This is a genomic window from Metabacillus indicus (assembly GCF_046603695.1).
GTDB lineage: Bacteria > Bacillota > Bacilli > Bacillales > Bacillaceae > Bacillus_P > Bacillus_P indicus.
Genome location: NZ_CP176757.1, coordinates 2,238,271 through 2,461,200 on the forward strand (window position 1 = coordinate 2,238,271; position 222,930 = coordinate 2,461,200).

261 protein-coding genes, 1 pseudogene and 1 other annotated feature (2 of these 263 cut by a window edge) are annotated in these 222,930 nt (G+C 43.5%); of the genes and pseudogenes, 64 read left to right on the forward strand and 198 right to left on the reverse strand.

Going from position 1 to position 222,930, the window contains the following annotated elements:
• The 3 genes from ACK1LH_RS11165 to cdaS form a co-directional block, all read right to left on the reverse strand.
• Positions 1–1,029 carry the 5' portion of an MFS transporter gene (locus tag ACK1LH_RS11165; protein WP_029280800.1) on the reverse strand. Its footprint begins 168 nt before the window's first position, so only the first 1,029 of its 1,197 coding nucleotides appear in the window; its start codon is at positions 1,027–1,029; its stop codon lies off the left edge, out of view.
• A gap of 131 nt (positions 1,030–1,160) precedes the next feature.
• Entirely contained in the window at positions 1,161–2,495 is a 1,335-nt protein-coding gene (locus ACK1LH_RS11170) for an NCS2 family permease (RefSeq protein ID WP_029280799.1), read from the reverse strand.
• A 126-nt stretch (positions 2,496–2,621) separates the two neighbouring features.
• The gene (cdaS, locus tag ACK1LH_RS11175; protein WP_051827199.1) at positions 2,622–3,224 is read right to left on the reverse strand and encodes a sporulation-specific diadenylate cyclase CdaS; all 603 of its coding nucleotides are present in this window, start codon (positions 3,222–3,224) and stop codon (positions 2,622–2,624) included.
• Between the two features lie 299 nt (positions 3,225–3,523).
• Between cdaS and ACK1LH_RS11180 the strand changes: the two genes are divergently transcribed.
• Positions 3,524–4,885, forward strand: a complete 1,362-nt coding sequence (locus ACK1LH_RS11180) for an MATE family efflux transporter (protein ID WP_029280796.1) — start codon at positions 3,524–3,526, stop codon at positions 4,883–4,885.
• A 77-nt stretch (positions 4,886–4,962) separates the two neighbouring features.
• On the opposite strand, the gene ACK1LH_RS11185 is transcribed toward ACK1LH_RS11180, so the two are convergent.
• Positions 4,963–5,370, reverse strand: a complete 408-nt coding sequence (locus tag ACK1LH_RS11185; protein WP_029280795.1) for an Lrp/AsnC family transcriptional regulator — start codon at positions 5,368–5,370, stop codon at positions 4,963–4,965.
• Positions 5,371–5,486: 116 nt separating this feature from the next.
• On the opposite strand from ACK1LH_RS11185, the gene ACK1LH_RS11190 reads away from it, so the two are divergent.
• Positions 5,487–6,245 carry an MBL fold metallo-hydrolase gene (locus ACK1LH_RS11190; RefSeq protein ID WP_411333063.1) on the forward strand — a complete coding sequence of 253 codons (759 nt, stop codon included), beginning with the start codon at positions 5,487–5,489 and terminating at the stop codon, positions 6,243–6,245.
• 50 nt (positions 6,246–6,295) lie between these two features.
• On the opposite strand, the gene bshB2 is transcribed toward ACK1LH_RS11190, so the two are convergent.
• The 4 genes from bshB2 to rarD all read right to left on the reverse strand — a co-directional run bounded on the left by bshB2 (position 6,296) and on the right by rarD (position 8,632).
• Positions 6,296–6,961, reverse strand: a complete 666-nt coding sequence (gene bshB2 / locus ACK1LH_RS11195) for a bacillithiol biosynthesis deacetylase BshB2 (RefSeq protein ID WP_029566373.1) — start codon at positions 6,959–6,961, stop codon at positions 6,296–6,298.
• A 16-nt stretch (positions 6,962–6,977) separates the two neighbouring features.
• Positions 6,978–7,328 (reverse strand): YojF family protein, encoded by a 351-nt coding sequence (locus tag ACK1LH_RS11200; RefSeq protein ID WP_029280790.1) that lies wholly within the window; start codon positions 7,326–7,328, stop codon positions 6,978–6,980.
• 12 nt (positions 7,329–7,340) lie between these two features.
• Positions 7,341–7,613 (reverse strand): hypothetical protein, encoded by a 273-nt coding sequence (locus ACK1LH_RS11205; RefSeq protein ID WP_029280788.1) that lies wholly within the window; start codon positions 7,611–7,613, stop codon positions 7,341–7,343.
• A gap of 86 nt (positions 7,614–7,699) precedes the next feature.
• Positions 7,700–8,632: an EamA family transporter RarD gene (rarD, locus tag ACK1LH_RS11210; protein WP_411333065.1), complete on the reverse strand. Its 933-nt coding sequence runs from the start codon at positions 8,630–8,632 to the stop codon at positions 7,700–7,702.
• A 136-nt stretch (positions 8,633–8,768) separates the two neighbouring features.
• Between rarD and ACK1LH_RS11215 the strand changes: the two genes are divergently transcribed.
• A complete protein-coding gene (locus ACK1LH_RS11215; RefSeq protein WP_029280786.1) occupies positions 8,769–9,236 on the forward strand; it encodes an Hsp20/alpha crystallin family protein in 468 nt (155 codons plus the stop codon).
• Positions 9,237–9,308: 72 nt separating this feature from the next.
• Here the strand turns inward: ACK1LH_RS11215 and ACK1LH_RS11220 are convergent, their stop codons facing one another.
• From ACK1LH_RS11220 to ACK1LH_RS11235, 4 genes are all read right to left on the reverse strand, one after another.
• Positions 9,309–9,548 (reverse strand): hypothetical protein, encoded by a 240-nt coding sequence (locus ACK1LH_RS11220; RefSeq protein ID WP_029280784.1) that lies wholly within the window; start codon positions 9,546–9,548, stop codon positions 9,309–9,311.
• Positions 9,549–9,637: 89 nt separating this feature from the next.
• Positions 9,638–10,018 carry a DUF2188 domain-containing protein gene (locus ACK1LH_RS11225; protein WP_411333066.1) on the reverse strand — a complete coding sequence of 127 codons (381 nt, stop codon included), beginning with the start codon at positions 10,016–10,018 and terminating at the stop codon, positions 9,638–9,640.
• A gap of 120 nt (positions 10,019–10,138) precedes the next feature.
• The gene (locus ACK1LH_RS11230) at positions 10,139–10,867 is read right to left on the reverse strand and encodes an SDR family NAD(P)-dependent oxidoreductase (protein ID WP_411333068.1); all 729 of its coding nucleotides are present in this window, start codon (positions 10,865–10,867) and stop codon (positions 10,139–10,141) included.
• Positions 10,864–11,187, reverse strand: a complete 324-nt coding sequence (locus ACK1LH_RS11235; protein WP_029280780.1) for a winged helix-turn-helix transcriptional regulator — start codon at positions 11,185–11,187, stop codon at positions 10,864–10,866. The genes ACK1LH_RS11230 and ACK1LH_RS11235 overlap by 4 nt, the downstream gene beginning before the upstream one ends.
• A gap of 147 nt (positions 11,188–11,334) precedes the next feature.
• Between ACK1LH_RS11235 and ACK1LH_RS11240 the strand changes: the two genes are divergently transcribed.
• The 3 genes from ACK1LH_RS11240 to ACK1LH_RS11250 all read left to right on the forward strand — a co-directional run bounded on the left by ACK1LH_RS11240 (position 11,335) and on the right by ACK1LH_RS11250 (position 14,145).
• Positions 11,335–11,958, forward strand: coding sequence for a nitroreductase family protein (locus ACK1LH_RS11240; protein ID WP_029280778.1), 624 nt, complete (start codon positions 11,335–11,337; stop codon positions 11,956–11,958).
• Between the two features lie 102 nt (positions 11,959–12,060).
• The gene (locus tag ACK1LH_RS11245; protein WP_029280777.1) at positions 12,061–13,347 is read left to right on the forward strand and encodes a GntP family permease; all 1,287 of its coding nucleotides are present in this window, start codon (positions 12,061–12,063) and stop codon (positions 13,345–13,347) included.
• A 21-nt stretch (positions 13,348–13,368) separates the two neighbouring features.
• On the forward strand, positions 13,369–14,145 hold the full coding sequence (locus tag ACK1LH_RS11250) for a 3-hydroxybutyrate dehydrogenase (RefSeq protein ID WP_411333069.1): 777 nt from the start codon (positions 13,369–13,371) through the stop codon (positions 14,143–14,145).
• Between the two features lie 40 nt (positions 14,146–14,185).
• Here ACK1LH_RS11250 and ACK1LH_RS11255 read toward each other — a convergent pair whose 3' ends face one another.
• The 3 genes from ACK1LH_RS11255 to ACK1LH_RS11265 form a co-directional block, all read right to left on the reverse strand.
• Positions 14,186–14,791, reverse strand: a complete 606-nt coding sequence (locus tag ACK1LH_RS11255; RefSeq protein WP_411333070.1) for an alpha/beta hydrolase — start codon at positions 14,789–14,791, stop codon at positions 14,186–14,188.
• A 61-nt stretch (positions 14,792–14,852) separates the two neighbouring features.
• Complete coding sequence (wrbA, locus tag ACK1LH_RS11260) at positions 14,853–15,464, reverse strand: NAD(P)H:quinone oxidoreductase (protein ID WP_029280772.1); 612 nt, start codon at positions 15,462–15,464, stop codon at positions 14,853–14,855.
• 641 nt (positions 15,465–16,105) lie between these two features.
• Positions 16,106–17,509: a S41 family peptidase gene (locus ACK1LH_RS11265; RefSeq protein WP_411333072.1), complete on the reverse strand. Its 1,404-nt coding sequence runs from the start codon at positions 17,507–17,509 to the stop codon at positions 16,106–16,108.
• A gap of 181 nt (positions 17,510–17,690) precedes the next feature.
• Between ACK1LH_RS11265 and ACK1LH_RS11270 the strand changes: the two genes are divergently transcribed.
• The gene (locus tag ACK1LH_RS11270) at positions 17,691–18,386 is read left to right on the forward strand and encodes a class I SAM-dependent methyltransferase (protein WP_051827202.1); all 696 of its coding nucleotides are present in this window, start codon (positions 17,691–17,693) and stop codon (positions 18,384–18,386) included.
• Positions 18,387–18,465: 79 nt separating this feature from the next.
• Positions 18,466–18,732: a hypothetical protein gene (locus ACK1LH_RS11275; protein ID WP_029280767.1), complete on the forward strand. Its 267-nt coding sequence runs from the start codon at positions 18,466–18,468 to the stop codon at positions 18,730–18,732.
• A gap of 28 nt (positions 18,733–18,760) precedes the next feature.
• Here the strand turns inward: ACK1LH_RS11275 and ACK1LH_RS11280 are convergent, their stop codons facing one another.
• The 3 genes from ACK1LH_RS11280 to deoD form a co-directional block, all read right to left on the reverse strand.
• Positions 18,761–19,291: a mismatch-specific DNA-glycosylase gene (locus ACK1LH_RS11280; protein WP_411333073.1), complete on the reverse strand. Its 531-nt coding sequence runs from the start codon at positions 19,289–19,291 to the stop codon at positions 18,761–18,763.
• A complete protein-coding gene (locus tag ACK1LH_RS11285; protein WP_411333075.1) occupies positions 19,291–20,106 on the reverse strand; it encodes a D-alanyl-D-alanine carboxypeptidase family protein in 816 nt (271 codons plus the stop codon). The genes ACK1LH_RS11280 and ACK1LH_RS11285 overlap by 1 nt, the downstream gene beginning before the upstream one ends.
• Positions 20,107–20,262: 156 nt before the next feature.
• Positions 20,263–20,967 carry a purine-nucleoside phosphorylase gene (gene deoD, locus ACK1LH_RS11290; protein WP_029280764.1) on the reverse strand — a complete coding sequence of 235 codons (705 nt, stop codon included), beginning with the start codon at positions 20,965–20,967 and terminating at the stop codon, positions 20,263–20,265.
• A gap of 180 nt (positions 20,968–21,147) precedes the next feature.
• Here deoD and ACK1LH_RS11295 point away from each other — a divergent pair, with 180 nt between their 5' ends.
• A complete protein-coding gene (locus tag ACK1LH_RS11295) occupies positions 21,148–21,291 on the forward strand; it encodes a hypothetical protein (RefSeq protein WP_168713764.1) in 144 nt (47 codons plus the stop codon).
• Positions 21,292–21,324: 33 nt separating this feature from the next.
• On the opposite strand, the gene ACK1LH_RS11300 is transcribed toward ACK1LH_RS11295, so the two are convergent.
• From ACK1LH_RS11300 to ACK1LH_RS11345, 10 genes are all read right to left on the reverse strand, one after another.
• Positions 21,325–21,633, reverse strand: coding sequence for a hypothetical protein (locus ACK1LH_RS11300; protein WP_203287409.1), 309 nt, complete (start codon positions 21,631–21,633; stop codon positions 21,325–21,327).
• 52 nt (positions 21,634–21,685) lie between these two features.
• Positions 21,686–22,309, reverse strand: coding sequence for a phosphatase PAP2 family protein (locus ACK1LH_RS11305; protein WP_411333076.1), 624 nt, complete (start codon positions 22,307–22,309; stop codon positions 21,686–21,688).
• 24 nt (positions 22,310–22,333) lie between these two features.
• The gene (locus ACK1LH_RS11310) at positions 22,334–22,480 is read right to left on the reverse strand and encodes a hypothetical protein (protein WP_161781200.1); all 147 of its coding nucleotides are present in this window, start codon (positions 22,478–22,480) and stop codon (positions 22,334–22,336) included.
• Between the two features lie 343 nt (positions 22,481–22,823).
• Positions 22,824–23,693: a sulfite exporter TauE/SafE family protein gene (locus ACK1LH_RS11315; protein ID WP_411333078.1), complete on the reverse strand. Its 870-nt coding sequence runs from the start codon at positions 23,691–23,693 to the stop codon at positions 22,824–22,826.
• 89 nt (positions 23,694–23,782) lie between these two features.
• On the reverse strand, positions 23,783–24,817 hold the full coding sequence (locus tag ACK1LH_RS11320; protein WP_029565873.1) for a class I SAM-dependent methyltransferase: 1,035 nt from the start codon (positions 24,815–24,817) through the stop codon (positions 23,783–23,785).
• Between the two features lie 780 nt (positions 24,818–25,597).
• Positions 25,598–25,819 carry a hypothetical protein gene (locus tag ACK1LH_RS11325; RefSeq protein ID WP_029280757.1) on the reverse strand — a complete coding sequence of 74 codons (222 nt, stop codon included), beginning with the start codon at positions 25,817–25,819 and terminating at the stop codon, positions 25,598–25,600.
• A gap of 37 nt (positions 25,820–25,856) precedes the next feature.
• Entirely contained in the window at positions 25,857–26,147 is a 291-nt protein-coding gene (locus tag ACK1LH_RS11330) for a hypothetical protein (RefSeq protein WP_029280755.1), read from the reverse strand.
• Positions 26,148–26,324: 177 nt separating this feature from the next.
• Positions 26,325–27,095, reverse strand: coding sequence for a sporulation protein (locus ACK1LH_RS11335; protein WP_029565874.1), 771 nt, complete (start codon positions 27,093–27,095; stop codon positions 26,325–26,327).
• Positions 27,082–27,897: a serine/threonine protein kinase gene (locus ACK1LH_RS11340; protein WP_029280751.1), complete on the reverse strand. Its 816-nt coding sequence runs from the start codon at positions 27,895–27,897 to the stop codon at positions 27,082–27,084. The genes ACK1LH_RS11335 and ACK1LH_RS11340 overlap by 14 nt, the downstream gene beginning before the upstream one ends.
• Positions 27,897–28,061: a hypothetical protein gene (locus tag ACK1LH_RS11345; RefSeq protein ID WP_087946320.1), complete on the reverse strand. Its 165-nt coding sequence runs from the start codon at positions 28,059–28,061 to the stop codon at positions 27,897–27,899. Before ACK1LH_RS11345 ends, ACK1LH_RS11340 begins: the two co-directional genes overlap by 1 nt.
• 111 nt (positions 28,062–28,172) lie before the next feature.
• Here ACK1LH_RS11345 and ACK1LH_RS11350 point away from each other — a divergent pair, with 111 nt between their 5' ends.
• The gene (locus ACK1LH_RS11350; RefSeq protein WP_411333081.1) at positions 28,173–29,264 is read left to right on the forward strand and encodes a DUF2515 family protein; all 1,092 of its coding nucleotides are present in this window, start codon (positions 28,173–28,175) and stop codon (positions 29,262–29,264) included.
• Between the two features lie 24 nt (positions 29,265–29,288).
• On the opposite strand, the gene ACK1LH_RS11355 is transcribed toward ACK1LH_RS11350, so the two are convergent.
• Positions 29,289–29,465: a YozD family protein gene (locus ACK1LH_RS11355; RefSeq protein ID WP_081414131.1), complete on the reverse strand. Its 177-nt coding sequence runs from the start codon at positions 29,463–29,465 to the stop codon at positions 29,289–29,291.
• A 139-nt stretch (positions 29,466–29,604) separates the two neighbouring features.
• Here ACK1LH_RS11355 and ACK1LH_RS11360 point away from each other — a divergent pair, with 139 nt between their 5' ends.
• Entirely contained in the window at positions 29,605–29,775 is a 171-nt protein-coding gene (locus tag ACK1LH_RS11360; protein WP_161781201.1) for a hypothetical protein, read from the forward strand.
• Here the strand turns inward: ACK1LH_RS11360 and ACK1LH_RS11365 are convergent.
• Positions 29,772–30,446, reverse strand: coding sequence for a hypothetical protein (locus ACK1LH_RS11365; RefSeq protein WP_029280748.1), 675 nt, complete (start codon positions 30,444–30,446; stop codon positions 29,772–29,774). The two genes, ACK1LH_RS11360 and ACK1LH_RS11365, sit on opposite strands and share 4 nt — an antisense overlap.
• Positions 30,447–30,608: 162 nt before the next feature.
• On the opposite strand from ACK1LH_RS11365, the gene ACK1LH_RS11370 reads away from it, so the two are divergent.
• On the forward strand, positions 30,609–30,731 hold the full coding sequence (locus ACK1LH_RS11370) for a DUF4023 family protein (protein ID WP_029280747.1): 123 nt from the start codon (positions 30,609–30,611) through the stop codon (positions 30,729–30,731).
• Between the two features lie 459 nt (positions 30,732–31,190).
• Here the strand turns inward: ACK1LH_RS11370 and ACK1LH_RS11375 are convergent, their stop codons facing one another.
• The 5 genes from ACK1LH_RS11375 to ACK1LH_RS11395 form a co-directional block, all read right to left on the reverse strand.
• Positions 31,191–31,904, reverse strand: coding sequence for a TIGR02206 family membrane protein (locus ACK1LH_RS11375; RefSeq protein ID WP_342822654.1), 714 nt, complete (start codon positions 31,902–31,904; stop codon positions 31,191–31,193).
• Between the two features lie 94 nt (positions 31,905–31,998).
• Complete coding sequence (locus ACK1LH_RS11380; protein ID WP_029565879.1) at positions 31,999–32,793, reverse strand: ABC transporter permease; 795 nt, start codon at positions 32,791–32,793, stop codon at positions 31,999–32,001.
• Between the two features lie 14 nt (positions 32,794–32,807).
• Positions 32,808–33,596: an ABC transporter permease gene (locus tag ACK1LH_RS11385; RefSeq protein ID WP_029280741.1), complete on the reverse strand. Its 789-nt coding sequence runs from the start codon at positions 33,594–33,596 to the stop codon at positions 32,808–32,810.
• A gap of 13 nt (positions 33,597–33,609) precedes the next feature.
• Entirely contained in the window at positions 33,610–34,605 is a 996-nt protein-coding gene (locus tag ACK1LH_RS11390) for an ATP-binding cassette domain-containing protein (RefSeq protein WP_029280739.1), read from the reverse strand.
• A 205-nt stretch (positions 34,606–34,810) separates the two neighbouring features.
• Positions 34,811–36,652, reverse strand: coding sequence for an LTA synthase family protein (locus ACK1LH_RS11395; protein WP_411333083.1), 1,842 nt, complete (start codon positions 36,650–36,652; stop codon positions 34,811–34,813).
• A 262-nt stretch (positions 36,653–36,914) separates the two neighbouring features.
• Here ACK1LH_RS11395 and ACK1LH_RS11400 point away from each other — a divergent pair, with 262 nt between their 5' ends.
• The gene (locus tag ACK1LH_RS11400; protein WP_411333085.1) at positions 36,915–39,977 is read left to right on the forward strand and encodes an efflux RND transporter permease subunit; all 3,063 of its coding nucleotides are present in this window, start codon (positions 36,915–36,917) and stop codon (positions 39,975–39,977) included.
• 80 nt (positions 39,978–40,057) lie between these two features.
• Positions 40,058–40,627, forward strand: coding sequence for a GNAT family N-acetyltransferase (locus ACK1LH_RS11405; RefSeq protein WP_029280736.1), 570 nt, complete (start codon positions 40,058–40,060; stop codon positions 40,625–40,627).
• A 24-nt stretch (positions 40,628–40,651) separates the two neighbouring features.
• Here the strand turns inward: ACK1LH_RS11405 and ACK1LH_RS11410 are convergent, their stop codons facing one another.
• The 15 genes from ACK1LH_RS11410 to ACK1LH_RS11480 form a co-directional block, all read right to left on the reverse strand.
• Complete coding sequence (locus ACK1LH_RS11410; RefSeq protein WP_029565881.1) at positions 40,652–41,809, reverse strand: MFS transporter; 1,158 nt, start codon at positions 41,807–41,809, stop codon at positions 40,652–40,654.
• A 232-nt stretch (positions 41,810–42,041) separates the two neighbouring features.
• Complete coding sequence (locus tag ACK1LH_RS11415) at positions 42,042–43,505, reverse strand: alpha/beta hydrolase (protein WP_411335091.1); 1,464 nt, start codon at positions 43,503–43,505, stop codon at positions 42,042–42,044.
• 194 nt (positions 43,506–43,699) lie between these two features.
• Complete coding sequence (locus ACK1LH_RS11420) at positions 43,700–43,993, reverse strand: DUF3817 domain-containing protein (RefSeq protein ID WP_029280732.1); 294 nt, start codon at positions 43,991–43,993, stop codon at positions 43,700–43,702.
• Positions 43,994–44,161: 168 nt separating this feature from the next.
• Positions 44,162–45,790: an MDR family MFS transporter gene (locus tag ACK1LH_RS11425; RefSeq protein ID WP_029280731.1), complete on the reverse strand. Its 1,629-nt coding sequence runs from the start codon at positions 45,788–45,790 to the stop codon at positions 44,162–44,164.
• 10 nt (positions 45,791–45,800) lie between these two features.
• On the reverse strand, positions 45,801–46,226 hold the full coding sequence (locus tag ACK1LH_RS11430) for a MarR family winged helix-turn-helix transcriptional regulator (RefSeq protein ID WP_029280729.1): 426 nt from the start codon (positions 46,224–46,226) through the stop codon (positions 45,801–45,803).
• Positions 46,227–46,375: 149 nt separating this feature from the next.
• A complete protein-coding gene (locus ACK1LH_RS11435; RefSeq protein WP_029280728.1) occupies positions 46,376–46,609 on the reverse strand; it encodes a YozE family protein in 234 nt (77 codons plus the stop codon).
• An 84-nt stretch (positions 46,610–46,693) separates the two neighbouring features.
• Positions 46,694–46,975, reverse strand: a complete 282-nt coding sequence (locus tag ACK1LH_RS11440) for a YokU family protein (RefSeq protein ID WP_029280726.1) — start codon at positions 46,973–46,975, stop codon at positions 46,694–46,696.
• A complete protein-coding gene (ablA, locus tag ACK1LH_RS11445) occupies positions 46,968–48,380 on the reverse strand; it encodes a lysine 2,3-aminomutase (protein WP_029280724.1) in 1,413 nt (470 codons plus the stop codon). Before ablA ends, ACK1LH_RS11440 begins: the two co-directional genes overlap by 8 nt.
• A 190-nt stretch (positions 48,381–48,570) precedes the next feature.
• Positions 48,571–49,977 carry a sigma-54 interaction domain-containing protein gene (locus ACK1LH_RS11450; RefSeq protein WP_411335092.1) on the reverse strand — a complete coding sequence of 469 codons (1,407 nt, stop codon included), beginning with the start codon at positions 49,975–49,977 and terminating at the stop codon, positions 48,571–48,573.
• A 34-nt stretch (positions 49,978–50,011) separates the two neighbouring features.
• Positions 50,012–50,866: a putative beta-lysine N-acetyltransferase gene (gene ablB / locus ACK1LH_RS11455; RefSeq protein WP_035319141.1), complete on the reverse strand. Its 855-nt coding sequence runs from the start codon at positions 50,864–50,866 to the stop codon at positions 50,012–50,014.
• A gap of 74 nt (positions 50,867–50,940) precedes the next feature.
• On the reverse strand, positions 50,941–52,371 hold the full coding sequence (locus ACK1LH_RS11460; protein WP_411333088.1) for an aldehyde dehydrogenase family protein: 1,431 nt from the start codon (positions 52,369–52,371) through the stop codon (positions 50,941–50,943).
• 66 nt (positions 52,372–52,437) lie between these two features.
• Positions 52,438–53,706, reverse strand: coding sequence for a peptidase (locus ACK1LH_RS11465; protein ID WP_411333089.1), 1,269 nt, complete (start codon positions 53,704–53,706; stop codon positions 52,438–52,440).
• Positions 53,707–53,728: 22 nt separating this feature from the next.
• Positions 53,729–54,367: a 3-oxoacid CoA-transferase subunit B gene (locus ACK1LH_RS11470; protein WP_029280712.1), complete on the reverse strand. Its 639-nt coding sequence runs from the start codon at positions 54,365–54,367 to the stop codon at positions 53,729–53,731.
• The gene (locus ACK1LH_RS11475; RefSeq protein WP_029280710.1) at positions 54,346–55,044 is read right to left on the reverse strand and encodes a CoA transferase subunit A; all 699 of its coding nucleotides are present in this window, start codon (positions 55,042–55,044) and stop codon (positions 54,346–54,348) included. The genes ACK1LH_RS11470 and ACK1LH_RS11475 overlap by 22 nt, the downstream gene beginning before the upstream one ends.
• On the reverse strand, positions 55,044–56,399 hold the full coding sequence (locus ACK1LH_RS11480; protein ID WP_411335093.1) for an aspartate aminotransferase family protein: 1,356 nt from the start codon (positions 56,397–56,399) through the stop codon (positions 55,044–55,046). Before ACK1LH_RS11480 ends, ACK1LH_RS11475 begins: the two co-directional genes overlap by 1 nt.
• Before the next feature lie 231 nt (positions 56,400–56,630).
• Between ACK1LH_RS11480 and ACK1LH_RS11485 the strand changes: the two genes are divergently transcribed.
• Entirely contained in the window at positions 56,631–56,825 is a 195-nt protein-coding gene (locus ACK1LH_RS11485; protein WP_029280706.1) for a DUF6954 family protein, read from the forward strand.
• A 37-nt stretch (positions 56,826–56,862) separates the two neighbouring features.
• On the opposite strand, the gene ACK1LH_RS11490 is transcribed toward ACK1LH_RS11485, so the two are convergent.
• Together ACK1LH_RS11490 and ACK1LH_RS11495 are read right to left on the reverse strand one after the other, a co-directional pair.
• On the reverse strand, positions 56,863–57,306 hold the full coding sequence (locus ACK1LH_RS11490) for a GNAT family N-acetyltransferase (RefSeq protein WP_411333091.1): 444 nt from the start codon (positions 57,304–57,306) through the stop codon (positions 56,863–56,865).
• Between the two features lie 17 nt (positions 57,307–57,323).
• Positions 57,324–58,034: a nucleotidyltransferase domain-containing protein gene (locus tag ACK1LH_RS11495; RefSeq protein ID WP_029280703.1), complete on the reverse strand. Its 711-nt coding sequence runs from the start codon at positions 58,032–58,034 to the stop codon at positions 57,324–57,326.
• Positions 58,035–58,230: 196 nt separating this feature from the next.
• Between ACK1LH_RS11495 and ACK1LH_RS11500 the strand changes: the two genes are divergently transcribed.
• The 3 genes from ACK1LH_RS11500 to ACK1LH_RS11510 all read left to right on the forward strand — a co-directional run bounded on the left by ACK1LH_RS11500 (position 58,231) and on the right by ACK1LH_RS11510 (position 60,400).
• Positions 58,231–58,890: a phosphatase PAP2 family protein gene (locus tag ACK1LH_RS11500; RefSeq protein ID WP_411333092.1), complete on the forward strand. Its 660-nt coding sequence runs from the start codon at positions 58,231–58,233 to the stop codon at positions 58,888–58,890.
• Positions 58,891–59,006: 116 nt separating this feature from the next.
• Complete coding sequence (gene speD / locus ACK1LH_RS11505) at positions 59,007–59,417, forward strand: adenosylmethionine decarboxylase (RefSeq protein WP_320156916.1); 411 nt, start codon at positions 59,007–59,009, stop codon at positions 59,415–59,417.
• Positions 59,414–60,400, forward strand: a complete 987-nt coding sequence (locus ACK1LH_RS11510; RefSeq protein WP_411333093.1) for a spermidine synthase — start codon at positions 59,414–59,416, stop codon at positions 60,398–60,400. The genes speD and ACK1LH_RS11510 overlap by 4 nt, the downstream gene beginning before the upstream one ends.
• Positions 60,401–60,996: 596 nt before the next feature.
• Here the strand turns inward: ACK1LH_RS11510 and ACK1LH_RS11515 are convergent.
• The 10 genes from ACK1LH_RS11515 to ACK1LH_RS11560 form a co-directional block, all read right to left on the reverse strand.
• Positions 60,997–61,425, reverse strand: coding sequence for a MarR family winged helix-turn-helix transcriptional regulator (locus tag ACK1LH_RS11515; RefSeq protein WP_029565900.1), 429 nt, complete (start codon positions 61,423–61,425; stop codon positions 60,997–60,999).
• A gap of 21 nt (positions 61,426–61,446) precedes the next feature.
• The gene (locus ACK1LH_RS11520; RefSeq protein WP_029280696.1) at positions 61,447–62,157 is read right to left on the reverse strand and encodes a GTP pyrophosphokinase family protein; all 711 of its coding nucleotides are present in this window, start codon (positions 62,155–62,157) and stop codon (positions 61,447–61,449) included.
• Positions 62,158–62,197: 40 nt separating this feature from the next.
• Complete coding sequence (gene spx / locus ACK1LH_RS11525) at positions 62,198–62,605, reverse strand: transcriptional regulator Spx (RefSeq protein ID WP_029280695.1); 408 nt, start codon at positions 62,603–62,605, stop codon at positions 62,198–62,200.
• Between the two features lie 337 nt (positions 62,606–62,942).
• A complete protein-coding gene (locus tag ACK1LH_RS11530; protein WP_411333095.1) occupies positions 62,943–63,533 on the reverse strand; it encodes a GNAT family N-acetyltransferase in 591 nt (196 codons plus the stop codon).
• A 162-nt stretch (positions 63,534–63,695) separates the two neighbouring features.
• Positions 63,696–65,189, reverse strand: a complete 1,494-nt coding sequence (locus ACK1LH_RS11535; RefSeq protein ID WP_029280693.1) for an amidase — start codon at positions 65,187–65,189, stop codon at positions 63,696–63,698.
• A gap of 31 nt (positions 65,190–65,220) precedes the next feature.
• Positions 65,221–65,664 (reverse strand): NUDIX hydrolase, encoded by a 444-nt coding sequence (locus tag ACK1LH_RS11540; protein WP_411333097.1) that lies wholly within the window; start codon positions 65,662–65,664, stop codon positions 65,221–65,223.
• Positions 65,665–65,834: 170 nt separating this feature from the next.
• Positions 65,835–66,512 carry an amino acid ABC transporter permease gene (locus ACK1LH_RS11545; RefSeq protein ID WP_029280690.1) on the reverse strand — a complete coding sequence of 226 codons (678 nt, stop codon included), beginning with the start codon at positions 66,510–66,512 and terminating at the stop codon, positions 65,835–65,837.
• Positions 66,513–66,527: 15 nt separating this feature from the next.
• Positions 66,528–67,376, reverse strand: coding sequence for a transporter substrate-binding domain-containing protein (locus tag ACK1LH_RS11550; RefSeq protein ID WP_029280688.1), 849 nt, complete (start codon positions 67,374–67,376; stop codon positions 66,528–66,530).
• Positions 67,377–67,453: 77 nt separating this feature from the next.
• On the reverse strand, positions 67,454–67,705 hold the full coding sequence (locus tag ACK1LH_RS11555; RefSeq protein WP_051827241.1) for a DUF2164 domain-containing protein: 252 nt from the start codon (positions 67,703–67,705) through the stop codon (positions 67,454–67,456).
• A 78-nt stretch (positions 67,706–67,783) separates the two neighbouring features.
• Positions 67,784–68,134 (reverse strand): hypothetical protein, encoded by a 351-nt coding sequence (locus ACK1LH_RS11560; RefSeq protein ID WP_029280684.1) that lies wholly within the window; start codon positions 68,132–68,134, stop codon positions 67,784–67,786.
• A gap of 114 nt (positions 68,135–68,248) precedes the next feature.
• On the opposite strand from ACK1LH_RS11560, the gene ACK1LH_RS11565 reads away from it, so the two are divergent.
• Positions 68,249–69,214, forward strand: a complete 966-nt coding sequence (locus tag ACK1LH_RS11565; RefSeq protein ID WP_029565904.1) for a multidrug resistance efflux transporter family protein — start codon at positions 68,249–68,251, stop codon at positions 69,212–69,214.
• 427 nt (positions 69,215–69,641) lie between these two features.
• Here ACK1LH_RS11565 and ACK1LH_RS11570 read toward each other — a convergent pair whose 3' ends face one another.
• The 3 genes from ACK1LH_RS11570 to ACK1LH_RS11580 form a co-directional block, all read right to left on the reverse strand.
• A complete protein-coding gene (locus ACK1LH_RS11570; RefSeq protein WP_029280681.1) occupies positions 69,642–70,685 on the reverse strand; it encodes a serine hydrolase domain-containing protein in 1,044 nt (347 codons plus the stop codon).
• A 144-nt stretch (positions 70,686–70,829) separates the two neighbouring features.
• Positions 70,830–72,272: a PstS family phosphate ABC transporter substrate-binding protein gene (locus tag ACK1LH_RS11575; RefSeq protein WP_411333101.1), complete on the reverse strand. Its 1,443-nt coding sequence runs from the start codon at positions 72,270–72,272 to the stop codon at positions 70,830–70,832.
• A gap of 119 nt (positions 72,273–72,391) precedes the next feature.
• Complete coding sequence (locus ACK1LH_RS11580) at positions 72,392–72,613, reverse strand: helix-turn-helix domain-containing protein (RefSeq protein ID WP_029280678.1); 222 nt, start codon at positions 72,611–72,613, stop codon at positions 72,392–72,394.
• A gap of 161 nt (positions 72,614–72,774) precedes the next feature.
• On the opposite strand from ACK1LH_RS11580, the gene ACK1LH_RS11585 reads away from it, so the two are divergent.
• Positions 72,775–73,053 (forward strand): hypothetical protein, encoded by a 279-nt coding sequence (locus ACK1LH_RS11585; RefSeq protein ID WP_029280676.1) that lies wholly within the window; start codon positions 72,775–72,777, stop codon positions 73,051–73,053.
• A gap of 190 nt (positions 73,054–73,243) precedes the next feature.
• On the opposite strand, the gene cysI is transcribed toward ACK1LH_RS11585, so the two are convergent.
• Positions 73,244–74,962: an assimilatory sulfite reductase (NADPH) hemoprotein subunit gene (gene cysI / locus ACK1LH_RS11590; protein ID WP_411333103.1), complete on the reverse strand. Its 1,719-nt coding sequence runs from the start codon at positions 74,960–74,962 to the stop codon at positions 73,244–73,246.
• A gap of 25 nt (positions 74,963–74,987) precedes the next feature.
• Positions 74,988–76,811, reverse strand: a complete 1,824-nt coding sequence (locus tag ACK1LH_RS11595; protein ID WP_029280672.1) for an assimilatory sulfite reductase (NADPH) flavoprotein subunit — start codon at positions 76,809–76,811, stop codon at positions 74,988–74,990.
• A gap of 195 nt (positions 76,812–77,006) precedes the next feature.
• Between ACK1LH_RS11595 and ACK1LH_RS11600 the strand changes: the two genes are divergently transcribed.
• On the forward strand, positions 77,007–77,915 hold the full coding sequence (locus tag ACK1LH_RS11600; RefSeq protein ID WP_029280670.1) for a LysR family transcriptional regulator: 909 nt from the start codon (positions 77,007–77,009) through the stop codon (positions 77,913–77,915).
• Between the two features lie 73 nt (positions 77,916–77,988).
• On the opposite strand, the gene ACK1LH_RS11605 is transcribed toward ACK1LH_RS11600, so the two are convergent.
• Both ACK1LH_RS11605 and ACK1LH_RS11610 read right to left on the reverse strand, forming a co-directional pair.
• Positions 77,989–78,273, reverse strand: a complete 285-nt coding sequence (locus ACK1LH_RS11605) for a hypothetical protein (RefSeq protein WP_029280669.1) — start codon at positions 78,271–78,273, stop codon at positions 77,989–77,991.
• Positions 78,274–78,292: 19 nt separating this feature from the next.
• A complete protein-coding gene (locus ACK1LH_RS11610) occupies positions 78,293–79,162 on the reverse strand; it encodes a cation diffusion facilitator family transporter (RefSeq protein WP_029280668.1) in 870 nt (289 codons plus the stop codon).
• A gap of 320 nt (positions 79,163–79,482) precedes the next feature.
• On the opposite strand from ACK1LH_RS11610, the gene ACK1LH_RS11615 reads away from it, so the two are divergent.
• Complete coding sequence (locus tag ACK1LH_RS11615; protein ID WP_411333104.1) at positions 79,483–80,667, forward strand: M14 family zinc carboxypeptidase; 1,185 nt, start codon at positions 79,483–79,485, stop codon at positions 80,665–80,667.
• Between the two features lie 446 nt (positions 80,668–81,113).
• Here ACK1LH_RS11615 and bioB read toward each other — a convergent pair whose 3' ends face one another.
• Positions 81,114–82,112 carry a biotin synthase BioB gene (gene bioB, locus ACK1LH_RS11620; RefSeq protein WP_411333106.1) on the reverse strand — a complete coding sequence of 333 codons (999 nt, stop codon included), beginning with the start codon at positions 82,110–82,112 and terminating at the stop codon, positions 81,114–81,116.
• Between the two features lie 181 nt (positions 82,113–82,293).
• Between bioB and ACK1LH_RS11625 the strand changes: the two genes are divergently transcribed.
• On the forward strand, positions 82,294–82,785 hold the full coding sequence (locus ACK1LH_RS11625; RefSeq protein ID WP_029565911.1) for a hypothetical protein: 492 nt from the start codon (positions 82,294–82,296) through the stop codon (positions 82,783–82,785).
• Positions 82,786–82,811: 26 nt separating this feature from the next.
• Here the strand turns inward: ACK1LH_RS11625 and ACK1LH_RS11630 are convergent, their stop codons facing one another.
• Complete coding sequence (locus ACK1LH_RS11630) at positions 82,812–83,699, reverse strand: peptidylprolyl isomerase (protein ID WP_411333107.1); 888 nt, start codon at positions 83,697–83,699, stop codon at positions 82,812–82,814.
• Between the two features lie 185 nt (positions 83,700–83,884).
• On the opposite strand from ACK1LH_RS11630, the gene cls reads away from it, so the two are divergent.
• Positions 83,885–85,096 carry a cardiolipin synthase gene (gene cls, locus ACK1LH_RS11635; protein ID WP_051827243.1) on the forward strand — a complete coding sequence of 404 codons (1,212 nt, stop codon included), beginning with the start codon at positions 83,885–83,887 and terminating at the stop codon, positions 85,094–85,096.
• On the opposite strand, the gene brnQ is transcribed toward cls, so the two are convergent.
• From brnQ to ACK1LH_RS11660, 5 genes are all read right to left on the reverse strand, one after another.
• On the reverse strand, positions 85,093–86,412 hold the full coding sequence (brnQ, locus tag ACK1LH_RS11640; protein ID WP_411333108.1) for a branched-chain amino acid transport system II carrier protein: 1,320 nt from the start codon (positions 86,410–86,412) through the stop codon (positions 85,093–85,095). The two genes, cls and brnQ, sit on opposite strands and share 4 nt — an antisense overlap.
• A gap of 199 nt (positions 86,413–86,611) precedes the next feature.
• Positions 86,612–87,286, reverse strand: coding sequence for a DUF4352 domain-containing protein (locus ACK1LH_RS11645; RefSeq protein WP_411333110.1), 675 nt, complete (start codon positions 87,284–87,286; stop codon positions 86,612–86,614).
• 86 nt (positions 87,287–87,372) lie between these two features.
• The gene (locus ACK1LH_RS11650; RefSeq protein WP_411333112.1) at positions 87,373–88,773 is read right to left on the reverse strand and encodes an alkaline phosphatase; all 1,401 of its coding nucleotides are present in this window, start codon (positions 88,771–88,773) and stop codon (positions 87,373–87,375) included.
• Between the two features lie 156 nt (positions 88,774–88,929).
• Positions 88,930–90,120 (reverse strand): MFS transporter, encoded by a 1,191-nt coding sequence (locus ACK1LH_RS11655; RefSeq protein ID WP_411333113.1) that lies wholly within the window; start codon positions 90,118–90,120, stop codon positions 88,930–88,932.
• Positions 90,117–91,163 (reverse strand): ArsR/SmtB family transcription factor, encoded by a 1,047-nt coding sequence (locus ACK1LH_RS11660; RefSeq protein ID WP_411333114.1) that lies wholly within the window; start codon positions 91,161–91,163, stop codon positions 90,117–90,119. The genes ACK1LH_RS11655 and ACK1LH_RS11660 overlap by 4 nt, the downstream gene beginning before the upstream one ends.
• Before the next feature lie 206 nt (positions 91,164–91,369).
• Here ACK1LH_RS11660 and ACK1LH_RS11665 point away from each other — a divergent pair, with 206 nt between their 5' ends.
• Positions 91,370–91,738, forward strand: coding sequence for a cyclic-phosphate processing receiver domain-containing protein (locus ACK1LH_RS11665; protein ID WP_234703398.1), 369 nt, complete (start codon positions 91,370–91,372; stop codon positions 91,736–91,738).
• Between the two features lie 572 nt (positions 91,739–92,310).
• Here ACK1LH_RS11665 and ACK1LH_RS11670 read toward each other — a convergent pair.
• The 7 genes from ACK1LH_RS11670 to ACK1LH_RS11700 all read right to left on the reverse strand — a co-directional run bounded on the left by ACK1LH_RS11670 (position 92,311) and on the right by ACK1LH_RS11700 (position 97,515).
• Entirely contained in the window at positions 92,311–92,439 is a 129-nt protein-coding gene (locus ACK1LH_RS11670; protein WP_267881646.1) for a hypothetical protein, read from the reverse strand.
• A 429-nt stretch (positions 92,440–92,868) separates the two neighbouring features.
• A complete protein-coding gene (locus ACK1LH_RS11675; protein WP_029280646.1) occupies positions 92,869–94,128 on the reverse strand; it encodes an FtsW/RodA/SpoVE family cell cycle protein in 1,260 nt (419 codons plus the stop codon).
• A gap of 4 nt (positions 94,129–94,132) precedes the next feature.
• Positions 94,133–94,540, reverse strand: coding sequence for a PadR family transcriptional regulator (locus tag ACK1LH_RS11680; RefSeq protein WP_029565919.1), 408 nt, complete (start codon positions 94,538–94,540; stop codon positions 94,133–94,135).
• Positions 94,541–95,077, reverse strand: coding sequence for a sigma-70 family RNA polymerase sigma factor (locus ACK1LH_RS11685; RefSeq protein WP_029280643.1), 537 nt, complete (start codon positions 95,075–95,077; stop codon positions 94,541–94,543).
• A gap of 174 nt (positions 95,078–95,251) precedes the next feature.
• Complete coding sequence (locus ACK1LH_RS11690) at positions 95,252–95,497, reverse strand: hypothetical protein (protein ID WP_203287444.1); 246 nt, start codon at positions 95,495–95,497, stop codon at positions 95,252–95,254.
• A gap of 60 nt (positions 95,498–95,557) precedes the next feature.
• Entirely contained in the window at positions 95,558–96,622 is a 1,065-nt protein-coding gene (locus ACK1LH_RS11695; protein WP_411335094.1) for an undecaprenyldiphospho-muramoylpentapeptide beta-N-acetylglucosaminyltransferase, read from the reverse strand.
• A gap of 14 nt (positions 96,623–96,636) precedes the next feature.
• A complete protein-coding gene (locus ACK1LH_RS11700) occupies positions 96,637–97,515 on the reverse strand; it encodes a LysR family transcriptional regulator (protein ID WP_203287446.1) in 879 nt (292 codons plus the stop codon).
• Between the two features lie 108 nt (positions 97,516–97,623).
• On the opposite strand from ACK1LH_RS11700, the gene ACK1LH_RS11705 reads away from it, so the two are divergent.
• Entirely contained in the window at positions 97,624–98,730 is a 1,107-nt protein-coding gene (locus ACK1LH_RS11705; protein ID WP_411333115.1) for a citrate/2-methylcitrate synthase, read from the forward strand.
• A gap of 11 nt (positions 98,731–98,741) precedes the next feature.
• Here ACK1LH_RS11705 and ACK1LH_RS11710 read toward each other — a convergent pair whose 3' ends face one another.
• The 6 genes from ACK1LH_RS11710 to ACK1LH_RS11735 form a co-directional block, all read right to left on the reverse strand.
• Entirely contained in the window at positions 98,742–99,137 is a 396-nt protein-coding gene (locus tag ACK1LH_RS11710; RefSeq protein WP_242524599.1) for a hypothetical protein, read from the reverse strand.
• A 270-nt stretch (positions 99,138–99,407) separates the two neighbouring features.
• Positions 99,408–100,013 (reverse strand): class D sortase, encoded by a 606-nt coding sequence (locus tag ACK1LH_RS11715; protein ID WP_029280632.1) that lies wholly within the window; start codon positions 100,011–100,013, stop codon positions 99,408–99,410.
• Positions 100,013–101,203 carry a processed acidic surface protein gene (locus ACK1LH_RS11720; RefSeq protein ID WP_411333117.1) on the reverse strand — a complete coding sequence of 397 codons (1,191 nt, stop codon included), beginning with the start codon at positions 101,201–101,203 and terminating at the stop codon, positions 100,013–100,015. The genes ACK1LH_RS11715 and ACK1LH_RS11720 overlap by 1 nt, the downstream gene beginning before the upstream one ends.
• 598 nt (positions 101,204–101,801) lie before the next feature.
• Positions 101,802–102,857, reverse strand: a complete 1,056-nt coding sequence (locus tag ACK1LH_RS11725) for a glycerophosphodiester phosphodiesterase (RefSeq protein ID WP_411333118.1) — start codon at positions 102,855–102,857, stop codon at positions 101,802–101,804.
• A gap of 126 nt (positions 102,858–102,983) precedes the next feature.
• Entirely contained in the window at positions 102,984–104,210 is a 1,227-nt protein-coding gene (locus tag ACK1LH_RS11730; protein ID WP_411333119.1) for an efflux RND transporter periplasmic adaptor subunit, read from the reverse strand.
• Complete coding sequence (locus ACK1LH_RS11735) at positions 104,207–104,887, reverse strand: YIP1 family protein (RefSeq protein ID WP_411333120.1); 681 nt, start codon at positions 104,885–104,887, stop codon at positions 104,207–104,209. Before ACK1LH_RS11735 ends, ACK1LH_RS11730 begins: the two co-directional genes overlap by 4 nt.
• Before the next feature lie 282 nt (positions 104,888–105,169).
• Between ACK1LH_RS11735 and ppc the strand changes: the two genes are divergently transcribed.
• Complete coding sequence (gene ppc, locus ACK1LH_RS11740) at positions 105,170–107,920, forward strand: phosphoenolpyruvate carboxylase (RefSeq protein WP_411333121.1); 2,751 nt, start codon at positions 105,170–105,172, stop codon at positions 107,918–107,920.
• Between the two features lie 18 nt (positions 107,921–107,938).
• Here the strand turns inward: ppc and ACK1LH_RS11745 are convergent, their stop codons facing one another.
• Entirely contained in the window at positions 107,939–108,505 is a 567-nt protein-coding gene (locus ACK1LH_RS11745) for a hypothetical protein (RefSeq protein WP_411333122.1), read from the reverse strand.
• 251 nt (positions 108,506–108,756) lie between these two features.
• Between ACK1LH_RS11745 and ACK1LH_RS11750 the strand changes: the two genes are divergently transcribed.
• Complete coding sequence (locus ACK1LH_RS11750; RefSeq protein ID WP_029280620.1) at positions 108,757–109,146, forward strand: SET domain-containing protein; 390 nt, start codon at positions 108,757–108,759, stop codon at positions 109,144–109,146.
• Positions 109,147–109,174: 28 nt separating this feature from the next.
• On the opposite strand, the gene ACK1LH_RS11755 is transcribed toward ACK1LH_RS11750, so the two are convergent.
• The 14 genes from ACK1LH_RS11755 to ACK1LH_RS11820 form a co-directional block, all read right to left on the reverse strand.
• Complete coding sequence (locus tag ACK1LH_RS11755) at positions 109,175–109,531, reverse strand: glyoxalase superfamily protein (RefSeq protein ID WP_411335095.1); 357 nt, start codon at positions 109,529–109,531, stop codon at positions 109,175–109,177.
• A gap of 385 nt (positions 109,532–109,916) precedes the next feature.
• Positions 109,917–110,645, reverse strand: a complete 729-nt coding sequence (locus ACK1LH_RS11760) for a hypothetical protein (protein ID WP_029280616.1) — start codon at positions 110,643–110,645, stop codon at positions 109,917–109,919.
• Positions 110,629–111,498 (reverse strand): ABC transporter ATP-binding protein, encoded by an 870-nt coding sequence (locus ACK1LH_RS11765; protein ID WP_411333123.1) that lies wholly within the window; start codon positions 111,496–111,498, stop codon positions 110,629–110,631. The genes ACK1LH_RS11760 and ACK1LH_RS11765 overlap by 17 nt, the downstream gene beginning before the upstream one ends.
• Before the next feature lie 24 nt (positions 111,499–111,522).
• Complete coding sequence (locus ACK1LH_RS11770; protein WP_411333124.1) at positions 111,523–111,867, reverse strand: DUF2178 domain-containing protein; 345 nt, start codon at positions 111,865–111,867, stop codon at positions 111,523–111,525.
• Positions 111,857–112,096: a helix-turn-helix transcriptional regulator gene (locus ACK1LH_RS11775; protein ID WP_029280610.1), complete on the reverse strand. Its 240-nt coding sequence runs from the start codon at positions 112,094–112,096 to the stop codon at positions 111,857–111,859. Before ACK1LH_RS11775 ends, ACK1LH_RS11770 begins: the two co-directional genes overlap by 11 nt.
• Positions 112,097–112,342: 246 nt before the next feature.
• On the reverse strand, positions 112,343–114,025 hold the full coding sequence (gene argS, locus ACK1LH_RS11780) for an arginine--tRNA ligase (protein ID WP_411333126.1): 1,683 nt from the start codon (positions 114,023–114,025) through the stop codon (positions 112,343–112,345).
• Between the two features lie 39 nt (positions 114,026–114,064).
• Positions 114,065–114,285: a binding site (T-box leader), on the reverse strand.
• Positions 114,286–114,405: 120 nt separating this feature from the next.
• Complete coding sequence (locus ACK1LH_RS11785; protein WP_029280606.1) at positions 114,406–114,858, reverse strand: VOC family protein; 453 nt, start codon at positions 114,856–114,858, stop codon at positions 114,406–114,408.
• 255 nt (positions 114,859–115,113) lie between these two features.
• Positions 115,114–115,662: a 6-phospho-3-hexuloisomerase gene (gene hxlB, locus ACK1LH_RS11790; protein WP_411333127.1), complete on the reverse strand. Its 549-nt coding sequence runs from the start codon at positions 115,660–115,662 to the stop codon at positions 115,114–115,116.
• Positions 115,659–116,276: a 3-hexulose-6-phosphate synthase gene (gene hxlA / locus ACK1LH_RS11795; protein ID WP_411333128.1), complete on the reverse strand. Its 618-nt coding sequence runs from the start codon at positions 116,274–116,276 to the stop codon at positions 115,659–115,661. The genes hxlB and hxlA overlap by 4 nt, the downstream gene beginning before the upstream one ends.
• Positions 116,277–116,327: 51 nt before the next feature.
• Complete coding sequence (locus ACK1LH_RS11800) at positions 116,328–117,341, reverse strand: LacI family DNA-binding transcriptional regulator (RefSeq protein WP_411333130.1); 1,014 nt, start codon at positions 117,339–117,341, stop codon at positions 116,328–116,330.
• 55 nt (positions 117,342–117,396) lie between these two features.
• Positions 117,397–118,062, reverse strand: coding sequence for a bifunctional 4-hydroxy-2-oxoglutarate aldolase/2-dehydro-3-deoxy-phosphogluconate aldolase (locus ACK1LH_RS11805; protein WP_029280598.1), 666 nt, complete (start codon positions 118,060–118,062; stop codon positions 117,397–117,399).
• Between the two features lie 18 nt (positions 118,063–118,080).
• Positions 118,081–119,361, reverse strand: coding sequence for an MFS transporter (locus ACK1LH_RS11810; protein WP_029280596.1), 1,281 nt, complete (start codon positions 119,359–119,361; stop codon positions 118,081–118,083).
• Between the two features lie 13 nt (positions 119,362–119,374).
• The gene (locus tag ACK1LH_RS11815) at positions 119,375–120,322 is read right to left on the reverse strand and encodes a sugar kinase (protein ID WP_411333131.1); all 948 of its coding nucleotides are present in this window, start codon (positions 120,320–120,322) and stop codon (positions 119,375–119,377) included.
• Positions 120,323–120,328: 6 nt separating this feature from the next.
• Complete coding sequence (locus ACK1LH_RS11820; RefSeq protein ID WP_051827246.1) at positions 120,329–121,078, reverse strand: sugar phosphate isomerase/epimerase family protein; 750 nt, start codon at positions 121,076–121,078, stop codon at positions 120,329–120,331.
• A 259-nt stretch (positions 121,079–121,337) separates the two neighbouring features.
• On the opposite strand from ACK1LH_RS11820, the gene ACK1LH_RS11825 reads away from it, so the two are divergent.
• On the forward strand, positions 121,338–121,517 hold the full coding sequence (locus ACK1LH_RS11825; RefSeq protein ID WP_411333132.1) for a hypothetical protein: 180 nt from the start codon (positions 121,338–121,340) through the stop codon (positions 121,515–121,517).
• A 56-nt stretch (positions 121,518–121,573) separates the two neighbouring features.
• On the opposite strand, the gene ACK1LH_RS11830 is transcribed toward ACK1LH_RS11825, so the two are convergent.
• The 12 genes from ACK1LH_RS11830 to ACK1LH_RS11885 all read right to left on the reverse strand — a co-directional run bounded on the left by ACK1LH_RS11830 (position 121,574) and on the right by ACK1LH_RS11885 (position 129,650).
• Positions 121,574–121,888, reverse strand: coding sequence for a hypothetical protein (locus ACK1LH_RS11830; protein ID WP_203287483.1), 315 nt, complete (start codon positions 121,886–121,888; stop codon positions 121,574–121,576).
• 163 nt (positions 121,889–122,051) lie between these two features.
• Positions 122,052–122,348: a putative quinol monooxygenase gene (locus ACK1LH_RS11835; RefSeq protein WP_029280590.1), complete on the reverse strand. Its 297-nt coding sequence runs from the start codon at positions 122,346–122,348 to the stop codon at positions 122,052–122,054.
• Between the two features lie 20 nt (positions 122,349–122,368).
• Positions 122,369–123,004 carry a nitroreductase family protein gene (locus ACK1LH_RS11840; protein WP_411333133.1) on the reverse strand — a complete coding sequence of 212 codons (636 nt, stop codon included), beginning with the start codon at positions 123,002–123,004 and terminating at the stop codon, positions 122,369–122,371.
• 21 nt (positions 123,005–123,025) lie between these two features.
• The gene (locus tag ACK1LH_RS11845) at positions 123,026–123,469 is read right to left on the reverse strand and encodes a MarR family winged helix-turn-helix transcriptional regulator (protein ID WP_411333134.1); all 444 of its coding nucleotides are present in this window, start codon (positions 123,467–123,469) and stop codon (positions 123,026–123,028) included.
• Positions 123,470–123,628: 159 nt separating this feature from the next.
• Positions 123,629–124,162 carry an NTTRR-F1 domain gene (locus ACK1LH_RS11850; RefSeq protein WP_029565938.1) on the reverse strand — a complete coding sequence of 178 codons (534 nt, stop codon included), beginning with the start codon at positions 124,160–124,162 and terminating at the stop codon, positions 123,629–123,631.
• Between the two features lie 122 nt (positions 124,163–124,284).
• Entirely contained in the window at positions 124,285–125,121 is an 837-nt protein-coding gene (locus ACK1LH_RS11855; RefSeq protein WP_242524603.1) for a hypothetical protein, read from the reverse strand.
• A gap of 45 nt (positions 125,122–125,166) precedes the next feature.
• On the reverse strand, positions 125,167–125,517 hold the full coding sequence (locus tag ACK1LH_RS11860) for a hypothetical protein (RefSeq protein WP_411333136.1): 351 nt from the start codon (positions 125,515–125,517) through the stop codon (positions 125,167–125,169).
• A 196-nt stretch (positions 125,518–125,713) separates the two neighbouring features.
• Positions 125,714–125,971 carry a hypothetical protein gene (locus tag ACK1LH_RS11865; RefSeq protein WP_029280582.1) on the reverse strand — a complete coding sequence of 86 codons (258 nt, stop codon included), beginning with the start codon at positions 125,969–125,971 and terminating at the stop codon, positions 125,714–125,716.
• 160 nt (positions 125,972–126,131) lie between these two features.
• Positions 126,132–126,998 (reverse strand): PPK2 family polyphosphate kinase, encoded by an 867-nt coding sequence (locus tag ACK1LH_RS11870; protein ID WP_029280580.1) that lies wholly within the window; start codon positions 126,996–126,998, stop codon positions 126,132–126,134.
• A 140-nt stretch (positions 126,999–127,138) separates the two neighbouring features.
• Positions 127,139–128,098: an ABC transporter permease gene (locus tag ACK1LH_RS11875; RefSeq protein ID WP_411333137.1), complete on the reverse strand. Its 960-nt coding sequence runs from the start codon at positions 128,096–128,098 to the stop codon at positions 127,139–127,141.
• Entirely contained in the window at positions 128,095–128,799 is a 705-nt protein-coding gene (locus ACK1LH_RS11880; protein WP_411333138.1) for a hypothetical protein, read from the reverse strand. The genes ACK1LH_RS11875 and ACK1LH_RS11880 overlap by 4 nt, the downstream gene beginning before the upstream one ends.
• A complete protein-coding gene (locus ACK1LH_RS11885; RefSeq protein ID WP_029280574.1) occupies positions 128,799–129,650 on the reverse strand; it encodes an ABC transporter ATP-binding protein in 852 nt (283 codons plus the stop codon). The genes ACK1LH_RS11880 and ACK1LH_RS11885 overlap by 1 nt, the downstream gene beginning before the upstream one ends.
• Before the next feature lie 116 nt (positions 129,651–129,766).
• Between ACK1LH_RS11885 and ACK1LH_RS11890 the strand changes: the two genes are divergently transcribed.
• On the forward strand, positions 129,767–130,363 hold the full coding sequence (locus ACK1LH_RS11890) for a TetR/AcrR family transcriptional regulator (protein ID WP_051827249.1): 597 nt from the start codon (positions 129,767–129,769) through the stop codon (positions 130,361–130,363).
• Between the two features lie 45 nt (positions 130,364–130,408).
• Here ACK1LH_RS11890 and ACK1LH_RS11895 read toward each other — a convergent pair whose 3' ends face one another.
• The 3 genes from ACK1LH_RS11895 to ACK1LH_RS11905 all read right to left on the reverse strand — a co-directional run bounded on the left by ACK1LH_RS11895 (position 130,409) and on the right by ACK1LH_RS11905 (position 133,188).
• A complete protein-coding gene (locus ACK1LH_RS11895; RefSeq protein WP_411333139.1) occupies positions 130,409–132,169 on the reverse strand; it encodes a M3 family metallopeptidase in 1,761 nt (586 codons plus the stop codon).
• Between the two features lie 105 nt (positions 132,170–132,274).
• The gene (locus ACK1LH_RS11900) at positions 132,275–132,940 is read right to left on the reverse strand and encodes an HAD family hydrolase (RefSeq protein ID WP_029280570.1); all 666 of its coding nucleotides are present in this window, start codon (positions 132,938–132,940) and stop codon (positions 132,275–132,277) included.
• Between the two features lie 11 nt (positions 132,941–132,951).
• Positions 132,952–133,188, reverse strand: coding sequence for a hypothetical protein (locus tag ACK1LH_RS11905; protein WP_029280568.1), 237 nt, complete (start codon positions 133,186–133,188; stop codon positions 132,952–132,954).
• Positions 133,189–133,522: 334 nt separating this feature from the next.
• Here ACK1LH_RS11905 and ACK1LH_RS11910 point away from each other — a divergent pair, with 334 nt between their 5' ends.
• A complete protein-coding gene (locus tag ACK1LH_RS11910; RefSeq protein WP_411333140.1) occupies positions 133,523–133,807 on the forward strand; it encodes a hypothetical protein in 285 nt (94 codons plus the stop codon).
• 163 nt (positions 133,808–133,970) lie between these two features.
• On the opposite strand, the gene ACK1LH_RS11915 is transcribed toward ACK1LH_RS11910, so the two are convergent.
• From ACK1LH_RS11915 to ACK1LH_RS11925, 3 genes are all read right to left on the reverse strand, one after another.
• Positions 133,971–135,137, reverse strand: a complete 1,167-nt coding sequence (locus ACK1LH_RS11915; RefSeq protein ID WP_411333142.1) for an iron-containing alcohol dehydrogenase — start codon at positions 135,135–135,137, stop codon at positions 133,971–133,973.
• A gap of 60 nt (positions 135,138–135,197) precedes the next feature.
• Positions 135,198–136,619, reverse strand: a complete 1,422-nt coding sequence (locus tag ACK1LH_RS11920) for an NAD-dependent succinate-semialdehyde dehydrogenase (protein ID WP_411333145.1) — start codon at positions 136,617–136,619, stop codon at positions 135,198–135,200.
• A gap of 172 nt (positions 136,620–136,791) precedes the next feature.
• Positions 136,792–137,643, reverse strand: a complete 852-nt coding sequence (locus ACK1LH_RS11925) for a LysR family transcriptional regulator (protein ID WP_282034065.1) — start codon at positions 137,641–137,643, stop codon at positions 136,792–136,794.
• A 145-nt stretch (positions 137,644–137,788) separates the two neighbouring features.
• Between ACK1LH_RS11925 and ACK1LH_RS11930 the strand changes: the two genes are divergently transcribed.
• Entirely contained in the window at positions 137,789–138,454 is a 666-nt protein-coding gene (locus ACK1LH_RS11930; protein WP_029280555.1) for a type 1 glutamine amidotransferase domain-containing protein, read from the forward strand.
• A 115-nt stretch (positions 138,455–138,569) separates the two neighbouring features.
• Here ACK1LH_RS11930 and ACK1LH_RS11935 read toward each other — a convergent pair whose 3' ends face one another.
• The 4 genes from ACK1LH_RS11935 to ACK1LH_RS11950 form a co-directional block, all read right to left on the reverse strand.
• Entirely contained in the window at positions 138,570–139,580 is a 1,011-nt protein-coding gene (locus ACK1LH_RS11935; protein ID WP_029280554.1) for an ROK family transcriptional regulator, read from the reverse strand.
• Positions 139,581–139,591: 11 nt separating this feature from the next.
• Positions 139,592–140,797 (reverse strand): MFS transporter, encoded by a 1,206-nt coding sequence (locus ACK1LH_RS11940; protein WP_051827251.1) that lies wholly within the window; start codon positions 140,795–140,797, stop codon positions 139,592–139,594.
• Positions 140,794–141,393, reverse strand: coding sequence for a DUF1349 domain-containing protein (locus tag ACK1LH_RS11945; protein WP_029280550.1), 600 nt, complete (start codon positions 141,391–141,393; stop codon positions 140,794–140,796). Before ACK1LH_RS11945 ends, ACK1LH_RS11940 begins: the two co-directional genes overlap by 4 nt.
• Before the next feature lie 160 nt (positions 141,394–141,553).
• Positions 141,554–141,985, reverse strand: a complete 432-nt coding sequence (locus tag ACK1LH_RS11950) for a hypothetical protein (protein WP_029565951.1) — start codon at positions 141,983–141,985, stop codon at positions 141,554–141,556.
• Positions 141,986–142,077: 92 nt separating this feature from the next.
• On the opposite strand from ACK1LH_RS11950, the gene ACK1LH_RS11955 reads away from it, so the two are divergent.
• The gene (locus ACK1LH_RS11955; protein WP_411333146.1) at positions 142,078–142,632 is read left to right on the forward strand and encodes a TetR family transcriptional regulator; all 555 of its coding nucleotides are present in this window, start codon (positions 142,078–142,080) and stop codon (positions 142,630–142,632) included.
• 43 nt (positions 142,633–142,675) lie between these two features.
• On the opposite strand, the gene ACK1LH_RS11960 is transcribed toward ACK1LH_RS11955, so the two are convergent.
• The 4 genes from ACK1LH_RS11960 to ACK1LH_RS11975 form a co-directional block, all read right to left on the reverse strand.
• A complete protein-coding gene (locus tag ACK1LH_RS11960; RefSeq protein ID WP_411333148.1) occupies positions 142,676–143,704 on the reverse strand; it encodes an alpha/beta fold hydrolase in 1,029 nt (342 codons plus the stop codon).
• Between the two features lie 70 nt (positions 143,705–143,774).
• Positions 143,775–144,227, reverse strand: a complete 453-nt coding sequence (locus ACK1LH_RS11965; protein WP_411333150.1) for an NUDIX hydrolase — start codon at positions 144,225–144,227, stop codon at positions 143,775–143,777.
• Between the two features lie 61 nt (positions 144,228–144,288).
• Complete coding sequence (locus ACK1LH_RS11970) at positions 144,289–144,756, reverse strand: NUDIX hydrolase (RefSeq protein ID WP_411333151.1); 468 nt, start codon at positions 144,754–144,756, stop codon at positions 144,289–144,291.
• Between the two features lie 105 nt (positions 144,757–144,861).
• Positions 144,862–145,353, reverse strand: coding sequence for a lactoylglutathione lyase family protein (locus ACK1LH_RS11975; RefSeq protein WP_203290333.1), 492 nt, complete (start codon positions 145,351–145,353; stop codon positions 144,862–144,864).
• Between the two features lie 132 nt (positions 145,354–145,485).
• Here ACK1LH_RS11975 and ACK1LH_RS11980 point away from each other — a divergent pair, with 132 nt between their 5' ends.
• Entirely contained in the window at positions 145,486–145,809 is a 324-nt protein-coding gene (locus ACK1LH_RS11980; protein WP_411333153.1) for a winged helix-turn-helix transcriptional regulator, read from the forward strand.
• A 13-nt stretch (positions 145,810–145,822) separates the two neighbouring features.
• Entirely contained in the window at positions 145,823–145,975 is a 153-nt protein-coding gene (locus tag ACK1LH_RS11985; RefSeq protein ID WP_158001621.1) for a hypothetical protein, read from the forward strand.
• A gap of 84 nt (positions 145,976–146,059) precedes the next feature.
• Here the strand turns inward: ACK1LH_RS11985 and ACK1LH_RS11990 are convergent, their stop codons facing one another.
• The 3 genes from ACK1LH_RS11990 to ACK1LH_RS12000 all read right to left on the reverse strand — a co-directional run bounded on the left by ACK1LH_RS11990 (position 146,060) and on the right by ACK1LH_RS12000 (position 147,691).
• Complete coding sequence (locus tag ACK1LH_RS11990; protein ID WP_029280534.1) at positions 146,060–146,503, reverse strand: PaaI family thioesterase; 444 nt, start codon at positions 146,501–146,503, stop codon at positions 146,060–146,062.
• 131 nt (positions 146,504–146,634) lie between these two features.
• Positions 146,635–147,204 carry a hypothetical protein gene (locus ACK1LH_RS11995; protein WP_411333155.1) on the reverse strand — a complete coding sequence of 190 codons (570 nt, stop codon included), beginning with the start codon at positions 147,202–147,204 and terminating at the stop codon, positions 146,635–146,637.
• 10 nt (positions 147,205–147,214) lie between these two features.
• Positions 147,215–147,691 (reverse strand): DUF2975 domain-containing protein, encoded by a 477-nt coding sequence (locus ACK1LH_RS12000; RefSeq protein ID WP_411333157.1) that lies wholly within the window; start codon positions 147,689–147,691, stop codon positions 147,215–147,217.
• Positions 147,692–147,891: 200 nt separating this feature from the next.
• Here ACK1LH_RS12000 and ACK1LH_RS12005 point away from each other — a divergent pair, with 200 nt between their 5' ends.
• Positions 147,892–148,617: a hypothetical protein gene (locus ACK1LH_RS12005; RefSeq protein WP_411333158.1), complete on the forward strand. Its 726-nt coding sequence runs from the start codon at positions 147,892–147,894 to the stop codon at positions 148,615–148,617.
• A 32-nt stretch (positions 148,618–148,649) separates the two neighbouring features.
• Here ACK1LH_RS12005 and ACK1LH_RS12010 read toward each other — a convergent pair whose 3' ends face one another.
• The gene (locus ACK1LH_RS12010) at positions 148,650–149,876 is read right to left on the reverse strand and encodes an MFS transporter (protein ID WP_411333160.1); all 1,227 of its coding nucleotides are present in this window, start codon (positions 149,874–149,876) and stop codon (positions 148,650–148,652) included.
• Between the two features lie 183 nt (positions 149,877–150,059).
• Here ACK1LH_RS12010 and ACK1LH_RS12015 point away from each other — a divergent pair, with 183 nt between their 5' ends.
• Positions 150,060–150,851 (forward strand): hypothetical protein, encoded by a 792-nt coding sequence (locus tag ACK1LH_RS12015; protein ID WP_411333161.1) that lies wholly within the window; start codon positions 150,060–150,062, stop codon positions 150,849–150,851.
• A gap of 189 nt (positions 150,852–151,040) precedes the next feature.
• The gene (locus ACK1LH_RS12020; protein ID WP_029280527.1) at positions 151,041–151,499 is read left to right on the forward strand and encodes a divergent PAP2 family protein; all 459 of its coding nucleotides are present in this window, start codon (positions 151,041–151,043) and stop codon (positions 151,497–151,499) included.
• Positions 151,500–151,713: 214 nt separating this feature from the next.
• Here the strand turns inward: ACK1LH_RS12020 and thrS are convergent.
• The 5 genes and pseudogenes from thrS to ACK1LH_RS12045 form a co-directional block, all read right to left on the reverse strand.
• A pseudogene (gene thrS, locus ACK1LH_RS12025) lies at positions 151,714–153,384 on the reverse strand (threonine--tRNA ligase); the annotation flags it as partial.
• An 867-nt stretch (positions 153,385–154,251) separates the two neighbouring features.
• A complete protein-coding gene (locus ACK1LH_RS12030; RefSeq protein ID WP_411333163.1) occupies positions 154,252–154,872 on the reverse strand; it encodes a hypothetical protein in 621 nt (206 codons plus the stop codon).
• Between the two features lie 67 nt (positions 154,873–154,939).
• Positions 154,940–155,749 carry an alpha/beta fold hydrolase gene (locus ACK1LH_RS12035; protein WP_411333165.1) on the reverse strand — a complete coding sequence of 270 codons (810 nt, stop codon included), beginning with the start codon at positions 155,747–155,749 and terminating at the stop codon, positions 154,940–154,942.
• 17 nt (positions 155,750–155,766) lie between these two features.
• On the reverse strand, positions 155,767–156,450 hold the full coding sequence (locus ACK1LH_RS12040) for a hypothetical protein (protein ID WP_411333167.1): 684 nt from the start codon (positions 156,448–156,450) through the stop codon (positions 155,767–155,769).
• Positions 156,451–156,480: 30 nt separating this feature from the next.
• Positions 156,481–157,278, reverse strand: a complete 798-nt coding sequence (locus ACK1LH_RS12045) for a TIR domain-containing protein (RefSeq protein WP_051827254.1) — start codon at positions 157,276–157,278, stop codon at positions 156,481–156,483.
• 295 nt (positions 157,279–157,573) lie between these two features.
• Here ACK1LH_RS12045 and ACK1LH_RS12050 point away from each other — a divergent pair, with 295 nt between their 5' ends.
• Positions 157,574–158,128: a peptidoglycan-binding domain-containing protein gene (locus ACK1LH_RS12050; protein WP_051827255.1), complete on the forward strand. Its 555-nt coding sequence runs from the start codon at positions 157,574–157,576 to the stop codon at positions 158,126–158,128.
• Between the two features lie 104 nt (positions 158,129–158,232).
• On the opposite strand, the gene ACK1LH_RS12055 is transcribed toward ACK1LH_RS12050, so the two are convergent.
• The 3 genes from ACK1LH_RS12055 to ACK1LH_RS12065 form a co-directional block, all read right to left on the reverse strand.
• Complete coding sequence (locus tag ACK1LH_RS12055; RefSeq protein WP_081414138.1) at positions 158,233–158,367, reverse strand: YjcZ family sporulation protein; 135 nt, start codon at positions 158,365–158,367, stop codon at positions 158,233–158,235.
• 99 nt (positions 158,368–158,466) lie between these two features.
• Positions 158,467–159,249, reverse strand: a complete 783-nt coding sequence (locus ACK1LH_RS12060; RefSeq protein WP_203287550.1) for a GNAT family N-acetyltransferase — start codon at positions 159,247–159,249, stop codon at positions 158,467–158,469.
• A complete protein-coding gene (locus ACK1LH_RS12065) occupies positions 159,242–159,628 on the reverse strand; it encodes a VOC family protein (protein WP_029565968.1) in 387 nt (128 codons plus the stop codon). Before ACK1LH_RS12065 ends, ACK1LH_RS12060 begins: the two co-directional genes overlap by 8 nt.
• Before the next feature lie 215 nt (positions 159,629–159,843).
• Between ACK1LH_RS12065 and ACK1LH_RS12070 the strand changes: the two genes are divergently transcribed.
• Together ACK1LH_RS12070 and ACK1LH_RS12075 are read left to right on the forward strand one after the other, a co-directional pair.
• Positions 159,844–160,650 (forward strand): DUF4397 domain-containing protein, encoded by an 807-nt coding sequence (locus tag ACK1LH_RS12070; RefSeq protein ID WP_203287551.1) that lies wholly within the window; start codon positions 159,844–159,846, stop codon positions 160,648–160,650.
• Positions 160,619–161,260, forward strand: coding sequence for a class F sortase (locus ACK1LH_RS12075; RefSeq protein ID WP_411333170.1), 642 nt, complete (start codon positions 160,619–160,621; stop codon positions 161,258–161,260). Before ACK1LH_RS12070 ends, ACK1LH_RS12075 begins: the two co-directional genes overlap by 32 nt.
• A gap of 811 nt (positions 161,261–162,071) precedes the next feature.
• Here the strand turns inward: ACK1LH_RS12075 and ACK1LH_RS12080 are convergent.
• The gene (locus tag ACK1LH_RS12080) at positions 162,072–162,914 is read right to left on the reverse strand and encodes a sulfite exporter TauE/SafE family protein (RefSeq protein WP_411333172.1); all 843 of its coding nucleotides are present in this window, start codon (positions 162,912–162,914) and stop codon (positions 162,072–162,074) included.
• A gap of 104 nt (positions 162,915–163,018) precedes the next feature.
• On the opposite strand from ACK1LH_RS12080, the gene ACK1LH_RS12085 reads away from it, so the two are divergent.
• Positions 163,019–163,852: a LysR family transcriptional regulator gene (locus tag ACK1LH_RS12085; protein WP_282034091.1), complete on the forward strand. Its 834-nt coding sequence runs from the start codon at positions 163,019–163,021 to the stop codon at positions 163,850–163,852.
• 101 nt (positions 163,853–163,953) lie between these two features.
• Here ACK1LH_RS12085 and msrA read toward each other — a convergent pair whose 3' ends face one another.
• A complete protein-coding gene (msrA, locus tag ACK1LH_RS12090; RefSeq protein ID WP_411333174.1) occupies positions 163,954–164,901 on the reverse strand; it encodes a peptide-methionine (S)-S-oxide reductase MsrA in 948 nt (315 codons plus the stop codon).
• Between the two features lie 235 nt (positions 164,902–165,136).
• Between msrA and ACK1LH_RS12095 the strand changes: the two genes are divergently transcribed.
• Together ACK1LH_RS12095 and ACK1LH_RS12100 are read left to right on the forward strand one after the other, a co-directional pair.
• Positions 165,137–165,565, forward strand: coding sequence for a MarR family winged helix-turn-helix transcriptional regulator (locus ACK1LH_RS12095; RefSeq protein ID WP_411333176.1), 429 nt, complete (start codon positions 165,137–165,139; stop codon positions 165,563–165,565).
• Positions 165,566–165,623: 58 nt separating this feature from the next.
• The gene (locus ACK1LH_RS12100) at positions 165,624–165,872 is read left to right on the forward strand and encodes a hypothetical protein (RefSeq protein WP_029280497.1); all 249 of its coding nucleotides are present in this window, start codon (positions 165,624–165,626) and stop codon (positions 165,870–165,872) included.
• Between the two features lie 69 nt (positions 165,873–165,941).
• Here the strand turns inward: ACK1LH_RS12100 and ACK1LH_RS12105 are convergent, their stop codons facing one another.
• Positions 165,942–166,739 (reverse strand): alpha/beta fold hydrolase, encoded by a 798-nt coding sequence (locus ACK1LH_RS12105; protein WP_282034093.1) that lies wholly within the window; start codon positions 166,737–166,739, stop codon positions 165,942–165,944.
• Positions 166,740–166,883: 144 nt separating this feature from the next.
• Here ACK1LH_RS12105 and ACK1LH_RS12110 point away from each other — a divergent pair, with 144 nt between their 5' ends.
• Positions 166,884–167,651, forward strand: a complete 768-nt coding sequence (locus ACK1LH_RS12110) for a DUF4397 domain-containing protein (RefSeq protein ID WP_029280494.1) — start codon at positions 166,884–166,886, stop codon at positions 167,649–167,651.
• 162 nt (positions 167,652–167,813) lie between these two features.
• Positions 167,814–168,062, forward strand: a complete 249-nt coding sequence (locus ACK1LH_RS12115; RefSeq protein ID WP_411333178.1) for a hypothetical protein — start codon at positions 167,814–167,816, stop codon at positions 168,060–168,062.
• 45 nt (positions 168,063–168,107) lie between these two features.
• Here the strand turns inward: ACK1LH_RS12115 and ypmT are convergent, their stop codons facing one another.
• From ypmT to ACK1LH_RS12150, 7 genes are all read right to left on the reverse strand, one after another.
• Positions 168,108–168,308, reverse strand: a complete 201-nt coding sequence (gene ypmT, locus ACK1LH_RS12120; RefSeq protein ID WP_203287554.1) for a protein YpmT — start codon at positions 168,306–168,308, stop codon at positions 168,108–168,110.
• A gap of 5 nt (positions 168,309–168,313) precedes the next feature.
• Complete coding sequence (locus ACK1LH_RS12125) at positions 168,314–169,435, reverse strand: S1C family serine protease (RefSeq protein ID WP_411333180.1); 1,122 nt, start codon at positions 169,433–169,435, stop codon at positions 168,314–168,316.
• Positions 169,436–169,448: 13 nt separating this feature from the next.
• Positions 169,449–170,621 carry an FxLYD domain-containing protein gene (locus tag ACK1LH_RS12130; protein ID WP_411333182.1) on the reverse strand — a complete coding sequence of 391 codons (1,173 nt, stop codon included), beginning with the start codon at positions 170,619–170,621 and terminating at the stop codon, positions 169,449–169,451.
• A gap of 268 nt (positions 170,622–170,889) precedes the next feature.
• Positions 170,890–171,474 carry a YpmS family protein gene (locus ACK1LH_RS12135; RefSeq protein WP_320156709.1) on the reverse strand — a complete coding sequence of 195 codons (585 nt, stop codon included), beginning with the start codon at positions 171,472–171,474 and terminating at the stop codon, positions 170,890–170,892.
• Between the two features lie 15 nt (positions 171,475–171,489).
• Complete coding sequence (locus tag ACK1LH_RS12140; protein WP_203287558.1) at positions 171,490–172,284, reverse strand: SGNH/GDSL hydrolase family protein; 795 nt, start codon at positions 172,282–172,284, stop codon at positions 171,490–171,492.
• Between the two features lie 122 nt (positions 172,285–172,406).
• Positions 172,407–172,979, reverse strand: a complete 573-nt coding sequence (locus ACK1LH_RS12145; RefSeq protein WP_411333184.1) for an SCO family protein — start codon at positions 172,977–172,979, stop codon at positions 172,407–172,409.
• Positions 172,980–173,048: 69 nt separating this feature from the next.
• Entirely contained in the window at positions 173,049–174,005 is a 957-nt protein-coding gene (locus ACK1LH_RS12150) for a nucleoside hydrolase (RefSeq protein WP_411333186.1), read from the reverse strand.
• Positions 174,006–174,125: 120 nt separating this feature from the next.
• Between ACK1LH_RS12150 and ACK1LH_RS12155 the strand changes: the two genes are divergently transcribed.
• Complete coding sequence (locus ACK1LH_RS12155; protein WP_411333188.1) at positions 174,126–174,632, forward strand: PCYCGC motif-containing (lipo)protein; 507 nt, start codon at positions 174,126–174,128, stop codon at positions 174,630–174,632.
• Between the two features lie 78 nt (positions 174,633–174,710).
• On the opposite strand, the gene ACK1LH_RS12160 is transcribed toward ACK1LH_RS12155, so the two are convergent.
• From ACK1LH_RS12160 to ilvA, 4 genes are all read right to left on the reverse strand, one after another.
• Positions 174,711–174,878 carry a hypothetical protein gene (locus tag ACK1LH_RS12160; protein WP_158001624.1) on the reverse strand — a complete coding sequence of 56 codons (168 nt, stop codon included), beginning with the start codon at positions 174,876–174,878 and terminating at the stop codon, positions 174,711–174,713.
• Between the two features lie 105 nt (positions 174,879–174,983).
• Entirely contained in the window at positions 174,984–175,826 is an 843-nt protein-coding gene (locus ACK1LH_RS12165) for a DegV family protein (RefSeq protein WP_411333190.1), read from the reverse strand.
• Positions 175,827–176,806: 980 nt separating this feature from the next.
• Complete coding sequence (locus ACK1LH_RS12170) at positions 176,807–177,058, reverse strand: DUF2535 family protein (RefSeq protein WP_029565979.1); 252 nt, start codon at positions 177,056–177,058, stop codon at positions 176,807–176,809.
• Positions 177,059–177,148: 90 nt separating this feature from the next.
• Positions 177,149–178,417 (reverse strand): threonine ammonia-lyase IlvA, encoded by a 1,269-nt coding sequence (gene ilvA, locus ACK1LH_RS12175; protein WP_411333192.1) that lies wholly within the window; start codon positions 178,415–178,417, stop codon positions 177,149–177,151.
• A 114-nt stretch (positions 178,418–178,531) separates the two neighbouring features.
• Here ilvA and ACK1LH_RS12180 point away from each other — a divergent pair, with 114 nt between their 5' ends.
• The 3 genes from ACK1LH_RS12180 (at position 178,532) to trhA (ending at position 180,555) form a co-directional block, all read left to right on the forward strand.
• The gene (locus tag ACK1LH_RS12180; RefSeq protein ID WP_029280471.1) at positions 178,532–178,756 is read left to right on the forward strand and encodes a hypothetical protein; all 225 of its coding nucleotides are present in this window, start codon (positions 178,532–178,534) and stop codon (positions 178,754–178,756) included.
• 103 nt (positions 178,757–178,859) lie between these two features.
• Complete coding sequence (locus ACK1LH_RS12185; protein ID WP_029565981.1) at positions 178,860–179,930, forward strand: sigma 54-interacting transcriptional regulator; 1,071 nt, start codon at positions 178,860–178,862, stop codon at positions 179,928–179,930.
• Positions 179,914–180,555: a PAQR family membrane homeostasis protein TrhA gene (gene trhA / locus ACK1LH_RS12190; RefSeq protein WP_029280469.1), complete on the forward strand. Its 642-nt coding sequence runs from the start codon at positions 179,914–179,916 to the stop codon at positions 180,553–180,555. The genes ACK1LH_RS12185 and trhA overlap by 17 nt, the downstream gene beginning before the upstream one ends.
• Positions 180,556–180,574: 19 nt before the next feature.
• On the opposite strand, the gene ACK1LH_RS12195 is transcribed toward trhA, so the two are convergent.
• The 4 genes from ACK1LH_RS12195 to ACK1LH_RS12210 all read right to left on the reverse strand — a co-directional run bounded on the left by ACK1LH_RS12195 (position 180,575) and on the right by ACK1LH_RS12210 (position 183,409).
• Positions 180,575–181,300: a lysophospholipid acyltransferase family protein gene (locus ACK1LH_RS12195; RefSeq protein ID WP_029565982.1), complete on the reverse strand. Its 726-nt coding sequence runs from the start codon at positions 181,298–181,300 to the stop codon at positions 180,575–180,577.
• Positions 181,301–181,365: 65 nt separating this feature from the next.
• Positions 181,366–181,848 (reverse strand): dihydrofolate reductase, encoded by a 483-nt coding sequence (locus tag ACK1LH_RS12200; RefSeq protein WP_411333195.1) that lies wholly within the window; start codon positions 181,846–181,848, stop codon positions 181,366–181,368.
• Positions 181,845–182,639, reverse strand: coding sequence for a thymidylate synthase (locus ACK1LH_RS12205; RefSeq protein ID WP_411333197.1), 795 nt, complete (start codon positions 182,637–182,639; stop codon positions 181,845–181,847). The genes ACK1LH_RS12200 and ACK1LH_RS12205 overlap by 4 nt, the downstream gene beginning before the upstream one ends.
• A 26-nt stretch (positions 182,640–182,665) precedes the next feature.
• Positions 182,666–183,409 (reverse strand): anthrax toxin lethal factor-related metalloendopeptidase, encoded by a 744-nt coding sequence (locus tag ACK1LH_RS12210; RefSeq protein ID WP_328286781.1) that lies wholly within the window; start codon positions 183,407–183,409, stop codon positions 182,666–182,668.
• A 145-nt stretch (positions 183,410–183,554) separates the two neighbouring features.
• Between ACK1LH_RS12210 and ACK1LH_RS12215 the strand changes: the two genes are divergently transcribed.
• The gene (locus tag ACK1LH_RS12215; protein ID WP_158001626.1) at positions 183,555–183,710 is read left to right on the forward strand and encodes a hypothetical protein; all 156 of its coding nucleotides are present in this window, start codon (positions 183,555–183,557) and stop codon (positions 183,708–183,710) included.
• A 49-nt stretch (positions 183,711–183,759) separates the two neighbouring features.
• Here ACK1LH_RS12215 and ACK1LH_RS12220 read toward each other — a convergent pair whose 3' ends face one another.
• From ACK1LH_RS12220 to ilvD, 7 genes are all read right to left on the reverse strand, one after another.
• Positions 183,760–184,536 (reverse strand): TerC family protein, encoded by a 777-nt coding sequence (locus ACK1LH_RS12220; protein WP_029280460.1) that lies wholly within the window; start codon positions 184,534–184,536, stop codon positions 183,760–183,762.
• Between the two features lie 179 nt (positions 184,537–184,715).
• Positions 184,716–185,240, reverse strand: coding sequence for a phosphatidylglycerophosphatase A (locus ACK1LH_RS12225; RefSeq protein ID WP_029280458.1), 525 nt, complete (start codon positions 185,238–185,240; stop codon positions 184,716–184,718).
• Between the two features lie 16 nt (positions 185,241–185,256).
• Positions 185,257–185,844, reverse strand: coding sequence for a YpjP family protein (locus ACK1LH_RS12230; RefSeq protein WP_029280456.1), 588 nt, complete (start codon positions 185,842–185,844; stop codon positions 185,257–185,259).
• A gap of 285 nt (positions 185,845–186,129) precedes the next feature.
• Positions 186,130–186,255, reverse strand: a complete 126-nt coding sequence (locus tag ACK1LH_RS12235; RefSeq protein WP_152554731.1) for a YuzL family protein — start codon at positions 186,253–186,255, stop codon at positions 186,130–186,132.
• 27 nt (positions 186,256–186,282) lie between these two features.
• Entirely contained in the window at positions 186,283–187,062 is a 780-nt protein-coding gene (locus tag ACK1LH_RS12240; protein WP_411333200.1) for a class I SAM-dependent methyltransferase, read from the reverse strand.
• A 127-nt stretch (positions 187,063–187,189) separates the two neighbouring features.
• Positions 187,190–187,624: a BrxA/BrxB family bacilliredoxin gene (locus ACK1LH_RS12245; protein WP_411333202.1), complete on the reverse strand. Its 435-nt coding sequence runs from the start codon at positions 187,622–187,624 to the stop codon at positions 187,190–187,192.
• Positions 187,625–187,698: 74 nt separating this feature from the next.
• Positions 187,699–189,411 (reverse strand): dihydroxy-acid dehydratase, encoded by a 1,713-nt coding sequence (ilvD, locus tag ACK1LH_RS12250; RefSeq protein WP_411333204.1) that lies wholly within the window; start codon positions 189,409–189,411, stop codon positions 187,699–187,701.
• Positions 189,412–189,567: 156 nt separating this feature from the next.
• On the opposite strand from ilvD, the gene ACK1LH_RS12255 reads away from it, so the two are divergent.
• On the forward strand, positions 189,568–190,266 hold the full coding sequence (locus ACK1LH_RS12255; RefSeq protein ID WP_411335096.1) for a DUF421 domain-containing protein: 699 nt from the start codon (positions 189,568–189,570) through the stop codon (positions 190,264–190,266).
• A 41-nt stretch (positions 190,267–190,307) separates the two neighbouring features.
• On the opposite strand, the gene map is transcribed toward ACK1LH_RS12255, so the two are convergent.
• The 9 genes from map to ACK1LH_RS12300 all read right to left on the reverse strand — a co-directional run bounded on the left by map (position 190,308) and on the right by ACK1LH_RS12300 (position 198,299).
• Entirely contained in the window at positions 190,308–191,057 is a 750-nt protein-coding gene (gene map, locus ACK1LH_RS12260; protein WP_411333206.1) for a type I methionyl aminopeptidase, read from the reverse strand.
• A 31-nt stretch (positions 191,058–191,088) separates the two neighbouring features.
• Positions 191,089–191,793: a class I SAM-dependent methyltransferase gene (locus ACK1LH_RS12265; RefSeq protein WP_203287570.1), complete on the reverse strand. Its 705-nt coding sequence runs from the start codon at positions 191,791–191,793 to the stop codon at positions 191,089–191,091.
• Between the two features lie 147 nt (positions 191,794–191,940).
• Positions 191,941–193,065: a conserved virulence factor C family protein gene (locus ACK1LH_RS12270; protein ID WP_342822426.1), complete on the reverse strand. Its 1,125-nt coding sequence runs from the start codon at positions 193,063–193,065 to the stop codon at positions 191,941–191,943.
• A 79-nt stretch (positions 193,066–193,144) separates the two neighbouring features.
• Entirely contained in the window at positions 193,145–193,795 is a 651-nt protein-coding gene (locus tag ACK1LH_RS12275; protein WP_282034115.1) for an HD domain-containing protein, read from the reverse strand.
• Positions 193,796–193,808: 13 nt separating this feature from the next.
• Positions 193,809–194,654, reverse strand: a complete 846-nt coding sequence (locus ACK1LH_RS12280) for a DegV family protein (protein WP_282034116.1) — start codon at positions 194,652–194,654, stop codon at positions 193,809–193,811.
• A 62-nt stretch (positions 194,655–194,716) separates the two neighbouring features.
• Positions 194,717–195,580: an amidohydrolase family protein gene (locus tag ACK1LH_RS12285; RefSeq protein ID WP_411333209.1), complete on the reverse strand. Its 864-nt coding sequence runs from the start codon at positions 195,578–195,580 to the stop codon at positions 194,717–194,719.
• 57 nt (positions 195,581–195,637) lie between these two features.
• Complete coding sequence (locus ACK1LH_RS12290; protein WP_411333211.1) at positions 195,638–196,120, reverse strand: glutathione peroxidase; 483 nt, start codon at positions 196,118–196,120, stop codon at positions 195,638–195,640.
• Positions 196,121–196,122: 2 nt separating this feature from the next.
• Complete coding sequence (locus tag ACK1LH_RS12295) at positions 196,123–196,623, reverse strand: hypothetical protein (protein ID WP_411333213.1); 501 nt, start codon at positions 196,621–196,623, stop codon at positions 196,123–196,125.
• The gene (locus ACK1LH_RS12300) at positions 196,623–198,299 is read right to left on the reverse strand and encodes a formate--tetrahydrofolate ligase (protein ID WP_411333215.1); all 1,677 of its coding nucleotides are present in this window, start codon (positions 198,297–198,299) and stop codon (positions 196,623–196,625) included. Before ACK1LH_RS12300 ends, ACK1LH_RS12295 begins: the two co-directional genes overlap by 1 nt.
• A 139-nt stretch (positions 198,300–198,438) precedes the next feature.
• On the opposite strand from ACK1LH_RS12300, the gene metA reads away from it, so the two are divergent.
• The 3 genes from metA to ACK1LH_RS12315 all read left to right on the forward strand — a co-directional run bounded on the left by metA (position 198,439) and on the right by ACK1LH_RS12315 (position 201,706).
• Positions 198,439–199,347, forward strand: a complete 909-nt coding sequence (gene metA / locus ACK1LH_RS12305; protein WP_282034117.1) for a homoserine O-acetyltransferase MetA — start codon at positions 198,439–198,441, stop codon at positions 199,345–199,347.
• Positions 199,348–199,510: 163 nt separating this feature from the next.
• Complete coding sequence (locus ACK1LH_RS12310; RefSeq protein ID WP_411333217.1) at positions 199,511–200,656, forward strand: diglucosyl diacylglycerol synthase; 1,146 nt, start codon at positions 199,511–199,513, stop codon at positions 200,654–200,656.
• A gap of 42 nt (positions 200,657–200,698) precedes the next feature.
• Positions 200,699–201,706, forward strand: coding sequence for a metal-dependent hydrolase (locus ACK1LH_RS12315; protein ID WP_029280428.1), 1,008 nt, complete (start codon positions 200,699–200,701; stop codon positions 201,704–201,706).
• A gap of 44 nt (positions 201,707–201,750) precedes the next feature.
• Here the strand turns inward: ACK1LH_RS12315 and ACK1LH_RS12320 are convergent, their stop codons facing one another.
• A complete protein-coding gene (locus tag ACK1LH_RS12320; protein ID WP_029280426.1) occupies positions 201,751–202,449 on the reverse strand; it encodes an AIM24 family protein in 699 nt (232 codons plus the stop codon).
• A complete protein-coding gene (locus ACK1LH_RS12325; protein WP_235728210.1) occupies positions 202,446–203,144 on the reverse strand; it encodes a class I SAM-dependent methyltransferase in 699 nt (232 codons plus the stop codon). The genes ACK1LH_RS12320 and ACK1LH_RS12325 overlap by 4 nt, the downstream gene beginning before the upstream one ends.
• 138 nt (positions 203,145–203,282) lie before the next feature.
• Between ACK1LH_RS12325 and ACK1LH_RS12330 the strand changes: the two genes are divergently transcribed.
• Both ACK1LH_RS12330 and ACK1LH_RS12335 read left to right on the forward strand, forming a co-directional pair.
• Positions 203,283–203,510 (forward strand): DUF3892 domain-containing protein, encoded by a 228-nt coding sequence (locus tag ACK1LH_RS12330; protein WP_029566002.1) that lies wholly within the window; start codon positions 203,283–203,285, stop codon positions 203,508–203,510.
• A gap of 12 nt (positions 203,511–203,522) precedes the next feature.
• The gene (locus ACK1LH_RS12335; protein WP_168713766.1) at positions 203,523–203,678 is read left to right on the forward strand and encodes a hypothetical protein; all 156 of its coding nucleotides are present in this window, start codon (positions 203,523–203,525) and stop codon (positions 203,676–203,678) included.
• Between the two features lie 908 nt (positions 203,679–204,586).
• Here ACK1LH_RS12335 and ACK1LH_RS12340 read toward each other — a convergent pair.
• From ACK1LH_RS12340 to ACK1LH_RS12350, 3 genes are all read right to left on the reverse strand, one after another.
• Positions 204,587–204,769: a hypothetical protein gene (locus tag ACK1LH_RS12340; protein WP_029280420.1), complete on the reverse strand. Its 183-nt coding sequence runs from the start codon at positions 204,767–204,769 to the stop codon at positions 204,587–204,589.
• Between the two features lie 74 nt (positions 204,770–204,843).
• The gene (locus tag ACK1LH_RS12345) at positions 204,844–205,110 is read right to left on the reverse strand and encodes a phosphocarrier protein HPr (RefSeq protein WP_029566003.1); all 267 of its coding nucleotides are present in this window, start codon (positions 205,108–205,110) and stop codon (positions 204,844–204,846) included.
• Between the two features lie 69 nt (positions 205,111–205,179).
• A complete protein-coding gene (locus tag ACK1LH_RS12350; RefSeq protein ID WP_029280417.1) occupies positions 205,180–205,431 on the reverse strand; it encodes a hypothetical protein in 252 nt (83 codons plus the stop codon).
• A 237-nt stretch (positions 205,432–205,668) separates the two neighbouring features.
• On the opposite strand from ACK1LH_RS12350, the gene cspD reads away from it, so the two are divergent.
• Positions 205,669–205,869 carry a cold-shock protein CspD gene (gene cspD / locus ACK1LH_RS12355; RefSeq protein ID WP_029280415.1) on the forward strand — a complete coding sequence of 67 codons (201 nt, stop codon included), beginning with the start codon at positions 205,669–205,671 and terminating at the stop codon, positions 205,867–205,869.
• 57 nt (positions 205,870–205,926) lie between these two features.
• Here the strand turns inward: cspD and ACK1LH_RS12360 are convergent, their stop codons facing one another.
• Positions 205,927–206,133, reverse strand: a complete 207-nt coding sequence (locus ACK1LH_RS12360; RefSeq protein ID WP_029280413.1) for a hypothetical protein — start codon at positions 206,131–206,133, stop codon at positions 205,927–205,929.
• A gap of 192 nt (positions 206,134–206,325) precedes the next feature.
• On the opposite strand from ACK1LH_RS12360, the gene ACK1LH_RS12365 reads away from it, so the two are divergent.
• Complete coding sequence (locus tag ACK1LH_RS12365) at positions 206,326–206,592, forward strand: DUF2564 family protein (RefSeq protein WP_029280411.1); 267 nt, start codon at positions 206,326–206,328, stop codon at positions 206,590–206,592.
• 38 nt (positions 206,593–206,630) lie between these two features.
• On the opposite strand, the gene ACK1LH_RS12370 is transcribed toward ACK1LH_RS12365, so the two are convergent.
• Together ACK1LH_RS12370 and ACK1LH_RS12375 are read right to left on the reverse strand one after the other, a co-directional pair.
• Positions 206,631–206,816, reverse strand: coding sequence for a zinc-finger domain-containing protein (locus ACK1LH_RS12370; RefSeq protein ID WP_029280409.1), 186 nt, complete (start codon positions 206,814–206,816; stop codon positions 206,631–206,633).
• Positions 206,809–207,474, reverse strand: a complete 666-nt coding sequence (locus tag ACK1LH_RS12375; protein ID WP_029566005.1) for a reverse transcriptase-like protein — start codon at positions 207,472–207,474, stop codon at positions 206,809–206,811. Before ACK1LH_RS12375 ends, ACK1LH_RS12370 begins: the two co-directional genes overlap by 8 nt.
• A gap of 158 nt (positions 207,475–207,632) precedes the next feature.
• Here ACK1LH_RS12375 and ACK1LH_RS12380 point away from each other — a divergent pair, with 158 nt between their 5' ends.
• From ACK1LH_RS12380 to ACK1LH_RS12390, 3 genes are read left to right on the forward strand one after another with little or no spacing between them, the layout of a single operon-like run.
• Positions 207,633–208,310, forward strand: a complete 678-nt coding sequence (locus ACK1LH_RS12380) for a queuosine precursor transporter (protein WP_029280405.1) — start codon at positions 207,633–207,635, stop codon at positions 208,308–208,310.
• A 12-nt stretch (positions 208,311–208,322) separates the two neighbouring features.
• Positions 208,323–208,724 (forward strand): reverse transcriptase-like protein, encoded by a 402-nt coding sequence (locus tag ACK1LH_RS12385; protein WP_029280403.1) that lies wholly within the window; start codon positions 208,323–208,325, stop codon positions 208,722–208,724.
• Positions 208,721–209,617 (forward strand): DMT family transporter, encoded by an 897-nt coding sequence (locus ACK1LH_RS12390; RefSeq protein ID WP_411333219.1) that lies wholly within the window; start codon positions 208,721–208,723, stop codon positions 209,615–209,617. The genes ACK1LH_RS12385 and ACK1LH_RS12390 overlap by 4 nt, the downstream gene beginning before the upstream one ends.
• A gap of 27 nt (positions 209,618–209,644) precedes the next feature.
• Here ACK1LH_RS12390 and ACK1LH_RS12395 read toward each other — a convergent pair whose 3' ends face one another.
• The 6 genes from ACK1LH_RS12395 to ACK1LH_RS12420 all read right to left on the reverse strand — a co-directional run bounded on the left by ACK1LH_RS12395 (position 209,645) and on the right by ACK1LH_RS12420 (position 215,943).
• On the reverse strand, positions 209,645–209,923 hold the full coding sequence (locus ACK1LH_RS12395; protein WP_411333220.1) for a DUF6123 family protein: 279 nt from the start codon (positions 209,921–209,923) through the stop codon (positions 209,645–209,647).
• Between the two features lie 22 nt (positions 209,924–209,945).
• Positions 209,946–210,602 carry an NAD(P)H-binding protein gene (locus ACK1LH_RS12400; protein ID WP_411333221.1) on the reverse strand — a complete coding sequence of 219 codons (657 nt, stop codon included), beginning with the start codon at positions 210,600–210,602 and terminating at the stop codon, positions 209,946–209,948.
• A 100-nt stretch (positions 210,603–210,702) separates the two neighbouring features.
• Positions 210,703–211,602: a 5'-3' exonuclease gene (locus tag ACK1LH_RS12405; RefSeq protein WP_029280397.1), complete on the reverse strand. Its 900-nt coding sequence runs from the start codon at positions 211,600–211,602 to the stop codon at positions 210,703–210,705.
• 118 nt (positions 211,603–211,720) lie between these two features.
• A complete protein-coding gene (locus ACK1LH_RS12410; RefSeq protein WP_087946327.1) occupies positions 211,721–211,846 on the reverse strand; it encodes a hypothetical protein in 126 nt (41 codons plus the stop codon).
• Between the two features lie 68 nt (positions 211,847–211,914).
• Entirely contained in the window at positions 211,915–212,190 is a 276-nt protein-coding gene (locus tag ACK1LH_RS12415; protein WP_411333222.1) for a YpbS family protein, read from the reverse strand.
• 177 nt (positions 212,191–212,367) lie between these two features.
• Positions 212,368–215,943, reverse strand: coding sequence for a dynamin family protein (locus ACK1LH_RS12420; protein ID WP_411333223.1), 3,576 nt, complete (start codon positions 215,941–215,943; stop codon positions 212,368–212,370).
• 228 nt (positions 215,944–216,171) lie between these two features.
• On the opposite strand from ACK1LH_RS12420, the gene ACK1LH_RS12425 reads away from it, so the two are divergent.
• Positions 216,172–216,564 (forward strand): sporulation protein, encoded by a 393-nt coding sequence (locus ACK1LH_RS12425; RefSeq protein ID WP_029566009.1) that lies wholly within the window; start codon positions 216,172–216,174, stop codon positions 216,562–216,564.
• 205 nt (positions 216,565–216,769) lie between these two features.
• Here ACK1LH_RS12425 and ACK1LH_RS12430 read toward each other — a convergent pair whose 3' ends face one another.
• The 4 genes from ACK1LH_RS12430 to ACK1LH_RS12445 form a co-directional block, all read right to left on the reverse strand.
• A complete protein-coding gene (locus tag ACK1LH_RS12430; RefSeq protein WP_411333224.1) occupies positions 216,770–217,396 on the reverse strand; it encodes a metal-dependent hydrolase in 627 nt (208 codons plus the stop codon).
• Positions 217,397–217,503: 107 nt separating this feature from the next.
• A complete protein-coding gene (locus ACK1LH_RS12435) occupies positions 217,504–218,025 on the reverse strand; it encodes a DUF2812 domain-containing protein (protein WP_051827261.1) in 522 nt (173 codons plus the stop codon).
• A 3-nt stretch (positions 218,026–218,028) separates the two neighbouring features.
• Entirely contained in the window at positions 218,029–218,364 is a 336-nt protein-coding gene (locus ACK1LH_RS12440; protein WP_029280384.1) for a PadR family transcriptional regulator, read from the reverse strand.
• Positions 218,365–218,503: 139 nt separating this feature from the next.
• On the reverse strand, positions 218,504–219,139 hold the full coding sequence (locus tag ACK1LH_RS12445; RefSeq protein ID WP_411333225.1) for an FMN-dependent NADH-azoreductase: 636 nt from the start codon (positions 219,137–219,139) through the stop codon (positions 218,504–218,506).
• Positions 219,140–219,348: 209 nt separating this feature from the next.
• On the opposite strand from ACK1LH_RS12445, the gene ACK1LH_RS12450 reads away from it, so the two are divergent.
• Positions 219,349–219,636: a hypothetical protein gene (locus tag ACK1LH_RS12450; RefSeq protein ID WP_411333226.1), complete on the forward strand. Its 288-nt coding sequence runs from the start codon at positions 219,349–219,351 to the stop codon at positions 219,634–219,636.
• Between the two features lie 272 nt (positions 219,637–219,908).
• Here the strand turns inward: ACK1LH_RS12450 and ACK1LH_RS12455 are convergent, their stop codons facing one another.
• From ACK1LH_RS12455 to ACK1LH_RS12470, 4 genes are all read right to left on the reverse strand, one after another.
• Positions 219,909–220,469 (reverse strand): isoprenylcysteine carboxyl methyltransferase family protein, encoded by a 561-nt coding sequence (locus ACK1LH_RS12455; RefSeq protein ID WP_411335097.1) that lies wholly within the window; start codon positions 220,467–220,469, stop codon positions 219,909–219,911.
• Positions 220,469–221,569, reverse strand: a complete 1,101-nt coding sequence (locus tag ACK1LH_RS12460; RefSeq protein ID WP_411333227.1) for a type III polyketide synthase — start codon at positions 221,567–221,569, stop codon at positions 220,469–220,471. The genes ACK1LH_RS12455 and ACK1LH_RS12460 overlap by 1 nt, the downstream gene beginning before the upstream one ends.
• Positions 221,570–221,755: 186 nt before the next feature.
• Positions 221,756–222,292, reverse strand: a complete 537-nt coding sequence (locus ACK1LH_RS12465) for a GNAT family N-acetyltransferase (RefSeq protein ID WP_029566014.1) — start codon at positions 222,290–222,292, stop codon at positions 221,756–221,758.
• A gap of 76 nt (positions 222,293–222,368) precedes the next feature.
• A protein-coding gene (locus ACK1LH_RS12470) for an MtnX-like HAD-IB family phosphatase (RefSeq protein WP_029566015.1) crosses the window boundary here: on the reverse strand, positions 222,369–222,930 show its 3' portion. Its footprint extends 92 nt past the window's final position; only the last 562 of its 654 coding nucleotides appear in the window; its start codon lies beyond the right edge, outside the window; its stop codon occupies positions 222,369–222,371.

Sequence of the window (222,930 nt, forward strand, 5' to 3'; positions counted from 1 at the left end):
GTCAAGCATATTCCTGAATGAAAAGAAGCGTCCGTGATACTCTTTTGGTATTTTTGTCTGAAAGATGGTTGAAACGATTGGGAAGAAGCATCCGACGCCAAGTCCAAATACCCCAAACGAAACAAGTGACATCCACATAATATCACTGAAGAATAAACTTAAATGAGCAATGGAAATAACGAGCGCAAAGACAAACAGCATGTGAACAGATGAAAAACGGTGCGTAATTTTCTTAACGAAAAAGGCGCCGATCATAAAAGCAATTCCCTCTACCGTATACAGCAGTCCTTTAATGGATGTGCTGTCCTGCAGTTCACTGATGTTGATGACCATGAGATTAAAACCGCCGATAAAAAGCACTGGTATAATTGTCAGGACAAGCGCTGTGATCGCGATAGGCGCAGCCTTCAGCACCGGAAGAACTTCTCTGAAGGAACCCGAACCTCCTGTACCGTTCTTTTCTTTTTTCTCTTCCTCAAAATCAAGCAGGAACGTTGCTCCGAACAGTATGGCATAGGCAGCCATAGAAAGAGCATAGATGGATGTTAAACTCATAAAGACAAGCAGTGCCCCTGCCAGTGCCGTCCCAATGACCCTTGCAATGGTCGCAACGTTCATATGGACCCCGTTCATCTGGATCAGATCCTGATCCTTGACGATAATCGGAATAACAGCCTGCAAAGCAGGAAAATAAAAAGCAGCCGACAGCTGAATGCTGATCATAAACAAAACCATAAATAAGAGTGAGTCAAGACCGATTGCAATAAACATAAACACGACACTCACCATCCGCCCGAGGCCGGAGTAGATCAGCACCGTTTTTTTCGAACAGCTGTCAATCAGTCTCCCCGCCAATGGACCGACAAGCACTCCGGCAAGCAGACCAGTAAACAGAATGAGCGATTTCATAAAGTCTGATGGTACATTTTTCTGCATGAACTCAAGGTTACCAATAATTCCAAACCACAGTCCCAGTCCGGCAATGAACTCTCCGCTGAGCACAATCCAGACATTTTTATTTTTCCACATCGTATTGTCCCCGTTTTCTTAGCTGATCCAGCTGAATATTTTCTATCTATACTATAGCACCGGCTGATTTATTTCGCCACACGAAAAAAGTTGCTTTTCATACGAAAAAAAGAGACCGTTTTTGGTCTCTATTAAATCATTGTATAAAAGTTGATTAAGAACGCAGCCGTAATGACATACATCATCCAGTGAAGCTCTCTCACTCTGCCTGTAAATACTTTTAGGAGTGTATAGGAAATAAATCCGAAAGCCACTCCTTCCGCGATGCTGAATGTAAGAGGCATCATAATAATCGTTAAAAAGGCAGGTATCAATTCTGTCAGATCATCAAAGTGTATTTCCTTCAGCTCTGTCAGCATGAAGGCGCCGATGATGACAAGGACAGGAGCGGTAGCTGCATTTGGAATGAACTGAATGAGCGGTGTGAACAGGAGTGTCAGCAAAAACAGCAGCGCGGCGAAGACTGCTTTCAGACCCGTTCTTCCGCCTTCTGCAATTCCGGTTGCATTTTCAATATATGTGTTCATGGCTGTGCTGCCGAAAACGGCGCTTATCATGGTGCCGAGTGCACCTGTTGTAAGTGCACGCTTCATATGAGGTGTTTCACCGTTTTCATCGGTCAGATTGGCTTTTTTCGTCAGCCCGATTAATGTAGCAAGCGTGTCAAAAAGTTCAACAATCGTGAATGAAAAAATGACTGAGAAAATCCCGTATCCGATGGCTGCCATAATATCCAGCTTCAAAAACGTCAGTTCAACAGAAGGCCAGTCCGTCGAAAAGATGTCGCCTGCTGATGCCGGAACAGGCGAATGGCCGGTTGCCATTGAAAGAATGGTAATAATAAAAATGCTCAAAATCAAGCCGCCTTTGATGTTTCTCGAAACGAGAGCGGCTGCCAGTATAAGTCCAAGAAGCGAAAGCCACGTACCTTTATCCGAGATGTTTCCCAGTGCAACATAAGTGGATTCATCAGGTACAATAATTCCTCCGTTTTTCAGGCCGATAAAGGCTACAAAAAGGCCGATTCCGGCTGTAATCGATGCTTTAAGCGTTTTTGGGATAGCCGAAACAACTTTAGAACTTACCCCGGTAACCGAAAGCAAAAAGAAAACGAGTCCCGAGATAAACACAGCGCCAAGTGCTGTTTCCCACGAAAGGCCCTGTCCAAGCACCACCGTGTATGTAAAAAAGGCGTTGAGCCCCATCCCCGGGCCGATGACGATCGGCAAATTAGCCCACAGACCCATGAGCATTGTTGTTAAGACGATAGCCAAAATGGTACCCGCAAGTGCTGCCTCTTTCGGCATCCCCGCTTCTGAAAGAATAATCGGGTTGACTAAAATGATGTAGCTGACAGTCATAAATGTTGTCAAAGCTGCCAGAAATTCCGTCTTAACGGATGTATTCCGTTCATCAAGCTTGAAATAATCATTCAGGAGTGAACGGGATTTGCTGCTGTCTTTCATGTCTATTCTCCTCCTCAAGTTATGAAGAGCGCTGTCTTACTATGATGAAAGTTCAATCAAAGAATAAAGGCAAAGCTCGTCAATTAAAAACTACATTATATGCTTTTTTTCAAAAAAAGAAAAGCCTTAATCCGAGCTGAACGGATACAGCCCCCCGTCAATCGCAAAGGACATTTTCCCCGTTTCTTCTGATACAACTAAAGCGATGGCGTCTGTTTTCTCTGTTATGCCGAGTGCGGCACGGTGTCTTGTCCCCATCTTTGTTCCAGAATTTTTAATGGAAAGCGGGAGCACGTTTGCTGCTGAAACGATTCTTGTGCCCGAAATAAGCACGGCCCCGTCATGAAGAGGATTTCCGGGATAAAAAATGCTCTCAAGCAGTGATTCTGTGAGCTCTGCATTTATCTGAACCCCGTTTTGAAGTAACCCCTTCAGCGGATCTTTCCGTTCAATCACGATTAATCCGCCATGCTTATGCTTTGCAAGCTCCTGAATGACTTTGGAAAGCACCTCATAGTGCGGTGTATATTCGGACAAATAGGCCTGAAGATAATAAGACGAAGCCTGTGCCTGCAGCTGCTGGAAAGTTTTATGCAGCTCATCGAGTTCGCACAGGAGGCAATAATTTTTCACATGCAGCGAGGACATAAGCTGCTCTGATTCTTTTATGATCACACCAAGCTGATGATAAATATGTTTTTTAATCGGGTCCAGCGGTTCATGTTCCACTCCGCACTCTCCTCTCCGGAAAATCTTTTTTAGTGTTTGAAACAAAGAGTCATCTCATGCAAGAAATTCCCAAAAACGGTTAATACTAATAAAAATTTTCGGGGAGGGTTTACCGTGACTGTTATGAAAATTGTTCAATATTTGTTCTCTGGAATGGGTGTCGTCATCCTTGGTTTCTTCTATTATCAAATGTTTAAACCGCAAAAAAAAGAGATGGAACAGAAACCGAAATAATGACTGGCCATTCTCTTTTCGTGGTATAATTCTTTCGTTACTCTACAGAAACGGAGAAGGCAGCCATGAAACAAACATATACGTTATGGGATAAAAGCAAACAGTTCTTCCACATTCTGCTTCCAATCTTAATTACACAAGTAGCGCTTTATTCAATGAATTTTTTTGATACCACGATGTCCGGAAAGGTCAGCCCTGGAGATCTTGCAGGTGTTGCCATCGGTTCAAGCGTATGGGTTCCGGTTTATACAGGACTGAGCGGCATTTTGCTTGCTGTCACTCCAATTGTCTCTCAATACGCCGGCGCAAAGCAAAGAGACAAAATTCCGTTTACCGTCATTCAGGGACTATATTTGTCTGTTCTTCTTGCTTCAGCAGTTGCACTCGCCGGATTTTTTGTCTTGGATCCGATCCTGCATTCAATGAACCTGGAAGATCATGTACGGGAAACAGCAAAATATTATCTTGCGGCGCTCGCTTTAGGAATACTTCCGCTGTTTTCTTACAATGTTCTCCGGTGCTTTATAGATGCGCTGGGCTTTACACGGGTGTCAATGTTTATTACCCTGCTTTCCCTGCCGATCAATATCGTATTTAACTATCTGTTTATCTTCGGAAAGTTTGGCTTTCCGGCTCTTGGAGGCGTGGGAGCTGGTGTAGCTTCTGCGATTACCTATTGGTCGATTATGCTGATATCCGTTTATGTCGTTCATAAAAAAGTTCCCTTCTCAGATTACGGCATTTTCAGCAAATGGTATAAAGCTTCCGTCAAGGCATGGGTTGAGCTTCTGAAGATCGGCATTCCAATCGGCATTGCCATTTTCTTTGAAACAAGTATTTTCGCCGCTGTGACCCTGCTCATGAGCACTTACGACACCGTGACGATCGCTTCCCACCAAATTGCCCTTAATTTTGCTTCACTCCTGTACATGCTCCCGCTGAGCATATCTATGGCCCTCACCATTGTCATAGGGTTTGAAGTCGGAGCAAAACGCTACAAAGATGCAAAAGAATACAGTTATCTGGGAATTGTGCTTGCTGTTTTGCTCTCGTTGCTGACAGCTGCTGTCATTTACTTTTTCAGAAGCGAAATTGCAGGCATTTACACAAATGACCAGGTTGTTGTCGCCCTATCGGCACAGTTTTTGATTTACGCCATCTTCTTCCAGCTTTCCGATGCGATTGCTGCTCCTATTCAGGGAGCGCTCAGGGGATATAAAGATGTAAATGTTACGCTATTAATGGCCCTGGTCTCCTACTGGGTGATCGGACTGCCAACAGGATACTATCTTGCAGCAAACACAGATTTCATGGCCTTCGGCTACTGGATTGGCCTGATTGCAGGACTTGCAGCAGCGGCAGTAGCTCTTTCTGCAAGGCTCTGGTTCATACAAAACAGAGTATATGGTGAAAAACAGCGGGGCTGAGCGTTTTCTGCACTTATTCATATAAACAAAACCCCCGGATCTACCGGGGGTTTTGTTTATAATCAGAACATTTTTTATCAGCTGGATTTGATAACGATTGAAAGTTTGTAGTTCGCATACAAATTCAAGCCATTTAGGAATTCATCCAGGTCTTCATTTTTATGAAACTTACATTCAATTAAGTAACAGCCTTCCCCGCTTATTTTATAAAGACTGGAGACATCTTTTTTATCAATAAACTCAAGCAGGGGTTTATGATTTTGGTTTCTTGTATAAACATTGATAAATGCATGAATCAGTTTTCCTGTTTTCTGATCATTTACATGGATGGTATAACCTTCGATAATGCCCTCTTCCTCAAGTTTGAGTACTCTGGCTGATGCTGCCTGACCAGTCAAATGAACTTTTTTGCCCAGTTCTTTCATCGTTATTCTTCCGTTTTTTCTAAGCTCCCCAATGATCTTAAGGTCCGTAGCATCCGGCACGCGGCAAACACCCTTTCAATAATCAAGCCAAATCGCCTAAAGACTTGATTTTATCTATGTATTACCTTCTGTCTGTATTTTATACTAATACAGAAAAGTTGAGAAGGAGGAACACAATGTACATTCAACAAATACGAAACGCAACTTTAAAAGTGCAATATGCAGGTAAAACTTTTTTGATCGATCCATTTTTCGCAGAAAAACACTCGATGCCTCCGTTTCCAAACACACCAAATCAGAATAGGAGAAATCCGCTTTTGTATCTTCCTGTACCGGTTGAAGAACTCATACACGCTGATGCTGTAATTGTTACACATTTGCACCCTGATCATTTTGATCAAGCTGCCGTCGAAGCTTTGCCTAAAGACATAACCATACTTGCGCAGAGTACAGAAGATGCAGAAGAAATCCGTAAATATGGTTTTACTGGGGTTTCAGCCATTGATGATGTTCAGTTTTTTGAAGGAATTAGGCTGATGCGTACATCAGGACAGCACGGAAGAGGAGACATCACTAAAATGACAGGGCCCGTTTCAGGGATTGTCTTTAAACATGCTCATGAGCCGGCGTTATATGTTGCCGGAGATACAGTCTGGTGCAGTGAGGTTGAAGCAGCACTCGATCTTCATCAGCCGGAAGTTGTGGTTGTAAACGGAGGTTCAGCTCAGTTTCTTGAAGGCGGTCCTATCACAATGACAGCTGAGGACATTTTTGCTGTTAAGGAAGCTGCTCCTCAGACCGAGATCGTCGTTTCACACATGGAGGCTTTAAATCACTGCCTTTTAACCCGAAGTGAGCTTCACCGTATAATTAAAGAGAAAAATCTCTGCAACTCTGTTTTTGTACCCGAGGACGGGGAAACTCTAAAATTCTAAACAGAGAAAAACAGAAAAACGAGTGCGGGACAGAGTCCGGCACTCATTTTTCAGTCGTTCCATTTATATGTCCAGAAGATTTCCTTCTCAATCCATTGTGAGACTTCGGGATCTTTGTTTTTGAATTTCTCTTCCATTTGCTTCAGCATGCCTTCTGTCTGGCTGCGGTGAGCACGCAGCGCGTTCAGCTTCATGTCAGCAACACCTGTAATATCGATCGTCACATCATGCTCGCCAAGTACCTCCGTACGGTTGCGTGTTATGGCGATGCAGTACGTTTCAGGTCTTTCTTCAATCGGCTTTCTCTTCAGGGCATGAATGACTGCTTCCCCAGTTGCATCATGATCCGGATGGACGCCGTGACCCGGATAAAATGTCACAACAAGCGTCGGTTTGACTTCATCGATGATTTCTTCAATGATATCTGCAAATGTGTCAATGTCTTCAAATTCAAGCGTCTTATCGCGAAGACCGAGCATTCTCAAATCCTGCACATTGAGCGCTTCACATGCATCCTTCAATTCTTTTTTGCGGATTTCTGGAAGCACTTCTCTGTTGGCAAACAGCGGGCTTCCCATGTTCCGTCCCATTTGTCCGAGTGTTGCACAAGCGTAGGTAACCGGAATTCCTTCTTTTCGTTTTAAAGACATTAATCCCCCCACTCCGAATGATTCGTCATCGGGATGAGGCAGGACAACTAATACATGTTCTCTCATCATTTCTTCTCTCCTTCTACTCAGCAAACGGTGTTTCGCTGATCTGAAGCGCGATGGCAAGCTTTCCGTCGCGGTCATGCCCAGCCATCAGCAGCTGATTGTTTTCATTGTATACCCAGTCTGTCAGGCCTTCTGCATAAATCCAGCCATGATCCATTTTAAGTCCTACCCTGTATGGGCCCTGTCCTGTAATTTTTGCCTGATTAAACGAGACTTTTGCATTTCGGATAAAAGCAACGACCGTCATGTTGTTTTCATTCATATGGGCAGAATATGCGCCAGTTGTTGTTTCAAGATGCACATATACTTCTTTGTTTACTAAAACATCCAGGTATTTCTGAATATCTTCTTTGGAAATTGGGACCATGTGATTGCTCCTTTATGTAAGTACTATCCGTTCTTCTGCTACTTTTATATGCAGGTCCATCAGGGCGGCTTTCTCCTGATCACTGAGTCCGGATGCTGAAATGCGCTTCATAGCGGAAAAGAATTTCTGCTCCGGCTTTTTGCGGAGCCTTGGATGGGTGTGTTCATCCCTGAGGTCTCTTTCAATGGCGTCACAAAGAGTCTTCATTTCGTCGGATGAAGCCTCCAGACTGCGGTTTGACCAAAGGTTTCTGTATGCATCAAGCAAGCTTCTATCAAAACTCATCTTCCTCAACCCTTCCTGCAAGTCTTATTGTATACCTAAAATTCATTTCAATGAAAGAAAAAAGCCTCGCACAGGGGCAGGCTTTCCTACAATTCCATTGTTTTCTTTTTTTTCCATTTCCATGCGCTTCCCTTCACGTGTGAGAAAGAGAATATAACAAGCGCAGACCAAATTAGTGAGAATGTAATCATTTCCGTTCCTGAGAACGATTCATTGTAAACAAGAACCCCGAGAAGCAGTGTAATTGTCGGGGCGATATACTGCAGAATACCGACCATAAATAAAGGAATGTGCTGTGCTCCTTTTGCAAACAGCAAAAGCGGAACAGCCGTGACGATGCCCGCTCCGATTAAAAAGGCATTTGTTGCAGGGGACCAGTCAAAAAAGGCTGACTGGCCTTTTGCCGCAATCGAGAAAATATATATCAGAGCTGCCGGCATAACCATCAATGTTTCAAGTGTAAGCCCTATTGACGCGTCAAGCTTGGTTACTTTTTTCGTGAGGCCGTAAAAACCAAAACTTAAAGCAAGCACGATAGCAACAAATGGAAACTTCCCGTACTGAATTGTCATAAACAGCACTCCTGCGGCTGCAAGGCCAAATGAAGCATATTGCCACTTATTAAGGCGCTCTTTCAGGAAAATCATTCCGAGCAGAACACTGATTAAGGGATTAATATAATAACCGAGACTTGTTTCAAGAATATGGTTGTGGTTCACAGCCCAAATGTAGAGATACCAGTTTATGCTGATCAGCACAGATGAAAGAACAAGAGATAAAAGCAGCAGCGGTTTTTTCAGCATGCGTTTGATCACTTCCGCGAGCTGTCCCCACTGTTTTTTCATCTGGATCAGGAACATCATGAACAAGAATGACCAGAAAACACGGTGTGCCAGAATTTCCTCAGATCCAACATGCTCAATCAGCTTCCAGTAAATAGGGAGAATCCCCCATAAAAAATAGGCGAGTGCCGTATGCATCAAGCCTGTCTGATAGGTATCATATTGTTTTTGTTTCATTTTTACAGCACCTTCCTTTACAAGCAACATGCCCATTATAATCCTGAAACAAGGATTGCGACAAGAAAAAAATCTTAACCGTTGCCCTGAATCATTCATATAGTGAACTATACCTGCAAAAAAGGGCGTGACATGCATGTTTCCCTGGAATAAAAAATTCCCTTTCAATCAGACAGACGCACAGATGCCGGATGCCTTTAAAAACATGAACCCTAAAAATGTGGAGGATTATATACAAAACATTATGGGCAACGTTTTTGGCGAAGGATTCCAGACTCAATTTCCCTATCAGGGAAATGTAGCGCCGTCAAAAACACAGCAGACTGTCTCCCGGAAGCCTGAACTGTTTGAAACGAACGATCACATTTTTGTGAAAATCAGTGCAACGGAAGAACAGGCTTCAAACCTCAGAATACAGCACAACAGCAATCAGCTCTTCATTATGAACTACCCGGAGAACGGCGGGCAGGAAAAAATCATCCTGCCGTCACTTGTCAGGAGAAAAGGCACAAGGGCTTCTTACAAAAATGGTGTTCTGGAGATCCGAATGCAGAAAAATGAAGATCTTCAAATGTCAGAAATTGATGTTGTGTCAGAAAACTAAAACCCCGGCAATAATAATGGACCAGAGAATATACGCTCTCTGGTCCATTATTTATCAGCAGAATCGATTTCGTCAGTATGGTCCTCCCGGGTATGGTCCTCCCGGATAGCCCGGATAGCCGCCCGGTCCTGGGTATCCTCCATAAAATGGAGGCGGTGGCGGCGGATAATAATAAGGTCTTGGATAGTTAAACAAGGCACTGCCAAGAAATCCTCCAAGCAACCCTCCTACAAGCGGCGCTCCAAATCCAAAAAAGAATGGTCCTCTGTTGCCTCCGCCTCGGTAGCCTCTGGCTGGATAGTACGGGTACATGCATTCCCCTCCTCTTTATTGCTTACCTTATAAGGGTATTCACCTAAAAGGTTTTGGAGTGGGCACATGTCTTAAAAAACCGAAAATAATCACTTGCTGTTTACGGTGTTTTCAACAGAGCCGTCCTTCAGATGCACAACTAATGAACAGTCGTTGTTTCTTACAAGCTCCCTTCCTTTTTCAACAGCTTCCTGTTTGGTATCAAATCTGTAGCTCGCCCTCTTGCTTCCCTCTTTTTTAACCATCCATCCTTGTTCGGCAGAAACAACATGATATTCTTCTTTTGAATGGCTGTCATCCGGACTGCTGCCGTCTGCCCATTTTTCAGCCTGAGACACGGCAATCGGTATGGCACGGCCTTCATCATATCCGTCATCTACAAGTGCATTTCCAATTTCAATTGCTTTGTCTCGCGTTTTTGCGGGCAGGTTTTTCATTGATTGGGGATAATCCTCTTTAGTCCATGGCATTTCCTTCATTCCTTTCCGATTTTTTCTTATCTATTACCCGCCCTGCACGAATGCAAACAGAGTTGTCCAGTTTCACTCTTCATAAAAGAACATAAAAAAAAGACTGTTTAACACAGTCCCTTAATGCTCATAGATCATTTTTCTGGTCATGCCCCCGTCTACCACCAGGTTTGTTCCTGTGACGAAGTCATTTTCGGGGTCTGTCAGATAAAAGCAGGCTTTCGCAATATCCGCAGGCTTTCCTACCCTCTTAGACAGGTGCTGCTCGTGGTCGACATATCTCAGCTGATCGTATTCCTTTGTCTCAATCCATCCGGGCGAGATGCAGTTTACTTTGATCCGGTCATCGCCAAGCGAGGCTGCCAGCGCATGAGTAATGGCCACGATCCCGCCTTTTGTCGCTGCATATGCCTCGGAATTAGGCTCAGACATTTGCGCCCTTGTCGACGCTATGTTCACAATAAAACCGCCAGCTTTATTTTTCTTCATCACTCTGGCAGCTTCCTGAGAAGCAAGAAAAACGCTTCTTAGGTTTGTATTCAGCACATCATCCCAGTCTTCAATGGTTAATTCGTAGAAAGGCTTAAAACGGGACACACCTGCATTGTTGATAAGGATATCGATTTTGCCGGTTTTACTGGCAGCCGACTGGATCAGCTTCTGAATATCTTCCAATCTTCTGACATCTGTCTGAACGAAGTGAATGTTTTCAGAGCGGCCAGCAATGGTATTGCCTTTTTCCGCATCGACATCAGCAAGGAAAACGGCATCTCCTTTTTCTGCATATTGTCTGACGAGCTCTTCGCCAATTCCATTAGCTCCGCCGGTAATGATAACAGTGCGGCTCATTTCATTTCCTCCCCAAGACAAAATTTATCCGCCCATTCTTTTACCTCATTCATAACCTTTTCGAGAGAATAGCCCATTTCTGTGAGCTGATACGTCACTTTTACAGGAGTATCAGGGATGACAACCCTCTCGACAATGCCAGCGGATTCCAGTTCTTTCAGCCGTTCAACAAGCATCTTTTGACTAATACTAGGAATGGTATCTGTCAGATCTTTAAAACGTTTAGGTCCGTCAAGAAGCACGTGCACGATTAAGCCTGTCCACCGCTTGCCTAAAAACCCGAAAGCCTTTTCCATTTTAGGGCACAAGTTAGATTCCATCGCGAATCTCCTTTACAGCTTATTTCTTGACATCTATTCATCATCATATTATGATTTTTAACATCAACACTTACTAAAAGTTAGTTTGTAACTTTTTGTATATTATACCTTATTTAAAATACTTATTCAACTTTGGAGGTTTTTCACATGACAGCAGCAACAACTGAAAGCATCTTATCTATTATGTCTGAACGCAGTTCCGTGCGCAAATATGATCCGTCCGTCAAAATCAGCAAGGAAGAATTAAAAGAAATTCTGGAACTGACGGGAAAAGCTCCATCTGCATGGAATCTGCAGCACTGGAAGTTCATGGTTTTTCACAGCGATGAATCGAAAGAAAGACTTCTCCCTATTGCTTACAATCAAAGCCAGATTACCGAATCGTCTGCTGTAGTTGCCATTCTCGGCGATCTTGAAGCAAATAAAAACACAGATAAAGTATATAATCCTCTTGTATCAGCAGGTTTCATGAAAGAAGAGATCAAAGATACATTGGCGGGCCAGATTCACGGAGCTTATCAAAATCCAGTATTCGCACGTGACGCCGCATTCAGCAACGCATCTCTTGCCGCTATGCAGCTCATGCTTACAGCTAAAGCAAAAGGTTATGACACATGTGCGATTGGAGGCTTTAACGCATCTCAGCTTTCAGAAACATTTAAAATTGAGAATCGTTACATCCCTGTTATGCTGATTACAATCGGCAAAGCAGCAAAGCCAGCTCACCAAAGCTCGCGCATCAGCATTGATGAACTGAGCACATTTTTATAAGAAAAAGACCGGCGGTTATAAAAACTTGCCGGTTTTTCGTTTTTTTCAGCTTCTTTTGGGGAAAGTAAGGTCAGATAAATCTACTTAAGGAGCTAATGCAGCATGATAAACATCATCATCGGATTGGTTTTGCTGATGGCACTTGCCTATCTTGGCTGGTCCATCATCTGGATTGCGCCGCTTATTGCCTTAATCGTAGCCGGCCTTGAAGGGGTTGACCTGCTTCCCGCCTATACAGAGACATATATGAAAGGGTTTGTCGATTTCACCTTCAAATGGTTTCCGATTTTCCTGCTTGGTGCAATATTTGGAAAACTGATGGAAGAAACCGGCATGGCGCAGTCTGTTGCCTTTAAAATTACACAGTTTATCGGAAAAAAACGAGCTGTTTTAGGCGTTCTTGTCGGAGCAGCTGTTCTGACATACGGCGGTGTCAGTCTGTTTGTCGTCGTTTTTGCCATCTATCCCCTGGCAATCGCTCTGTTCCGGTCTGCAGATGTATCAAGAAATCTGATTCCCGCAACGATTGTGTTGGGTGCTTTTACCTTCACGATGACCGCGCTGCCTGGAACACCGCAGATTCAGAATATCATTCCAACCGATTACTTTGGCACAACTCCGACAGCAGGCCCGATTATGGGGATTGTTTCCGGTCTCATCATGGCTGCAGGGGGCTATTTCTATTTAGCCTGGCGAGGCAAAAAGCTTCAAAACAAAGGGGAGAAATTTACAGAGCCCAAGGGCGGTGATGAAGTAAAGGACATTGATCCGTCCCAGCTTCCAAACGCCTATCTTTCCATTATCCCCCTTATAGTCGTTGTAGTGGTTCTGAATGTTTTCAAATTGGACATTCTGCTTGCACTTGTTATTGGGATCTTATCCATCATGCTTCTTTCCATTACTAAATTTAAAATGTTTATCAAATCAATTAACGGCGGAGCGGCAGGTTCTGTCATGGCCATCGTCAACACAAGCGCCGCAGTTGGTTTCGGAGCGGTAGTGACAGCTGTACCGAGCTTTGAACAGCTTACTGATCTGATTCTTGGTGTTAAAGGGAACCCGCTCATTTCAGAGGCGATTGCCGTTCAGCTTTTGGCCAGCATAACCGGTTCAGCCTCCGGAGGAATGGGAATTGCCCTTGAAGCACTTGGAAGTCAGTATATGGAGCTTGCCAAAAGCACAGGAATTTCGCCTGAAGCTTTTCACAGGGTTGCAGCAGTTGCCTCCGGCGCCTCAATCCTTCCGCATAATGGAGCCCTGCTTACGCTCCTTGCGGTTACAGGACTTAAGCACAAACAAACCTACCTGGATGTTGCCGTAGTAGGACTGATCATTCCGATCATCGCTGTCATTGCAGCGATTGCACTTGCATCCATGGGATTATATTAAAGAATAAAGGAGCGGTTGAATATGTTAAAAGATAAAGTTGTATTTATAACAGGAGCGGCACAGGGAATCGGCTACGAGGTTGGCGAGCGGTTTGCTGAAAACGGAGCAAAAGTTGTTTTGACTGATGTAAATGAAGAAGGTGTAAAAAAAGCCGCTGAACAGCTCGCTCAAAAAGGTTATGAAACACTTGGCCTGAAATGTGATGTCACTAGCGAAGAGGAAATCAAAAAGGCCATCGATGACACTGTTGCCCATTTTGGCGCCTTGCACATTCTCATCAACAATGCAGGACTTCAATATGTATCGCCAATTGAAGAATTTCCTACAGAAAAATTCGAGCTTTTAATCAAGATCATGCTGACGGCGCCGTTTCTTGCGACCAAGCATGTTTTTACGCATATGAAAAAACAAAAATACGGACGCATCATCAACATGGCATCCATTAACGGAGTTATCGGATTTGCCGGAAAAGCTGCCTACAACTCAGCCAAACACGGAGTTATCGGGCTGACAAAGGTTTCAGCGCTGGAAGGAGCTGCTGAGGGCATAACAGTGAATGCTCTTTGCCCGGGCTATGTAGATACTCCGCTCGTTCGCAACCAGCTTCAGGATCTTGCAAAAACGCGAAATGTGGAACTTGAAAAGGTGCTCGAAGAAGTCATCTACCCTCTCGTTCCTCAAAAACGTCTGCTTTCAGTTGACGAAATCGCTGATTATGCCGTCTTCCTGGCAAGCGAAAAAGCGAAAGGCGTGACCGGACAGGCCGTGCTTCTTGATGGCGGATACACGGCTCAATAATAAAGAAATTGCCTGGATTCGAAATGAATCCAGGCATTTTTTAGTTCAAGTTTTCTCTGTACCATGCAGCCGCTGCTTCCACCTCAGAAGATGTCAGCTGATGGCCGTGGTTTTCCCAGTGCACCAATACATTTCCCCCTGCACCCTTCAGCAAATCAGAGAGCTCCTCTGTTTCTTCCGGACGGCAGATCGGATCGTTCATGCCTGCACCTATGAAAATCGGCAAGTCATTCAGCTCTGGTACTGTTACACCTCTCCTTGGCACCATCGGATGATGAAGGATCGCTGCTTTTAATGGCCGTTCAAAGTGAAATAACAGGCTCCCTGCAATATTTGCCCCATTTGAATAGCCAATTGCCGTTACCTCTGAACGGTCAAATGAATATGTTTCTGCTGCTTCAGATAAAAAGGCATTCAGTTCATTCGTTCTGAAAATCAAATCTTCTTCATCAAAAACGCCTTCAGCGAGTCGTTTAAAGAACCTCGGCATCCCGTTTTCAAGGACATTTCCCCTTACACTGAGAATATTTGCTTCAGGATCAATATGTTTGGCAAGCGGTATAAGATCATTTTCATCTCCGCCAGTGCCGTGAAGCAGCAGCAGAGTTTTATTAAGGTTCTTTCCTTTTTCAAAAAGATGTTTCATGATGTGTCCCCTTCCATGATGACAGGGTCTGGCTGCACGCAAAACCCCTTATTTTTGAAATTTATTGCATTCCTTTTTTAATAGAATCAGCTACCATCACTGTCCGTTTAGCCTGATACTTAACGGCTGGTTCAACATTCTCTTTTAAATTTCCGTCCTGATCTGCTGTAACGGAAGTGCCGTACGGATTTCCGCCAGCCTCAAACAGCACCTGGTCTGTGTATCCCGGAGCAGCAACAATTGCACCCCAGTGGTACATCGTTGTATAAAGGCTTAAAATGGTTGCTTCCTGTCCGCCATGAGGATTACTGGCCGATGCCATCGCACTTACTACCTTATTAGCAAGCTTACCCTGGAACCATAGACCTCCCGTTGTATCAAGAAACTGCTTCATTTGAGCAGGTACATTTCCAAACCGGGTCGGAACGCTGAAGATGATGGCATCTGCCCATTCAAGATCGTCAAGCGTAACTTCAGGTACATGCTGTGTGGCTTCGAGATGCGCTTTCCATGCTTCATTCGATTCAATCGCAGATTGCGGAGCCAGTTCAGGAACCTTTAACACTTTTACTTCTGCTCCCGCTTCCTTTGCTCCCTCTTCAGCCCATGAAGCAAGCTTGTAATTTGTACCTGTTGAACTGTAGTAGATGACGGCTAATTTAACATTTGACATTCCGGTCTCTCCTCATTTCGGTTCATTTTTTATCTTTAAGTAATATATCTCGAAGTCGAATTAATTATATGCTGACCGCATAAAAAAGTCAACAATTAACAGTTTCTATAGGTAATATACCCATGAAAGCAGGGAGAAAACATGTTTTATTACAGTTTGTCAGGGTTAAGTTGGCCCGCTATGGTTTAGAGCACTTTCTGTGGTTGGATTCTTTACTGTTGTTGACTAGGGTTAGAACACTTGCTGCGGTCGGGATGCCGAACTTAGTGTTGCTTACTCCGTTTTAGAACACTTTCTGCGGTCGAGATTCCCTACTTAATGCTGTTTACTCCGGCTTAGAACATTTTCTGCGGTCGGGTATCCCGACTTAATGCTGCTTACTCCGGTTTAAAACACTTGCTGCTGTCAGAATCCCCTACTTAGTGTTGCTTACCCCGGTTTAGAACACTTTCCGCGGTCGGGATGCTCGATTTAATGTAGCTAATTCCGGTTTAGAACACTTTCTTCATGCCAAATACCTGACAAAGTGCTGCTAACTCTCCATAGAACACTTCCTCCTGTTTCATCGAGAACCCCCGCTTAATCAGCAAAATCCATTACATAAAAAAAAACCGAACTAATAAATAGTCCGGTTCGTTTTTTTACTTCATTTGCTCATTCAGCACTTCAAGCGCTTTAGACATCTGAGTGTCATTTTCTTTTAGTTTTGCTTGCAGGAGTTCCAGCATTTTAATAGTGGTTTCTCCTTTGATTGTTCCTGTTTGGCTGAGATTGTTTTCAGACTGGAACCTGGTAACGGCTTTTTTGGTCGTTTCTTCAAAGAATCCTTCTGTTTTAATGTCCTCATAGCCCAGTGCCTGCAGCATCTGCTGTGCTGCTTTTACTTCTGCTGATGAGTCTCCCTGTTTCAATTCTTTTTCAGGGTTTAGATACGGGAGATTGGCATACGCAGGAAGGGAAGCTTTATGCTGGGGCTCAATTCCCTTTCTATGAATCCATGATCCATCAGGCGTCAGCCATTTGGCAATTGTATATTTAATGGAAGACCCGTCTTCAAAGCTTTTGGCTGTCTGAATTGTTCCTTTACCGAACGTTTTTTCACCGACGATCGGGATGCCTGCAGACTGATGAAGGGCTCCGGCCATAATTTCAGCAGCACTTGCGGTTCCGTTATCGACGACAACGACAACAGGTACGTTCACTGCTGAATCGTTTTGTGATTTTTGAACTTCTTTTGTTCCGTCCTTATTTTCAATCTGCATAATCGTTTTGCCTTTTGGAACGAAAATATCGCTCATGGCAATGGCCTGATCAAGCAGGCCGCCCGGGTTCTGGCGCAGATCAAGAACGAGGCCCTTGACGTTCTGATCATTTAATTCGTTTAATGCATCTGCGAGCTCTTTGCCGGTAGTTTCAGAAAACTTGGTAATTTGAATTTTTCCGATTCCATTTTCTGTTTCGGTGTAAACCGTTTCAAGCGGAATGGTATCTCTCGTCAAATTAAAATCAAGCTGTCCGACTCCGTCGCGTTCAATGACAAGCTGAACCTTTGAGCCTTTTTCGCCGCGGATCAGCATGACAGCTTCATTGACTGTCATTCCTTCCACACTTTTGTCATCCACTTTAAGAATTTTATCTTTTGGCTTAAGTCCCGCTTTTTCAGCAGGCGAACCTTTGATTGGCGAAACAATCATGATTTTGCCGTCAGATTCCTGAACTTCCGCCCCGATTCCTTCAAAAGAGGATGAAATGTTTTCATTGAAGCCTTTTGCTTCTTCCTGGTCCATATAGGCTGAGTATGGATCACCAAGTGACTGAAGCATTCCTTTAATGGCTCCGTCTACAAGCTTTTCTTCATTGGTATTCTGATAAAATTCGCCCTGAAGCGTGTCGTATGTAGAATAGAGCTTTTCAAACGGATCATCGCCGGTTCTTTCAGCACCGCTCACTCCTGTGCCTTTTTGAACTACGGCAAACGTAATTCCTGCACTGATGACAGCCGTCAGCACAATGGCAAACAAAAATTTCAATTTGTTGTTGGACAAAGTAACACCACCCTCGTTATGTAATCATTATGAGTAACGGAGAGAAAAACGTCAACTAAAATCACCGTCAAACAGATTCCTTAAAACAGTATGTGCTATATATGAAAATCCATTCTTTAAGCCTGCTTCCTCACACCAAAAGCAGAGCCTTCATACCTTAATCAGAAAGGAGTGGTTCATGATGCCGACTTATTTGGATCTGCTGGCACAGCTCGGCGTTGGCGGCGCCCATCCAGGGGGCTTTATGCTGACAAAAGAAATCATTGAAGCAGAAAAAATCCCAGAAACGGCAGCTGTTCTTGATGCAGGATGCGGCACCGGGCAGACCATGCAGTTTTTAAAGTCCATGATTACGGACGTGAAAGGAATTGACCCTGATCCTGTCATGCTTCAAAAAGCAGCGAAAAGGTTAAAAGATTCTTCCTGTCTCATCAAAGGATCGCTCGAGAAGCTGCCCTTTGAGAGCCGCGCCTTTGATTACGTTTTTTGTGAGTCGGTTTTAAGCTTTACTGATGCAGAAACTTCCATAGAAGAAGCATACAGAGTTTTAAAAGACGAAGGCATTCTCCTTGCAATAGAAATTGTAAAATCGGAAAATGCGGAGAAATTGATGGCAGAGGAAATTGAAACGTTTTATGGGTTTAAGTCCATGCTGAATGAAGTTGAATGGATGAATCATTTTAAAAGCGCAGGATTTACTGATATCACTGTACATTCTCAACAGGACTTTCTAATAGAAGAAGATGAACCAACGACAGAATTTGATATGTCTGAGGATATTCCCTCCCTCTATTTTGACATGCTTGCAAAACATGAAAGTCTCAGGGAAATCTTTCACCGCGCCGTCCAATTTCGCATTTTCAGGTGCGTAAAATAAGGGCACCGGGGTATTCGTACAAACCCTTTATGCTGTTTTTTCATAGTTTATGGTGAAGCAGGTGAAGGGAGGAAGAAAAATGTCGCAAAATTATTATAATCTATGCTGCCAATACAACGGGCAGGTAGTGCGCATCAGCGACCGTTTCGGCAGACAGCACGTTGGAAGAATTACAAATGTCACTAGACAGCGTGTATTTATCCAGCCGCTTGGCGGAGGCGGACGAGGACGCGGAGGCTTCGGCATGGGCTATTATGGCGGATACGGACCAGGATACGGGTACCCATACGGCATCGGCCTGGCATTTGTAACAGGTGTTGTCCTTGGCGGATTGCTGTTCTGGTAATCAAATAGGGAATTAAAAAAGCAGTCCATCACCTTTCAGAGATGGACTGCTTTTTCTTCATAATCAATGGGATTTCTTTGTATATATCAACAATTTCGCTGATTTTCATCCTGACAAGTCCGCTGGAAGAAGGAGCCGCAAATTCAAGAACACCACCGGCAACCGAATCGGGCTGGAGTCCCCATGCGGCTTTTTTCTTGCCGCTGTATGCGAGATAAACTCCCTTTCCAACAAAACAGGCAAGCTTGGGCTGATAGGTTTGAAGTTTATTGAGCAGCTGCACTCTGCCAGCCTTGTATTCGCCTGGAGTAATTTCAGCAGCCGTTTTAGTCGGCCTGGCAACAATGTTTGTGAAACCGATTCCCTGCTCAAGAAGATCCCTGTCTTCAAAATGGGAAAACTGTCTTTCTGTAATACCAGCCTCATAAAGAATCCGGTAGAAACGGTTGTTTTTGCCCGCATAGTGATGCATGACCTGTGCGGAATACAGGCTTGGATTGTAGCCAATGAACAATAAATCCAGTCCGTGTCTGATTCGGTCGAGCTCGGGCCCGCTCATCAGATTTTCTTCACTTTTTTAAAATATTCTTCAAGAGTCAGCTGATTTTCATATATTTCTGTCGCTTCTTTTACTCCTACATAACGCAGGTGCCAAGGTTCATAAGAGAACTTTGTAATCTCTTCTTTGCCTTTTTGATACCTGATGATAAATCCGAATTTATGCGCGTTCGCCTGTACCCATTTTCCTTCGGGAGTATCTCCGAATTTTTCCGTAATATCCATATCAGCGCTTTTGCTCGTAACATCCATCGCAAGTCCTGTTTGATGTTCGCTTTGCCCCGGAAGCGCAACCGTCTCAAGTGCTGTTGTGTCTCCTTTTCGTTCCTTTTCTACATTTAGAATGCCGGTCTGGCGCTCATAAGACCTGTAACCGGAGACTGCAAATAATTCTATCCCCTCTGCAGCAGCCTGTGCGAACAATCGTTCAAGGGCTGCTGCTGCTTCTTTTCGAATATAGCGCTGAGGCACCTCTGCATCTCCAAAAGAAAATGGAACATTCGGGGAGACCAGATCAGCAGGCTCGTAGTCAGCCGGCAGGGAGAACTCTTTATTTACGAGCACCATGCGGTTCTCCGGGTTGGCAATCGTCTGCTTTCCATTTACCTCTTTAATCTGATTAAAAAACGGCTCTTCAAGTGTCAGAATTTCTTCTTTGACTTCTTTTTCGGGATCTATTTTCTCTTGATGCTCCTGTGTCTTTGCCTGTCCTTCTTTAAAAGGGTTCAGGCTTTTGGAAAAATCTAAACCGGAACATGCTGAAAGCATCAGCGTCAGCGGCAAAACAGCAGCCATCGTTTTTTTCGTTGCATTCATTTGATTCACCTTACCTGCATTTTGACATTTCATAGCTTTTATTCTATCACTATTGCCTAAAATGAGGAAAACTATATCTGTCATTTGTGACAGATTTTGTCGAAAAATGAGAAAAACGCACGAAAAAGTTTCGCGCGTTTCTAAAAAACATTTAGTTTACTTTTTGATTGCTGCTTCAAGCGCAATTTCCATCATTTCATTGAAGGTTGTCTGACGCTCTTCAGAAGTTGTTTCTTCCCCAGTAAGAATGTGATCGCTTACTGTAAGGACAGAAAGTGCCTGGCGGCCAAATTTAGCAGCGAGTGTGTAAAGGGCAGCGGATTCCATTTCGATGGCAAGTACGCCGTATTTCGCCCATTTTTCCAGCTCTGAATTGTCGTTGTAGAACATATCAGCGGTGAACACGTTGCCGACTTTCAATTTTAAGCCCTTCTCGTTTCCTGCTTCATAAGCAAAGCGCAGCAGGTCAAAGTCAGCAGTCGGAGCATAATCAACTCCGCCAAATGTCAATCTGTTCATTTGCGAATCTGTTGATGCGCTCATCGCAAGAATGACGTCACGGACCTTTACATCCTGCTGAATCGCACCGCAAGTTCCAACGCGGATCAGCTTTTGAACGTTATAGCTTTGAATTAATTCGTTTACATAAATCGCGATGGACGGCACGCCCATGCCAGTACCCTGGACGGAAATTCTTTCGCCTTTGTAAGTTCCTGTGTATCCTAACATACCGCGCACTTCATTGTAGCAGACAGCATCTTCTAAAAACGTTTCTGCAATATACTTTGCACGCAGCGGATCTCCTGGCAGCAGAATGGATTCTGCAATTTCATTTGGTTTTGCTCCTATATGAACACTCATTTTCATTCCTCCAGTTTCTATGTAAAAAAGGTGCTTTTTCAATATACCATAATCCTGCTGAAAAAATCTTTTCCCTTTCTACATTTTTCGGGATTCCTTTCAATTCTATACATGATACTTATTTACTGGTGTGAAAACGGCTTATTTCGAGAAAAATAGGTGGGAAAAGGAGGGATACTAATGGGCAAAAAACATCGAAACAGAGTCAATGGACAGAAGAAGAACAATCATATTCCGGCTGAAGCTATTGAGGCTGAGCATAATGCGCACGGAAAAGAAGCTTCCCCCGAAAAACGCAAAAACGGTCCTGGAAACCACATGTAAGGAAAAGAAAAAGGGCAGCCGCTGGTGCTGCCCCTACCTTACTTGCATTCTGCTTATTTTCTTCCAGCCGCCTGAAAACAGCTTATAAAAAGTCTGTCCTCTCTTCCGCTCATCAATCAGCAGAATATCCCCGGTGGCAATAAACCTTGCCTTGTAGTCTTTAGGAACTCTGTCTTTCACATTAAACATGCCAAAGATGAGGTGCATGGCATCAATGTGCCCCGCTGCTTCGAGATTCATCCTGTATACTTCCTGATATCCGATTTTTTGTCCATATTCCTGCGTTTGAAAGATGGTAACCTCATATGTCTGTGGCCTTGCTGCAAAAAGACTTAATCCCATACATGCCACCCCCTTCTTACATATTAGGTGACTGAGCCCTTAATTCCTTCGTCTAAGTTGCACTAGTTTTGTCGATTGCCCTTTTCAACCATTCATAAAGACGGATCAGTATCAAGAGCAGTACGATGCCTGCAGAAAATCCCGCGGCTACATCAATGGCATAATGAACGCCTAAATACACTCTGCTTAACCCAATCAATCCTATAAAACAAACAGCCGCCCAAAACCTTTTCTTTTTGTTACGGACCGCTGCTGATGTGTTTGCCAGCAATAAGTAGCAAATAAATCCATAAAAAACGGTGGAATTCATTGCATGGCCGCTTGGAAAACTGTAATGGGCAGCGTCAATGACCGCGTGAAAGGATGGTCTTTCCCTTTCAAAGAGATCTTTAAGTCCTGTGTTGAGATAACGTGCAGAATAAAACGCAATCCATAAAAAGGCTGGAGCCAGGACTTTTTTATTCAGCAGAAGAAGAAAGGTTGCAAATAAAAGCACTGGGTACTCGGCTTTTATGGAACCGGCATCGCTGACTGCCAGAAAAACAGCTGTTGCCGGTTCTGACCGCCAAGTTTCAGTCTTTTGGACAACGAAATTTTCAGCATGCTGAACACCATCTATCCTGTAAATACATGCAAGTAAAAGAAACAGGAGAAAAAAGGCGGCTATCTTTTTCACGGCTTCTCCCCTCCCAATAACTGCTTAATTCATTTTGTTTCGTTTATGTTCCTTATGTCCTGGAGCAGGCTGGGGTTTATGTGCGACTTCTGTTGAGTATTCTTCTTTATATTGACCCGGAGCTTGTTTTTTTGCTTTTTGCTCAGCGCTGTTCTGATGTTTATGTGCCATGGTTCATTCCTCCTGATAATAAATAGGTGCCTTCTTATTTTTGCTGAAAATACGGCAGCCATTCATGTGTTCAGGAGCCATTCTTTCCATAAATATGCTGCCTGTCCCTCAAAAAGACGCGGGTCAGTCCGGTTTTTCCTTTTTCATACAGGAACAAAAGCGTAAGCGCCTTGGTCAGATCCGATAGGCAGATAAGAATCCGGCGGAAAAGTCCGGTTTTGACTTTTTTGACGGATTTGTTCTGACAGAGGATCTAGGCGCTTCCGCTTGCCGATGATAACTTTGTTATGTTATCAACAGCCTTTTATTCTTTATCATTTCGCTTAACAACAAAAAAATCCGTTCACTTTGAACGGATTTCCTTTAGCTGCTTTCCAATTTTGAGACCCATTTTCACATAGAGTCCTCCAATAAAAACGATAAGAACAATGATCCCGAGATATTCCAGGCCTGCAAGCTTCAATCCTGTGCTCAGCGCGGTAATGACATACAAACTGCCAAGCAGCGTCCTGATTTCCGTCTGTTCGAACCTGGATGTCAAATATGCTCCTGCCTGCGCACCTGCAAGTCCTCCAGCAATCAGCATAGCTCCAGCAGAAAGGTCAATCGGTGACTTTGCGAAATACGTGATAAAACCAGCCGTAACAATGAAAAGAACACTCATAAGACTTGTCCCTACTGCTTCCCTCGGTTTAAATCCGGAAAGGGAAATCAAAAGCGGAACAAGGATAAAGCCGCCTCCAACCCCAAGAAGAGTTGAAACAAAACCTCCGGTCGCGCCTGTAAACACAAGAATCAGCAATTTCATGCCCTTTTTTCTGCCTGATGATGTTTTCTTATCCTTCCTGAGAAGCAGACTCCATGAAAAATAGCCAAGAAGAAGAACATAAGCAAGGGGAATCACCGTTTCATCCAAATGATGATCATTTAAAAAGAAAACAAATGGATTGGCAGCCTGTGTAGCTGCTGCTCCGCTGGCGCCAATCAGAGCTGCATCCTTCCACTTGACATTTTTCATTTTCAGATGGGCGAATACACCTGAAACCGATGTTCCGATTGTATACATTAGACTTTTCGTGATGGCAGTAATCGGATCCACTGAGAGCAGCAGGAGTACCGGGGTGAGGATAAAGCCTCCTCCAACGCCGAAAAACCCCGATAAAACACCAATCAGTAAACCGAGCACTGCGTATAAGATAAAAATAAGAATCACACCTCTGGTAAAAATAGCCGTCAATTCCTATTTTATCGGTCCTGAGGAGAAAATAAAAGGTGATGCCCCTTAATCAGAATCTTTCAACTTCACCTTGGGCGTGCGATTACACCGTTATGAACTTTAATAAAGCCGTGACGCAGAATATCGAAACCGCTTTCATAAATATATAGGCCCATTTGCTGAATTGTCATTAATTCTCTGTACGTATGATTCATGACATCCGCCATGATCTGATAGTACAGTTTTGATTTTGCCTGTGCCCTTGGCGTTGTCAGAATGGCATAACCGCCGTCCTTTAAAAATTTCCTGTGCCAGTCGATGGCTTCGGGCTTTTGCTCATCGGGGAAATGCTCAATCATTCCAACGCTGATGACAATGTCGAATTCTTTGCCAAAAGAAAGATTGCGGATATCATCGACCAAATAGGTGATGTTAAAATCATTTTTGTAATAGACTTTGTGGCTTCCTGTCTGTGGGTTTTGGCCTAAAAAAGGATAGTGCTCAGGGAATTCTGCAAACCGGCTGTCCCTGCAATACGCATCATAATCAACCATAACCACTTCTGCACCAGGATACATGGCTGCAAGCTGCATAGCCTCATATCCTTCTGCGGCGCCGAGAAACAGTATTTTCGGTTTGCTTACGTCCAGCCCTTCAAACAATGCACGTTTTCCCCGAGGGTCCCAAATACCGTCCTCCATCCTGTGGATGTAATTCCAGAGCCTCAGCTTTAATGAACGGCCCAGTACTTCCCTGACCTCTGCCGGACGAAAAGCAGAAAAATGCATCCTTAATTCCTTGCTGAGCTCCTCCATTTCTCCCGGCACATCTTTTATGAACCACTCGTGAAACGATTTATTGAAATATTCCCAAGAGGTGTGTACCGGCATGGACAACCCGTTCTCTTTTTCCCATTCCTTCCGGTCCTTTGATAAAGTTTTCACTTCATAAGGTTTTCCTGTATCTTTCCAGGAGAGCTGCGACCAGTCACTTACAACATTTGACGTAAAAAACGTATCTTTCTCTTCATCTGTATATGTGCGCAAGTCAATTTTAAAACTTTCTGTCAAAGCTGTTTTACCAAGATCTTCTTCTGTAAACGGCCGATGTGCGGTGATCATTGCAGCACCTCATTTTAGTCAGAATTTTAGATTAATTTTAACAACGTTTATCTGTTGAATCAATCAATTTGTCCAATCATCCTTTCTTGAAAAAAGCTGAAATACTTCGAAAAAACGAGTTAGAAAGAGCTGAGATCGGTAAAATGACTATATTTAGGTTTATACAGATAATTCTGAATCTTTAAATTATGTAAAGATTTTGTTAAGATGAATTTACTCAATCAAAGGAAGGCGTGATTCCAATGAAGACGGTCAGCGAAGCATATCAGTAGCAAATCTCGGAAAAGATCAGTCCGTGAAAACTGATTTTGAGATGTGTGGATATGCGGGAAATCAGTGAATCCGACTTTTTAAAGGGGATGATTCCAATGACTGACGTTAGCGAAGCATATTGTAATCATGCTGCCGCAGGAAAATAGCCGGTGAAAACTATTTTCGGAGCATGTGGATATGCGGGGAAGCCAGAGCAAGAAAGCAAGATAATTGGATGAGTTAGAAACAAAAGAAATCTGAATTAAAAGTGTGATGGTAAAACATTTCTTAGATTGAGTTTAAAGAGCAATGGGAATAAACTGATTCATCGTGCACTATGTTAATTGAAACAAATCAATTGATCGATAGCAGCGAATGGGTTTTAGTAAGAAAGGATCGAACTAAAAAGTGAATATGTTTGGATTGAAATAAGACGCTGTTTATGTCCGGTATACATAGACAGCGTTTTGTTGTGTTCTCATTTTTCCAGACAAAAAGACGCTTCATAAGAAACGCCTTTTTGCAATATCAGCCTGCAGCGTCCTCTGAAGAAAGAGACTCCTCCTTCAGAAACTCCAGAAATTGATCTCCTGCATCATGAACGGGTCCATTATTTCCCGTTTCCTGAATCCTTAATTTTGCAGCATCTATGTATGGAAAATAGGAAGCCGGTATTTCCAGATCTTGAATCAGCTGCTCTCTTGTTTTATCGAGGACTGTATACTTTTTTATCCAGACATTCTCGTGCATTTCTATTCATCCCTTCCCTTTTGCAGAACTTTTATCTTTATAGCGCCTTCTCATAAAGCAAAGAAGTCAAAAATGGAAACTTTTCAGTGATTTCTTCCCCGTACTCATCTTTTAATGCTTCTGTCAGCATAGACGGCACTGTTTCACGCTTTTGAATATCGAATGAAACGATTTCATTTGCATTAAGACCGAATGTAAGGCCTGTATGAGTATAACCGATAAAGAATCGGTCTGTCTGCAGACATTCTATGACTTCATCTTTTTCTTTTCCAAGGGTAATTAACGACAGTTTGCCTTTATCCGTGCCTATTTCTATTTCGTAAATCATGCTGCATCCTCCTCAGTTCTCTCTTTTCTGACCGGCCTGACTCCCTATACTATTCGAACAGGCATGGTCATTTTCTGACTGTCCTGAAGCCTCAAGCAGAAAAGGATGCTGAGCTGGATGAAAAAATGCTTCTTCCCGGAATAAAAAAAGCAGCAAGATGAACTTGCCGCTTCTACATCAGCTGTACCTTTGGATAACATCTTCCAGTGTTCTGCGGATGGCTTGCTGATCCGCATTTGGAATCATCACTTTAACAAGAGACTCATCCATTTCAAGCGCTTCTGACAAAAATCCTCCCAGGCCTCTTGCTCTCCTGTCAATTTCAAGCAATAGCTCTACTCCCTGCGGACTGATGTTCGAAATCACGACCTCCAGTTCATCCAATTTCCCCCTGAACGGACCTGCTGTCGGATAAAATTCAAATTCCTGTATGAATGGCAGTCTTTTTCTCAGATGGTATGGAGCTGCCTCGTTTTCTGCTTTGCGCAAATTGAATCCGAGATCTCTTAATGCGGCAAATACGGTTTGAACAATGGCGGGCGGAAGGACTTCAATCCGGTCTTTATCACTCGGATCAACGGCGCCTTTAATATCCAGCCCTGTTTCAAGCCACACTTTTGATGAGCCGAGGGTAATCGGCGTATCCGAAGGAAGCTGAAACGCAAACGGAATTTCTTTCACTTCGTTTGCCATGATGACGAACGGCTCATTGATTTTGATTTTGGTGATGGTTGCGTTTTGATAATACTTTTTATCATCCGTCTCTTTTAAGTAGCTTGTTTGCAGGGACAGATAGATCTCATCAATCTGCTGTTCAACATTTCCCCCCTGAACGTGAATAATGCCTTTTACTTCATCCATAAGAGCAATCCTGTCAGATGCAAGTCTTGCATCCACTTTTGCAGCCCCAATTCCTACGCTTGATAAAATCTTATTAAAAAACGACATTTTCTTCTCCCCTATCTGCACACTTCAAAACATCAGCTTTCAGGTCTTCTATCCTGTCATAAGGCTGCTGAAGCTTGAGCATCCGTTTAATCGTATCTTTTGAGTGCTGAGTTAACGCAAGTTCCTCTTCCCAGCTTCTGTTCTTTTTCGAAACCGGGACATATTGTGAATACAGCAGAAAAAGAACAAAGTGGCCAAGCGCATAAAAGTCGCTTTGAAAAGAACGTTCTCTGTAGTGTCTTTTTTCACGGGAAAAAGACTTCCCCAATTCTGCCGGGTCCGGCCCCTCACCGATTCTTGCCGCAAGTCCGAAATCAATGATTCTGATGGATTCATGCTTTAAAAGGATATTCGGAATCCTCAAGTCCCTGTGCACGATCCCTTTTGCATGAAGAACCTCTACAGCCTCTATTACTTTCAACAAAATACGGAAAGATTCCTTCTCTCCGAATGATTCTTTTTTCAGGAAGATTAAATCTTCAAACGTATCTCCGCTAATATACTCCATTGCAATGAAATGCTTGCTGTTCCAGATAAAAGAGCCTGAATATGCCGGAAAATACGGACTGCTGAGTTGTTCCAGCAGTTCTTTTTCAAGCCTGAATGACGAGAGGCCGCTATCTGATGCAGCCTTATATGCCCTAAGCTGTTTGAGCACAAGCGGCTCATCTCTTTTTGTTATTGCAAGATACGTTATGCCGTAGCTTCCTTTTCCAAGAACTTTCTGTATGGTATATCGATGATCGATTACATCACCGGCCTTTAGCGGCCGCTCTCCGTACTTTAGGAGAAGGTTCTTCATCAGCTGCTGTAGGATCCTGAAAATCTGCTCGATCTTGATTTGCGTTTGTAATGCTTATAGCCGTATTTTGAAGGATTTCCGTATGGTCTGCCTCTTCTGTCGCTGCTGCTGTATCTGCGGTGAGATTTCTTTCCTAGAAACGATTGAATCAGTTTTTTGAGCATGACAATCCCTCTTTCATTAAAAGTTCCTGCTCTTTTCATACGTGCCGCGAGAACAAAAGTTTCAGGTTTTTCATATGTAAGTAAGAGGCAAGGTTTTAGGAGCTGGCAAAAATGACAATCCTCCCCCTTTTTAAAAAACCAACGGTCGCATCTCTTATGGATCACGCAGAAAAAAAAGCATTTATAGATTCCTTGATTGCTGTTCAGCCGGGTCCATCTATTGTGTACGGTGAAGAATCAAAGATGATCCGGAACATCCAGGCTGTTACTGCATCTTGCAACCTGAATAATCTAACGCGGACAAAAGCTTATCTTTCCTTCTATTTAAAACATCCCGAGGTGCATTGGGCTTTTTTGGCCCACATGGTTTCCCGAAACGGCGGCTACAGCATGACTGATTTGAAAAACAGTCTGGTGAGCCACTTTCTATCCGAAAATGAACGAAACTCTCTGTTTCATTTTCTTGAAACTGCAAATGCCCTGATTTTCCACGATGCTTATCCTCAGCTTCTGCTTTATGAGGAGAGCAAAAAAAGAGGAAAGCCTTTCTTCCGGCTGCTTCCCGCCCTACATGTTTCGAGATTTATGGAGCCAGTCTGGGCGCAGTTTTATGAAAGAAAGCAATCTAATTTGCTTACCCTTGCGCTGATAACGAATGAACAGCAGTATGTCGAGCAGCAGCTTATATCAAAATCATCAGACATTTTAAAGTCCATTCCTTATCTGCTTCAAGAGAGGTGCGGTTTTACAAACGTTATTTTCCCCTTTAAAAAAAGAGGGTACGATAAGTATTTTTCACTGGCAGGAATTGAAATTGGACAGTTCAACGATCCGAAAGCAAGGATCAGCATTGGTAAATCTCTTTACAGCACCTTGTTTCATCCTGCGGTTTTCCAGTCAGCTCTTTTATTTGCAAAAACATTTCCTCATTCAGGCTCACGGGAGGATTACTGGCCGAACCTGTTTTCAGCGGATCCCCATCAAAAAATATACAGTCCGAAGCTGACAGATGTGTGGAATGATGTATCCCATAAATATTATCCGTGGCCTGACTGGCTGAAAGATCCGGAGATGGCAGCTGACTTTGACAGCTTTGATAAGAAGCAAGCGTACAGGGACATGACAAAAAACGTAAAAATGGATCTCTTGAAAATGGGGTCGATGAAACTTCTGACAAAGCCCTTCTTAAAACGCGGCATGTAAAAAAACGGCGAGTCATCTCGCCGTTTAATCAACATCTTCCAGGTCTTCGTCGATAATGCACTTTTCAAGCAGATAATCAAATGCAATATCCGCGATCGTATCAAGCTCCGATTCCGAGGGAACATATCCCCGCTTTGTCAGCTCATTGTAAAAGAATTCAGCCATTTCTTCGGTATCAATGATTACTTCAATTTCTTTCACAACATCGCCCCCTTAGTAATTGTTTATATGTCCAACTTGTGTAATCTATGTCTTGCAAAATAAACATTTTTCTTTTCATATCCTTTTTGCGGCCTGCATACGATGTGATAAATAGATCAACAAAAAAGGAGATGCTGAAATGAAAAATGGACAAGCTGCTGCAAAACAGGAAACGAATAAATTGCTTGCTTTTTTGGACGGAGAGGGATTTGAATGCGTTCACAAACAGATGATTGCATGCCTTCAAACACTCATGGTGTATGGATGTATTCCGTTTTTCATTTACGTTCTTATATCTTTTTTTAACTAAGCGTTCGTATATTTTCTTAAACTGTCGATGATAAAATCCATCATTTCCTTATATTCCTGATCTCCAAACAGTTCATACATAAATAAATAGTCATTATAGATATCTAAAAGTTCATCCACGATATCACGTTTGCTGCGCTTGACTTTCTTCGCGGGGAGCTCTTGCTTTGGCAGCTTTTCTTTTGACAGAAGCTGCTCAATTCCATTTGTTTCCTGCGAAACAATATGCATCAGGCTCAGCTGCTGGACAAATGTGCCTGCCTGCTTTTTCCCCATGACGAAAACAAGCTCTTCTTCGGATGCTTCCAGCCATTCCCCGTCATTGATTCTCATCAGTTCATAAATGATATCTTCCCAGCCGTCTTCTGTATATCTCCAGATTTCAGTCCGGAATCCAACCACCTTGAAAAGCTCTTCTTCATAGCCCTTCACCTGAACAATATCCCCGATATGGTATTGAAACTCAATTTCAATCTTCTCTGAATCAATCACCTTTCCGGTGTATTCAGAGTATAGCTGTATCGCGTTTTCAAAGTACAAAATCTCGCTGTGGTTCACTTCGTAAAGATAATGCTGATCGATCTGATGAACGTTCGTCACTGTCCCGACCGTGCTGTACATAACAATCACGACAATATCCCCGACTTTGTACTTTGGTATTTTTTTGTTCACGATAGATCCTCCTTTGCCGCGATTCATAAAAGTTAAAATAGTATATGCCGGAGCGCAAAATAAGTAATAGGCAAAACAGCAAAGGATTCCGAGTTGGACTCATGAATGTTCATCAAGAAGGAAATAGTAAGAACCTAAAAAACAATTCAAGGAGGACTTACCGTGGAAAACACATCAAACTTCGTGAACAGCCTGCAGCAAAAACAGCAAAAAGACGAATACAACCGCGAGCACCAAGGCAGCAGCAACCCTGGGAAAAAGAAGCCTAATAAGACGAATAAATAAGAAAAGCGGAGCCGACCGTTTAGCCCTGACAGGCAGAAAAGAAATCACCCGAAAAGTCCGGTTTTGACTTTTTGGGGGATTTTGTTCTGACGGAAGGGCTGGGAGGCGGAGCTAGACAATAAGAAAAGCGGAGCCGACTGTTCTGACAGAAGGGCTAGGAGGCGGAACTGGACAATGAGAAATGCGGAAGCGCTCGTTTAGCTCCGGGAGTCAGATAAGGAAACGGCGGTAAAGGCGCTTTTTTGCCTTTGCCGACGGTTCCGTTCTGACAGAGGAGCTGAGCGCTGGAGCTGGACAATAAGAAAAGCGGAGCCGACCGTTTAGCCCTGACAGGCAGAAAAGAAATCACCCGAAAAGTCCGGTTTTGACTTTTTGGGGGATTTTGTTCTGACGGAAGGGCTGGGAGGCGGAGCTGGACAATAAGAAAAGCGGAGCCTTTAAGCTCCGCTTTTCCTATGATCAATGATGCAGTCTTCCTTTCTTGTACACCCAAAACAACAGCAGAAAACTGACAATCATGATGAGCTCTGCCCAGATTAAATACCACGGCCATTTGCCAAGTACGTTAAGCAAGGACACACCCTCAGGCTTTTTCATAAGAAACATATAATTTGACCCCAGCCACTTGTTCACAGCAAAAATGATGACGGCATAAAGGTTAACAATCAGAACACTTTTCCAGACGGTCCGGAAGGTTACACGATAAGAAAACGCCATGAGCATGACCACCACCGCTAAAATAACGGTCCCATGTGAGATAAAAAAGACGATGTACTGAAAATGCGGAAAATGATACGTGCTGAGGTCTGGGGTCAAAAGCGCCTGCACAGAGCTTGCGATGCCTGCGAAATACAAAAACTGAAAGAGTTTTTCCGACCCGTTTAGGAGCATGATGAAAGCGAGTATGACGGACAGATCGCTTAAATGCAGTGGCAGTGCAGATGCTGCAGACCACGCATGTTCGGTCAGCAGCCACATTTGATGAGTGATCAGCGCAAGAAACAGCACAGCTGCAAGAGCCAGCCTGATGGGATGCTGATACGGCATCCAGCTCTTTTTTAACAGCATCATTCCAACAATGATTACAGCTATGATTACAATCGTCCATATGTGCTCTGCAGAAAACAGGCTGAATTTTTCTCCCTCCGGATGAACCTGCAGGTATTTTCCCATGCCACTCGCCTCCTTCTCTTTTGATATTAGAATTCACTTCTGCAGAAACTCTATCCAATAAAAAGAGCTGAACGAATTCGTTCAGCTCCCTCTCTTACGTTCCGGTACTCGCGTATGCCCGCAATCCATACAGCCAGAAAATATACGCAAGCGCAATGCTGCCTAAACCGACCAGCGGGGACATGATGCCGACAAAAGCATACCCCTCTCTGTCAAGGAACCACGCCGCCGGATAAAAGGCCGTAAATCCGTACGGAATGACCCATGTTAAAAAGACACGAATGGTTTTGTTGTATATTGTCAGCGGGTATTTAGCAAACTCACTCAGATTAAAAACAGCATACACAATAGGCAGACTGTCGATCATCCAAAAGGAAAAGGTGGCAAAAAACAGGTTGATGGCAATGTAAATCAAACCGCTTGAAACAATCATCACAACGAGCATCAGCCAATCTGCGAAGCCGAATGCCAGATCCAGCTGCGGAAAGGCTGCTGCCAGAATAAGTATCCCGATCACAAGCTGACCCAGTCCGTCCTGCTGCAGCCTGTCTGCACACACGTGAAACAGCGGATTGATCGGCCTGATGAGTAGACGGTCCATCTGCCCGGGCCTTACATACTGCCACCCAAGCGTCCATAAATTATCAAAGAATATATGATGCAGAGACCTGCCCGTTGCGGCAATACCGTAAATAAAAAGAATTTCATAGAACGTCCAGCCGTTAATTTGCTCAATATGATCGAACACCACTTTCACAAAAAAGATGCTTGCGAACTGCTGGAGCATCACGCTGATCACACCGATGAAAAAGTCCACCCTGTATTCCATCATCACCTTAATGTGATTTTTCGCAAAAATATAATACAGCTTTGTATACCGTTTCAGCATTGTTTATTACCCCCTTACCCGCCGAAAATGGTCACTTTTTTGATCGCCTGGGACCAAATCAGTTTCATGATGAGAAACATTCCGAGGCACCAGCCAAGCTGAATCAGCACGGCAATGTATGCATCACTGCCTTCCAGAATACCTGTATATATAGAAACAGGCGTAAATACCATCGCCTGAAACGGCAAATATGAGCTCAGCGTTTCAAGCCACCCGGGAAAAAGCGTAATGGGAACAAGTGCTCCGGAAAAAAACGTGATGACTCCCTCTTTCAGGACTCTCAGACCCCAGACATTTACTGTCCAAAAGGCAATAATGCCAATCATCAGATCAAAAAACGTGCCAATCCAGACTCCAAGTGCCGCACTGATCAAAAACAGGAGCGCAGCTTCCGCCGAACCTGGAAGAGACAGATCGATGAACACAAAAGCAATCACCATCAGAGGGAGTGTTTCCCTGAAAAAATGAGTGATCTTCCCTCCGAAATCCATGAAAATCAGTTTAAAAATGACATCATATGGTCTCATAAGCTCAATGGCAATGTTCCCGTCCCGGATATCATGCGCAAGTTCGTTTCCGACTCCAGAAACATACCCCTGTATAAACATGGCCACCACAATATACGTCAGCATATCCTGGAGCGTAAGATTCTGAATGGTGTCCTTGCCGTCATAGACGGCATGCCAAAAATAAAACATGATCATCAGACGCATGATGGATGATGCCGTTCCAGCCCAGTACCACGCGGAGTATGCAGTGTTGATCTGCATTTGGGATTTTGCAAACATCAGGTATTTCGTCATTTCTATACCCCCCCTATAGCCCGCGGTTATAAATTTCTTCTACAATGGTTTCAATTTTTGGATCGTTTAAAGATAAATCGATAATGTCATTTTCAGATAAAACGGCGGAGATCACTTCTGATGCAGCCACATCCTTTTGAGAAAATGCAAGAATGACTTTTTGCTGCTGGTCTTCATCGACTGCCCTGAGCTCTGTTCTGTCCTTAATAGCGGCCGGGTATGAGAACGATTGCACACTTTCGACTTCAAAGTGGATTTCCCGTTTGGCCGCGAATGTGTCTTTAATTTCATGGAGGCCGCCGTCGTATAAAATGGAACCATTGTCAATGATGATGATTCGGCTGCAGATCTCTTCAATGTCCTGCATATCATGCGTTGTCAAAAGCACCGTCGTACCAAACCGGGCATTCATTTCCTTAATAAATTTCCGTATCCGCACTTTCACTGCTACATCAAGCCCGATTGTCGGTTCATCTAAATATACGACATCCGGCCTGTGGAGAAATGCCGCCGCAAGCTCACATCTCATTTTCTGCCCCAGTGAAAGCTGCCTTACCGGTATCGAAAGAAGCGGCTTCAGCTGCAGAACCTCTGTGAACAATTCAAGTGTTTCCTTAAACTGTTCTTCAGGCACTTCATAAATATGTTTAAGCAGATCAAACGACTCAGATACCGGGATGTCCCAGAACAGCTGTGTCCGCTGTCCAAAGACCGCACCGATCTGTTTCGCATTTTGTTTTCTGTTTTTATAGGGAACAATCCCCCCAACCTTTACTTCCCCGGAAGATGGAGTCAGAATTCCTGTCAGCATTTTGATGGTTGTAGACTTTCCGGCACCATTTGCACCGATGTACCCGATCATTTCCCCGCGTTCAATCTTGAAATTGACTCCTTTGACAGCCGTCTTAGTCACGTATGTACGTTTAAAAAGTGCTCTCACTGCGCCTCTTAAGCCGGGATCTCTCTTTACAAGCTTGTATTCCTTCTTTAAATCTCGTACTTCGATCAATCTGATGTTCCCCCTTTGCTGTCTGTATTTTTTGCAACTATAAAATTATAGAACTAGTAGAAAATTTTGTAAATCATTTTTTGATGCGCTTTCAAAAAAATATTCAGCTGCCTAGGACATCTTTTCAAAATAAAAAACCGTGTATCCGGTTGGATACACGGTTTCAGGAGGGCCCAAAGCCTCATCCATTAATCTCGCGTCTCAGTCAATACTTGTTGAAAAGCTCTAAGAGGAGGTCATTTTCAAGAAACATGGATGACCATTCAATATCCTGGACAAGTTTTTCATAGTTTTCTCTGCAGGCTTCAACATCCGTTACTTTTCCTGAACGGTTATCTATGCACTTTCCTGATTTAAAGTTGCCAGTATGCGAAGCTGCATAATCATACTTATCGGAATAAAATGAATATCTCGTCGTTTCATATGCAAAGCCCGCAAAGCCTTCCGTAACGGTGTCAAGCGGCTTGCCGAATTGTATTAGCGGCTGTTCAATTCCAAGCAGTGAAGTTATTGTCGGTGCAATATCCATCTGGCTGGCAGTCACTTCATTGACAGTGCCTTCTTTTTGACCCGGATGATGAATAATGAGGGGAATATTAAATTGGGCTTTTTCATCAAAAGGAACTCCAAGCAGATTATTAATCTCTTTTTCATCCATAGGGAGAGGTCCGTAATGATCGCCATAAACTACGAAAATGGACTCGTCCCACAGGCCCTTCTCTTTAAGATCCTGAATGAAAAGACCTAACGTTTTGTCAAAATAATGGACAGACTGCAGATAATGCCCTGTATTGGTATCGTCAAACCTGTCCGGAAGATCAAGTTCACGGTATTCCTCAGGCATGACAAACGGTCTGTGGTTCGTCAGGGAAACAATAAAACTATAGAACGGCTTTGTTTCACTCGCATAAATTTCTGTCATCTGTCTGAATATACTTTCATCTGATATGCCCATTCCGATGATTTCATCAGATGCTATGTTTGAATGATTTTTATGATAAAACGTTTCGTAGCCCTGTTTGTCATAGGCTGCTTCCCTGTTCCAGAAGTCCGGAACATTTCCGTGGGTAGCACTTGTTGTATAGCCTCCGCCTTTAAGGATGTTCCCAAGCGAAAGATAGTTGTTTTCCGTGAAAGCATTGTAAACTCCTTTTGGTGCCATCGGGTAAATGGAATTGTTGGCTACAAATTCGGCGTCCGACGTATTTCCGCGGCCAATTTGAAGGTACGTATTGGGATAATACTGACTCTCCTTAATCAGCTTATCCAAATTCGGTGTAATTTCTGCCCCGTCAATGGTGAGTCCCACGGGAAACACGTTAAGGGATTCTGCCTGGACCATAATGACATTTTTGCCTTTGAATTTGCCGAAATACGGGGAGTTCTTCTGCAGTTCCTGGTTCTTCCTGAAATATGCCTGAAGATTTTCAGTCTTCTTTTTATCCCCGACAAATGTTTCATTGGCAAATGCTTCATTTACGGTCATCTGTTTAAAATCGTAAATATGTGCAGGCAGAATTCCAGTCAGTGAAACTTTGTACTGATCTGAAAACGTTTCTTTAAACGGGAAGAAAGAAGTAAAAATTAGGGCAGCAGCACCAGCTGCAAAAATTGCCCTGCTTTGCCATTTCCGCACTTCCTCTGTTTTCAGCCAGTAACAGAATATTAGAACTGAAGCAACTGCCAGGACATCAGCCCAGTAAAGATAATCGGTCTGATAAACCAAAGAAAGAATGGAATCTTTGACATCTCCAAGCTGACCCGCCTGCCCTGCAAGCTTTAAATTTAGAATACCGTCATAATAACGTTCATACAGAACGTCTGCATACAGCAAAAGCGACAGTAAAAAATATATTAGAAAAACGGATGTGAATTTCACAATGGATCTGCCTGTGGCAAGGAGGGCAGCCAGACATAATGCCAGCCCAGCCGATGCTGTGAGAATGAACTTTTTGTGGGGGGACATTCCCAGTTCATGTACGAAATACAATGATTTCAAAAACCAGAATCCGCTGATTGTAAAGACAATGGTAAAAAAGAGAAACATGCTTTTTTTATTCCTATTAAAATATGACAATCCTACACTCACCTTTATCAAATAGTTACATATGTTCACTCCATCATATCAAAATGCCTAGAAGAAACAACAAAAAAATTTACAAAAAATTAATTTTTGTAATCTTACATTTACATTCTCCCTCTCTCTACAAGTTCACAAATTTTTAACACATTCGGAAATGAAAATCACGCAGCAAGTGTGCTATAGTTTACTTAGTCAAATTTGACCTAATTGAAGGAGGAACTTATTTATGTTCGAGAGCTTTCTCAAACGCGGAAAATTAATTATCATCTTATTTTTCGTTATTATTCTTGTCGGAGGCTATTTGTTTTACCAGCTTCCCAAACGCGAACTGCCCGAGTTCTCGGCAAACATCGTAACCATTTCAACGGTTTATCCAGGTGCAGATGCATCCGTTGTTGAAAGTGACGTAACAGAAGTGCTTGAAGATGCCATTAATAACTCCGATGGCGTTGCGAGCCTGAATTCTGTTTCAGCAAAGGAGTTTTCAAATGTCATAGTTGAAGTAGAAGATGGTGAGGATCTGGAAAAGATCACATCCGACCTAAAACAAAAAGTATCGGATGCCGCTTCCAAACTGCCTGATGAAGCATTTGATCCTGAGGTCAAACAGGCTCAGACAGGGCTGCCTGTAGCCTCATACATGTTTACAGCAGATAGCGCAGATACGCTTAAACAGAGCCAGGAAGAAATACTCCGTTTAAAAGAGAAGATTCAGGAACTTGATGGCGTATCAGGCGTTACTATAAAAGGATTCAAAGAAAAAGAGGCTGTCCTGGAGCTTGACAGTGAAGCTCTTGCAGAAAATGGCCTGAATGTCTCTAACATTATTGAAGCCATCAACAGCGAGTACAAAACAACACCGCTTGGCGAAACGTCCCAAAATGGTGAAACGATCCGTCTCACTCTTGATCAGTTCAAGGATATTGATCTAATTGAAGACATAACTGTACTGTCTCCGATTACTAAGGAAGCTGTCAAAATCGGAGATACGGCAAACCTTGTGCTGACGGAAAAAACGCAGGAAGATATCGTTTCATTTGAAGGCAAACCTGCCTATTCATTCACCGTAAATATCGAATCCGGTCTTGATATTCCTGCCACTTTTAAAAAGGTCGATAAGGAATTAAAAGACGAACTCAGCCTTCCGGACAATGTGGAACTGAAAACCTACTACTCGCAAAAAGCGGATGTAGACAAAATATTTGATGAGTTGATTAAAGAGGCTGCTATTGCTGTACTGGCCGTTATTCTTATTACTACTCTCGGTCTTACTTTGAGCGGAGCCTTTATCGTGTCACTTGCGATTCCGCTTTCAATCACGCTTGGAACTCTTCCGCTGCCGTTTTTGGACGTAGATCTAAATCAGATCTCAGTCATCGGCCTCATCATCGCGCTTGGAATACTTGTCGATGACGCGATTGTCGTCAATGACAATATATTAAGGCAGTATAAGCTTCAGAAAAACGGCAATGCCCTGCAGGCAACCAAGGATGGCGTGAAAGAGGTTTGGGGATCCATTGTGACTTCTACACTCGCTGTTATCTTTGCTTTCCTGCCGCTTACTCTCTTATCAGGTGCGAATGGTTCATTTATCCGGTCCCTGCCATCTGTACTGATTCTGACGATTGCGGCTTCAATGATCATTTCATTGACCCTTGTGCCTGTTTATCAATATGCCGTCAATAAGCGCAAAATCCGTGTCAGTGAAAAAGAACCCGGCTTCCTTGGCAGGCCATTGCTTAGATTATCGAATTTTTATGCTGATACACTGCTTGCAAAAATCGTCAAACGTCCGGTTCTAATCGGAATTACAGGGATTGTCGGAACGACGCTGATTTTCCTGCTGGCATTCTTTGTGCCGTTCGAATTTTTCCCGTCAGCGAACAAGAAAGAAGTGACCGTGACGGTTACCATGCCGACAGATTATACACTGGAAGAAACGAATACTGTCCTTGAAGAAATGGAAACTGATCTTCTTGCTATTGAAGAAACAGAAGAAACAGCTATTTTTGCAGGCTCCGGTGTTCCCGGTCTCTTTAGTGAAACGGTTGAAAATGCAGGTCCAAATACGGGACAGATTGTCACTCGCATCGACAACGAAGCCGTTACAGCTGACGCATTTATTGCAGAACATACAGATACACTCAGGGAAAAGTATCCTGAAGCCGAAATTTTCTTAACAACGATTGTTCAGGGTCCTCCAACGGGTGCACCTGTTACTGTGAAATTAAGCGGCGAGGATTTCAATAAACTGAACGAGATTAAAAACAAACTCGCTTCTGACATTAAAGAAGCAGACAGCGGGCTGATTATTGATAATGTGAAAGAGCCGGTATCTTCTGTTCAATATAAGCTTGACCGTACAGCTTTAACAGAAAGCGGCCTGGATCCGAAATTTATAAGTGATCAGATCCGTCTGGTAACCGAAGGCGTGCCTATGGGAACCTTCAAAAGCAACAACGAAAACATTGACTTATTGATTAAGCAGGACCCTGCTGTACATGAAGAAGGCATCAAACTGGATGAAATTCTGGTACCCCTTCAATCTGAAGGTCCAGTGCCTCAAACAGCTCCCCTAAGTCAATTTATCGAAACTGACACAGTGGAGCAGTATCAGACCATTCCGCGTGAAAACGGAGAACGTACGATTACACTAAAAGCATATCCTGGTGAATCAGAAACGTTCAAAGAGGATGTTGCATCCATCGTAGATGACTATAAGGAGAATTATTCCGGTGAAGGTTATACATTGACTCTCGGAGGAGAAAACGACGATCAGACGAAATTCTTCGTTGAAATCAGTCTTCTGTTCTTAGTTGTACTCGTTCTGATCTACATCACGATAGCGTTCCAGTTTAATTCTCTTTCCCTTCCATTGCTTGTGCTTGGAACAGTCTATCTTGCAGTTGCCGGTGCTGTTGCAGGATTATTCGTTACTCAGACACCGTTCAGCTTCATGGCCACAATGGGAATCGTTTCTCTAGCTGGAATCGTGGTCCGGAATTCTGTTGTTCTCTTTGAATTTATCGAACAGCGGATGAGAGCTGGTTACGACCGTGCCGAAGCGGTTATTGAAGCCGGACGCGCAAGAATCCGTCCGATTTTACTGACAGCATTCACGGCGCTTGTTGCCCTTCTGCCTGTGGCATTCAGCAACGATCCGCTCTTTAAACCGCTCGCCATCAGCATCGTTTCAGGGGTTCTCTTCTCGACAATCCTGACCCTGCTGATTGTGCCTGCCCTGTTTATTACGGTCGATAAACTCCGTTCAAGAAAGAAAAAAGCATGATTTAAGTAAGGCTGCCGGGATTGGCAGCCTTTTTCTTTTTATGTATAGTAGACGAATAGACAAAGATTGGGGGAATTTCAATGTTTATACATAAGATTAATGATGAACTCTCACTTAAATTGACGGATGTCAGAGATTCAAAGCAATTGTTCGAACTGACAGACGGGTCCAGAAGTTATCTGAAAGAATGGCTTCCGTGGCTTGATTTTACGGTCAAGGAAGAAGATACAAAGGCATTTATTGAAGGCACCCTCCGTGGATTTGCCGATCATAAAAGCTTAAGCACAGTCATTCTTTTCAAAGGAAAAATAGCGGGTACAGCAGGATTCAATTCCATCACCTGGCCAAACAAAACCGCCTATATCGGATACTGGCTCGGTAAGGATTTTCAAGGCAACGGCATTATGACAAAAGTGGCGGAAACACTGACTGAGATTGCGTTTAATGAATATGGACTGAACAAAGTAGAAATAAGGGCTGCAGTAGAAAACATGAAAAGCAGAAGCATCCCCGAACGCCTCGGTTATAAGCATGAAGGCACCATCCGCGAGGCAGAATGGCTGTATGATCATTATGTTGATCATGCTGTATATGGAATGCTTGCACGTGAGTGGGAGCAAAAAAAACACTCAACTAAAAAGCAGGTCTGATGGATGTTCAGACCTGCTTTTTTATCACGTATTCTCTTTTAAAACCAAATGCTCTTTTTTGCTTAGTTTTTCTTCAAGAAGCGTCAGCACCACCGGAATAAGCAGAAAAATGCTGGAGATTTGAAAAAGCACGGCCGTTTCGACAAATTGAGCAAGAATCCCGAAGACAATTCCGCTTAAGCCGATTCCAAAATCGATCGCAGAGAAGTACATGCCGTTTGCCACACCCCTTCTGTTGTCAGGGGTCATGGAGAGCGTCCATGACTGAAGCGTCGGAAGCAGGGAACCAAAGCCGATTCCAAACAAAATTCCGGCAGCAGCTATTCCTGCATTTGTATGGGAGAATGACAGAACCCAAAGACCCGAGAAGGTTAAGACCGAACATACAATAATTAAACCCTTCGGCCCCTTCTGATCAAACCATTTCCCTGAAATCGGTCTTGAAACAGATGCCATTATGGCATTAAACAGGTAAAACAGAAAAATCTGCTCAATCCCCCGTTCTTCACCGAATATCACAATGAATGTCACAACCGACCCATAACCAAACGTCGCGATCATCGTTATGAAAGCAGGATACCAGCTTGATTTTTCAACAAGCGAACCAACATAGGAAAATGTTAAATCTTCTTTTTTAGTGTTCGTCACTGATTGAGGCGTATGGTAACGCACAGCAGCAAGCAATCCAATCGCAATCAGACCGAGTGCACATGAAATGTAAATTAAGTTGTTAAATGACGTAACCCCAAAAAGATATATTCCAAGGCTTGGAGCAATAATCATGCCAAGCGTAACGGACAGGCCAAAATAGCCCATGCCTTCACCAAGACGCGATTTCGGAATCACATCTACGGCAGCCGTACCGTTTACTGTTGTTGAAAACCCCCAGGCAAGACCATGCACAAACCGAAAAAGCAGAAAAATAAAAATCATGCTCGATAACGGATATACGATGGTAATGGCAAGAAGGGCTGCAGCTCCGGCAAGCACGAGCGGCTTGCGTGTCCGGTATTCGAGCATATAGCCTATAAACGGCCTGCTTAATACAGCGCCTATTGAAAACAGTGCAGTCACAAGCCCGATCTCAAGACCTGAGGCCCCAAGAGACTTTATGTAGGGCGGAAGTGTCGGGATCAGCATCTGAAACGACATAAAAATAAACAAATTTCCAACCATGAGCATCACAAACGACTTTGTCCACAGCGGTGCTTTTACTAATTTACTCACTTTATCTCTCCTAAATTATCTGTGTATCTGCCAATATATTTCGCATTCCTAAATAATAGCACAGACAGCGTCTGGATTATACTGATTTAGCTCCGTGAATTATTGACAGAAAATTTCGAAAGGATAATTTATACATTTCCAAAGATAAAGCAAAAAATCCCGTATATGAACGGGATTCTGTCAATTTTCAATACGGATCTGTCTCTTTTCCAGTTTTTAAATCAATGACCTTAACTGGATCCGCCGGTGCGGGAATGTTCTTGCTTTCTGGAGGCCTTGCGCCGTTCTCCACCCAGTCTGTAAGTAAATCAAAGGATTGATGGGCATACGGCAAAAGCGGCTGGAGCTTCTTCCCGGCATCCATTGAAGCATTCCAGACCAAGCTGTCGACATGATTGCCATTTTCAATGTAATACATGCGGTGCAGTTTATCCTTCCCTGCTTTTTTAACAAGCTTCTCATATCCCGCTGCATGAATGTCAGGGAAAATCAGAGTGTCAAGGGTACCCGTAAAACTGATAAGCGGAACATCGATACCTCCCGTGTTCGCAACCTCTTTAATGCTTTCTTTTACGCTTTTAGGACGGGATGGATAGCGGTAGTTTTCGAAAATAGAGTCATAGGTTCGGTCTCTCACTCCATTAATAAAATTCAAGTAATTTTTCCAGTCAATCCGTTCAGGTGCATTAGGATCAAAATGATCGCGGTAAATATTTGCAGTAATAAACCAGTACACCTGGTCATGATAGCTCCATAATGCTTCTGATCCTTTTGGAACCCCTGCTTTATACAACTCTTTTACCGCTTTTTCTTTCTCTTTTCCACTGCCGTATATGGCAGGCTCGGCATGATTGACAACCGCTGTCAAAGAGGACATCAGGTTGGGCTGCTTCTCTGTCCAGAGAACACCTTCCCAGTCAACGCCGCCATCAAACAGCCTGTCTTCTTTTTTCTGGCGCCCGTCATGCTCAAGCGCGTACCTGACCACATACCCTCCGTTTGAAATTCCAATTGCATATGTAGGAACACGGTGGTTTTTTCTAATAAGGTGATGCGCAGGATTTGACTTGTCTTTAGGCGAGATAAGCTTGTCCGCATAATTTTCCTGGAGGTAAGCTTGAGCTGACGCCGTTATCTGCCGGTACCTTTTGTGCCATTCGGCAACCGAATCATCTTCTTCAACAAGAGCATTTTTTGCTTTTGCAAATGGATCTGCAGGATCTAATCTACCTTGTGTTCCCTTATCAATGGCCGCAAAAGCGTATCCTTTTTCCAGGACAAAATCACTGAAGAGCAAGTCTGTCGAGGTTTCATTGCGCGTTGCAGGAATTCCGGCAGATACCAGTTTCCCGTTCCAGTTATCGGGAATCCGGATCACAAATTGTGCATCCTCAAATGCTCCATTAACCTGAGTTCCGGTGACTGGGGCTGGATTGTACATTTTGTGCCAGCCTGTTTCATCTTCTGCACTCCCCCACAAATGCGGCGTCAATCCGAGATTCCCAAAAAGAGTTGCCTGCTGATATTGAACGGGATTCTTTGTCGTTAAATAATTATCATTTATTCCGTCAAAATAAGTTTTTTTCAAGCTGTGTGCATCAGGAATAGAAGCTTCTTGTGCGGCAGACACTCTGGCAGGCTCATTTGTCATGGGGATAATAGGCGCAAGCAGTGCTGCTGATAATGTAACCGCTATCATTTTTCTCCTCAAACAACCACACCCTTTTTAGAATTTTCTGTAAACCGAACATACTCAGTTTACTCTTTTTGGGAGCGTAGGGCATGGGACGAAAGATGCAACTATAAAAAGCAAAAAAATAACCCGTATTTGGGTTATCTCTTTAACTATAAATTGGCTTTTTTTAGTCTTGAATCAAGAACCATATTCCCAAATGGAATAAATGCAACAGCCACTGCACTGAATACCCAGGCAAAAGACCATCTGATTTTATACGTTGTATATGCAATGATCAGGAGGTAGGCAATAAAGAAGAATCCGTGCAATGAGCCGACAATCGTAACGGCCATTGGAATATCCGCCCAGTACTTCAGCGGCATGGCAATAAAGAGAAGGATAAGCAGCGAAGCTCCTTCAATGAATCCCATAAATCTGAAACGCTCAATCGGTGTTTGAGGCATAGGTGTTCCTCCATCAACTTTTTTCTTCATTATAAAGCAGGATTTTAGCAAAAACCACTCTTCCCGGACAGACGTCATAGAATGTTCAATTCTATATGTATGTCCACTGCACCGCTTTATACCTCTTCACGCAGGAAAAACCAAGGTGCTCATGCACCTTGGTTTCCATTAGTTTTCGCTGCCCTGCAGTTCTCCGGTTTTTATTGCTTTTTCTTTTTTTACTGAAGGCTGATCCTTTGCACTTCTTAATGGAATTTCTTTAATAAAGAAGGTTAAGAGAATCGCAAGCGCCATTGTAATCGTCACGAAGATGAAAACACCGGATAACGCGTAGCTGAGGGAATCCTGCAGCTGACGGATGACGTTTTCAAAGAAAGGCACCGCTTCAGGAGGAAGTGTGTTCTTTAAGCCGTCAAGCTTCTCATGATCAAGCAGCAGCTGAGGGTTTTGCAGAGATTGAAGTTTCCCCGCAAGCTCAGGTGATGCTGCCATCTGATTCGTGTCACTGGCGCTGCTCATTGAAGCCATTTTATCCTGCATGCGCGAATTAAGAAGTGTTCCCATGATGGCAACTCCAACAGTCCCCCCGACGGAACGGAACAGCTGTGAGGATGCCGTTGCGACACCAAGCAGCTTCTGCTCTACCGCATTTTGCACTGTAAGCGTAAAGACAGTCATGCCAATTCCGATGCCAAATCCGACAAGTGTCAGGTAAAATACGAGCAAATACTGCGAGGTGTCTACCGTCATGGTTGACAGCAGGTAAAGGCCTGCTGCAGATATGCACAGCCCGATGATTGCCTGCAGTTTGTACTTTCCTGTTTTAGAAATAATCTGTCCGCCAAGAGCACTTGCAAACACAAGGCCGAGCGTCATGGACATTGTCAGGAAGCTGGAATGAGTAGCCGAGTAGCCGAGTACACCCTGAATGAAATAAGGAACATACATGACACCTCCGAACATGGAGACCCCAATGACAAACCCGATGACATTTGAAATGGTGAAGATGCTGTTTTTAAACAGATCGAGCGGCAGAATCGGGCTGACAGCTTTTCGTTCGACTAAAATAAAGATGATCACGGACAGAGCTGCTGCCGCGAATAGAGAAAGGATTTGTGCTGAGCCCCAGTCATATTTCGTTCCTGCCCATGAGAACGCGAGAAGTGCTGCAACAATGGCTGATGAAAGGAATAACGATCCAAGATAATCAACCTTCTGGCCGGGCTTTTTCTCCGTGGACGGGAAAAGCTTCCAGATAAGTACGAGCGCGACAATTCCAAGCGGAAGGAAAACCCAGAATACCCACTTCCATTCAAGGTTATCGACAATGTATCCGCCGAGCGTCGGTCCGAATACACTTGAAACCCCGAACACGGCACTCATGGCACCCTGCCACTTGCCCCGCTCTCTTGGAGCAAATAAATCCCCTACAGCCGTAAAGGCAGTTGACATGATCATACCTGCTCCAAAGCCCTGAATCCCGCGGTAGCTGATCAGCTGAATAATGTCAGTTGATGTACCTGCAAGAAAGGCTCCAATAGAAAAAATGATGATCCCGATGATAATGAAAGGTTTCCTTCCATACATATCTGATAGCTTTCCGACAAGAATGGTTGTAATTGCACTTGTCAGCATATAGATGGTGAAAACCCAGCTGTAATAATCAAGCCCTCCAAGCTCTGAAATGATTTTTGGAAGAGCATTCCCTACAATTGTCTGATTTACTGCCGCAAAAAACATCGCTGCAATGATGGCAATCATTATCGTTATTTTTTCTTTATGACTTAAATGTTCCATGATTCCACCTCTAGTTTTCTTCTAATAATTTTTTTAAAAGGCGATTAAATACAATCATTTCATCATCGGTTACGTTTTCCAGTTTCCGGTGAAAGTATTCTGTGATGGTCGCCTCTACTGTTCTTGCCACTCTCTCTCCTTCTTCCGTCAGCTGAAGAAGGACAACTCGTCTGTCGTCACTTGCCCTGACACGTGTTAAGTAGCCTTTTTTTATCAGCCGTTCACTGACTGATGTAATATGACTGCACGAAACGCTCAGCAGATCTGCAATCCGGCTGACATTTGGATGATCCTGTTCATGCACGAGCCGAAGCACCATAAATTCATTGAACGGCAGCATGGGTTCAAGCATGTCATTCAAATGTGCCCTGGTCATCTTGTTCAGCTTTCTGTAATTCGAGAGAAATTCGTAGGTGAGCTCCTGGCGTGTATTCATGTTCCCCTCCCGTTTCCAAATCAATTTAATACTTAACTTACTTAACTATTAACTTTATTAACTATATGACGGAGCTGAAAAGTTGTCAAGGAATAAAGCATAACAACATTTCTTTAAAGCAAAAAAAACAGCCCTGGCCAGGACTGCTCTCAAAATGCTGATTTTTTTACTATTTCCGCTTCATACAAGTCCCAGGCGTCATCAAATACGACAAGACCCGGGAGGTATGAGCCGTTAAGCTCGAGGTATGAGCTGATTTCGTGGTAATCGTCGGATGATTTTGGAAAGCTGTGATCATCGTAAGCATCATTGGCAAAACGGCTGATGTCATCCTGAGGCTTTGGATGCCTGAATTTCATCAGGTAGTGATAAAAAGATTTCATGCGGGTCCCCTCCGTTGGGTTTGTAAAGTGCCCCTATTATAACGTGGATTGGACAAGAAGAAAACCTCAGAATTCTCTGAGGTTTCACGTAAAGTCAAAATAATTTCGCTTTAAATGGCGCTTCCATTTCATGAGCTCATCAAAATTGACCCGGTTTGGCAGTTCTTTCACATTAATCAGGAGGAGCTGATTTTCGATTTCATTAATTGTATCCTCGCTCTGATAGCTGATGCCGCAATCTGGACATTCCGTACAGGGCGTTTCAGAAATTTCGATGGCCCGTGATCCATCGGGCAGCTCCCAGTGAACAAGGTTGCTTGTTTTTACGGCCTTTTCCGATTCACACCACTCGCAGCGCTCACTCATTTTCTGCCGCCTTCTTATCTTCGGATTTTAAAAGCTGGGCACGGTACTTTTTCTCTTTTAATTCGTCCCGCTTTTCCCGCTTGTTCTTTAAGCTTGCATGCTCGGGATTCGTTTCAAACGTTTTTCTTCGGCTGATGCGTCCGATGCCCTCAGGAATCAGGTTAAACTGTGCATCTTCATATAAACCTGCAATGCCTGACAATGATTTTTTCGAATCTGAGTCCGGATAGATTTCATTGAAATAATCTTCAGCAAGTCCCGGGACATAATTCTCCGGCTCCGGATACGTTGTGATCACACCTTCGAAGTTTCGAAGAACGACTTTTCCCGGACTTTGGGAAATCAGATAGTTTGGCTGCAAAGCGATTTTCCCTCCGCCTCCCGGTGCATCCACTACGAATGTCGGCACGGCATAACCGCTTGTATGACCTCTCAGGCCTTCAATAATTTCAAGCCCTTTTGAAACAGGTGCACGAAAATGGCCGATGCCTTCAGAAAGATCACATTGGTAAATGTAATACGGGCGGACTCTGATCTTTACTAAATCGTGCATGAGCTTTTTCATAATTTGTACGCTGTCATTGATGCCGGCAAGGATAACTGCCTGATTGCCGACAGGCACACCTGCATTAGCGAGCATCTCACAAGCCTTTTTGGACTCTTCTGTAATTTCGATCGATGTATTGAAATGGGTATTCAGCCAGATTGGATGGTATTTCTTCAGGATATTGCAGAGATTTTCGGTAATGCGCTGCGGAAATACGACCGGAGCACGAGTGCCAATCCGGATAATTTCAACGTGATCAATGGCTCTCAGGTTCTTTAAAATGTACTCTAAAATGGTGTCATTGATTAAAAGACCGTCACCGCCTGAAATGAGGACATCCCGCACTTCCGGTGTTTGAGCAATATAGGCGATGGCATCGTCAAGCTGTTTCTTTGGCACACCCATGCCGATTTGTCCTGAAAAACGTCTTCTTGTACAGTAACGGCAATACATGGAGCATTGATTTGTCACCAGGAATAGAACACGGTCCGGATAGCGGTGGGTCAGGCCGGGTACAGGAGAATCTTCATCTTCATGCAGCGGATCTTCCAGGTCATACTTTGTTTTATTCAGCTCCTGTGAAATCGGCACCGACTGCATGCGGATCGGGCACCTCGGATCATCTTCGTTCATCAGCCAGGCGTAGTATGGAGTAATATTTAAAGGAATGGTTTTCGTAGAAATTTTGACTCCTTCCTCTTCATCAGGAGTCAAGTTCACAACTTTTTTCAAATCTCCGAGTGTCCGGATCGTGTTCGTCAGCTGCCACAGCCAGTCATTCCATTGCTCTTCCGTCACATCTTTCCAAAGCTCAATATCTTTCCAATGGCGTTTCGGCTTATACAAGTCGTATCTCACAGCAGTTCCCCCATTTCGGTCTTTACCACTATTACATGCAAAAAGCGTGCCAGCGTGACACGAAAAGCGGAGCCGACTGTCCAACCCTTTTAATCAGATAAGAAATCCAAGGAAAAATCCGGGCTTAGCTTTAAAAATAATTTATTTTGCCCTCCACAAAAATACCACCCAACCCCACCCCAAACTCCCCCTACCCCTTTGATTCCACTGCCGAATATTGGTCACTAAGATATTTTTTGAGCTTGTACTGCAGGGTTTGTCTTGGGATGCCGAGAAGCTTTGCAGCTTTCATGACATTCCCATCTGTTTGTTCCATTGCATCAAAGATCAGCTTGCATTCATATTTTGACAGCCTGCTTTGCAGGGAGCCGCCTCTTTCATCTGATTCATCCTCATTCATCAAGTACGGCGGGAGGTGGCTCGGCAGAATCTGCCCTTCATCACACATGTTCATTGCAAATTCCAGGCAATGTTTGAGTTCCCGCACATTGCCCCGCCAGCGCTTTCTGCCAAGCAGGCTCTCCGTCTCTTTTGATAGGCCTGATACACGTTTGCCGAATTCCTGATTGTATTTTTTGATAAAAGCAGCCGAAAGGAGCGGGATGTCTGCTGGTCTCTCCCTGAGGGGAGGAAGGCTGAGGCCGAACACATTAAGCCTGAAATAAAGATCTTCTCTTATCTTATGTTCTTTTAAACATTGCTCAGGCGGGATATTCATGGCGGCAACCACTCGGACATCAACGTTTATAGCCCTGCTGCTGCCGATTCTTCTGATTGCCCCGTCGTCAATGACGCGAAGAAGCTTTGCCTGCAGGTTCAGGGGCATCGACTGAAGTTCATCCAAAAAGAGAGTGCCTCCGTGGGAAAGCTCAAATAAACCAGCCCGGTCTGCAGCGCCTGTATAGCTCCCTTTCACCGTGCCAAACAGCAGGCTCTCAAGCAGGGCTTCCGGAAGGGCGGCACAGTTTTGTGCAATAAAAGGTGACTGTCTTCGCGTAGATTCATTATGCACCGCCTGAACAACCAATTCTTTTCCCGTTCCTGTTTCCCCGTAGACAAGCAGATTGGAAGATGTTCTTGCGGCCTTTTTTATCAGTTCTTTTACACGGAGCAGATTGCTGCTGACTGTCAGTATGTCTTCTAGCCTGTACACGGTGCCGTTGACAGCTTTTGCTCTAACGGGTGACGATATTCTTGATTGAAGGTCTGCCAGTCTTTCTGTCAGCTGTTTGATGGCAGAAAAGTCCTTTGCAATTTCAACTGCTCCGATGACAGTGTTTCCTGATAAAATGGGCAGGCTTGTATTCACGGTTTCAATTTTTTCGCCTTTTACATTTATGTAGGTCTGCGAGTGATGGTAAATCGGCTTTTTCGTCCTGATCGCCTTTAGAAGGGTGCTTGTTTCTTCTGACAGAGAGGGAAAAGCGTCAAATAAATGTTTCCCCAGGACTTCTTCCGGTTTCAGTCCGTCGTGATAGGCTGCAATCTCATTGTAGAAAACCGTCATCCCTTTTTCATCAACCGCATGAATGCCCTCATCAATTGTTTCTAAAATATGCTGAATGATTTTCTCTCTAGTTTGGTCTGCCAATGAAATTCCTCCTCAGTGCCAGCTTTTCGGCAGCAAATGCTCATTTTCCGGCAGACAGGTCTTTACACCATACATTCATATTTTCATAGTCCGTGCTGATGATGCAGTTATTTGTGAGCCTGCCGGTATAATCATAATCCAGCTGATAAAGCACCGCGTTCATCCCGAAAGAGGCCGCCCTTGCGATAGAATAGGCACAGTAAATGCCCTCTTTCCTGAGCACGTCTTCAAGCTTCAGCAGCAGTGTTCTCATAAGCCGGTGCTTTCTCGCTTCAGGAAGCGTCGCACAGTCTGTCAGTTCTGCATTATGATAAAATCTGTTCAGCTCCGCTGATGCTGCACTAACGATCTTCAAATTCTCTTCGGCCAGTAAATAAATCGTTCCTTCTTTCATTGTCTTTACAATATAATCCGGAGAATGAAGAGGAGTCGGATACACTTCGAATACCGTTTGGTAAAGAGAAGCCAGCCCTTCTGCGTCCTTTTCTTCCGCTTTCCGGAATATAAAATCTGACGTGTCCGGACATGCCGACTTTTCTTTCTGATATATGGCACTCATCATGCTGTCCTGCTCCGTCCATGCCGTTGTAGTTCTTCTGTCCTCGCTGAAATATTTTGTAAAAAAACAGGCGGGGTCACCGTGGAAATATCCTCTGATGACCGCTTCGAGCTGATATTGTTTGTTAAGAAGCTCTTCAATCGACGAGCTTTTTCCCTTTACAATCAACTTTGTGAAACCTTTGTTCAAAGCGGCTTTTTCTGCATCAGCAAGGAGATCTTCCATATTTCCCCGGTAATCATCAATTCTCATCCGGCTGTTAAAATGGTCAAAAACCGCTGTCGCCCTGTATGAGATGCCTTCCAGTTCTTTTTCCTCTGTTTTATATTCGTTCACGCTCTTTCCCCCTTTTGTTCACTCCAGAAAAAAAGAGTGCAGAAATCGCACTCATTCTTCTTTTCACGGCTTCTTTATCTATGCGCATGATTAAATGAAATCAGTTTCAGCTCGGTCAGCTCTTCCATTGCGTATTTAATGCCTTCTCTTCCAAACCCGCTGTCTTTGACACCGCCGTACGGCATATGATCAACGCGGAATGTAGGTATGTCGTTGATCATCACCCCGCCGACATGAAGGTCTTTTGCCGCTTTAAATGCAAGGTCCACTCTGTTTGTAAATACGCCGGCCTGAAGTCCGAACCGGGAGTTATTGACTTCTTCAATGGCTTCATCAAATGTCCGGAATGAATTGATGATGGCAACAGGTGCAAATGCCTCCTGGCAGGAAAGACTGGCATCAGAAGGCACATTCAGTAAAATGGCCGGTTCAATCGTCTGATTTTCTGACCCTTTTCCTCCGCAGGCGCGCGTTGCACCTGCTGCTTCGGCTTCCTCAATCCAGGCGAGGGCGCGATCCACATCATCACCTGAAATGAGTGACGATACATCTGTCTGCTCATCCAGCGGATTCCCGACTTTCAATTTCCGTGTATGTTCAACAGCCTTAGACACGAATTCATCAAATATAGCCTCATGCACATAAATACGCTGTACCGAAATACACACCTGCCCTGCAAACGCAAATGCTCCGGTGACGCATCTCGCTGCCACTTCATCTGCATTTGCATCATCATTGACGATCACTGCAGAGTTCGATCCGAGCTCAAGAAGGGTTTTTCTCATGCCGGCTTCCTGCTTCAGCTTTTTCCCTACCTCCGGGCTGCCTGTAAATGTCAGGGCTTTTATCCGGTCATCCGATGTAAAATGCTTCCCTATTTCGCTGCCCTTGCCTGTGACAATGTTCAGGGCGCCGGCGGGCAGTCCCGCTTCGTGAAAAAGCTCTCCAATGAAATAGGAACTTAAAGGGGTTTGGGTTGCCGGTTTCAAAACGACCGTATTTCCCGAGGCAAAAGCAGGACCCAGCTTGTGTGCCACCAGATTCATAGGAAAGTTAAACGGGGTAATGGCTCCAATCACACCAATAGGTTCCCGCACCGTATAGGCTGTGCGGTTTTCCCCTCCTGGAGCTGCATCCATCGCTATCGTTTCACCGTCAAGCCTTCTTGCCTCTTCAGCCGCAAATGTATAGGTCATGACTGTGCGGTCTACCTCTGCCCTGGCCGTTTTGATCGGCTTTGCCGCTTCTTTTGCGATGATTTGAGCCGCTTCCTCTTTTCGTTCCGCAAGAAGCTCTGCCGTTCGTTTAAGAATCTCTGCCCGTTTATGTGCTGGAAGCTCCTTCATTTTTCTGAACGCGTCAGCTGCAGCGTCCACGGCTGCTTTCACCTTGCTTTCGTCTGCGTTAGCGACTTCTGCAAGCAGATCCTTTGCGTAGGGAGATTTTAGTTCTACATACGTTTCTGATTCTTCATGTTTACCATTAATCCATAAATGCTGCTTCATTTCCGGTCACCTCTATTAGTAAGTCGTTTCCTGTACTTATTTCCCCTCTCCCAAGCTATAAAAACATCACTCAGACACTTCGCACCAGTTTAATAAGAAGGCTGCAATCACTTTTGTGCAGGAGATCATCTGATCGATGTCGATAAATTCATTTGGAAAATGCGCCATCTCTGTTTCCCCCGGCCCAAAGACGATTGAGGGTATGCCGCCGGCTTGAGAAAGGAGACCGGCATCCGTCCCCCATGGGGATGCTTCTATTACAGGCTCACTTTCCAGAATGTCGACATATGCTTTTGACAATGCCTCTGTCAGCGGATGCGTGCCGTCAATTTCATTCGGGAGCCATCTTGCTCCAAACCATTCAAGCTCAGCCGGATGCTCTTTAAACCATTCATCTTTAGAGGACAATTCGTCTATCCACCCTTGAAATTCGGCCTGTACGTCCTCTATTTTTTCATTCGGTGCAATCCCGCATCTTCCTTCAAGTTTCACAAGATCGGCGACAGAAGAGGGCCATGTGCCTCCTTCTATTTTACCGATATTAATAGGAACTGGAATAGGAATTGTCTGATAGAGAGGATCGGTAATCCGTTTATTCCTTTTTTGTTCAAGCTGGAGCAAATGCTCTACAACTAAGGTCGTTTTCTCAATGGCACTTACGCCTTCATACCTTGTTCCTCCGTGTGCAGAGCGCCCTTTCACCTTGAGCCTGAACCACATCGACCCCTGCTGTTTTTGAAAGATTTTCATTTTAGTAGGCTCCGGAACAATGGCTGCATCCGCTTTATACCCGCGGAGAATCGCTGCGAGTGTTCCTGCTCCACCGCTCTCTTCTTCTATAACACTCTGAAAAATCACATCACCCTTAAGTGAAATGCCTGATGCTTTAATGGCTTCCATGGCCATTAACAGACAGACATTCCCTCCTTTCATATCTGTTGATCCGCGGCCGTATAGCCGGTTATCCTTCACAACAGCCTGGTAAGGATCAACTTCCCACTGTTTGAGATCTCCCTCGGGAACAACATCTACGTGTCCGTTTAAAATAACAGACTTGCCGCCGCCCGACCCTTTCATCACCCCAACAATATTCGGGCTGTCCTTAAATGAGGTTCTTGTCGCAACGAAATGGGGATGCTGCTTCAATGCTTTTCCTCCGGGTTCCCATAAATCTATGTCCAGGCTGAGCTGACGGCACTTCTCAAGGACGACAGCCTGGGCTGATGCTTCATTCCCCTGAACACTCCGCTGTTCGACCATTTTCTTCAGCAGCTTAATGGAGCGGTGCCGGTTGTCATTGATCCAGGCGCAAACTTGCTTTTGTGAGTCTTCCATCCCTTCACCTCTTCACTAATTTTCAGGTTTCAAGCTTCACCCCTGTATGTTTGATCACATCCTCCACTGTGAAAGGAGGCATGACCTCAAGCAGCTTCAGACCACCCGGCTGCACTTCGAGCACAGCCATGTCTGTAATGATCATATTGACACATTTTTTTGAAGTGAGAGGCAGCGTACACTCTTCAAGAATTTTCGGTTCACCGTTTTTATTAACATGGTTCATCACAACGATGACCTTTTTTGCTTTGGCAGCAAGCTCCATGGCTCCTCCCATTCCAGGCACTCTTTTTCCCGGTACAATCCAGTTCGCAAGATCTCCTTTTCCGCTTACTTGTAGAGAACCCAGAATCGTCATATCCACGCAGCCCCGGCGGATCATACCGAATGCCGCTGCAGAATCAAAGTACGAGGCCCAATTGCCGGTGGTGACCGGATAGCCCGCTGCATTGCACAGAGTGCCATCTTCTTCACCGGCTGCAGGTGTCGGGCCTATCCCGAGAATTCCATTTTCAGCCTGAATCATGACCTGCGGCTTTCCTGTTAAGTAATTCGGCACGAGCGAAGGAATGCCTATTCCGAGGTTGACGATCATGCCGTTCTCTATTTCCTGTGCAGCCCTTCTCGCAATTTTCTCTCTCACTTCGGCTCCCATACCCATTTCCAGTTCACCCCTTCACTTTGGACAATTGCCTGAACAAAAACGCCCGGCGTAATAATCGTTTCCGGGTCGAGTTCTCCGGAACCTACAATCTGATCGACCTCTGCGATCGTATAATCGCCTGCCATTGCCATTAAAGGATTCATATTTCGGGCACTTTTTTCATAAACAATGTTCCCAAATTCATCTGCTTTCCTGCCGCAGATGATTGCTACATCTGCCGTTAAAGCCGTTTCAAGCAAATAGGTCTTCCCGTTTACAGTCAGCCGTTCCTTTCCCTTTTCGGCAATCTCGCTGCCTATTCCCACGTCACACAGGATCCCCCCAAGGCCCATCCCGCCTGCCCGGATTCTCTCTGCAAGCGTGCCTTGAGGAGAAAACTCAACATGGAGCTTTCCTTCTGACATCAGAGCCCCTGCTATAGGATTTGATCCTATGTGTGAAGCAATCAGCTTTCGGACTCTTCCCGAAGAGACGATCCTTCCAATGCCGATATGGGGGAAACCGGCATCATTACAGATGATTTCAAGGTCCCTGACCCCTTTTTCAAGAATGGCATCTACAAGTGTCGGGGGAGTGCCTACTCCTCCAAATCCTCCGGCCATTAGAGTGCAGCCATCATTTACTTTGGATAGTACATCGTCTATTTGCCTGATCTTTTGAAAAGCATTTGAAATCATACGCACTCTCCTTTATTACGGATAATCTCAGCCTCTATCTCCGAAATAGTTTTGGAAAAAAGCCGGACCAGCTCGGTCAGCTCTTCCTCACTGATCGTAAGCGGCGGAGCAATCAAGATTGCATCTCCGTCTCCCCCTTCAATTCCAGCTGCAGCGGGATAAACGAGCAGTCCGTTCATCTGGGCTTTCTTAATGATGCGGCTTGTCAGGTGACAGGCTTTTGAAAAAGGCTTCTTTGTCGCTTTGTCTGTAACAAATTCAATTCCGATCATAAGTCCCATCCCTCTGACATCCCCAATAATGGAAGTCTTTTTCTGCAATTTCTGAAGCTGTTTCATCAGTGTTTTTCCTTTTTCCGCCGATGCGTCATTCAGGCTGTTTTTTTCGATATAATGCAAAACAGCAAGACTGGCTGCGGCAGATTGGGGATTGGCACTGTAAGTATGGCCGCTCATAATCAGTTTAGACCCCTGCTGAATCGGCCTCATCACTCTGTCGCTTACAAGTGTTGCCGCTATCGGTGCATACCCTGCGCTCATTCCTTTGCCGAGGGCCACAATATCCGGCAATACTCCCCAATGCTCCATTGCCAGAGTTTTCCCTGTTCTCCCTATGCCGGTCATGACTTCATCTGCAATCAGGAGGATATCATACCGGTCACAAATATCCCGGATTTTCTCATAATAGCCTTCAGGGGGAGTAAGCGCCGCTCCTGCTGCACCTACAAGAGGTTCAGCCACGAATGCGGCAATATGCTCTGCACCGGTCCTTCTGATTGCCGTTTCAAGTTCGTCTGTACATTTTGCGTTGCAGGATGCCGGGTTTAGTCCAAATGGACACCGGTAGCAGTATGGCGGGGAAACTTCCGGATTTGACTCAAGCAGCTGCTGAAAGCGGAACCGCCTTTCAGGATGGCCTGAAAGGGATAAGGCGCCTAATGTAATGCCGTGATAACTCATCCATCTCGATATGATCTTCGTTTTCTGAGGAAGGTTCTGCTCCTGGAAATACTGAATGGCTGTCTTCATTGCCGTCTCAATTGCCTCTGACCCGCTGTTAACAAGAAATGTCCAATTAAGGTCACCCGGTGTAATTTCTGAAAGCTTCTTTGCAAGTCCTTCAGCTGCATGGCTTGAAAACTGGGATCTGTATACAAAAGAAACGGCATTTGCCTGCTTGCCCATCGCATCAATGATTTCCGGTACCCCGTGGCCTATTGAACACGTAACCGCTCCTGAAGAAGCGTCCATGTATTTTTTTCCATCCGTATCAAAGAGATAAACACCTTGTCCATGGCTGACTATTTTATAGCTCTCATCAAGCATGGGTTTGATTAAATAGTCCCTCTCCACCCCGCCATTCACCCCAACCTTCTAATGTATCTTGCTCATTAATACATATGTGGAAGACAAAGCGGTTATTTCTCATGAGCAATCAAAGCCATCGACAAACCATTTTCGGGCTCTTTACAGAGGGCTGACGCCTACAGTACCCACAACGCCGTATTTTTTGTAAGCGCTGTCATTAGTTTGTAAACAAATTTCTTTTCACCTGCATACCATATCTTATTGAAGGGTCAGGTGATGGTTGTGCTGAAGTGGCTGTTTCACGGTGTCTTTTTCGCGATGTTTATTCTGCTTGCCTATTTTGGAGGCGGATCAGTCCTGTTTGCAGACGGGGAGACAGGGGAACGCGTGGTTACGGCTTTTTTTGTCATAATGACAGCAGCTTTTCTCGGAATGGTCTACCATTCTCTTTGCAGGCATTTTTTCAAATAAACGCTTGGAAATTTTCCAAGCGTTTTTATCTGCCATTTTATATGGAATAGGTGAGGAATTCACCTTTTTTTCCGCCCATCCTGGCATAAAAACGCTGAGCCCTTAGATTGCTTGCGGCGGTCTCCCATGTCATGGCAGTGAAATGATGCAAGGCGGAGTATGTATGGCAGCTTTTAAAAAGCTGTTCAGCAGCACCTTTCCCCCTGAATTCTTCCTTTACATATAAATCATTCATTACCGCAATCTCGCTTGCTCTTGTTGTGCTGTACGTGAAATAAAGGGTTGCAAATCCGACAAGGTTATTTCCTGACTGTGCAACAAACTGGATGCCTTTTTCTCCTTTTAATAGGGTATCAATAAGATTTTCCAGCTGTTTCTCAGGAGGTTTTTCACACTGATAGAAATCAACTATATATTCATACATCAGCCCCATCAATGCTTCTGTGTCTTTCTTCTCCGGATGCCTTACGATTGTCTCCAAAATGATCCATCCCCTTCTTATTCGTTTTTCCCTAATGAAAACCCTTCAAAAAATCTTCCTCCATACGGCTTTAAAATGTCATCAGCCAGACGGATGACGCTGTCTTTTTCCCCCTGGCGGTAGTAATCCTCAAATGCGGCAAAAAATGATTCAGCCAAATGTTCGTCAAATTGTTTTAACGCTCTATGTATCCATTTTGATTTGCCTATATATCTTCCGTTTGTAAGGAGAACAAATTCATGGAGGAGTTCAGCAAGATTCCCTGCAACATGAATGCCCTCTGCACGATTTGCACACCCGGTAAAGTCGTCCAAAGCATCGGTAATAAAATAGCGTCTGCTGTCAATTTCCTTTTGTGTTAGGGGCTCAGGACCCTTTTCAAGGAGGGCTGATGCTTCTTTTTTAATCGGGACAAGCCGTTCTTTCCCCTTCAGCACAATTCCTTCAGCTGTCATTCTTGGCATGGATGGTGTTCCGCTTTTGCAGTCTTCCTCAAAAAAATAACGATAAGATGAAAAGTTATGTACAAATGCCTCTACAGGCCAGCCGAAATCGACAAACGATTCTCTGTATGACTCCTTAATGCTCTCATCAAATATGACAAGATCCAAATCTGATGTAGGAGTGCCTTCCCCTCTCACTACACTGCCCGCAAGTACAGCTGCTGCACATGAAGGAAACCTTTTTTCAACGATTTTCAATGCTGCCTCTGCAGGCTGAAGCCTCATATTGATTCCCCCTTATCTCTCTTTTTAAAAATAGATTTCTTTTTTTCACTGAAGCAGGTATAGTAGGAATGTTCTGTCTCCATTATACTCATAATCTGGAAGATTGTAAGATCATGATTTCCAATTTGATACAGATTAATTTGACGTTAGGCAGGGTATAACATTTTTATCAAACTTATTGCAGGAGCGTTTTCTTATGACAAAAAACTATATTCTTAAAATAAGAGACTTATCAGGGTTTCTCGTATTTCCCCTTCTCGGACTGATGTATGAATTTTTAAATGAAAGGCAGACAAATGCGGTAGACATGACCGCTCAGGCAGATGCTTATATTCCATTTGTCCCGGTTTTTATTCTTCCGTATATCATCTGGTATGTGTATATGTTTGGGTTTCTCCTGTATTTCTGGTGGAGGGATTCACACATTTACTGGAAAACTGTGATTGCCCTGACGGCAGGAGAATTAATCTGCTTCGGTGTTTATTTTTTCTTCCAGTCAACCGTTCCAAGACCCGAACTGACGGGTGATGGCTTCCTTATTCATCTTGTTTCGGTGATTTATCAGAACGACCAGCCGTTTAACTGCTTCCCAAGCATTCATGTTCTGACAACCTTTATCATCATGCTCGTCCTTCCAAAACTCAAGCTCAGCAGAATGGTTTCCTTTCTATCTCAGCTGACGGGAATTTTGATAATCCTATCAACGTTATTTGTAAAGCAGCATGTCATTTATGATGTGATTGCATCGATTGCCCTTGGCCTTTCACTCTGGTATGTCCTTTTTGAGCTTAAGCGAGCCCCGGCACGTTTGCCCTCCGTCATCAAAGAAGGAGTTTCTGAAAGGAATGCCGGCTGACTTAAAGAACCTGATTGGGTTCTTTTTTTTTATAAAAATGGAGATATCTGTACAGGCATGCTCCGAAATTCGACATACACTGTATGAAATATGTCGAAAAAGGAATGATGCAACCGTTGAATATTGAAGGAAAACATTTAATTATTGATGCTTTTGACTGTAACCCTGACCTTTTGAACAGCAAAGATTACCTTGAGCTTCTCATGCTCCAGGCAGCGAATGACAATGGCATGCAGGTGCTCTCTTCGTATTTTCATCCTTTTCATCCCCAAGGTGTGACAGGTGTGCTTGTTTTATCAACTTCTCATATGTCGATCCATACTTGGCCGGAGGAAAACTATGCGTCTCTAGATTACTACACGTGCGGAGATGCTGATCCTGAATTTCAGACACGGTCCTTATTAAGAGGGCTCGGCGCAAAGAGAGCTCTTGTTTACACGGTTTCAAGAGGAGTAAACGGGACACAGCTGATCTTCCCAAAAGAAATTTTTGTTTATGATACGTCAAAAGGAGGAGATTCAAAATGAACCATAATCAGCATTCCAAGCCCTGGGTGGCTTCAGACTTAAATGCCGCTCAATCACGCTCTACAAACAGGCTTGAAAAACAGGAAGCGGATGAAAATGTTCGTGGAGATAAATGGGATCAAATTGGACTGGATGAAATGAAAAGAAGAAATCACCGTGATCTTTTTGACCAAAAAAGCAGCTACCAAAAGATCCAGATCTTAGAGGCAAATGATTTGAGAATGTATTTGAATGGACAGCTTCAGTTCAGCTCACTGGATGAAAAGCTCTACCATGAAGCTCTCGTTCATCCTGCATTTGCAGCGTCTCCTGCACATGAACGCGTGCTTATTTTAGGCGGAGGAGACGGTCTTGCCTTAAGAGAAGTGTTAAAATACAGCGGGGTTAAGCACGCTGACTTAGTGGACCTTGATCCTCTGGTGCTGAAAGCAGCAAAAGAAGTAAAAAGCCTTGCATCTTTGAACGATTATTCGCTCCGAAGCAGACGGGTTACCGTCCATCCTATGGACGCTCAGGCATACCTTGCTTCCGAACCTGATCCCTATGACATCATTTTTGTAGACTTTCCTGATCCTACAGGCAAAACCATCAGTGATCTTTATACGACAGAATTTTACTCCCTTTTGAAAAAATCGCTTAAACCCCATGGTGTTTTTGTGTGTCAGGCGAACTCTCCTGATGAGACCCCTCTCGTTTTCTGGACAATTGGAAAAACAATTGAAAGCGCAGGTTTTGCCGTAACAAGCTATCACACAACCGTTCCATCGTTCGGGGACTGGGGCTTTCACCTGGCATCCGCATCGCGCAAATCCCTCTCAGGCAAAAAAGCTCAAGTACCCGCAAAATCACTTCCATCTAATCTTGGTGACCTTTCCAAATTTCCTACCTATGTCACAGAAAAGAAAAATCAGGGGATCATCAATACGAAAAACAAATCTTTACTCCATGCCATTTTCAAAAAAGAAAGCTTTTATATGGATTAACAGAACAAAAGCGCAAGCGCCAAGGCCCGCTCCGATAGGCAGATAAGAATCCGACGGAAAAGTCCGGTTCCCGCCTTTTTTGACGGATTTGTTCTGACAGAGGATCTAGGCGCTTCCGCTTGCCGATGATAACTTTGTTATGTTATCCACAGTCTTTTATTCTTTATAACTTCCTGATTAACAACAAGAAATGGACAGCTCTCTGAAGCTGTCTATTTTTTTTAATCGATCCGGATTATTGAAAAAATATTTTTTCTGAAGAAAGGCATTTACGGCGTATCTGTCGAATTACTATCCATCACTTATTAGTACACTTCAAAGCGGCACAGGGATAAATGTGGGAAGGTTTCCATTCCATTATGGAGGGGTATATTTACCATCATAATCATAGGTATTAATATGGCTTCTGCTCGGATGGGGACTTTGAATGAAGGAGGCTGAAGGATGAATAACGAAAATGAAAGAGAAGACCTTTGTGATGAGTGTTCTTTTCACAAAAAGCTGACGTTTTCAGAAACAGAAGAGTTATGGCTGTGTGAATCCTGCGCATCAGAAGAATAATAAACAAAAAAGCCGGAATTTTCCGGCTTTTTTGTTTATTGACCCACCAGACATTTGTAGAAAATGTCCCGCAAATTTTGAATCTCCTCATCTGAAAGCATGCCGAACATGTTTTCAATCTGCTGGTTGATCTGCTTTCTTGCGGAATGGAGCAGTACCTTTCCTGTCTCTGTTATTTCAAGGTTATAAGCTCTGCGGTCCCTTTCGCTCTGGCACTTTTGAACGAAGCCGTCTTTAATCAGCTTGCTAGTCAGCACGGTGACTCCGCCCGTCGTTATCTGCAGCTGCTCTGCAAGCAGCGAAGGACGCTTGAGCCCTTCTGTCTCGAGAATCTGCAGGATCAGAATATGGGTTTTGGAAAGTCCCACCTGATTCACATGGTTCCAGTCATTCATCCATTTGCGTTCAAGTGAAACAAAAATCTCAAACAGGGAGACGATATTTTCGTTTCGTTTCGTATTCATAGGGGTCATCTCCAGCATGCGTTATACTTTTGTCTGCCTAAGTTTAGCGAGCAGTTCTAAAGGAAGCAGCATTTGTTCCTCAAGAGGATTCTGTTGTTCTCCGTTTTTTTTCAAATCAGTGATCTCATTGTGCAGCCTTTCCATCTTCCGGTCAAGCTCGGCTGCCGATAATGCCGCTTCTCTGAGTTCATCAGTCAAATGTTCAGGTATTGCCTGGTTATATTTATAATAAATTTTATGTTCAAGACTTGCCCAGAAATCCATGGCTATCGTCCGGATTTGAATCTCAACCATAACATTCTCCTGTCTGTCAGACATAAAAACAGGAATTTCTGCCAATAAATGAAGGCTTTGGTACCCATTCGGCTTTGGGTTCTTAATATAATCCTTGCATTCGACAATGTGAATGTCTTTCTGGTTTTGAATCATATCGCTGATCTGATAAATATCAGATAAAAACGAGCATGTTATACGAATTCCCGCTATATCTTTCATATTTCTTCTGATTTCTTCCAGTGAAAAAACATAGTTTTTACGATGCATTTTTTTCATGATGCTTTCAGGCGATTTGAGCCTCGAGCTTACGTGCTCAATAGGGCTGTAATCATGAATATATTGAAATTCCTGTTTTAAAATATTTATTTTCGTATTCATTTCTTCAAGTGCAAACTTGTAGGACATCATAAAGCGCGTGAGTTCTCTCTTGATGGTCTTAAGCTTCTCTGCACTCATTTCCGGCACTTTAAAATCTTCCACCATAAAACCCCTTCAGTTAATTTGGAAGCATCGTTTTTGCTTCAAGCAGTCTAAGTAAGTATGCCCTGATATTTCTGGGCAAAAACTTGCGGATTTCATCTTCATTGAATCCTACAAGGAATTTTTTTTCATCCATGACAATCGGGCACCGGAGCAAACCGGGTTTGGACTTAAGAAGCTCCAGCAATTCGTGCATGTGCAAAGAATCGAGGTTAACGTCAAGCTCCTGAAACTGCTTTGACCGGGTTGAAAGAATTTCATCTGTTCCTTCTTCTGTCATACGCAAAATCTGTTTAAGCTCTTTCATTGTCAGAGGTTCAATTAAAAGATTTCTTTCTGTATATGAAATATCGTGCTCTTCCATCCAAAGCTTTGTCTTTCTGCAGGATGAGCAGCTGCATGATGTAAACAACGTAATGGCCATAAATGATTCCTCTCCTTCAAAGATTGATCATAAGTTCCACCTGTTTGTAAAACATGTACGATATATATATCTTACAAGTAAGATATATATAAATCAACTAATATGCTTTTACTTGTTCATGTGTTTTTATGCAAGAAAAAAAGCCATCACTTAAAAAGGGATGACTTGACAGGCCTTCTGCGGCTGTTTGTTCTAAGGGATCTATCCGGGTATAAAGCCAGAATGGAATCCATTACGCTGTGTCCGCACACCAGACACTTGCTGTCTTCGTGCTGCTGTTCACACTTGCATTTAGGACAATGTTTTTGTTCTTCCATAGGATATGCTTCCCTCCTGCTTAGATATCTTTCTTGGTATTATCGGCTGATGTTTTAATTTCTTTACTGCGCCAATCCATTTTTAAAAGTGAATACATATACAAATCTTCAAATTTTCCGCAAGTGTATTCATAATGTCTAAGCAGGCCTTCCCTGATAAACCCTTGCCTTTCCGCAAGCTTTATAGAAGGTGCGTTGGAAGGTTCAATTAAGGCTTCGATTCGCTCAAGGTTCAAATGATCAAAACCGTAGCTGATAATGGCCTGAAGAGCTTCAGAAGCAATCCCTTCCCCCCAATACTCACGGCTTAATTCATAGCCAATTTCAGCGCGGAAATGGTTAGGTTTTCTGTTTAAGAAGCCGCAGCTTCCAATCATGATGCCGGATCCTTTAAGAGAGATTGCCCATCTGATGCCAGTGCCTACTTGGAAAATTTCCCGGTACCAATCCAATTCGCCGTAAACGTCCTGTAAAGAATTAAATGGATTCAGACCCATATGCCGGACAACTTCTTCATCAGACAAGTAGCGGAGCATGTCCGCTGCATCTTCTTGAACAGCCTTTCTCAAAAGCAATCTCTCTGTTTCAATAACAGGAAATGATGTTTCCACTGTGATGCATCTCCTTTGCCTGACTGTTCACGAATGCCGGCAGAGCGGATATTAAAAGGTTTTTTTCAGCATTCAGACACACAGCAGTCTCTTTGATACGGAATTATTCGCCATGTTTTTACAATTATCCTTCTTTTTCTCTCTATTTCTAAGTTCCGCTGGTCAAAAAAACGGATTTCCTTCCATCCCAATCCACAATCGCGTTTGTTCAATTTCCCCTGCAAGTGAAATAAGCAAGTCTTCTCTTCCTTTAGGCGCTATAAACTGAACTCCAAGCGGGAGTCCCTGTTTTGTCATATGAGTCGGCACACTCATTGCAGGCTGTCCCGTCAAATTGGCCAGCTGAGTAAACGGCGTGTACGTCAAGCTTTTCAGGAACATATCGTAGACAAATGGAAGATGCTCGTCCTTATGGCGTTCGCTGATTTTCAGCAGCGTCTGAATTTCTTCTTCTGTTTGCATTAATTCTCCAATTTCCGGTGCGGCAAAGGCAGTGGCCGGTGTCAGATACAAGTCAAATGTCTCATGGAAAGCAGCCATTTGAGCCGCTGCGAAATCCCACTCTGCAAGACTCTTAGAAAATTCGGCCGCTGTTACAGAATGCCCGGCCGTACTCAGAACCCAGGTCACAATGTCCACATCATTCGCGGTAATCGGCCTCCCGAGCATCTTCTCAAGATCCAGGATCGTTGCCGACATTTCCCCATTGTTCATCGTATAATAATTTTCCATGAGCCTGACTCCGTCTATGCCATTGCCGCGTTCCTCTACTTGGTGCCCATTGCCCTCAAGCCATTCGACCATGCGATGAACGGCCTCTTCTGCTTCGCTGCTTACTTTTGTGCCAACTGGAGACTGGGTCTGAAAAGCAATCCGCAGCGACTGTTTTAATCCTGATTTCAGGGTGTCCGTGTATTTGCCTTCAAAAAGCGGTGTATGAAATGCTGCTTCCGGCTGAATCACTTGCAGATGATCAAGCATCGCAGCACTGTCCCGCACTGATTTTGTCAGGACAAAATCAATGGATGCCCCGTGCCATTGCCTGCCCACACTTGGCCCGACAGGAGTTCTTCCTCTTGTAGGTTTTAATCCGAAAAGGCCGGTAAAAGAGGCCGGGATCCGGATGGAGCCTCCTCCGTCGCTTGCACCGGCTATCGGCACCATTCCTGATGCCACAGCGGCTGCTGAACCGCCGCTTGAACCGCCGGCTGAAAACTTTGTGTTCCAAGGATTTTTAGTTGCACCGTGCAGTTCTGGTTCCGTAATATTTCTCAAGCCGAATTCCGGTGTGTTTGTGTGGCCGATGAAAGTAAAACCTGCTTTTCTTAACCGCGCGACAAAATGGGAATCTCTTTTCGCTGTATGGTTTGTAAGAAGTTTTGAACCCGCAGTCAGAGGTTCTCCTTCAATTGCCTGTGAAATATCTTTCAGCAGCATTGGTACACCCGCAAAAGGCTGGGAACCATCCAGCTTCAGCTTCTTTATTTCCGCTTCTGTCTTTTCCTGCCTTGTTCTGACCACACCGTTTACTAGAGGATTGACATTTTCGATCTGTTTAAAAGCAGCAGCGGCCAGTTCTTCCGGGGAAACCTCTCTTTTTTTGACCAGTTCAGCAAGGCCGGTTGCATCGCAGGATGCGTATGTATGCAAATCCATCGTTTTTTTCATCTCCTGTCATTTTTATTTGTCATAGCATTCCAGTCAGCTCTTCTGACTCATTACCTTTAAATTCAACATAAAAAGGCTGCATTTCTTCGTTTAAGCAATATTCGATTCTCTGTCTGAAATTTTTCCAGGTGACCATTTCAAGTGCTATCTCAATCGGGAAATACCCTACTTCTAAACTCTCAGGCCTTGTCTCGGGCTTTCCTCCAACCGGCTTTCCCTTAAAAAGTGTATTGCAGATTGAGCGGTCAACATTTTGAAAAATCCCGCAGAATTTCGTTACCTCAATGATAATTCCCGATTCCTCATGCGTTTCTCTGATGGCCGCTTCTTTCAGTGATTCCCCTTCTTCTACCTGTCCTCCGGGAATTTCCCATCCTCTTTTTGGTCCTTTTATCAGTAAGATTTCTCCCTGTTCATTTAGTACGATGGTCGCTGCGGAAACAATATGTTTTGGCGGCTGCATGACCGGTTCCCCCTCTATTATCATTTTTTCTTCTTCCAGAATTTTAACATGAATATCCAGTTTTGATTACATCGTGATAAAACTTTGAGTATTAAAAAAAACGGAAGACAGCACCATTATTACCATTTCAAAAAAACCAGATGCTGCATTTGCAGCAATCTGGTTTCTGATTAAAGCAGGTATTCATATCTTCTCTCAAGATAATTTTGAAAAAGAGTAAGCAGGGAGCAAATCCCCCAGTAGATGAATGCGACGAGAATATACATCGTCATATAGTCCAGCTCTCTTCCTCCAACGATTTTTGCCTGCTGGAACAGCTCAGGCACTGTAATCATTGCTGCTAAAGAGGAGGCTTTTGTTAAGTCGAGCAGTACATTCGACAGCGGCGGAAGCGCTATTCTAAAGGCTTGAGGAAGAATGATTCCTCTCATTGTCTGCCAGTACGACATTCCAAGCGAACTTGCTGCCTCCCACTGCCCCTTGTCAACAGATGCGAGTGCAGAGCGGTTGATTTCAGCCATATAGGCAGCACTGTTCAGACTGAAGCCAATCAGTGCTGCGGTTACCGCTGTAAACTCAATTCCGATGATCGGAAAACCGAAATACAAGATAAACAGAATCACCAGAATAGGAACGCCGCGCATAAATGAAATGTAGATTCTCGCAGGCCAGCTGAATACAGGAGATTTGGACGTTCTTCCTAAAGCAAGGAAGAAACCTAGCACCAAACCAATGCCCATGCTCACAAGCGAGATAAGCAGCGTGTTCCAGATTCCTTTCAATACAAAAGGAAAGGATTTGACGGCAAGCTCCCAGTCAAAGAGGTATTCCCATTGAATCGCATCCATTGCCGTCACCTGCCGCTACTTAAAATCAGCATCTGTTTCTTTTGAAACATCTGCCCCGTCAAAGAATTGCTTCGAGATTTTGGCAATCGTTCCGTCTTTAAGCATTTCGTTCAGTACAGTATCAATCTCTTTTTTCAGCTTGGCACTGTCTTTTTTCATAATGATGCCCTGGCTGACTGGATTGAATTTGATATCAGGATGAATGGTAATGTTCAAATCCGGAAAAGCGGCAACAGCCAAGCGCTGCAGATAATAATCATTTAAAATGACATCCGTTCTTCCAGTTGACACGTCACGCAAGTACTGATCATTTGTTGCATTGTCGTAAATGACTTCTTCAGCTCCGTACTCGCGGGCTACAGCCATATAAGTCGTTGTTGCTTCTCCTGCTGCTTTTTTCCCTTTCAGGTCTTCAAGTGATTTTATGCCCGAAAGGTCATCTTTCCGCACCATAGCTGTCCCGTAAGAGTGTTTATAAGGCACGGAAAAGTCGAACTTTTCTTTCCGCTCATCAGTCATCGTAATATCATTTGCAGCAAGATCAACTTTGCCGCTTTGAACAGACGTCAGCATACCGTCAAACGCCATTTCTGAAAATTCAGCTTCAAGATCCATGCGTTTCGCCATTTCTTTGACCACTTCCACTTCAAATCCAGTCAGCTCATTTGTTTCTGAATCATGATAGGAAGCAGGATATAGCGTGCCGGAAGTTGCTACTTTCAGCTTGCCTTCTTCTTTAATTGTGTCCCAGGCTGTTTTTTCTTCCTGTTTTTCCTGAGAACTGCTGCAGCCTGCAAGCATAAATGCGAATGCCATTATTGCGAAAATGACACCTGTTTTATTTAGTGAAAAAATATTCTTCATGCAAATCCACCTTTTTTCTATAATCCTATAAAAGATAGCATTACAGGATGAAATTCGCAATATTTATGATTGAACCTCTACCTCTTCACAGTCCGTTCAAGGGCGTACAGATCTTCCTCCATGGACTGCATTCTCTGTTCGACCAGATTTTTCGCGTCTTTTACAGCCTGGTTATAAAAATGGGGACCGATGGATTCTTTAATGAATTCAAGCAGGTTTTCAGCTGCAAGTTCTCCAATTTCATCTCCATTTTCCTGATAATAATAGCGCTGAATATCTTCAATCATCATCATCTTCTGTTCTTTCGTAAATTGAATAAACACGTTCATCAGCCTTTCCTGTTATAGATTCAAGCCTGAGGATATCAGAAAATAAAACAGATTGTCAGACTGTATTTTTCAAACATTTTATGTACAAGGAAGGATTTCTTCGATGACAGACTCTCCCTCTGTCCGCTCCTCATCCGTCCACTGCCATTTTTCAAAAAGGCGGATTCTCCCGTCAGCAAGCTTTTCAGGTTCAGAGCAGCAGCGGCCTCCCCTGATCTGATTCTTATCATTTATATGATGATAGCTGAATTCGAGGGATCCGTCTTCCTTTACCAGCCCCATCAGCGACCCTTTCAGGATTTCTCCTCCCTCATATGATCCTGAGAGAATGTTTCCTTCCTGCTTGTAAATAAAAATCGTCTTTGAAGAAACTTCCCCATTTTCAGAATTTGATACAGCAGCAAAACGGCGGTTATCATAATTTATCATGAGCAGCATCCTTTCAGCATGTTTTTGCTATCGTATCATATTTCTTTCGTATTAACTGAATTTTCCGTCTGGATATTTGTATAATAGAGGCACACGATTTAATAGGAGGAAGCTATGAAAGAAATTGGTACGGGCATCATTGCCTCCATGTTTTTTGCTGTAACATTTATCTTAAACCGGTCAATGGAGCTTGCAGGCGGCAGCTGGCTCTGGAGTTCGTCGCTCAGGTTTTTATTTATGATTCCGTTTTTGGTTCTCATCGTTGCTCTTCGAAAAAACAGCAGACAGCTCTTCTCTGAAATGAAGGATCAACCCTCTAAGTGGGTTCTTTGGAGCTTCACAGGGTTTGTGCTTTTTTATGCGCCCATCACATTTGCGGCTGCATACGGGCCCGGCTGGCTTGTAGCGGGTACATGGCAACTGACCATTGTTGCCGGAACATTGCTTGCCCCGCTTTTTTATGAAAGTTCAAAAGGTGTGAAAAACAGGAGGAAAATCCCTCTGCCTGCTCTGTTCTTTTCTATCATCATTTTTTCAGGAGTCGTTCTCATTCAAATGAAGCATGCATCTGGAGCTGGAAGCTGGGCCCTTTTGGCAGGTGTTCTTCCGGTTGCAGCTGCAGCGCTTGCTTATCCGCTCGGGAACAGGAAGATGATGGAGGTTTGCGGGGGAAGGCTTGATACTTTTCAAAGAGTGCTCGGCATGACACTTGCAAGCACTCCATTTTGGATCATTTTGGCGGTATGCGGGTATGTTTTCACAGGCCCTCCTTCATCCGGTCAGGTCGTACAATCCTTTATCGTGGCCGTCAGTTCAGGTGTAATAGCCACGACGCTTTTTTTCATTGCAACAGACAGATCGCGTCATGATGAGGGCAAGCTTGCATCTGTTGAAGCTACTCAATCAACCCAGGTCCTTTTCGTCCTTGCAGGGGAAATGATTCTTTTTTCAAGCCCTTTTCCCGGAGGCATTACCCTCGCCGGAATCGGACTAATTATCGCCGGAATGTTTATGCACAGTTATTTCAATGAAGGCCGTTTAAAAAGAATCTCCTATTCACGTGCAGCTAAAAACCTTTAGTTGAAGAAAAATCAGCCTTGCACCGCTTTTTGCGGTGTTTTTTTTGACTCAGTAAACAAAATAATAAATGGGAAAATAACTAATAAAAAACAGAAGAGAACCTACTAAGAATGGGCTGACAATCAAGTAACTTTCCTCGCGCCTGGGCTGGTAGCTTCCTGCCATCGCCGAGAAAACAGAGAACTCAGCGTTATTGGATAGAAATCCACCCGAAGAGCTTATGATGAAAGCAATAAACAGAAATATGAAGGAGCCAAAAAACATGGTTTCAGGAAAAGCCGTGTTCCATATAAAGATTGTTCCGGTTATTAATAAAGACTCAATGATCACTGTCAACAGAACAAAAAACAGGTATTTTTTCATTTTGCACCCCGCAGTCTTTGAATGACCATATATACGAAGCGGCTCCATTAAAAGTTTCATTTTTCTAAAAATTTACAACCCACTCCCTGTAGATCTCTCCGATTATCCCTTCCAGCTGATGTACACCGGTATCCGTATTTGTCATAATCACTAAACCCTTTTCTAAAAACGGGTATGCCACCAGCATACATTGAAAACCGGCTCCCCAGCCTAAAGATGAGATTTCAATCCCTTTTTGGTTATGATCAAGAAAAACACCCAGCCCGCTCCATTCCTTGCATCCCTGGGATTCAATCACTTCCATTGCTTTTTCTGCCGAAAGCTTGAGGCTGCTTTCACCTTTAATGGCATTCATTAGTTCTATCACTAATAGAGCTAAATCTGCCGGTGTTGTCCAAAGTCCCGAAGCTGCAGGAAAAGGATATACAGGATATTTTCGTTTAACAAGATCACCGCTTTTGCTGTGACCGCATGAGAAATTCCTTTTTTCTAAAGATGATGCCGGTAAATCAAACGTGCTGTCCGACATATTTAAAGGATGGAAAATATGATCATGTACCAGCTTTGTGAAAGGTATCCCGGCAGCGTCCTCTATTACGAGCTGTATGATACTGTAACCTGCGTCCGAATAGCGGAATTCGCTCCAAGGTTCATATTTCAGTTCAATTGGAGCTTTGCAATAGGGAGTCATACCTGCTAATAGCTCTGCTGTCTCAGGGCTGTCTGTCATCGAAATCCTTTCGGTAAAACTATCTGGAGGATCAAGCACGCCAGACTGATGACAAAGCAAATTTCTTACCGTCACTTTTTTCTTATTGTTAAACTCATGATCAGGTACCTTCCATGAAGTTAGTTTTTCATTAACATCCTCATCTAAATCAAGTATGCCTTGATCGGCCAGTATCATCACAAGCATTGACGCTACAAATTTACTGATTGAACACGCACTGAAAATCGTATTCCGTTTGACCATTTTATCCGTTCCGGCTTCAAGCAGACCGAAACATTCAGCGCTGCATATCCGGCCTTGATCAATTGATGCCAGGCTTAATCCCGTTATCTGAAAATCGACCATACTTTTTTGAATGTTGACGCTTAGCGGTTTCACACTAATCCCCCCATATACAAAGTACCTTTATAAAATATTTCTTTACTGTGATATAAAATGTTTATTACGTGCTGGAAAGACATATAAGAGATACCGAACTAACAGCAGGCACCTCCTTTAGATGGAGATGCCCTTTCTTGACCCTTATTGATCCGTAAGCTTTACATACCCAACCTCTTCAACAAGTTCCTGTCCCTCGGGCCCCTGCATCCATTGAAGGAATGGCTCAATCTGTTTGTTCTGATTGGATTTAAGCGTAATGGCATAGAGGGATGCAGTAAACGGATAAGTTTCATTGCTGATGTTTTCAGGATCAGGCTTGATCCCGTTTACCCCAAGCAGCTTAATGTCTCCATTTTTCCTCATTCCTGTCGCAAAATAACGGAAGGAAAAGCCAATGGCGTTTTCAACATTTCGGTAATCTGCCACTTGTTCGATAATTCCCCCCATCCCCTGCACCACTTCTTCTTTCAGCGGTTTTTGAATGGGAGTGTCCCCCATAATTTTCTCAAGCAGCGTTTGGCTTCCTGAATTTTTCGGGCGCTGAAAGGGCATGATTTCTTCCTCTTTCCCTCCTGCGTCTTCCCAATTTTTGATTTCACCGGAGTAAATTTTCTGGATTTGTTCAACATCCAGGTTTTCAACCGGATTATCCGGATGAACAAAGAATACAAATGCTTCTTTTCCAATTGGGGTCATGACAAGCTCTTTGCCGGCTTTTTCAGCCATCATCTGCTGTTCCTTTGAGGGTTCAGCACCAAAGTATATATCTACCTCACCCGAAAGCAAACGTTCATAGGCATAGATTGTATTTGTGAAACTCACGACCTCTTTTTCAGATGTCATGACGCTGCTGACATTGTTATATACTGCATTGGCAAAAGCAGAGTAAACCGGAAAAGCTGCCTCAGCTCCGTCAAGGACTGGCATTTCATCTGAGTTCTCAATGATGAACGTTGACCCGTCTTTTAAAGTCGGCAGCTTGTGATTAGGGGTGGTTACTTCATATGGCGTCAAATCTGTACTGGAATAGCCTCCTCCGTGTTCATACCCGTAGGTAGGAAGCACGTTTTTGCTTCTTTCAGCATGTATGTAGGTGCCTGCACTTAAGCTGATGCCAATGATGGCTAATAGAGTCACAGCTTTTTTTGCAGCAGGTAACAAACCGGTTCGATTTTTCAGCATTAAAATCGTGCATGTGATGCTGAATGCTCCTCCATATGCAATTGGAGCCCAGAAAAGGGTTTTCAGTTCACCGGCGAAAGCTGACATGAAGAATCCCGGTGCATACGGCAAGTGCAAAATCCCATAGATTACCCAGCTGTCGTGACCGTAAAATCCTCCGCTGATCCACATAAAGATTGCCCAAAGCACCGCAGTATAAGCAAGCGGAACAAAGGCTAGAAATTCTTGTCCCTGAACTCGATGTTTAAACCACCTGTACCCAAAGACGAGTCCTCCAATAGAAAAAACAGCGATGGACGAATATAGAATGAAGTGAACACCCGCCATCATAGAAATAACCACCAGCAGTGATAAACTGAATGGGATAAGCCCAAAATACATAAACAGCTTTGCAACTTTCAAATCTTCTTCTCCTCACCTTCCTTTTGTTAGTGTAATTTTACACTTTAATCCTAATTTTTACAATATATTTTTTCGGAATTTAAAAATGCCCTTCATTTAGAAGGACACCGTCATAGATTTCAGCTCTGTTTTCTTGCCAGTTCTTCTTTACTGATTAATTCCGAAGCCGGCACATCCAGCACTGTTGAGAGTTTTAAGATGGTTTGCGTATCAGGGATTTTTTCTCCTGCTTCATACTTTTCAATGGTCTGACGCCCAAGTCTCGCTTTAAAAGCTAGCTCCTCCTGGCTCATATTCTTCTGTTCGCGGTAATGCTTTAATTGCTGGTGAAAAGCAGCCATCATCCATTCCTCCCTAAAATCATCCAATTTTATACTTTTAGTGTATCACTGCTGCAGCCATTTGCACCATTGTAAACGTGAACATTATGTTACTAAAATACACTAATATTCTTCTCCTGTGCGGGCAACCTAAAAGGGAAAAACAATACAGGAGGTTTACGATGAAAAATAAAATTCTAATTCTCATCATGGGTGTCCTTTTTTCAGCATTTATGATGGCAGGCTGCAATGCAAATGACGATCAGGATCCGGCACCGCCTGAAAACCAGCAGGAAGAAGAACAGGATCAAATGGATGAAAACAACGAAGATGAAAATGCACCAGGCATGGATGAAGATGATACAATGATGAAAGATGATGAAAAAGACGCAGATCCGGACCCTGAAGATCCAATTGAAGATCCGGAAGATATGAATGATAAAGACCGAAAAGACGATTGAGTCCTGGAAAAGCCTTCTGCTGAAGGCTTTTTTTGTGGCTGATTTTGGGGTGATACACTGTGGGAATGTTTTTTTGGTGCCCTCTATTTTAGTCGAGTTAATTTATAGGCTTCCATTTAAATGACTCCGCCGAAACTCTCTTCTTCACCCTCTTCAACGCAAAAAAGACAGGGTCTCCCCTGTCTTTTCGTCAGTCGTGAAAATTAGTTCCGTCTGTTACTGCTTTTACTGTCCCGGTCCGGACAACAAAGTCTCCGAAGTGTTCTCCCGGCTCCCGCTCTTTTGCAAATTGGGCAATCAGGACGCGAAGTTCGCTGAGAATTTCTTCTTCTCCGATGTTTTCGCGGTATAATTTGCTCAGTCGGCTGCCGTCGAATGCGGCACCGAGATACATATTATATTTTCCAGGCGCTTTTCCGATAAAGGCAATTTCACCGAGGGCGTGGCGGGCACATCCATTTGGACAGCCTGTCATGCGGATCGTGATTTCTTCGTTGCGCAGCCCGTTCTCATCCACGATTTCTTCAATTTTGTCGATCAGTCTCGGCAAATATCTCTCTGCTTCTGCCATGGCAAGGCCGCACGTTGGAAGAGCCACGCAGGCAATGGAGCTGCGGCGCAGTGCAGAATAGTGTTTGCCGTCTGTTAAGCTGTACTTCTCCATAAGCTCATTTATTTTTTTCTTTTGCTGAGATGACACGTTTGAAATGATCAAGTTTTGGTTAGGCGTCAAACGAATGTCGCCCTTAAGCACCTTTGCAATTTCGCGCAGGCCAGTCATCAGCGGGTACCCGTCGTAGTCAGCGATGCGGCCCCCTTCTACAAACAGCGTGAAATGCCATTTGCCGTTCCCGCCTTTTACCCAGCCGTAGCTGTCGCCATTGCTGTCAAAACGGAAATCTTTTGCTGCGCCGAGCCTGTAGCCAAGACGGTTCTCAAGTTCTTCTTTCACATTCTGAAGACCTAAACGATCGACCGTATATTTAAAACGGGCATATTTTCTGACAGACCTGTTTCCGTAATCACGCTGGATGGTAATAATTTTTTCAGCCACATCTACAAGTCGATCCGGGGCAACAAAACCGATGACTTTTCCAAGCTGCGGGTAGGTTGCCTTATCACCGTGAGACATGCCCATTCCTCCGCCAATGACAACATTGAAGCCTGAGAGCTTATTATCCTCAACAATAGCGATAAACCCAAGGTCCTGAGAGTAGACATCAATATCATTTGACGGCGGTACAGCAATCCCGATCTTAAATTTTCTCGGCAGGTAAAGCGGGCCATACATTGGCTCGACTTCTTCTGCATCGGGTGTGCCTGCTACCTTTTCTTCATCAAGCCAGATCTCATGGTAGGCTCTGGTGCGAGGAAGAAGGTCATCGCTCAGTTTTCTTGAAAGCTCGTACACTTCAGCATGAAGGTCAGATTGATAAGGGTTGACATTGCACATGACGTTCCGGTTTACATCTCCGCAGGCGGCGATTGTATCCAGCATGGAAGCGTGGATTTCCTGAATCGTCTTTTTCATGTTCCATTTCAGAATTCCGTGCATCTGGAAAGTCTGGCGAGTTGTCAGTTTAAGCGTGCCGTTTCCGTATTTTTGGGCAAGCTCATCCATGACCAGCCATTGATCCGGCCTTGCGACTCCCCCTGCCATGCGGACGCGCAGCATAAACTGATAGGCAGGCTCAAGCTTTTGTTTCTGGCGCTCGTTCCGAAGGTCGCGGTCATCCTGAAGATAACTGCCGTGGTGCTTCATCAGGCGATTATCATCGTCGGGAATACCGGCGGAAATGCGCTCCTGCATCACTTCTGCGAGTGTCCCGCGCAGATAATTGCTTCGCTTTTTAATATCTTCTACATCACTCGGAGGGCCTTCAGGCGCACTCAGTACTTTATTTGACATGATGGTATACCCCTTTCAATCGTTCTCAATAGACGTCGCGCTGATAGCGTTTTTGCTGCTGCATGCCGGCAAGAACTTCTTCCGCTGCCGCGCGGCTCATGCCGCCCTCATTTTCAATAATGCTGATAAGCGTGCTGTGAACATCATGGGCCATGTGTTTTTCATCTCCGCAGATGTAGACATATGCCCCTTCTTTAATCCAAGCGTACAGCTCTTTGCTTTGCTCAAGCATGCGGTGCTGAACATACACTTTTTCTGCTGTATCCCTTGAAAAAGCGACGTCCATTCGTGTCAAACTACCATTTTCAAGAGCCTTTTGCCATTCCGTCTGATAAAGGAAGTCTGTGACAAAGTGCTGATCGCCAAAGAACAGCCATGACTTCCCTCCTGCTCCTGTTTCTTCTCTTTCCTGAATGAATGAACGGAACGGGGCGATGCCTGTTCCGGGTCCGACCATAATGACCGGCACATCAGGATTCTCAGGCAGCTTAAAATTCTGGTTTTTCTGTATGTATACAGGGAGGGTATCGCCGGGCTGAAGCCGCTCGGCTGTTAAAATGGAGCATACCCCGCTGCGCTTTCGTCCGTGTGTTTCATACCTGACTGCGCCGATGGTCAAGTGCACTTCATCGGGATTTGCCGTCAGGCTGCTCGCAATCGAATAAAGGCGCGCCGGCATTTTGCGGAGGTTTTGAACAAATTCCTCTGCCGAAACAGTCCAAGGACCAAAATCTTCAATCAGATCAATAAGGTCGCGGCCTTCAATGTACGCTTTGAGCTGATCTTCTTTTCCAGGTGAAACAAGCTCCTTAAGCACGCTTTGATCTGATATGCCTGCCAGTTTTTCTAAAAGCGGCTTTGAAAGCACAGTTACTTCAAAATGAGTTAAAAGGGCGTTCCGCAAGGACAAACGGTCTCCCTGTTTATTGATCGTCACACTGCTCTCGGGATCCCATCCCGTTTTTTCAAGCAAGAGATCAACAAGCACGGGATCATTCTCGGGATAAATGCCAAGACTGTCTCCGGGTTCATATGTAAGACCTGAGCCTTCAAGGGACAATTCAAGATGACGGGTTTCCTTATTTGACCCGCGTCCATTTAAGTTGATGTTTTCAAGTACTTCTGCACGGAAAGGATTTGTGCGGGAGTAGGCAGAAGGCTGTGCTGATTCAGCAGACACTTCACCAGCAGGAGCGGCATTGTCCCCCTGCTTCTCTTTTAAGCAAGTAATCACACCGCTGATCCATTCTGCAGCCGGCTCATCAAAATCAAGATCGCAGTCAGTGCGCGGAAAGATTCTCGTTCCACCCAGTTCTTCCAGCTTCCCATCAAAGTCTTTGCCGGTCTGGCAGAAAAATTCGTACGAGCTGTCACCAAGTGACAGAACGGAAAAATTCAGGCCATCAAGCTTAGGTGCCCTTCTTCCATGCAAAAACTCATAGAATGAGAGCGCATTGTCAGGCGGAGTTCCCTCACCGTGTGTACTGACGACAATCAAGAGGTTTTTTTCTTTTTTCAGCTGATTCGGTTTATAATCGTTCATAGAAGAAATAGTTACTTGAAAGCCTTGTTCGGACAGTGTTTTTGCTGCGTTTTCAGCAAGGCTTTGTGCATTTCCCGTCTGTGAGCCGTATAGAACGGTCACTTCTTTTGAAACGGGTGCTGTGTTTTGAACAAGTGCCGACTCTCCTGCCTTAGGCGCCAGAACACCAATAGGTCCAGCAGCCTGTGCGGCTGTCAAATATCCCGTCAGCCAGATCTTCTGTGTTTCTGATAATGTTGGCAGAAGGCGGTTAAGAAGCTCTGCCTGCTCCTGATTAAACGGACTGTTACTTACCTGAAGTTGCAACGATACCCACCTCGCAAACGAATTTGGAACTACCAATACAATTAACCCTATACGCAAAGTCGGTTTTATGACTTTGTTTTATAAAGCCTTTATAAAAAAATACTATTTCTACTTTACCTGAAAACAGAAAATTAGTAAAATACATTTAATTTATGATGATTATTAAGATTTCTAATGATAAGGTGGCTTTCTATTTTGCACTATGATGCTTTGAAAACATTTATTACTCTTGCAGAGGTGAAAAACTTTACAAAAACAGCAGAAACGCTCCGCATGTCCCAGCCGAGCGTCAGTCTTCATATTAAAAACCTTGAAAAAGAATTTGAGACAAAGCTTTTTATCCGGTCTCCCAAGTTTCTTCAGATTACCCCAACGGGCGAAATTCTGTATGACCGTGCAAAAAGGATGATTTCTTTATATGAACAATCCAAACAGGATATTCTCGAACACCAAAATGCCATCCGCGGGGAATTGAAAATTGGCGCAAGCTTTACAATTGGAGAGTATATCCTCCCTTCCCTGCTGCTTGATCTGCAAAAAGATTATCCTGAGCTTGAACTGCAGGTACTGATCGGAAACACACAGGAAATTGTACAAAGCGTGCGCATGCATGGGGTCGATATTGGTCTCATTGAAGGGCATACGAACGAAAGTGAACTTTCCGTCCACCCGTTTATGCAGGATGAGCTTTTTATCGTTGCCTCCATGGATCATGAGCTTGGTCTGAAAAAAGAGGTCACTTTTGCCGACTTGCACAACCAGCCGTGGGTCACCCGCGAAGTTGGTTCAGGTACACGTGAATATTTAAATCACGTCATACGGACGAACGGCCTTAAAGTAAAATCACTGCTTACCATCAGCAGCAATCAGGGAATAAAAGAAACGCTAATGAACGGAACGGGCCTGTCCTTTCTTTCAAAAAGCGTCATTGAACGGGATGTTGCAAATAAAGACCTTTCAATTATTCATATGAAAAATCAGCGGTTTACAAGGACTCTTTCCTACCTGTACTCGCCTGTTAGTGAAGATAAGAAGATAGTGAAAACGTTTATTAATTCACTAAAGAACAAGTGGCCGGATGAGATGAGGCTGGCAAAAAAATAACGGCGAGTGAGTAAGACCGGAATTCAAGTTTTGCGCCATACGAAAAAGGCCCAGCATGTGCTGGGCCTTTTTGCTAATTCTTCTTTTTATTGAAAAACAAAGCAGCTATAAGACTCAGCATACAGCTGAGCATCAGGGTCATTGTAAAATACAGCGTCAGCAGCACATCATTCAGATCCTTGTCATTTCCCTGTAAAAAGGTTGGGATGACGTATACAAGAGCTGCTAAAATGGCGAGTGTCACAGGCGGTATAAACCTTCTGCTATAAGGAAGTTTCAGAGTAAGAAAGACCGAAGCCGCCATAACCAGAAGCGGAAGGCCTATACGAATAAAATTTGACATGAGTTCAGAATCCACTTGCACACCCTCCTTTCTGTTAATTCGGTTCTACATGTACATGTACATTGTACACTTCATGCTTCTTCATTAAAATCGTTTCGACTTTTGTAGAAATATCGTGTGCATCACGGATATCGAGATTGGAATTCACCAGGATCACGATGTCTACTACTGTATTGTTTCCATAATTTCTCGCCTTAATTTCCTTTACCCCTTTAACCCCGTACAGAGAAAGGGCCGTTTCTTTAAAAGCCTCTATTTCCTCTTCGTCAAATCCATCCGTTAAATGGTGCGAAGCTTCCCTGAAAATATCCCATGCTGTTTTGCAGATCAGTAATCCGACAATGACGGCTGCAGCCGGATCCAGCCATGGAAGGGAGAATTGAGAGCCGATAATGCCAATCGCAATCCCAATACTGACCCATGCATCTGACAAATTATCTTTCGCAGCCGCAGTCACTGCCTGGCTGTTAATTTTTTCTCCAAGCCTTTTATTGTAACGATAAACAAGATACATAACGGCAGCACTGAATAAACCGGTCCATGCCGAGATCATGTCCGGTGATTCCTGTTTCCCTTCAAACACTGACAATACAGCTCCGTACAATACTTGAAGTCCTACGGCCATCATGATAAAAGATGCGACAAGCGACGCAACTGTCTCCGCTTTCCAGTGGCCGTATGGATGATCTTTGTCGGCAGGCTTCTGTGACAGCCGAAGCCCTATGAACACAGCAACTGAAGCAACGATATCTGTTGCGTTGTTTAAGCCGTCCGCTTTAAGTGCCTCAGAGTTCGCTGAATATCCGATCAGCAATTTCAGAGCCGATAAGCACAGGTATGCAGCAATGCTGATGATCGCTCCCCGCTCGCCTTTTTTTAAATCTGCATATTTTTGTTGTTCCATCAAATGATCCTCCGCGTTTTCGTTCCTTGAACATCTTACCAGTCAAGGTTTGAGTGAGTCTACAGCAACCTTTTTTCGCGGTTCAACAAGAGTAACAAATGTCTAAAAAAGTTTGCTCAGACAAACTTTTCTTCTTTTGCACATCTATTTCTTTCGTAAGACGAAAGAACTTTCTCAAATCTAGGCAAAAGGTTGGCAATACCATTAAAATCCACTATTTTTCTGAACCTATAGCGTCATTTCTGTCAAAAAACAAGGAATACCCTCACTTATTGCAGAAAATTCTGATTGTTCAACAAAAAATGAAGAGGTGAGCTTATTTGAAGAAGAAAACATTTGTTAAAGCAGCAGGTACAGCCTTGATGGCAGCTGCACTCGTCTTTCCGCAGGCAGGCAGTTTCGCTCCGCCTTCACAAGCTGCAGCAGAGACGCTTGAGACACAAGGGTTTATAAGCTATGCAGAGCTTCAGAAAAAACTGAGACAGCTAGAACAGACAAGCGGAGGAAAAATTTCAGTTGATGTTGCCGGATCTACCAACCAGGGACGAGAAATATATACAGCAAGGGTTGGCACTGGAGATAAAGTACTGCTAGTTCAAAGTGAAATTCACGGCAATGAAAAGACCGGTACAGTGGCGCTTTTGAACATCCTTCAAAAGATCGGATCAAGCAATTCGGAGGCAGCAAAGAAAATACGTGAAGAGATGACGATTGTTGCCATTCCGATGATGAATGCAGATGCTTCTGAACTCGACCGCCGCGGAAATGACATGAGCTGGTCGGAGGTTACGGAGCAATACCCGCAATTAAGTTCAGCAACCCCTTCCTGGAATTACTATACAAGGGTTCTCCAGGGGGATGACTATGCAGCTAATCCGGGCTTTGATGTAAACCGCGATTTCCACCCTGATTTAGATTACGTTGCTAATGCAGCAGATTTTCCTGGAGCTTCCAACAAACCTGGCTGGTACATCACGCCTGAAGCCCAGACTGTACGAGACGTCTATAAAGATCTGATGGCAGAATTCGGAAAAGTAGATGTCTTTATGGACATGCATCATCAGGGCTTCCCTTATGTCGGGGATACAGGTGAAATCGCTACAATGTCCATTTCCGCTCAATTTGTACCTGATCCGGCAACTCCTGAAGGAGATAAATATGCCCAATACGCGAACGGGTACGATTATGATTTTTCAAGGCAGCTGAATGTTGCCGTCTATGATGCCTTGCAGGCAAAAGGAGATTCCGTATTTACAAACATTTCACTCTATCAGCAGGATCTCGACCTTCCTGGAACAGCTCTTGGGTCCTTTGCATTAAACGGAAGCGGAACCGTTCTTTTTGAAGTGAAAGGCCAAACACAGAACTTTGGCCAAAAGCAAAAAGGGATGCTTGTCAAAACGGTTGAAACCGGATTAATGGGCGTAATCAACGGTGTAACTGACGGCACCGTATACACTCTCGATCCTGAAAAGTATGAAGAAATTCCGGAATCCACTTATTAATATACGCAAAAGAAAAATCCGAACTTGTATGGAGTTCGGATTTTTCTTTTGGAAATGGGATCTGTTTCCTGCTTTGTACGTTTATGACCCTTCAGATCACTCAGTCCAGCATGAAGGGTCATTTCACGCCTGCTTATGACCACTCAGCTAACCCTGCCCTGCATGAAGGGTCATATCATGCTCGCTTATCACCACTCAGCTAACCCTGCCCTGCATGAAGGGTCATATCATGCTCGCTTATGACCACTCAGCTCTCTCTGCCCTGCATGAAGGGTCATATCATGCTCGCTTATCACCACTCAGCTAACCCTGCCCTGCATGAAGGGTCATATCATGCTCGCTTATGACCACTCAGCTCACTCCGCCCTGCATGAAGGGTCATTTCACGCCTGCTCATGACCACTCAGCTCTCTCTGCCCTGCATGAATGACTCCTACACCCAGCAATCAGACCCTCATTGCCTCCTGATCTTCAAAGTCAAACTCCACTTCAAAACCGAGGTCTTTCAGCATCTCATGGTCACTAGTGCTTTCTTGTCCCCTGGTTGTTAAATAGTCTCCCACAAAGATCGAGTTGGCTGCATAGAGCCCAAGCGGCTGCAGGGATCTTAAATTGACTTCTCTTCCTCCGGATATACGGATTTCTTTCGTCGGATTGATGTAGCGGAAGAGTGCGAGCACCTTCAGGCAATACCTCGGGTCAAGCTCATCCGTTCCTTCAAGCGGAGTACCGTCAATGGCGTGAAGGAAGTTTACAGGAATACTGTCTGCGTCTAGTGCGCGCAGGCTGAATGCCATATTTACGACATCTTTTTTTGTTTCTCTCATGCCGAAGATCACGCCTGAACATGGAGAAATACCGGACGCCTTTACGGCTTCAATGGTTTGTACGCGGTTATCATATGTATGCGATGTTGTAATAGATTCGTGGTGCTCTTTTGATCTATTAATGTTGTGGTTGTAGCGATCGACTCCGGCTTCTTTGAGGCGTTCTGCCTGTCCCGGCTTCAACAGCCCCAGGCACGCACACACCTTAAGACCGAATTGATCTTTGATGTCTTTTACGGCTGATACAACTGTGTCCAGTTCTTTTTCAGAAGGACCTCTTCCGCTCGCAACAATGCAATAGGTTCCGACCTTCAGGTTATAGGCGCGTTCTGCTCCTTCTAAAATGCTTTCTTTGTTCATCATCCTGTACTTTTCAATAGGTGCCGTTGAAATGCTTGACTGAGAGCAATAGCCGCAGTTTTCAGGACAAAGTCCTGATTTCGTGTTTACGATCATGTTCAGTTTTACTTTTTTCCCGTAATAATGCTTTCTGATCAAAAATGCTCCATGAAGAAGACTAAGAATCTCATCATCTTCGCTTGTTAAAATTTCAAGTGACTCTTCCTCTGTTAATACCTTGCCGTTTATGACTTCATTTGCAAGCGTTGACCAATTCATTGCATTCCCTCCATCTCGTCGTTCTCTTCCATCGTAAAGAATAGCAAGGATTTGTGTCAACTTATTTTTAATTCGGTTAACAAATTTATGTAAACGTTCTTAAAACGTTCAATATATACAAATTATTACATTTATATGAATGGTACGATTAAATCAGCCAATCATTAGGAGGAAAAAGATCATGCTAAAAAGAATGATGAATACTCCAAAGAAAAAAACAGCCGTTTTTTTTGCTCTATACGCAGGTCTAATGGCGTGGCTGATTCTTATGGCCGTAAATTTCACCACAGTTAATGAACAGAAGACTGATTTTGCAGGAGAATTCGCCGAGCAAGTCAAGGTACAGGAAGCTAAAAGAGAAGAAGAGAAAAAGCGGGAAGATAAGCCTCTTTGGGAAGTCTCTGATCGAACAGCCATTATCGCCGTTACAGCTGGAGCAATCGCAGATATCCTGGTTGTTTTATGGTGGGCAAGAAGAGAAAACAGACGTATGGATGAGAAGCAGGATGTACCGGCTAAGAAAAGATGGCGGGACAGCAAATGGTTCTGGTACATCGCAGCAATGGGTGTTATTCAGCCCTCAGGCAGCCGCTACATCATTAATTGGAAAAACATGATTGCCTCCGCGGTACTAATTCATGTACTTCTTTATTTGCTTATCAAAAATGCATAAAAAAAGAGAGGTTTCCCCCTCTCTTCTCAGCTCTCTAATGAATTCTGGATTTCATATTCTTCTTTTTTCTCTTCCATCCAGCCAGTATAGGCTGTCTGCATTTTCTGATCGAAAAGGGCTTCCTTGATTTCCTCTTTTTTCTCAGCATATACTGCCGGGACTGCCGCTTTTTTGTCTTCGAATTTGATAATGTGGTAACCAAACTCTGTTTTTACAGGAGCACTTATTTCCCCTTCTTTCATAGAGAAGGCTTTTTCTTCGAATGCTGCCGTCATCTCGCCTTTTGCGAAATAGCCAAGCTCTCCGCCATTGCCGCTGTTAGAGGTATCTGTTGAATATTCTTTGGCTAGCTCCGCAAAATCAGCTCCTCCATCAAGTTTGCTTTTGACTTCTTTTGCTGCCGCCTCATCTTCCACTAAAATATGGCTTGCATTTACTTGTTCTGGTTCAGAAAGACTTTCTTTGTTTTCTTCAAAATAGGTTTTCATCTCATCTTCCGAAATGTCAATCTCAGGCTCGAGCAGTTTTTCAATTTTTAAATTTGTTTTCAGTTCCTCTTTTACCGCCTCTGCAGAACCGCCGGAAGCCTCAATCTGCTGGAGAAAGGCCTCTTCTCCCCCGTACGATTCCACGATTGTTTGATACTCTTTGTCAACATCTGCATCAGATACTGTAATCTTCTTTTTTTCCGACTCCTGATTGATGATTTCTTCTGTAATTAAGTAGTCTACAAGCTTAGATCCGCCCTGATCTGCAAGCAGCCCGTAAAGCCTGTCCTGACTGATTTTTTCGCCGTTCACACTGGCTACAGCCCCGTCGTCATCCGCAGAACCGACAGCCCAGCCGATTCCCCCGCTGAGCAGACCTGTCATTAAAAAGGCGTACGTCAGTTTATTTGCAAGTATGTTTTTCATTTTGATAACTCCCAACTATTTTCTTCCTATCTTTTGCTGAACACCTTCCAGTATAACGGGCAGTTATGAATAAACTATGAACAAAGAGAGAAGAAGATATGAAAGTGATATTCCAAAGATTCCCTTCGTTATTTAGAAGGAGATTATCAAACCATAAGAGATAACTACGTTCCGGGAGTTTTTTTATGCTGAGAAAAATGATGATTATGTTTGGAGTATGCATTTCACTGGTGATTTGCACTTTTTTCATTCTTCAGTGGGATGTAAAAAGCGGATATAAGGACTATACCAATGAACACGGCATGATTAAAACCCCCGTATACCACGGGGATCTGACCCTGTTCCCCGAAGGTGACAGCCTTTATAAATCACTCTTTCAAGATATTAAAGAAGCTGAAAACTACATTTATATTCATTTTTTTATCATCAGGGACGATCCTGTCAGCCTGAACTTCTTGTCCCTTCTTCAAAAAAAGGCCGAAAACGGAATAGATGTGATGCTTTCTGTCGACCGCATCGGCGGAAAAGAGATCAACAGGAAAATAATTAATCGCCTAGAAGCGAGCGGTGTGCACTTCACGTTCAGCAGGAAAACCGGAATCACTCATCCTTTTTACAGAATGAATCACCGCAATCACAGAAAGCTTGTCATTATTGACGGAAGGGTGTCTTATTTAGGCGGATTCAATATGGGAGAAGAATATCTGGGCCAGGATAAACGCTTCGGGTACTGGCGGGACTATCACCTGCGGATTGCCGGTGAAGGCGCGTATGAAGTGGAGGAGCAATTTTTGAAAGACTGGGAAGAAGACACCGGGCAGAAAAGGCCTCCTAAAAAACATCAGCCTGTCCGGACGGACGGTTCTGAATATCGGCTGTTTTTCTCAACCGGAGGAGAATGGGAAAAAGAACTCCTGTCTTTAATAAGAAGTGCAAGAAAACAGCTTGTTATTGCAACTCCCTATTTCATACCAAACAATGAGATGATGGATGCGCTGATTGATGCGCGGAAAAATGGCGTCAAAGTTGAGATCCTCGTCCCTGACCATACAGACGCATGGTTTACAAAGCCTCCAAGCTATCCAAAAACAGAAAAGCTGTTAAACCGCGGCGTGGATATTTATTTGTATACAAAAGGATTTTTTCATGGGAAAGTGATGCTGATTGATGGTAAAACGGCGAATATCAGCACAGCAAACTGGGATCCGCGGAGCTTTTATTTAAATGATGAAGCGAGCTGCCTGATCTACGACACAGAAGTCATCAAGACCATTTCAGCTGAGATTGAAGAGGATAAAAAAAACAGCCGGAAGCTGAACGAAGCGATTATAAAAGAAATTCCATCCTGGGAGCGTTCATTTATGAAAACCCCAGAATGGATTTATTATTATTTTTAAGCTGGAACGCGTGATGGTTTTCTTTTTCCTAAAACCAGCCCAACAGCAGCTCCCAGTAATGCCGGAACAAGCCAGCCAATGCCTTCGCCGTAAAGCGGAAGGTAGCTTAGGGCAGGTGTCAGTGCTTCACTGAGAAATGTTTGATTAACTGTATCCGCCAGACTGAAGAGGCCTGTGAAAAGAACCGTAGTTACATAGATGTAAGGACTGTTTTGGATGAAAGAATGAACCAGTGCAAGAATGATCAGCACGATGGCAATTGGGTAAATCATGCCCAGTATCGGCACAGAAACGGTCAAAATCTGAGTCAGTCCAAGATTTGCAACGGCTGTGCTTGCCAGACATAAAATCAATACCCATACCTTATACGGCACTCTAGGCACAGCCCCTGCAAAAAACTGGCTGCACGATATCACAAGCCCAATGGAAACGCAGAAACAAGCCAGTGTAAAGACAAGCCCAAGTATGACGCTGCCGCTTGTACCGAACAGGCTCGTCATAATATTCGTCAGAATCTGGGCGCCGTTTTCAGATGTTCCGAGAGATGCGCTCGCTGCACCCATTGTACCAAGAAGAATGTAGATAATGGTTAAAAGCAAGCCTGCTCCAATTCCTGCAAACATCATATAACGGGACAGTGCTTTCTCATTTGTTACACCCTGTGATCTGATAGCAGTTGCTATCACAATACCGAAAGCAAGCGCGGCCAGTGCATCCATCGTCAAGTATCCATCAAGAAACCCCTGAAAAACAGGACTCGAGCCATAATTGCCTGATGCCTGTCCACTTTCTCCAATCGGTGTTATCAAAGACTTCACAAAAATAACCAGAATCAGCGTCAGCACAATCGGCGTAAGCAATTTTCCGAATAAGTCCACAAGCTTAGACGGGGACATGCTGAGCCAGTACACTAAGCCAAAAAAGACCGCTGTATAAATGAACAGTGCTGCAGGAGTACCCGCAGCCTCAGCGGGAAGAAAAGGGGCTGCCCCCATTTCAAAAGCTAAGCTTCCGGCTCTTGGAATCGCAAGTCCAGGTCCGATCGAAACGTAAATAATAAACGGGAAAATAAGGGCAAATACAGGGTGAACCCTTGAATTTAATTCATGAAAGCTCCCTGCTTTAGCAACTGCGATAACCCCGAGAATGGGAAGACCCACCGCGGAAAGAATAAAGCCTGCAAGAGAAGGCCAAAGATTGTCCCCTGCTGCCTGTCCAAGAAAAGCCGGGAAGATTAAGTTCCCTGCTCCAAAAAACATGGAAAATAACATAAGACTGATAAACATGATCTGTTTTGCTGAAAATTCCTTTGCCATACAAAAACTCCTTTAAGATGAAGGTTCTATGATGAAAATAATAGTTCAAAGTATAACAGCTAAAAAATTGATTGACTAGTTCCTTTTTTCAGCATTTTTAAGCGCCTTTTATCAAACCTTGTTCTATAGGCAATGAATGCGTTTACCTTCATTTTATAAATTTTTTCCAAAAGAAAAGACAATACTTGATCGTATTGTCTCATTTGAATGGAACTGTTATTTTCTGAGCTTTGCTTTCTGTTTTCTGATTGGCATTCAGCACATCGCTAGTCAGCATCGTGACACTTTTAACAGGCTCTTCGGAATGTTCCAGAATAAATCCGATGTTACCCTTTTTGGTCTGATTTGCGCCCAGTTCTCCGTTCAGATCCTCAAGGTATATATCCGATTCCCAGTCAACTTGCTGACCGCTGTCTGTCTCAAGCATAGCTACGGGAGAGAAGAAGAGCGGCTGATCTGACGTGTTTTTCACTTCTACCTCCGCTTTGATGATGTCAAACGTTTCATCATGTGTGAATGTGTGAAAAAAATCAATCATGCTGTAGGCAGGTGTATGCTCGATAATTTTCACATCTTTAATCGTCAGTTCCACATCGCCTGCTTTAATTGTCTGATTCAGGCTGCTGATGGCTTTCAGCTCAGCTGCGCCTTTGTCATCTTTCACGGTTTGACCCGGTTCAAGGAGTGAACGGTCATCCGTTATCTGCGGGTTTGGTACGTAGCTGTCTTCAGCGGCTTTTTGATTAGAGGGTGATGGTTCGGCCGTTTCAGTCTTCTGTTCCTGTTTCTTCTCAATTTGGGCAGGTTCTGTCGCCTGTGCAGAACAAGCAGAAAGTACGATTGTCAGAGATAGCAAAAGCCATGCATGTTTCATCGTGTAGTCCCCTTTCTCCATTTGCCAATCTGCCGGCATGAACACAGACTCCGCCGCCCATGCGGCAGAGTCGTGATACAGCCTGGTTATTTCTTTTTGCTTTTTTCTAGGATATCAAAGATGATTTCTGCGTGATCTGTGTTGTCTTTATGACCGGCGAACAATTCTTTACCTGGTCCGTAAGCAAAGACAGGAACGTCTTCCCCTGTATGTCCGTCTGTCGTCCAGCCAGTATTGGAGCGCTTATTAAAGATGGCTTCTATCGCATTATCAACACGGAGAATTCCTTTATCTTTGTCTGCTTTCCCTTTTTCTGCTGCATCTTTGACAGCATTGATTTCCTCTGCCGTCAGTTCAAGATCGATATACTGTTTTAACGTTTTTTCAGGATCTGCGCCTTCTTCAACGATTTGGGAGGCCATAAAGTCAGGTGTGCGCTTTGCAGCTTTAATCGGCTCTCCAAACCAGTTGTAATCACCGTCAGCTCCGATTGAATAACCGCCAGTTGAATGGTCTGCTGTAGCCACAACAAGAGTATGCTTGTCCTTTTTGGCAAATTCAATCGCTGCTTTGTAGGCTTTTTCAAAATCCTGCATTTCACTCATGGCTCCTACAATATCGTTGTCATGTCCGGCCCAGTCAACCTGGCTTCCTTCAACCATTAGGAAAAACCCGTCTTTATCTTGATTCAGTCTTGAAAGAGCTGAACTTGTCATGTCTTCAAGAGAAGGTGTTTCTTTTTCGCGGTCAATCATTTTTGGAAGGCCGCCATCCGCAAACAGTCCAAGAACCTGCTGATTCTTATCCTTCATCATTTCTTCTTTCGATGTCACATAGCTGTACCCGTCTTTCTGGAATTCTTCTGTAAGGTTGCGGTCAGCCCGGTCAAAGTTGCTTAAGCCACCGCCCAGCATGACATCCACTTTATGTTTGCCGTTGATCAGTTCATCATAATAATCATCTGCTATTCCATTCATGTTTTTCCGGCTCATATCATGGGCACCGAATGAAGCAGGTGTAGCATGCGTTATTTCAGACGTAGCAACAAGACCTGTCGCCTTTCCTTTTTCTTTTGCCGATTCTAACACTGTTTTAAGCTCTGTACCGTCATTATCTACGCCGATTGCAGCATTGAATGTCTTATATCCTGTTGACATCGCTGTTGCAGCCGATGCTGAATCTGTTACATTTTCTTTAGGATCTTCAGGGTAGGTCATTTGATTGCCGACAAGGTGCTGATCAAATTCTGTACGCTCAGCCTGCGGTGTAGAAGGGTCGTCTTTCAGATAGCGGTATGCTGATGTATATGATACGCCCATTCCGTCTCCAACCAGGAAAATAACGTTTCTTATTTCATTCGGTTTACTTCCAGCAGCTTCTGCTTCACTTGCCTTTGCGTTTGGAAAATTCCCAATGACACTTGCGGCAACTACAGCTGAAAGCACTGCAACCGGAACAGTAATTTTTCCAAGTTTTCTATTAAACAATCAAAAAACCTCCAATAGAATGTTTTTGCTTACAAATACTAGTCTATGGGATGAGTTTTAAGGAAGTTTTGAGAGATTGTAAAGTATGTATGTCCGTTGTTTACAGTTTCTTTACAGAAAACAAATAGAAAACGATTGCATTTTTTACCTTTACAGTCACTTAAGCTGAAAGACAGATGATCTGCGTCTGAATGCAAAAAAAAGAAGTCCTCCCCCCGAAACGGTGCAAATGATGGCACCAATTGAAAGAAAAAGAAACTGTATACCGAATTGAGCAGCACATACAGTGCCGTAAACAATTCCAAGCGGCGCAGCTGCCTTTGTCATAAGAAACCTGACTGAGAAAACCTGCCCAAGAATGGACTGCGGCACAAGCTTTTGATAAAGCGTCGTGCTGTAGACATTCCAAAAGGGCATAGCTGCACCTGCTGCGATTTCAATGACCATCGCCGCTGCCAGAGTCTTTGCATCACCAAGCGCCAAGTAAGTAGAGCCTCCTATAAACAGGGCAAGCATCATGATTTGATAGATGTATGTATCTTTTACTTTTATTCTGGATGCCGCAAAACTGCCGGCTATGTAACCAAGGGGAAAAGAAGCGGCAAACAGGCCATACTCAAATGATGAACCTCCCAGTACTTCTGAGACAAATGGAATATACATGGTCTGGGCAGCAAACACGCCAAAGCTTGTAATGGAGACAAGCCCGCCGAGGAACAGGAGTATTTTATGTTTACGATAAACGAGAGTGCCTTCTTTGAATTTCTTTATCCATGTTGCTTTGTCATCGATTTCTGTATGCTTTTCGAGCAGAAACCCTATCATGATGAATGAAATTGAAAATGCACAGACAATAAGAATGAGAGAACTTTTTTCATTCAGAACCGATACAAGAAACCCTGCTGCGGGCAGCATCAAAAACCGCATCAGCTGCACACCTCCTGAAATTCCTGCATTTACTTTAACCAATTCCTCCTTATGCACAAGCTTTGGAACAAGTGCTGCCGCAGCAGGGTCATATGCAGTAATGGAGGTTAAGAAAGCCGCTGCATATAACAGGGCCGCCTCATGGAACCCGACTGTAAAAAATAGGAGAAGCAGCAAGTATACGAAAGCCCTTAATGCCTCTGACGCTCTCATTACTGTTGTTCTTTTAAACCGGTCTATATAGGGTCCGGCTATAAACTGAACGATCAGCTGCCCCGAAATGCTGACCAGCCACAAGGTGCCCATCGCAAGCTTAGAACCGGTCTCTTCATATAGGATCCACGAAAGGAGGAACGTTCCGAACGTGCTTGAAAAGACCGACAAAAGCTGATTATAAAAAAGCAGCTTGACCGGTTTCATGTTTCCTTATGCAGAAAAGTAAAGATTTCCTTTTCTATCCCCTTAATTGAGTCTCCAGTTGCTTTATAAACACTGCCTTTAAAGTGAACAAGTCCAGCTGCTTTCAAGAGGGTCAAATGATGATGGACTGTCGTTTTCCCCATTCCGACCAGAACTGTCACTTCTTTTAAAGTCAGCTCTTTTTTTACAAGAAGTTTGAGAATCCTGAGCCTTTTTTCATCGCCAATTGCTTTAAGCTTTTGCACAAGCTGTCCCGGCGGTTCAAAAGGATCCGTGCTCTTCATTAAGCTGCTGTCGCTTACAGGGTAGTAAAAAACCTTTGCAGCAGGCAGGTCTGCCTGAATCGTCCAGGGCCTGTATGCCACGTGAGGAATTAAAATCACATCGGCAATTCCCTGTTCAGGCTTATAATCAATTCCAGCAGCTTTCAGGACCGTTTTATGAGGACTTTCTAATTGGCTAATGCTTCTCTTTTCAAGAACATCCCTTTCCAAAACACCGCTGGTCCAGTCCTTTTCAGGCAGAATGACTTCGTTATACCAGCCGTCTACTAGCGCCTGGAAATGATTGAGCAGTTCAGTATGTTTGCTGCTGCATACAAAATGAATCAATTGCGGAAAAAAGACATGACCCTTGCAGGCCAGAACCAAATCATTTTCAGCTCCCCTATCCCCTTTAGAAGCTGCAAGACGGTTTTTTTCCTGCATGATATCCACGAAAGGCAGTGCGTAATATTTAAGCTCACTCTCTGAAAGTGACTTTAAGAACTGATAGAATTCCCCCGGACTGGAGAAGTCTTTCACATGAAGCAGCTGAAGCAGCATTTTCCACGTGTTGTGCTCCTGGCAGTAGTCAAGCTCTGCTGTCAGTTCACTGGAAAGACGTATCTTGAGCTCGTCCAGTTCCGCCCTCGTCATTTCAAGCTGATTATGAAGCTTTGGATAGGTAATCATGGCTATGCCAAGAGCACATTCAAACAACAAGGATGTTTTAATCTGAACGCCGTATGATATCCGTTCAAATGACGTATTCAATAGATTCATATTTTTTCCATCTCCTTTCTTTTTATTCTAAATAATTAGAATGATTAATTCAATACTTTTAGAATAAACTCCCTTGCAAAAATAGGTGATAAAACGCCTTTTTCTGCAGATTGGCGGGCTTTTTGACTTTCTTTGTCTGTTTCCCTCGAATGGAAATTCTTTTCCTGTTAATTAGATTCAAGTATGTTACACTGAAGTCAGGTCACATGAGATCGGAGGAAATCATCATGACAATCAGTGTCTTTATGGATGATTACCGGACCTGCCCCAGCGGATATGTTTTGGCGGAAGATATAGACCAATGCATTGCGCTATTAGAAACTAATCGCGTAGACCATCTGTCCCTTGATCACGATCTGGTCAGCAAGACCAGAAACGGGCTCATGCTGGTACAGTACATGGTCAGGCATCATCTTTATGCAAACCGCATTACCATCCACTCGGCCAATGCAGCCGGAAGCAAGGCGATGTACAGGCATTTTAAACAGGCACAGGAAGACTTCGAAATGCCAAAATCAATAAAAGTGATTCTCAAACCAATGCCTCTCCATGCTTCGGATAGAAAAATGCGATAACATACTAAATTATTGAGGGACTCTCCGGGGTGCCTCTTTTGTTTTGTCTTAAGAAAGAGAACTTTGCTCGCAGCCGTTTTGGGCATTTAACGCTTGAAAACGTGGACCTGGGCAGCAGGCAGTGCGTTACTTGCCGCATAGGGCGAAATACTTGCTCGAATGCCTCTTTTACTAGAAAAAGAAGATTCGTTACTTGCCGGAAACAGAGGTTTTCTTGAAAATTTCCATCTGCCTCCTAAGTGACAGAGTGCACCATCTATATTTGTGTCTTACTCGCAGAAGGTTTTGGGCATTTAACGCTTGATAACGTCGATCGAGGCAGCACCCAGTGCGTTACTTGCCGCATAGTGCAGAATACTTGCTTGAATACCTCTTTTACTTGAAAAAGAATATCTGTCACGTGCCGGAAACAGACGTTAACTTGAAAATTTCCATCTGCCTCCTAAATGACAGAGTGCACCATCTATATTTGTGTCTTTCTCGAAGACGGTTTTGGGCACTTAACGGTTGAAAACAAAATTCGCCGTAAATTCTCCATATAAAAAGACTGCCATCAGCAGTCCTTCCAAAGCTTATTTCTTCTTTTGCTGGCTTTTCGCACGGTTGCTGTCAAGCTCAGCAGCATATTCCTCCTGCGTTTTTCCTTGTTTCTGGCTTTCTGATTCAATCTTTCTGAACTTATTGTCATTGCGGTTTGGCATGTGTCTCCACCTCCCCTCTAAAGAGTATGATGCTCATACTCCAGAGTAGAGATTCATTAAAATATCTCCTTGTTTATTGTATCCTTCTTATGTAAACCAATTTGTTGAAAGCTAATGATTAAACTTTTCTTGGCAACTAGTTTGTCTTTTTAAGTGTGATTATTTGGAACACAGTTTTTTTAGTTCATCATTTAGAACTTTATGTGCTGAATCAGTACTCAAGTTTCCAGAGGATGTTTTGTTAGAACATAGTTTATTTAGAATAAAAAACAGGCATTCAATTTTAAGAGAATTATCTTATTTTCTTTTAGAACATATATTAATTTAAAAAAATCTTGCACTGGAGGTAAGCTCATTTTCCCAATAAAAAAATTCCAGTTTCATCAACTGGAATTTTTTCAACATGTTCCATTTATTCTTTTCTACCTATTACCTGGATTCGAAACCTAACAGATCTTTTCGCCGATATACACTTAACACTACCCCAGTTAAAACTGAATTTAAAAGGACAGGCATCAGTCCATAGCTTATAAATGGAAGAGACATTGTCATTAATGGAAGCAGTCCTAGAGCCATACCAATGTTTACGGCAACCTGCATTGCAAAAAGTGAGATTGCGCCTGCCAACAGTAATCTTCCAAATGTATGTTTCATCCTTGGCACATAAACCGCAAGACGGAAGATAAAAAGGAAGAGCAGGATGACAACTGCACCGGCAACCAGCCAGCCGAAGCTTGCTGTAATTGAAACAAAGACAAGATTTGTCAGTGAATCACCCATTAGAAATTCATTTTGCGTCTGACCAAACCAGCCTGCATCCAGAATAAAGTCTCTAATATAGAGGATGGGAAAACCCGCGTCGTTTGAGTGCTTTTCAGGGTTAAGAAAAGCGTCAAGACGGCTTTTTCTCTCAGCTGATGAGAAGACAAATACGGAAAAAAGCAAAATGCCTGCCAGAACACCTCCCGCTGTCAATAATGATAGGATGACTTTTTTTGAGAACTTGCTGAAGCAAACCATAGAAATGACCATGACCGTATATAGTACAGCGGCAGATACAGCAGGCAGCTGGGCAAAAAGCAATATTGGCACGATATACAGCAAGATGGCGTGCCAAACTTTTAAGCTGCGGTTATTCAAAAAAGACGCCCAGCCCACGAAAAAAAATGGGATGCTTATAAGACTTTCCAATCTGAAGAAACCGATCTGTATGGATAAACTTCCATTAATAATTTGGTTTGCAAAAGCTGGTACGATAAGCAAAAAACCTATTCCCAGTATGTAAAAAACCCAGCCCGTCCTTTCTAATCTTCGGTAGTCGACCATCATAAACACGAATAGAGTGATTGCTCCAGCTATAGAAATCAGGATTTTCTTAACCAGCATAACAGGTTCTCCAATGAAAACCGGAAGAAATCCTGCCCCCATACATAGTGTGAATAAAAGAATCAGCACCCAATCTGTTTTTGGCCGGTGAATCTTATTCATATCCTTTCCGATTCCTACAGGATTCCCCATTTGGGCAATGGCTTTTGTTTCTGCTTCATCTGCGGTGAGACCATTCTTCACCAAGTCTTCCTTTATGCTTTCTATATGAGCATTTAATTCCATTTCAACCATCATTCTTGCATCTTTTGACTTTATTTGTTCTTTTACTTTACTAAGATAGGAATTCCTTGTCTCTCTCATATTTTTATCCCTCCAATAGTTCACTGAGGGAGATTTCTGTACCTGCGGATTTTTTTTCTTCACGCTTTAATATCTTCTTTCCCCTGGAAGTAATCACATAACATTTTGATTGCTTTCCGTGCCAGGATGACTGGATCCATTCTTTCTTTTCAAGCTCATGAAGAAAGGTGTAGATTGCTCCCTCATTTTCATCAAAAGCTGAATTGCCTCTTGCTCTTAGGAGAACGCTCAGTTCATACCCTGTTTTCTCATGAATCAGAAGCTGCAGAACATCTTTCAGGAGACAAGAAGGTGATTTCTCCTTTTTACCGATGCGTTTCCATACGCCTTCTCTGTGTTTTTCTGAAAACGTCAATTTGTCAAAATTCTGGTTCCCGGAACTTTCACTCAGCTTTCTTAATTGTTCTTCCACCTACAACTCCTCCTTCAGGCCCGCTTTTAAAAGCTGTTTTGCACGTCGCATTCTTGTTTTTACCGTGCCTGCCGCACAGCTTGTTATCCTGGCAATTTCATCTATAGAAAGCTCTTCAAAATAATAAAGATAAATGACCTCCCGGTAGTTTACAGGCAGATTCATTACAGCAAAAAAGAGTTCAGACTCTTCTTCTTTTTTTATAACAGCGTATTCTGTTTCCTCACTTGAAGGTGAATCTTTCCATTGATCATTTGACGGAGTTACATGTTTATAATCCCAGCTCTTTAAATAATCCTTGCACTTATTGATTGCAATTCGCCATAACCATGTTCTGAGCTTTGATTTTCCGTTATATGTATGAAGCGACCTGTAGCATTTAACAAATATGTCCTGAGTCAGGTCTTCAGCTGTCTGCTGATTTCGGACGTAAGTGTACACAAGCTTCAGAATTTCAGTGCCGTATTCGTGCATGATTTCATCTATAAGAGTTTCATAGTCTTTTGTTTCTATGAAATCTGCTGCCCACTCTTCCATTTATCCCCCTCCTTTCCTTTACTTAGACGATTCTGAATGCGACTTGGTTTTTGATTATGTAAAAATAGTGGCCACATTTGCCTGAAACCGAAAAAAAATGCCCAGCTGCTTCGCTGCGCATTCTATTATTTTTCCGACAAAGTTTTTGTGATGAAAGCTGTGATCTTGTGCAGCTTACCCCTTCTCATTTCCCCGTTTAAAATTCCCAGTGATTTTAGCCATGATCAGCTGCTTTGCTTTTTCATCTGCTGCAGCCTCCATCTTTTTCAGGAATTGTTCCGCTTCTTTTCCTTTTAGGATTTTTACCTGCTTGTGAAAATAATTTATAAACACGATGCCGTTTTTCGTGCTGCTGCAGCTGAATGGGAGTTTATCCAGCTGATTGTGCTTGTCAACGCCGGTTTGCTTTTTTTCACTCATGAAAACACCACCTCGTCCCTGTTAAAAAACACGCCATTTGTCATGACGTGTTTTGTTTAGCTATCCAATCTTATTGATTTCTTCCACAAGGATGCCGATCGCATCTTTTTTATTCAGTCTGTTCATCGTATCTTTCATGTCCATTTTGTTCGTTTTCAGATCGGCCAGATGGATAAGTAGAGATTCTTCTGTCAGGTTTTCTTCTTCGAGCATCATCGCATAGCCTTTTTTCTCAAATGATTTGGCGTTCATGATCTGGTCTCCCCTGCTCTGGCTTCTTGTCAGCGGGATGATCAGCATCGGGATTTTCAGTGCCAGAAACTCAAAGATTGAGTTAGAGCCGCCTCTTGTAATGACGTAGTCAGTGGCTGCAAGATAGTGGGAAAGCTCGCCGTGTACATATTCAAACTGTCTGTAATCCTTGTTGCCAATCAGGGATTCGTCCACGTTTCCTTTTCCGCAAAGATGGATGATCTGATAGTCTTTAAGCTTAGGAAGTGCCGCTCTTACCGTTTCGTTGATTTTTCTGGCGCCAAGGCTTCCGCCCATGATTGTTAGAACCGGTCTTCTTCCATCAAAGCCGAGAAGTTCTCTTCCCTTGCCAGGTGATCCCTTTAACATTTCGCGGCGAATCGGAGAGCCGATCGAAACGGTTTTTTCATTAGGGAAATAGGCCAATGTTTCTTCAAATGATGTGAAAATTTTTGTCGCAAAGCGCTGGGCAATTTTATTGGCAAGACCCGGTGTCATATCACTTTCGTGGATGAAAACCGGGATGTTGAGAGATTTCGCTGCAATAATCACCGGAACGGTAACAAAGCCGCCTTTAGAAAAGACAACTGACGGCTTCAGCTTTTTTAAGACTCTTCTGGCATCAAGGCAGCCCTTCATAACCCGGAAGATGTCCTTCACGTTTTCAAGGTCAATGTAGCGTCTTAATTTCCCGCTCGAAATGCCGTGATACGGAATCTGGATATTTTCAATCAGTTCCTTCTCGATTCCTTTTTTTGAACCAATGTACTGGATGTCCCAGGCACTGCGGTCAAGCTCATCAATGATGGCCATATTCGGTGTAACGTGGCCTGCAGAGCCGCCTCCTGTAAAGACAATCGTTTTTTTCATCAGGCGTAAGCCCTCCTTCAAATTCTGAATTGCGCTAAAAAAGCCAAAAATTCTTTTTGTTTTTTATGAACGTCTTTCATAATGGCATATGTACAGGCTTCAGGCAATGGAAGAAATGGACAGTCCACTTCAAGCAATCTTCCTTCAAGCAATTCTCTGCGCACTGTTGAGGCAGGAAGAAAGGAAACGCCAAGCCCTTCTGCGATAAAACGTTTTGTGATGTGGATCTGAGTGACTTCCATCATCCGTACTCCGGGAATTTTCATTTTAACTGCTCTGCACAAAGAATCCCAGTATACAGGATGATTATGTGTGAGAAGGTAATTTGATGTCAAGAGCTCTTCCGGGTCAAGGGGCAGCGCACTCTCTGAATCCGCACCGTCGTGTGGAGCTGCAAGAAGAACCCTGTCCCTGTAAAGGATCTGCGAAGTGAGTTCACTGTGAAGGCTGTCCATGCAGGATAGACCAAGATCTGCGTTCTCACTCAGCACTGCATGTTCAATTTCTGCCGATTCTACTATTTTAACGGATATTTCGACCTGTGGATACGTGGAAGTATATCTTTTTAATACAAACGGCAGGATTGTATCGGCAATTAAGGGCGAAATGGCAAGGGTAAGGTGTGAGGTATATCCCTGTTGAAACGAGTTTAACTTGAGGATGCCCTCCTGATAAACAGCCAGAAGTTCTTTCGCATGGGTAAGGTACACCTTCCCCTCTTCCGTCAGCCTGACCTTTCTTCCTTCGCGAAGAAAAAGCAGGATTCCAAGCTCTTTTTCCAAAAGCTGAATATGAACCGTCACAGATGGCTGTGAAATAAACAGCAGTTCTGAAGCCCGTCTGAAATTTTGACATTCGGCAGCTGTTACAAATGTTTGAATCCAGGAAAATTCCATAAGCCCCTCCTGATTAATTATCTTAATCAACCCAATTAAAAAGATTTAATTTTCTTAATAATCATTATTTTATAAAATAAAGACATCAAAGGAAAGGGGAGATTTTTCATGATTCATTATGGATTAAAGGGAGTAACGGCAGCCGAAACACGAATCAGCTTTATTGATGGTGCTGAAGGAAAGCTTATTTACAGGGGGTATGACATCAGCGAGGTATCTCAGCGCACATTTGAAGAGGCGGCTTATCTGCTTTGGTATGGAGAGTGGCCGGATGCGGAACAGCTTTTAATGTTAAAGGGAAAATTACAAAAGGGACGGGAACTGCCGGGTCACGTGGCATCTCTGTTAAAAAGTCTGCCTCGCGAAATGGATTTGATGAGTGTGCTTAGGACAGCAGTATCAGCTCTAGGTTCAGGTCCTCCGTCTATTGAAGAAGCCATTCGCTTGACCGCCGTCGTCCCTGTCATGATTGCCTGCCGAAAAGCCTGGATGGATAACAGCGTTCTTCCTGATTCCGTTAATCATCTTGATCATGCAGAACATTTTCTATATATGCTCTTTGGCAGCATGCCGACTGAAACACTAAGAAGGGCCCTTGAAACGTATATGATTTTAACGATGGAACATGGAATGAATGCATCTGCTTTCTCTGCCAGGGTCACGGCATCAACGCTGTCAGATATCCATTCAGCCGTAACATCTGCTATTAGCACGATGAAAGGGCCTCTTCACGGGGGAGCACCTTCTGAGGTACTATCCTTTTTAGCTGAAGCGGCAGAAAGCAGCGATATTGAAGAATTAATCAGGCAGAAGGTGTGCAGAGGTGAACGGTTAATGGGGTTTGGGCACAGAGTCTATAAGACCCGGGATCCCAGGGCAGAAGCACTGAAAGCGGTTTTGCTTTCAGAAGCGGGAGATGATGATTGGATGAAGCTTTCGTTGAAAGTGGAGGAAGCTTCTGTGAATATTCTGTCGGAGCTGAAACCTGGAAGAGCGTTATATACAAATGTTGAGTTTTATGCAGCAGCCATCATGAAATCCATGAACATGAAGGCTGACCTGTTTACGCCGGTCTTCACTGCTGCCCGGATAACCGGATGGACTGCCCATATTCTTGAGCAGGAAGGCAATAACATTTTGTTCAGACCAGATGCGCAGTATGTTGGTCCCTGGCGTGTGCCGAACGGGCATTCTTCCCAGGAGAAAAAATCCTAATTTCTGAGTTTCTAATGGAAAATAGCTTCCTCTTCTTCTGGAAGCTTTTTATAAAAATCATCAATAAGAGGATATAAATCAGGCTCTGTTTGATAATAGGTTCCATCTACTTCATTTATAGTGAATTGAAAAGTTTGTATTTCTCCTTCAAAGAAGGCAATGGCATATCTGAATCCTGAGCGGTCCTCCTGATTCTCTTCTTGAATGAAGGTGACATTTTGCATCCTGTTCATCAATTCTTTTATCTCTTTTTGGTCGCTGATTGTTTTTCTATATCCTGAACTGCCGTCTGTGATGACGGCTTTTGTTACTTCATCCAGTGTGCCTGTATAAAATTCGGTCAGATATTTTGGCTCCATAGAGCAGCCGGATAGAAATACAACAATTGCCAATAAGAGTTTCTTCATAAAAATCCCCCTCAAACATATGACGTTTTTAAGAAGGATATCGTTACAACTAATCAGGCAGAAAAAAGCTTTTTTATTTTCACAGTTCCGGGTGACGTTCGTCAGCGACCTCTCCCAGAGCCCTTTATGTAACGGAGAATTTTTTTTATAGTAAGCATGAGGATTCTCCTTTGCTCCTTATTCTCCTAAACAATACCATACATTCAGCCTTTATGGACTATTGGATTGCAAAAAAAGACGCGCCTTTATGCGAGGCGCGCCATTCACATTTTATTTTGAAGCAAGCAGGTCTGCTGTTAGGATATAACGCTCAGGGGCAGGCCCCGCAAACGTAAATGGATAACAGGTTGAAACTGTAAGGACTGCTTTTGGTTTCGGTACAATGACGGTACGGTCATCTTTGTCAACAATCCGGACCTGCCTCACTTTATAAGTGAATTCTCCTGCAGATGTCGTCACAATGAGAAGATCACCTTTCCCAACTTCTCCGAGCTTTCGAAAGACAGTATCCCTGTGTCCGGATAGAACAGAGTTGTCCTTTTCGCCAGGCAACACGCTTCCGGCGTAGTGGCCGACTCCCTGTTCTAATTCTTCTTCAGCTGTTCCGTGGTAAATGGGGAGATTTGCTTCAAGCTTTGGAATGTAAAGATTACCTATTTGATCGCCTTTTGCCGGTCTTTTCGGATAGAGAATATCCTCAGCTGCAGCTGTCTGCTTTTCAGCTTTGTTTTTCTGTAAAGTCTCAGCCTTTGGTTCAGAACTGATTTTGTAGAGAAAATACCCTTTGGCCATGGTGACAGCATTTGTTGTCGTCAGCCATATTCCGCTGCTTATTAGAAGGACGGAAACAAGCAGAAAGAGATTCCTTTTTTTCATCACTGGCGTGATTGAACCTTGTTTTTGCGGAAAAACCAGCTTCCTGCAAGAATCAGCGCCATACCTGCAAGTACGTATCCTGCAGCACCTGTTGAGGTTTCAGGGAGCTCTCCGCCTTTTACGGTCTTAACCGCAGGCTTGGTTTCAATAACAGATTTCGTATAGATAGGATGCTCTTTAACGATTTGATTTGCTTCCTTTAAATCTTTCCCTGTTTCCTGAATGAGATCTGAACCAAACATTTCAGCTGTGACGAGAATATCTGCCAGTAATTCCTCCTGCAGGTTTGAAAGTTTAATGAGGAGACGGGAGCCTTTCTCAACATTTACTGTAAGGATGCTTTTTAGAGATACCGGCTGCATGTTGCCATCCTTCACTATATAGTAGTCTGTTTTAATCTGCAGAAGATCAAGCATGCTTTTGAAAATATCCAGAAGCTCTGCCATTTGCTCAGCGGACAGATCATTCAATGACTCAAACTCTTCAAAAGCCATCATTCGTTCGCTGAGTTTAATCATTTCCTCTTCAATCATAGGATCATCCATTTCAAGAGTTGAAAGATAGGTGAGTAGCGCTTCTATCTCTTCATCAGTCAAACCAATTTCAGAAAACAGTTCCGAAATTGCATCCTCAGCTTCGGAGCCGTTTATATAAAAATCGACCGCATAATCAAGATCTTCAATGAACTCATAGTTTTCAATGGAATCCTCATGTTCTCTTAAAAACTGCTCAAGTTCTTCTCTTGATTGGAACCCGTAAATGTCCAGGAGTTCTCCCAGATTTTTCTCATCAATAGGCGTTCCTTCCCATCCATTTATGTAAAAATCGATAAACATGTCCACATCTTCAGCAAAAATAAGATATGTGCCATCCAGGACATCCTGCCCCTCTTCGATGTCACCGTTTTCACTAAGCAGCTCGTTCAGCTGTTCGCGGGACAATTCATAGTTTCCCAATATCACTGAAATAGACTCTTCAGAAAGAGGTGTTCCCAGTTCATCAGCCGATTCAAAATCAGCAAGTGACCATCCTTTACTTTCAAGATAGTTTAAGTAGTCCTTTTTCCCCCATCCAATCTCTTTAAGATGCGCTTCAAAATCAGCTTCATCCGGTCCGATCGCAAATGCCCCTGCCGGCATTAGAAAAAAGGTTGCGGCTATAGTCAATAAGAATGATATTATGTGTTTCATGGCTTCTTCCCCAGTCATAGTAAAATAGTATGAGATCAACTAGAATAGTATAATCTCAGCAGATGAAAAAGAGTATCTGTATAATTTCCCTTAACTGGTTGCTTTTGCATATTACAAATACCCCTGTGACTTTTCGTTATCTGTAATTCATGGACTCTTTTTTATGGGGATGCATTTTCGCTATCCTTTAATACTGAAAAGCGGGGTTGGTTGTAAAATGAGGAAAGTTGGTAGTTACGCAATGATTGTTGGTTGTAAATCGAAAGAAGCTGGTTGTGTTCACCGGATTATCGGTAGTTACGCATCCTGCCCGAATAATCGCATCCGTTCCGTCACGGATTTTGTTGACTTACATAGTCTAGGACTAGAAGTCAACTGACAAATACCCAAGACCTTGCTAGAAAAAGAGGTATTTGAGTGTTAAAAAGGGGATTGGTTGTAAAATCAAGAAAGTTGGTAGTTACGCAATGATTCTTGGCAGTAATTCAAATGAAGCTGGATGTATTCGTCGGATTGTCGGTAGTAACAACCCTGCCCTTACTTTCCAAAAACCCGCAGAAAAAAGCAGTCCCAATTCTCCAGGACTGCCAAATGTGCATCATTCATTTTTTGGTGCTTTATACGATTTCGGAAGCTTGTACCCGCGCTCTTCCATGACGTTCCGCAAACGGTCAGGATAATCGGTAATCATGCCGTCCACACCGTCATCAATAAGTTTGTTCATTGTTGGTATGTCATTTACTGTCCATGGTATGACCTTCATTCCTGCTTTGTGTGCACGGTCCACCATTTCTTTTGTCACGTATGGTTCATACCCATCCTCTGTTACAGCTCCATTTTGCGGAAAGCCGTGCACAGGCGAGATGGCGTCTGCTCCAAACGATTTGGCTGCGGCAACAAGGTCCCCGTCAAAATCATCAATATCAATGCCGCCGAGCCACGGAGAAGCCCCCGGCTGTCCCGGCTGAAGAAATTGCGGGCCGTTTGTAAGAGCCACAATCGGCAGGCTTGGCTCCACCTCGCGCATTCTCATGAGGGAGCCCCAGTCAAAGCTTTGAATCGTCACTCTGTCCAGCATATCCGCCTCGCGGACCTGTTTTGCCACAATCTGCACAAATTCTTCTCTTGGAGCCGTTTCGTGAGGAGCTCCCGCTTCTACTTTTGTTTCAATATTCATTTTTACTTTTTTTGCTTTATATGAATCTACTAAATCAAACACTTCAGTAAGCATCGGCATTTTCGCTCCGGGACTTGTTTTTTGACCTGGATATTGAGGTTTGCTCAAAGAGCCGCAGTCCATTGTCCGGATTTGCTCAAGTGTCAGATCTTTTATGTATTTTCCCACATAAGGAAATTCCGGATCACCAGGAAAAGCAGGTTCCGTATCGCGGCAGTTTCCGCCTGATATTTTACGGTCATGAGTCACAATGGCCTGTTGATCCTCTGTGATTTGCACATCGAGCTCCAATGTATTCACACCTAGCTCTAAGGCGTGTGAAAATGACGCAATAGTTGATTCTACTGTCAGTCCCATTCCCCCGCGGTGAGCCTGGAGATCAAATTCTCTGTCCGCTGCCGAGGCACTGCTTTCCGGCATTATTCCTGCAGAGATTAAAAGCATGGCCGCGAGTGCTGGTCTTGTCCATCTTTTCATAGCATGTTCATCTCCTTCATCAGATTCACTTTCCAGTGTAAAGGTCAATTGTTAACTGAAGATAAAGGATTTAATAAGTTGCGTTAAAGAATGACGCAAAAAAAAGAAAGTGCTTTAAAAGCACCTTCATTTCACCATTCCGCTGATAATCAGGCGGATTTTCTGCTCGTTTGTAAATGATTTCAGTGTTTTCTTTTCAAGGTAGTGATGATTCATCGGGATAAATACTTTCATGTTGTTTTTGAGGTCTGGAGATGGATTTGTGACAATGCGTTCACCTTTTTCAAGACCCTGAAGGACTTCATTTCGGCTGTTTATTTTCAGGCCGACATCAAGCTTTCTTTTTTCGAGTTTTCCTTTTTTCAGCACATAAATGTATTGGCTGCTCTTTTGTTTTTTCATCACTGTGTCGTCGATGACGATGACCCCGCTCCGCTCTTCAAGCACGATGTCCAGGCCGACATGAAATCCGTGATGCCAGTTTTCTGAGGGTTCAATCAGTTCAGCGAGAAACGGATAATAAGTTTCGCTTTGATCTACGGAAGGCTTGTCGATTGGAGTCATCGTCACTTCCCTGATGATCGCTTCTTTTTCTGTATTTGCTAGGGCTTCTGCTTCGGCAGTTGCCTTTTGACCCTCTTTTACCAGAACAGCTTCTTTTTCGGACAGCTTGCCTTCTATTAGGAAGGGCTCGCTGGATTGAATGACAATCATAGGATCTTCGGGATTTTGCGGAAACGGATTGACTGCTGTTACAATGCCATCCATTTTGCTTGTCACATTATAAGCTACCTTTTGAGCTTGCAGTCTTGCTGCTTTCTGCTCGTTGCTGTCAATCTGCTGATTTAAGTAGGCAATTTGATCCTGCTTATCGCCAATTTGACTGCTTATCGCTTTCTGGCCCGCGGAATCATCCAGGTAGACGCCTTCTTCCACTTCAACAGGAACGCTTGCCTCATCCAAGTCGTCCTGCAGATCAGACAGGTCTGATTCTGCTGAGGATATTCTGGACTGAAGATCCGCATTTTGAGCCTGCAGTTCTTCTATTTCAGCGTCCAGGTGGCCGGTTTCATAAGTAATGAGAGGATCTCCTGTCACTACGGCATCACCTTTGCTGACAAGTACTTCCCGAAGCGTTCCAAGGTCTTTGCTGTACATGACCTTATAATCTGAAGCAGGAACTACCACCCCTTTTGTGAAAAGAAGTTTCTGCAGCTCTCCCGTTTCCGCTTTTGTAAACTGACTGATTGATTTTGATCTCTCGATTTTGTCTGATGTGAAAATAACGGCTATGTTAACGGCTATAAATAGAACGGCTAAAGAAATGATTCCGATCATTGCTTGTTTTTTCATACGTCCCCCTGAAGCGAGATCCCTATATCCTGCACAAGCACTGTAAAGACAGCTGCAAGCAGAATATAAAGAAGGTTTGAGAAGATTACGGTTCCTGCAGCACGCTTCCATGATCTACCCGAAAGCATTTTGAGTCCAATCGTCTGCACATATGCGCTCCATATGAGGAACACTGTTATACAGCTGACTAACGTTACGGCGAAGGTCTGATCTGTTAAAAGCTGAATCAAAACCCCAAATCCAAATGGAGAAGAATCGCGCTGCACGCCAAGTAAATGAAAGAACGGAAAATTCAGCAGTTTTTCCATCGTCATTAAAAACAGCGGAAACAGCTGAAGCGTGATAAGCTTATCCCACTCTATATCTCTATAAAACACTTTAAATACGAAGGTAAAAAAGAGAACCATAATGAGAGGTGCAGCAATCGAAGCAACGATGCCGCCGATGCCGAATAATAGCTTGGCAAACTCAAATTTCTCCCTTTTTATCAAATCAAGATAAGCAGTAATGGCTTCTGTATGTATACCAAGGTACGCACTTGCTGCTGCAAGAAGCACGCTGAGCACGATCAAGGCTGCAAATCTTGCGTAAAATCCTTTTATGGCTTCAGCTTCTTTCAATTTTACAAAGTAAGCAGAGGGTTCTGTTAAGCCTTCTACTATACGAACGTGGTGCATTCTATTTCCCCCTGTCAAAAAAAACGATTACTAGAAATTTATAGCATATTTCCGGCATGGTTAATAGTCACTTTTGGCATATTATGAAAAATCAGCTCAGATTATGGTCTAATTTTAGACATTTTTCAGCCATCTGCAACCAGACTGGTCAGTAAATTGGATTGGCAGATAACCTCACACTATGCATCTTTATACGTTTTATGGTAAACTTATCATTATTTTAATTTTCAAAAAACATCTCCGATTAGAGATGGAATCCATTCCAGTAAAGAGGTGCTGAATATGACAGCTAAAACAGAAACGATCAAGGAACGCGATCATCACGCTGCTTTGAGACGCGATGTGAAATTTTTAGGGAATATGCTTGGAGATGTCCTTGTTCATCAAGGCGGTCATCCGCTGCTTGAAATGGTTGAGAAGATTAGAGAAATGACAAAATCACTTCGCAGCCATGCGGATGAGAGCATATACGCAGACTTAAAAGCTGAGATTTCGACACTAGACCCAGAGTTAAGAAAACAGGTGATCAGGGCTTTTGCTGTTTATTTTCATCTGGTGAACATCGCAGAACAAAATCACCGCATCAGAAGAAGACGCGAGTATCAATTTCAGGAAGACTCAGGCAAGCAGCCGGGATCTCTTGAACATGCTGTAGCTTCACTGAAGGAAAACGGTGTGTCATCAGAAGTGATTCAGCAGCTTTTGAAGACCATTTCCCTTGAACTGATTATTACCGCCCACCCGACTGAAGCGACGCGCCGCAGTGTTCTTGAAATACATAAACGCATTGCCGGCCTGCTGCACAGTCTTGACCAGCCGATTCACACAGAGCGCGAGCGTGCAGAACTTGAGGACAGACTGTTCAATGAAGTGGTTATTCTTTGGCAGACGGATGAACTGCGTGACCGTAAGCCTACCGTAATGGATGAAGTCGCAAACGGACTTTACTATTTCGATGAAACACTCTTTGAAGTGCTTCCGCAAATTCACCAGGAGCTGGAGCTTTGTCTGTCTAAAAATTATCCGGGACAGGAATGGCATGTTCCTAATTTCCTCCGCTTTGGTTCATGGATTGGCGGAGACCGCGACGGAAATCCTAACGTTACACCTGAGATTACGTGGAAAACCCTGACGAAACAGAGAGCGCTTGCGCTCAGGAAGTACAGAGAATCGCTGAAAATCCTCAGAAAACGTCTTAGCCAGTCGACCAAACGGGTTGCTGTCAGCGACGAACTGCTGGCATCTGTGCAGGAGGAAACCCCTCTTTTAAGCAAAGGAGAAAGATGGCAGGTGGAGCATGAAATCTACCGCTGCAAGCTGACCATCATGCTGAAAAAACTTGATCAGCAGCAGGCCTTCTGCTATAAGAGTTCTGAACAGCTGCTCCAGGATTTGAAAATGATCCAGCAGAGTGTTCTGCTTCATCATCCAAAAGGGTACGAACTGAAAAGCCTGCAAAAACTGATCAGGCAAGTGGAGCTGTTCGGTTTCCATCTTGCAACACTTGATATCCGGAACCACAGCGGAGAGCATGAGGCTGCCATTAAAGAGATCTTCCATTCCGTTAATCTTGCAGAAGACTATTCAAGTCTCCCTGAAGAGAAGAAAATGCAGCTGCTGCAAGACGTGCTACAGGATCCGAGGCCTCTCGTTTCATTTAAAGAAAACTATTCAAAAGAAACTCAGGATGTTTTGGATGTTTTCCATATGATCAGACGCGCCCACAAAGAATTCGGCACACGTTCCATTGAAGTTTACTTAATCAGCATGACCCAGTCTGCAAGCGATCTTCTTGAAGTGATGGTGCTTGCAAAGGAAGCGGGCATCTACAGGCTTCATCCGGACGGCAGAATTGAAAGCAGACTGAACGTCGCTCCCCTGCTTGAGACGATTGATGACCTCGTGGCAGGTCCAAAAATTATGGAACAGCTGTTTCAGCTTGATTTTTACCAGAAGCACCTTAGCGAACAGAATAATCTCCAGGAAATCATGCTCGGCTATTCCGACGGCAGCAAAGACGGCGGAACGCTGACCGCGAACTGGAAGCTTTACAAAGCGCAGCAGGAAATTCATGACATGGCCAAGCAATACGATGTGAGGCTGAAATTTTTCCATGGACGCGGCGGATCTCTTGGGCGCGGCGGCGGCCCGCTTAACAGAAGTCTTCTATCTCAGCCGGCTGAAACACTTGGTGACGGGGTGAAAATTACAGAGCAGGGTGAAGTTCTTTCTTCCCGCTACGGCTTATATGATATTGCCTACCGAAGCCTTGAACAGGCGGCGTCCACTCTGATAACAGCCGCGGCCCATGTTTCAACAGAAGCTGAACAGTCCAACATCCGGACCGGGGAATGGGAAAAAGAAATGGATGAAATCTCATCTGTCTCCCTGAGCAAATATCAGGAGCTGGTCTTTAAAGATCCTGACTTCCTGACCTATTTCAAAGAGGCCACACCGCTTCCGGAACTTGGTGCCCTCAACATCGGCTCGCGTCCAATGAGCAGAAAAGGCAGCGAACGGTTTGAAGATCTCCGCGCAATTCCGTGGGTATTTGCCTGGACTCAAAGCAGACAGCTCCTCCCTGCCTGGTATGCAGCCGGCACTGGATTGTCTGAAGGAAATCTTGATAATTTGAAACAAATGTACAAAAAATGGCCGTTCTTCCGTTCGACCATTGATAATCTTCAGATGGCCCTTCTGAAAGCAGATTTGATGGCTGCAAGAGAGTACTTGGCGATGGTGGAAAATAAACATGCTGCCGAACGCATCTTCAACGATATCGAAACGGAGTATGTACAGACAAAAAAGGCACTTCTTGCGATTACAGGCCAGAATGAACTGATGGATCACATTCCTAATATCCAGGAATCTGTCAGACTCCGTAATCCTTATGTCGACCCGCTGAGCTTTTTGCAGGTGGATGTCATTTCAAAGCTTCGCAAAACAGATGAAGAATCAGATGCAGGAGAATTGTTAAGCGAAGTGCTGCTCACAATTAACGGCATTGCCGCAGGACTTAGAAATACAGGCTGATTGACCAAACCGGACGCGTCATGCGTCCGGTTTTTTTCGAATTTTTTCATACGCCCAAATTATGAGGCCTAAAAACACAACGCCAAAACTGGCATAAATAAGCGACCACTTAAAAAAGGAAAAAACAGGCGTGAGTTCGGCTGCGACGGGCGTTTTGGCAGGATACCTTGCCATTACCGCTGAAGCACTGATGTTTTCCAGAAAGTCAAAGGCTGCTCCTCCAAACGGAAGAAGATTAGCCAATTTCAACAGCTGCGGTTTGAGGCCTTGCAAGAAAAAAGTGATAACGGATGCCAGAAAAAACAAGTACACAAGAGGCCATATAACATCAAACGTGAACCTTGCTTTAATGTAATAGTCCCTTCCCTTCTCACCATAGCTTTCAGCTATTTCATAAAGAGTCTGAGCTGAATAAAGGTACGACCCGTCGGGTGATTCTCCTGTGCCTGTTGCCTCCTTGCTCGATTGTGCAGCATTCGGCAGGACAAAAACCATAAAGAGTATGAAGACAGCCGAAGCAGCAAAAGCAGTTTTCCAGCCGGTTTTTTTGTAGAGCCAGGCTGAAAACACATGTACATTTTTCATCTAAAATCACTCCTGTTGTTTTTTAGAATGTATTCAAGGAAAAGCGTTTTCCTTACAAACAGATTAACAGTCCGGATATGTTTTTTAACAGTCCAAATACTCTGTCTTACAATCCGGACATGTCCTCAAACAATCCTAATACACGCTTCACACGATAAAAGAATTTCCTTAAAACAGTTGCTTTTTTACCAGTAAACTGTCAAGCTAGGATAGGTATAAAAACGCAGCAGGAAAGAGAAATAGGTGACAGAATGATTGAAATCAAAACATCCTCCCTGAGTGACGGGGAATTTAATAGAGGCGTTTTCGCAACGCGCGACATAAAAAAAGGCGAGATTATCCACGAAGCACCGGTAATCCCCTACCCTAACGCAGAGCATGCCCACATTGAAAAAACAACACTGGCTGATTATGCATTCGAGTACGGCAAAAACCACACCTGCATTCTCCTTGGCTACGGAATGCTCTTCAACCATTCCTATACACCGAATGCCACGTATGACATCAGCTTTGAAAAACACGTTTTTATTTTCAGCGCCTACAAAGACATCAAAGCCGGAGAAGAAATTCTCATTAACTACAACGGCGATGAAGAAGATCAGGAGCTCCTCTGGTTTGACCGGGAAGACGAAAATAACTAAAAAAACTGACTCTCAGGAGTCAGTTTTTTTACATGAATTCATAAAACACAATCCGGTTTCCAAATGGATCCCCAACCCTGACTTCACGGGTATTCCATGGCGTCTCTTCAATCCCCGGCCTGGCGTATTTATACTGTTTAGCTGTCAGGCTGGCATGAAGTGCCTCTATATCTGAGACTTCAATTCTCACAGCTGACCCCGGACAGCAGTCCCCATAGTTTTCCGAAAGTTGAAGAAGACAAGCCCCGAAGGATATTTGCATGTAAAGAGGCAGTTCTTCTTCAAAACGGGGCTCCCAGTCCACTTTAAACCCCAGAAATGAGAGATAAAACTCTCTGGCCTTTTCCTCATCAAATATGCGGAAAATAGGAGTTGGACTTTTCATTTCAAATGCTGGATTCAATAGCTTCCTCCCCTTTTTCAATTGACTATTTTCACCCGCTAAAGCTATTCATAAGTGAAACTGGTTTGGCGGTTCTTCACTGGTTGATAAGTGCCATAAACAACAGAGATTCCTGGTTTGGTGGTTTCTTTTTGCCTGATAAGTGCTATCAACAACAGAGATTCCTGGTTTGGTGGTTCCGTTCTGCCTGATAAGTACCATCAACAACAGAGATTCCTGATTTGGTGGTTTCTTTCTGCCTGATAAGTGCCATCAACAGCAGAGATTCCTCGTTTGCTGGTTCCTTTCTGCCTGATAAGTACCATCAACAGCAGAGATTCCTGGTTTGATTATTCGAAGCTAGTTATGTCCCAGCCCTTTTTATTAACTATATTTCTATTTTTTCACTTTTTTTAAGGACTAGCATGAGAAGTACAATTAATGTTAAGCATCCAATAAAGTACTGCAGAGGCGAAAGTGGATTTGAGCCAACCATGACTGGATAGAAATAACCAGGGAAATTTTCAACTAATTTTGAAAAAAATACGTTGTTAGTGCTCTCCATCACATTGGACATAATATTGTGAAAAAATAGCAGGGACGCTGTCAAAATCCCATAAACTGCACCACTTACGACACCATAAAGTAATAAAAAATATCCGAACAAGAAAAAAGTCAGCACTAGAAGGAACACGTTAGCAGAGAATCCGAGAAGAAAGGAAATCTTCAACTCTCCAGACACCCCAAGTTGTTGTGCAACTAAAAGTAAGGCAATTCCTACTGTCACATATATGAAACTGACCCATAGCGCAATTACGACATTTGCCAGTACATAGTTTTTTCTGTTTAGTTTTGAGTTGTTAATCAATGAGACTGTCTTTGATGAATAGTCTCTGTTAACAAAATAAAGGGGGTGTAATACAGCAGCGAGCATTCCCAACATACAATAAAAGTTTGAGACATGCTTAATGCTAAACGATGCAGCAGTTCCTGTTAGGATGAGATAACTTATGAGTATTGCTGGCCCTAATGCTCCCAATACTCCAACAATCAAATGTCCCCTCTTTACTAACTCACTTAAATTGCAGTTAACATAATTTTTAATATCCAATTCCACGTTCTTCACCCCCAAGTTTTTTCATGTAGACATTGCGAAGCGTTTTCTTTTCACTAGTAAAATTAACTAATTTTAACCCTAATTTATTTAAGAAATGGAAAATATCAGCGTTTTCTGAAGTTGTTTCAATTTCAATTGTTTTTTCACATGAATAAATGATACTACCAAACTTTTGATGTTCAATAAAAGTGGCTAATTCATTAGGATGATCGAAAACTAGTTTTAATATATACTGGGTCTTGTCATTGAATTGCTCTTCTTCAAGAATGTTCCCTTTTTCTAAAAATAAGACACGATTACAGACGCCCTCAATATCTTCTAACTTATGGCTGGATATCAAAACACCCACATTCCACTCCTCAGCCATTTTTTTCAATTGATGTAATACTTGGATGGATGTTTCAATATCCATACCATTTGTCGGCTCATCCAGTACCACGTACTTGGGGTTATTCAATAGACTTATAACAATCCCCAACTTTTGCTTCATTCCAAGCGAATATTCCTTTACTTTTTTATTCAATACATCAAATAAATGTAAACTCTTCAAAAGCTCCTCGTATTCACTAAGCTTGAATTTGTTCCCGTAAATTCTCGAAAAATAAGATAAATGTGCTAGCCCAGTCTTATTACTAAACAGCTTAGGTTCCTCAATCAAGTATCCTACGTGATTATTGTCTTTAACTGATCCATCAAATTTTTGAATTGTTTGAGCAATTATCTTCATTAGCGTACTTTTTCCAGCGCCATTATTACCAACTAAACCAACGATTTCCCCTTGTTTGAAATAAAAAGACAACTCATTTAAAGCGACAGTGTCCTTGTATTTCTTGGAAATTGATTGAATATGCACTTAACCATCCCCCTGTTTTTTTCATTAATTTGATATATCTTTCCAGTATCGAACGGCAAGATATACTGCTGAAGCCATGAAAGCGATTGAATATTTAAACAAAAAGAAAATCTGCCACATATAATCTTTCGGAAAAAACATATCGCACAAAATAATTCCACCCAACATGATAAAAGAACTTTTTAAATAAATTAGGTTTGTTCTTTCGTCCTCTTTACCTATTTTGTTTCGAAGGATAAATATAAGCCCTATGCCCACAAACAAAAGCAGAAAACCGCTAACAATCAGTATGTTCCAATTACCATCTGATTGTTCCACCCATGCTTTTAAGGGCAAAAAAAGTGTATTTGTTACATAATCAAACATCATTTCCATGATCCCCTTTCTCATAAGTAAAAATTTCGTTTACATCAACATCAAAAAAATCGGCAATCCGGAAAGCGAGCAGCATGGTGGGAACATAATTTCCTTTTTCCATTACAAAGATGGTTTGTTTGGAAACTCCGACTTTCTCTGCTAATTCTTGCTGGGACATTCTTGCAAGTACACGGTACTCGTAAACCTTGTTGGAAATGGAATCTCCAAAATCTTTCTTCATTCTCAACACCTCTTGAGTCAAATTATAAACTTCGTTTTTATAAAAGTAAAGTAAACTTATACAAAATAATAAAATGTTTTTATTTTTTATTTTATTACTTTGATTAAATAAAGGTCACAAAAAAAAGAACCTAACGAAGCATTTTGATTTCGTCAGGTTCAACTTAAGCGATTAATATTTTTTTTCAGTGTATACATCCTATGCCAGTTGCGTTTATTACCCCTTTAGACGTCTGGACTCTCTTTGCTACATTTCCTCAGGGGCCTGTATTCCCAGCAGACGAAGCCCCTCTTTAAGGATAACGGCAGCACAGCAGACAAGTGTCAGCCTTGCTTGTTTTAACTCGTTATCTTCCAGAATTCTGACTGAAGCATAATATTTGTTAAATGATCTGGCCAGTTCAATAACGAATTTTGCAAGCAAGGAAGGATCGTATTCCTCCATTGCTCTCTTAATCACTTCCGGAAATGACAGGAATGAAGTAATAATCGGCCAAGCTTCAAGATCTGATATAATGGCCGCATTGTCCGTTTCTGCAAAGCCCCCCTTCTTTAGAAGAGAAATTGCACGCGCATGAGTATATTGAACATAAGGGGCGGTTTCCCCCTCAAATTTCAGCATATCTTCAAAAGAAAATTCAATATCATTTCGACGATAATGTTTCAGGTCCTGAAATATAACTGCCCCGGTCCCTACCTGACGGGCAACTTCTTCCTTATCAGCAAGATCAGGGTTTTTCTTGTTTATTTGATCCAAAGCCAGTTTGATGGCGTCGTTCAGCACTTCTTCGAGCAAGATAACTTTTCCTTTTCGAGTAGACATCTTCTTTCCATCTTTTAAGATCATTCCGAAAGGTACATGCTCCATTCCCTGCTGCCACTGAAATCCCATCTTTTGCAGCACAGCGAACAGCTGTTTAAAGTGCAGGCTTTGCTCGTTGCCTACTACGTATAAGGATTTTACAAAGTGATAGGTTTCATGACGGTAAATGGCAGCCGCCAGGTCCCGGGTTGCATAAAGTGTCGTTCCATCCTTCTTCTTAATCAGACATGGCGGAAGATCTTCGAGCGGAACGACCATGGCGCCTTCAGACTCTTCTGAAAGGTTCATGTCTGCAAGCATTTGAACGACATTATCCATCTTGTCATTGTAAAAGGCTTCCCCTTGAAAAGAATCAAATGGGATTCCCATCAACTCGTAGATGCCTGAGAACTCCTTTAAGGATTCTTCACGAAACCATTCCCATAATAGAATGGCCTCTGGATCGGCATCCTCCAATTTTTTGAACCATGCACGAGCTTCATTTTCTAACTCAGGATTCGTTTCTGCTTCTTCATGAAACGTGACATAAAGTTTCAGCAGCTCTTTGATAGGCTGTTCTTTTACTTTCAGTTCATCTCCCCACATTTTGTAAGCGGTTATCAATTTGCCGAATTGCGTTCCCCAGTCGCCTAAATGATTAATTCTTACGGGTAAGTAACCGCATTTTTCCGTGATCAGTGCCAGGGAATGACCGATAACGGTTGAACGCAGATGCCCCATTGAAAAAGGTTTGGCGATATTAGGAGAAGAAAAGTCAATTGTCATGACCCCGCCGTTTCCATGCTCCATATCTCCGTAATGGTTCTTTTCAGACACTATTTTTTTCAGCACAAGGGATGATACCAATTGCTTATTAAGGAACACATTTACATATCCGTTCACTGCTTCTGCCTTTTCAAAAAGTGACAAATTCATATTACCGGCAAGTTCACGTGCAATGTGCTGGGGTGATTTTCTTAAAGTTTTTGCAAGATCATAACAGGGGAATGCCAGATCCCCCATATGCTCATATTTTGGCTTTTCAATCATTTGGACCATTTTGTTTTTTTCAAACTGTCCATTCAGCGCCTCAAATAAAATGTCTACAAAATCATTTTTGAAGTTCATACATTCCCTCCTCAAAATAAAAAAAGCTTCCGTCTCTTAAATAGAGACGGAAGCTTTCAATTTCCGCGGTACCACTCTGCTTGTTTTTCCATACAGAAAAACCACTTTACATGAATAACGGGGTCTTAACCCGGCTTTCCCTACTAATTTCAGGCAAGCATCTCAAAAGTCCGGTTCATTACTTGCTTCATGACAGGCTCACACCATCCCTGACTCGCTTACTTTCCGCAAATAATTACTCTCTTTATCAACGATTTTATTTTATATTAATGTATATTATATCCATTCTATTATAAAAAACAATCTTTATTGAAAAAAATTCAAGCTAAGCTGCATCTCTGGATGCTGAGCCAGACCAAAAATGATCAAGCTTCACTTCCTCACTTATTCCCCAGCTGCTCCGCCAAACCGATTAGAAGCCCTTCAGTTCCGCGGATGTAGCAGAGCCGGTAAGATTCCTCGTACTGAACTACTTCCCCTACGAGCTGAGCACCCAGTTTAGTCAGTCTGGATACCATTTCGTCAATGTCTTCTACAGCAAACATGAGACGCAGATAACCAAGGGCATTCACAGGAGAATTCCGGTGATCTGATACAACTGCTGGGTTGAGAAATTGCGAAAGTTCAAGCCGGCTATGGCCATCCGGGGTGACCATTACTGCAATCTCAACACACTGATCACCCAGTCCTGTGACGCGGCCAGCCCATTCACCTTCTACAGTTGCTCTGCCTTCAAGTTTCAGGCCAATCTCTTCAAAAAAAGAGATGACGTCATCGAGGGATTCTACAACGATGCTGACATTGTCCATTCTTAGTAAATTGTTATTTTCCATAGTTTTATCTCCTTATGTAACACAGTTGCTAATAAAGTAAATAACTTCGACTTTCCAGCAAACTATTCCTTCTCTTTGCTTCATCAAATGGTTCGATTCTCTTTAAGCTCAGATAACGGGATAAATAGGTAAGAAGATTTTCATAAAAAACAGCAGGTGCACTTAATAAAGTGCACCTGGTGAATGATTTACGAAATACAGTATCTATTGGAAACGGAAGCAACAGTTCATTGTTCACTGCTTCATTGTATTTCCCTACTCCACATTACTATGCTTTAAAAAAGCCTGCTCATTTGAAACCTTCTTCAGATCAGCGTATTTCAGGCATATTGCATCAAAAAGAAGGTGGACACATTGATCGAATAATGAACCCAGGGGCTGGACCGTCGGCTGTTCGCCTTCTTTGCGGTACTTAGTGGCTGCGGGTACATGGAGAGACATGAATGCTGTTTCTGCAAGCGGACCTTCTGAATCAGCTGTAACTGCCAGAACGAAGCAGCCTAGTTCCTTTGCTTTTTCAGCCGTCCACAGAACACTTTTCGTTTTTCCTGAACCGGATACGGCAACAAGAATATCATCACCCGACATGCCTGGTGTGATCGTTTCTCCTACAGCATAAACCTCCGCTCCCAGATGCATCAGGCGCATGGCAAACGATTTTGCCATTAGTCCCGAGCGACCTTCTCCTGTGACAAAAATCCTCCTATCATTGTTTAATTCCTCAGCGATGGCGATCAACTCACCATTGTCTATTTTGCCTAATACGGTTTCAATCTCTTTTAAAATCGTGTCCGTTCCGCTCATTGCATTGCCTCCTTTTCAAGAATCAGGGCTCGCAGTTTTTCTGCTGCAAGACCGGGATTTTCTGCTTTTGTAATAGCCGATCCTATGATGAGAATGTCAGGAAGCTCTTTCATCCCGCTGATGGATTCAGGCGTCAGTCCGCCTGCTGCAGCTGTCTTAAGTCTTCCGCCAGTAAAGGTAAGGCTTGCTCCCGTCAGCTCTTGTTCATCCTTGCTCACATGCTCGCAGAAAACCGCATGTTTAAACACAGCAAGTTTTTCCCGCTGTTCTGCCGTGGTGCTCAACAGGTCAATCATTACCTGTTTCCCTCTTTTTTCAGCTTCTTTCACGCATGCTTCCACTGTTTGAATGGGACTTGCCCCCATCACGGTCATTATGTCAGCTCCCGCATCAAAGCACAGACCGCACTCGTATACCGCGTTGTCCATGGTTTTCATGTCCGCCATTACATGCTTGTCCGGAAAAGCTTCCTTCAATTTCTGGACGCTGCTCATGCCAAATTCTTTAATTAGGGACGTTCCAGTCTCCAAAATATCAACATGCGGTGCAGCTTTAGATGCTACTTCTATTGCTTCTTCTATCGTCATTCGGTCTAACGCAAGCTGTATCTTCATTTACACCCTCCTAAACCGGTTTAGTATTTCCGTTTTAAAAAAAGAGAATCATCAGGAAGATTCTCTTACAATTAATTCGCAGTCAAACACTTCTTCGGCAGGGGCAACATGTTCACCATTGATTTTTTTCAGCAGGAGCTCTGCAGCTCTCTGTCCCATTCTGTACCCTGGCTGGTCAATCGTCGTCACCCCTGTTTCAGCCAAATGGGCAAGCGGAATATTATCGAATACGACCAGTGCCGCATCCTTTCCGATCTTCAGCTGATTGTCTTTGAAAAATTCAAGAGTTTCCATAAAAACCAAGTCATTTCCTGCAAACAGCGCGGTCGGGGGATTCTTCAGCGAGAACAGCTTTTTAAGTTCTGTTTTCATCTGCTCTCTTTCTGTATGGATCATAAACTCCTGTTTAAGCGGAATGCCTGCTTCACGAAGGGCTTCTTTGTACCCGCTCAGTCTATCGATCCTTGGACTGATGACAAGGGGCTGGGTTGCGATGGCGATTTCCCTGTGGCCGCCAGAGAGCAGATGCCTGATGGATTCCGCAGCTGCAGCTTCATTTGCCGCCAGCACGTAGTTTGCTTTCAATCCTTCCACTCTGCGGTCCATAAATACGACAGGATAGTTCTCTTTGATCAATTTTTGATACAAATCCAGATTTCTGCCGGTCGGAAAAATGATCAGACCATCCACCTGCTTGGCGTGGAGCACTTCTATGTACTTACGCTCTTTTTCTGGATCATCGTCTGCATTGCAGAGAATGGCGTGTATATCATGTTTATGGCAAAAGTCTTCAATTGAACGGCTGACTTCAGTCGACAGCCTGTGCATAATGTTTCCCACGATAATGCCGATCATGGACGTGCGTTTTTGCTTCAGGCTTCTGGCCAGATAATTAGGCTGATAGCCAAGGTCATTAATCGCTGCTTCTATTTTCTTTTTTGTGTCTTCTCCCATATATTCATAGCGCTTGTTGATAAACTGGGAAACCGTGCTTTTCGAAACTCCGGCTTTTCTGGCAACATCCGCCATTGTAATACGTGCCATTTTCATCACTCTTTCAAACATGTCTTCCCCTTCATTCTATCCGATAGATGAGGGGGAATCCACTGCTTTAGCCGATTCAGCCTCCCCTGACTTGCGAGTATTTCTCCGTGTGGCGGGCTTTGTTCACTTCTTCGATAAAGGCTGCAGCTTTTTCTGTCATTTGATAAAGTACCTTATCAGTAAGCTCTGCTTTTGTATTGACAAGTGTGCTCCCCACTCCTACGGCAATGGCGCCTGCTCTGATGTAATCCCCTGTGTTGTGGAGATCAACCCCTCCGGTCGGCATGAGCGGAATATGCGGAAGCGGTCCGGCAATATTTTTCAAGTAGCCTGGTCCGACTGAATCTGCCGGAAACACTTTTATCAGGTCGGCTCCATATTCAAATGCCGTCAAAATCTCTGTTGGTGTAAAGGCTCCGGGCACGCTGATGACTCCGTATCTTTTCGCCATGGCAATCGTTTCTTTTTTGACAGTTGGCGAAAAGATGAATTTTGCACCCGACATAATGGCAGCGCGCGCTGTTTCAGGGTCAAGAACGGTTCCTGCTCCTACAAGCACATCGCTTCCGAAATGAGAAGCTGCTGACTCAATTACGCTGGAAGCTTTCGGTGTTTCCATCGTAATTTCAAGGGCCGTTACCCCTCCTGCTTTCAGAGCACTTCCGATTGATAGAATGGATTCCGGTGTAGCCCCTCTTATGACTGCTACAACTCCGCGTTTTCTGATTTCTGCTGCTCCCATATAATTGGCCTCCTTTTATTATGAAACGTTTAATGCATTGTTTTTCATCTGTTTGTTACCGGACTGTTTTGTTGCCAGAATAGTTAAGATAGCTGAGATGAGCAGCGACCCTGCCATAAAGAGATAAGAAGCTCCAAATCCTCCTGTAGAACCATTCAAATAACCCACGACATATGAACCGACAAATGATCCTAGTGCCCCCATGGAATTAATCAGGGCCATGGCGCCGCCTGCAACATTTCTTGGAAGTATCTCCGGAATAATGGCAAAAAACGGACCGTACGGAGCGTACATGGCTCCTCCTGCTAAAACAAGCAGACCGAAGCTTAGCCAGAAATGATCAGGACCGATTAAATAGGATGCGTAAAAAGCAATCGCTCCAATGAATAGAAATGGCCAGACAAACTCTTTCCTCTTTTGAAGCTTATCTGAGTAATGCGAAGCTAGAAGCATCAGAAGAACGGCCAGCACATAAGGAACAGCCGAAAGCCATCCTGTTTGGACAATGCTCATATTCGGAGCTGCTTTTATGATCGAAGGCAGCCACATCACAAAACCGTATAGTCCGACGCTCCAAAGAGCATATTGTGCAGCCAGTAAAATAACAACTTTTGATTTAAACGCCTCTTTATAGTTTTTAACCGGCTTGATGCCCTGCTGTTCCCGTTCCAAAGCATACTGCAGGTCCGCTTTTTCTTTCGCGCTCAGCCATTTAGCATCTTTTGGATGGTCAAATACGAGTTTCCACCAGAGGAACGCCCAGATGACCGCAGGCAGGCCTTCGATAATAAACATCCATCTCCATCCGTAAGCTTCAAGCAGGTAACCTGAAACAATCGACATCCACAGCACCGTCACAGGATTTCCAAGAATCAGGAACGTATTGGCTCTTGAACGCTCTGCTTTGGTAAACCAGTGACTTAGAAAGACCAGCATAGCAGGCATAACGGCACTTTCAACTACTCCGAGCAAAAAACGGATCGCAAACAAGTAGTTGACATTTGAGACCATTCCGGTCAAGGTGGCAAGAATCCCCCAGCCGATAAGCGACCAGAAGATTAATACCTTGGCACTCTTTTTTTCCGCATAATGCGCGCCGGGCACCTGAAAGAAAAAGTAGCCGAGGAAAAACAGGGAACCGAGCAGAGATGAAATGGCAGGCGTAATCTGCAGATCTTCTGCAAGGCCCCCCGCTGCTCCGAAAGCGTAATTCGCCCTGTCCAGATAAGCAAGGCTGTAAGTAATAAAAACAACGGGTATTAAGCGGATCCATCTTTGCTTTGCAAGCGGCTGATTCATGGAAACGTCCTCCTCAAATAGTCTGATTCATATAGTCAAATAAAGCATGCCTGTCAGGGTAGCCATCATTATCTCCCTGGGACTGAACAGCAAGTGCGCCAATTGCATTTCCCCGCAGAACAGCATCGTGCAGGCTGAGGTTTTCGAGCAGACCGCTGATGAGCCCGACTGCAAAACCGTCTCCCGCACCTACGGTATCGACAACGGCTTCTACCGGGAAGGGACTGACAACCCCTTCTTCTTTAAAGGTTTTGTAATAGGCTCCATCATCTCCAAGCTTGATGACAACTGCTTTTACACCTTGATTTAAATAAAATGCAGCAATTTCCTCCGGACTGCTCAAACCGGTCAAAACCTTTCCTTCCGCTAAACCGGGAAGGACATAATCTGCCTGAACGGCCATTTTGTTCACGGTTTCAATCATTTCCTCTTCGGAAGCCCATAATGCCGGCCGCAAATTCGGATCAAATGTTATGCTTTTTCCAAGTGTTTTCATGTACCTCTGTGCTTTTTCCGCAAATGAACGGGTATGAGAAGAGACGGCAAGCGGAATGCCTGTCATATGTAAATGTGCCGCACGGCTGAAATAGTCAGGCCTGAAATCTTCTTCGTTCATATAACTTGCTGCGGAGCCCTTTCTGAAAGACTGAACGAAAGGGTCACCCGACAGAACTTTTTCCTTCAGCTGGAACCCTGTCGGATACCGCGAATCTTTAAAAACATGCTCTACATCCACTTTTTCCTCTGCAAGCCTTTTCATAATGTATGTGCCAAATGCATCTTCGCCGACCTTGCTTGCCCATCCGGCATTGAGACCAAGCCTTGCAAGTCCGATCGCAACATTCGTTTCAGCGCCTGCAAGTTCACGGGTAAAGTGCTTTACTTCATCAAGCGGTCCCGTCTCATCAGCCATGAACAGCGCCATCGCTTCACCAAACGTCACAACATCCAATGGTTTCATACCCTCTCATCCTTCCATCTGATTTTCTCTTGCTAAACCGATAAATTCTTTTAATCTTTCGTGGGGCTGTATTGGGAATTCCAGTGCAGCCGGCACAGATTTCCCCGTCCTGTTCTGAAACATCCTCCACCCTGCATGTTTTGCCGCTGACAGTCCGGTCGGGTGAATCTTTCCATCTCTTAATGCCACTTCTTTTAAATGTAAATAGGAAATGTACTCACGTAATCTGCTAAATGCTGATTCCGGCTTCTCACCTGTAAAGTGCCAGTTTCCAATGTCAAACGTCATCCTGATTGGAATCTCTATCTTCGAAGCGCTTTCAAAAAAGTCGGCCAGATGCTCAATTTTACCTCCTTGAGGTGTCTGATCATTTTCAATCAGGAGCTGTATCCCTTTATAATCCTTTAAAAATAGATTCAGTTCTGCAAGTTCAGAAACTCCATGTAAATAATAACCGAGTGGGAGTTTCAGCCATTTTGCCCCAACTGCAAGAGCCTCACCGAACACTTTCACTAGTTCATAAGAATTTAAGCGTCCCCCCTCACTCCATACCTCAGACGGCGCAGAGTAAACTGTGAACATATCTAGACGAGTAAGTTCTTCTTTCAGATGCAACAATGAGTCACTTTCTGAAAGCAGCTCCTTGCGTATCTCAATTCCATCCGCTCCTGCTTCGGCTGCTTTCCGGATAAAATCCAGCTGGCCTCTCTCTAAAACTACTTTTCTGTCAAAAACATTCATTGGAATGATAATCAAGCAGCGATCAGCCTCCTAATTTATTAATAAATCGGTTTAGTAAATCGGTTTAGTGAAAGTATAATCTTTTTGAAAACGTTTTACAACTACTATTCACAATTTTTTAAAACAATGGATCAGCCGCCACTTATTTTCATCATTTATAAACCTTGAATCCTTCCTGCAATTGTGCAGATTTTTAATATCCTGATAAGTCTCATGGAATTCATGTTAAAATCAGGTAACGATATTATGATTAAGTGCGGACGGTGATCGAAAAGTGGCTAACATTAAAATACGAGTTCAAGATACGATTATAGAAATTGAAGAAAACGAAAGATATTTTATTGAAGTTAAAGATAAGAGCTTTACCGGTTCAATCCTTGAGAATATGAATTTTGAGTTCGGCGGACGCGTATTCTTTTACATCCTCACTGATGCAGAAACTGTTTTCACCTAAGAAAGCCTCTGCATGAAGAAATTGAAAAGGGACCGCACAAATGCAGTCCCTTTATTTTATCTATAATATTTTAAGTACTTGGTTTCAAGGTATTTGCCATTTTTATCGTAATAGACGTTTTTTATGTAGTGCCATACCGCATCAAAATCTTCGTAGACCTTATAGTAACCAGCTGAATGATATTTAGTCGTAACATACGTCCAAGTATATCCTCCGCCGCCCGGATCTTCTACCGCCTGAATGGAAACGCTTTCTCTATTTGGGGTAGTTGATGCATTCAGCTGCTTTGCCGATGCGCTCTCGCCCGCAAATCCTGCAGTCAAAATCCCTACTGATAGAAAAGTGACTGTCTTTGCAATCATTTTTTTCATATCTTTCTCCTCCTCTAAAGTATTTTACTTCTTTTTCCAGTTTAATATGTTACTAAATACAATCAAAGGGTATATTATACTATTTTGTATTATTTTTCTATCTCTCTCTTATTTTTCTATTTAAAAACCCAGTCCTTCTAAAGGACTGGGTTTTTAAATAAAATTATGATTTTACTTGCTCACCATTGAAAACTTTAACCTCAGGCGGTGCAGCCAAAAACTGCATCGCTTTTCCAGAAAACACTTTAAAATGCTCGCTGCTGTTATGAAGTTCAACTGCTTCTGCATCCTTCCACAGCTCGATCATTTTGTACGCTCCTGCTGTTTCAGTGTCTTTCATTAAATCATAAGAAATGTTGCCATCCTCTTCTCTTGAAGCTGCAACAAGCGGACGAATTTCGCTTAGAAAGTCAGCTTCCTTTTCAGATAATACCTTAAAACCTGCATGTATAATGATCATTTTTATATCCTCCTCTTTCGTTATTTCCACTCTGTAATTTTTTCAACAGGAAGTCGGACAGACTGATAGCCTTCATCTGCTGCTCTACCAATTGAAATGAGCATAACAGGATAGTAGCGCTCTTTATCGAGTCCGTAAGCTTCTGCAATCTTATCTTTTTCAAAACCGCCAATCGGATTTGTATCAAAGCCGTGTGCTCTTGCAGCAAGCATCAGCTGCATGGAAACGAGCCCTGCATCAATTAAGTTCATATCTTTTAGCTGATCAAATGTCATTACCTCAAAAAAGCCTTTTATGGCCGCAACCTGCTGATCGCGTACATCCGCAGGCATAAAGCCTTTTTCCACAGCAGTGCTGTAGATTTCTTCAAGATATTCATCGCTTTTCATATCTGCAAAAACAGCAATTACAGCGGCTGACGTTTCAACTTGTCTCTGATTAAATTTGGCAAGCGGCGCAAGCGTTTCTTTTCCTTCTTTAGTGTCAATGACAACAAAGCGCCATGGCTGAAGGTTAACTGATGACGGAGCAAGTGCTGCTTCTTCAAGAATCTCAGCTATTTCCTCTCTGCTGATTTTAACGGACGGATCATAATTTCTGATGGATCTGCGGCCTCTTACAATTTGCTGGTAGTCATTAATAAGTGTTTGATTCATGATGTATGTTCCTCCCTGATGCTATTCGTTTATTTTTTCAACATTCTCTTTAATGCGGGAAAGCATTCCCAGCAGGACTTTACGTTCATCTTCTGAAAAGTCTGCGAGCACATTTGAGATAAATCGCTGTTTTTCTGAGCGGTATGCAACAATTTTCGATCTTCCTTCTTCGGAAAGACTTACGTAAGTAAATCGCTGATCGTCAGGGTTTTTCCTCCGGACAACCATTCCCTTTTCCTCAAGCTGCTTAAGGTGCCTCGTCACAGCTGCATGATCAATGTGAACAAGCTTTTGCAGAGCCCTCTGACTGATCTCGTCCACTTCATAAAGCTGGTGGAGCAGATCGAGACGGGCCTGGCTGATGCCTGTACAGCGTTCAAACTTGCTCATCGTCTGTTTTGTAATTTCAAAAACCCGGTACAGTATCTCTTCTTCTTCTTCTTTGCAGAAATGAGGCAATCGCATCCTCCACCTTATATAATTGATAAGTCAATCATTGACCTGTCAACTACTATAAACCATCTATTTTCAAAAGTCAAAAGAGAAGATTTTTGTTTTGACTTCATTAAAAATAGCGCTCCGCCAGGGAACGCTCATTAGTTTTTTCCGACTTATACATATAATTTATTTTTGACCTCTTCTCTGAATCTCCTTGTACAAGTTCACAAAAGTTGTACGGCCATTGCGAAGGTTTTCAGGTCCGTCATTTCCAATTGGATAGAGCTCAAGATTCTCCACAATAACATCAGGCGCCCCTACTTGCGGCATTTTATTGATCATGACAAGCGCCTGGGTTGTTCCAGGAGGTGCAGGTGATGCAATCCATACCCACTCTCTGCTTCTTTTATCATTCAGTCTTCCAGCAGGAATCGTTCTGATCAAACCGTGTCCAAGAAGCTTAAATGCCGCATTATAGTATGCTATGGATACACTGATCTGCGGGCTGCTGAAAGCCCCGCCATTTGATAAAGCTGCATTGAGTTCAAAACTTTCCCCCGGAAAAGCTTTAACATATTGAGTAATGAAACTGTTTAATTCCCCGCCAAGCAAACGGACAGCATAGATTCCGCTGCGTTTGGCAATGACCGCATGAAATCCTGTCCATGGTGAAAGGCCGCCTGTTTTAAAGTTGCCGTTTACAATCCGATTATCTGTCACGCTGGTTCCCCCGAATCCATCAAACTTAATTCTTATTAATGTATGTCCATTAACGGGAGTTGACAGTGCGTATGACTACTTGAGTTAGTTGAATAAAAAATAGATATAAAATCTCTGATGAGTTATTGAATCTTGGCAAGAATCCGTGAAACGGAATCGCTATTTTCATCAATCTTCATGTGAGCACACAGCCTTTTATGAACAGCTATGAATTCAGGGGTCATTTCATGAAGGACACAAAGAATTTGCTCTTTTTCTCTCCCCGTGTACCACCCATTTAAAAGCAACCGCTGATTTTCCGTAAGCTTACCCCTTGCCCCTTCTATTTTTGCCCAGTCTCCAGGATTATTAGGCGGATATCCCTTTTCCATATACCAGCCGGCAGCAATCGACCATCGCATCATGTCCAAACAGTGTAAAGCATAATAAATTTCATTCCTCATACATCTCCGGTAAGCTTCATGTGCATATGCAAAAAACTTGTTTCTCCAAATGTCAAATTCAGCCTCACTGGCCTTATACTTTAGAGGTTTTGATTGACTGCGAAGATTTTCCAGAAAACACTCATGATCTTTAACTATTTTTATATCTCTCAACCACACAGAAGGAGATAAATCACCGCTCTTGTAATAAAAGGAATCAACTTTAATAAAACAGTCAAAGTGAGCAATACTGTATACTGTCCACGGAAAGTCTTCAAAAAACAAAACATTTCCCCATCTTTCTGCCCGATTCTTTTTATTTTGCCGGTACTGCTCAAACTCGTCATCTTTAACCACAATACGCAGATCGATATCTGAATAGAGGTCTGTGTTTCCGGCTCCTATTGATCCCCCATAAAAGACCGCTGAGACGCTATCATCGAGAAGAAGATCCTGCTCTACTTCTGCCATCAATTCTTCCCGCCATTTTGGCAGATTTGAATCCCTCTCTTCAAATTTCATTAATGACATAGTCATAAAAAAGTACTCCCTCCCCTATTAATCTTCCTTGCTGTTTAAGGATTAAACAGCGAGATAAAAACTCATAAATATACACATTATGCCCGTGGTGAGTAAGAGGATGCAAAACAGCCTGCGCCATAATCCGCCGATGAAATAAAGTGCAAGCAAGAGATAATAAATCCCAGCAATAATGCCTAAAAACAACAAAAATTCAATTTGTTCATTTGGAGGAAGAGGATTTGTCAGGGCTGTCAACGCTGAACCTCCAATTAAGAGGATGCCAAAAAGCATCAATAAGTTCTTCATACTTTGCTCCCTGGATGTATTCATTTTATCAGTCTCCCAGTTTTTAAGTTTGCCAGTGCTGGAAAACTCTTCACTTTTCCAATTATGCAAGATAGGTGGTGTCACGAACAATCCTTACTGGAAAGAACGGTCTAGATTCATTGAATGCCGTGTAATAATTAGCCGTTCTTAAGTACTTGGGCTTTGAAATACAAATCAAGCTAATACTTATTTCAGCCTGTCTAAAATCGAGCAGTAAAATTGTTGATATGATAAGAAAAGCATAATAAAAAGCCACTTCAATAGAAGTGACTCTATCGTTTTATGGCGTGTTCCAAAATAGGGTAGAAGCAGTCGGGATTACAACAGCCCATAATAGCACAAACGAATTCCCAACCAGACCCACTATTTTAAGAGATGTTATCTTAGTAAGCAAGGCTGTCATGATTCCGATAATCGGCAGTACTCCTGCTATAATTATGGCTGAATTTGAGAATAAATCTTCGTTAAAAAACCAAGCTGTATACACAAGCATAGAAATTAAAAAAGCCGTAATTGATATGATGCCTGACTTTCTCATATCCATCCCCCTCTCAGGTATAAATCAATTTGTTATCCTTACTTATTTTACCACTTGTTATTTGTTATTAAAAACAAAACAACAGCAATTTTCAAAAAACAGTCTATATAAAACATAAAAGAGCCCGTCACATGGATGGCGGGCTCTTCCTGACTAAAATTCATTCTTTTTCACTTTCAAGCATCTCAATGTAGTGATCCAGCTTCTCTTTGTTCTCCTGAGAAATTTCAGGGAACTGCGGATCTATCTTTTCCAGGCATTTATTCATAACTTCAGAAATGATGTAGCGTGAATACCATTCATCATCTGCAGGGAGTATGTGCCAAGGGGCATATTCCGTTGATGTATGGTTCAGCATGTCTTCAAAAATGTCCTGGTAGCTGTCCCAATGCTTCCGCTCTTCCACATCGCTGAAGGAAAACTCCCAGTTCTTCTTTGGGTTTTTCATCCGCTCGAGGAGTCTTTCCTTCTGTTCTTTTTTCGACATATGAAAGAAGAATTTCACCACTTCAAAGCCATTTTCCGTTAAATAGCGCTCAAAGTCATTGATTTGTCTGTAGCGGACTGCCCATGTTTCTTCTTTCTCCTTCTCATCAGGCACCGATTCTTCTTTAAGCAGATCATGAACTCTCGGAGCTATAACTTCTTCATAGTGGGAACGATTCAGAATCCCGATTTGACCTCTCGCAGGAAGCGCTTTATGGATTCTCCAAAGATAATCATGCTTTTGCTCTGAGTCCGACGGCTTTTGAAAGGAAGTCGTTTTCAGGCCCTGAGCGGTTAAGTTAGAAAAAATGTAGCTGATGGCTTCATCTTTTCCTGCAGCATCCATAGCCTGCAAAACGACGACAATGCCCTTCTTCTCTTCCGCATGAAGGCGCCAGTGCAATTCCTTCAGCCTGTCTATGCTTTCAGGAATAAGCTTCTCCAGCAGTTCTTTTTCTGAGTAATCATGCTTCTCACTCGGTGAGTAATCTCTTAATTTTAATTGTTTATTGCCTTCAATTCTGTATTTGTTTACGTTCATTTTTTCCTCCTAGGTCCGCTGAACAACCATTTCCTGATGCCGCTGAAAAGCTAGCGCATTTTGTGTTCATTCCTCCATCTTTACCCAAGTTCATGAAAGCGTAAACGGGAAACGCAAATGGTATCTCTGCCTCATAACTTTCAATAAGTTTTTGCCTTCTTTATGCCATATGGCGTCCTATGCCAGTTGGCTGCAATCATGCACAAAGCTGCGGCGGATAAACCAAGGCTCAAGTATACATACGTGTAGTTCAAGTCATTCATATACAACCCATAGACTAGCTGCAGCAGCCAGTAGAATGGGTCTGCCATCGCAATATTATGCATGATTTCTCCCTCTAAAAAGAATCCCAGTCCGGGAATCGCCATTAAAAAGACAAGTGTGACAGGTTTTAATATAGCAAGTGCCTGCGTTTCAGTTGATGCGTAAAAAGCCATTGCCATTCCAAGAACGGTCCCAAGCAAAATACCGATTAGGATGATAAGTCCCGCTGTCTCCCAAACAAAAGGCAGTTTTAATAAATAACTGCAGATCACAAAATCAAATAATGTAATGAATGAGGCAATAGTTATTTTGGAAAGAATTGGTACTGCCGGATGTACAGGCTGGACATTTTGAAGCTCTGTTGTTTTATTCTTCCGTTCTTCTACCAGACTGAACAAAATGATGATGCCAAAGAAAAGAAAGGACCCATAAAGGTTAAAAGCATACACTTTTTCAAATAGACTGGAACTCAGGCTGTCTGATTCAATAGGTTTTTCTTCAAGGATCCGCTTTGCTTTCTCAACCGCTTCAGCCGGTTCACGGCCGTCTGTAACCAGCTTTCCTTCAATAAAGCCGATCTTGGCATCAATATCGTTTACCTCCTGAATTAAATCTTCCTGAGTAGCTGAAATCAAAACTTGAACTCCATCCGGAATGCGAAATTGATTTTTTTCTTCTTCAAGAACGACAATTTTCGGAGTATCCGAATAGGTTTCTGTGATGCCGGAAGCCCCAAATGCCGTAATGATTGGGAAAAGGACAATAAGCCAAATGAGCATATTTCTTCTTGAAAGCGCAAAATCTTTTCTTATATAAGCTGTGAACCCTGTTTTCATAGCCTGAACCCTCTCTCGAACGTTACTTTTTTAAAAATCAAAAGACTGATAACGTAAAACACTACGGCAAAAATAGTGAGTTCGATATAAGTACCTGCAGAAGGCCCTTCCGGCAAATATAAGGAATAGTATGCCCCAATGAATGGTTCAAATGGGTTAAATGGTACAGGCTTAATATTCCACATCGGCAAAACGAGACGAATCATAACCGCAAATATGAACCCTGTCACAACACTTCCGGCAAGCATGACAACACTTTGTTTTTTAACAATCATCGCCAGGAGCACCCCGCTTGCAATCATAACGATTGAAAGAATGAGGGTTAAAAACAGGAATTGCAGCAAAAACGCGATTTGATTCACTGCAGGTATGAGTGCCAGGAAGGCTGCTGCAACAATAATCATCAAAAGCAAAACATGCTTACTGAAAAAATAGTGTGCGACCGTTCTGCTTGTTCTCATAACTTGAATCATATTTGTCTCCATATCCTCTGAAATCTGCATAGCCGCCATCCAGAATAAGAGGTCAATAAGAATAATGATATAGAAAATTGTAAAAACCGGAAGCCACGATTCAACCCATGAAACTTCCTGAAATCCAAATGCCAGAATGTTGATTCCAAGCGACATTAAAAGGATGTAGCCGAATATCAATGCGACGATATTATTCCGAATAAGCTTAATCCATTCCATTTTCAGCATCACGATTCCCCTTTCAGCCCCCGGCCGACAACCTTGATGAAAATTTCTTCCAGGCTTGCTTCCTGAGTATGAATGCTGTCGAAGTGCCTGCTTTTAATGATTTCGGTCAGTTTCGTCAAATCATCCTCTTTAGAAAAAGTTATCTTCTTTCCGCTTTGTTCAATTGACACAGTCTGCTTGCCAAAACGCTTCTTATAGTTTTCAGGAGTATCGAGTTCAACAATCTTTCCATTATTAAAAAAGGCAATTCTGTCACAAAGTTTTTCTGCTTCATTCATATCATGAGTTGTCAGGAACATGGTGGTGCCTCTTCTATTCATGTCCTTTACCACCTCACGTACATAGGCTGCAATTTCAGGATCCATACCTGATGTCGGCTCATCCATGAACAGGATTTCCGGATTAGTGACAAGCGCTCTTGCCAGAACAAGTCTTGTTTTCATTCCTTTCGAGTACTCGCCTGCTTTTTTATCTTTCGATTTATAGAGATCCATTTTTTTCAGTATGTCATAAACCTCGTCTTTCCCTGTCCCGTACAATCCTGCATGAAAAATCAAGTTCTCATAACCGGTCAATGTCGGGTAAAGGACATCATTTTCAAAAGCAATGCCGATTCTTTTGTAAAAAGAGTGATTTGCTTTTGACATATCCTGTCCCAGAATAAACACTTTTCCAGGCGGAGGTGCAATCAGTCTGGTTAACAATTTTATCGTAGTGGACTTCCCAGCGCCGCTCGGGCCCAGGAAACCAAAAACCTCTCCCTTCTTCACTTGGAATGATAATTGATCTACCGCATTGCTTTTTCTGTCATATGAATAAGTCAATCCTTTTGCTTCAATTGCAAAGGTCATCTCTCCACTCTCCTTTTTGAAACAATTTAACTAATTTGTTTCATTTGTTATAAAATCAGTATAGTACTTTTTGAAACAAAGTCAACAATTTGTTATAATATTTATGAGGTGAAGGAATGGACGGCTTTAAAGCAAGAACAGATAAAAAAAGAGAACTGATTATACAATCAGCTCTCATGCTATTTACACATTTATCTCCAAGTAAAGTTTCTATCAGGGAAATTGCTGCAAAGGCACAGGTCTCGGTCGTAACCATATACAATTATTTTGGAAGTAAAGAAGGGCTGATGCTTGAAGTTGTCAGGTCTGTACTGGCATCGCAATTACAGCTGGCAGAAGAAATCACGCAATCAAATGACCCTGCTGATAAGAAGATATCAAGACTGATTTTTACAAAAACCGAGCTGCTCAGTCAATTTCATCCTGATTTTATATCTTTTATCATGAATGACTCCAGCATGAAAAAATTAATAGAAGAAGAATTTCTCACCAGGACTTACGAGCTGATTAAGAATTTTATCCACCAGGCCAAATCCGAGGGCGCTTTTTCCAAAGAGCTGCCGGATGAAATGATCATGAAAGTGATTGAACTTTACCGAAAAGATATCTCATCTGAAAACAGTATTCTTTTTTCAAGTCAGGAAGAGATAAAAAGCCATGAAACCATATTAAAAATTCTGCTGTACGGAATAGCAGGCTATAAGAATCTTTAATATAGACAGACTTGAAACAGCCTCCCTAATAGGAGGCTGTTTCAGTTATTTCGAATGAACAGGCAACTCTTTATATTGATCAATATCTTTTATCATGTTTTTCAACGGTCTGATCCAAAAATCTGACTCTGTTAAATCAATAGCAAAATGTTTTTTTACTAGCTGTTCTAGCGGAAGTGTTCCCGTTTCACCTAGAAACTTCAGAAATTTCCCATCAAAATCCTCATCTATTTTTGATTTCTCCAAAAGACCTGCACTTAATAAGAAACCAAATGTATATGGATAATTATAAAAAGGAACATCCGCCTGATAAAACTGCCCATATTTTATCCACACGTAAGGTTCATATTCACTCAAAGCTCCGCCAAACGCTTTTTTCTGGCACTGCAGGGAGAGCTGCTCCATTTTCGCTGCATCAATGTTTTCTGTCTTACTGAGCTCGTAAAAACTTTTCTCAAATAGAAAGGCACCTCTGATTGACATAAGATAATTTAATTGACGTTCAATTTTCCAGCCTAGAATGGCTTTTTTTGTTCGATTATCTTTTGTGTTTTCAATGACGTAATCAATAAATGCTGTTTCAAATAAGATAGAAGCCGTTTCTGCAGCAGTCATTTCAAACGTCTCATCTGAAAAGTTCAGGGAAGGAAAAGCTCTCATTTGTTTGAAATGCCAGGCATGGCCTAATTCATGAGAGAGTCTTCTCGCACTTTCTAAGCTGTTGTCAAAGGAGAGAGAGATTCTTGACTCACCTTCTGAAAGAAATGGTGCACAAAATCCCCCCGGCGGCTTTTCTTTCCGCTGTTCCAAATCCACCCACCCATTGGTGATCACATGATGGATAAATTCAGGAATTTTACCGTCAATCCTTTCAAGAGACTTCGAAATTGCGTCAACAGCGTCAGAAACCGAGAATTCAAGGTGCACATCTTGTGTTGAAGTCATAGCCTCATGCCATGTGAGCTTCTCCTTATTAGCTTCCTCCGCTTTTACCAGTAAATACTCTGAAAGTTCAGCTGAACATTCATCCACCGCAGCCCACATTGCTTCTAGTGAATGCTTTGAAATTCCGTTCTGTTCGAGAGAGTGTTCAAAGAAATGAATATCTTTTACTCTATATTCATTTAATCTTATTTCAGCCATTTGGCCATAGATAGCCGCAAATCTTTCTCGTTGTTTTTCCAGTGTTTTATTCAAACTTTTGAATGCATTGGTTTTCACTTTCAAATCTGAATGAGACATGGCCATATAACTGGCTTCCCCGAAAGTGAACGTTTTTTCCCCATCACCGGCATGAATACTTATGTTCAATTGATTCCGCAGCTGTTCATAGTTGTATTGAAGCCCTCTCAACTTTTCTTTAGAAAGACGTGTGTTTTTATCTTCTTTACGATTTATCTTATTGCTTCTCAATTGACCTATAAATAAGTCTTTCTCAGTCATTCGTATGGGCAATACTCCCTTCTCCTGACGATCCTTATTGAAAAGGTTTTCCGCCAAATTGAACCGAATATGAAGCAGTCTTGTTTTCAGAGCTGAAATTCGGCTGTATACGTCTGCTAACAAAGAAGACTCTCCTTTCTCTGTAGTCAAACAATAATAAAATGACTCCAACGATTCAATTTGACGGATGCTGTTCGAAAAATCGGAAAGTGTGTCTTCATTCATATTTTCCGATCTAGAAACTGATTCCAGAAACGATACTGTTTCTTCCATATTACCGATATACAGGCTGACCTTTTCCAGGTCTGGCCCAGAAAGAAGAGTGTCTAGATTCCAACGGGTTTTATAATCGGCGGTCTTCAATCCCAATCCTCCCATTTAAGCGTTATCATTTTCATCCAGTTTAAAAAACGCATAACACTTTATGTCATGCGTTCTTAAGAGTTGAATTTTTCCGGTCTTATACTCTCAGTTATTTCTAACAAACAAACGATTTAAAATCTGATCTGCTTCCATTAAATCGTCCACTATAAAATCCGCCTGCGCTAATTCTTCCCTGTCGGAAAAGTCAAACCTGCACCCGATTGCTTTTAGGTGATTGTCTTTCGCAGCAAGGATATCTGACAATCTGTCGCCGACAACAGCGCCTGCATTCAGATTGTATTTAAGCAGGATCGATCCTACGAGGTCTGATTTGTTTTGGGAATCAATCTGCTGGATGCTGAAGGTTTCTGTGATACACTCCGCAAGTCCATAGTGATCAACGATTGTCTGAAGGTAACGTGTCAGCCCGTTGCTTGCAATAAACAGCTGAAATCCAGAACAAGCAAGCTTCTCCAGCAATTCCTTCGCATTTGGATATAATGCCCCCTGATCCGTTTGTATCGCCACAAGCAGTTTGTCGAGAAAATATCCGTCTGCAAAATCACGGTCTTCCTGCGGATGATTCGGCAATAATGTCTCCCATACAACCGGAAGAGGCACACCCATGATTTTTCTGTAAAGCGCAATCGGAGTCTCGTTCTCCCATTTTCCAAGTTCCCTAAGCTGTACAAACGTCTCCTCAAGAGCCCATTCCAAAATAAGATCGGTTTGAAAAAGTGTTCCGTCCATGTCAAAAATCACAGCTGTCATATGTATACTCCCTAAGCTTTTTTATTTAAGTCTTCTTTTTCAGCAGCAAGCAAATACAGGATTCCTGCAATCAGTGCCAGAATGCTGAATGTGTTCAGTGTAAATCCCACACTTTTAATCATGGCATCATAAATTTTTTCATCCCATGTGGTAACTCCTGACCCGAACATGGCCGCGCTGATATACTTAGCGGCAAGCAAAAAAGCGGAAATAGCTAAAAAAGAAACACCGGCACCCCGTTTGTTCATCTCACATTCCCCCAGCACTTTTATAAAGACTTGTTTTCTCTCATTATAGCATTTATTTCCACTTTATTTTCAGAAAATTTTCATATAGAAAAAACCAGTGGCATGTCCCTGACTGGTTTTCTTAAGAAATGCAAACAAGTAAAAATCGATTCAAAACGCGCTGTATATCACATAGAAATTGACAGTGCATTTTTTTATTGTTATATCAATTGTCAAATGAGTATTTGTTTCTATTCAAACGAAGGGAACTAGAAAAATATGTTAATATTATAATTGTACCTTTTAAATATGTTAGATTGTTCCGTTTAAATAAATAGATAATGGAGGCATCATGATGTGGTTACTATTAGGACTTATTGCCATTGCAGCAACACTTATAAATCTTTATATGTATAAGACAGGAAAAGATTATAAACTTGCTATGGCTGCAGGATTATCATTTACGGCATTAACACTTTGTGCTGAATACAGTGCAGTGTCCAGGTGGGTAAAAGTGGAAGACTGGTCAGCTTTATTGGATGTAGTACCAGGTATGGAAAAGGCATTATGGTTTTTGACCATTGTTTCTATTTTACTGAATATTGCGCCTGCACTTTTAGAACTAAAGGATAATAAATAATCATTTAACGGCACATAATTACTAGCTATAAGACCTAATTGAACATTTAAAGATAGAAAAAGGCTTAGAGGAAAAACCCTCTAAGCCTTTTCTAGTGATATGGCTGTTTGCACCTCACCAGTAAACCCTTTTAATATGTGATCCACTCGTTTTTTTGTTTATTTTATAAGGAATTCATCAAAATCGTTCTGACATCATCTTTGTTTAATGGTACATAGCTTCCAATCGTGTCTCCCACCATGGAGCGCTCAACCATCAATTCTATTTCACGGCTGTCAATCCCGTAATCTGACAGATTTTCAGGGGCGCCAATTGATGCCCAAAACTCTTTAACACGCTGAATTGTTTCTGCTGCAAGATCATTCAGTGATTTGCCTTCAGTGTTCAAATCAAATACACGAATACCGAGCTGAGCGACTTTTTCAGGCTTTGTCTGTGCGACAAACTCCATCCAGCGCGGGAATAAAATGGCTAGTCCCCCTCCGTGCGGAATATCATGAACAGCAGAAACCGCATGCTCAATCATGTGGGTAGCCCAGTCTGTTTTGACTCCCATTGTTAAAACCTTGTTTAATGCAAATGTCGCATTAAGCATAATCACTTCACGGTAGGCGTAATTTTCAAGATCCTTGATCAGTTTAGGCGCAACATCAATGGTAGTTTTGAGAATAGACTCTCCGAAACGTTCCTGAAGAGGTGCGTTTTCTGATGCATGGAAGTATTGTTCAAATACGTGTGACATCAAGTCAACAATCCCGTATACCGTCTGATCTTTAGGGACAGTATATGTGTTTTGCGGATCCAGGACACTGAATTTAGGGTATGTGTGGATGGAGCTGAACGCACGCTTGTCTTTTTCCTCCCAATTTGTGATCACAGAATTTCCGTTCATTTCTGTTCCTGTTGCAGCCATAGTCAGAACCGTTCCAAGCGGCACAGCTGATGCCGGAGCTGCTTTTCCGGTCACAATGTCCCAGACATCTCCATCATAATGAACGCCTGCTGCGATTGCTTTTGCACAGTCAATGACGCTTCCGCCGCCGACAGCAAGGATGAATTCCAGATTATTTTCTCTGATTAACTGGATTCCCTTGTTTACTGTTGAAAGTCTCGGATTTGGTTCAACTCCGCTCAATTCAACTATTTCCGCATCAGGAATGGCTTTCAGCTGCTCCATGACGGTATCATATAAGCCGCTTTTTTTGATGCTGCCTCCGCCATACACAAGCAGAATTTTATTTCCATACTGAGCTGCCTCGTCCTTGATGGCAGCTGTCTGATTTTTTCCAAAGATAAGTTTTGTAGGGTTTACATATTGAAATTGATCCATTTTTTATTCCTCCAACGGGTATTTTTTAGTGATTGGCGTTGCATAAAACTTTGAGATTTTTTAAAAACCAAGTGATACATATTTTACTTCCAGATAATCATGGATGCCATGATCTCCGCCTTCACGGCCAAGTCCGCTTTCTTTATAGCCTCCAAACGGGGCCTGGGCTGTTGAAGGAGCACCGTCATTCACTCCGACAATTCCATATTCAAGCGAGCCTGACAGCTCCATGATTTCAGCAATGTTTTCTGTGAAAACGTATGCGGCAAGCCCATATGGCGTATGGTTCGCACGGCTGATTACCTCATCGATTGTTTTAAAGGTTGTAATCGGTGCAAGCGGGCCGAATGTTTCGTCATACATGCAGAGCATGTCATCAGTCACATTGCTAAGGACGGTTGCTTCGTGGAAAAAGCCTGCTGAGGATTTACTTGCTCCTCCTGTAAGCACAACAGCTCCTTTAGCGGTGGCATCTGCAATGTGTTCTTCTACTTTTTCAACTGCCTTTTGATTAATCAGCGGCCCAAGAGTTGTGCTTTTCTCCATGCCGTTGCCGGTGCGCAGTTTTTTCACTTCCTCAACAAAACGGTTTGTAAACTCCTCTGCCACACGTTCATGTACGTAAAAGCGGTTGGCAGCAACACACGCCTGACCTCCATTGCGGAATTTCGAACTCATGGCCCCTTGCACAGCTTTATCAATGTCTGCATGTTCTGTCACAATAAACGGCGCATGTCCGCCAAGTTCCAGTGAAATTTTTTTCATGGTATCGGCAGCGTCTTTCATGATTTGCTTGCCAACAGGTGTAGATCCCGTAAATGTAATCTTTCTCACTCTGCTGTCTGCCTGCCACACACCGGTAATCTCTCTTGAACTACCTGTAAGGATATTGATGCCTCCTGCTGGAACGCCTGCCTGCTCAGCAAGTTCTACAAGTCGGATTGCTGTTAGAGGTGTTTCCTGTGACGGTTTGAGCAATACCGTATTTCCTGCTGCAAGTGCAGGAGCAAGCTTTCTTGTAATCATGGCAGCCGGGAAGTTCCATGGTGTGATCGCAGCAACAACTCCGACAGCTTCCTTTTGCACGAGAATTCTCTTGTTTTTAGAAGAAGCTGGAATGATTTCACCTTTTATCCGGGTTGCTTCTTCTGCGTAGAATTTTACATACTGATTGGCATAATCCACTTCTCCGAGAGCTTCATCAAATGGTTTTCCCTGTTCCATCGTCATAATCTCTGCTATCTCTTTTCTGTGCTCCTTAATGAGCTGATGCCATCTATATAAAACATTTGAACGGGTTTCAGCTGTTTCTTTTGACCATTTCCAAAAGGCTTTATAAGCTGCATCGGCTGCTTCAGCCGCCTCGGCTTCTCCGCTCAGAGGTACGCGGGCAAAGACTTCTTCAGTAGCTGGATTCGTCACTTCCATGTAATCAGAAGTGCTAAACCATTTGCCATTTATTAAATTGAATCCCTGTTTCATTTCGTTCATCTCCTTCGCTTGATTACACTCCCTATTAAACACCCGAAAAGCCTTCTTTTGTACTTCCAAGATATTTGAAGGGTAAAACAGAACGTTATGGCCCATTATTCCATGCGATGGTCTTTGCCGTTTTTAGGTGCCATTAAAAAGAGACGCCCCAATTGGAACGTTCTCAGTCTTTCAAATAGTTTTTGATGATCTTACTCGTCTCTTTATTATTACTGATCAGAGAGATATGACGATTTAATGCTATGTCTCTGATTTCAACCGCTCTTATATCAGGGGAGATCATCCCGGAGAAAAGCTTTGGCAATAGGGCAATGCCAAGGTTTGCGGAAATGAACCCCAAAATACTCTGCCCGAACTCTATTTCTGAAGCCACGTTATACGGTTTTCCTTTTTCTTCAAAAGCTTTTTCAATAATAATCCTGCAGTCACACCCTTCAGGGAGAGATAAAAAGGATGCTCCTTCAATATCAGAAAACGTCACTTCTTTTTTCTCGGCGAGGGGGTGATCTTTATGAAAATAAAGCATAATCGGTTCGATAAAAAGCAGCTCCGAGAGAAAGTGATGCTCCACAAACCGGTCGTCCATTAAAATTCCGTCATAGACATTCTCTTTAAGTCCCGTCATTAAATCGGAGAACGTGTGGGATGTTTTAATGCTGATTTTTTCTGCCCTGAAGTTTTCAGACTGCCTGAATTTCTGAGGAAGAAAGGAAGAAGCAATACTTGGCCACGAGCCGATGACGACCTGCTTCTCTTCATTAAGCTCAGCCAGTTCCCTGTGCGCTTTCTGCACTCTTTCTACAATCTCATTTCCCGCTTTTATTAAAAGCTCGCCTTCTTTTGTCAGAACCACGCCGCTTGCTGAACGGACAAAAAGCTGACAGCCGAAATATGATTCAAGGCTTCTGATCTGTTTACTCAAAGCAGGCTGGCTCATGTGCAGCTGTTCGCTGGCCTTTGTAAAGCTTTTCGTCTCAACGGTTTTTTGAAAGGCTTCAAGCCACTCAATTCTCATCTTCTCACTCCAGTCAAAACCTTTTGTTATATCCGCATAACGATGCGGAAGTACTCCTCTTGCCGTTTACATTGTAAGCTAAGTTTGTGCTTAAAAATGAGCATTTTGCTCAAAACAAACGAATTTTATTTGAGGAGGAAATAAAATGGCAAACGTATTGATGGTTGTCTCAAATGCAATTAAAGTAAAATCCTATGAAACAGGGTACTGGTCTGAAGAATTTCACGTGCCTTTGAAGGCGCTTGAGGATGCAGGCCACAAAGTGACCATTGCTTCTCCTAAAGGCGGAGATGCTAAAGTGGACACATTCAGCTTAACTGACCAATGGGATCCACATGGCGTATCCAAAGCTTTTGAGGAGCTTGGACGCTGGAAAGAGACAAAACGTCTGTCAGATCTGAGCGGCAAAGACTTTGATGCTGTTGTTTTTGTAGGAGGCCACGGCCCGATGTTTGATGTTGCCTATGATGCCCATGCACACCGCATCATCAATGAAATCTATGATAATGGAGGTATTGTGGCAGCAGAATGCCATGCGCCTGCTGTCCTTGCATTCACGGTAAGACCTGATGGAACCTCGATTATCCAGGGCAAAAAAGTAACATCCTATCCTGATGTGTATGAGCCGGAAAATGTCCTGGAATTCCTTCCATACAGTGTGGAGCAGGAACTAAGCAAAGTAGCCGAGTATGTAAGTGATTTAGATTCTCCCCAGCTTGCCATTTGGGCTGATGACCAAATCATAACTAGCCGTGACCCGGTTTCTTCAGAAGCGATTGCAAATGAGCTCCTGAAAGCATTGGATAAATAATGAAAAATCTGCAAGAAAAGACGGGCATCTATGCTCGTCTTTTTTCGTTCTTATTAACTGATTCTTGCCATGCCGTTAGAGTATAATTCCCTTCTGCGTTCATTCTTTCATCCAATTATAGATCTGTTTCAATTCCAAGCAGATCGTTTCTCCCTTTTTCAAGTAATCCCTCGCTGTAGAGCTGATGATAGTCTGCAGAAAATTGGATCTCCGGGACGGCAGCCTCCGGAATCCTCTGTTTACACGCATCAACAATATCCGGAATAAGTTTTCGGACTGTTTCTTCTCCTGATAATATAAGAGTTTCGGGATTCAGCATAATGGAGATGACAGAGATAAGATATGCACCATTTTTGACAGTCTCTTCTTGTGTTTGAGGCTGTGTCATTTTATCCTGCAGCGTGTCCCCCTCTCCAACCTGCAAAAATCCGACTTCGCCTGCGAAAGCAGAAAAGCCCCTCAGGATTCTTCCATTAATAAGAGAAGCAGCACCTGGACCGTCATCCGTAAAAATTAAAAGTGATGCATTTTTCGTTTTCTCGCCGTCAGCTCCAAGCACCCAGCCCTGCAGCATGGCATTCACATCACGTTCCACTGAAACCTGCACGCGGAATTCTTCTTCCAGGATCTTCTTTACATGCAGTCCCTGCAGATCATCATAGTAGTTCATATATTTGATTTCACCATCCATCACACCAGCCGGCACACCGATGGAGATGGCGTTCAAATTTGTGAACCTTGTTTTCATTTCATTTATAATGGCTTTTATCGTAGACAGGTAATCCTGTCCGATCATCCGCTCCTCTTTAAAAAGAACGTCTTTTTTTGCATCAGCGACTAAAATCCAAAAACGGGAATACTGAATATAAAGGACAAGGATTGTTCCATATTCGGGGTTGATTCCGTAAATAGAAGCCCGCCTGCCATTGCTTGATGAAGCCATTCCTGCATGCATAATCACGCCTTTTTCTTCCAGATCATCCAGCACTTTGCTCACAGTAGGAAAGCTGAGTCCAAGCTTTGAAGCCAGATCTTTTTTAATGAACGTCTCCTGCTGCACAAGCTCTTTTAAAATAAGCTGTTCATTTGACCGTTTTATGAGATGTGATGAATCGTATGGCGGCATTTTTTCACCTCTTAAGTTAATTGATTTAATGTTTTTATAACGAGAGCAAGAGCTGCTACGCTGACTGCAGTAAACACCGGAATAAATTCAAGAGTCGTGCGGCTTGCGATATATCCGATCAGCGGAACAAATGTCAGCAGGCTGATGTAGGAAAAAGCCACTTGATAGCCAATGATTTTTTTCGCCTGCCCGCTTCCGTAGCGCTTTGACGTTTCATGCATCATGGCCGGATAGAGCGGAGCAAAGCCCAGGCCTAATAGTATGATTCCCGTTCCATAAATCATCACGTTCTCCTGATAGAAAAAAGCTGCTGACCCGGCTGCAGAAATAGCCAGCCCAAGGAAAATCAATTTTCGGTTTCCAAGTGCATCTGCAATAAACCCCATCAAAAACCGGCCAATCATGATGCTTCCGAAAAAGGCTCCTGCCAAAAATCCTGCAGCCGAAAGTTCAAGCCCTCTGCTTTCAACCAGCAAAACGCTCAGCCAAAGACCAATTCCGCCTTCAACAGCTACATAAATGATATAAGCCATTACAGATAGGTATGGAGCTATCCCGCAGATCCAAGGTTTATCCTCTCTAACTTCTTCTCTTGCACCGCCTTGCTGTTTTTGCTTCCAAAAGGACAGGGTCATAAATAAAGACACGGATAAACAAAAAATAACCACACCGATAAAGCCATACCCGGCCTTCCAGCTCCCAAATTGTGTGATGCCGATTGTCAGTATAACCGGGCTGAGTGTTGCACCGATCCCCCAGGAGCTGTGAAGCCAGTTCATGTGTTTAGAAGAAAGATTTTCAGCGGCATAGCTGTTCAGGCCGGCATCAACCGCCCCGGCTCCAAGACCGAGAGGAACCGCAAGCAGAAGAATCAGCCAGTACGATTCGCTTAAAGAAAAGCCAATGATGGCAAGTGCAGTCAGTGTACAGGAAACAGCAGTCACCCTGCCTGTTCCGTAGCGTGCCAAAAGCTTCCCGTTCAAAAACCCTGATATAGCCGAACAAACCGTGATTGTCATCGTAATAAATCCTGCGTACTCAAGGGGCACACCAAAGTCCGCCCTCATTTGGTTCCAAGCCACACCAAGCCCCGTATCAGGAAGGCCAAGTGCAATAAAGGACAAATATAAAAGCAAAAGAAACAAAAAAGCAGGTTTATGCTGGACGTTTTGGCTCATGATCTGATCTGGACATGCCCTCTTTTCTATTTGACTCATATATGACTCTCCTCTGACCAAACGGATGGTTCGAGCTTCATGCATGAGAAGACTGTCTGAAATGAAGAGTCTTTCGGACTGCAGGCATATAATCCAAACTGGATTTCATTTGACGCTCTGAATAGATGGGACATTCGAATCTGCCTGAAGGATTTTCCGTCACGGGAAACTTCTGTGAGAAAGTCGTTTTGTTTTCTTGTCAGCCTGTACCACATAACCGTATCCTCATCTTTTTCTTCCTGAGAAATGGCCCAGTCGGAATAGCCGTGATTTGTCACTACTGATCCAAGCAGCCATTCTCCTGATTTTCCTTTTTCTACTGATGCTTTCAGCCAGTTTTCCGAATCCATGAATACCATGATCCCGCTCTGGTCATAAAGTTCTTTGCCGCTAAACTGAACTTTGACCGTAAAAGAAAATTCCTTTTCCCCAGTAGAAAACAGGTACGCATGCCCGTTATCAGTCCGGTATCCGTAATTGGTGCGCTGCCAGAAATCCGTAAACGGCATGGACGTAAACGACAGGCTGTGATTGCTGATTTCAAACTCGTCAGGGGCATTAAGCCATTTTCCATCTTTTATGTTTAATGTAAGCATGGTAATCTCCTTTATTAAAAAAGTTATTAAAACCATTTTAATAACTGTTTAAGGAAATGTCAAAAACAGATTCTGGTTCTATTCTGCCGGAAGCATCTATTTCTATAACAGCAATAAAAAAATGATCTATCACTAAAAGAGACAGATCATTTTTTAGCAGTTAAACGAGCTTTATGCCTCTCCTCCAGGCTTCAATAAAGGCACATGCAAGGAATGTAAATGCCCCCCATAGAATCCAGGCTGCACCAAGCCCGATTAGGCCATCATCTGTACCGTACAGCTGCGATCCCCACGTAAGAACAATTCCGTCTAAAAAAGTAGCAGTTAATAAACCCAAGCTGACGCCGGGAATTATTTGCACAGCTTTTAATTTTGCTGCTTTAATGATAAGCAGCACAGAAATCCAGGATACCGGCAAAGCTATAAGAAAAGAAAAGAAGCTGCCTGTTTTTCCAAACATCCCGATTTCTGAACCAAACCTGACAGCCATGGCTCCGCAAAACCAAAATGCCATGCCAAGCAAGATTAAAACGACGGTTTGCTGTTTTGTGAATAATCGCTGATATTGACTGTTTTCTGTATTTACAATCAACCTGCTCATCTCCCCGGAATAAATTATGTAGCACTTGCTACATAATAAAAATGTAGCATATACTACACAAAAAAAGCAATGAGGAAAATGCAATGAAAAAAGGTGAACTTCGCAAGCAAACGCTTAAAAACAAATTGGCAGAATACATCCTGCATCATGGACTTCAAACAGCAAGCCTGCGGAATCTGGCAGAAGCAGCAGAGACGAGCGACAGAATGCTGCTGCATTATTTTCATGATAAAGAACAGCTTCTCACAGAGGTTCTGACGCTCATATCCGATAATCTGATTACGATTCTAAAAAAATCGCCAGCAGATCCCATGCCATACAGCAAGCTGGTTCCACATATGTACCACTTGATGAAAGAACCGGAAGTAAAACCATTTATGAGACTATGGCTGGAATTAATTGCGCTTGCGTCAAAAAAAGAAAATCCCTATTACCCGGTTGCAAGAATGATAGGAGAAGGCTTTAAGCACTACTTTGCTCTTCTTCTCGATGCGGAAGATGATGACCAAAAAGAACGGCTGGCAGCTTTGACACTGGTCACCGTTGAAGGAATTGCACTGCTTGATGCCATAGATTTTGACGCAAACATCGAAAAAGCAATTGAGAGCATTACTTCCCATAGCGAAAAAAATATATAAAACGGCAGAAGGGTTTCTGCTTGGAGCAGAAACCCAGAACACACTAATTTTTAATTTTTTCAGCGACAGACAATATGGCTGCTACCAGCATTTCAGGCTGATCATGCATGATGGAATGGCTGCTGTCAGAGATTTTTATGAGTTCGCTGTTATTGGATAGTGAAGTTAGATTTTGCTGCGCTTCCAGCCATTTTTCCTCAAGTTTTTTTCCCTCAAGTTCCGTAAAGCCCATCGCTTTTGCCTGCATATCCGGCTTCTCAGGTGTAATGACTGCCAGAGGTTTATCTCTTAGCGGAATTGTCTCAGCAAGCCTTCTTTCAAGGATATTCATTTGCTTAATTTCTTCATTCATTACACTGAAGAATGGTACATCCCAGTGTACTTGAACATATTTCGCAGGAGAAAGAAATTCTGGTGCTTTATCTGAAAACATCTTCTCGCCTAACAGTCTGACGAGTCCTATCCTTGCGAGAAGGCCGTTCATTGTTTGGTCCTGAGTTTCAAAGAATACATCGTTGTAAGCTTCAGCCTGCTCGGCAAAAAACTCATTTCTGGCATCTACCAGCACCATGCCCGCTACTTTTTCCGGATATCTTTCTGCGAAATGCCTTGTATAAATGCCTCCTGCTGAATGTCCTATTAACAAAATGGGTCCCTTTATTTCTGTTTTTTCTAAGACAGTATATAAATCCTGAATAGTGGAGTCGACCGAAAAACCATCCTCTGGAGAATCACTATATCCGTATCCTGCACGGTCATAAGTAAGAACTTGGGTATATTTAGACAGCTCCACTTGAATGTTCTTCCAGTCATATGACCATTGTCCGGCACCTGATTCGATGACAATCGCCGGCAGGTCAGTCTTTTCTCCCCTGATCACTGTATGAATGGACCGATCCCCGATTTTAATCATTTGCCCATTCGAAGGATAATTGTTTTTTGCCTGGCTATACCCATACCATTCATAAATTGAACCCATAATACAAGACAAAAGAATGATTCCTGCCGCTGCAAAAGCAATTGGTATAAGTATCTTGCGCTTTTGGGATCTAGTATCCTTTTTAGGGTTCATGACCCATCTCTCCTCGAATGTGTGTTTTTATAAAGGCATTTATCCTTGCAATAAGATGTTAATAAATTCATCATTGTTTGCGTACAACTGCTCTTAAAAATTTTACTATGTAAGTCGTTTTAATTGATTCCTTTACCATGCCTTCCGCAGTCAGAAAGTCTCTGATTTGCCGTTTTCGGTTCGGTACCATAAGCAGCGGCAGTTTTTCCGGGTCAAACCATCTTGTCTGCGCTGTTTCAGGTCCTTGAGCAATTAATTCTCCGCCTGCCGGCTCAGCGAAATAGATATGCTGTATATCATTTTCATCACACATATGATATTCACCTATTTTTGCTTCAATTTTAATGCAGCACCCTGTTTCCTCTTCTGCCTCTCTAACCGCACATTCCTCCAAGACTTCGCCCGGATCAGCCCTTCCACCGGGCAAATCCCAGATTGGATAATCGCGGCGCTTAACTAATAAAATGTTTCCTTCGTTATTTTTGATGATTGAAAAACATCCTGCTGTTGCAATTGAATTCAAAGCCCTCTTAACTCCTTCCAGTACTGAGCTTCAACATTATTATGCTGATGTGCTTTTTAACTCATTTAATGACTGGTGTCTTTGCACCTTGTACCCAATCTTTGATAAAAGGAAGCTGATGCGGATTAAATTTATTTGGCAGGTCGTGTTTCTCTAAAAAAACAACTCTCTTACTCTCTTTATTTTGAGTTAAATGCCCAGAGAATTTTTTTGTAAAAAAAATGACTTGCACGCTGTAAACCTTGTCTCCATTTTCATATCCTGCAAATCCATTTTTTCCGGAATAAATGCCAAATAAATTCAGGTCTTCCAAGGTTAATCCTGTTTCCTCCCACACTTCTCTTTTGACAGTTTCTTCAAAGGTCTCTCCCAGTTCAAGCAATCCCCCGGGAATTCCCCATTCTGAATGATCTGTTCTTTGCTGAAGAAGGATTCTGCCTTTATCATCTTCAATAATGGCTCCGCATCCCACGGTTAATAACGTCTGGTTGCCGATTAAATTTCTCATCGTTTGAATATAGTTGCTCATCATTGATTCCTCTCAATTAGCATTTACACTTCCAATTTTAGCATAAATATCCATATGTTCATTAAAAAAAGACACATCATATTAAATGATGTGCCACAGTGCTGGTTAATAAGCTCCCTCTGAATAGGTCAGCTCATAGCTGTGTGTATAAATTTCAAAAATATTGCCGAACGGATCTTCCACATAAACCATTTTGAACGGCTTTTCACCAGGATAGTATTCCCGGATCGGCATGCGCTGTTTCCCGCCATGTTCAATGATTTTCTGAACCATGCCCTCGATATCAGGATCCTGGATGCAGAAATGGAAGATGCCCGTTTTCCAGTATTCAAAATTGTTCTCAGGCTTTTCATTATGGGGAAACTCAAACAGTTCAATTCCAATTTTGTCTCCAGTTGAAAGATGGGCTATGCGGAATGTTTCCCACTCATTTCCGAAAACGTCCCTGCACATTTGTCCAATTGCAGAGTCATCGTTTTCTACTTTAGAAGGTTCCATTAGGACATACCATCCGAAAACCTCTGTATAAAATTTGACTGCCTTGTCCAGGTCTGGAACAGAAAGTCCGATATGTGAAAATGATCTTGGATACGTCAGCATTGATTAAATTCCTCCTCAATTGTACGATAAACTTTTGGTACAAGATTAGTGTAACGAAATACGCTGAATGATGTAAGTATGCACTTTTATGTCAGATACTATCATTGAGGTAAGAAAGGAAGAAAATAATTGGACACAAATAAAGGTAAATTAAAATGTTCTATTGAATATACACTAAATAAAATAGGAGGAAAATGGAAAACGGTCATCCTTTGGCATCTGGGCACTGATGGAACGCTAAGATACAGCGAAATCCAACGGCTTCTGACAGGTGTCACCCATAAAGTACTGAGCCGGCAGCTGAAGGAACTTGAAGATGATGGGTTTGTAGAGCGCAGGCAATATAATACAATGCCTCCGAAAGTGGAATATAGCCTCACTTCAAAAGGAGAAACGCTAATGCCGATCCTTCAGCACATGCATGTGTGGGGCAAAGAAAATTGGGCTGAATAAAGGAGGAATCATGATGGGCTGGATTTCTGGATTACTTGCCGTTGCATTAGGGCTTGCTTACTTCATTGACCAAAAAAGAACGAACAGAAAAAACGTATCTCATAATCCTGGTGAAGAGAAAAACTTTATGATGGGCGACAATCGTTATTCAGGCGGCGGAGAATAACAATTGCCGCCCATTGTTTATTTTAAGGTGTTTCAAAAAGTTAAAAAACAGCTCCTTTCTTCCGAGCTGTTTTAACTGCTGAATTTATCGCCTCACTCTTTTATTGCCGTCCTTTTCCCGTATGATCATACATGTACTTGTTGAATGAGCTACAAGACTCCCTTTTTCATCGTAAATGTGGCACTCCAGCAGCCCCATTGTTGATCCCTTTTTAATGAGTCTGCCTTCAGCTCGAAGTACTGTATCCCAAACAGGCTTCAAAAAGTTTAATTTTAACTCTACCGTTGTAAATAATTCATCGTCGGCAAGCGTGCTTCCAAATGCATAACCCATAGCTGCATCTGCGATGTCACCTAACACTCCGCCGTGAAGAGTGCCCATTGGATTATGGTGTCTCTCTTGAGCCTTCATTTCAATTGTTACTCTTCCTTCTTCCACACCTATGATTTTAAAGCCAAGAAGCTGCGCAATGGGTGCATCCGGAATCTCACCCTTCATCATCTTTTTCAAGCCTTCTAACTGATTCATATAATCGCACCTTCCACTATGTAATACTTAATAATAAGGATAGATCAAAGACTATTTCAAGATTATTCTGTTATTTAACTTATAAATTTACAATTATAGCAAAGACATCTATTTGTAATATCAATAGAAACCTATTTTCCCCCTGTTATCTGCACCCTTTTAAACCAGTATTCCAAAGACTCCATCGGCTCTTCCCTCACATGCGCATAATAGATCTCCAATTCCTCAGCCTTAACAACATCTGGCAAAGTAAATGAAAAGTGAAAGTCTTTCTCTGTTTTCACATCATAGATTTGAGGCTCCAGTTCTGACAACCCTTCCCTTTTGATTGCATGCTCAACATCTTCCATGAGATATTTCCAGTCCATCTTGGTGTTCATATCCGTCCGGCTGCGGGAAACGGTGCCCGCACTCTTATTATCAGGAATATAGAAAATGAGATAATCGGTTGGAAAATGGTAGTAATCAAGTCTTTCTGACCAGCTTCCGCTTACATGCACCCTGCTGTTTTCGATGGATGTTTCAAAAATAAGTGAATCTGGCTTTACCCGATCAATGGAATGAAACAGAAAGAAACTGACAAATAGGATGCAGATGACTATTGGACTGAACAGCAGGATTGCAGCCAGTTTGTTTTTCTTCCATTTGCGGATGCCGGTTACTAATAAAAGAATCAGTATTAAAGCTACTATCAATGTCATTGTATAGCCCTCAAACTGTCATTTCATTTTCGTATTTACATTCGAGAGCATGGACTAACTGAGCATTAAGTACGTCTGCAAAAAAGCCAATTGAGAGTGAAGCGAGAACAATAGTACCCCCCACTAAGGCTAAACTAGGGTGAAGAATGCCAATGATTATAAACAGCAGAATCCCTGCCGCATAAATGGAAGCAATCATCCAAGCGCACCCTTTAATTCTGCTGAGACCTGTTAAAGCCGCTTCTGAAAAAGCCTTCCTTTTCTCGATAAGACTAAGTAAGTGCACAGCCTGCTGCAAAGCGATGGCAAAAGGGATGACAGTCAAATAAATTCCAGCCAGTACGATTCCTTTTAAATAGGCAAACTCCGGAAATTGCTCAGCAGACAACTCAGCGAGACCTGGAAGCCAGAAAAAACTCAAACAAAAAACAGCCACCCCTACCAGGAGCACAGAAGCTTTCAAAAAAAGGATATATCCATTTTGCATAATGCACCTCATTCCAATGTTTTCCTATATATTACCCTGTTATTTATTGTAATTCAATAAATTTTTGTTGTTAAAACAAAAAAAACAGCCAACTTCCATGAAAAAGAAAGCAGCTGTTTTATGGGATGAAAGCTTATGCATAAACACATCTCCTCAGTGAAAAATAAGGAAAAATCAACTAAATAGAGAAGGAGAAGTCCATGATTATCCTTTATATTCTTTTGGCATGTATTTCTATGCCCCAATCGATTGCCGGTGATTTAAATTCTTTGCAGACACATTCCTCAAATACTCATGAGAATTATCAACTAACCGAATTTTTCTATCATCATAACCAGACTGCCATTTCCTACCCCCAGCTATCCGGTATGAAGGATTCTTCTAAGCAGGAAAAATTAAATAAGAATATCAAAACCGATGCCTTAACAGTCCTTGACTATTATCCTGATGGAGCCATGACGGATGGATTGACTTTAGACATCATGCACACGATTAAAAGGATGGACCGTGAACTGCTGAGTATACAGTATGATGGACTCGGCAATGTATCGGGCACAGCCCACCCCTCTAATCATTTTTATACCTCAACGTACCTGCTGACTGATGGAGAGCGGGTAAAATTAGATCAGCTCGTAACTCTGAACGAAGCTTTTGCCGAAACGCTTAAGAAAAAAAGCAAGGCATTATCCCCTGCCATGGAGGGCTACCTTGATGGATTTTCGAATCAGGACCTGCTTGCTAAACTTCAAACTGCCGATCAGCTTGAAAGGATTGGAGAAAACGATCAGTCTGATGTTTTCAGCTATTGGACAAAAGATTCCTTAGGCATCAGCATCGGAGTAAGCCATGCACAGGGAGACCATGCGGAATTTGAAGTGCTAAAGAAAGAAATCGTTCCTTTTTTGAAAAAACCGATAGCAGAATAAAAAATTGTTTTGATTTGCAAGGTACGTTTCCATTAAGCATTTATTGTACGACTTGATTTTTCATCAAAATAAGAAGCCTTAGAGGGCATCATCACAGCAACAAGCAGACCTGCCGCAAACAGGACGCTTGCACCTGAAAAGACAAGGCAGACTGTCTGCAGGGTGAACCATTCTGCTGCTAATCCTAATAGGAGCGTCAGGATAATTTGCACGATTCCCTGAAGCATATCAGCAGCGCTTCCAAACCTGCCCATAATGGCGACAGGGACATTCAGCTGAAAGAAAGTCGCATAGCCCGAATTGGCGAACGCCATAAAAAAGCCGAGAAAAACAAAAGACAGTGTAGCTGTCATAAATCCGTTTGAGCTGTAGAAAAACAAATACCCGACAGAAGTCATCAGCATGCCTGTACCCATATAGAAGCCTAGCTTCATTTTGGAAGCAAGTGCTGCTGATGCGGCAGCGCCGGCGAGCGCACCTAGTCCTGTCAGACTGACGATTATTCCGTAATCCTGATCTGTCAGCTCAAGATGCTGCTTAATAAAGGTTGCCTCCTGAGAATCAAGGGCAAAGCCAATCAGCATGGCTGCCTGAAAGAAAACGTATACCGCCATAAAATAAGATGCCTTTTTTCCAAATTGAAAGACAGTCCTCCAGTCATCGACAATCGTTTGAAATCTGCCGCGTTTATTCGATTGATACGGCTCTTCCTCTAGCTCCGGCAGGAAAAAGAGAATAAATCCGCAGGCAATAAAGGATACAGCATTGATAAAAATGCAAATGTCTGTTCCAAAATGCATAATCAGAAACCCTGCAACTGCAGGACCGGTCAAAAAAGCTCCGGAGCTTGCCATTCCCATTATAGAATTAAATCTCTTTCTCTTTTCAGAAGGAATCATTTTCGTTATGTAAACAGAAGAACTTGGACCAAAAAAAGAACCTGCCATATTAATAAGCAGAACAGCCAGATAAATGAACCAAAGCGAATCCAAAAACGGGATGACAGCCACCATTCCGCCTCTGAAAACGTCAGTGTAAATCATCAGCTTCTTTTTATCCATCCGGTCAATAACACTGCCGGCCCATGTGTTTGTCATCAGCATGGAAATCGGCCTGATTATATAAAGTCCTGCAACCGCCGCCGCCGAACCTGTTAAGTTCAAGATGGATAAATTGATGGCAATCAGGTAGATCCAGCTGCCTAAATTTGATATGCCGATTCCTGAGATAAGCAGAGACGGCACTTTCCATGCATTCATTAACCCACCCCATATAAAAGAATTATGTAAAGATATCTTACCACTTTTCACCAGTCGTTTTTTCTTCAATTGTGAATCTTCTCCAAATTTTAGAATTTTTTCAAACAATTCTTGCCGGCATTCTCAATCCCTTTTTTTCATTCAAAAGAGAAGGTACAATAGACCAAGAAAGGATGTGCTAAAATGGCTGTCGTTCTGCCGCATATTGAAGATGCCAACACAACGGGCTATATCCCTCCTGCTGGAGATTATGAAACATTTGAAAATGAAACGGATTATGAAGAAAAAGTAAAAGAATGGGGTCTTCGCGTAAAAAAAGAGTACTGGTATAAGGAACGTACACACCAGAGACTTGTTGCAATTAAAGGATACCAGTCTTCCGGTGCATCACATACAACGCTTGTCATCCAGTTTCAAGACGGCAATCTTTCGTGCATTCACCCGGCTTACTTGAAAGAAATGCAGTCGGGAAATTTCGGCAAGGAAGTAAAAGAGCCTGCTCCTGATGCTGCTCCTGCTATGAGTACAGAAGAAACGGCATTAAAGGCTCCTTCAGAACCTGCCGTGACACTTTCTGCCAAGCAGGCTGAACCCTCTGAAGAACCTAAAAAGCCTGCAGCTAAAAAAGCAAAGCAGCCAAAGCTCGCTCTGCCTGATGACAAGGTCCAATTTACGGCAAAAGTAAAGCAGCTGGCGCTCAGCTGGAATCATTTTAATGAAGAAAACGACGAAGTAGTGATACTTGAAGATGTAGTAATTGGAGGCGAAGATCCCCTTGAAGTCGGACTTGCCTGGTGCTCCCACAGCAAAACCCTGAAAAAATATGAGCTTGCAGCTGGTGACAGCCTGAACTTTAACGGGAAGATCGTCAAAAAAACATTGCCTAAAGGGAAAGATGTAGAAGATGAATCCATGCTGCTCGACGTTTCTGTACCTTACAAAATCAACAATCCGTCTAAAATCGTCAAAGACTGATCAGCGCACCATTATTGGTGTGCTTTTTCTTATTTTGCCTCCTCTGCAATGGCTGATTTTTCCCCGGAGAGCTTGAAATATTTCACCTCCATTTGCGGATACTAACGTTTAGAAAAGGACGCGAGGGGTATTTATGCTACATCAATGCTTCCGACTACTATTTCAAGAGGTGACGACAAAAAGATGAGCATGAATCGAGGAATCATAACAGCAGTTGGTGCGATAGCCATTGCACAGGGATTAAAAATATTCACCTACAAACGTCTTTCAGGAAAATGGGATGTGAAACAAATTGTCACGACTGGCGGAATGCCGAGCTCCCACTCAGCGGGCGTTGCTGCTCTTTCCACTTATGTTGCAGCCAAAAATGGGACAACATCCATTGAAACCGCAATTGCCGTCATTTTCGGCATTATTGTCATGTATGATGCCCAGGGCATCAGGCGGCATACAGGCGAAATCGCCAAACTGATCAATGACATTGACGGAGAGATGGCCGTTATTTCAGAGCACCTTCCAGGTCTTGGCCACATTAAGCGCGAAGAAGAACTGAAAGAGGTGCTTGGACATCAGCCTCTTGAAGTTGTTGGCGGAGGTATTTTAGGTGTGGTTCTTGGGTTAATCAGTGCAAAACTTGAGGATAATTAAGAGAGAGAGCAAATAGCTCTCTTTTCTTTTTGTGAAGAAAGATTTCGTTAAGAAAAAACCTTACTTACATCGTTTACTTCCAACTACCACTGTTTTACTGCCAACTTTGGATTCTTTACTACCAACTTTCATTCGTTCACTGCCGACTTTTACCGAATAACTACCAGCTTCATTGGATTCGTTGCCATCCGGCTTCTGCTAAAGGATGATTATTTCAGCTCAATGCCCGCTTCTCAATCTTCTCCATGAGATGATCCACCAGCTGATCGATCTCCATCGACAGAGACTGTTTCTCCCCGTGTTTCCTGACATTAACACTTCCCGCACTCTTTTCCTGATCGCCCAGCACAATCATGTACGGCACCCTGCTTTTTTGTGCCTTTCTGATTTTATAGCCAAGCTTTTCCCCGCTTGCATCCAATTGAACGCGTATGCCCTTTTCTGCCAGCTTATTTTTGACTTCTTCTGCATAGCCCAGGTGTACTTCTGCAACTGGAAGAATCACAGCCTGAACCGGGGCAAGCCACAAAGGAAACACACCTGCAAAGTGCTCGATAAGAATACCAAGAAATCTGTCAAGAGAGCCTGCAATGGCGCGGTGAATGACAACTGGACGTTCTTTTTCATTTTTTTCGCTGATATAGCTGCAGTCAAACTTCACAGGCATCTGAAAATCAAGCTGCACTGTCGCACATTGATGACTTCTCTTCATGGCATCCTGGATGTGAAAATCAATCTTTGGTCCGTAAAAAGCTCCGTCGCCTTCATTTATGCGGTAAGGCATCCCCATTTCGTCCAGCACTCCCTGCAGTGCCGCTTCCGCATCCTGCCAAAGCTCATCATCCCCCATTGAATTTTCAGGTCTAGTTGAAAGCTCGACCGAATAGTCAAATCCAAGAGTACTGTAAACATAGTCAATCATCCCAAGAACGCTTTTTACTTCCTCCTGTATTTGATCCGGACGCACGAACAAATGAGCATCATCCTGACAAAAAGTCCGTACTCTCAGCAGGCCGTTTAAAGCCCCGCTGTACTCATGCCGGTGGACCTGACCGAATTCCGCATATCTGACCGGCAGATCTCTGTAAGAAAAAAGCTGCTGGTTGAACATGATCATGTGTCCTGGACAATTCATAGGCTTAAGCGCAAATGTTTCTTCATCCACATTTGAAAAATACATATTTTCGTGATAATGATCCCAGTGGCCGGACTGTCTCCATAACCGCTCATTCATCATAAACGGGGAAGAAACCTCCTGATAGCCTGCTGCACCCTGAACCTCCCGGAGCAGCGACTGCAGCTCGTTGCGCATCATTTGACCGTTTGGCAGGAAAAAGGGCATGCCGGGTGCTTCTTCAGAAAACAGGAAAAGCTCCATCTCTTTACCAATCTTGCGGTGATCCCGTTTCTTTAATTCCTCCTGCTCTTTTTCAAACAAAACCATTTCTTTTCTGCTTGCAAATGCTGCACCGCTTATCCGCTGAAGCACATGTCCTGACTTGTCACCCTTCCAGTAGGAGCCAGCAACTGCGTGAAGTTTAAAGGCTTTAATGTCAGAGATGAAGAGGGATTCATTCGATATGTTCATATACTCCCCGTGCCTGCAGACGGACACACTCTCCCCGTCCATTTCACGCAGCTGCTCCGCTTTTAAAAACTCTCCCTTTTCAGAAAATAAATCTGCGGCGTCTTTTGGGGATAAAGAAATGCAATCCCACTTCTCTCCCTGATCTAAGATGCGTTCCATTTCCGCTTCAATGTCTTTCAGTTCTTTTTCTTTTATGCTGTGCGGAAGTAGAAACTCTGCATAAAAACCTTGCTGATGAGAAGCCTCGCCCCCAAGAACCGCTCCCGGATACAGTCTGCTGACTGCCCTTGCGAGAAGCTGTGCACTTGAATAATTGATGACCTCCTGATTTTTTTCCTTTTTCTGATTTTCCATCATAATCCCTTCTTTCGCAGAAATATAAAAAAGCGCACTCATCCCTATAGCAGGGACGAGCGCGCTTTACCCGTGGTTCCACCCAGATTTCCGAACTAGAAAAGCGTAAGTGCCCGCATCGGTGTGCAAACCTTTACCCGAACTTTCCTATACAACGGCTCCAGAGCAATAACGCAGCGGCTGCGGCACGGCATTTCCTCCGTGCGGTTCAAAGGCGGTAAGTTCATGCTCCTGCGCCGGGAAGTTCTCAGCCATCCTTCCCTCTCTGTTGCGCGGCGTTCATGCCTCGTGTCCTTTTCGAAACCTTTAAAATATAAAAAGCGCACTCATCCCTATGACAGGGACGAGCGCGCTTTGCCCGTGGTTCCACCCAGATTTCCGAACTAGAAAAGCGTAAGTGCCCGCATCGATGTGCAAACCTTTACCCAAACTTTCCCAAACAACGGCTCCAGAGCTTTAACGCAGCGGCTGCGGCACGGCATTTCCTCCGTGCGGTTCAAAGGCGGTAAGCACATTTTCCGTGTTGGGAAGTTTCCAGCAGTCCTTCCCTCTCTGGCAACCGGTAAAAATGGCTCGTGTCCTTTTCATCACGTTTTCTAAATTAACATGATTTTACAATGTGACTGAAATGATTTCAACTGTTTTTTTAGTTCATGTAAAAAATCTCTGATCAGTGATGAGAATTTTTCACTGAGCAACCAGTCTTTTCAGGTATGTTTTTCTGAGGTTCACTGCCCTTTTACAGGGAAATAAATCTCAACGATGGAAATTTTTTTAAAAAAAGACGCATGTCTGAGTCATTTTTTTCGGCTAGGAAGCCAGATGCGTTTCAAAATTTTTATAAAGGATATATCGCTGAAGCCCTCTTGTCTGCTTGAATGCCATGGCGGCGCGCTCTTTGGCTTCGCTATTTTTTCCTTGTTTTTCTGCCATTTCTGCAAGAATGCTGTTTTTCATCCATCCCGCCGGCAGCCTGTCTGCATGGTCTTTGGCCTCTTTAAATTTTCTGCTTTCAGCTGCAATCAGTCCCTCATAGTAGGTTCTGTAGACATGAGATTTAATCAGATGGACGTATTTTTTCGCCTCGGACGGCTCCTGTTTATATAAAGCATATGTCGTTTGAATCAACGCCCGGCGCTCTGAGTTTTTATATTTTGACTGGAATTTTCCCATAGCCTCTTCGGCTTCAGCATCCAGGTTGTTCGCGACTGCATAATAAAACTGATACATTGGATTACTCTGATGCTTGAGAATATATGATTCAGACTTTCGAATGTCCTTTGAAAAGAGGACCGGACTTATCTGGACATACATGTACCACCCCATTGACAGAGTAAGCAGTAATCCGATCAGGTAAATAGGCGCTTCAAAAAATCCAAGTAAAAAGCATCCGAGAAAGATAACCGTATAAAAAATGATGTGCTGTTTCAACATTGTGCCTCCCCTTTATGTACACTAGCTTCATCATAAAGTGTGACCGAAAGGGAAGCAATAGCTTTTATTCCAAAAATCGAATGAGTTCCCGGTTGAACTTTTCCAGCTCATCATAGAATAGGCCATGGCCGCTGTATTTAAACGGAATAAGTTCAGAATCAAGAATGCCTTTATGCATCAGCTCTGCGAAAATAAACGGGCATATTTGATCTTTCATGCCATGGAAAATAGCTGTCGGAACGGTGATTTTCCCTAGATCCCCTCTCAAATCCTCATCACGGAGGGACTCGGCTGTCTGTGCCGTCCCATGTCCGGATGCATCAAGACCAAGGCTCTGGAACCAATTTTTAAAGCTTTCTGAGATGTACTTGGCGAAAAAAATCTGCCCGAATCCTGTCAGCATGTCCGGTCTGTCGGTATAGGTCTGCTGAATCAGTTTGGTGACTTCAGATTTAGCCATTCCTTGCGGATAGTCAGGCCGCTTTGTAAATGATGGAGCCGCTGCCCCAAAAAGGGCGAGCTTCCTGACCCTGTAACCTGAATGCCTCGCCATATACCGGATGGCAATGGCACCGCCCATTGAAAAACCGCCAAGCGTAATATCTTTTAGCTGGAGGATTTCAATGACGGCCTTAACGTCATCAGAAAGCCGGTCATAGGAATAACCGGTATAAGGTCTGTCTGACTTTCCAAATCCACGTAAGTCTATGAGAACGCACCTGAAACCAAGCTTAGGAAGCTGATCCAGCTGATATTCGTACATCCTGTGGTCAACCGGCCAGCCGTGGATCAAAAAAAGCACCTGGCCATCACTTGGCCCCACATCTTCAACGAAGATCTTTACAGCATCATCCGTCCCAATAAAATATCCCATATTTACTCCTTTCCCGGTTACGAGAAATACCCTTTTTCCTCATTTTCCAGCGCGATATGACTTGGATAGTTCTGCTCTGTCATTGTAATCCAGTCGGCGACTTCATTAAGCATTGCCTGAACCTTTTCCCGCGTCAGTCCTTCTTCGGCTGCACGGTACCAGATATCCTCCATGATGGTGCTCAAATTACGCGGGTAAGAAACTTGGTCATATCTGAGAACGTAGCTCAGAATCGGCTCAGCATCCCTTCCTCCCTGTTCTGTTTGGGATGAGTGCCTGACAAGCCATCCCTCCTCATTCCGGATCAGAGTATACCTGTCACTCTTGCCCCATTTGCGGGTGAACACATTTAAATAAAACGTCTCGCCGAGAGTCTGATCACACGGTTCATCGTTCGCCTGCTGATTATTAAGGTAATTCAGCAGTTCCTGAACAGGCCGGATGTGCTGGTAAAACTGGGGATCCCCCGGCGTCATTTTGCGCAGCCGGACTGTTTTTTTCAAATGTTTTGGTTTTGGATTCAGGGAGAGATAAAGAGAGTGGGCGGCTATTCCCATTTCGTCATAAACCTGCTCAATATGACGGTACGACTGAACCTGTCTTTCTTCTCTGGACAGTGAGAGAAAGTGAAGGATTTCCTCAAGCTTAGATTGAATCCTGTTTTTCAGCTCTGATTGTTCGGCACTTAATTCTACTTTCATCCAGTTACCCTCCTAACTAGCAGCAGCTCGCTACCAGACATCTCTGCTGAATTTTAAATCAACCGTTTCCCTCTGATGGATATATGGCTCGTAGTTTGAATCACCGATCTCAGCAGATAGAAAAACGATTTTATTTTCCTTGCTGTAAAGCTTCAGATTTGCAGGCTGCAGTGTTTGCGAAAAGGTTTCACCGTTTTCATCCGCTGCCTCAATTTTTATGACATCGACCCGGATATCAAATTCTTCCGGATTCGAAAGCCTCAGCCTGAACTGAAATTTCCTGCCGTCTTCTGGATCCAGGCGGATGCCTTCAAGGGTGCAGCCGGCCATTTTCCTGTTTCTGCGTTCATCATCTGCAAGCTGATTTACATGTTTGACTGCCTGCTCGCAAATTTTCACAAGAAATGTGCCGGACTGCTTTTCGACCTTAAACACATCCCTTGCATTTTCAAGAAATTCATACAGCCTGTCCAGGTCGTTCAATTTGAAGGAAATCTGATTTGGATTAATGGCACCCTTCATCTCTTTGTAGTCAAAAGACGGGGTCAGAATCGCCGTGTATTTTTTGTTCAGGATCCAGCAGGCTCCCATTTCATTCAGGCAGGCAGGACTTTTATAATAATGTTCAGACAGCACATAGATAATCCACGAATTTCCGCTCAGTTTTTGATGAAGATAATCATAAATGTCTTCATCGTTAGGAATGTGATAGCCGGGATACGAACTGCAGACAATATTCGGCACCTTGATCATTGTCAGCAGATTAACAAGCTCTCTGACATATGCCTCATCACGGTGCGCATGACTGATAAAAATGGTATCGATCAAGTGCAGTGTCTCCTTCCTCCTAAACTCTTACATGCAGTCTTCTTCACATTCTATTCCTCTTTTCCGGCAGATATGAGCGGAAATGGACATGCCCGGGACAGTAAAAAGCGCTCTCCAGTGACAGGAAAGCGCACATAATTTGAACGGCAATGATGAAATTTGAGGATTATGCTCAGAATTTGACCGACCGCCGGTTTGTTTTTTATATTTTTTCTTCTTTTTTACAATTTTATGAAACAATGAATCTCTTCGCTCCGTCTCATGCATGTAAAACGAAATAAAGGGGAGAGAAATAATGAAAAAATGGAAAGTTGTATCAGCATCTGTCGTAACCGCCGCAGCTCTATGGATGTCAGTGCCTCAGGCAAGTGCACAGGAAAATGTACCCTACATCTTCACACTTCCTGAATCAGGTATCATCAAAGAAGGCGCAAGAGGAGAAAATGTAAAAATTCTGCAGCGCGGTTTGAACGAAGCAGCGGAAGCTTCACTCACAGTTGACGGTGTTTTTGGGCCGAAAACAACCAATGCCGTATTCTTTTACCAGAAAGCTAAAGGCCTCAAGGCAGATGGCGTTTATGGCCCCAACACTCACAAAGCATTGTCCATTGACGTTAATACCTTCGGACTGCCAAATACTGTACTCAAGCTTGGAAGCAAAGGAAGCGACGTCCTGAAACTTCAGCAGGGATTGAATGATATCGGTTCTGGACTGTCTGAAGACGGCATCTACGGTGAAAAAACAAAAGCCGCCGTCCTTAAATTCCAGCAGCGCTTCCCTGATCTGGCGGATGACGGAATCTATGGACCCAAAACACGCAGTGTGATGGAAAAAGTGCTGAATAGCTGATTTATGAAAAGCAGAAATATATTTTCTGCTTTTTTTCATTGGTTTTTTGATTAATAATGTTCATTGAATTGAAAAAAAGCCTCATACAGAGGCTTTTTCAGGTACTAGCAAATATAAGCAGAACCGACGATGATAAGCAAAATGAATAGAACAACAATCAATACAAAGCTGCTTCCTAGTCCGCCTCCGCAATGAACCGGATAAGAAGGATATGAACATCCGCAGTCATAACCGTACATGAATCAAACACCTCTTCATTTTGTTTTTCTTTACATCCTTACATTATGAGGTAGGTGGCTGTCCTGTATGTGCATTCGCCCATTTTTCTTAAAAAGCTTTTAAAGTAAATTTTTGAAAACATTTTCCTGTTCAAGCACCTTTACAAAACCAAGCTTTTCATAAAAGGCTTTTGATCCCTCATCATTCATGGTGACAAGATAGGCAGACTCTGCCCCGAGCTGCGCCGCCTCCTGCAGCAGGCACTTCATGAAGGAAGAACCATAGCCCATCCGCTGGTATTCATCAAGAATGGCTACTTCCTCAATCTTTGCAATTCGTGTTACAGGTGAAAGATACAATTCCGCACTTCCAATTGGAACGCCGTTTTCATAGCAGACATAAAGACGCACAGTCTTAGCCAGATAATACGGCTTTTTGCGCTGAAGCTTGGATTTTGCAAAAGAAGCACTTATATGGCGGGCATCGTACAGCTCCATGGCGAAACAGGCATCCTGCAGCACATCTCCTTCTCCGAGCTTTGTCATGACCCTTGAACATGATTCAATTTCTTCAAGCGTATGAAAATAATACAAATCCAGATCACAGTAATACTCTTCTTCATGCAGATAAGACCGGGTCCGTTTGTCCACCCTGCTGTTAAACGGAAGCTTAACATGGACAAAGCTCCTGTTCAGGGCTGATTTGGAGTGAGCAAGCACTTCTTTTAGCAGGATCGGGTGATAGGGTGTCGTCATTTTTGCAAAATGATGACTGTACATGCCTTTTAATGCATCGTCTGTATATGCTTTGTAAAGGGCCGTTTTTTTGACCTTGCAGAACAATTGCAAATATTCATCTTCTGCGGCATCAAGCACCTTTTCGAAATGGACGGCCTTATTCATTCATCGGTTCGAAATATTCAATCCATTCCCCGTCTGGCCCTTTGAAGAACAGATATTTCGCTCCATTCGGCAGAGTTGTAATTTCATCATAGATCAGCTCTGCACCTAATTCCTTCAGCCTTTCCTCTTCCCCCTCAATTCCGCTGACCTTTAAGGCAACGTGATGAACCTTTCCTTCTGCAGGAAGATCTGGGTTGTACCCTTCAATCAATTCAACAATAATGGATCCCTCCACTCCTAAAAAAGCCAGTTTCATATTTCCATCTGTATGTAAAAATCGGTCAATCAGCTGCAGTCCTGCAACCTGCTGATAAAATTCAATCGATTTCTCAATATCTCTTACTTGTATTCCCACATGTTCAAATCCTTTGACTGCCAAAGTGATTCACTCCTATTCTTGGATGATGTCTCGATTATACCAAATCTTCTGGTAAATTCCTTTGTTTTTCTGTACATTCAGCGCCAGAAAAACTGGAAAAAACTTCTCCAGCACATTCAGTGCATCAAAACTGTATACATTTTGTATAGGTTTTGTTTATATTTAATTCAGGACATACGTCCAAATAAAAAAAACAAAAAATGAGGAGTGGAAAAATGAGAAAGATTTTTTCAGTAGTAGCAGCAATGGTTTTATTATTGGCATTTGGAGCAGGTGCTTCTGCAGCAGAGAATGACGCAATGGTCAGAATCGTTCACGCTTCTCCTGATGCTCCTGCAGTTGATGTTGTTGTCGACGGCAAAACAGTTGTTGAAGGTGCTGAGTTTAAAGCAGCTACCGACTACATGATGCTTCCTGCAGGCGACCACAAGGTTGAAATCTTTGCAGCCGGTACAGTTGCTGACGGCGAACCTGTCATCTCAGCAGATTTGACAGTTGAAGCCGGTAAAGCTTATACAGCAGCAGCAATCAACACACTTGATTCTCTTGAACTAAAAGTTCTTAACGACGATTTGAATGTAACTGAAGGAAAATCAAAAGTGCGCGTTGCCCACTTTTCACCTGATGCACCTGCAGTTGATGTAGCTGTTAAAGGCGGAGATGTCCTTTTCCCTGGAGCTGAATTTAAAGGTGTAACAGATTACTTGGAAGTAGACCCTGGATCATATGATCTTGAAGTCAGAGGCGCTGGAACAGAAGATGTAGTACTTGACCTTGCAGGCACTGAACTTAAGGCTAATATGTCTTACACGGTCATTGCAGTTGGACTTGCCGGCGGAGAGCCTGCTCTTGAAGCACTTGTTCTTGCTGATCCGGCAATGATGCCTTCTGAAATGCCGAAAACAGGAATGGGCGGCACATCTGAAACTGAAACAAACTACTTGCCAGTTGCAGCAGCAGCTATCCTTGGATTAGGTGCTTTGATGGCATATGGAATCAAGAAAAAAGCAAGCAGCCATTAAATCGGCAGCCCTGATTCTCCTATTGGCCGGATGTGCACAGACTGGCGAAAACGCCTCACCGGATAAAAAAGAAACGCGTACAGAACAAGCCTCTGCCGTCTCCGTTTCAGCTGAGACTTCAGGGGCAAAGCCTAAACCCGTTCAGCAAAAACAACCCGAAGGAATCAACCCAAGCCGAATTTCTATTCCGTCCCTTAATATCAGTGCAGGCGTCGAATCTGCCGGCCTGAGTGAAGACGGGATAATGGAGCTGCCTTCAAGTGACTCGCTCACTGCATGGTACGAAAACGGCGCGATGCCAGGCGAGCAGGGAAACGCTGTTATTGCAGGGCATGTGGATAACAAAACAGGCCCGTCGGTGTTTTTTAATCTCAAAGAAATCAGCGCTGGAGATGAAATCATCGTCTTCGGAGAAAATGGCGAAGCCCTGACATTTGTTGTACAGGAAATCAATTCGTACCCGTATGATGATGCTCCTCTTCCCGCTATATTCGGGTTCAGTCAGCAGAGAAAGCTGAACCTGATTACATGCACAGGCGAATTTGACCGGAAGAAAAAGACGCATTTGGAGAGGCTGGTTGTGACCGGGGTTTTAAAAGAAGAAAGCTAGACTCATGGACTTGCAGAATTGAAGTCTGTTTGAAAACCCCGAACCTCGGTTCGGGGTTTCTCTGTATTTTAGAATCATTTGCGGCTATACTACACAAATGCTGCCACTTTTTTTCATGTCTTCACGTCATTTGTGGTAGCACTATCCAGAGTGCTGCCACTTTTTCTCGTGTGCTTACTTCATTTGTGGCGCCATTACCCCGAGTGCTGCCACTTTTTCTCGTGTGTTTACTTCATTTGTGGCGCCATTACCCCGAGTGCTGCCGCTTTTCTTCATGTCTTCACGTCATTTGTGGCACCACTATCCAGAGTGCTGCCACTTTTTCTCGTGTGTTTACTTCATTTGTGGCGCCATTAGCCCGAGTGCTGCCGCTTTTCTTCATGTCTTCACGTCATTTGTGGCACCACTATCCAGAGTCCTGCCGCTTTTTCTCGTGAGTTTACCTCATTTGTGGCGCTATTACCCCGAGTGCTGCCACTTTTTCTCGTGTGCTTACTTCATTTGTTGCACCATTACCCCGAGTGCTGCCGCTTTTCTTCATGTCTTCACGTACTTTGTGGCACCACTATCCAGAGTGCTGCCACTTTTTCTCGTGTGCTTACTTCATTTGTGGCGCCATTACCCCGAGTGCTGCCGCTTTTTCTCGTGAGTTTACCTCATTTGTGGCACCATTACCCCAAGTGCTGCCACTTTTCTTCATGTCTCCCCTTCGTTTGTGGCTCCACTACCTTTTCTGTCCGTTCTTTTTGTTCAAATCTATTTTCAAAATGAACAAGTGTCGTGAAAAACATTGAAATTTATACCCTTCCTTTTATTCTGCAGCCAGAAACCTCCTTGCAGACTTAAAAACCAGCAAGGTAAAAAAGATCATGCAAGCAGTGCCGATAAGGGCCAGTGAAACACCCGGGAAGGACATAAAAGTGAAGATAACACTTCCGGCAACAACCAGATAAAGAAAACCAAGCATCTTTTTCACATGTGCTTCAGGGAATTTTTTAAGCTGCATGGAACCGGCCGGCGTTCCAATCATAGCACCTATAATGAGAAGCGCGCCGTGTGTGTAATCCAGTTCCGCTCCGCTGAAAAAATATGAGCCTATTCCTGACAGGACAATAACGGATGCTGCGGCAATGCTGGTTCCAATCGCCTTATTCAGTTCCATTTCTCTAACATTTTTTAATAGAGGAGTCATAACAAATCCTCCGCTGACTCCCATTAATGAAGAAACAGCACCGGTAAGAAGGCCGATCAATGGAATTGATCCCTTTTTTTGCTTCTTTACCTCTTTCTCCCTCCGTAAAAATTGATACGAAAACCATCCTAAAATTCCGATATAAGCAAGTGAAATGACAGCCGAGGCTGAATGAACCTCCTCAAGCAAGCGGACTGCAGGAGCAGTGGAAACTGCCCCAATCATGCCGAACAGTCCAAGCCTTGCCGCTAAAGAGACATGTATATGTTTAAGACGGAAATGCGTAATCGTTCCAGTTATCGTTGAACCCAATGTAAGCATGAGAGACAAAATGACGGCTTGACTCGGGTCATACCCAAGGATCAACAGCACCGGGGTAAGAATAATTCCTCCCCCAATACCGAAAAATCCGGACATGATGCCAATTGCCGCTCCCCCTGCGAGAAATAAAATGGTTTCCATTTCACGTCACAACCTTTCTCTTTCATTGTATCTCTCTCTTATTTATAATAGAAATAAATAAATACAATGAAGTTCATTACGTTTTATAATTAACGGAGGGTGTCATGCAGCTAGACTGGATTCGAACCTATGTAACGCTTGTACAGCTTCGCCACTTCACAAAGACAAGTGAATTCCTTAATCTGTCACAGCCTACAATCAGTATTCACCTTAAAAAACTGGAAGACTTTCTTGGAACAAGTTTAATAAAAAGATCGGCACCAAACAGGCCCTTTGAATTAACGGATGCGGGAAAGCACGTTTTTGAAGAAGGGAAAAAAATGCTTGAGATCAGCATGACCATCGAGCGGATAAAAGAGAAAAACAACGAGGTTTTATTAAAACTTGGAGCAACCCATACAGTAAGCGACGTCCTGCTTCCTGATTTTGTTGAAAAAATCAAGACTATCTATCCCCATGTGCGCCTTCAGCTCACCATCAAAAATCATGAACAGATTGTTGAAGGACTTAAGCAGCACAAGCTCGACCTTGCGCTTGTTGAAGGAAAACGCGGACTTGAGCCATTTAAAGTGAACGTAATAAGCAGGGATGAACTGCGTTTTTATGCCAGTCATCACATTTCAATCAGCACTTCTCCCCTCCTCCTCAGAGAGAAAGGGTCGGGTACAAGAGAATACGCTGATCAATTTCTTCTGTCTGAGAGAATCGATCCTGTTGAAGTTATTGAGGCAGGCAGCCACTATCTCATTAAACAGCTTGCAGTAAGAGGGCTCGGTGCGGCGTTTCTGTCCCATTCTATGGTCAAAGATGAAGTTGAAAACGGAAAACTCGTTCCTCTTGAATCTCATGTTGTATACCGGCCGTTTTATGCTGTTCATGATGAAATAGCTGCAGCTCCTTTCATAGAAGAACTGCTTCCCTTGCTTCTATATGCATAATTGGTTTATGAAGACGAAAAAAAACCACCAGAACCGGAGAATGACACCTCCGGCTGCTGATGGTTTTCATCACTCTAAAGCACTTTTCTGCAAGAGCTTCCTTACTGAAAAAGCCCTGAAAATTTACCATATCCCTCTTTTTCGAGGTCTTCCTTTGGGACAAATCTGAGAGCTGCTGAATTAATGCAGTATCTTAAGCCGTCTGGACCCGGACCGTCGTTAAACACATGGCCTAAATGAGAATCCGCAGATTTGCTTCTTACTTCTGTACGGATCATAAAGTGAGAGAAATCCTTTTTCTCGACAATTTCATAATCTGACAGCGGACGTGTAAAGCTCGGCCAGCCGCAGCCTGCATCGTATTTGTCTGTTGAACTGAAAAGAGGTTTTCCAGAGACGATGTCAACGTAGATGCCGTCTTGTTCGTTGTCGTAGTATTCATTTTGAAACGGGCGCTCCGTTCCGTTGTTCTGAGTGACTTCGTACTGGATCGGCGTCAGTTTTTCTTTCAGGCTGCTTTTATCCCAGTGTTCTTTAATATACGCGTCGCGGCCTGAGCCTTTGCGGTACTGATTATAGCGAACCGGGCTTTTTTGGTAATAGTCCTGGTGGTACTCCTCTGCCGCGTAAAACGTTTTTGCCGGCAGAATTTCAGTCACAATCGGCTTTTTGAAGCGGCCGCTATCTGCAAGTTTTTGTTTTGATTCTTCGGCAAGCTGCTGCTGCCTTTCATTATGGAAGAAAATAGCTGTGCGGTAGGAATCCCCGCGATCAAAGAATTGGCCTCCAGCGTCTGTCGGATCAATTTGCTGCCAGAATAATTCAAGCAGGCGCTCATACGGAAAGATGTCAGGATTAAATGTAATCTGCACAGCTTCATAATGGCCTGTCGTTTCACTGCAGACTTCTTCATAAGTTGGGTTTTCTTTGTGGCCTCCAGTATAGCCGGAAACGACTTTTTCAATGCCGGGCAGCTCGTCAAACGGCTGCACCATGCACCAGAAGCAGCCTCCTGCAAAGGTAGCAAGTTCAAATGTTTTTTCAGTCATCCTGTTTCCTCCTTCTGCACTGTTCTGTGACTTCACCGGCCGCGCAGTCAGAGCTGCTTTCAGGACCGGGTTTGTCCGTTATTTAGCTTTATTATATCATTTCCATTCCATAATCCCAGAATTCTGCTCTCTGGTCCGGGTTTTCCTTGACAAGACAGACACGTTTCTTTACATTAAAATTATTTAAGCAGATGAACAGTCTGATTTCAGCTGTTCTCCACCCGGAGGTTTTGTAGTGAAAAAACGCGAAGATAAAATGTATGAATTAGAGTCGCTCATGAGAAGCATTTTCCGCCAGCTGCGGAATGAGATAAACGTTGTCCTCGGAAGCGTCCTTTCAAGGAATGAATTTATCATCTTAAAATCACTGAAAGAAAACGGACCCCTGAATGCGTCGAATCTTGCAAAAGAGCTGGACGTCTCCGCAAGCCATATTACTGCCGTAACAGATTCCCTGCTGTCTAAAGAACTGATTACGCGCAAACGCTCTCCCAGCGACCGAAGAATTACATTAATCGATTTGACCGATGCAGGTCAAACCGTCCTGCACGAGCTTGAAAAGAAGAAAACGGAGTACTTCTCCGAAAGATTCGACTGCTTCTCTGATGAGGAGCTTCAAAACCTTATCCTGCTGTTTGGAAAGCTCGACCGGACAAAATCATGATACATAGTCCTGCCTCCTTCTGGAAAAAATAAATCCATCGACAGAAGGAGGTCCTTTTATGACTGCACCATACTTATGCCCGAACTGCAAGACAAACCGCACCCGCTTTAACCTAATTGAACAGACGCCAAAGTCTGTCAAGCTGGATCCCCAGACAGGCGATGTCATTCAGGAATTTTCTCAGGAAGCCCTCGATCCGTTTCATCTCGCATATAAAGGGCCTCATTATAAAGTCCAATGCGGCGTGTGCGGACTGATTGAAGATGAACTGACGTTTGTAAAGCTTGCAGAATTAAACCAGAAATAAAAAAACGCTTATTTCTAAGCGTTTTTTTCGTGGTACGGCTTCGTTATGTTCAATCCCGGTCCCAAGCGGCTATTTTCCGTTCTTTTTAATAAATGTCAGCAATGCCTCTGATACTTTATCAGGCTCCTCTAACATTCCCATGTGCCCGCTGTTTTCAAGAAGGACTTCTGTTATATGGTCCCCCCTATGCAAAAAGGTTTTTTCAGCGGGTACAATCTGATCTTTTTTGCCGGCAATCAGCAGGACAGGCAAGTCTTGATTATGAAGGACCTTTTGCCTGTCCGGACGGTTTTTCATCGCGTGCAGCGCGCCTGCTGCCCCTGTTTCAGGTGTTTTATATCCAATCTGCCTCACTGTCTCCATTTCAGCATGGAATGAGTCCATGTTTTCTTCGGCAAACAGCTTTGGCACTAAGTCATTAATAAAGCCTTTCATTCCTTCTTGTTCAATTCTCGCAATGCCTTTTTCCCGGCCAGCTTTCCCGTTTTCATCATCCGGGAGCGCCGTTGAATGCAATAGCCCGTAAGAATGGAGCATGTGCGGATATTTTTCAGCAAATGCAAGGGCAATATATCCTCCAAGCGAGTGTCCGATCATTGTGACTTTCTCAATTTCAAGGACGTCAAACAATGTGGCCAGATCATCCGCCATTGATGTGATGCTGTATTCATCTTTCACTGTGCTTGAATGACCGTGTCCTCTTAAGTCACAAGCGATGACTCTGTAGTTCTCAGAGATGTCCGGTATGATTTTGTTAAAATATCCCCTGCTTCCGCAAAACCCGTGAAGCAGCACGATGCAATGGCCCTCGCCATCATCTGAATAAGATAAAGATACGTCTCCGATATTCTGTTCATAATTTGCCATATGATCTACCTCCGGATTTAGACATCAAACCTATATTTTCCCTTCTTGGATTCATTTAAAACTACATTCACATCACTTTTTTGTGACAATCACCCATCTCCTTTCATATGTTAATGACGAATGAATAGATGGGAGTGCGCGCTAATGAACGAACCGAATAAGTATGCCGAAAAAGCGATGATGTATGACCTGCTTGCCTGCTACTATAAATATACAGACCCGCAGAAGCATGTCATGTATTATCAAAAACACTTGAACGCCATGCAGAAATGGATGTACAGCATGCAATATCAGGCAGCCTCGAGAGTTCCGCAGGGGGGCCAGCTTGAGCCTGGCATGTCACGTGTAAGAGTCATCCATGCTTCACCTGATGCCCCGGCAGTTGATATTTATGTAAATGGGAAACTGACCCTCCAAAATGTAAAGTATAAGGAAATCAGCGACTACTTGAAGCTGCCGACCGGCCAGTACCGCGTGGATGTCTACCAGGCAGGAACGACGAACGGCCCTGTACTGAGTGAAATGTATATGCTTCTTCCAGGCATCACGTATACGATCGCTGCCGCCGGAAACTTGAATTCCATCAGGCTGCTTCCGTTTGTGGATAAAACGTTTGTGCCTGCAGGAGAAGCAAGCGTGAAATTTGTCCATCTTTCACCTGATGCACCTGCTGTTGATATTGCGGTTAAAAACGGGGATATACTCTTTAGTAATGTTCAGTTTACACAGGCAACCAAAAACGTGAAAGTTCCTCAGGGAAAATACGATCTTGAAGTGCGTGTTGCCGGCACAGACAATGTCGTGCTGACGGTTCCAAAAGTACAGCTTAAAAATGATACCGCCTACACGATTTTTGCCGTTGGCTTTGCTAATGGTACACCTGAGCTCGAAGCACTTGCTGCAATTGGATAAAAATGTTTAACGTCATGTAAAGATGATAAGCCAATGTAAAAAGCATGTTCAATTTCTGTAAAATCTCTATTTTTCCTCCCGGAATCGATTATGATGAGGTTGACCAGCAGGAATGCAGGTTAAAAAACTCATTCAGACAGGTTACAAGGGAGGAAAAAGAAAATGAAGAAAGACATGCTGTTAAAAGTTGGGGCTTCTTTATTGGCTATCTCATTAATGACTGCTTGTAACGACACAGAAACGGATGCACCTGAGGAAGACAACATGGAAGAAACAGAAGGCACCGAAGAGGAAACAACTACTGAAAAGGGTACTGAAGAGGGTACTGAAGAAGAAACAACTGAAGAAGCACCAGAGGAAGAAGAAGGCGCTGAAGAAGAAGAAGGCGCTGAAGAAGAAGAAGGTCAATAATTTTACCATAAGCAAAAAGGAGGCTCACAGCCTCCTCTTTGTCCGTTAATTATTTTTCTGCGCTTTCTTTTTTTCATCTTTCAAATGCAGAGAATAAACCGAAGCACTTAGAAAAACGGCACAGTACGATACGTTCATAAATACTTCATTGTACTTTTCTTCTGCATAGGCAAAGTACGCCATTCCCCCAAAATACAAAGAAATCATCAGCCCCGCTGCGCTGATCATCAAAAAAAGATCCTTCAACCCTTTCACCTCTTATCCTCTTTTATCTCCTGGTCAATAATTTTGGCCTGTTCGTTTTCATAGGCCACTGTATAGGAAGCTTTTAACATCTGTTCCGAAGGCTTTCCGCCCGTTTTTGGCTGTACAGTAATGTCTGCATGCACGATGATTTCCTCACCGGATTTTTCTGTTGTGATTGTCTCAATTGACATAGATGAAAAACGGTTAAACTGCTCTTTGAATGCTTCATAGGTCAATTCTGTCTGCAGTTCGCTTCCAAGCAGAGAATAGGCCGTAACATAGTCGTGGAAGTCAAGACTCTCTATGTAATAGCTGACCAGATAATCGGCCGTTTCTGACTTTTTATTTTCACTCATTTCTCCTGAATCGTCAAGACCTGTATATGCAGGCAATGACTTCATCGGATTTTGCGCCCATGTTTTGGCAATAGGCAGTATATCCTCAATCGGTATGCTGAAGCCAATTTCCCCGTCTTCCATTCTCGCAGAGTTCATGCCGACGACCTGTCCGGTTTTTCGCTCAATAAGAGGCCCCCCGCTGTTTCCCGGTGCAATAGGTGCAGATATTTGATGTACGCCTTTGTACGTATACGGAGGAAGATCAAAATCTCTGTTTGTTCCGCTGATAATACCTGTTGTCACCGTGTTTTGAAACCCTAAAGGACTTCCAAGAGCCAGAATTTCCTGTCCAAGTTCAGCATCGAATTCTTCTGCGATCCGGACCGGCTCCTGCCCTTTAAGCCCCTCCACTCTTACTAATGCAACATCTGTTTCAGTGCTGATGCCAATGACTTTCCCGTCGTAGCCTTTCGCATCCGTCGTTCTCACTTTAACTTCGTCTGTTCCGGCAACCACATGCGCATTTGTGAGAATGTCGCCTTCCATGTTGAAAAGAAATCCTGACCCAACTGTTCCATCTGCAAGCTCAACCATTACTGTTTTTTTCTGCGTTTCCCTGATAATCTCCTTTAAATCAAGCTGCATTTCTTCCTTTTTTGATTCACGGAGAATAGAAGGCTCAGAAAAGATGTTTTCTGCAGCGTCACTTTTAATTTGAACATATCCTGCTGCCCCTGCTGAAAAGATAAGGAGTGACAGCGAAATGCTGATAATCCAATTCTTTTTCATATACGTCCCTTTCTTATTGGTGCTTAGTGACCGTGTTTTTGCCTGCATGCCATGTCATGCGTTCAATGGCAAACGAAACCTCTTGTTTCACTCCATATGAGATATGTGAGTATTCAGCTTCTTCACCAGGCTTAAGTTCATTTGGAAATACATTTGTTTTTCCTTTTTCAATAAGTGTTCCCTCTTCATTCTTTACAGTAAAATAAATCGTGATGGACTGGACGGGAGCACCTGAAATGTTTTTGACTTTCCCGGTTATATGAGCATCGCCGAATTCGTCTTCTTCCACAGCGGGATTCGACGTTTTCAGGACTTTGTCTGTCCGTTCCTTCTCTTCATTTGCTGCCATGGCTATCTGCTTCAGCCTGTTCTGTTCAGCCTGTTCAAAATGGGTCCGCTCTGATAGAATCTTCTCCTTTAAGGAAAGAAGTTTTTCGTTGTCCCCATCATACTGCAGGGCTTTATCAACAGACACAATGGCTGCATTAAATTGCTTTTCTTCAAGATCTTCTTCTGCAGCTGATGAACCGATCAGAACCATTTTGGCCTTTATCTGTTCTTTCACTTTACCTGCTTCCGCTGCATCTAAAACAGTCACTTCTTTGAGCTTTTCAGAAAGCTCCTCAATCGTGTTAAGCGTTTCTATTTCTTTTTTCACTTCGGCCACTGTCACATTTCTGTCTGCCTGTTCAAGCTCAGCTTTAAGTTTCGCATACAGAGGCGATGAATGTCCGCTGAACGTTTTAGACAGTACGGCTATTTGCTTTGCCGCCTGATCCAGATTTCCTTTTTGGATATGGGCATTGATCTGATCCAGGTCTTCTTTATCCTGAAGAACACCAAGAAGCAGTTCTTTTTCCTGTTCCAGAATCCGGTAGTCTTCTCTAAGGGCAAGTCCTTTATCTGCAAAATCAAGTGCTTTCTCATACTCTCCTGCAAGGGCTGTATCTTCCGCTTTTTGCTGATAGGAGATCACTTTATCATTAATCGAAGCCTCATGCTTATCCGCTGCCGTCAGAAGCATCCATACAAGACCGATGCTTGCAGCTGGAAGAATAATCAGGGCACGCTTGGATATCCGGTAATGCTTCCATTCCTGCTCATTCATAAATACTTTTTTTCCGCAAAATTGACAATAATTCGAAAGGGGATCTATTTCTTTTTCACCACAATAATGACACTCCATGTCCGGCCTCCTTTTCTGAGTACAGACGCCTTATTTCGACTCAATCTCTATTAAGTATACATGGTTCGCTATTTTCGCTCTACTTTCATTCGTGCCGCGAAGCTTCATGATGGCAGGCCTATTTTACTAATAATCAGGTTTATAAGACAGCTTCTTGCGTCTGCATTCTATCTATTACTGATACACCTGATCACTGTTCAGCTTGACCGGTGTCAATTGACTCATTTTTTAAAAATAAAAAGCACCGTATCTGTTTTAAGATACAGTGCTACTTTTCGAAGTCCGCCGGCACAAAAAGCTTGAACCGGATATCATCATTTTTCAGATTGAATGATTCTGCCTTAGCCTTGAGATTGTTTTTAAGCTTCAATTCGGTAATCTGAACGGTAACACTTTCCTTTTTTGGATCAATGTATACATACTCGGGCAGCGGATATGTCTTTTTAATATAGCTCATAACATACGGCACAGGAATCGGCAGCCTGCCGATTGACAGACGTTCAACCTTTAACAGCAGGTTCCCGTTCTCATTCACCTGAGGCTCAAATGAGAGCGTCAAATCAACATCTTTTCCAAAAGCCTTTACCGAACCATACAGGTTTACCTTATCTTCAAGCAGAACCTTGTAATTCAGTTCCTCTGCTTTAGCTTCTTTCACCAGATAATAGTTAATCAGCCGGTTCAGGTCGTTCTTTGAAGAACTGACGGTAAGAGGAATCGTATCCCCTGCTTTGAAATCTGCTGTTTCTGTTTTCGGCTGTTCTGCGGGCAAAAACGGAGATACGGCCAAAAACAGCAGAAATACCAGATTTAATGTGAGCAGTACGATAAATGCGAGTTTCCATTTTCCCATTGATATCATCCAATCCTATTCGTTCTGTTCAGACAAGCTTGTATAAACTCTGTCTGCAATTAATGAATACCCTGTTTCACTGGGGTGAAACTCGTCTACATACAGCAATTTGCCATAAGATCTGGTTGCAAACAAATCTTCTGTCGGAACAAATATAGCATTTCCGTCAGCCATAATCATCCTGTTTGACGCCTGATTCCATTCCTCGACAATCGTATCAATCTCGCTCAGTTCAGGGAGCATGAATTTAAATGGATTGTAGAGTCCTGTATAAACAATAACGGCATCAGGATTTGCGCTGCGGATCGTATTTAAAATTTTCTTAAACCGCTTCTCAAAACGCGGCTGTTCCTCTCTGTACGGCTCAAGCTGAAGATCCATAATATGATTGCGGGTAACTTTCATGATATCATTTCCGCCGATTGTCATCAAAATGATGTCCGCTTCTCTCAGCTTTTCAATCACGTCCCGTTTGCCCAGTACTTTTAATAAGTCATTCGTTTTGTGTCCCCTGACGCCGAAGTTGGATACATCTACTGAGGAAACCTCTTCCTCAAGCTGCAGAAGGTCGCTGACATCCCCTACATATCCACCATTGTTGTCAGCGTCCCCGACTCCTGCTGTCAGTGAGTCTCCTACTGCAACCACGTTTAAATTGCTTTCAATAAAGTCAGAGGGGATAGGTTTTTTCGTATAAGGGTCCTCCGCTGCTTCAGGTTTCATAGCCATATTAGCAGGCTTTGCAGAAAAAACGTCACATCCGGCAAGCATGAGACATAATCCTGTAAGAGCTAAAAACGATTTCCGCATGTTGTTATCCCCCTTTCCTCGTTCTTTTAGCCTATGATTATACCATGCTTTTGCTTACAGTTACAGCGCAGAAATCTGTACAATGTACTCTGTAAATTAAAAATACCCGCATTTAGCGGGCATCAGTCATGAATTTTCTTGGCATCCCCGATGATTTCTTCATACGGCACATTCTCAACGCCGTCATAGTCCTTCATCACTTTGCCGTTTTGGTCTACTAGATAAAAAAGCGTTCCATGTATCACCTGATCTTGTCCTTCAGGCTTCTGAACAATTGTTTTAAAGCTGTTTTTCGCAAAAGCGTCTATGTCGCTCTGTTTATATCCGGTAAGGAAATCCCAGTTATCTAATGACAGCGGATACCTTCCTGCATATTCCTTCAGTTTTTCAGGGGTGTCCACTTCAGGATCAACACTGAAAGAAACAAACCTTACGTCATCAAGGCCCTCCGCTTTCAGCTGCTTCTGAAGCTCTGTCATATGGGCAGTCATTGGAGGACAAACGGTGTCGCAGCTTGTAAAAATAAAATTTGCCACCCAGACGTCACCCTTCAGATCACTCAGTCCAACTTTTTCCCCGTCCTGATTTGTATAGGAGAAATCTTCAATTTCATAATTGAGCGCCCCCTTAATGCCTCCGGTTCCGCACCCGGTTAAGAGAGTAAGAGATACTATAAGCCACAGCCATTTTTTCATCACGGGTTCACCTTTCCTTATCTTTCAATAAGGGTAGTGTATCAAAACATGCCTGGCATGAAAAGGATTTCATTTCTTTCTCATAATCTTTTGAAAATCAGACACAAATGCCCCGTAATCAAATTTGACGGCAATTCTGTGCACAGGGTAGTCCGCGAGCGTTTTATACGGCCTGAAATCTGCAATGCTCTGGCCTCTGGCATACTCTGATTCTACAATTACTTTCACAGGCTTTTCTACATAAGTAATCTTTTCTTCCCTGACTGCGCCCCAGAATGCAAGAAGATCGTGAAGCGGGCCGCCTTGAATTTCCGGGTTGTTTTTTTTATAAAAATTCGTATAGTAATCAATCATAGGCTTCAAAATCTGGCCAAATTGATTATCGGTCTCTTTGTAGAATTGATCCAGTTCCTGAATAATCTCATCCGGAATGATGGCGTAATTTGTGACATTCAGCGGAAAAATGGAGACCTTATTCGCAAGGGTCAAAACAAGATTGGCTGCCGCAGGATCGCCGTAGAAGTTTGCTTCTGCAACGGGTGTTACATTGCCGGGGTACAAAAAGGCGCCGCCCATGATAAAGATATCCTTAACCCTTCCGACGATGTTCGGAAAAAGAACGAACGCCGTTGCGAGCGACGTAAGACGCCCTACATTTACGATTGTGACATTATAGTCAAATTGAATGATCAATGAGCGGATCATCTCAAAATTTTCAAAATTGCCATCCGGGAAATCGCCTTCGGGCACAATGGGTCCTAGCCCTTGTTCGCCGTGGATTTCCGGATAGTAGACAGGTATTTCTCCAGTAAGGGGCCTTGCTGCGCCTCCAATAAGGGGAATGTTCTCCGTTTTTGACAGCTTCGCCAAGTATTGCGCTGTTTTTAAAGCCGTCTGCTTGGAAACGTTCCCGTAGTCTGCCACAATGCCGATGATATCAGTATCGTCATCAAAATAACTGAACATCAGCGCCGTGATGTCATCCACTCCAAAATCGCCAAAAAACAGCACCTTCTTTGATCCCATCTCTTTCCCCCCTTTTCTTACTGTATGAGAAGAAATTCAATATTTGTTCAAAAGTTTGGAAGGACTGCCTCATCTGTAATGTGTTAGAGTAAAGGTAATCAAGCAAAGCAGGTGACCGAAATGAAAAAGAAAATCCCAGTCATCATGACCGCTTTTCTCTCATGTTCTCTTATTCTCTCAGGCTGTCAGGAATCTGCCGGCAAGGAAACCCATGAAGACCACAGCAGTCATTCAACGTTTAAAAACAATGGAGACATCCGCGAGGAAACCCCTTCAGCGGAAATTCTCCCCGGATTTTTGGATAAGCAGCCAGACGAAATCAAAACTCTATATGCAGCGGCAGCCAGACATGAAGATCTGCTGAGCTATATGCCTTGCTACTGCGGCTGCGGCGAATCCGCCGGGCATAAAGATAACGGGGACTGCTTTATCAATGAACGGAAAGAAGACGGCACCATTGTCTGGGACGACCACGGCACAAAATGCGGAGTATGCCTGGAGATTGCCGCTAAAGCCATTATCGAACGCGAAAAAGGCACCTCTGTAAAAGAAGTGCGTCAAATGATTGATGAGCAGTATAAGGAAGGGTATGCAGAACCTACGGATACTAAACTGCCGGGAGTATAAGCAGAGGCAGCTCATTTGTGAGACAGCACCCGGGAATAGTGATATTCCCGGGTCTTTTTATAGAAGAGGCTGCGGAGGCTAGTTTGGAGGACCGTAAGAATTCATTGTTGAGCCTGAACCGGACAGAAAACCAGAGTGCTCATCCTGTTTAGAATCCTCCGGAAGAGTCATTCCGGATTTTCTGCTGAAATAAATGGCAATAGCCGACAGGATTAAAACCGGGGACAGAATCATCAGCCAAAGCATAGTTGTTTCACCTTCTTTCTATAGGTTAGTACTAATACGGATGAACCGAAAATAAGTTTCAGAATATTCGATAAGACGCATGATTGCTCATGCGCCTTTTTTTATCTATTCAGCATAGTACATAAATCCGATAGCTCCGGGACCGGTGTGCGTTGAGATGACCGGGGTAGTGTAATGGACATCAATCGGATAATCTGCATTCATCTCATGCAGGGCATTTTTTAAATTGGTCGCAAGTGTCAGAGAATCCGCGTGGACGATTCCGACAGCTTTAACCGTTTTGTTTTTTACATCCTCTGCAAATTGTTTTGCAAGATACTTAACAATTTGTGAGTGGCTGCGCACTTTTGTGACCGGTGTGTATACACCGTCTGCCAGTGAGGCAATCGGCTTGATGTTGAGCAGGGATCCAATCATGGCTTTTCCTCTGCCGATACGGCCCCCTTTTACAAGGTTCTCAAGCGTGTCAACCGTTACAAACAGACTTGTATTGCGGCGGATTTCATCCACCCTCTCAAGAATTTCTTCTTTAGAAGCTCCATCCTGTGCCATTTTAGCAGCTTCAATGACCTGGAAGCTTAGCGCTCTTGAAATGAACATAGAATCAACAACGGTCACATCTGCATCCGTCATTCCGGCTGCACTGTCTGCAGAACGGACAGTCCCGCTCATGCCGCCTGTCATGTGAATGGAGATGATGCTGCTTCCGTCAGATGCCAGCTTGTCGTACATCTCCACAAACTTTCCTGCAGGCGGCTGCGAGCTTTTTGGGAGCTCGTCCGCTTTTTTCATCTTTTCAATAAATTCAGCGGGCTGAATATCTACACGGTCAAGGTACGATTTTCCATCTATCACAATCGTCAGCGGAACAACGTTAATCTCATATTTCTCAAGAATGTCCTGACTCAAATCTCCGGTTGAATCAGTCACAATTTTCACTTTTGTCAACGGTATCACTTCCCTATTATTCTTGCTACCTTGTATTATACATTCAAATAAAGATGTTTCAATCGAAATCGCATACAAACTTATGGAAACTGCCAATTTTGCAGGCATCAGACTTTTTTCTGTACACAAAAGACTGTTTTTTCATCATACCAGTCTTTGTTTTTTCTGACAAATATCTGTATAAAATAAGATCGTGCGCGATCTTGCTTACCATCCCAAATCGTTTTTCGGTTTGCGAGGGTATGATTCCCGGTGTTACTTACCCTCCCACATCGTTTTTCGGTTTGCGAGGGTACGATTCACGGCGTTACTTACCCTCCGACATCGTTTTTCGGTTTGCAAGGGTACGATTCTCGACCTTGCTTATCCTCACACATCGTTTTTCGGTTTGCGGGGGTACGATTCACGCCTTTGCTTACCCTCTCAGATCGTTTCTCGGTTTGCGAGGGTACGATTCGGGCCTTTGCTTACCCTCCCAGATCGTTTTTCGGTTTGTAAGGGTACGATTCACGCCTTTGCTTACCCTCCCAGATCGTTTCTCGGTTTGCGAGGGTACGATTCGCGGCCTTGCTTACCCTCCCAGATCGTTTTTTCGGTTTGCGAGGGTACGATTCACACCTTTGCTTACCCTCTCAGATCGTTTCTCGGTTTGCGAGGGTACGATTCGCGGCCTTGCTCACCCTCCCACATCGTTTTTCGGTTTGCGGGGGTAAGATTCGCGGCCTTGCTTACCCTCCCACATCGTTTTTCGGTTTGCGGGGGTAAGATTCGCGGCCTTGCTTACCCTCCCACATCGTTTTTCGGTTTGCGGGGGTACGATTCGCGGCCTTGCTTACCCTCCCAGATCGTTTGTCGGTTTGCGAGGGTACGATTCCTGGCGTTGCTTACCCTCACACATCGTTTCTCAGTCTCGCGGGGCGCATGAATTAAAAAACACAGCCAAAATGAAAGAGCGCATGCCCCGGGCATGCGCTCTTGTACTATGCATTATGCTTTAGTGTGACTGGCTGATAGATTGCTTCATAATCGGTCCATTTGACGGTTCTTTTTAAGTACTCTTTAAATGAGTAAACAGCGTTTGGTTTCGGTTTTGCAGTGATCTTTCTGAGGAACGACTGCAGACGGCTTTGAACGAGAAATCGGTATTGATTATCTTCCTCCAATACTGGAATATCTGTGATCTTTACCTTATGTCCATTTAACAGCTTGAACTCTAGGCTTTTGAATAACAAGTTATCAATCCTCTTTTTCACCCGTTTCTTATATTATACCCCAACAGCTTTAAGAAATCTGTCTAATTGTGTCAGGAAGAATGAAATTTTTCAGATGAAAAGATGGAACAGGCTGCTGTCTTTTTTCACTTCTGTGTATGGGAATCCTTTGCGGTTCATTCTTTCGATCAGGCCGCTGTAATCTTCCCTTTTTTTCAGTTCAATCCCTACAAAGGCAGGGCCGCTGTCACGGTTGTTTTTCTTTGTATATTCAAATCTTGAAATGTCATCATCCGGGCCGAGCACTTCATCCAGAAATTCTCTGAGTGCGCCTGCTCGCTGAGGGAAGTTGACAATAAAGTAATGCTGCAGGCCTTCGTACATGAGTGACCGCTCTTTCATCTCCTGCATCCGTCCAATGTCGTTGTTCCCTCCGCTTACGATGCAGACAATGTTTTTCCCTTTTATCTGGTCGCGGTAAAAATCCAGGGCGGCAATCGGCAAGGCTCCGGCAGGCTCTGCCACGATCGCATTTTCATTGTAGAGGCTGAGAATGGTCGTGCACACTTTCCCTTCCGGAACAAGTACCGTGTCATCTACAACGGACCTGCAGATGGAAAAATTGGTGTCCCCAACTCTTTTTACTGCTGCTCCGTCTACAAATTTATCAATTTTATCAAGCTCAACCACTTTGCCGGCTGAAATGGATTCCGCATATGACGGAGCTCCTTCCGGCTCAACTCCAATGACCTTCGTTCCTGGGGAAACCTGCTTAAAATAACTGCCGACGCCTGAAATCAGGCCGCCGCCCCCGATGCTTGCAAACACATAGTCCATCTCAGCATCAGCGTCATTTAAAATTTCAAGGGCAATCGTCCCCTGGCCTGCTATCACGTCGAGATCGTCAAACGGATGGATGAAGGATCTGCCTTCGGCCTCGCTGCACTCTCTCGCTTTTTTGTAAGCATCATCAAACGTGTCGCCTGTGAGAATGATTTCAATATGCCCGCGGCCAAAAAGCTCAACTTGTGAAACCTTCTGCCTCGGGGTGGTTGAAGGCATATAGATTTTGCCGTGAATGTTCAGCTGTTTGCAGGAATAGGCAACGCCCTGTGCATGATTCCCGGCGCTTGCACAAACAATACCGTTAGCCGTTTCCTGTTCAGACAGCTGCTTGATCTTGTTGTATGCCCCTCTTAATTTGAATGATCGGACAATCTGAAGGTCTTCTCTTTTCAAATAAACGCTGCATTCATATTTTTCAGAAAGACGCTCGTCTTTTTGGAGAGGCGTGTGGACGATTACATCCTTTAACAAATGGTGCGCCTTTAGGATGTCAGCCACATGAAGTGAGGGTTCAAGATTCATCATTTGTTTCATTCGGAAAATCCTTTCTGCAACTAGAGTTTAATTGAAACATTATATCATGAATATTCAAAATTAAAAGTTATTATTAAAAAATTCACACAATTATTTAACAATGGAGGTTTTATGATGGAGTTTGAATTAAAATCACCAGGCAGCGCCATTCCCTGCCTGGTCACAGCAGACGCAGATAACGGACGGTATATGATCAGGAAAGAGGATACGAGCGGAGAAGTGTTTAACTCCGTGCAAGAACTCAAAGAGTGGATCAGGCTGAACTGGACGGAATCTCAATTTGAAAATCCGAAGCAGTTTACATACATGCTTGAAAATCTTAAAGCGATGGAGCAATAGCTTGCATTTTTATTAATATTCTGTAAAGATGTTTTTATTGGTTCCATTTAGTTGCATTTGGGTGTTATAATGAAACCAATTAGAACATTCAAGGAGCAAACATATGACACTTGAAAAATTGATTGGGGAACACCCGCTGTTTATTGAAAAAAAATCACTTGCAAAAAAAATGGCTGCAAATGATCTGCCCGTCATGCTGGAAGGCCCCGTAGGAAGCGGCAAACAAACATTTGCACACGCGATTCATCTGGCTTCTGAGAGATCTGCCCGCCCTTTCGCTTCTGTTAACTGCAGTACATATTCTGAAGCTGCTCTTTATGAGGAACTTTTCGGCTCAGATCAAAGGAGCGGTCTGATCGAATCTGCAGATGGAGGAACTGTTTTCCTTCATGAAATCTCAGGTTTAAGCCTGGACCTTCAGGCTCAGCTTCTGAGAGTTCTTCAGACGAAGCAAACAAAAAGAACAGGTTCTTCAACGTCTGTCCCGTCAGACGTCCGGATCATTGTCTCTTCTTCTCAGGATTTAAAAGCTCTTGTAGAAAATGGAACTCTTCGTCAGGATTTTTATTATCATGTAAATGTACTAAGACTGACGCTTCCTCCATTAAGTGAGCGAAAGACAGACATCCCGCTTCTCTCTGCCTTTTTTATAAAGGAAAGAGGGCATGAGCTGCGCATTGATAAGACGGTCAGTGAAATTCTTTCAGGGTATCCATGGCCCGGCAATATTCTTGAACTCAGAAACACGATGGACTACTTGCTTACGGTTTGCGACGGCAGATCCATTCAGCTGCATGACCTCCCGAAGGATCCCTTCCTTTCAAAGGAGACGGTGAGCAAAAAAGAACCTAAAAAAACAAAAGATAAGCCCTTGACGATGATGGATAAACAGGAATACCTGTTCATCCTCGAGTCGATCCGGGATTCAAATGAAGACGGGGACCCTGCCAGCAGGAGAACCATTTCCGACAGCAGCAAACAGACAAAAAACCCGCTGACACCCCAGCAGGTCAGGCACAGACTGGATTTTCTCGAAAGAAATGAGTATGTGACAAAGGGCCGCGGACGTGCAGGAACTAAAATAACGCTTGAAGGCCTTGATTTCCTGCAGTCATTGAGCCAGAATCTTGAAACGATTCAAAAGGAGGCAGCTAAAGATGGAATACTCGATTAAAGAAGAAATTGCAAATGCGATCACACATGGAATCGGCGTGCTTCTAAGCATCCCGGCTCTCGTTTACCTGATAATCTATGCCGCTAAATACGGAGATGCATGGCACATTGTCAGCTTTTCCATTTTTGGGGCAACGATGATTCTGCTTTACTTGTTCTCAACACTTCTCCATGCCATTCCGCACAGAAAGGCAAAGGACGTTTTTGAGATACTGGATCACTCGGCCATCTATCTGCTGATTGCCGGAACGTATACTCCGTTTCTCCTTGTTCCGCTTCGGGGAGCGCTTGGATTTACGCTGCTCGGCATTGTATGGGGTCTCGCGATTGCTGGCATTGTGCTGAAGATCTTTTTTGTAAAGCGATTTATCATCCTTTCAACACTTGCCTACATTCTGATGGGCTGGCTCATTATCATTGCGATTAAGCCTTTATATGCCTATTTAAGCCCTGAAGGGTTCGGACTGCTGCTTGCGGGCGGTCTGCTCTATACAATCGGCGCTGTCTTCTACGTCTGGAGGAAGATTCCCTACCACCATGCAATCTGGCACGGATTTGTTCTTGCAGGCAGTGCGGCTATGTTTTTCTGCGTACTCTTTTATGTAACGGATGTGCCATTTATTTAAAAATAGAAACAAAAAACACTCAGGAGGGATTCCTGAGTGTTTTTGCGATGGTCTGCCTTAATTCTTCAGCCGTAGTCTTTAAATCCCGGCCTGTATACTCCTCTGCCTGGACCGGCTTGCAGACAATGACTTTGACTTGAGACGGCTTAAATCTCCATCCGCCCTGTTTTTCCATAATGTCATACGTACCGTCAATCGCAACCGGCACAATCGGAACCCCCGCTCCTGCAGCCATACGGAGAGCACCTGTCTTAAATTCGGCCAGATCGTCCCCTTTGCTTCTTGTTCCCTCCGGAAAAATAATCAGGGAGTGGCCCTCTTTCAGTTTTTCGCTTCCTTCTTTCAAAGACAGCAGAGCCTGGCGTTTATTTTTGCGGTCAACAAAAATGCAGTTCATGACTTCCATCCATTTTGGAAGAAGGGGCAGTTTTTTCACTTCTGTTTTCGAGAGAAATCCTGCCGGTTTTTTAAGCGAACTCATTAAAACCGGTATATCAAAATTGCTTTGATGATTGCTCACAATGAGTACAGGACCGTCCGGCATGTTATGTTCCCCTTCTAGCGTCACCTTGGAACCTGAAGACCTGATTAACGATGCTGCCCAGTTTTTAGGGAGTGTGTGTGCCGCTTCGTCTCTTTTTTCGACGGAAAGACGAGGGTCAAGCTTTTTCACACGGCTGAGTTCCGGCAGGCTGCAGATTAAATAGCCAATTCCGTACAAAACCGTCACTAACATTCTAATCATGTGATTGTTCCTCCTGATGTCCCGATAAGAAGCCTCCCTATTAGACGGGAGGCTTTTTTCATTTACTATTTTTCATAAACAATAAATTCATAATCATACGGGTTCTTCTCGTCTTTCGGCCCTTTTTCACGGCTGATGACACGGTAGTTTTCTTCTTTGAATTCCGGAAAAAATGTATCTCCTTCAAAGGTATCATGAATCTTCGTTATATACAGCCTGTCTGCAAGATGCAGGCACTCTTTGAAGATTTCTGCTCCGCCGATGATAAACAGATTCTTCTCTTTAAGTGACTGATCATCAAGCACTTCACCCAGCTCATGAATAACCTTTGTGCCTTCCTGAGAGTAATGCTTGTTCCGTGTAAGAATAATATTTTCTCTGCCTGGCAGAGGCTTTCCAATCGATTCAAAGGTTTTCCGACCCATCAGGACCGGATGTCCGAGCGTCACCTTTTTAAAGTAGGCCAGATCTGCGGGGATTCGCCAAGGCAGATCATTGTTGCGTCCGATGAGATGATTTTCATCCATTGCGACAATCATCGAAATCATACGCTGACAGCCCCTTTAATGTGCGGATGAGGATCATAGCCCTGGAGTGTGAAATCTTCAAATGAAAAATCAAAGATCGATTTCACGTCCGGATTGAGCTTCATTTTCGGAAGCTTTCTGACATCGCGCGTCAGCTGCAGGTCGACCTGCTCCAGGTGATTTTTATAAATGTGAACATCTCCGAAGGTATGAACAAATTCACCCGGTTCCAGGTCCGTCACATGGGCCACCATCATCGTCAGCAGCGCGTATGAGGCAATGTTGAACGGAACGCCGAGAAAGACATCAGCTGACCGCTGATAAAGCTGGCATGACAGCTTTCCGTCGTTTACATAAAACTGAAAAAAACAATGGCATGGCGGCAGTGCCATCTTATCGACATCTGCCGGGTTCCAGGCGCTCACGATCAGCCGTCTTGAATCAGGGTTGTTTTTAATCTGATCAATCAGTTTTGCGATCTGATCCACCGTTTCACCATTTGCACCCTCCCACGAACGCCATTGCCTTCCGTATACAGGGCCAAGCTCGCCGTTTTCATCAGCCCACTCGTTCCAGATGCGCACTCCGTTGTCCTGAAGATACTTTACGTTCGTATCTCCTCTCAAAAACCAGATCAGTTCGTGAATAATCGATTTTAAGTGAAGCTTTTTCGTTGTCAGAAGAGGGAATCCTTCGCTTAGGTCGAATCTCATTTGGTAACCGAACGTACTGATCGTTCCGGTGCCTGTCCGGTCTTCCTTTACTGTCCCATTTAAAAGAACATGCTTGCATAAATCCAAATACTGCTTCATTTAAAGACACTTCCTTCGTATTTCATCTAGTGATAATTGTATCGGAAGTCCGCCCCGTTTTCTACCGTTGATTTATAAAGATTCGCGATAAACTGATAAGAAAGCGGCGCCATTTCCTTCAGCTTTATTCTTGTCTCCCTGCTGTAATAATACATCGCAAAGATTTCTGCAAAATACTCTTCCGGAAATCGTTTGAAATAGGTCTGGTCTGAAAACAGCATGCCGGCTTCTTTTTTCCATATATTCAAATAAAGCGGATTGCTTCTGACCCGGGAAAAAACGTTGAGATCTGCAGCATGAGCAAATTCGTGCAGCTCAAGGGACACCGATCCGTGACCCATACCGTATTCACTCATGCCGATTTTCACGTATACTCTGTTATCCTCTGTCATGCCCGGAACGCTTTCCCAGCCTGCTTTTTCACTCCGCCCCTTTGGCGTTAATCCATCCAGATGCTTAAGCCCTTTTTCTTCCGTCAATTTTCCTTCAAACAGCTTAATGACGACACCCTGATCTTTTGCAGCTTTAAGAATGGCAGGATGGATTTGATGAAGGTTTTTCAGCATCTTTTCTGCTTCCTGCTCCTCTATGCTTTGTTCCGGCAAATAAACCATTTCGTTCAGCGGGGAGTCTGCAGGTATCGCTGTTGTTTCCTGAATGAGAGGATGTTCTTTCAGAAGCTGACCGGAGGGGATACTTACGGACGTATAGAAATAAAAGGCAAAAGCTGCTGTAATGGCAAGGCTTGCCAGGATAAGATTTCGTTTCATCACATATGTATACCTCCTTCACTCGTTCTATATACTTATGAAAATAGTAACATACTGAAAAGACCCAGCCCATATACTCTGTCCTGTCACTTTTACGGCGATTCCGCCATAAGATGGAAATTATCATGGAAATTAGGTGATCTTGATGAGGATGCTAATAAAGCGGAACATTCCATACAGAGAAAGGCAGCAGCTGACAGAAGAAGTCATTGAAGTTATGACGCTAAAGAGCTACATGGTCCTTGACGGCCTTACTTCAATCGGATTGATTGCGCTGTTTTCAATGCTTTTTATGGGATAGAAAAACAAAATAAAAAAGCCGCACGAATGCAGCTTTTTCACTTTGAAAATTATAAGCCAGTGCTGTTGCTGTGGCTTGATTTTTTGCGGAAGTAGTTAAGAGCGAATGTACCTGCAAACATCACAAGGATGACGATGAAGAATACAGAGTGCTCAATGTGAATGTGCGCTACAGCCAGACCCATTTTAACTGCAATCAGAGCAATAAGAATGTAGGCAGTTGTTTCAAGCTCAGGCACTTTGTCAATCAATTTGAGGAATACGCCGGCAACTCCGCGCATCATAAGTACCCCAAAAATTCCTCCAAGAAGAAGAACCCATACTTCTTCGCTGACGCCGAATGCTGCAAGGACGCTGTCTACAGAGAACGCGATATCCATTAATTCTACTGCAACAACTGTACCCCAGAACGTACCGAAAAGACGGATAAGCAGGCCGTTTTTGTTGATGCCGCCGTGCTCTTCATCACCTTCGGCATTTTCTTTTCGTTTATCCATGAAATATTTAATTGCAAGCCATGCAAGATAGGCTGCACCTAATATTTTTACCCACCACAGTTTAATCAGGAATACCCCGACGCCAATAGCGATGAAGCGGAAGACGTATGCTCCAAGTAAACCGTAAAATAACGCTTTTTTGCGCTGCTTTTCAGGCAAATGTCTTACCATAACAGCCAGTACCAGCGCATTATCTGCTGATAAAAGACCTTCGAGAATAATCAGTGTTCCAATCAGTCCCCATGAAACCGGATCTGTAAGTACCTTAACCCACATATCCCAATCAAAAAAAAGTGCGTATGTTTCAAGCATGCCTTCCAAAATTGCCATTTGCCATTTCCTCCTAAACTTCACATTAACTTTTTCATTATACTGAAAAATAGATTGCTTGTTAAGTATTTTCACCTTTCTTCATGAAAAAGACACTTTTAAGCAGCCTGCCCAACTTAATACGATTGAGCCCGGAAAAGGTTTCAAAAAAAAATATGCACCATAGAGGTGCACAATTTTTATACTGTAGCTTTTGCATCGCGGCCATCCGCTATATCCCTTGCTCTGTGCGCCATTCTGCTTGCTGCGGCAGCGGCAAGTGCAGCCACAAGATCATCGAGAAAGGTATTGACGCGGTTTCCGCCATGTTCATCAAGCGCTTTTATAATGCCGAACTTTTCTTTGTCCAGATATCCGAAATTGGTCAAGCCTATGGAGCCGTACACATTCACGATGGAAAGCGGAATGATTTCATCGATGCCGTAGAGCGGTTCGTCTGTTTCAACAAGATGCTGAAGCGGCTGCGGAAGCAGGTTCTGCTCCGCGAGCTGATCAAGCGCAAGCCCAGTCAGGACGGCATGGACAATTTCCCGCTTGTTCAGAACTCTTTCTACGTTTTCTACACAATCTTCAAGTGTAATGTCAGGGATATATTTCTTCTGCAGCGTCATGACAATCTCTGCGATATCCGTCAGCGCTACTCCCCTGTCATACAGCATTTCTTTTGTTGTTTTCACCATTTCATCAATCGTGTATTTGCCCACTAGACATTGCACCCCTTTAATGTGTCATCCAGTTTGGAGGCATATTCTGATTCCAGTAGATGCTTCCAAGTTCGTGATGCTTCTGAAAAGAATCATGGTGCGTGTGGTAATGAAAGTTAAACCAGTAACCCTGTTTTGGCGGGTGGTCACGGCGAACATGAAATCTTAAGATATCTTCACCGGTTTCTTTGTTATATAGGTGAAAGATTTTTTCGCCCTTCCCGTCAGCAGGCTTTTTAGAAATAACTAGATCCCTGATGTCCTCATCCGAATAGTCTTCCGCATACTCCCTGATGGCTTCTTCCATTTTAGGAAGAATGATCTGCCTGAATTCATCTTCAATTTTAGTGCCGATTTTGTCTCCGAATTTCTCAAAAGACTGAATTTCTGCCGCTTCTAAAAAGGAGGAAATGTGTTCTTCTTTAGACGGGGCTTTCCAGTAAGCGGTTTCATCCTCAAATAAATGTTTTTGCGGAACGTTTAAATTAACAGCAGAATCTTCAGATGAGCGGTTTTCAACTGTCAGGGCTGCAGGAGGCGCAACCATTCCGAAGGTTGCAATTGTAAATAAGATGACAAGCGTTTTACGCATCCATTTGTTCATCATGCCGTGTCTTCCTCCAAGTCTTCCTATAATACTATTATTCTATCATAAATAAATTCTTTATTTATAGAATTTTTTTGCAAAAGCGACCTTCTAATGGTTTTAAATCGGGATGAAAACGTTTAAACTAAAGGGGAAGCTGGAAATAAAAACCTAGAGTGTTTGGAGTGAATCAGAATGGAATCCGTCTTTATTATTGCATCATTCGTGACACTGGCTTATTTTATTTTCACTGAAATTACAGATTGAAAAAAGCTCATGGCTGCTGCCATGAGCTTTTTCGTTTTAACGCTTTTGCTTTTTGGATGCAGAAGATTGTTTTCTTCCTGCCTCAGAAGCCGTTGTTCCCTGTCCTTGTGTTTCAGGTGAACCAAGCTGAGATTTCGATGGATCGCTTTTATGTTTTGACATTGGATGAGCACCTCCTCATCCTATTTTTCACAGATCTTTTGTTTCTATCACACCATAGTGAAATTTTGCTGATTTTCTTTTAAAAACTTGAAAGCCGAGTTGATGAAATGACGGGCTTTTCCAATGATCCTTTAACACAACCCTTTTTGCGGCAACCCTCTTGGCTTCCTTTACGGTGTCCTCCGTTATTGGAGAATACTCACTCAGCGCCCTCAATTGGCCGATTCCATCAGATTCGGTGATAGCTTCTTCAAACATGGGATCGAAGTAAACGACATCGTAAGAATTCGCATCCAGTTCCTTGAGCAAATCAACATGATTCCTGCTTTCAACTTGTATTCTCCGCATGCAGGCATCAAACTCATCCACTCCCGTTTCCCATGTTTCAAGGCCTTTTTCTACGAGATAGGCTACGAGCGGATTCGCTTCCGCTGCTGTTACATTCCCCTTTTCTCCGACTGCATAGCTTGCTGTGATGCTGTCAGAGCCAAGACCAAGCGTGCAATCTAAAAACGTGTCGCCCGGTTTCAGGTCAGCTGCAGCAATTAGGGGATCATGCTCTCCTTTTTGAAGCCTCTTGAGTCTGAACATGGCAGAATTGGGATGAAAGAAAAACGGCTCCGCCCCTCCTCTTTTATGCCATTCCATCCTGTTCTTTCCGACCACGAGTACATCTCCGTGCATTTCTGACAGTGCTTGTATGGACTGTTTCTTCCGGCTGATATAAGCTGCCTTCAGGTCATTTGCTATACCTTCTGCAAGCTGAATCATGGAAGGATTCGTCCTTCCGGCAGTTGTGACAATCACAGGTTTTCACTCCCCATTCAAAGCGCAAGCGCCGTTGCCCCTTACTTCCGGACAGGAGCTCAGCGCTTGCAGATTCGTCATTTTTTCATGACAAAGGGATGCCCGCTTCCAGGCATCCCGAGAATTTTTATTTAGCTGCGTCAAAGGCACCGAGAAGATTTTCCATAATGTTCTCGATCGTATTCCCTTCGATTTCATGACGCGGAATAAAGTGAACAACTTTATCTCCCTTTAAAAGCGCCATTGATGGAGAAGATGGCTCAAGCCCTTCAAAGTAACCTCTCATTGCAGCCGTAGCTTCTTTGTCCTGCCCTGCGAACACCGTCACAAGGTGGTCAGGCGCATTTTCAGCCTGCATAACCGCCTGCGTTGCAGCCGGTCTTGCAAGTCCTGCCGCACAGCCGCATACAGAGTTGACTACTACAAGAGTCGTACCCTGTGCTTTCTCCATAAACGCATTCACATCTTCTTCAGTCGTTAATTCCTGAAACCCTGCATTTGTAAGCTCTGCTCGCATTGGTTTCACCATTTGACGCATGTATTCTTCATATGCCATTGACATTTGTCATTCCTCCTAAGCCTTCGCATGTAGTAAAAGAATACTACAGGTAGAATGACAATTCAACAGACGGGCCCTCAGCGGGTTTTGGCAGGTTCTTTTACCTCTTCAAATGCATCTGTCACCGCACCCTGTGATGCGCAGGAAACAGTTCTTGCATACTTGCCGAGGACACCGCGGTTTCTGAGAGGAGGAGCGGTCCATGTTAATTTTCTTTCAGCAAGCTCTTCATCCGACACATGAAGATGCAGTTCGCGCTTATCGCTGTCAACTGTAATAAGATCACCATTTTTCACAAGGGCAATCGGGCCGCCGACCTGTGCCTCAGGGGTAATGTGTCCGACAACAAGACCATGCGTCCCGCCGGAGAAACGGCCATCTGTCAGCAGTGCTACGCTTTCTCCGAGGCCTTTGCCGACAATGATGGACGACAGGGACAGCATCTCAGGCATACCCGGTCCCCCTTTAGGGCCCTCATAGCGGATAATGAGCACATCACCTGCGGTCACTTCGTTTGACATCACAGCTTCTGTCGCTTCAGTCTCTGTATCAAATACCTTTGCAGGCCCTGTCATTTTCGTTACTTTCAGGCCGGAAACTTTCGCAACCGCCCCGCTTGGCGATAAGTTCCCTTTTAAAATCACAAGAGGTCCGTCTTTTCTCAATGCCTGCTCCAGAGGATAGATGACGTCCTGTCCTTCTCTCAGGCCTTCCATTTCGCGAAGGTTTTCTTCTACTGTTTTTCCTGTAACTGTCAGACAATCTCCGTGCAGAAGCCCTTCTTCAAGGAGAAGCTTCATTACAGCAGGTACTCCGCCTGCTTCGTGCAGATCCTGCATAACATATTTTCCGCTCGGCTTAAGATCTGCGATATGAGGAACTTTGCGCTGCAGTCGCTCAAAATCCTCAAGCGATAATTCTACATTCATAGAATGAGCAATGGCCATGAGGTGAAGGATGGCATTTGTTGATCCGCCAAGCGCCATCACGACCGTAATCGCATTTTCAAATGCCTTTTTCGTCATGATGTCTTTAGGGTAAATATCCTGCTCAAGCATACGGTATACGGCCTGTCCAGCCTCGTAGCAGTCATTTTGCTTCATTTCTGTTTCAGCCGGGTTTGAAGAGCTGCCCGGCAGACTCATTCCCATCGCTTCAATCGCAGATGCCATCGTATTCGCCGTGTACATGCCTCCGCAAGAACCTGCGCCAGGGCATGCATGACATTCGATTTGGTGCAGTCCATCTTTATCGATGTCTCCGTTGTTGAATTTTCCGACCCCTTCAAACGCAGATACAATGTCAATATCTTTATCATTTAAGCGGCCAGGTTTAATCGTGCCCCCATATACGAATACTGCCGGCACTTCAGCGCGAGCGATTGCAATCATGCATCCCGGCATATTTTTATCGCAGCCCCCGATGGCAACAAATGCATCAAGATTTTCAGCTCCGACTACCGTTTCAATAGAGTCCGCGATGACATCGCGGCTAGGAAGGGAGTAGCGCATGCCTTCTGTTCCCATTGAAATGCCGTCTGACACTGTAATTGTGCCGAAAATCATCCCTGCGCCGCCTGCAGTGTTTACGCCTTTTTTAGCCAGCTGGGCAAGTTTATCAATATGTATATTACATGGAGTTACTTCGCTCCATGTAGAGGCGATGCCAATCATCGGTTTCTGGAAATCTTCATCTTTTAACCCAACCGCACGAAGCATGGCACGGTTCGGCATTCGTTTCATATCGTCGCTGATTACTTTGCTCTTGATTCTCAAATCTTTTTTGCTCACTTACATCACCCCGTTAAATTGGTATTGTTATATACTATAGTCCGAATTCTACTGTATTTCAACAATATTCGAATAATTTCTAAAAATAAAATTTCTGCCATTTTTTATTCAGCTGAAATAGTTTTAGGGAGAAGGCCTATACTAGCTACCAAAGGGGTGACTGCTTTGGAAATTGCGAAAGACATAGGTATTGTAGCGGTTCGAATAGTTACCATCCTCCCGCTTTTATTATTTTTCACTCTTTTTATGGGAAAGCGGTCAATCGGAGAACTGCCGGTTTTTGATTTTTTAGCCATTTTAACACTTGGTTCAGTAGTAGGGGCAGACATTGCAGACCCTGAAATTGAACACCTGCCTACTATCGCAGCCATTTTCATGATTGCGCTTTTGCAGAAGATATTAGCTAAATGGAAAGTTTCAAACAGAAGAATGGAAAATCTCGTAACGTTTGAGCCGAATGTCATTATCGAGAATGGGGTTCTTCTGTCGGATGCAATAAAAAAGAATCAATTCACAATCGATAATGTTCTAGCTCTTTTGAGAGAAAAAGACATCTTTCACCTTTCTCAAGTAGAACTTGCAGTCATTGAAGGCAGCGGTAAACTATCTGTCTTTAAAAAAACAAGCGGCCCTGTCATTAAAGAAGCCGGATTTCCATTAATCGTTGAAGGGAAAGTCTTTGACGAAGTACTTGAATTTTTTGAAACTGACAGGAGTTGGCTGGATGGCGAGTTATTAAAGCAAGGTTTTGAATCTACGGATGACGTTTTTTTTGCTTCTATTACTAAGAACAAATTTCTTCAGGTCAGCCCAAAACATGCCCAAGCAGCCAATTATCCTCCTTTCCTAATATAAATCATCAGCAAAAAAAAGCGATTTCTGAGTGAAATCGCTTTTTACTGCTTTTCAGTCAATATAAGAGGCCCATCTTTCGTAATGGCCACAGTATGCTCATATTGGGCTGAAAGTTTTCCGTCAACTGTGCGGGCAGTCCATCCGTTATCGTCCATTTTTGAATACCACGTTCCTGCGTTCACCATAGGTTCAATGGTGATGACCATTCCTTCTCTCAGTCTTAATCCTTTGCCTGGCATCCCGTAGTGCAGAACAGTAGGTTCCTCATGGATGTTCGGACCGATGCCGTGTCCGGTAAAATCTCTCACAACCGAGAAAGATTCACCTTCTGCATACTCTTGAATGGCATGCCCAATATCCCCAAGCCTGTTGCCGGCAATTGCCTGCTCAATCCCTTTATACATGGCCGTTTTTGTGACATCCATTAATTTCAGCGCCTGATCGGACACATTTCCCACTGCATGTGTCCACGCAGAGTCTGCAAGAGCACCGTTTAAATTCACGACAAAATCAATCGTTACAATATCACCGTCATTTAGGGGCTGATTTCTCGGGAAGCCGTGGCAGATTTCGTCATTGATCGATGCACACGTGGCAAACTCGTAGCCTTTATAGCCTTTCTGCTCAGGGACCGCTCCGTGGTCAGCAAGGTACTTATCCACGAAGGAATCGATCTCAAGTGTCGTTACACCTGGTTTCAACAGCTTTGAAACCTCTTTATGGCACAAAGCAAGCAGCTTTCCCGCTTCGTGCATCCGGCTGATTTCTCTTTCGCTTTTTAGAATAATCATCGAACGTCTCCTCTTGGAATTGGACCTCTTCTTATGATCTTGCAGTTGCCCTAATCATTATAAAATGAGGGTTATTCGTCAAATATTCATAGTTTGCAGGATGTTTTTCATACAAACTTTCAGCAGGCTTAGGTTCAATCAGTTTATCTATTGAAAAAAAGCGGCTCGTTTCTGTGACGATTTTTTCCAGAGGTTTTCTGTAAAAACTCACATCAAATGTCTGACCTGATTTTTTCCAGGTGTCATGCAAAAGTTCCTCGCTGAAATAGTTTTTGCACTCAAACAGTTTCCAGTCCATAAATGGATGGTGAGTGGAAAAAAGAAGCCAGCCTGATGGTTTTAGAACTCTGGAAAATTCACTTAAAACAGGCCTCCAGTCTTTGCAGTAATGAAGCGTAAGTGAACTGACAATACCGTCAAACGAGGCATCAGCAAAAGGAAGGGTCTCTGAGAGGTCGTGACAGATCATTTTTGCACGCCCTCCCGTTTTCCTGATGGCTGCTTCAATCATATTGGGGCTGATATCAACGCCCGTCACATGCGCTCCTCTTTTCAGCAGCTGATCCGAATACCAGCCAGCAGAACAGCCGGCATCAAGGATACTAGAGCCGTTCAGGTTTTCAGGGATATTAGCCATCATAGCAGGCCTTTCATAATCTGTATTATAAAGACTGTCCGTTTCGGTTTCATAGATCCTCGCAAGTCGGTCAAATGCTTCTTTTGTCTTATTCGGCATATAAGATTTTCCCCCATCGTTTTTTCATCAAGCGCTAAGAAACCGCGCTAAAATAATATGGCTAAAGTCCAGAATGGGTCTTTGCATTTTAGAAAAAAACTCTGCAAAAAGACTAAATCCACTAAGTGATTTAGTCTTTCGGCCGTCTTATTGCTGTCTGCTTTCTGTCATCTGTTTCCAGACGGAGCCTTTTGCCTCTTCTCCGCCTTCAATCCGTTCGATGGCCATTTTCACTTGAAGGCTGACCTCGAATTCAGGATCGTTTTCGGCCTCTTTCAGCGCGCTCAGTGCCCGCTCATCGCCGACTTCATATAGGAACATGGCTGCACGCCATCTGACGAGCTTGTTTTTGTCTTTAAGGGCAAGCATCATTTCTTCCATCGCTGCCGGGTCACCGATGTCTGATAGGCAGTCGCCGGCGGTTCTGCGGACTGTAACCGATTTGTCTTTCAGGGCTTTATACAGGTAAGGAAGCACAGAAGGCTCCTCGATCATGCCGAGATATACAGCAGCAAGTCTTCGAATCGAGGCCTTTTCATCTGATAATGCTTTATTTAAGACAGGGAGATCGCTCTCCTTTGGATCCATTTGCTCAAGATGCGCATAGCGGACCGTCCATTCCGGATCCTCAAGCATGTCCTCTGTCACCGTGTATGATTTTCGGGCCGGAACCGGTTCAGACTTGTCCTTTTTCAAAAGAGCTTCTGTAAGCTTTGTCAGCCGCTCTTCTGTATAGGCTGCCTGCAGCTCTTCTGTGACGTCTTTTCCAATTTCATCAAAGTCGCCATACCGTACTCCCTGTTCCTTCCACTTTCTTTCAAGCACAACATTTTCAGCGTTCTGCTGCGCAGCAAGAACAGCTTTTTGAAAACGCTCGGGAAGTCCGAACCGTTTTTCAGTCTCGCCGTCAGAAAGCTTTACCTGCATCGGGATGCCGCTGAACATCTGGACGTGGACATTGACCTCGCCGAAATGATCATTGATTTTTGAGCTGGAATCAGCTTTTTCTTCTGTCTCTTCGCCGAATGCAGCACGGACTTTGGGCAGAATCTCTTTCCAGTCGAATTTAGCATTGCGTTCTACTGCCAGGAAGTCCGCTACATGATAGACGCCTTTAACGCCTTCCACTTTGAGAATCTCCTGAATGACGCCGGGTGCACCTTCAGCTGTTTCGGGCTTATAATTGCTGCTTTTACCGCCCGGCAGCTCCTCATCCAAAATGACTTTCATCGTATTTGGGCTCGGTGTCGGTTCAATTGATTTAATATTCAAGCCATGTCACTCCTTGTTTCGTGTCTGCATTCATTCTAACATAGCTGTAATTGCTCTTGCCATTTAGAGAAACCGCACGTCACGAGTTCCTTCCCGGCCCTTCCCATTCAAGATAAAACTGTTTGAGATAGGCAACCATAAATTGATGGCGCTGAAGGGCCAGAACCCTTCCTTCCTCTGTATTCATGAGATCTTTCAGTTTCAGGAGTTTTTCGTAAAAATGATTGATGGACGTAGAACGATCCGAGCGGTACTCTTTTTCAGTCATGCTGCTCCTGACAGGAATGTCCGGATCATGGATGAGGCTGCCTTTTGATCCTCCGTACGAAAAGACTCTTGCTATTCCTATTGCCCCCATTGCATCAAGCCTGTCGGCATCCTGGACAATCTGCGCTTCAATGGAAGAAACCTTTTCCCTGTTGCCCCCCTTAAATGATATGGAAGTAATAACTGCCAGAATGTCACTGATAGACGACTGATCAAGTCCTTCCCTTTCAAGCAGGGCTGCGACTTCTTCGGTACTCATCCGGATATCATCTGACAGCTTTTCGTCAATCACATCATGAAGGAGAGCAGAAAGTTCAACAACAGATTGGCTGCACGCGTATTTTTTCGCCAGATTAACAGCCGTTCTCCTTACTCTTTCAATATGGTGCCAGTCGTGGCCTGTGCCTTCTTTTTTCAGGCGATCCTTTACGGTGCGTTCGATGTTTTCAATGATTTCTTTCAATTTAAGACACTTCCTATTCTTGGAACCAGGATACGCCGGCTACGTCCTCGCCTGTATGTACACCGATTGTTGTGCAGAGCGGCACAAGCTTAACCGGAATTTCGGGAAATTCTTTCGCAAGCGTGTCATGCAGGCGATCGGCCTTGTCGCGTTTTGAGGTGAACATCACCGCAATTTCACGGATTGAATGTGTTTGACTGCCTTGTTTGATTTGACCTGCTATATACTGAAACGCCTTCTTTTCAGACCGGACTTTTTCTTCGGTAGAAAGCGACCCTGACTTAATGCGGATGATTGGCTGAATGTTTAAAAGACTGCCAAGGTAATATTGTGTTCCGGTCATTCTTCCGCTCTTGTGAAGTCTTGTAAGGTCCCCGATCAGCACGTATGTATGGTGTTTCTCCTTCAGCCTCTCAAGCTCAGCAACAATTTGTTCCGTCTCCATGCCTTTTTCGTGCATGAGAACGGCTGCTTTAACCATTCTTGTCAGAGGTTCTGACAGAATGAGAGAATCAATGACCGTAACCGGTATTTCTGCTTCGCCTGCTGCCTGAACAGCAGAAGAGTACGTACCGCTGAGAAGACTTGACAGGTGGATGGAAATCACTTCGTCATAGTCTTCTGCAAGCTTCCTGTAAAGCTCTGCAAATGCTCCCGGCGGCGGCTGTGATGTCGTAATGGCGTTTTCCGGTTTTTTAAGAAGCGGATATAATTCTTCCGGTGCTAGAGTCACACCGTCCAAATAGTCTTCTCCATTGATGCATACAAGGAGAGGCACCCAGTATATGTCGGGGTGATCCCTGATTTCCTGATCAATGCTTGCCGTGCTGTCTGTTACCCATGCAATTTTTCTCCCCATCATCGTATTCCCCTTTCTCTTTAAGCTTTCAAACCCCTATTCTTAGTATTAGTCGAAAGAGTTTAGGATTCCTCTTTTAAAAACTCATTTAATTTTGGAAACAGACGCAGGGCGTTATCGTAAAAGAAGAGCCCGTGATGTTCCTCGGGAATCAGTTCGGTGAACAGGTCAATGTATGGTTTTATCCCTATGAGCGGCCAGTCTGTCCCAAATAAAAGCCTGTCATAGTGATCGCAGTAGGAAAGCGCATGAATGAGGTGATCAAAGAACCTGGTCTTCTTTTTGGCTGCAATCGTCCTGTCAGTGCCGACAAGCAGTCCGGATAAGTCGGCATGCATATTATGGTTTTTATTAATGACCTCAGCACCGTCAAGCACCCATGGGTCTCCAAGATGCGCCATCATGAACTGGATATTCCGGTGTTCAACTGCCACTTCATCAAGAGTGAGGGGGTGGCTGTATTTGAGAAGACCTCTCTCTGAATATGTATCGCCCGTATGAAATACAACCGGAAGGCTGAATGCTTCAGCAAGCTCATAGACTGGCCCGTACACTTTGTCATAGGCATAGAAAGGATAGTATCCGAGATAAATTTTTATTCCGGCCGTCTGGGGGTGCTGGAGGGATTTCTCGAGCATCAGAAGATTTTCTTCGCTGAGCTTATACGGATTAATTCCCTGACAGACGAAAAAATTATTGGGCACACTGCCTTCAATGTCGACTCCCATTGGTGTCTCTGCAGCATTATCCGGAAAAGCACCGCCGGCTGTTTCAGTCACACCCATGGCAATGGCAGCTACAACTCCTGCATCTTCATATTCTTTCTGCAGCCCTTTCAGGGAATAATCCACAAGAGAAACGTCATCCCCTGTTTGCCTAAAGCTTTGAATCTCTGAAATATGCATATGGGCATCAATGATTTTCACTGCACGTTCCTCCTTTATAAACGAAAAGAAGCCGTTATTGGCTTCTTTCCGGCAAATTTACTGCTGCAGCAGCTTCTGAATCGTTTCTTCCATTTCTTTAGGGTCTGTATTTGGAGAAAAACGTTCAACAGCTTTTCCGTCACGATCCACTAGAAACTTGGTGAAATTCCATTTAACAGCCTTTGAACCGAGCAGGCCAGGCGCTTCGTTTGTCAGATGGGTAAACAGCGGATGAGCTTTCGGGCCATTGACATCAACTTTGGCGAACATTGGAAAAGAAACACCATAGTTCAATTCGCAAAAGCTTTTAATGTCCTCTTCCGTCCCAGGTTCCTGGCTCATAAACTGATTACATGGAAAGCCAAGAATTTCAAGCCCCTCCGGCTGATACCGTTCGTAAAGCTCCTGCAGCGCTTTGTACTGCGGAGTAAATCCGCATTTGCTCGCTGTATTCACAATCACAAGCACTTTTCCGCGATACGTATCCATTGATTTTTCATCACCATTAATTGTTTTTACATGAAGATCATAAATACTCAAAATCAACTTCCTCCTTCAGCTATTTTTTCGAGGGTTGTAATGGCATGTTCTGTCATCGCCATCAGATCATCCACATGATCTTCGCTTATGCTCCGCCCGAACTGAACGTGATAAACATGGCTGTACTCTTTAAACGGTACATCATACATCACCTGGTGACGCACGTTAAAGTTAACTCCCCAGTCTTCTTCTATCATTCGTTTAGCGAACGTAAACTCTTCTGGTCCCTTTTCATGAAAAGTGAGGCCAATTTCGCACGAATGTACATCATTTGTTTTCAAAAGCTCTCCAGAAAGCTCCGGGAGGCTCATGGCGAGCCGGAATACAGCAGCTGCATCCTTTGATTCTTTCAGCTGAAATTGAATCTCATACACCCTTGACATCGCCGCTAGGTCTACAAGATCCTTTCTGCCTGTGACTGAAATGCTGCCGTCAAGATCCGCGTCGTAAACAGCACCTTCAAGAACCGTTTTTAAGTTGTCAAATGCAGTCGGATCAAACATCAGAACAGCCCTGCCGCTTTCCCGTCTGCATCTACCGACATGCCGAGTGCCGCAGGCTTTTTAGGGAGTCCTGGCATTGTCATGATATCACCTGTCAAGCATACGATGAACCCCGCTCCAATTGAAGGCTTCAGCTCTCTGATTGTAAGCGTAAAATCTTCCGGCCTTCCAATCAGATCAGGCTGATCAGAAAGAGAATACTGGGTTTTCGCCATGCATACAGGGAGATGGGACCAGCCGTACCCGTCATATTCCTTAAGCTGCTTTTTGGCTTTTGACGAAAATTCCACCGCTTTTGCCCCGTAAACGGTTTTTGCCACTTTTTCAACTTTCGCTTCAATACTGTCGGCAAGATCATATAAATGACAAAACTGATTTTTATTTTCTGCGATTGTCTGAATGACTTTTTCAGCGAGTTCCATTCCGCCTGCGCCCCCTTTTTCCCATACTTCAGAAAGAGCTGCAGGATGGGAATGAGCCGCGCACCAGTCAAGCAGCGCATCGATTTCTTCATCAGCATCAGATTTAAAACGGTTAATGGCAACCGTATAAGGCAGCCCAAACTGCTGGATGGATTCAATATGCTTCGCAAGATTCGATGCTCCTGCAAGCATCGCTTCTTTATCAGGTTCCTGAAGCTGGTCTTTTTTCACTCCGCCATGCATTTTAAGAGCGCGGACGGTCGCTACGATGACGACTGCAGCAGGTTCGAATCCTCCTGCCCGTGTTTTAATGTGAAGAAACTTCTCTGCTCCCAGATCTGCTCCAAATCCAGCTTCCGTTACAACATAATCACCAAGCTTGGCAGCCATTTTTGTTCCGAGAAGGCTGTTGCAGCCGTGGGCGATATTTGCAAACGGGCCGCCGTGAATGATCGCGGGCGTATGTTCGAGTGTCTGCACAAGGTTAGGCTTCAGGGCATCTTTTAATAGAAGTGCAAGCGCTCCCTGGAACCCAAGCTCTCCGACTGTCACCGGTTCCTTGCTGTATGTAAATCCAACGACGATATCGGCAAGTCTTTTCTTTAAATCGTCAAGGCCCGATGCAAGACAAAGAATGGCCATAATCTCAGATGCGACCGTTATGTCAAAATGATCCTCTCTCGGAGTTCCGTTAACAGGGCCTCCAAGACCGACAATGACATTCCGGAGTGCCCGGTCATTTAAATCCATGACCCGCTTCCACGTAATCCTTCTTGGATCAATCCCTTTTTCATTCCCCTGATGAATATGATTGTCGAGTAAAGCTGACAATGCATTGTTTGCCGCTGTAATGGCATGAAGGTCTCCTGTGAAATGCAGGTTGATGTCCTCCATCGGAATGACCTGAGAATAGCCACCGCCTGCAGCTCCCCCCTTGATTCCCATCGTCGGACCGAGTGAAGGCTCTCTCATGGCAATCACTGCTTTTTTCCCAAGCAGATTAAGCGCCTGGCCAAGCCCCACTGTTACTGTAGACTTTCCTTCTCCGGCAGGTGTCGGATTAATGGCCGTCACGAGGATGATTTTCCCGTCTGGAGCATCTTGCTTTCTTTTAAGAAGATCCAGCGACAGTTTCGCTTTATATTTACCGTATTGCTCGATTTCATCTTCTAAAATATCAAGTTGTCCCGCAATTTCCCGGATTGGTTTTATGACAGCTTCCTGAGCGATTTCGATGTCTGATTTATGTTTCATTTTTAGCACACAGCGCCCTACTTTCTGCTTAATAGATTGATTTCACGCACAATTGTAACACAAAAGCAAATTGAATTATTATTCCAAACTTTCTATAATAGAGAAAACTCTGAAATGTACAGAAAGTTGAGGTTCATTCATGCCTATAAATATTCCATCTGACCTTCCCGCAAAAGAAATTCTTGAAAAAGAAAATATCTTCGTCATGGACGATAAGCGAGCGTATCAGCAGGATATCAGACCGCTGAACATTGTGATCCTGAATATTATGCCCGAAAAACAGAAAACAGAAGTACAGCTGCTGAGACTGCTAGGGAATTCCCCTCTTCAGCTGAACATTACATTTATGAGACCTGAAACCCATACATCCAAAACAACAAAAGAAGAGCATCTGCAGCAGTTTTACACAACTTTTTCAAAAATCCGCCACAAAAAGTTTGACGGCATGATCGTAACAGGCGCGCCAATCGAACATCTTCCTTTTGAAGAGGTTTCATACTGGGACGAACTGAAAGAAATCTTTGAATGGACAAACAATCATGTCACGTCCACCCTTCATATATGCTGGGGTGCCCAGGCAGGACTTTACTATCACTATGGCGTAAATAAATATAGTCTGGAAGAAAAATGTTTCGGTGTGTTTGAACATGTCATTTGTAATGATTCTGTAAAAATTGTCCGAGGGTTCGATGATCACTACTATGTGCCGCATTCCCGGCATACGGATATAAAGAGACAAGATATTGCGGCGGTTGAAGAACTCGACATCATAAGCGAATCAAAAGAAGCCGGCGTATGTCTTGTAGCTTCAAAGGATGCAAAGCACGTCTTTTTGACTGGCCACCCTGAATATGACCTCCTTACTCTGAAGCAGGAATACGAGCGGGACCGGGCTAAAGGAGTCCAGACGGCAGTTCCTTCCTCTTATTTTCCAAATAACGATCCGTCTGAAAAACCTGTTCAAAAGTGGAAATCCCATGCCCATCTCCTTTTTGCAAACTGGCTGAATTACTGCGTCTATCAGGAAACGCCTTACGAATGGGAATAAGCGATGGAAAAAAATATCACACAAATTGGATTTATTTGTTAAAATTAAGGTGAATTTAATTTAATTTTTATCTAATCTTTATATTTTGTAAATAATCCTGTGATACGCTTTTAATAGCAGGAACATAAGCGTCCTGTTTATGATTATAGCTGAGGTGAATGCATTGTTAAAAAAACCGAAAGTGTTAATTTTAACCGCAAAATACGGGAACGGACATGTTCAAGTCTCAAAAACACTTGTTAAGCAATGCAAGGACATGGGAATTGAGGAAGTGGTTGTTTCTGATCTGTACGCTGAATCAAACCCTGTTTTTACAGAAATCACCCAATATCTTTATTTAAAAAGCTTTACGATCGGCAAACAGTTTTACCGCATGTTTTATTACGGCGTCGATAAAATTTACAACAAGAAACTGCTGACCCTGTACTTTAAGCTCGGAAATAAAAGGCTTTTTGAGCTGATTGAAAAGGAGCAGCCCGATCTGATCATCAATACATTCCCGATTTTCGTCGTGCCTGAGTACAGAAGACGCACTGGCCACATGATTCCAACCTTCAATGTGCTCACTGACTTCTGTCTTCACAAAATCTGGGTTCACCAGAACATCGATAAATATTATGTGGCAAGCAAACGGGTAAAAGAAAAGGTCATGAGCCTCGGCATTCATCCTGCATCCGTCAAGGTGACAGGCATACCAATTCGTTCTGTGTTTGAAGAAAACCTTGATAAAAATGAAATCTGCCGCAAATACGGGCTTGATCCCAATAAAAAGATTCTGCTTGTCATGGCAGGCGCGCACGGTGTTCTCAAAAACGTAAAAGAACTGTGCGAGTCGTTTATTGAAGACCAGAATCTGCAGACGGTCGTGGTTTGCGGAAACAATGCGGCTTTAAAAGAAAACCTTGAAACGATAACAGGCAAAAATGTTAGAAACCTGAAGCTTCTTGGCTACGTTGAAAGGGTCGATGAGCTTTTCAGAGTTGCATCCTGCATGGTAACAAAACCAGGCGGCATCACGTTAAGCGAGGCCGCAGCTGTTGGTGTTCCCGTTATACTTTTCAAACCTGTTCCCGGACAGGAAAAAGAAAATGCCCTCTTTTTTGAAGAAAACGAGGCAGCTGTTGTAGTCAATCGCTCAGAGGAAGTGTATGAGACTGTCAGCAGCCTGCTGAAAGACGATAAAAAACTTAAGAGAATGAAACGCAACATCAAGCGTCTTCACCATCCGAACTCATCCTTAACCATTATGGAAGATATACTCAGAGAAGCTTCTCTTTTTAAAGAGAACAAATTTATTAAGGCTCAATAAGACCTTCCGGATGAAGGGGAATACACCCCCGGAGGCTAAAAAATGGATACAAGCACGCACATCATCATGGGTTTCGGCCTTGCAGGACTCGCATACGTTGACCCTGCTGTCGGACAGAATCCCGAACTTGCTGCTGCAGTGATGGCCGGCACCGTTCTTGGATCAAATGCACCGGATTTTGATTACGCGGTCAGAGTTTTTAAAGGCAAAGGAATGTACACCGAGCATCACCGCGGGTTATCGCACTCTGTGCCTGCATGGTTTATCTGGAGCTTTCTGCTTACTGCCATTATTCTCGTTTTTTCACCTGCCTTATCAGGCCAGGAAGCGATGCACCTATTCGGCTGGACGTTCGCTGCGGTGCTGATCCACGTTTTATTTGATCTTTTTAACGCATACGGCACTCAGGCAGCACGGCCATTCACAAAAAAATGGCTGTCCCTGAATTTCATCCCGCTGTTTGACCCGCTGATTGTCTTTTTGAACATTGCCGGTTTTGCACTTTGGGCCGCTGGAGAAAGCCCTGGTCTTATTTTTTCTGTTATTTACACAATCATATTGGTGTATGTCATTGAACGTTTCTTCAGTTCCAGAAGAGCTCTTGCACAAATCAGAAACGAACTCCGCGAGTCTTCCGTTTTGACTGTCGTCCCTACGATTCGCTGGTCAGTATGGCAGTTTGTGTCTGAAACAGAATCAGGCTTTACCACCGGTGAACTTCGCTCAGGCAAGGTCAGGCCGGTTCATTCGTTTGAAAAAACAAAGCATGGGCTGATATCAGCTGCTGAAAAAGATCAAAACGTGCGGCATTTCCTTAAAAACTCAAAACATGTGCACAGTATCGTTATTCCTGCTCCTTCCGGATATGAAGTCCGCTTTTTTGACCTCCGTTTCCGGACTAAAAATCATTACCCCTATATGGCTGTCTGCCTGTTGGCCCGGAACGGAACGATTCTCTCATCTCAAACAGGATGGATTCACCAGACAGGAAAGCTGCACAGTACCCTCCTTCCCGGTAACTCATCAGGGACAGCAGGTCTCGACGCATAATAAAACCCCCGGAATTCCGGGGGTTTTATCTATTTTGGCCATGATCAGCCTGACGTCGTTTGACTGTAATATACCTCTTCAAATGGCTGAACGACAACAAAGCCTTCACCTTCAAATTTCATCTGTATAGACTCTCCGCTCCCTCTCCCGAATAACGTTTTCAGCGAAATATCGGTAACAAACTCCGGAGTCAGTCCCCCTGACCAGGCAACCGTTGCATTCGGGTCGGTATAAACCGGATCACCCGGTTTGACAATCAGTGTCAGCGGTTCATAATGAGAGGTAATCGCAAGCATTCCCCTGCCTTCAAGCCGCACATTAAAAAGTCCTCCTGAGAGCATACCCGCAATCTTCCTCATCATTTTTATATCCCATGTGATGGAAGGCTCGAACGCAAGCAAATCATTGCCGTTTACAAAAATGGACTCTCCCTGCAGATTTATGATGGAAATCTTCTTTCCCTGGTCAGCTACATAAAGCTTTCCGGCTCCGGTCGCTTTCATAAGAGCCGTCCCCTCGCCTGTCAGCGCCTTTTTAAACATTTTCCCAAGGCCGTGCTCAAGAATTCCTTCACGTTCATATTTAATCTGACCGCGGTAGGAGACCATCGCTCCGGCTTTTGTCCAGACTTGGCCGTTCAAATTGATCTCAAGCAGCCTCTCGGTTTCAAGCTCAAACAGCCCCTGTCCTTTGTCCTGCTGCTCTGTTTTCTCCACAAACTCTTGAATGCTGTATCTGTTCATCGCTTATCCTCTCCCTTTTTCTGAAGCATGAACAGCCACAAAAATGAAAGTGACTGCTTTAATTCTGCTGAAAGTTTATGGACCATGTCCTCTGTAACTCCCCGTTTGTAAACACCCTGACTGTCGATCAATTCCCAGCCGTTTTCAAGCGCCAGTTTTTCAAATTCCCACGGCATCATGGTGTTGCAGATGACATCTTTTCCATACAGCCTCCCGTAGCTGTTTTCTCTGGGATGCGCTGTCGGTCCGAGAACTGCAATGCACAAATAGCCTTCCTTTTTAACAACCCTTTTTAATTCCTGTAATCCAGCCAGCGGATCGGCTGTCCATTCAAGGCAATTAATCGTCAGCAGTGCATCGGCCTCTCCGCCACCGAATGGCATTGACATGATATTTGCCTGTCTAAACTCAAGCCTGCCTTCTTTTTCGTGCTGCTTTGCAAGCCTGATCATTTCAAGGGACAAATCAGCTCCTGTCACCTTCATGCCCTCCTGCATTAAAAGGAACGACCCATAGCCGTCCCCGCAGCCGATATCAATAACCTTTGATCCTTCACTCACATATTTCTTGAAAAACGGGATGACCGTGCTTCTGCTGCCGGTATCCCACATTTCTTTGCTGCTCTTGTTCCAGAAGGCAGCCCGCTCGTCCCATTTTTTCTCTGCTTCTTTTTCCCAGTCATATGTATTTACCACTTGAATCAGCTCCAATTATCAGCATTCATTATACATTTCTAGGAAACCGCCGGAATTCCTCTCTGCGGAATAAAAGTCGGCAAAGAATAAAGACTAATGTAAGCAGAGATCTCTCTGTATGTGAAAGGAGTGCTTACAATGGAGAAGGAAACCTTTATTGCTGTTCAGAAAAACAGCGACGGCGATCTGTCCGCTTTTAAAACCTCTGGAGGCAGAATTCTTTCCTACGAACAGGCGCTTGCAGAAGCAGGAAGCGGCATGATTGAAGGTGTCAGCACCTTTAAAGGAAAAGGCGGCGGCACATATATCCGAAGCAACCCTGACAACACCAAAGCAAATAACCTTGACGCACTACCACAATTTTAGGAGGAATAGATAATGACAAAAAAATACAACAAACAAGGCAGCGCAAACGGCAACTCACCTGAAAAAGGACACTTCCAGGAAGAATTCGGCCAGGAAATCATCTCAGGAGACAACAGCAAGGGAAACAAACGCAACAAAGACCAGAAATCAAAGACTTCCGGGAAATAAGGATGATAAAACCAGCTGCCAAGGCAGCTGGTTTTCTATCTGCAAAGACTGTTTTAAGGCGTTGTTCGCAGGAAAAATTCCGTTCTCTTAATGGATGGAGTCTGTTTGTGGCGTCACTCAACGGAGTGGTGCCACTTTCTCCACGCTTGGAGCCTGTTTGTGGCGCAACTCGCCGGAGTGGTGCCACTTTTCTTCACCCATGAAGCCTGTTTGTGGCGTCACTCACAGGAATGACGCCACTTTTCTTCACCCATGAAGACTGTTTGTGGCGTCACTCACCGCAGTGGTGCCACTTTTCTTCACCCATGGAGCCTGTTTGTGGCGCAACTCAACGGAATGACGCCACTCCTGTTCACCCATGAAGCCTGTTTGTGGCGCAACTCACAGGAATGACGCCACTTTTCTTCACCCATGAAGACTGTTTGTGGCGTCACTCACCGCAGTGGTGCCACTTTTCTTCACCCATGGAGCCTGTTTGTGGCGCAACTCACCGCAGTGGTGCCACTTTTCTTCGCCCACAAAGCCTGTTTGTGGCGTCACTCGACGGAATGATGCCACTTTTCTTCACCCATGAAGCCTGTTTGTGGCGTCACTCGACGGAATGATGCCACTTTTCTCCACGCATGGAGCCTGTTTGTGGCGTCACTCACCGGAATGACGCCACTTTCTCCACGCTTGGAGCCTGTTTGTGGCGCAATTCACCGGAGTGCTGCCACTTTTCTTCGCCCACAGAGCATGTTTGTGGCGCAACTCACCGGAATGACGCCACTTTTCTTCACCGATGAAGACTGTTTGTGGCGTCACTCACCGGAGTGTTGCCACTTTTCTTCACCCATGAAGCCTGTTTGTGGCGCCACTCACCCGAGCGGCGCCTTTTTTTTCACGCTGAAACCAAAATATTTGGAGCCCTATTCTTCACGATCAGCCTGCTCATTTCTGCCCCTGTCAATCGTAATAGCCGCTGTTTCATTGTTCATATAGAGAGGGATTTGCATTTTGTCCCCGTTGTCATAGAATGCTTCATTGATGCCGTCATTGGCGCGTGATGTTTCTTCGCTTCCAAGGTAAGATGGATATTTTTTATCCTTCATCTTTCTCGCCTCCATTCAGGTATAGTATTTCCTGCCATAAAAAAAAATCTCCTGTTTCCAGGAGATTTTCATGATTATGCGCCAAGCTGTTCTGCTATGATGACACGCTCCACTGCTTCAATAGCTTCTTTTTCATCTTCGCCTTCGGCTGATACGGTAATGGTTGTACCTTTTCCAATGCCTAGTGACATTACACCCATAATTGATTTCAGGTTAACCTTGCGGCCGTTCGCTTCCAGGTTCACATCTGCTGTAAAAGAGTTGACTGCATTGACAAGAGATGTTGCAGGACGTGCATGTATGCCTGACTCGCTTGTAATTTCAAATTTCTTCTGCTGCATCTTTCTTTCCCCTCTCCTCATTCTACAAAGAAATATTATAATCGTTTTTGATCAAAAGGAAACTGTTTTTTAAGCAAGCTTAATGATTTCTTCATTTGTAATGTAGCTGTGCAGATAAATGGTGCAGATTTGCGTGTTCTTTTTTTCTACAATGATGGTGTTCTGAAGGGCATCTTTAATGAGAATCAGCCTTTCATGCTCGAAGTCCAGCAGTGATTCAAGCGTTTCAAGCTGGCTGCATGCCTGCAGAAAACGGTCATCGCTCATTTTTCGGTCTTTTTTAAAAATAACCTGCATGTTTCCAATGTTTGTTTTGTACACGTTTCCCACATCCCTTTACAAGTTATTCCACCTATAATTAAAATATCTGAAATTTCCGTAAAAATCTATAGGTAACTTGACGACAAATTTCCAATAGTGTATATTTAAATCATCATTTAGCTAATAGTTAGTGAAACATCGTTTTTCCAAACTTTGTTTGCGCATACATATTCGCTGATTGATAAAATATTTCCAGGTAGCAACACCTGTGCTACAGTATTAGGAGGATAAAGTACTATGCAAAACGGTAAAGTTAAATGGTTCAACAACGAAAAAGGTTTCGGTTTTATCGAAGTTGAAGGCGGAGACGATGTATTTGTACATTTCTCAGCTATCGAGGGAGACGGCTACAAGTCACTTGAAGAAGGCCAGGAAGTTTCTTTCGAAATCGTTGAAGGCAACCGTGGACCACAAGCTGCTAACGTAGTGAAACTATAATTACAAACGTACATTATAATTGATCATATACGAATGCAAGAAAGAGGCTGAGATATCTCAGCCTCTTTCTTTCGTTAAATCCTGGCTGACAATTAAAAATTCAACAGCCTTTAAGTTTTGCTTAAGCTTCCCTTCGATCCTTTTTACTTCAAACTGGTTAAAGACGCTGCCGTTTTTTGCCATGAACAAAAGCATATCTAAATCGCCATATATTTCGTAAAAAGCCTGCTTTATATCATCATTGATTTTGATTGTTGTTTTCATTGCTGTCACCCTCCCCTGCGGCATAGTCAAAAAGGTTCATCCTAATCTACAGTTATTCTTCAATAAAGAACAAAATCCTTCTTTTTAACGAATATTTATTTTAGAGAAATTTTCATCCAGTTTCTTTCGCCCTATTTTTTCGATGTATATTTTAAGAAGGTTGTCGAACGATAAAGGTGTGGAGGTGAGGACTTGGATCAAATTAATCACACAGGTCTTATCAGCGGTTTTAACAACTTAAAGCAGCTTGAAATGGCAGTTGCTGCTGCACAGAAAATGACGGGCTCGGCAACGATGAGCATGGATCCTGAAGCTATCCAAAACGCAGAAAAAGCTTTGCAGGATGCTAAAGCCATTTATCAGACAGCTGGTGAGACAGGCGTTGATCAGCCGTTTTTAAGCAATCAGAATGAGCTTTTGCTGCAGTGCGAGCATCAGCTTAATGAAGCGAAAAAATAAAAAAATCCGCTGAGTTCAGCGGATTTTTCTCTGTTTTTCTATACAAGTTTTTTGCCGTACTCCTTCATCTTTTGCCCTACTGTGCATTCTCCAATGCAAAATGCATGGGCTGCTTTTTTCCCGCGTTCTTTTCTGAAAAGTTTTTTGAGAAGACAGTCTGAGCAGTATGTATCATTCAGCTCATCAATCTCATGGACGATTTGTCTTTTGTCTCTCTCATTCATCTTGATCACCAGCCGTCCATTCACTTGCAACCTTTATGCCGCTGAGCCCCTGTCCTGCAAGTTTATCCGCCTCGGCATTTTCTTTTCTGGCGACAGGTACGCAGATTGGGCGGATGTTTCTCTTGTTAAGTGCTTTTTCTATTTTATCAAGCCAGCGGGAGTATGCTTCCTCGTAGCAGGGCCACTCTCCCGAAAGCTGATTGAGAACGACCTGCGAGTCTCCTTTAAACGTGACGTCCTGATGCTGCACGCCGAGCTCTTCAAGCTTTTGGACCAAAAAATAAAAGGCCATGTATTCTGCTTCATTGTTAGAAAGAGCCTCCGCCTTTTGACTGTATCTCATTCTTGATCGTTTACCGTTTATTGTATAGTAGATAACAGCTCCAAGGCCCGCTTCTTTTGAGAGCTTATTATAATTTCCGTCAAAAAAAGCTTCTACATCCGTTGGTTCATGCGCAACTTCGAGTCCCAGCTTCTTAAGTTCTTTAAGTGTCCATGAAGTGCCCCTGGAATCAATAAACTCAAGTGACTGGGCTCTGCCTGTTTTTTCGGCATCTTCTCCGATACTGATGGCAGTCTCAAGATCGGTCTCATCCGAACTGAACAGGACGCTCTGCTTTTTCGGGGTTTTGTACATCCACTGAATGTGATATTTCACCATTTTCACTCCTGACTTCATGGTTCGTGTTATCCTGTAGTCTTGCTTGTACCGGCAATTGTATTCAATGTGCTATAATCATATTCGGCTTAATGCATAGTAAGGGAAAAGTCTTCACAAAAAAACCTTCCTAAATTATATCAGCAAGGAGATTTTATATGCCAAACGAATTATTGTGGATCGGATTTGCATTCATTAATTTTATCATTGTTCTGCTATTTTATAAACTTTTCGGCAAGAGCGGATTATTTGTCTGGATCGGATTTTCGACCGTTGTAGCCAACCTTCAGGTAGTCAAAACGATCGAGATCTTCGGATTAACGGCCACGATGGGGAATATCATGTATGGTACTGCCTTTTTAGTGACCGACATCATCAATGAAAAATACGGGGAAAAAGAGGCCAAAAAAGCCGTCTGGCTGGGTTTTGCAACATTGATTTCCCTTACCGTCATTATGCAGGGTGTACTCATGTTCCAGCCTGATGAAACGGACTTTGCACAAGGGGCATTAAAGACGATTTTTGATATGATTCCCCGTATTGCCATCGGGAGCCTCGCAGCCTTTATTATCAGCCAGTATACAGATGTGGCAATTTACTCATGGCTCAGACGGAAGTTTCCATCTGACAGGCTGCTGTGGGTCAGGAATAACGGAAGCACGATGATCAGCCAGCTGCTTGACACCCTTATTTTCACATCAATTGCCTTTTTGGGCGTCTATCCGTTTGACATCTGGATTCAGATTTTCATCACGACTTATCTGATTAAATTTGTCGTTGCTATTATTGATACACCATTTGCGTATCTGGCCAAAAGAATAAAACCTGCGGAATGAGGAGAGGAAGAAATGATTGAAGTATATGTGGATGGTGCCAGTGCCGGAGACCCGGGCCCTTCCGGAGCAGGCATCTTCATAAAAGGGCATGGCAAGGGAGAGCAGTTTGCCGTGCCGCTTGGAACAATGACGAATCATGAAGCGGAGTATCATGCATTGATAAAAAGCCTTGAGATCTGCAGGGAGAAAGGGTTTTCCATCATTTCAGTCAGGACCGACTCCCAGCTTGTCGAGCGGGCTGTTGAAAAAGAGTATGTGAAGAACCCTTCCTTTGTACCGCTGCTCGAGAGAGTTCTTGAGCTGAAAAACGGATTTGATCTTTTTTTCATTAAATGGATTCCAAGCAAGCAGAACGCGGTTGCTGATGAGCTTGCGAGAAAAGCGATCCGGATGAATGGCAGTGATAAAGCATGAAGATTAAATCATCTCTCACAGCCGATCTCAGCCTGCTTCTTGTGGCATGCATTTGGGGGTCTACTTTTGTTATTGTTCAAAAAGCGATTCAGTTTATGCCCCCTCATTTTTTTAACGGCGTCCGGTTTTTCCTTGCTGCTTTGCTTGTCGCTTTGATTGGCAGGAAAATGACGCGTCTAGCTCCTTCGAAACGTTCAATTGCCGCCGGTGTCACATTGGGTCTGTTTCTCTTTCTCGGCTACGCTTTTCAGACAGTCGGCCTTTTGTATACGACTTCTTCTAAAGCAGGATTTATTACGGGCCTGAGCGTGATGATTGTTCCCCTGCTTTCCATATGGATCCTTAAGGAAGCGGCAAGGAAAACAGTTTATGCCGCAGCAGCGGTTGGCACAGCAGGTCTGTATTTTTTGACATTCAGCGGCTTTTCATCATTTAACCAGGGTGACTTGCTCGTTTTCTGCTGTGCTCTTGCCTTTGCCCTGCATATTTTGTTTACGGGAAGGTTCTCGGGACAGCACGATGCCTGGCTTTTGACCATCGTCCAATTATTTACCGTTTCTATTCTGAGTTTTTCAGCGTCAGGTCTTTTTGAAAATGTGCCGGATGCGGGAAAAATGCTGACAGCGGACGTGATGTTAGCCCTGTTTATTACAGCCTTTTTTGCAACAGCTTTTGCTTTTTTTGTCCAGACAAAGCTTCAGCAGTATACGACAGCATCCAGGGTTGCCCTCATATACGCATCAGAGCCTGTATTTGCAGCGCTGACTGCCTACTTCTTCGCAGGTGAGCGGCTCTCTTCAGCCGATATATTCGGCTGTGTGCTCATTCTATCTGCGATGCTGATGGCAGAATGGAAGCCAGCGCGAAAAAAAGAATCGATTGTTTCCCATTAAAAAAATCCCGGAGATCTCCGGGATTTTTCAATTTAAAATGTTCAGTTCCCTTGCAACCCGCAGCGCCTGGCTGCGATTTCTTGCCTTTTCTTTTGTCAGTCTTTCAAGAAGAGCGACAAAAAAAGCGCCGTCAAATTCTTTTTGTGCTTTTAATGTCAGCTCGATTGCAGCTATGACCAGCTTATCTTCTGCGCCAGTATAGTGCTTTCCAAATTCAATAAATCCGAGGGCATCTTCCTTAAAGTGAAATCCCTTATCCTGTAAATGCTGCAAATAATCTGTGACTGATTGTATCGTATGTAGCAAGCATACCCCGCCTTAGCATGTTCTAATAGCCAATATCCTTAATTTCATCAGATTGAAATGTGATAACCAGAGGATCTTTATTCTGTGCTTCCTTCAGCATTGCTTTTGCAACCGTTTTCGCATGTATAGGCTTCATCGCTTTTAGTTTGCCTATAAAGACAAAACCGAAAAGTTTAAACAGCCACTCACCCAGTTTTTCCCCCATCCGGAATTCCTGTCTGTCTCCAAGCAGAAGAGAGGGCCTGAACAGAATAACTGACGGAAGGCCAATGTTTCTGAGTGCATCCTCCATTTGTCCTTTTACCCGGTTATAGTAAAAGAGCGAATCTCTGTCAGCACCTATTGCAGAGACAGCCAGCACCCGTTTCACTCCCTGCAGTTTTGCAAGCTTTGCCGCCTCTACTGAATATTCGAAATCGACTTTATAGAAAGCTTCTTTAGATTTTGCTTTTTTCATGGTTGTCCCAAGACATATGAAGAGGTCATCCACCTCAAATTCACGTTTACTTGCTGAAAGATGATCAAAGTCGACGACGATGTTCTTATGCTTATCGTGTTTGCGGTCCAATGCTTTCCTTGTAACCGTCTTCACTTCTGAATAATGCTTTGATGAGAGCAGCAGCTCAAGCAGCTCCGTGCCGATGAGGCCGCTTGCCCCGACAATCATTGCTTTCTTCATGATTTGTCACTCCAATCTTCTTCGGATCATAAAGGAAACGGGATCAAAAACAAAGGGCTTGCTCCCGTTTTGGGGCCGGTTATGTAAAAGAGAAGAGAGGTCATATTGCCTCTCTGGAATTCAATGCATCTGATAAAAAGGTATGAAGCCCTCTAAGCTCCATTTCTTCAATTAACCGTGCAGCACGGCTGTGCTCTGCATCAAATACAGCTTCTTCAAGGGTGCATTCAACAGGTACATCGCACGCAATTTCTGCAAGCCGCCTTGAAAGATGAAGCATGTCCAAATCCTGCTCAATCTTTGACCGCTGGGCTTTCGTCAGCTCTTCAAGCCGCTCAAGCAGAACATCGATTGACTTGTACTTTGCAATCAGCTTGTAGGCCGTTTTCTCTCCGATGCCTTTCACTCCGGGATAGTTATCGCTGCTGTCGCCCATGAGTCCTTTCACATCCACAAGATGAGCTGGAAGAATGCCCGTTTCTTCTGTAAAGAAATCCGGCGTATACACTTTATATTGGCCAATTCCCTTCTGCATTAGAACGACCTGTATGTTTTCATCAAGCAGCTGCAGAAGATCGCGGTCGCCCGTCAGAATGGAAATATTCATTTCAGCAGAATAAAGCTTTGCAATGGTCCCGATGCAGTCATCCGCTTCATACCCGACAAGGCCGACATTCGGAATGTTAAAAGCTTCTGCAGCCTTTTTGGCAAGGTCAAATTGCGGAAGCATTTCAACAGGAGCTTCCGGACGGTTGGCTTTATAGTGATCAAAAAGCTCTGATCTGTATGTTTTGCTGCCCATATCCCAGCAGCAGATGACATGGGTCGGCTGAAAATGTTTAACGGAAGCGAGCAGATGCTTCAGGAAGCCGTTTACTGCATTTGTCGGCACGCCCTTGCTGTTTATCATAAAGTTGCCGTAAACGCTTGTGGCGTAGAAAGCTCTGAATAAGAGAGCCATGCCGTCAACGATCAGCAAATGTTCTTTTTTGTTATTCATATAGAGATCAAACTCCTATTCTAATAAATACGCTGTCTCTATCATACCATAATTATGTCCGCGGGAAGAAAGGGAAAAACATGAAAAGGGCCGTTCTATAGAACGGCCCCCTGCTTTATTACTTCTCTTTTTTGCTGTTCATTTTTTTCACTTCAGTTTCTGCGTATGAAGCGAATTCTTCATTATAGCCCTTTGCATTGTTGTTGCGCTGTGCGTTGGCATTCCCTTTTTTCGTTTTTCCCAAAGCTGACACCTCTTTTCAGTTAGGTTAGCTTTAGTATCTTCAGGGAACAGCTGCCTGACACGAAGAAGTTATTGGCTGTCCTGGCCGAACTTTCTTAGCACATATTCTTTGACCATTTCCTCTGTAACATGCTGTCTCGTTGGAATGATGCCCTGTTTTGCAAGTTCGTTGATCTCAGCTGTGACTTCATTTATGCCATTCACTGAAAAAGGCTTGGATTGTCTGCACTGCATAACCGCTTTTTCAATCAGCGCCTCTCTTTTCTCCTCTAATGCCGCAAACTTTGTAACGATGGCATTTTGCTTTTTGCTGTGTGCCGTAATGGCTTCATGTACGTTGCTCATCTTGTTGATCTCCTCTTTTTTTCATTAGTTTTTTTACTGATTCCTTTGGACTCCAGCAATCAAAGGAATAATCAGGTTTTGTTTCAAATCCGAGCCGGCTGCAGCGGTAAATCATCCGCCCTTCAGCCCGGAAGCTTTGAAAGTGTATGCAGGAGGCGCATACCTGATAGGGTGACTTCATGACTTGACACCCGTTGCAGAAAGAATCTTCTCAAGCATCTCATTACTCCGCTCATAGGCCGAGACATCCTCAAGCGTGTATGCTGACAAAAGCGCCTCATAGAATGACTCTGTCTGAATGACAAGATTTCCGGTTAGCTCTTTGCTTGCTTCCCTAAGTTTTTCTCCATAATAAGCCTTAAACTGCTTTTCGCTCTCTGTCAGCTGAATTGAAACAGGAAGTGCAAGCTTTTCCTGAAGCTCTTCGCTTATTTGCTTTTTCTCGTTTTTCTCAAAAAAAGCCTTCGTATTTTTAAATTTCTTCAGCGGCTGTTTTTCTTCATTTGTTACATGTTCTTTCAAAGACGTTCTGATTTTAGGTGTCTCAATCTTCTGTAAATCCGGCATGGAAGTCCGGAGCTGTCCATTGTGCATCAGCATTTCTCTTGCCGCCTGTTTGAAAGCATCAGATAAAAGACTGTGCACGTACTTTTCAAGCCTCAGAGTAACAGCCTGCAATTCCTGCAGAACATAAAACTGAAGGGACGCAAGGAGATCCTGATAGCAATCTTCCAATACTTCTTTCGGGGATTTGGAACCGCCAAATGCTCCCGGATGAAAGGCTTCTTTGAACAGATCCGGGAACCTGAGCATCGTCCGCTGCTTCACATAGAACAGCTGCTCTTTCACTTCCTGCTCCAGCTGTTTCTCCCTGAGATTTTGCGTTTCCGCATTCAGCATGGACAGCACCTTTTCTCTTTGAGCTGTCAGCGTTTTTATTTCCAGTTCTCTTTTCTCCTGATCGCTGTCTGCTGCATCAAGGACCGACTGCAGCTGCTGCTTTGCAATCGAAAGCTCAAGCTTTGCAGACTGAATCATGGAGGCAGAAAGATCGTGGTTCATAAAGTGATGGAATTCCTCTTTCATCACCCCGAATTCAGACTGGAGAGGATCTGCCGTTTTAGCAAGTTCCTGCATGCTTGATATCCCGTAAAGACGGGGATGCCGTATCTCGTGAGTCAAAAGCTGGTCCCGGATATAGTCTTTCACCAGCTCAATTTCTTCATTGCTTCCTGCAAGGTCAATGGCATTGATGATAAAAAACATTTTATCCATTGAGAAGGTGTCTTTCACCCTTCCTAGCTGCTTAAGAAACTCTCTGTCCCCTTTTGAAAACGGATGGTTATAATAGGTGACAAACAAGATGGCGTCAGCATTTTTAATGTAATCGAATGCGACTTCGGTGTGCCTTGAGTTAAAGGAATCCGCTCCCGGAGTATCGACGATCGTAATTCCGCTTTGCGTCAGCGGGCTGTCAAAATAAATGACAACTTCTTCAACCATGCACGCTTTTTCTTCATTGGCCACGTAGTCTTTATATTCTTTCCTGCTTGCAGCAATCGTTTTGCCGCTGATTGAATCGATCACAGTCAATGCCTTTTGATAAAGGGGCAAAAGAGACTTAAGCCTCTCGCTGTCCCCTTTCATGACAGCAAGCTTCTTACGGGCATCCTCTGCTGAAACTGCCTCTATGGAGAAAATATCTGCAATTTCCTCCAGAAATGCACGTTCAGTTTTAAATTTCACTTCAATCAGCCCGTGCGGTTTATCCATTGCAGGAGGTTTGATTTTATTTATTGCAGCCGTTGTCGGCGTTGGTGATGAAGGCAAGAGCTTTTCACCTAGCAGGGCATTTGCAAATGATGATTTACCTGCGCTGAATGCTCCAAACAGGGCAACAGTAAATGACTTGTTCTGAAGGGACTCTGCTTTTGTCCTCAGGGATGCTGATAGCTGCTGAAAGCCCGGAATGCCGGTCAGTACATTTGATGCTGCAGCAATCTGGTCTGCAAAATAAGCCTGATCAGCTGTTTGATCCTGAACATGTGTCTTTTCAGCAGATTCCTTCTCTATTTTCCGGCTGACGGACTGCTTTTGCTCAAGCGTTCCTTCTGAAGCCGTTTTTTCCGGATGCTCCGTTATCCACTCAGCAAGGTCAAGGTCAGGAAGCTTTTCCTGTGCGGCAAGCTCCATCACGTCATTTTTCAGCTGTTCAAATCCAATCAGTCTGCGGTACAGTTCGTTTAACGCCTCAAGTTTCTCTGTTCGCTTTGATACGTCTGAGAACAATGCTTGAAGCTCGGCATCGTTTTGATTTTTCACATGCTGTTCCATCTGTTCAATGAGAGGCAGCACCTGTTTTTTTGCGTCTTTTTTTACTGAATCACTTAAATCATTGGAGTAGGTGAGCGTATATTGCGCGTTGGCCGTAGCCCCTTTTTGAACGGAACTATGCAGAAGTGCAGCATCTGTCTTGATTGAAAAATCCTGAAGCATCTGCAGAAAATCAGGGCTGCTGATCTCATGCTCTGCTGCTTTTTTCTTCAGCAGTTCATTCACGTGCCAGGCAATTTGAGACTGCAAATGGGCTGAAATGTCCTCAAACAGTTCCGTTTCCCGTTTTTTCTGTTCCTCTGCTGTTTTTGCTTTTGAGAAGAACAGCCCCACTTTAAATCCCGGCAGTGACGCTTCAATAAACCGTTCAGCCTTTGACCTTGTCTCGAATGGAATCAGATTGGCATTTTTAAGAATATAGTCCAGCTGATCACGCAAGTCTGCTGAAACAGAGCTGATGCTGTCAGAAAGATTCTTTAATGCAGCCTGGGATGTGTCCAGTTCTTTTTGAACACTGCCGATTTGCGAGAGAAGTTCATCTGCTGAAATCTCCTTCAATTCAAGATCTTCTTCCTTTTGGCCGAGATAGTCTGAAGATAATGAGATCAGCGTGTTTTGGGCATTCTCTTGTACAAGACCCTCTTTAGTGATCATTTGACTTACGAGTTTTTTTATGGAAGAAAGCTGATTATGCTCATGTTCTAAAGCCGTAAGGGACGTATAGAAAACATGGTCTGAAGGCAGTCCCGCTGCCTCGAACGTCATTTCAATCTGAGCCCTGAATGCAGAGAAGGCCACTTCCTCTTCCCTGTGTTTATCAACTTGATTCACAATTAAATAGATCTGTTTGCCTTTATGTATCATTTCGTGGACAAATGCCACATTTTCTTCGGATTGAACGTGATTGTAATCTGTCACATAAAACACTAAATCTGCTAGATGCAGAGCGGATTCGGTCGCCATGCGGTGAGCGGCATCCGTGGAATCAATTCCAGGCGTGTCCATGATCACAACGTTTTCCTGAAGAGACGAATACTCATCTTTTATCTCGATTTTTAAGACCTCATTGCCCTGCCTGCAATAGTCCTTCACTTGCTGAATGGAGTAGGAACCCTTCAGCTTGATCAGGTTTCCTTTCGTGTCATGCAGGATGACAGATTTTTCACCCTTTTGAAGCAGCACGACATTTGCACTTGTCGGAATTGGGCTTGTCGGCAGTACCTCTTCACCGATCAGCATGTTGATCATCGTTGATTTTCCTGCTGAGAAATGGCCTGTAAAAGCAATGTGCTTCGTATTTTTTTGAATTTTATAGAACAGCTCGATCAATTTATCGGCTGTTTCAGGTTCATCCTGTATTTTATTCCATACAGCAGCCGTTCTTGGAAGCAGATGCTGTTTTAACGTTTTCGTACTCATTCCCTAAACCCCTTTGCCTGGCGTATATTGCTATTTTACTTGATTTTTTGCCTTTTTCCCATCCTATTATGAGAATCTTTAAATAGTTACGCCGTAAAATGAAACTTTTTCCAGATAAAAACGTAAAAAAGACAAACTTTTATTAAAAATATGGTTGAAAAATTACAATAAATACGTAAAATAATCAATGATAACAGATGGCCGCACGGCCGGAAGGTGGGTATTTTCTTGTTACTTGGAAAAGTACTGTGCAAATTTGGAGTAGGATCTGCCAAAATTGATCTTGTCCTGAAAAAAGATACATACCGCATTGGCGATATGATTAAAGGTGAATACGTTATAAAAGGCGGATTTGCTGAACAGCGCCTGAAGAGGGTAGAGTCGGATCTCGTGCAGACGCATTCAGTGAATGACACGGAAAGGGTTATCAACACAAGAACCATTCTTTCTTCCGCTGTCATTTCAGCACAGGAAGAAAAAACGATGAATTTTTGTTTTGAGCTCCCTCCTTCCCTGCTGCCGACAGACAGCCACATTTCCTATAAATTTATTACCCGTCTAATCTTTACTGACGGCATCAGCAGCGTTGACCACGATGAAGTCATTATTCAGCCAGGCTGAACCTTTTAAAATCAGAAAATGCAGTCCGGATGCGGACTGCATTTTTTCAATGTCACGAAAATAGAATAACAAATTAATCCTCGTCCAGCTCCAGCGCCTAGATCCTCTGTCAGAACAAATCCGTCAAAAAAGGCGGGAACCGGACTTTTCCGCCGGATTCTTATCTGCCTATCGGATCTGAGCAAGGCGCTTCCGCTTTTGATCTTTAAAACTCCTTTGATGAGAACGGCAGAAAGAATTTAACTCCGCGCCTGTTAAAAGGAAGAATTTTCATATCTGCAATCAGATGACTCGCATACCCTGCAGTACCTGCGTAAAAAGCTCCCTGAAGCCCTGTTGCCTGTTCAAATTGTGAGGCTATAACTGCGAAAAACAAAAGCCCGGCAATACTGTGCGTATAGCTTCTGTGAGGGACAAAAGAAGCTATGATCATAAAGATGCCAAGCAGAATGACCCATGTTTCCTGCAGGGAAAAACCTCCTGCGGCAATTCCCGCCCCTGTCATCGTCAGCATATGCCTCTGCCTGATAAAAGCAGACAACACAATGATCGCTGCTCCTGCTCCCATGCCAGTCCAGATTTCATTTCCCTTTCCTTGAAAAAAACTGTACATAATCATTAGAAATCCCGCGATCTGTGCGACACTGCGGATAAAATGATGTGAAAATGTCAGTCTGTTTCTCAGCTTGCCGTCAATATCAGCATCAGGCATTAAGGCTGTGAGTCCTCCGAGCGCAGATAAAATGAGCGTCGCTTCCAGATCCGCCCCGACTGCACTCGCTGCGCCGAAACCTGCTGCCGCTCCTATCGCCATATGTGATGTTCCATCCATGCTGTACTTTCTCTCCTTTAATGTTCATCCCTACATTCTAATACAAAAAAGCCCTGCTGAGAGGACTTATGGGGAAAATCATTCTTTTAGCTTACACAAACGCATATTTACAGGTTCTTTCTAACGGCTGCATACCGAATTTGCAGGGTAATAAACGTCATAGCTGCTGGAACAGTCAGAGCAAGTGATGCTGGAAAGATAAACCGCTGGATGATGACCGACTCCTGCATTAAAAAGACAGACGCAATAGTGAGCAGTATGAGGAAACAGGCAATCGATCCAAACCAGTTTTTCATCACGGCATATTTTTCTGCTTTAGATTCATCCTCTGTATGAATAGGCGGAGTTCCCTCTTCTGCTGAAAAAACATGGACGCTTCCATTTGATGTAACAGGCTCCCAGCCCGCAGCTCTGAAAACGTCATAATACTCTTCAGCTCCATCCCCCTTTACATTCTGATAGTCAAGGCTGTAAATCAGATGTCGAGGATTGGATTTTTTAAGCGTATAGCCCATGAAGGAGAATTTTTCAAGCACCCAACCCTTTTGGGCCATTTTACTGAGTTTTTTCATTTCCCGTTCTTCTGCAAAAGCCAGACCTGCCGAAGGCATATATCTTCTTTTCGCCATTGATCAGACCTCCTTATTTTTCTTAAAAGCATCCATTCCATGTGCAGCCATCCTCTGTCTGCGGCCTATCTCGAGCTCCAGGAGTTTTCGGCCCTTTTCCGTTGCTTTGTAAACTTTCCGTCTGTCGTCCTGACTGGCAGAAAGGGAAATCATTTCAGCGTCAAGCAGTTTTTTGGTCAGTGTATAAAGTGTAGCAGGGCCTATTATAAACTCTCCGCCTGTCAGTTCTTCTATATGTTTCATAATGAGATACCCGTGCTTTTCTTCAAGCAAAGATAAAACAATGTAATAAGCGGGGTCTGTAAGCTGTTCCATTTCCATCATCGCATTTCTCGGCAATGTATCACCTCTTTATATCATGTATCAATATATCGTTTAATGATATATCTATTAATAATATAATAATGGCATATCCTGTTTGCTGTCAATCTTTTCTAATCAAAAAAAAAGAATCCCCGGCTGGAGATTCTTTTTATCATTAGAATGTATGAGCAAGGTCTTTCGCGCGTGCGATTCCGTCTTCTTTGATTTGCTGAGCTTTGTCAGGCATTGCTGCATGTCCTTCAATGAACAGGCCTTCGAATGAAGGAACACCGAAGAACTGCATCATGATGCCGAGGTAGCGGTGCCCCATTTCCATTTCAGCAGCAGGGCCTGTTGAGTAGATGCCTCCGCGCGCCTGAATGTGAAGAGCTTTTTTGTCTGTCAGCAATCCGACTGGTCCCTGTTCTGTATATTTAAACGTTTTGCCTGCAACAGCGACAGATTCAAGATACGCTTTCATAACAGGAGGGAAAGAGAAGTTCCAAAGAGGTGTGACGAAAACATATTTGTCAGCTGAAATGAATTGTTCGCTCAGCTCAGACAGGCGTCCGACCTTTGCTTTTTCTTCCGCTGAAAGTTCTTCAAAGCCTTTTCCGGTCTGCAGTTTTCCCCAGCCGCTGAAAACATCTGCATCGATATGCGGGATGTTTTCTTTATAAAGATCAATGTGAACAACCTCATCGCCTGAATTTGCTTTTTTGTACTCATCTAGAAATGCTTTTCCTGCAGCCATACTGAAAGACGCTGTATCGTCGTGCGGATGCGCAGTGATGTATAAAACTTTTGACATGGTAGTCACCTTTCCTTTTTTAAAAGTTTGATCCCGTTTTATTATTGATTAAATCCATGTGATTAAAACAATAATTTAAGAATCTTTAAATTGAATATCTTCAATTCGAGATAATAATATCGAATCCGGCGAATTTTGTCAAACAAAAAGCTTACAGAAATATTATCAGCCGCATTCTCTCATACTAAAGACAGAAAGGATGGAGAGAAATGACAGAATTTCCGATTATCCATACAAATTTCTGGGATGCGGTCATTGCCGTTCCTGCCGTTATCATATTGACTCAAATCGCGAAGCTGCTCTTTAAGATTCCCCCGCATTTTGTCCCTACTTCCGCAGGATTTACCGGTTTGCTGATCGGCATTTTCATCAGCCATCCCAACCATTTTTCAACAGGGCTGTTTATGGGTTGTTTTTACGGAAGTGCTGCTGTCGGAGCATATTCCTCTCTTAAAACTTCGCTGAAAGCTTATCGCAGGTATGAAAAAAAGACATAAAAAAAACTGCCGAATCAGGCAGCATGAGGTTAAGAAGCAGTATTCACTTTTTTTAATATGTAGCCCATCAGTGTGCTGTAGGCCAAAACCGTTCCTAATACGAGTGTCATTTCCATCGTCTCACACAACCTTTTCACTGAGAATGATTATTACCTTCACTCTACCACGAATGAAAATCATTTTCAACAGGGATTTATGTGCACGGATTAAAATGAGGTGTTCATTCGTTCTATTTGCGGCATCTATGCTTAAATTATGCCCAATTGAAACTGTTATTCCTCCCCTTTTCGGGGGACAAATCTCTTTTTCCATGAAAACGTTTCGTCGTAATCTGCCGTATGTTCTGCAAGGGCTCTTTCTTCAGCGGGAATTCTAATGGACAGAATGACTGCGTTAAGCAGGGTAAAGGTCACAGCTGTGGCATATGCCTGAAAAAGAATCGGCAGAAACAGGATTTCAACGGCAACAACAAGGTAATTCGGATGCCTCATATATTTGTACGGTCCTTTTGCCACAACTTCGAGATCAGGGACAATGATAATTTTTGTATTCCAGTATGGCCCGAGACTGAACACAGCCCAATAGCGGATGATTTGCGTGAAAACAATAATCGGCAGAATAACCATCCATAGCGGGGAGAGCTGTTTATCAAAAAGCTGCACTTCCATAAGAAAGGAGAGCAAAAACAAGCTGTGGAGCGCTACAATCCACGGATAATGACTTTTGCCGTGTTCTTGCCCACCAAGATTCAGCATGCGTTTTTCGTTTCGTTTTGCCAGCACAAGTTCACTCAGCCGCTGAAGGATCATAATCGTCAAAAACAAGCCGAATATCATGAAACCCGCTCCCATTCCGCAAGAAGAAGTTCTGCGCAAAACCCCGGACCGAGTGCTGCAATTATGCCCAGATCTCCAGGGTTTATGCGTCCGTTTGTCATGTACTCGTCAATCACATACATTACCGTTGCAGACGACATATTTCCGTGCTGTCTTAAAACATTCTTAGATATGGACAGCTGCTCCTCGGTGAACCCGAGACTTGCCTGATACGCATCAAGCACTTTCTTTCCTCCGGGATGGGCAAGGAAATGCTGAATGCTTCCGAGTGAAACCCCCTCATCAGCAAGGTAATTCTCCACCGTACCCTTCAGCCAGTTTCTGATAATAGCTGGTATGTCTCTTGAAAAAATAACATAGAATCCGTTGTTTTTAATTTCCCAGCCCATCACATCTTCCGAATCTCTCATAAACACCGAGCGTGTCGAACGTGTTTTAGGAAGGACAGAAAGAGCGGATAAATGAGCAAGATCAGCGTTTTCTCCGGCAAGAAGAGTACATGCAACCCCGTCTGCAAACAGGGAAGTTCCGATAAAATTGCTTTTGGACAGATCGTCATGCTGAAAGGTCAGGCTGCAGAGCTCGACACAGACAACAATGACTTTCGCGTCCGGATAAGCCTTGCAGTAGTCATGAGCCCTCGACAGGCCTGATGCGCCGCCTGCACACCCCAGGCCCCAGATAGGCACTCGTTTCACTGATTCTTTGAACGGGAGATTGTTGATGATTTTGGCATCAATACTCGGGGTAGAAATCCCGGTGCTCGAGACAAAGAAGATCGCGTCAATTTCTTCGCAGCCAACCTCTCTTTTTAAACAGGCGCGGTTTTGCAGGCAGCTGATAATCGCCTCCGTTCCAAGAGCCACAGCCGCCTCAATGTATGTATTGTTTTTTTCCTCAAAGGTGTGCTGAGTCCTGTACCAGCTGATGTCTTTAACAAATTGCCGGGATTCTATGTCGCCATTTTTAAAAGCAGGCAGAAGCCGGTTAATATCTTTAAACGTTCCTTCAAAGAGTTCTTTTGCAAATTCTACAGTCGCGTCCTGCTGCATCCTGTTTTCCGGTATGCTCTTGCCGACTGATAAAAGATAGGCCATCCCATCCACCTCATTTTATTCTTGTAACGGTTACTTTTTCCAAATAAAGGAGGTTTTATGTAATGACCGGCAAAAAAAAAGCTCTTCCCTGATCAGGGAAAAGCAACGTTTTAAAGGAGTTGTTGTTGTGCTCTTTTATTATATCGCGAAAAACGGGTTTGAACAGACATGTTTGGATGGAAATTTTTAAAAGAAGTACGCCATATGAATTTCATCGTCGTATTTCCCGTTCAGAATTGCCTGTTCACGCTGTACTCCCTCAATTGCAAAGCCGTATTTTTCATAAAGCTTTACCGCTACTTCATTGGAAGCAAAAACCGTCAGGCAAAGCTTATGGAGGTTGTTCTTTCTGCACCAGTCAAGTGTTGCACTCATGACCTCCTTGCCGATGCCGAGGCCCTGCGCAGAATCTGTAAGCCACGTCCGGAACAGGCCGGTATGTCTTTTCATTTGAAGCTCTCCCCGCAGAACTCTTGCGATGCCGACAACCTTCCCCTGCATTTCAACACCGAGATAAAAGTTATCTTTTTCTTTTAATTCTTTAATAAATGCTTTTTCTTCTTGGAGGGAACGCGGACTTTCTTTTTGTATGTACGTCCCCGAATCAATGATGCTCTGTACAGATTCAATTATGTCTGCCGCATCCTCTTCCCTTACAGGCCTCAGCGTAATCTGTTCTCCATTTTTTGCAGTAAAAACCGTTTTGTCATCTTGAGTAATCATTGAAGTTCAGCTCCTTGACGTTAGTATATCTCTGCGCTCAAGAAGTAACACATTATACAGGCTGTTTCACGATTTTTCAAATGACAAGTACTCCCCGTCCGCGCAAATACGCTTCTACATCTACAAATGAGTCTGCTTCAATATAGGCAATTCCCTTTTTTTCAAGCAGACCGCACAGCGCGTCCTTTGCGAAGGTTACATCTGCAAAGGCTGCAGGATGGGAATCAGGTTCGCTGTCTCCGTAAAAGTAAACCGCATCATAGGTTTCTTTCAGTTTCTGAATGACTTTTGATTTATCAATTCCATATCGCTCTGAATAGCTCCAGTCATTTTTATCAATTTCCAGATGAATATTTTTGCTTTTAAAATGGCCTTTATTTGAGATGATCTCGACGTTTTCTGCGCCAAGCGCGTCAAAAATGTGCTTAATATAATAATCTGTTCCTGCACTGAGGATATAAAAATCACCGCCGTTTTTTTGGACACGTTCAATAAAAGGGCCGATATAATTGTCCAGCGGCAATGTCAGAATGGTTTTAATCAGTTCTTCCTCTTCAAGGTGAATAGAGGTGAATATTCGGCTTAAAAAGTCAATATCCAGCATCTCCCCCCGCTTCCACTGCTTGAACAGCGCTTCT

What these genes read in the sequence shown, in the direction of transcription:
- ACK1LH_RS12020 (WP_029280527.1), top strand. Translation starts at nt 151,041, where the DNA reads ATGAATCGAGGAATCATAACAGCAGTTGGTGCGATAGCCATTGCACAG.
- ACK1LH_RS11565 (WP_029565904.1), top strand. Translation starts at nt 68,249, where the DNA reads ATGAAAGAAATTGGTACGGGCATCATTGCCTCCATGTTTTTTGCTGTA.
- ACK1LH_RS11200 (WP_029280790.1), bottom strand. Translation starts at nt 7,328, where the DNA reads ATGGTCCCAATTTCCAAAGAAGATATTCAGAAATACCTGGATGTTTTA.
- ACK1LH_RS11985 (WP_158001621.1), top strand. Translation starts at nt 145,823, where the DNA reads ATGGGCTGGATTTCTGGATTACTTGCCGTTGCATTAGGGCTTGCTTAC.
- ilvA (WP_411333192.1), bottom strand. Translation starts at nt 178,417, where the DNA reads ATGAAACAAATGATGAATCTTGAACCCTCACTTCATGTGGCTGACATC.
- ACK1LH_RS12215 (WP_158001626.1), top strand. Translation starts at nt 183,555, where the DNA reads ATGAGGATGCTAATAAAGCGGAACATTCCATACAGAGAAAGGCAGCAG.
- ACK1LH_RS12000 (WP_411333157.1), bottom strand. Translation starts at nt 147,691, where the DNA reads ATGCAAAATGGATATATCCTTTTTTTGAAAGCTTCTGTGCTCCTGGTA.
- ACK1LH_RS11730 (WP_411333119.1), bottom strand. Translation starts at nt 104,210, where the DNA reads ATGAAAAAACAAGCAATGATCGGAATCATTTCTTTAGCCGTTCTATTT.
- ACK1LH_RS11320 (WP_029565873.1), bottom strand. Translation starts at nt 24,817, where the DNA reads ATGATCACCGCACATCGGCCGTTTACAGAAGAAGATCTTGGTAAAACA.
- ACK1LH_RS11995 (WP_411333155.1), bottom strand. Translation starts at nt 147,204, where the DNA reads ATGACATTGATAGTAGCTTTAATACTGATTCTTTTATTAGTAACCGGC.
- ACK1LH_RS11395 (WP_411333083.1), bottom strand. Translation starts at nt 36,652, where the DNA reads ATGTTTCTCTTTTTTACCATTGTCTTTACAATCAGCGGATTCTGGTTT.
- ACK1LH_RS11770 (WP_411333124.1), bottom strand. Translation starts at nt 111,867, where the DNA reads ATGATGTTTGATTATGTAACAAATACACTTTTTTTGCCCTTAAAAGCA.
- ACK1LH_RS12300 (WP_411333215.1), bottom strand. Translation starts at nt 198,299, where the DNA reads ATGAAACATAAATCAGACATCGAAATCGCTCAGGAAGCTGTCATAAAA.
- ACK1LH_RS12235 (WP_152554731.1), bottom strand. Translation starts at nt 186,255, where the DNA reads ATGTCAAAACATAAAAGCGATCCATCGAAATCTCAGCTTGGTTCACCT.
- ACK1LH_RS12385 (WP_029280403.1), top strand. Translation starts at nt 208,323, where the DNA reads ATGATTGAAGTATATGTGGATGGTGCCAGTGCCGGAGACCCGGGCCCT.
- ACK1LH_RS11685 (WP_029280643.1), bottom strand. Translation starts at nt 95,077, where the DNA reads ATGGAAGAGTGGGCAGCAGATTTCATAGAAACAAAAGACTATGAAACT.
- ACK1LH_RS12210 (WP_328286781.1), bottom strand. Translation starts at nt 183,409, where the DNA reads ATGAAACGAAATCTTATCCTGGCAAGCCTTGCCATTACAGCAGCTTTT.
- ACK1LH_RS12140 (WP_203287558.1), bottom strand. Translation starts at nt 172,284, where the DNA reads ATGCGGAAATCGTTTTTAGCTCTTACAGGATTATGTCTCATGCTTGCC.
- ACK1LH_RS11170 (WP_029280799.1), bottom strand. Translation starts at nt 2,495, where the DNA reads ATGAAAGACAGCAGCAAATCCCGTTCACTCCTGAATGATTATTTCAAG.
- ACK1LH_RS12035 (WP_411333165.1), bottom strand. Translation starts at nt 155,749, where the DNA reads ATGGGATATTTTATTGGGACGGATGATGCTGTAAAGATCTTCGTTGAA.
- ACK1LH_RS11330 (WP_029280755.1), bottom strand. Translation starts at nt 26,147, where the DNA reads ATGATTTACGAAATAGAAATAGGCACGGATAAAGGCAAACTGTCGTTA.
- ACK1LH_RS11750 (WP_029280620.1), top strand. Translation starts at nt 108,757, where the DNA reads ATGATTGAAATCAAAACATCCTCCCTGAGTGACGGGGAATTTAATAGA.
- ACK1LH_RS11495 (WP_029280703.1), bottom strand. Translation starts at nt 58,034, where the DNA reads ATGAGGCTTCAGCCTGCAGAGGCAGCATTGAAAATCGTTGAAAAAAGG.
- ACK1LH_RS11725 (WP_411333118.1), bottom strand. Translation starts at nt 102,857, where the DNA reads ATGAAAAGATGGACAAGACCAGCACTCGCGGCCATGCTTTTAATCTCT.
- metA (WP_282034117.1), top strand. Translation starts at nt 198,439, where the DNA reads ATGCCTATAAATATTCCATCTGACCTTCCCGCAAAAGAAATTCTTGAA.
- ACK1LH_RS11295 (WP_168713764.1), top strand. Translation starts at nt 21,148, where the DNA reads ATGGGCAAAAAACATCGAAACAGAGTCAATGGACAGAAGAAGAACAAT.
- ACK1LH_RS11550 (WP_029280688.1), bottom strand. Translation starts at nt 67,376, where the DNA reads ATGAAGAATATTTTTTCACTAAATAAAACAGGTGTCATTTTCGCAATA.
- ACK1LH_RS11215 (WP_029280786.1), top strand. Translation starts at nt 8,769, where the DNA reads ATGTTTCCCTGGAATAAAAAATTCCCTTTCAATCAGACAGACGCACAG.
- ACK1LH_RS12005 (WP_411333158.1), top strand. Translation starts at nt 147,892, where the DNA reads ATGATTATCCTTTATATTCTTTTGGCATGTATTTCTATGCCCCAATCG.
- ACK1LH_RS11735 (WP_411333120.1), bottom strand. Translation starts at nt 104,887, where the DNA reads ATGCACCACGTTCGTATAGTAGAAGGCTTAACAGAACCCTCTGCTTAC.
- bioB (WP_411333106.1), bottom strand. Translation starts at nt 82,112, where the DNA reads ATGAATTGGTCAACGCTTGCAAATGAAGTCATAAACGGCAAGGTATTA.
- ACK1LH_RS11205 (WP_029280788.1), bottom strand. Translation starts at nt 7,613, where the DNA reads ATGAGTTTTGATAGAAGCTTGCTTGATGCATACAGAAACCTTTGGTCA.
- ACK1LH_RS11920 (WP_411333145.1), bottom strand. Translation starts at nt 136,619, where the DNA reads ATGAAACAGGGATTCAATTTAATAAATGGCAAATGGTTTAGCACTTCT.
- ACK1LH_RS11335 (WP_029565874.1), bottom strand. Translation starts at nt 27,095, where the DNA reads ATGTCGTTTTTTAATAAGATTTTATCAAGCGTAGGAATTGGGGCTGCA.
- ACK1LH_RS12135 (WP_320156709.1), bottom strand. Translation starts at nt 171,474, where the DNA reads ATGGGAAAATGGAAACTCGCATTTATCGTACTGCTCACATTAAATCTG.
- ACK1LH_RS12200 (WP_411333195.1), bottom strand. Translation starts at nt 181,848, where the DNA reads ATGATTTCGATGATTGTCGCAATGGATGAAAATCATCTCATCGGACGC.
- ACK1LH_RS11855 (WP_242524603.1), bottom strand. Translation starts at nt 125,121, where the DNA reads ATGACTATGTCATTAATGAAATTTGAAGAGAGGGATTCAAATCTGCCA.
- ACK1LH_RS12080 (WP_411333172.1), bottom strand. Translation starts at nt 162,914, where the DNA reads ATGGAAACCATTTTATTTCTCGCAGGGGGAGCGGCAATTGGCATCATG.
- ACK1LH_RS11880 (WP_411333138.1), bottom strand. Translation starts at nt 128,799, where the DNA reads ATGCTGAAAATGGAATGGATTAAGCTTATTCGGAATAATATCGTCGCA.
- ACK1LH_RS12405 (WP_029280397.1), bottom strand. Translation starts at nt 211,602, where the DNA reads ATGAATAACAAAAAAGAACATTTGCTGATCGTTGACGGCATGGCTCTC.
- ACK1LH_RS11270 (WP_051827202.1), top strand. Translation starts at nt 17,691, where the DNA reads ATGCCGACTTATTTGGATCTGCTGGCACAGCTCGGCGTTGGCGGCGCC.
- ACK1LH_RS11925 (WP_282034065.1), bottom strand. Translation starts at nt 137,643, where the DNA reads ATGAGAATTGAGTGGCTTGAAGCCTTTCAAAAAACCGTTGAGACGAAA.
- ACK1LH_RS11380 (WP_029565879.1), bottom strand. Translation starts at nt 32,793, where the DNA reads ATGCTGAAACGGTATACAAAGCTGTATTATATTTTTGCGAAAAATCAC.
- ACK1LH_RS12100 (WP_029280497.1), top strand. Translation starts at nt 165,624, where the DNA reads ATGACTGCACCATACTTATGCCCGAACTGCAAGACAAACCGCACCCGC.
- ACK1LH_RS11190 (WP_411333063.1), top strand. Translation starts at nt 5,487, where the DNA reads ATGTACATTCAACAAATACGAAACGCAACTTTAAAAGTGCAATATGCA.
- ACK1LH_RS12075 (WP_411333170.1), top strand. Translation starts at nt 160,619, where the DNA reads ATGGAATCAAGAAAAAAGCAAGCAGCCATTAAATCGGCAGCCCTGATT.
- ACK1LH_RS11515 (WP_029565900.1), bottom strand. Translation starts at nt 61,425, where the DNA reads ATGAATACGAAACGAAACGAAAATATCGTCTCCCTGTTTGAGATTTTT.
- ACK1LH_RS11660 (WP_411333114.1), bottom strand. Translation starts at nt 91,163, where the DNA reads ATGAATCTATTGAATACGTCATTTGAACGGATATCATACGGCGTTCAG.
- ACK1LH_RS11435 (WP_029280728.1), bottom strand. Translation starts at nt 46,609, where the DNA reads ATGAAATCTTTTTATCACTACCTGATGAAATTCAGGCATCCAAAGCCT.
- ACK1LH_RS11310 (WP_161781200.1), bottom strand. Translation starts at nt 22,480, where the DNA reads ATGGCACATAAACATCAGAACAGCGCTGAGCAAAAAGCAAAAAAACAA.
- ACK1LH_RS11345 (WP_087946320.1), bottom strand. Translation starts at nt 28,061, where the DNA reads ATGCTCAAAAAACTGATTCAATCGTTTCTAGGAAAGAAATCTCACCGC.
- ACK1LH_RS11275 (WP_029280767.1), top strand. Translation starts at nt 18,466, where the DNA reads ATGTCGCAAAATTATTATAATCTATGCTGCCAATACAACGGGCAGGTA.
- ACK1LH_RS11890 (WP_051827249.1), top strand. Translation starts at nt 129,767, where the DNA reads ATGGACGGCTTTAAAGCAAGAACAGATAAAAAAAGAGAACTGATTATA.
- ACK1LH_RS11340 (WP_029280751.1), bottom strand. Translation starts at nt 27,897, where the DNA reads ATGAAGAACCTTCTCCTAAAGTACGGAGAGCGGCCGCTAAAGGCCGGT.
- ACK1LH_RS11300 (WP_203287409.1), bottom strand. Translation starts at nt 21,633, where the DNA reads ATGGGATTAAGTCTTTTTGCAGCAAGGCCACAGACATATGAGGTTACC.
- ACK1LH_RS11285 (WP_411333075.1), bottom strand. Translation starts at nt 20,106, where the DNA reads ATGAATGCAACGAAAAAAACGATGGCTGCTGTTTTGCCGCTGACGCTG.
- ACK1LH_RS11870 (WP_029280580.1), bottom strand. Translation starts at nt 126,998, where the DNA reads ATGAACGTAAACAAATACAGAATTGAAGGCAATAAACAATTAAAATTA.
- ACK1LH_RS11755 (WP_411335095.1), bottom strand. Translation starts at nt 109,531, where the DNA reads ATGAAAAGTCCAACTCCTATTTTCCGCATATTTGATGAGGAAAAGGCC.
- ACK1LH_RS11800 (WP_411333130.1), bottom strand. Translation starts at nt 117,341, where the DNA reads ATGTTTGAAAGAGTGATGAAAATGGCACGTATTACAATGGCGGATGTT.
- ACK1LH_RS11810 (WP_029280596.1), bottom strand. Translation starts at nt 119,361, where the DNA reads ATGAATCAGCCGCTTGCAAAGCAAAGATGGATCCGCTTAATACCCGTT.
- ACK1LH_RS12265 (WP_203287570.1), bottom strand. Translation starts at nt 191,793, where the DNA reads ATGCCGAATAAGACAAAAGAAGCATTTGACCGACTTGCGAGGATCTAT.
- ACK1LH_RS11715 (WP_029280632.1), bottom strand. Translation starts at nt 100,013, where the DNA reads ATGAAAAAAAGGAATCTCTTTCTGCTTGTTTCCGTCCTTCTAATAAGC.
- ACK1LH_RS11580 (WP_029280678.1), bottom strand. Translation starts at nt 72,613, where the DNA reads ATGGCTGCTTTTCACCAGCAATTAAAGCATTACCGCGAACAGAAGAAT.
- ACK1LH_RS11230 (WP_411333068.1), bottom strand. Translation starts at nt 10,867, where the DNA reads ATGAGCCGCACTGTTATCATTACCGGCGGAGCTAATGGAATTGGCGAA.
- ACK1LH_RS12155 (WP_411333188.1), top strand. Translation starts at nt 174,126, where the DNA reads ATGAAAAAGAAAATCCCAGTCATCATGACCGCTTTTCTCTCATGTTCT.
- ACK1LH_RS12185 (WP_029565981.1), top strand. Translation starts at nt 178,860, where the DNA reads ATGACACTTGAAAAATTGATTGGGGAACACCCGCTGTTTATTGAAAAA.
- ACK1LH_RS11720 (WP_411333117.1), bottom strand. Translation starts at nt 101,203, where the DNA reads ATGAAACACATAATATCATTCTTATTGACTATAGCCGCAACCTTTTTT.
- ACK1LH_RS12390 (WP_411333219.1), top strand. Translation starts at nt 208,721, where the DNA reads ATGAAGATTAAATCATCTCTCACAGCCGATCTCAGCCTGCTTCTTGTG.
- ACK1LH_RS11325 (WP_029280757.1), bottom strand. Translation starts at nt 25,819, where the DNA reads ATGCACGAGAATGTCTGGATAAAAAAGTATACAGTCCTCGATAAAACA.
- ACK1LH_RS11875 (WP_411333137.1), bottom strand. Translation starts at nt 128,098, where the DNA reads ATGAAAACAGGGTTCACAGCTTATATAAGAAAAGATTTTGCGCTTTCA.
- ACK1LH_RS11910 (WP_411333140.1), top strand. Translation starts at nt 133,523, where the DNA reads ATGTGGTTACTATTAGGACTTATTGCCATTGCAGCAACACTTATAAAT.
- ACK1LH_RS11240 (WP_029280778.1), top strand. Translation starts at nt 11,335, where the DNA reads ATGACAGCAGCAACAACTGAAAGCATCTTATCTATTATGTCTGAACGC.
- ACK1LH_RS12180 (WP_029280471.1), top strand. Translation starts at nt 178,532, where the DNA reads ATGGAGTTTGAATTAAAATCACCAGGCAGCGCCATTCCCTGCCTGGTC.
- ACK1LH_RS11585 (WP_029280676.1), top strand. Translation starts at nt 72,775, where the DNA reads ATGAAAAATAAAATTCTAATTCTCATCATGGGTGTCCTTTTTTCAGCA.
- ACK1LH_RS11835 (WP_029280590.1), bottom strand. Translation starts at nt 122,348, where the DNA reads ATGATCATTATACATGCAGGTTTTAAGGTATTATCTGAAAAGGAAGCT.
- ACK1LH_RS11555 (WP_051827241.1), bottom strand. Translation starts at nt 67,705, where the DNA reads ATGAACGTGTTTATTCAATTTACGAAAGAACAGAAGATGATGATGATT.
- wrbA (WP_029280772.1), bottom strand. Translation starts at nt 15,464, where the DNA reads ATGTCAAATGTTAAATTAGCCGTCATCTACTACAGTTCAACAGGTACA.
- hxlB (WP_411333127.1), bottom strand. Translation starts at nt 115,662, where the DNA reads ATGAGCGGAACGGACACGATTTTAAAAGAGATTGAAACCGTATTAGGC.
- ACK1LH_RS11545 (WP_029280690.1), bottom strand. Translation starts at nt 66,512, where the DNA reads ATGGATGCGATTCAATGGGAATACCTCTTTGACTGGGAGCTTGCCGTC.
- ACK1LH_RS11245 (WP_029280777.1), top strand. Translation starts at nt 12,061, where the DNA reads ATGATAAACATCATCATCGGATTGGTTTTGCTGATGGCACTTGCCTAT.
- cspD (WP_029280415.1), top strand. Translation starts at nt 205,669, where the DNA reads ATGCAAAACGGTAAAGTTAAATGGTTCAACAACGAAAAAGGTTTCGGT.
- deoD (WP_029280764.1), bottom strand. Translation starts at nt 20,967, where the DNA reads ATGAGTGTTCATATAGGAGCAAAACCAAATGAAATTGCAGAATCCATT.
- bshB2 (WP_029566373.1), bottom strand. Translation starts at nt 6,961, where the DNA reads ATGAGAGAACATGTATTAGTTGTCCTGCCTCATCCCGATGACGAATCA.
- ACK1LH_RS12125 (WP_411333180.1), bottom strand. Translation starts at nt 169,435, where the DNA reads ATGAAAAAGAATTGGATTATCAGCATTTCGCTGTCACTCCTTATCTTT.
- ACK1LH_RS12195 (WP_029565982.1), bottom strand. Translation starts at nt 181,300, where the DNA reads ATGATTAGAATGTTAGTGACGGTTTTGTACGGAATTGGCTATTTAATC.
- rarD (WP_411333065.1), bottom strand. Translation starts at nt 8,632, where the DNA reads ATGAAACAAAAACAATATGATACCTATCAGACAGGCTTGATGCATACG.
- ACK1LH_RS11350 (WP_411333081.1), top strand. Translation starts at nt 28,173, where the DNA reads ATGACAATCCTCCCCCTTTTTAAAAAACCAACGGTCGCATCTCTTATG.
- ACK1LH_RS11405 (WP_029280736.1), top strand. Translation starts at nt 40,058, where the DNA reads ATGTTTATACATAAGATTAATGATGAACTCTCACTTAAATTGACGGAT.
- ACK1LH_RS12160 (WP_158001624.1), bottom strand. Translation starts at nt 174,878, where the DNA reads ATGCTTTGGCTGATGATTCTGTCCCCGGTTTTAATCCTGTCGGCTATT.
- msrA (WP_411333174.1), bottom strand. Translation starts at nt 164,901, where the DNA reads ATGACTGAAAAAACATTTGAACTTGCTACCTTTGCAGGAGGCTGCTTC.
- ACK1LH_RS11385 (WP_029280741.1), bottom strand. Translation starts at nt 33,596, where the DNA reads ATGACGAAATACCTGATGTTTGCAAAATCCCAAATGCAGATCAACACT.
- ACK1LH_RS12320 (WP_029280426.1), bottom strand. Translation starts at nt 202,449, where the DNA reads ATGAACAGATACAGCATTCAAGAGTTTGTGGAGAAAACAGAGCAGCAG.
- ACK1LH_RS12130 (WP_411333182.1), bottom strand. Translation starts at nt 170,621, where the DNA reads ATGGAGTGTCATTATTGTGGTGAAAAAGAAATAGATCCCCTTTCGAAT.
- ACK1LH_RS11500 (WP_411333092.1), top strand. Translation starts at nt 58,231, where the DNA reads ATGACAAAAAACTATATTCTTAAAATAAGAGACTTATCAGGGTTTCTC.
- ACK1LH_RS11485 (WP_029280706.1), top strand. Translation starts at nt 56,631, where the DNA reads ATGGTTGTGCTGAAGTGGCTGTTTCACGGTGTCTTTTTCGCGATGTTT.
- ACK1LH_RS11865 (WP_029280582.1), bottom strand. Translation starts at nt 125,971, where the DNA reads ATGAGAAAGTCAGGCATCATATCAATTACGGCTTTTTTAATTTCTATG.
- ACK1LH_RS12370 (WP_029280409.1), bottom strand. Translation starts at nt 206,816, where the DNA reads ATGAATGAGAGAGACAAAAGACAAATCGTCCATGAGATTGATGAGCTG.
- ACK1LH_RS12330 (WP_029566002.1), top strand. Translation starts at nt 203,283, where the DNA reads ATGGAGAAGGAAACCTTTATTGCTGTTCAGAAAAACAGCGACGGCGAT.
- ACK1LH_RS11665 (WP_234703398.1), top strand. Translation starts at nt 91,370, where the DNA reads ATGAGATCGGAGGAAATCATCATGACAATCAGTGTCTTTATGGATGAT.
- cysI (WP_411333103.1), bottom strand. Translation starts at nt 74,962, where the DNA reads ATGTCAAATAAAGTACTGAGTGCGCCTGAAGGCCCTCCGAGTGATGTA.
- ACK1LH_RS11785 (WP_029280606.1), bottom strand. Translation starts at nt 114,858, where the DNA reads ATGGAAAATAACAATTTACTAAGAATGGACAATGTCAGCATCGTTGTA.
- ACK1LH_RS12145 (WP_411333184.1), bottom strand. Translation starts at nt 172,979, where the DNA reads ATGAAAAAATGGCTGTGGCTTATAGTATCTCTTACTCTCTTAACCGGG.
- ACK1LH_RS11690 (WP_203287444.1), bottom strand. Translation starts at nt 95,497, where the DNA reads ATGAGTGAAAAAAAGCAAACCGGCGTTGACAAGCACAATCAGCTGGAT.
- ACK1LH_RS11415 (WP_411335091.1), bottom strand. Translation starts at nt 43,505, where the DNA reads ATGACAAATGAGCCTGCCAGAGTGTCTGCCGCACAAGAAGCTTCTATT.
- ACK1LH_RS11225 (WP_411333066.1), bottom strand. Translation starts at nt 10,018, where the DNA reads ATGCCATGGACTAAAGAGGATTATCCCCAATCAATGAAAAACCTGCCC.
- ACK1LH_RS11705 (WP_411333115.1), top strand. Translation starts at nt 97,624, where the DNA reads ATGATTCATTATGGATTAAAGGGAGTAACGGCAGCCGAAACACGAATC.
- ACK1LH_RS11670 (WP_267881646.1), bottom strand. Translation starts at nt 92,439, where the DNA reads ATGCCAAACCGCAATGACAATAAGTTCAGAAAGATTGAATCAGAAAGC.
- ACK1LH_RS12450 (WP_411333226.1), top strand. Translation starts at nt 219,349, where the DNA reads ATGACAGAATTTCCGATTATCCATACAAATTTCTGGGATGCGGTCATT.
- ACK1LH_RS12055 (WP_081414138.1), bottom strand. Translation starts at nt 158,367, where the DNA reads ATGTACGGTTATGACTGCGGATGTTCATATCCTTCTTATCCGGTTCAT.
- spx (WP_029280695.1), bottom strand. Translation starts at nt 62,605, where the DNA reads ATGGCCATTACGTTGTTTACATCATGCAGCTGCTCATCCTGCAGAAAG.
- ACK1LH_RS11460 (WP_411333088.1), bottom strand. Translation starts at nt 52,371, where the DNA reads ATGAAGCAGCATTTATGGATTAATGGTAAACATGAAGAATCAGAAACG.
- ACK1LH_RS12340 (WP_029280420.1), bottom strand. Translation starts at nt 204,769, where the DNA reads ATGAAGGATAAAAAATATCCATCTTACCTTGGAAGCGAAGAAACATCA.
- ACK1LH_RS11915 (WP_411333142.1), bottom strand. Translation starts at nt 135,137, where the DNA reads ATGGATCAATTTCAATATGTAAACCCTACAAAACTTATCTTTGGAAAA.
- ACK1LH_RS12105 (WP_282034093.1), bottom strand. Translation starts at nt 166,739, where the DNA reads ATGGCAAATTATGAACAGAATATCGGAGACGTATCTTTATCTTATTCA.
- ACK1LH_RS12150 (WP_411333186.1), bottom strand. Translation starts at nt 174,005, where the DNA reads ATGGGATCAAAGAAGGTGCTGTTTTTTGGCGATTTTGGAGTGGATGAC.
- ACK1LH_RS11945 (WP_029280550.1), bottom strand. Translation starts at nt 141,393, where the DNA reads ATGCTTACATTAAACATAAAAGATGGAAAATGGCTTAATGCCCCTGAC.
- ACK1LH_RS12010 (WP_411333160.1), bottom strand. Translation starts at nt 149,876, where the DNA reads ATGAATGCATGGAAAGTGCCGTCTCTGCTTATCTCAGGAATCGGCATA.
- ACK1LH_RS11610 (WP_029280668.1), bottom strand. Translation starts at nt 79,162, where the DNA reads ATGGAACAACAAAAATATGCAGATTTAAAAAAAGGCGAGCGGGGAGCG.
- ACK1LH_RS11465 (WP_411333089.1), bottom strand. Translation starts at nt 53,706, where the DNA reads ATGGAAGACTCACAAAAGCAAGTTTGCGCCTGGATCAATGACAACCGG.
- ACK1LH_RS11930 (WP_029280555.1), top strand. Translation starts at nt 137,789, where the DNA reads ATGGCAAACGTATTGATGGTTGTCTCAAATGCAATTAAAGTAAAATCC.
- ACK1LH_RS12015 (WP_411333161.1), top strand. Translation starts at nt 150,060, where the DNA reads ATGGCTGTCGTTCTGCCGCATATTGAAGATGCCAACACAACGGGCTAT.
- trhA (WP_029280469.1), top strand. Translation starts at nt 179,914, where the DNA reads ATGGAATACTCGATTAAAGAAGAAATTGCAAATGCGATCACACATGGA.
- ACK1LH_RS12280 (WP_282034116.1), bottom strand. Translation starts at nt 194,654, where the DNA reads ATGGGGAGAAAAATTGCATGGGTAACAGACAGCACGGCAAGCATTGAT.
- ACK1LH_RS12460 (WP_411333227.1), bottom strand. Translation starts at nt 221,569, where the DNA reads ATGGCCTATCTTTTATCAGTCGGCAAGAGCATACCGGAAAACAGGATG.
- ACK1LH_RS11235 (WP_029280780.1), bottom strand. Translation starts at nt 11,187, where the DNA reads ATGGAATCTAACTTGTGCCCTAAAATGGAAAAGGCTTTCGGGTTTTTA.
- ACK1LH_RS12040 (WP_411333167.1), bottom strand. Translation starts at nt 156,450, where the DNA reads ATGAAAGTAGAATTAAGTGCCGAACAATCAGAGCTGAAAAACAGGATT.
- ACK1LH_RS12245 (WP_411333202.1), bottom strand. Translation starts at nt 187,624, where the DNA reads ATGTCAATGGCATATGAAGAATACATGCGTCAAATGGTGAAACCAATG.
- ACK1LH_RS11700 (WP_203287446.1), bottom strand. Translation starts at nt 97,515, where the DNA reads ATGGAATTTTCCTGGATTCAAACATTTGTAACAGCTGCCGAATGTCAA.
- ACK1LH_RS11220 (WP_029280784.1), bottom strand. Translation starts at nt 9,548, where the DNA reads ATGTACCCGTACTATCCAGCCAGAGGCTACCGAGGCGGAGGCAACAGA.
- ACK1LH_RS12070 (WP_203287551.1), top strand. Translation starts at nt 159,844, where the DNA reads ATGAGAAAGATTTTTTCAGTAGTAGCAGCAATGGTTTTATTATTGGCA.
- ACK1LH_RS12360 (WP_029280413.1), bottom strand. Translation starts at nt 206,133, where the DNA reads ATGAAAACAACAATCAAAATCAATGATGATATAAAGCAGGCTTTTTAC.
- ACK1LH_RS12110 (WP_029280494.1), top strand. Translation starts at nt 166,884, where the DNA reads ATGAACGAACCGAATAAGTATGCCGAAAAAGCGATGATGTATGACCTG.
- ACK1LH_RS12335 (WP_168713766.1), top strand. Translation starts at nt 203,523, where the DNA reads ATGACAAAAAAATACAACAAACAAGGCAGCGCAAACGGCAACTCACCT.
- ACK1LH_RS11990 (WP_029280534.1), bottom strand. Translation starts at nt 146,503, where the DNA reads ATGAATCAGTTAGAAGGCTTGAAAAAGATGATGAAGGGTGAGATTCCG.
- ACK1LH_RS11830 (WP_203287483.1), bottom strand. Translation starts at nt 121,888, where the DNA reads ATGAAAAAAATGATTGCAAAGACAGTCACTTTTCTATCAGTAGGGATT.
- ACK1LH_RS11520 (WP_029280696.1), bottom strand. Translation starts at nt 62,157, where the DNA reads ATGAGTGCAGAGAAGCTTAAGACCATCAAGAGAGAACTCACGCGCTTT.
- ACK1LH_RS11960 (WP_411333148.1), bottom strand. Translation starts at nt 143,704, where the DNA reads ATGAACCCTAAAAAGGATACTAGATCCCAAAAGCGCAAGATACTTATA.
- ACK1LH_RS12345 (WP_029566003.1), bottom strand. Translation starts at nt 205,110, where the DNA reads ATGCAGCAGAAGAAATTTGAAATTACAAGCGAGTCAGGCATACATGCA.
- ACK1LH_RS11845 (WP_411333134.1), bottom strand. Translation starts at nt 123,469, where the DNA reads ATGCGATTGCCTCATTTCTGCAAAGAAGAAGAAGAAGAGATACTGTAC.
- ACK1LH_RS12230 (WP_029280456.1), bottom strand. Translation starts at nt 185,844, where the DNA reads ATGAACAAATGGATGCGTAAAACGCTTGTCATCTTATTTACAATTGCA.
- ACK1LH_RS12430 (WP_411333224.1), bottom strand. Translation starts at nt 217,396, where the DNA reads ATGGATGGAACATCACATATGGCGATAGGAGCGGCAGCAGGTTTCGGC.
- ACK1LH_RS11540 (WP_411333097.1), bottom strand. Translation starts at nt 65,664, where the DNA reads ATGCAGCCGCCAAAACATATTGTTTCCGCAGCGACCATCGTACTAAAT.
- ACK1LH_RS11675 (WP_029280646.1), bottom strand. Translation starts at nt 94,128, where the DNA reads ATGAGAGAGACAAGGAATTCCTATCTTAGTAAAGTAAAAGAACAAATA.
- ACK1LH_RS11805 (WP_029280598.1), bottom strand. Translation starts at nt 118,062, where the DNA reads ATGGGAGCAGCAGAAATCAGAAAACGCGGAGTTGTAGCAGTCATAAGA.
- ACK1LH_RS11250 (WP_411333069.1), top strand. Translation starts at nt 13,369, where the DNA reads ATGTTAAAAGATAAAGTTGTATTTATAACAGGAGCGGCACAGGGAATC.
- ACK1LH_RS11630 (WP_411333107.1), bottom strand. Translation starts at nt 83,699, where the DNA reads ATGAAAAACATACTTGCAAATAAACTGACGTACGCCTTTTTAATGACA.
- argS (WP_411333126.1), bottom strand. Translation starts at nt 114,025, where the DNA reads ATGAACTTCAAAAATGATTTTGTAGACATTTTATTTGAGGCGCTGAAT.
- ACK1LH_RS12380 (WP_029280405.1), top strand. Translation starts at nt 207,633, where the DNA reads ATGCCAAACGAATTATTGTGGATCGGATTTGCATTCATTAATTTTATC.
- ACK1LH_RS11940 (WP_051827251.1), bottom strand. Translation starts at nt 140,797, where the DNA reads ATGAGTCAAATAGAAAAGAGGGCATGTCCAGATCAGATCATGAGCCAA.
- ACK1LH_RS12420 (WP_411333223.1), bottom strand. Translation starts at nt 215,943, where the DNA reads ATGAGTACGAAAACGTTAAAACAGCATCTGCTTCCAAGAACGGCTGCT.
- ACK1LH_RS11180 (WP_029280796.1), top strand. Translation starts at nt 3,524, where the DNA reads ATGAAACAAACATATACGTTATGGGATAAAAGCAAACAGTTCTTCCAC.
- ACK1LH_RS12435 (WP_051827261.1), bottom strand. Translation starts at nt 218,025, where the DNA reads ATGGCGAAAAGAAGATATATGCCTTCGGCAGGTCTGGCTTTTGCAGAA.
- ACK1LH_RS11905 (WP_029280568.1), bottom strand. Translation starts at nt 133,188, where the DNA reads ATGAACAAACGGGGTGCCGGTGTTTCTTTTTTAGCTATTTCCGCTTTT.
- ACK1LH_RS11775 (WP_029280610.1), bottom strand. Translation starts at nt 112,096, where the DNA reads ATGAAGAAAGATTTTGGAGATTCCATTTCCAACAAGGTTTACGAGTAC.
- ACK1LH_RS11560 (WP_029280684.1), bottom strand. Translation starts at nt 68,134, where the DNA reads ATGATAAATTATGATAACCGCCGTTTTGCTGCTGTATCAAATTCTGAA.
- brnQ (WP_411333108.1), bottom strand. Translation starts at nt 86,412, where the DNA reads ATGGCAAAGGAATTTTCAGCAAAACAGATCATGTTTATCAGTCTTATG.
- ACK1LH_RS11815 (WP_411333131.1), bottom strand. Translation starts at nt 120,322, where the DNA reads ATGAAACCATTGGATGTTGTGACGTTTGGTGAAGCGATGGCGCTGTTC.
- ACK1LH_RS11655 (WP_411333113.1), bottom strand. Translation starts at nt 90,120, where the DNA reads ATGAAACCGGTCAAGCTGCTTTTTTATAATCAGCTTTTGTCGGTCTTT.
- ACK1LH_RS11430 (WP_029280729.1), bottom strand. Translation starts at nt 46,226, where the DNA reads ATGAATACACGCCAGGAGCTCACCTACGAATTTCTCTCGAATTACAGA.
- ACK1LH_RS11535 (WP_029280693.1), bottom strand. Translation starts at nt 65,189, where the DNA reads ATGGATTTGCATACATACGCATCCTGCGATGCAACCGGCCTTGCTGAA.
- ACK1LH_RS12050 (WP_051827255.1), top strand. Translation starts at nt 157,574, where the DNA reads ATGAAAAAATGGAAAGTTGTATCAGCATCTGTCGTAACCGCCGCAGCT.
- ACK1LH_RS12415 (WP_411333222.1), bottom strand. Translation starts at nt 212,190, where the DNA reads ATGAGCAACGTACATGAAGCCATTACGGCACACAGCAAAAAGCAAAAT.
- ACK1LH_RS11955 (WP_411333146.1), top strand. Translation starts at nt 142,078, where the DNA reads ATGAAAAAAGGTGAACTTCGCAAGCAAACGCTTAAAAACAAATTGGCA.
- ACK1LH_RS11425 (WP_029280731.1), bottom strand. Translation starts at nt 45,790, where the DNA reads ATGGAACATTTAAGTCATAAAGAAAAAATAACGATAATGATTGCCATC.
- ACK1LH_RS11255 (WP_411333070.1), bottom strand. Translation starts at nt 14,791, where the DNA reads ATGAAACATCTTTTTGAAAAAGGAAAGAACCTTAATAAAACTCTGCTG.
- ACK1LH_RS11900 (WP_029280570.1), bottom strand. Translation starts at nt 132,940, where the DNA reads ATGACAGCTGTGATTTTTGACATGGACGGAACACTTTTTCAAACCGAT.
- ACK1LH_RS11420 (WP_029280732.1), bottom strand. Translation starts at nt 43,993, where the DNA reads ATGCCTCAAACACCGATTGAGCGTTTCAGATTTATGGGATTCATTGAA.
- ACK1LH_RS12465 (WP_029566014.1), bottom strand. Translation starts at nt 222,292, where the DNA reads ATGATTACTCAAGATGACAAAACGGTTTTTACTGCAAAAAATGGAGAA.
- ACK1LH_RS11410 (WP_029565881.1), bottom strand. Translation starts at nt 41,809, where the DNA reads ATGCTCATGGTTGGAAATTTGTTTATTTTTATGTCGTTTCAGATGCTG.
- ACK1LH_RS12060 (WP_203287550.1), bottom strand. Translation starts at nt 159,249, where the DNA reads ATGAATAAGGCCGTCCATTTCGAAAAGGTGCTTGATGCCGCAGAAGAT.
- ACK1LH_RS11360 (WP_161781201.1), top strand. Translation starts at nt 29,605, where the DNA reads ATGAAAAATGGACAAGCTGCTGCAAAACAGGAAACGAATAAATTGCTT.
- ACK1LH_RS12400 (WP_411333221.1), bottom strand. Translation starts at nt 210,602, where the DNA reads ATGAAGAAAGCAATGATTGTCGGGGCAAGCGGCCTCATCGGCACGGAG.
- ACK1LH_RS11710 (WP_242524599.1), bottom strand. Translation starts at nt 99,137, where the DNA reads ATGAAGAAACTCTTATTGGCAATTGTTGTATTTCTATCCGGCTGCTCT.
- hxlA (WP_411333128.1), bottom strand. Translation starts at nt 116,276, where the DNA reads ATGAAGATACAGCTTGCGTTAGACCGAATGACGATAGAAGAAGCAATA.
- cls (WP_051827243.1), top strand. Translation starts at nt 83,885, where the DNA reads ATGCTGAGAAAAATGATGATTATGTTTGGAGTATGCATTTCACTGGTG.
- ACK1LH_RS11440 (WP_029280726.1), bottom strand. Translation starts at nt 46,975, where the DNA reads ATGAGTGAGCGCTGCGAGTGGTGTGAATCGGAAAAGGCCGTAAAAACA.
- ACK1LH_RS12220 (WP_029280460.1), bottom strand. Translation starts at nt 184,536, where the DNA reads ATGGCAATTTTGGAAGGCATGCTTGAAACATACGCACTTTTTTTTGAT.
- ACK1LH_RS11280 (WP_411333073.1), bottom strand. Translation starts at nt 19,291, where the DNA reads ATGAGCGGGCCCGAGCTCGACCGAATCAGACACGGACTGGATTTATTG.
- ACK1LH_RS12445 (WP_411333225.1), bottom strand. Translation starts at nt 219,139, where the DNA reads ATGTCAAAAGTTTTATACATCACTGCGCATCCGCACGACGATACAGCG.
- map (WP_411333206.1), bottom strand. Translation starts at nt 191,057, where the DNA reads ATGATTATTCTAAAAAGCGAAAGAGAAATCAGCCGGATGCACGAAGCG.
- ACK1LH_RS12115 (WP_411333178.1), top strand. Translation starts at nt 167,814, where the DNA reads ATGAAGAAAGACATGCTGTTAAAAGTTGGGGCTTCTTTATTGGCTATC.
- ACK1LH_RS11470 (WP_029280712.1), bottom strand. Translation starts at nt 54,367, where the DNA reads ATGGGTATGGGAGCCGAAGTGAGAGAGAAAATTGCGAGAAGGGCTGCA.
- ppc (WP_411333121.1), top strand. Translation starts at nt 105,170, where the DNA reads ATGACAGCTAAAACAGAAACGATCAAGGAACGCGATCATCACGCTGCT.
- ACK1LH_RS11840 (WP_411333133.1), bottom strand. Translation starts at nt 123,004, where the DNA reads ATGAATCAAACACTTATTAATGACTACCAGCAAATTGTAAGAGGCCGC.
- ACK1LH_RS11645 (WP_411333110.1), bottom strand. Translation starts at nt 87,286, where the DNA reads ATGAAACATGCATGGCTTTTGCTATCTCTGACAATCGTACTTTCTGCT.
- ACK1LH_RS11375 (WP_342822654.1), bottom strand. Translation starts at nt 31,904, where the DNA reads ATGGGAAAATACCTGCAGGTTCATCCGGAGGGAGAAAAATTCAGCCTG.
- ACK1LH_RS12205 (WP_411333197.1), bottom strand. Translation starts at nt 182,639, where the DNA reads ATGAAGCAGTATTTGGATTTATGCAAGCATGTTCTTTTAAATGGGACA.
- ACK1LH_RS12295 (WP_411333213.1), bottom strand. Translation starts at nt 196,623, where the DNA reads ATGTTTGATCCGACTGCATTTGACAACTTAAAAACGGTTCTTGAAGGT.
- ACK1LH_RS12085 (WP_282034091.1), top strand. Translation starts at nt 163,019, where the DNA reads ATGCAGCTAGACTGGATTCGAACCTATGTAACGCTTGTACAGCTTCGC.
- ACK1LH_RS11745 (WP_411333122.1), bottom strand. Translation starts at nt 108,505, where the DNA reads ATGAAAAATGTACATGTGTTTTCAGCCTGGCTCTACAAAAAAACCGGC.
- ACK1LH_RS11510 (WP_411333093.1), top strand. Translation starts at nt 59,414, where the DNA reads ATGAACCATAATCAGCATTCCAAGCCCTGGGTGGCTTCAGACTTAAAT.
- ACK1LH_RS11935 (WP_029280554.1), bottom strand. Translation starts at nt 139,580, where the DNA reads ATGCCGCCATACGATTCATCACATCTCATAAAACGGTCAAATGAACAG.
- ACK1LH_RS12315 (WP_029280428.1), top strand. Translation starts at nt 200,699, where the DNA reads ATGGATACAAGCACGCACATCATCATGGGTTTCGGCCTTGCAGGACTC.
- ACK1LH_RS11400 (WP_411333085.1), top strand. Translation starts at nt 36,915, where the DNA reads ATGTTCGAGAGCTTTCTCAAACGCGGAAAATTAATTATCATCTTATTT.
- ACK1LH_RS11885 (WP_029280574.1), bottom strand. Translation starts at nt 129,650, where the DNA reads ATGACCTTTGCAATTGAAGCAAAAGGATTGACTTATTCATATGACAGA.
- ACK1LH_RS11970 (WP_411333151.1), bottom strand. Translation starts at nt 144,756, where the DNA reads ATGAGCAACTATATTCAAACGATGAGAAATTTAATCGGCAACCAGACG.
- ACK1LH_RS11625 (WP_029565911.1), top strand. Translation starts at nt 82,294, where the DNA reads ATGCTAAAAAGAATGATGAATACTCCAAAGAAAAAAACAGCCGTTTTT.